169 protein-coding genes, 2 tRNA genes, 1 other RNA gene and 7 pseudogenes (1 of these 179 running past the window's edge) are annotated in these 190,228 nt (G+C 57.3%); 88 read left to right on the forward strand and 91 right to left on the reverse strand.

The window, feature by feature from the left end; translation table 11 throughout:
• The 7 genes from IQ265_RS08335 to IQ265_RS08365 form a co-directional block, all read left to right on the forward strand.
• Positions 1 to 105, forward strand: the 3' end of a protein-coding gene (locus IQ265_RS08335) for a hypothetical protein (RefSeq protein ID WP_194052344.1). Its footprint begins 867 nt before the window's first position; only the last 105 of its 972 coding nucleotides appear in the window; the start codon falls outside the window, past its left edge; the stop codon is at positions 103 to 105.
• A gap of 138 nt (positions 106 to 243) precedes the next feature.
• On the forward strand, positions 244 to 1,023 hold the full coding sequence (locus IQ265_RS08340) for an RDD family protein (RefSeq protein WP_194052345.1): 780 nt from the start codon (positions 244 to 246) through the stop codon (positions 1,021 to 1,023).
• Positions 1,024 to 1,192: 169 nt separating this feature from the next.
• Entirely contained in the window at positions 1,193 to 1,876 is a 684-nt protein-coding gene (locus tag IQ265_RS08345) for a zinc metallopeptidase (RefSeq protein ID WP_194052347.1), read from the forward strand.
• Positions 1,877 to 1,888: 12 nt separating this feature from the next.
• Complete coding sequence (gene psb28, locus IQ265_RS08350; RefSeq protein ID WP_194052349.1) at positions 1,889 to 2,275, forward strand: photosystem II reaction center protein Psb28; 387 nt, start codon at positions 1,889 to 1,891, stop codon at positions 2,273 to 2,275.
• Between the two features lie 68 nt (positions 2,276 to 2,343).
• Positions 2,344 to 3,264, forward strand: a complete 921-nt coding sequence (locus IQ265_RS08355; protein WP_194052352.1) for a TIGR01777 family oxidoreductase — start codon at positions 2,344 to 2,346, stop codon at positions 3,262 to 3,264.
• A gap of 39 nt (positions 3,265 to 3,303) precedes the next feature.
• Positions 3,304 to 3,939, forward strand: coding sequence for a pyridoxamine 5'-phosphate oxidase (pdxH, locus tag IQ265_RS08360; RefSeq protein WP_194052354.1), 636 nt, complete (start codon positions 3,304 to 3,306; stop codon positions 3,937 to 3,939).
• Between the two features lie 281 nt (positions 3,940 to 4,220).
• A complete protein-coding gene (locus tag IQ265_RS08365) occupies positions 4,221 to 4,952 on the forward strand; it encodes a toll/interleukin-1 receptor domain-containing protein (RefSeq protein ID WP_194052356.1) in 732 nt (243 codons plus the stop codon).
• Positions 4,953 to 4,979: 27 nt separating this feature from the next.
• On the opposite strand, the gene IQ265_RS08370 is transcribed toward IQ265_RS08365, so the two are convergent.
• Together IQ265_RS08370 and IQ265_RS08375 are read right to left on the reverse strand one after the other, a co-directional pair.
• Complete coding sequence (locus tag IQ265_RS08370; RefSeq protein ID WP_194052358.1) at positions 4,980 to 5,483, reverse strand: Uma2 family endonuclease; 504 nt, start codon at positions 5,481 to 5,483, stop codon at positions 4,980 to 4,982.
• Complete coding sequence (locus tag IQ265_RS08375; RefSeq protein ID WP_194052360.1) at positions 5,476 to 6,885, reverse strand: TldD/PmbA family protein; 1,410 nt, start codon at positions 6,883 to 6,885, stop codon at positions 5,476 to 5,478. The genes IQ265_RS08370 and IQ265_RS08375 overlap by 8 nt, the downstream gene beginning before the upstream one ends.
• Before the next feature lie 67 nt (positions 6,886 to 6,952).
• On the opposite strand from IQ265_RS08375, the gene IQ265_RS08380 reads away from it, so the two are divergent.
• Positions 6,953 to 7,534 carry a DUF3611 family protein gene (locus IQ265_RS08380; protein ID WP_194052362.1) on the forward strand — a complete coding sequence of 194 codons (582 nt, stop codon included), beginning with the start codon at positions 6,953 to 6,955 and terminating at the stop codon, positions 7,532 to 7,534.
• Here the strand turns inward: IQ265_RS08380 and fabG are convergent.
• From fabG to IQ265_RS08410, 6 genes are all read right to left on the reverse strand, one after another.
• Entirely contained in the window at positions 7,531 to 8,289 is a 759-nt protein-coding gene (fabG, locus tag IQ265_RS08385) for a 3-oxoacyl-[acyl-carrier-protein] reductase (protein WP_194052364.1), read from the reverse strand. The two genes, IQ265_RS08380 and fabG, sit on opposite strands and share 4 nt — an antisense overlap.
• A gap of 131 nt (positions 8,290 to 8,420) precedes the next feature.
• Positions 8,421 to 9,005: a prepilin-type N-terminal cleavage/methylation domain-containing protein gene (locus IQ265_RS08390; protein ID WP_194052366.1), complete on the reverse strand. Its 585-nt coding sequence runs from the start codon at positions 9,003 to 9,005 to the stop codon at positions 8,421 to 8,423.
• Positions 9,006 to 9,064: 59 nt separating this feature from the next.
• A complete protein-coding gene (locus IQ265_RS08395) occupies positions 9,065 to 10,039 on the reverse strand; it encodes a type II secretion system protein (RefSeq protein WP_194052368.1) in 975 nt (324 codons plus the stop codon).
• Positions 10,040 to 10,077: 38 nt separating this feature from the next.
• Positions 10,078 to 10,761 (reverse strand): prepilin-type N-terminal cleavage/methylation domain-containing protein, encoded by a 684-nt coding sequence (locus IQ265_RS08400; RefSeq protein ID WP_194052370.1) that lies wholly within the window; start codon positions 10,759 to 10,761, stop codon positions 10,078 to 10,080.
• A 43-nt stretch (positions 10,762 to 10,804) separates the two neighbouring features.
• Entirely contained in the window at positions 10,805 to 15,766 is a 4,962-nt protein-coding gene (gene hpsA / locus IQ265_RS08405) for a hormogonium polysaccharide biosynthesis protein HpsA (protein ID WP_228037707.1), read from the reverse strand.
• A 473-nt stretch (positions 15,767 to 16,239) separates the two neighbouring features.
• A complete protein-coding gene (locus IQ265_RS08410) occupies positions 16,240 to 16,737 on the reverse strand; it encodes a hypothetical protein (protein ID WP_194052373.1) in 498 nt (165 codons plus the stop codon).
• 278 nt (positions 16,738 to 17,015) lie between these two features.
• On the opposite strand from IQ265_RS08410, the gene ftsH (IQ265_RS08415) reads away from it, so the two are divergent.
• Positions 17,016 to 18,791, forward strand: a complete 1,776-nt coding sequence (gene ftsH, locus IQ265_RS08415; RefSeq protein ID WP_194052374.1) for an ATP-dependent zinc metalloprotease FtsH — start codon at positions 17,016 to 17,018, stop codon at positions 18,789 to 18,791.
• A 63-nt stretch (positions 18,792 to 18,854) separates the two neighbouring features.
• Here ftsH (IQ265_RS08415) and IQ265_RS08420 read toward each other — a convergent pair whose 3' ends face one another.
• The gene (locus IQ265_RS08420) at positions 18,855 to 20,051 is read right to left on the reverse strand and encodes a Coenzyme F420 hydrogenase/dehydrogenase, beta subunit C-terminal domain (RefSeq protein WP_194052375.1); all 1,197 of its coding nucleotides are present in this window, start codon (positions 20,049 to 20,051) and stop codon (positions 18,855 to 18,857) included.
• Positions 20,052 to 20,255: 204 nt separating this feature from the next.
• Here IQ265_RS08420 and IQ265_RS08425 point away from each other — a divergent pair, with 204 nt between their 5' ends.
• On the forward strand, positions 20,256 to 22,400 hold the full coding sequence (locus IQ265_RS08425; protein ID WP_194052646.1) for a WD40 repeat domain-containing serine/threonine-protein kinase: 2,145 nt from the start codon (positions 20,256 to 20,258) through the stop codon (positions 22,398 to 22,400).
• 34 nt (positions 22,401 to 22,434) lie between these two features.
• Here the strand turns inward: IQ265_RS08425 and IQ265_RS08430 are convergent, their stop codons facing one another.
• The 6 genes from IQ265_RS08430 to gvpA all read right to left on the reverse strand — a co-directional run bounded on the left by IQ265_RS08430 (position 22,435) and on the right by gvpA (position 26,745).
• A complete protein-coding gene (locus IQ265_RS08430; protein WP_228037708.1) occupies positions 22,435 to 22,905 on the reverse strand; it encodes a gas vesicle protein K in 471 nt (156 codons plus the stop codon).
• Positions 22,906 to 22,969: 64 nt separating this feature from the next.
• Positions 22,970 to 23,164, reverse strand: a complete 195-nt coding sequence (locus IQ265_RS08435) for a hypothetical protein (RefSeq protein WP_194052376.1) — start codon at positions 23,162 to 23,164, stop codon at positions 22,970 to 22,972.
• Positions 23,165 to 23,258: 94 nt separating this feature from the next.
• A complete protein-coding gene (locus IQ265_RS08440) occupies positions 23,259 to 23,564 on the reverse strand; it encodes a gas vesicle protein (protein WP_194052648.1) in 306 nt (101 codons plus the stop codon).
• A 57-nt stretch (positions 23,565 to 23,621) separates the two neighbouring features.
• Complete coding sequence (gene gvpN, locus IQ265_RS08445; RefSeq protein WP_194052377.1) at positions 23,622 to 25,016, reverse strand: gas vesicle protein GvpN; 1,395 nt, start codon at positions 25,014 to 25,016, stop codon at positions 23,622 to 23,624.
• The gene (locus tag IQ265_RS08450) at positions 25,013 to 26,233 is read right to left on the reverse strand and encodes a hypothetical protein (protein WP_194052378.1); all 1,221 of its coding nucleotides are present in this window, start codon (positions 26,231 to 26,233) and stop codon (positions 25,013 to 25,015) included. Before IQ265_RS08450 ends, gvpN begins: the two co-directional genes overlap by 4 nt.
• 293 nt (positions 26,234 to 26,526) lie before the next feature.
• Complete coding sequence (gvpA, locus tag IQ265_RS08455) at positions 26,527 to 26,745, reverse strand: gas vesicle structural protein GvpA (protein WP_017300094.1); 219 nt, start codon at positions 26,743 to 26,745, stop codon at positions 26,527 to 26,529.
• Positions 26,746 to 27,048: 303 nt separating this feature from the next.
• On the opposite strand from gvpA, the gene IQ265_RS08460 reads away from it, so the two are divergent.
• On the forward strand, positions 27,049 to 27,519 hold the full coding sequence (locus IQ265_RS08460) for a tetratricopeptide repeat protein (protein ID WP_194052380.1): 471 nt from the start codon (positions 27,049 to 27,051) through the stop codon (positions 27,517 to 27,519).
• A gap of 149 nt (positions 27,520 to 27,668) precedes the next feature.
• The gene (locus IQ265_RS08465; RefSeq protein ID WP_194052382.1) at positions 27,669 to 29,018 is read left to right on the forward strand and encodes a glutamine synthetase family protein; all 1,350 of its coding nucleotides are present in this window, start codon (positions 27,669 to 27,671) and stop codon (positions 29,016 to 29,018) included.
• Positions 29,019 to 29,114: 96 nt separating this feature from the next.
• Here the strand turns inward: IQ265_RS08465 and IQ265_RS08470 are convergent, their stop codons facing one another.
• Entirely contained in the window at positions 29,115 to 30,881 is a 1,767-nt protein-coding gene (locus IQ265_RS08470) for an ABC transporter substrate-binding protein (protein ID WP_194052649.1), read from the reverse strand.
• A 279-nt stretch (positions 30,882 to 31,160) separates the two neighbouring features.
• Between IQ265_RS08470 and IQ265_RS08475 the strand changes: the two genes are divergently transcribed.
• Together IQ265_RS08475 and IQ265_RS08480 are read left to right on the forward strand one after the other, a co-directional pair.
• The gene (locus IQ265_RS08475; RefSeq protein WP_194052384.1) at positions 31,161 to 31,895 is read left to right on the forward strand and encodes a GvpL/GvpF family gas vesicle protein; all 735 of its coding nucleotides are present in this window, start codon (positions 31,161 to 31,163) and stop codon (positions 31,893 to 31,895) included.
• 12 nt (positions 31,896 to 31,907) lie between these two features.
• Positions 31,908 to 32,153, forward strand: a complete 246-nt coding sequence (locus tag IQ265_RS08480; protein WP_194052386.1) for a gas vesicle protein GvpG — start codon at positions 31,908 to 31,910, stop codon at positions 32,151 to 32,153.
• Between the two features lie 7 nt (positions 32,154 to 32,160).
• Here the strand turns inward: IQ265_RS08480 and IQ265_RS08485 are convergent.
• A tRNA-Gln gene (locus IQ265_RS08485) sits at positions 32,161 to 32,232 on the reverse strand.
• Between the two features lie 211 nt (positions 32,233 to 32,443).
• Entirely contained in the window at positions 32,444 to 33,685 is a 1,242-nt protein-coding gene (gene argJ, locus IQ265_RS08490; RefSeq protein ID WP_194052388.1) for a bifunctional ornithine acetyltransferase/N-acetylglutamate synthase, read from the reverse strand.
• An 80-nt stretch (positions 33,686 to 33,765) separates the two neighbouring features.
• Between argJ and IQ265_RS08495 the strand changes: the two genes are divergently transcribed.
• Complete coding sequence (locus IQ265_RS08495; protein WP_194052390.1) at positions 33,766 to 34,239, forward strand: GNAT family N-acetyltransferase; 474 nt, start codon at positions 33,766 to 33,768, stop codon at positions 34,237 to 34,239.
• 155 nt (positions 34,240 to 34,394) lie between these two features.
• On the opposite strand, the gene IQ265_RS08500 is transcribed toward IQ265_RS08495, so the two are convergent.
• The 4 genes and pseudogenes from IQ265_RS08500 to minC form a co-directional block, all read right to left on the reverse strand.
• On the reverse strand, positions 34,395 to 34,802 hold the full coding sequence (locus IQ265_RS08500) for a ferredoxin (RefSeq protein WP_194052392.1): 408 nt from the start codon (positions 34,800 to 34,802) through the stop codon (positions 34,395 to 34,397).
• 196 nt (positions 34,803 to 34,998) lie between these two features.
• A pseudogene (gene minE, locus IQ265_RS29875) lies at positions 34,999 to 35,274 on the reverse strand (cell division topological specificity factor MinE); the annotation flags it as partial.
• Positions 35,275 to 35,329: 55 nt separating this feature from the next.
• Positions 35,330 to 36,127, reverse strand: a complete 798-nt coding sequence (gene minD, locus IQ265_RS08510) for a septum site-determining protein MinD (RefSeq protein WP_194052396.1) — start codon at positions 36,125 to 36,127, stop codon at positions 35,330 to 35,332.
• A 208-nt stretch (positions 36,128 to 36,335) separates the two neighbouring features.
• Positions 36,336 to 37,250 carry a septum site-determining protein MinC gene (gene minC / locus IQ265_RS08515; protein ID WP_194052398.1) on the reverse strand — a complete coding sequence of 305 codons (915 nt, stop codon included), beginning with the start codon at positions 37,248 to 37,250 and terminating at the stop codon, positions 36,336 to 36,338.
• A gap of 148 nt (positions 37,251 to 37,398) precedes the next feature.
• Between minC and ssrS the strand changes: the two genes are divergently transcribed.
• The 3 genes from ssrS (at position 37,399) to IQ265_RS08530 (ending at position 40,394) form a co-directional block, all read left to right on the forward strand.
• A non-coding RNA gene (gene ssrS / locus IQ265_RS08520) (6S RNA) lies at positions 37,399 to 37,582 on the forward strand.
• Between the two features lie 173 nt (positions 37,583 to 37,755).
• Positions 37,756 to 39,009: a pitrilysin family protein gene (locus IQ265_RS08525; RefSeq protein WP_194052400.1), complete on the forward strand. Its 1,254-nt coding sequence runs from the start codon at positions 37,756 to 37,758 to the stop codon at positions 39,007 to 39,009.
• A 95-nt stretch (positions 39,010 to 39,104) separates the two neighbouring features.
• On the forward strand, positions 39,105 to 40,394 hold the full coding sequence (locus IQ265_RS08530) for a pitrilysin family protein (protein ID WP_228037709.1): 1,290 nt from the start codon (positions 39,105 to 39,107) through the stop codon (positions 40,392 to 40,394).
• A 159-nt stretch (positions 40,395 to 40,553) separates the two neighbouring features.
• Here IQ265_RS08530 and IQ265_RS08535 read toward each other — a convergent pair whose 3' ends face one another.
• Positions 40,554 to 41,216 carry a hypothetical protein gene (locus IQ265_RS08535; RefSeq protein WP_194052402.1) on the reverse strand — a complete coding sequence of 221 codons (663 nt, stop codon included), beginning with the start codon at positions 41,214 to 41,216 and terminating at the stop codon, positions 40,554 to 40,556.
• A 221-nt stretch (positions 41,217 to 41,437) separates the two neighbouring features.
• Between IQ265_RS08535 and IQ265_RS08540 the strand changes: the two genes are divergently transcribed.
• On the forward strand, positions 41,438 to 42,247 hold the full coding sequence (locus tag IQ265_RS08540; protein ID WP_347404932.1) for a sulfite exporter TauE/SafE family protein: 810 nt from the start codon (positions 41,438 to 41,440) through the stop codon (positions 42,245 to 42,247).
• Positions 42,248 to 42,404: 157 nt separating this feature from the next.
• Complete coding sequence (locus IQ265_RS08545) at positions 42,405 to 43,241, forward strand: metallophosphoesterase (protein WP_194052404.1); 837 nt, start codon at positions 42,405 to 42,407, stop codon at positions 43,239 to 43,241.
• Between the two features lie 93 nt (positions 43,242 to 43,334).
• On the opposite strand, the gene IQ265_RS08550 is transcribed toward IQ265_RS08545, so the two are convergent.
• From IQ265_RS08550 to IQ265_RS08575, 6 genes are all read right to left on the reverse strand, one after another.
• A complete protein-coding gene (locus IQ265_RS08550) occupies positions 43,335 to 44,165 on the reverse strand; it encodes an alpha/beta hydrolase (protein ID WP_194052405.1) in 831 nt (276 codons plus the stop codon).
• Positions 44,166 to 44,256: 91 nt separating this feature from the next.
• The gene (locus IQ265_RS08555; RefSeq protein WP_228037710.1) at positions 44,257 to 45,009 is read right to left on the reverse strand and encodes a lysophospholipid acyltransferase family protein; all 753 of its coding nucleotides are present in this window, start codon (positions 45,007 to 45,009) and stop codon (positions 44,257 to 44,259) included.
• A gap of 143 nt (positions 45,010 to 45,152) precedes the next feature.
• The gene (rlmN, locus tag IQ265_RS08560; protein WP_228037711.1) at positions 45,153 to 46,229 is read right to left on the reverse strand and encodes a 23S rRNA (adenine(2503)-C(2))-methyltransferase RlmN; all 1,077 of its coding nucleotides are present in this window, start codon (positions 46,227 to 46,229) and stop codon (positions 45,153 to 45,155) included.
• A 58-nt stretch (positions 46,230 to 46,287) separates the two neighbouring features.
• Positions 46,288 to 47,151: a stomatin-like protein gene (locus IQ265_RS08565; protein WP_194052407.1), complete on the reverse strand. Its 864-nt coding sequence runs from the start codon at positions 47,149 to 47,151 to the stop codon at positions 46,288 to 46,290.
• 81 nt (positions 47,152 to 47,232) lie between these two features.
• Positions 47,233 to 48,156: a phosphorylase gene (locus tag IQ265_RS08570; RefSeq protein ID WP_194052409.1), complete on the reverse strand. Its 924-nt coding sequence runs from the start codon at positions 48,154 to 48,156 to the stop codon at positions 47,233 to 47,235.
• A gap of 610 nt (positions 48,157 to 48,766) precedes the next feature.
• Entirely contained in the window at positions 48,767 to 49,438 is a 672-nt protein-coding gene (locus IQ265_RS08575) for a glutathione S-transferase (RefSeq protein ID WP_194052412.1), read from the reverse strand.
• Between the two features lie 441 nt (positions 49,439 to 49,879).
• Between IQ265_RS08575 and IQ265_RS08580 the strand changes: the two genes are divergently transcribed.
• Both IQ265_RS08580 and IQ265_RS08585 read left to right on the forward strand, forming a co-directional pair.
• Positions 49,880 to 51,424: a mercuric reductase gene (locus tag IQ265_RS08580; protein ID WP_194052414.1), complete on the forward strand. Its 1,545-nt coding sequence runs from the start codon at positions 49,880 to 49,882 to the stop codon at positions 51,422 to 51,424.
• A gap of 150 nt (positions 51,425 to 51,574) precedes the next feature.
• Complete coding sequence (locus tag IQ265_RS08585) at positions 51,575 to 51,799, forward strand: hypothetical protein (RefSeq protein ID WP_194052416.1); 225 nt, start codon at positions 51,575 to 51,577, stop codon at positions 51,797 to 51,799.
• A gap of 172 nt (positions 51,800 to 51,971) precedes the next feature.
• Here IQ265_RS08585 and IQ265_RS08590 read toward each other — a convergent pair whose 3' ends face one another.
• The 9 genes from IQ265_RS08590 to IQ265_RS08630 all read right to left on the reverse strand — a co-directional run bounded on the left by IQ265_RS08590 (position 51,972) and on the right by IQ265_RS08630 (position 63,419).
• Positions 51,972 to 53,141 (reverse strand): carboxylate-amine ligase, encoded by a 1,170-nt coding sequence (locus IQ265_RS08590; protein WP_194052418.1) that lies wholly within the window; start codon positions 53,139 to 53,141, stop codon positions 51,972 to 51,974.
• A 331-nt stretch (positions 53,142 to 53,472) separates the two neighbouring features.
• A tRNA-Thr gene (locus tag IQ265_RS08595) sits at positions 53,473 to 53,545 on the reverse strand.
• A 60-nt stretch (positions 53,546 to 53,605) separates the two neighbouring features.
• Positions 53,606 to 55,048 carry a cation:proton antiporter gene (locus IQ265_RS08600; protein ID WP_228037713.1) on the reverse strand — a complete coding sequence of 481 codons (1,443 nt, stop codon included), beginning with the start codon at positions 55,046 to 55,048 and terminating at the stop codon, positions 53,606 to 53,608.
• Positions 55,049 to 55,162: 114 nt separating this feature from the next.
• A complete protein-coding gene (locus IQ265_RS08605) occupies positions 55,163 to 55,975 on the reverse strand; it encodes a carbon-nitrogen hydrolase family protein (protein ID WP_194052420.1) in 813 nt (270 codons plus the stop codon).
• Between the two features lie 120 nt (positions 55,976 to 56,095).
• A complete protein-coding gene (locus tag IQ265_RS08610) occupies positions 56,096 to 56,851 on the reverse strand; it encodes a hypothetical protein (protein ID WP_194052422.1) in 756 nt (251 codons plus the stop codon).
• Between the two features lie 218 nt (positions 56,852 to 57,069).
• The gene (locus tag IQ265_RS08615) at positions 57,070 to 58,707 is read right to left on the reverse strand and encodes an acetolactate synthase large subunit (RefSeq protein ID WP_194052424.1); all 1,638 of its coding nucleotides are present in this window, start codon (positions 58,705 to 58,707) and stop codon (positions 57,070 to 57,072) included.
• Positions 58,708 to 58,802: 95 nt separating this feature from the next.
• Entirely contained in the window at positions 58,803 to 60,194 is a 1,392-nt protein-coding gene (locus IQ265_RS08620; protein ID WP_194052426.1) for an NAD-dependent succinate-semialdehyde dehydrogenase, read from the reverse strand.
• 301 nt (positions 60,195 to 60,495) lie between these two features.
• Positions 60,496 to 63,051 (reverse strand): EAL domain-containing protein, encoded by a 2,556-nt coding sequence (locus tag IQ265_RS08625; protein ID WP_194052428.1) that lies wholly within the window; start codon positions 63,049 to 63,051, stop codon positions 60,496 to 60,498.
• A 161-nt stretch (positions 63,052 to 63,212) separates the two neighbouring features.
• Positions 63,213 to 63,419: a hypothetical protein gene (locus IQ265_RS08630; RefSeq protein WP_194052430.1), complete on the reverse strand. Its 207-nt coding sequence runs from the start codon at positions 63,417 to 63,419 to the stop codon at positions 63,213 to 63,215.
• Positions 63,420 to 64,241: 822 nt separating this feature from the next.
• Between IQ265_RS08630 and IQ265_RS08635 the strand changes: the two genes are divergently transcribed.
• Positions 64,242 to 65,285, forward strand: a complete 1,044-nt coding sequence (locus IQ265_RS08635; protein ID WP_194052432.1) for a septal ring lytic transglycosylase RlpA family protein — start codon at positions 64,242 to 64,244, stop codon at positions 65,283 to 65,285.
• Between the two features lie 140 nt (positions 65,286 to 65,425).
• Here the strand turns inward: IQ265_RS08635 and IQ265_RS08640 are convergent, their stop codons facing one another.
• The 6 genes from IQ265_RS08640 to glnT form a co-directional block, all read right to left on the reverse strand.
• Positions 65,426 to 66,478: an aromatic ring-hydroxylating dioxygenase subunit alpha gene (locus IQ265_RS08640; RefSeq protein ID WP_347404933.1), complete on the reverse strand. Its 1,053-nt coding sequence runs from the start codon at positions 66,476 to 66,478 to the stop codon at positions 65,426 to 65,428.
• Positions 66,479 to 66,649: 171 nt separating this feature from the next.
• Complete coding sequence (gene ftsH, locus IQ265_RS08645) at positions 66,650 to 68,518, reverse strand: ATP-dependent zinc metalloprotease FtsH (protein WP_194052434.1); 1,869 nt, start codon at positions 68,516 to 68,518, stop codon at positions 66,650 to 66,652.
• A gap of 283 nt (positions 68,519 to 68,801) precedes the next feature.
• Positions 68,802 to 69,095, reverse strand: a complete 294-nt coding sequence (locus tag IQ265_RS08650; RefSeq protein WP_194052436.1) for a YkvA family protein — start codon at positions 69,093 to 69,095, stop codon at positions 68,802 to 68,804.
• A gap of 203 nt (positions 69,096 to 69,298) precedes the next feature.
• Complete coding sequence (locus tag IQ265_RS08655) at positions 69,299 to 70,699, reverse strand: aldehyde dehydrogenase family protein (protein WP_194052438.1); 1,401 nt, start codon at positions 70,697 to 70,699, stop codon at positions 69,299 to 69,301.
• A gap of 348 nt (positions 70,700 to 71,047) precedes the next feature.
• Positions 71,048 to 72,232, reverse strand: coding sequence for an iron-containing alcohol dehydrogenase (locus IQ265_RS08660; protein ID WP_194052439.1), 1,185 nt, complete (start codon positions 72,230 to 72,232; stop codon positions 71,048 to 71,050).
• A gap of 364 nt (positions 72,233 to 72,596) precedes the next feature.
• Positions 72,597 to 73,922, reverse strand: a complete 1,326-nt coding sequence (glnT, locus tag IQ265_RS08665; RefSeq protein WP_194052441.1) for a type III glutamate--ammonia ligase — start codon at positions 73,920 to 73,922, stop codon at positions 72,597 to 72,599.
• A gap of 350 nt (positions 73,923 to 74,272) precedes the next feature.
• Between glnT and IQ265_RS08670 the strand changes: the two genes are divergently transcribed.
• The 4 genes from IQ265_RS08670 to IQ265_RS08685 all read left to right on the forward strand — a co-directional run bounded on the left by IQ265_RS08670 (position 74,273) and on the right by IQ265_RS08685 (position 80,151).
• The gene (locus tag IQ265_RS08670) at positions 74,273 to 74,848 is read left to right on the forward strand and encodes a hypothetical protein (protein ID WP_194052443.1); all 576 of its coding nucleotides are present in this window, start codon (positions 74,273 to 74,275) and stop codon (positions 74,846 to 74,848) included.
• A gap of 280 nt (positions 74,849 to 75,128) precedes the next feature.
• A complete protein-coding gene (locus IQ265_RS08675; RefSeq protein WP_194052445.1) occupies positions 75,129 to 75,857 on the forward strand; it encodes a gamma-glutamyl-gamma-aminobutyrate hydrolase family protein in 729 nt (242 codons plus the stop codon).
• A 360-nt stretch (positions 75,858 to 76,217) separates the two neighbouring features.
• The gene (locus tag IQ265_RS08680) at positions 76,218 to 77,102 is read left to right on the forward strand and encodes a FecR domain-containing protein (protein WP_194052447.1); all 885 of its coding nucleotides are present in this window, start codon (positions 76,218 to 76,220) and stop codon (positions 77,100 to 77,102) included.
• Positions 77,083 to 80,151, forward strand: coding sequence for an EAL domain-containing protein (locus IQ265_RS08685; protein WP_194052449.1), 3,069 nt, complete (start codon positions 77,083 to 77,085; stop codon positions 80,149 to 80,151). Before IQ265_RS08680 ends, IQ265_RS08685 begins: the two co-directional genes overlap by 20 nt.
• A 1,215-nt stretch (positions 80,152 to 81,366) precedes the next feature.
• Here the strand turns inward: IQ265_RS08685 and IQ265_RS30485 are convergent.
• Entirely contained in the window at positions 81,367 to 82,866 is a 1,500-nt protein-coding gene (locus IQ265_RS30485; protein WP_194052451.1) for a glutamine synthetase family protein, read from the reverse strand.
• A 298-nt stretch (positions 82,867 to 83,164) separates the two neighbouring features.
• Between IQ265_RS30485 and IQ265_RS30490 the strand changes: the two genes are divergently transcribed.
• The 4 genes from IQ265_RS30490 (at position 83,165) to IQ265_RS30505 (ending at position 85,390) form a co-directional block, all read left to right on the forward strand.
• Positions 83,165 to 83,953, forward strand: a complete 789-nt coding sequence (locus IQ265_RS30490) for a TIR domain-containing protein (protein WP_194052453.1) — start codon at positions 83,165 to 83,167, stop codon at positions 83,951 to 83,953.
• Between the two features lie 84 nt (positions 83,954 to 84,037).
• Positions 84,038 to 84,328 (forward strand): nucleotidyltransferase family protein, encoded by a 291-nt coding sequence (locus tag IQ265_RS30495; RefSeq protein ID WP_194052455.1) that lies wholly within the window; start codon positions 84,038 to 84,040, stop codon positions 84,326 to 84,328.
• Positions 84,325 to 84,660: a DUF86 domain-containing protein gene (locus IQ265_RS30500; protein WP_194052457.1), complete on the forward strand. Its 336-nt coding sequence runs from the start codon at positions 84,325 to 84,327 to the stop codon at positions 84,658 to 84,660. Before IQ265_RS30495 ends, IQ265_RS30500 begins: the two co-directional genes overlap by 4 nt.
• Positions 84,661 to 84,730: 70 nt before the next feature.
• Positions 84,731 to 85,390 (forward strand): HAD-IA family hydrolase, encoded by a 660-nt coding sequence (locus tag IQ265_RS30505; RefSeq protein WP_228037714.1) that lies wholly within the window; start codon positions 84,731 to 84,733, stop codon positions 85,388 to 85,390.
• 120 nt (positions 85,391 to 85,510) lie between these two features.
• Here the strand turns inward: IQ265_RS30505 and IQ265_RS30510 are convergent, their stop codons facing one another.
• Together IQ265_RS30510 and IQ265_RS30515 are read right to left on the reverse strand one after the other, a co-directional pair.
• On the reverse strand, positions 85,511 to 86,068 hold the full coding sequence (locus tag IQ265_RS30510) for a DUF2267 domain-containing protein (protein WP_194052459.1): 558 nt from the start codon (positions 86,066 to 86,068) through the stop codon (positions 85,511 to 85,513).
• A 156-nt stretch (positions 86,069 to 86,224) separates the two neighbouring features.
• Positions 86,225 to 86,974, reverse strand: coding sequence for an ABC transporter substrate-binding protein (locus IQ265_RS30515; RefSeq protein WP_194052461.1), 750 nt, complete (start codon positions 86,972 to 86,974; stop codon positions 86,225 to 86,227).
• Between the two features lie 293 nt (positions 86,975 to 87,267).
• Here IQ265_RS30515 and IQ265_RS30520 point away from each other — a divergent pair, with 293 nt between their 5' ends.
• Positions 87,268 to 88,164, forward strand: coding sequence for a phytanoyl-CoA dioxygenase family protein (locus tag IQ265_RS30520; protein ID WP_194052463.1), 897 nt, complete (start codon positions 87,268 to 87,270; stop codon positions 88,162 to 88,164).
• A 169-nt stretch (positions 88,165 to 88,333) separates the two neighbouring features.
• Entirely contained in the window at positions 88,334 to 90,265 is a 1,932-nt protein-coding gene (locus IQ265_RS30525; RefSeq protein WP_194052465.1) for a primary-amine oxidase, read from the forward strand.
• Between the two features lie 467 nt (positions 90,266 to 90,732).
• On the opposite strand, the gene IQ265_RS30530 is transcribed toward IQ265_RS30525, so the two are convergent.
• Complete coding sequence (locus IQ265_RS30530; protein WP_194052467.1) at positions 90,733 to 91,755, reverse strand: alpha/beta hydrolase; 1,023 nt, start codon at positions 91,753 to 91,755, stop codon at positions 90,733 to 90,735.
• A gap of 143 nt (positions 91,756 to 91,898) precedes the next feature.
• Here IQ265_RS30530 and IQ265_RS30535 point away from each other — a divergent pair, with 143 nt between their 5' ends.
• The 6 genes from IQ265_RS30535 (at position 91,899) to IQ265_RS30560 (ending at position 97,719) form a co-directional block, all read left to right on the forward strand.
• Positions 91,899 to 92,045 (forward strand): hypothetical protein, encoded by a 147-nt coding sequence (locus tag IQ265_RS30535; protein ID WP_194052469.1) that lies wholly within the window; start codon positions 91,899 to 91,901, stop codon positions 92,043 to 92,045.
• A 490-nt stretch (positions 92,046 to 92,535) separates the two neighbouring features.
• The gene (locus IQ265_RS30540) at positions 92,536 to 93,936 is read left to right on the forward strand and encodes an ammonium transporter (RefSeq protein WP_194052471.1); all 1,401 of its coding nucleotides are present in this window, start codon (positions 92,536 to 92,538) and stop codon (positions 93,934 to 93,936) included.
• Positions 93,937 to 93,981: 45 nt separating this feature from the next.
• Positions 93,982 to 94,416 (forward strand): hypothetical protein, encoded by a 435-nt coding sequence (locus tag IQ265_RS30545; RefSeq protein ID WP_194052473.1) that lies wholly within the window; start codon positions 93,982 to 93,984, stop codon positions 94,414 to 94,416.
• A 159-nt stretch (positions 94,417 to 94,575) separates the two neighbouring features.
• Positions 94,576 to 96,240: a CapA family protein gene (locus IQ265_RS30550; protein ID WP_228037715.1), complete on the forward strand. Its 1,665-nt coding sequence runs from the start codon at positions 94,576 to 94,578 to the stop codon at positions 96,238 to 96,240.
• Positions 96,241 to 96,486: 246 nt separating this feature from the next.
• Entirely contained in the window at positions 96,487 to 96,777 is a 291-nt protein-coding gene (locus IQ265_RS30555) for a hypothetical protein (protein ID WP_194052477.1), read from the forward strand.
• Between the two features lie 66 nt (positions 96,778 to 96,843).
• Positions 96,844 to 97,719 (forward strand): DUF2267 domain-containing protein, encoded by an 876-nt coding sequence (locus IQ265_RS30560; protein ID WP_194052480.1) that lies wholly within the window; start codon positions 96,844 to 96,846, stop codon positions 97,717 to 97,719.
• 218 nt (positions 97,720 to 97,937) lie between these two features.
• Here the strand turns inward: IQ265_RS30560 and IQ265_RS30565 are convergent, their stop codons facing one another.
• Together IQ265_RS30565 and btpA are read right to left on the reverse strand one after the other, a co-directional pair.
• Positions 97,938 to 98,858 (reverse strand): vitamin K epoxide reductase family protein, encoded by a 921-nt coding sequence (locus IQ265_RS30565; protein ID WP_194052482.1) that lies wholly within the window; start codon positions 98,856 to 98,858, stop codon positions 97,938 to 97,940.
• Between the two features lie 165 nt (positions 98,859 to 99,023).
• On the reverse strand, positions 99,024 to 99,869 hold the full coding sequence (btpA, locus tag IQ265_RS30570) for a photosystem I biogenesis protein BtpA (protein ID WP_194052484.1): 846 nt from the start codon (positions 99,867 to 99,869) through the stop codon (positions 99,024 to 99,026).
• A 365-nt stretch (positions 99,870 to 100,234) separates the two neighbouring features.
• Here btpA and rimO point away from each other — a divergent pair, with 365 nt between their 5' ends.
• The 4 genes from rimO to IQ265_RS30590 all read left to right on the forward strand — a co-directional run bounded on the left by rimO (position 100,235) and on the right by IQ265_RS30590 (position 104,158).
• Positions 100,235 to 101,590, forward strand: coding sequence for a 30S ribosomal protein S12 methylthiotransferase RimO (rimO, locus tag IQ265_RS30575; RefSeq protein ID WP_194052486.1), 1,356 nt, complete (start codon positions 100,235 to 100,237; stop codon positions 101,588 to 101,590).
• 55 nt (positions 101,591 to 101,645) lie between these two features.
• The gene (locus tag IQ265_RS30580) at positions 101,646 to 103,055 is read left to right on the forward strand and encodes a DEAD/DEAH box helicase (RefSeq protein WP_194052488.1); all 1,410 of its coding nucleotides are present in this window, start codon (positions 101,646 to 101,648) and stop codon (positions 103,053 to 103,055) included.
• A 200-nt stretch (positions 103,056 to 103,255) separates the two neighbouring features.
• Positions 103,256 to 103,453 carry a hypothetical protein gene (locus tag IQ265_RS30585; protein WP_194052490.1) on the forward strand — a complete coding sequence of 66 codons (198 nt, stop codon included), beginning with the start codon at positions 103,256 to 103,258 and terminating at the stop codon, positions 103,451 to 103,453.
• A gap of 210 nt (positions 103,454 to 103,663) precedes the next feature.
• Positions 103,664 to 104,158, forward strand: coding sequence for a Tic20 family protein (locus IQ265_RS30590; RefSeq protein WP_194052492.1), 495 nt, complete (start codon positions 103,664 to 103,666; stop codon positions 104,156 to 104,158).
• 126 nt (positions 104,159 to 104,284) lie between these two features.
• Here IQ265_RS30590 and IQ265_RS30595 read toward each other — a convergent pair whose 3' ends face one another.
• Positions 104,285 to 105,061, reverse strand: coding sequence for a fumarylacetoacetate hydrolase family protein (locus IQ265_RS30595; protein WP_194052493.1), 777 nt, complete (start codon positions 105,059 to 105,061; stop codon positions 104,285 to 104,287).
• 160 nt (positions 105,062 to 105,221) lie between these two features.
• Here IQ265_RS30595 and rpsF point away from each other — a divergent pair, with 160 nt between their 5' ends.
• Both rpsF and IQ265_RS30605 read left to right on the forward strand, forming a co-directional pair.
• The gene (rpsF, locus tag IQ265_RS30600; protein WP_194052494.1) at positions 105,222 to 105,584 is read left to right on the forward strand and encodes a 30S ribosomal protein S6; all 363 of its coding nucleotides are present in this window, start codon (positions 105,222 to 105,224) and stop codon (positions 105,582 to 105,584) included.
• 383 nt (positions 105,585 to 105,967) lie between these two features.
• The gene (locus IQ265_RS30605) at positions 105,968 to 106,489 is read left to right on the forward strand and encodes an Npun_F5560 family protein (protein WP_194052660.1); all 522 of its coding nucleotides are present in this window, start codon (positions 105,968 to 105,970) and stop codon (positions 106,487 to 106,489) included.
• 10 nt (positions 106,490 to 106,499) lie between these two features.
• Here IQ265_RS30605 and IQ265_RS30610 read toward each other — a convergent pair whose 3' ends face one another.
• On the reverse strand, positions 106,500 to 107,402 hold the full coding sequence (locus tag IQ265_RS30610) for an S-layer homology domain-containing protein (protein ID WP_194052495.1): 903 nt from the start codon (positions 107,400 to 107,402) through the stop codon (positions 106,500 to 106,502).
• Between the two features lie 317 nt (positions 107,403 to 107,719).
• Between IQ265_RS30610 and IQ265_RS30615 the strand changes: the two genes are divergently transcribed.
• Positions 107,720 to 108,433: a hypothetical protein gene (locus IQ265_RS30615; RefSeq protein ID WP_194052496.1), complete on the forward strand. Its 714-nt coding sequence runs from the start codon at positions 107,720 to 107,722 to the stop codon at positions 108,431 to 108,433.
• A 97-nt stretch (positions 108,434 to 108,530) separates the two neighbouring features.
• Here the strand turns inward: IQ265_RS30615 and IQ265_RS30620 are convergent, their stop codons facing one another.
• From IQ265_RS30620 to IQ265_RS30630, 3 genes are all read right to left on the reverse strand, one after another.
• Positions 108,531 to 110,060 (reverse strand): anthranilate synthase component I family protein, encoded by a 1,530-nt coding sequence (locus IQ265_RS30620; protein WP_194052497.1) that lies wholly within the window; start codon positions 110,058 to 110,060, stop codon positions 108,531 to 108,533.
• A gap of 186 nt (positions 110,061 to 110,246) precedes the next feature.
• On the reverse strand, positions 110,247 to 110,675 hold the full coding sequence (locus tag IQ265_RS30625) for a photosystem I reaction center subunit II PsaD (RefSeq protein WP_194052498.1): 429 nt from the start codon (positions 110,673 to 110,675) through the stop codon (positions 110,247 to 110,249).
• Positions 110,676 to 111,119: 444 nt separating this feature from the next.
• Positions 111,120 to 111,929, reverse strand: coding sequence for a glucose 1-dehydrogenase (locus IQ265_RS30630; protein ID WP_194052499.1), 810 nt, complete (start codon positions 111,927 to 111,929; stop codon positions 111,120 to 111,122).
• A gap of 177 nt (positions 111,930 to 112,106) precedes the next feature.
• Here IQ265_RS30630 and IQ265_RS30635 point away from each other — a divergent pair, with 177 nt between their 5' ends.
• Positions 112,107 to 112,784, forward strand: a complete 678-nt coding sequence (locus tag IQ265_RS30635; protein WP_194052501.1) for a TrkA family potassium uptake protein — start codon at positions 112,107 to 112,109, stop codon at positions 112,782 to 112,784.
• Between the two features lie 232 nt (positions 112,785 to 113,016).
• On the opposite strand, the pseudogene IQ265_RS30640 reads toward IQ265_RS30635, so the two are convergent.
• Positions 113,017 to 114,414: pseudogene (locus IQ265_RS30640) on the reverse strand (sodium:proton antiporter); the annotation flags it as partial.
• 563 nt (positions 114,415 to 114,977) lie between these two features.
• On the opposite strand from IQ265_RS30640, the gene IQ265_RS08855 reads away from it, so the two are divergent.
• Positions 114,978 to 115,586: a CPP1-like family protein gene (locus IQ265_RS08855; protein WP_194052503.1), complete on the forward strand. Its 609-nt coding sequence runs from the start codon at positions 114,978 to 114,980 to the stop codon at positions 115,584 to 115,586.
• 109 nt (positions 115,587 to 115,695) lie between these two features.
• On the opposite strand, the gene IQ265_RS08860 is transcribed toward IQ265_RS08855, so the two are convergent.
• From IQ265_RS08860 to IQ265_RS08870, 3 genes are all read right to left on the reverse strand, one after another.
• Positions 115,696 to 116,805 carry a VOC family protein gene (locus IQ265_RS08860; protein WP_194052505.1) on the reverse strand — a complete coding sequence of 370 codons (1,110 nt, stop codon included), beginning with the start codon at positions 116,803 to 116,805 and terminating at the stop codon, positions 115,696 to 115,698.
• Between the two features lie 209 nt (positions 116,806 to 117,014).
• Positions 117,015 to 117,806: a hypothetical protein gene (locus IQ265_RS08865; protein WP_194052507.1), complete on the reverse strand. Its 792-nt coding sequence runs from the start codon at positions 117,804 to 117,806 to the stop codon at positions 117,015 to 117,017.
• 201 nt (positions 117,807 to 118,007) lie between these two features.
• Positions 118,008 to 119,111, reverse strand: a complete 1,104-nt coding sequence (locus IQ265_RS08870) for a Gfo/Idh/MocA family oxidoreductase (RefSeq protein WP_194052509.1) — start codon at positions 119,109 to 119,111, stop codon at positions 118,008 to 118,010.
• A gap of 194 nt (positions 119,112 to 119,305) precedes the next feature.
• On the opposite strand from IQ265_RS08870, the gene IQ265_RS08875 reads away from it, so the two are divergent.
• The 4 genes from IQ265_RS08875 to IQ265_RS08890 all read left to right on the forward strand — a co-directional run bounded on the left by IQ265_RS08875 (position 119,306) and on the right by IQ265_RS08890 (position 123,193).
• Positions 119,306 to 120,646: an efflux RND transporter periplasmic adaptor subunit gene (locus tag IQ265_RS08875; RefSeq protein ID WP_194052511.1), complete on the forward strand. Its 1,341-nt coding sequence runs from the start codon at positions 119,306 to 119,308 to the stop codon at positions 120,644 to 120,646.
• A gap of 215 nt (positions 120,647 to 120,861) precedes the next feature.
• The gene (locus IQ265_RS08880) at positions 120,862 to 121,479 is read left to right on the forward strand and encodes a Uma2 family endonuclease (RefSeq protein ID WP_194052513.1); all 618 of its coding nucleotides are present in this window, start codon (positions 120,862 to 120,864) and stop codon (positions 121,477 to 121,479) included.
• 13 nt (positions 121,480 to 121,492) lie between these two features.
• Positions 121,493 to 122,716 carry an ABC transporter permease gene (locus IQ265_RS08885; protein WP_194052514.1) on the forward strand — a complete coding sequence of 408 codons (1,224 nt, stop codon included), beginning with the start codon at positions 121,493 to 121,495 and terminating at the stop codon, positions 122,714 to 122,716.
• A gap of 9 nt (positions 122,717 to 122,725) precedes the next feature.
• Positions 122,726 to 123,193, forward strand: coding sequence for a GNAT family N-acetyltransferase (locus IQ265_RS08890; RefSeq protein ID WP_194052516.1), 468 nt, complete (start codon positions 122,726 to 122,728; stop codon positions 123,191 to 123,193).
• Positions 123,194 to 123,219: 26 nt separating this feature from the next.
• Here IQ265_RS08890 and IQ265_RS08895 read toward each other — a convergent pair whose 3' ends face one another.
• A complete protein-coding gene (locus tag IQ265_RS08895) occupies positions 123,220 to 124,611 on the reverse strand; it encodes an NAD-dependent malic enzyme (protein ID WP_194052518.1) in 1,392 nt (463 codons plus the stop codon).
• Positions 124,612 to 124,800: 189 nt separating this feature from the next.
• On the opposite strand from IQ265_RS08895, the gene IQ265_RS08900 reads away from it, so the two are divergent.
• On the forward strand, positions 124,801 to 125,250 hold the full coding sequence (locus IQ265_RS08900; RefSeq protein WP_194052520.1) for an SRPBCC domain-containing protein: 450 nt from the start codon (positions 124,801 to 124,803) through the stop codon (positions 125,248 to 125,250).
• A 107-nt stretch (positions 125,251 to 125,357) separates the two neighbouring features.
• Entirely contained in the window at positions 125,358 to 125,861 is a 504-nt protein-coding gene (locus IQ265_RS08905; RefSeq protein ID WP_194052522.1) for a GNAT family N-acetyltransferase, read from the forward strand.
• A 70-nt stretch (positions 125,862 to 125,931) separates the two neighbouring features.
• On the opposite strand, the gene IQ265_RS08910 is transcribed toward IQ265_RS08905, so the two are convergent.
• Both IQ265_RS08910 and IQ265_RS08915 read right to left on the reverse strand, forming a co-directional pair.
• Complete coding sequence (locus IQ265_RS08910) at positions 125,932 to 126,333, reverse strand: DUF29 domain-containing protein (RefSeq protein WP_228037716.1); 402 nt, start codon at positions 126,331 to 126,333, stop codon at positions 125,932 to 125,934.
• Positions 126,334 to 126,445: 112 nt separating this feature from the next.
• Positions 126,446 to 126,688, reverse strand: a complete 243-nt coding sequence (locus IQ265_RS08915) for a hypothetical protein (RefSeq protein WP_194052524.1) — start codon at positions 126,686 to 126,688, stop codon at positions 126,446 to 126,448.
• Positions 126,689 to 127,396: 708 nt separating this feature from the next.
• Here IQ265_RS08915 and IQ265_RS08920 point away from each other — a divergent pair.
• Positions 127,397 to 128,653 (forward strand): DEAD/DEAH box helicase, encoded by a 1,257-nt coding sequence (locus tag IQ265_RS08920; RefSeq protein ID WP_194052526.1) that lies wholly within the window; start codon positions 127,397 to 127,399, stop codon positions 128,651 to 128,653.
• A 252-nt stretch (positions 128,654 to 128,905) separates the two neighbouring features.
• Here the strand turns inward: IQ265_RS08920 and ppk1 are convergent, their stop codons facing one another.
• A complete protein-coding gene (gene ppk1, locus IQ265_RS08925; RefSeq protein ID WP_194052528.1) occupies positions 128,906 to 131,113 on the reverse strand; it encodes a polyphosphate kinase 1 in 2,208 nt (735 codons plus the stop codon).
• A gap of 250 nt (positions 131,114 to 131,363) precedes the next feature.
• On the opposite strand from ppk1, the gene atpD reads away from it, so the two are divergent.
• Entirely contained in the window at positions 131,364 to 132,818 is a 1,455-nt protein-coding gene (gene atpD, locus IQ265_RS08930) for a F0F1 ATP synthase subunit beta (RefSeq protein ID WP_194052529.1), read from the forward strand.
• Between the two features lie 88 nt (positions 132,819 to 132,906).
• On the forward strand, positions 132,907 to 133,314 hold the full coding sequence (gene atpC, locus IQ265_RS08935) for an ATP synthase F1 subunit epsilon (RefSeq protein ID WP_194052530.1): 408 nt from the start codon (positions 132,907 to 132,909) through the stop codon (positions 133,312 to 133,314).
• Positions 133,315 to 133,468: 154 nt separating this feature from the next.
• Here atpC and IQ265_RS08940 read toward each other — a convergent pair whose 3' ends face one another.
• The gene (locus tag IQ265_RS08940) at positions 133,469 to 133,807 is read right to left on the reverse strand and encodes a 30S ribosomal protein PSRP-3 (protein WP_225887097.1); all 339 of its coding nucleotides are present in this window, start codon (positions 133,805 to 133,807) and stop codon (positions 133,469 to 133,471) included.
• A gap of 47 nt (positions 133,808 to 133,854) precedes the next feature.
• On the opposite strand from IQ265_RS08940, the gene IQ265_RS08945 reads away from it, so the two are divergent.
• Positions 133,855 to 134,670, forward strand: a complete 816-nt coding sequence (locus IQ265_RS08945) for a TIGR01548 family HAD-type hydrolase (protein ID WP_194052531.1) — start codon at positions 133,855 to 133,857, stop codon at positions 134,668 to 134,670.
• A gap of 287 nt (positions 134,671 to 134,957) precedes the next feature.
• Here IQ265_RS08945 and IQ265_RS08950 read toward each other — a convergent pair whose 3' ends face one another.
• Complete coding sequence (locus tag IQ265_RS08950; RefSeq protein WP_194052532.1) at positions 134,958 to 135,701, reverse strand: DUF4114 domain-containing protein; 744 nt, start codon at positions 135,699 to 135,701, stop codon at positions 134,958 to 134,960.
• A 484-nt stretch (positions 135,702 to 136,185) separates the two neighbouring features.
• On the opposite strand from IQ265_RS08950, the gene IQ265_RS08955 reads away from it, so the two are divergent.
• Positions 136,186 to 137,127: a LysR family transcriptional regulator gene (locus IQ265_RS08955; RefSeq protein ID WP_194052533.1), complete on the forward strand. Its 942-nt coding sequence runs from the start codon at positions 136,186 to 136,188 to the stop codon at positions 137,125 to 137,127.
• A gap of 169 nt (positions 137,128 to 137,296) precedes the next feature.
• Here the strand turns inward: IQ265_RS08955 and thrC are convergent, their stop codons facing one another.
• Positions 137,297 to 138,400: a threonine synthase gene (gene thrC / locus IQ265_RS08960; protein WP_194052662.1), complete on the reverse strand. Its 1,104-nt coding sequence runs from the start codon at positions 138,398 to 138,400 to the stop codon at positions 137,297 to 137,299.
• Positions 138,401 to 138,719: 319 nt separating this feature from the next.
• Between thrC and IQ265_RS08965 the strand changes: the two genes are divergently transcribed.
• The 3 genes from IQ265_RS08965 to IQ265_RS08975 all read left to right on the forward strand — a co-directional run bounded on the left by IQ265_RS08965 (position 138,720) and on the right by IQ265_RS08975 (position 140,792).
• Positions 138,720 to 139,019, forward strand: a complete 300-nt coding sequence (locus IQ265_RS08965; protein ID WP_194052669.1) for a hypothetical protein — start codon at positions 138,720 to 138,722, stop codon at positions 139,017 to 139,019.
• A 171-nt stretch (positions 139,020 to 139,190) separates the two neighbouring features.
• Positions 139,191 to 140,069, forward strand: coding sequence for a hypothetical protein (locus tag IQ265_RS08970; RefSeq protein WP_194052534.1), 879 nt, complete (start codon positions 139,191 to 139,193; stop codon positions 140,067 to 140,069).
• A gap of 204 nt (positions 140,070 to 140,273) precedes the next feature.
• Entirely contained in the window at positions 140,274 to 140,792 is a 519-nt protein-coding gene (locus IQ265_RS08975) for a hypothetical protein (RefSeq protein WP_194052536.1), read from the forward strand.
• Positions 140,793 to 140,889: 97 nt separating this feature from the next.
• On the opposite strand, the gene IQ265_RS08980 is transcribed toward IQ265_RS08975, so the two are convergent.
• Together IQ265_RS08980 and IQ265_RS08985 are read right to left on the reverse strand one after the other, a co-directional pair.
• The gene (locus tag IQ265_RS08980; protein ID WP_194052538.1) at positions 140,890 to 141,855 is read right to left on the reverse strand and encodes a hypothetical protein; all 966 of its coding nucleotides are present in this window, start codon (positions 141,853 to 141,855) and stop codon (positions 140,890 to 140,892) included.
• A gap of 284 nt (positions 141,856 to 142,139) precedes the next feature.
• Positions 142,140 to 143,081, reverse strand: coding sequence for an RluA family pseudouridine synthase (locus tag IQ265_RS08985; protein ID WP_228037718.1), 942 nt, complete (start codon positions 143,079 to 143,081; stop codon positions 142,140 to 142,142).
• A gap of 63 nt (positions 143,082 to 143,144) precedes the next feature.
• Between IQ265_RS08985 and IQ265_RS08990 the strand changes: the two genes are divergently transcribed.
• The 3 genes from IQ265_RS08990 to IQ265_RS09000 all read left to right on the forward strand — a co-directional run bounded on the left by IQ265_RS08990 (position 143,145) and on the right by IQ265_RS09000 (position 144,239).
• Positions 143,145 to 143,609: a VOC family protein gene (locus IQ265_RS08990; RefSeq protein WP_194052540.1), complete on the forward strand. Its 465-nt coding sequence runs from the start codon at positions 143,145 to 143,147 to the stop codon at positions 143,607 to 143,609.
• A gap of 89 nt (positions 143,610 to 143,698) precedes the next feature.
• Positions 143,699 to 143,917, forward strand: a complete 219-nt coding sequence (locus tag IQ265_RS08995) for a DUF433 domain-containing protein (protein ID WP_194052542.1) — start codon at positions 143,699 to 143,701, stop codon at positions 143,915 to 143,917.
• Between the two features lies 1 nt (position 143,918).
• Positions 143,919 to 144,239, forward strand: a complete 321-nt coding sequence (locus IQ265_RS09000; protein ID WP_194052543.1) for a DUF5615 family PIN-like protein — start codon at positions 143,919 to 143,921, stop codon at positions 144,237 to 144,239.
• A gap of 225 nt (positions 144,240 to 144,464) precedes the next feature.
• Here IQ265_RS09000 and dxs read toward each other — a convergent pair whose 3' ends face one another.
• Positions 144,465 to 146,372 (reverse strand): 1-deoxy-D-xylulose-5-phosphate synthase, encoded by a 1,908-nt coding sequence (gene dxs, locus IQ265_RS09005; RefSeq protein WP_194052544.1) that lies wholly within the window; start codon positions 146,370 to 146,372, stop codon positions 144,465 to 144,467.
• A gap of 215 nt (positions 146,373 to 146,587) precedes the next feature.
• Here dxs and IQ265_RS09010 point away from each other — a divergent pair, with 215 nt between their 5' ends.
• Positions 146,588 to 147,112, forward strand: a complete 525-nt coding sequence (locus tag IQ265_RS09010; RefSeq protein ID WP_194052545.1) for a hypothetical protein — start codon at positions 146,588 to 146,590, stop codon at positions 147,110 to 147,112.
• On the opposite strand, the gene IQ265_RS09015 is transcribed toward IQ265_RS09010, so the two are convergent.
• A complete protein-coding gene (locus IQ265_RS09015) occupies positions 147,096 to 147,884 on the reverse strand; it encodes a DUF362 domain-containing protein (protein WP_194052546.1) in 789 nt (262 codons plus the stop codon). The two genes, IQ265_RS09010 and IQ265_RS09015, sit on opposite strands and share 17 nt — an antisense overlap.
• 215 nt (positions 147,885 to 148,099) lie before the next feature.
• Complete coding sequence (locus tag IQ265_RS09020; RefSeq protein ID WP_194052547.1) at positions 148,100 to 148,252, reverse strand: hypothetical protein; 153 nt, start codon at positions 148,250 to 148,252, stop codon at positions 148,100 to 148,102.
• Between the two features lie 66 nt (positions 148,253 to 148,318).
• Here IQ265_RS09020 and rpsN point away from each other — a divergent pair, with 66 nt between their 5' ends.
• Positions 148,319 to 148,621 (forward strand): 30S ribosomal protein S14, encoded by a 303-nt coding sequence (rpsN, locus tag IQ265_RS09025; RefSeq protein WP_194052548.1) that lies wholly within the window; start codon positions 148,319 to 148,321, stop codon positions 148,619 to 148,621.
• A gap of 121 nt (positions 148,622 to 148,742) precedes the next feature.
• Here rpsN and IQ265_RS09030 read toward each other — a convergent pair.
• Both IQ265_RS09030 and IQ265_RS09035 read right to left on the reverse strand, forming a co-directional pair.
• Positions 148,743 to 149,274 (reverse strand): annotated as a pseudogene (locus IQ265_RS09030) (Uma2 family endonuclease).
• Between the two features lie 183 nt (positions 149,275 to 149,457).
• A pseudogene (locus IQ265_RS09035) lies at positions 149,458 to 149,784 on the reverse strand (hypothetical protein); the annotation flags it as partial.
• A gap of 171 nt (positions 149,785 to 149,955) precedes the next feature.
• Between IQ265_RS09035 and aat the strand changes: the two are divergent.
• Positions 149,956 to 150,543, forward strand: coding sequence for a leucyl/phenylalanyl-tRNA--protein transferase (gene aat, locus IQ265_RS09040; RefSeq protein ID WP_194052551.1), 588 nt, complete (start codon positions 149,956 to 149,958; stop codon positions 150,541 to 150,543).
• A 37-nt stretch (positions 150,544 to 150,580) separates the two neighbouring features.
• On the opposite strand, the gene IQ265_RS09045 is transcribed toward aat, so the two are convergent.
• The 3 genes from IQ265_RS09045 to IQ265_RS09055 all read right to left on the reverse strand — a co-directional run bounded on the left by IQ265_RS09045 (position 150,581) and on the right by IQ265_RS09055 (position 151,592).
• A complete protein-coding gene (locus IQ265_RS09045) occupies positions 150,581 to 150,871 on the reverse strand; it encodes a hypothetical protein (RefSeq protein WP_194052553.1) in 291 nt (96 codons plus the stop codon).
• A 77-nt stretch (positions 150,872 to 150,948) separates the two neighbouring features.
• Positions 150,949 to 151,353, reverse strand: coding sequence for a hypothetical protein (locus IQ265_RS09050; RefSeq protein WP_194052555.1), 405 nt, complete (start codon positions 151,351 to 151,353; stop codon positions 150,949 to 150,951).
• A 68-nt stretch (positions 151,354 to 151,421) separates the two neighbouring features.
• The gene (locus IQ265_RS09055; RefSeq protein ID WP_194052556.1) at positions 151,422 to 151,592 is read right to left on the reverse strand and encodes a hypothetical protein; all 171 of its coding nucleotides are present in this window, start codon (positions 151,590 to 151,592) and stop codon (positions 151,422 to 151,424) included.
• Positions 151,593 to 151,685: 93 nt separating this feature from the next.
• Between IQ265_RS09055 and IQ265_RS09060 the strand changes: the two genes are divergently transcribed.
• From IQ265_RS09060 to IQ265_RS09090, 7 genes are all read left to right on the forward strand, one after another.
• Positions 151,686 to 151,931, forward strand: coding sequence for a hypothetical protein (locus IQ265_RS09060; RefSeq protein ID WP_194052557.1), 246 nt, complete (start codon positions 151,686 to 151,688; stop codon positions 151,929 to 151,931).
• Between the two features lie 117 nt (positions 151,932 to 152,048).
• Positions 152,049 to 153,239 (forward strand): acyl-CoA dehydrogenase family protein, encoded by a 1,191-nt coding sequence (locus IQ265_RS09065; RefSeq protein ID WP_194052558.1) that lies wholly within the window; start codon positions 152,049 to 152,051, stop codon positions 153,237 to 153,239.
• Between the two features lie 188 nt (positions 153,240 to 153,427).
• Positions 153,428 to 154,417: an AraC family transcriptional regulator gene (locus IQ265_RS09070; RefSeq protein ID WP_194052559.1), complete on the forward strand. Its 990-nt coding sequence runs from the start codon at positions 153,428 to 153,430 to the stop codon at positions 154,415 to 154,417.
• Positions 154,418 to 154,561: 144 nt separating this feature from the next.
• A complete protein-coding gene (locus IQ265_RS09075; protein WP_194052560.1) occupies positions 154,562 to 157,141 on the forward strand; it encodes a TonB-dependent siderophore receptor in 2,580 nt (859 codons plus the stop codon).
• On the forward strand, positions 157,129 to 158,100 hold the full coding sequence (locus IQ265_RS09080) for an iron-siderophore ABC transporter substrate-binding protein (RefSeq protein WP_347404934.1): 972 nt from the start codon (positions 157,129 to 157,131) through the stop codon (positions 158,098 to 158,100). The genes IQ265_RS09075 and IQ265_RS09080 overlap by 13 nt, the downstream gene beginning before the upstream one ends.
• A 4-nt stretch (positions 158,101 to 158,104) precedes the next feature.
• Positions 158,105 to 158,479 (forward strand): DUF1636 domain-containing protein, encoded by a 375-nt coding sequence (locus IQ265_RS09085; RefSeq protein WP_194052561.1) that lies wholly within the window; start codon positions 158,105 to 158,107, stop codon positions 158,477 to 158,479.
• A gap of 400 nt (positions 158,480 to 158,879) precedes the next feature.
• A complete protein-coding gene (locus IQ265_RS09090; RefSeq protein ID WP_194052562.1) occupies positions 158,880 to 160,664 on the forward strand; it encodes an ABC transporter ATP-binding protein in 1,785 nt (594 codons plus the stop codon).
• 219 nt (positions 160,665 to 160,883) lie between these two features.
• Here the strand turns inward: IQ265_RS09090 and IQ265_RS09095 are convergent, their stop codons facing one another.
• Positions 160,884 to 161,867, reverse strand: coding sequence for a homocysteine S-methyltransferase family protein (locus IQ265_RS09095; RefSeq protein WP_194052563.1), 984 nt, complete (start codon positions 161,865 to 161,867; stop codon positions 160,884 to 160,886).
• Positions 161,868 to 162,018: 151 nt separating this feature from the next.
• Positions 162,019 to 162,669, reverse strand: a pseudogene (locus tag IQ265_RS30040) (GNAT family N-acetyltransferase).
• 301 nt (positions 162,670 to 162,970) lie between these two features.
• On the opposite strand from IQ265_RS30040, the gene IQ265_RS09105 reads away from it, so the two are divergent.
• The 3 genes from IQ265_RS09105 to IQ265_RS09115 all read left to right on the forward strand — a co-directional run bounded on the left by IQ265_RS09105 (position 162,971) and on the right by IQ265_RS09115 (position 170,023).
• Positions 162,971 to 165,343 (forward strand): response regulator, encoded by a 2,373-nt coding sequence (locus tag IQ265_RS09105; RefSeq protein ID WP_194052566.1) that lies wholly within the window; start codon positions 162,971 to 162,973, stop codon positions 165,341 to 165,343.
• Positions 165,344 to 165,440: 97 nt separating this feature from the next.
• Positions 165,441 to 169,505, forward strand: coding sequence for a PAS domain S-box protein (locus IQ265_RS09110; protein ID WP_194052568.1), 4,065 nt, complete (start codon positions 165,441 to 165,443; stop codon positions 169,503 to 169,505).
• 146 nt (positions 169,506 to 169,651) lie between these two features.
• Complete coding sequence (locus IQ265_RS09115) at positions 169,652 to 170,023, forward strand: response regulator (RefSeq protein ID WP_194052570.1); 372 nt, start codon at positions 169,652 to 169,654, stop codon at positions 170,021 to 170,023.
• A 318-nt stretch (positions 170,024 to 170,341) separates the two neighbouring features.
• Here IQ265_RS09115 and IQ265_RS09120 read toward each other — a convergent pair.
• Positions 170,342 to 171,211, reverse strand: a pseudogene (locus tag IQ265_RS09120) (ABC transporter ATP-binding protein); the annotation flags it as partial.
• A 74-nt stretch (positions 171,212 to 171,285) separates the two neighbouring features.
• On the opposite strand from IQ265_RS09120, the gene IQ265_RS09125 reads away from it, so the two are divergent.
• Positions 171,286 to 171,669, forward strand: a complete 384-nt coding sequence (locus IQ265_RS09125; protein WP_194052572.1) for a four helix bundle protein — start codon at positions 171,286 to 171,288, stop codon at positions 171,667 to 171,669.
• 188 nt (positions 171,670 to 171,857) lie between these two features.
• A complete protein-coding gene (locus IQ265_RS09130; protein WP_194052574.1) occupies positions 171,858 to 172,460 on the forward strand; it encodes a Uma2 family endonuclease in 603 nt (200 codons plus the stop codon).
• A 193-nt stretch (positions 172,461 to 172,653) separates the two neighbouring features.
• On the opposite strand, the gene IQ265_RS30645 is transcribed toward IQ265_RS09130, so the two are convergent.
• The 3 genes and pseudogenes from IQ265_RS30645 to IQ265_RS09145 all read right to left on the reverse strand — a co-directional run.
• The gene (locus IQ265_RS30645; RefSeq protein ID WP_228037720.1) at positions 172,654 to 172,866 is read right to left on the reverse strand and encodes a hypothetical protein; all 213 of its coding nucleotides are present in this window, start codon (positions 172,864 to 172,866) and stop codon (positions 172,654 to 172,656) included.
• Between the two features lie 343 nt (positions 172,867 to 173,209).
• The gene (locus IQ265_RS09140) at positions 173,210 to 173,380 is read right to left on the reverse strand and encodes a hypothetical protein (protein WP_194052576.1); all 171 of its coding nucleotides are present in this window, start codon (positions 173,378 to 173,380) and stop codon (positions 173,210 to 173,212) included.
• A 454-nt stretch (positions 173,381 to 173,834) separates the two neighbouring features.
• Positions 173,835 to 174,035, reverse strand: a pseudogene (locus IQ265_RS09145) (hypothetical protein); the annotation flags it as partial.
• A 457-nt stretch (positions 174,036 to 174,492) separates the two neighbouring features.
• Between IQ265_RS09145 and IQ265_RS09150 the strand changes: the two are divergent.
• The 5 genes from IQ265_RS09150 (at position 174,493) to IQ265_RS09170 (ending at position 177,050) form a co-directional block, all read left to right on the forward strand.
• Positions 174,493 to 174,708, forward strand: coding sequence for a KTSC domain-containing protein (locus IQ265_RS09150; RefSeq protein WP_194052578.1), 216 nt, complete (start codon positions 174,493 to 174,495; stop codon positions 174,706 to 174,708).
• Positions 174,709 to 174,755: 47 nt separating this feature from the next.
• Positions 174,756 to 175,331, forward strand: a complete 576-nt coding sequence (locus tag IQ265_RS09155) for a restriction endonuclease (protein ID WP_194052579.1) — start codon at positions 174,756 to 174,758, stop codon at positions 175,329 to 175,331.
• Positions 175,332 to 175,618: 287 nt separating this feature from the next.
• Positions 175,619 to 176,269, forward strand: a complete 651-nt coding sequence (locus IQ265_RS09160) for a hypothetical protein (RefSeq protein WP_194052581.1) — start codon at positions 175,619 to 175,621, stop codon at positions 176,267 to 176,269.
• 221 nt (positions 176,270 to 176,490) lie between these two features.
• Positions 176,491 to 176,715: a DUF433 domain-containing protein gene (locus IQ265_RS09165; protein ID WP_194052583.1), complete on the forward strand. Its 225-nt coding sequence runs from the start codon at positions 176,491 to 176,493 to the stop codon at positions 176,713 to 176,715.
• A 2-nt stretch (positions 176,716 to 176,717) separates the two neighbouring features.
• The gene (locus IQ265_RS09170) at positions 176,718 to 177,050 is read left to right on the forward strand and encodes a DUF5615 family PIN-like protein (protein ID WP_194052585.1); all 333 of its coding nucleotides are present in this window, start codon (positions 176,718 to 176,720) and stop codon (positions 177,048 to 177,050) included.
• A 237-nt stretch (positions 177,051 to 177,287) separates the two neighbouring features.
• On the opposite strand, the gene IQ265_RS09175 is transcribed toward IQ265_RS09170, so the two are convergent.
• A complete protein-coding gene (locus IQ265_RS09175; RefSeq protein WP_194052587.1) occupies positions 177,288 to 177,485 on the reverse strand; it encodes a hypothetical protein in 198 nt (65 codons plus the stop codon).
• A gap of 293 nt (positions 177,486 to 177,778) precedes the next feature.
• Here IQ265_RS09175 and IQ265_RS30055 point away from each other — a divergent pair, with 293 nt between their 5' ends.
• The 3 genes from IQ265_RS30055 to IQ265_RS09190 all read left to right on the forward strand — a co-directional run bounded on the left by IQ265_RS30055 (position 177,779) and on the right by IQ265_RS09190 (position 179,403).
• A complete protein-coding gene (locus IQ265_RS30055; protein WP_194052589.1) occupies positions 177,779 to 178,135 on the forward strand; it encodes a DUF2500 domain-containing protein in 357 nt (118 codons plus the stop codon).
• Between the two features lie 232 nt (positions 178,136 to 178,367).
• Positions 178,368 to 178,853 (forward strand): VOC family protein, encoded by a 486-nt coding sequence (locus IQ265_RS09185; RefSeq protein ID WP_194052591.1) that lies wholly within the window; start codon positions 178,368 to 178,370, stop codon positions 178,851 to 178,853.
• Positions 178,854 to 178,944: 91 nt separating this feature from the next.
• Positions 178,945 to 179,403 (forward strand): tryptophan-rich sensory protein, encoded by a 459-nt coding sequence (locus tag IQ265_RS09190; protein WP_194052593.1) that lies wholly within the window; start codon positions 178,945 to 178,947, stop codon positions 179,401 to 179,403.
• Positions 179,404 to 179,530: 127 nt separating this feature from the next.
• Here IQ265_RS09190 and IQ265_RS09195 read toward each other — a convergent pair whose 3' ends face one another.
• The 8 genes from IQ265_RS09195 to IQ265_RS09230 all read right to left on the reverse strand — a co-directional run bounded on the left by IQ265_RS09195 (position 179,531) and on the right by IQ265_RS09230 (position 189,905).
• Complete coding sequence (locus IQ265_RS09195; RefSeq protein ID WP_194052595.1) at positions 179,531 to 179,902, reverse strand: DUF1636 domain-containing protein; 372 nt, start codon at positions 179,900 to 179,902, stop codon at positions 179,531 to 179,533.
• 2 nt (positions 179,903 to 179,904) lie between these two features.
• Complete coding sequence (locus IQ265_RS09200) at positions 179,905 to 180,864, reverse strand: ABC transporter substrate-binding protein (RefSeq protein ID WP_194052597.1); 960 nt, start codon at positions 180,862 to 180,864, stop codon at positions 179,905 to 179,907.
• The gene (locus IQ265_RS09205) at positions 180,854 to 183,187 is read right to left on the reverse strand and encodes a TonB-dependent siderophore receptor (RefSeq protein ID WP_194052599.1); all 2,334 of its coding nucleotides are present in this window, start codon (positions 183,185 to 183,187) and stop codon (positions 180,854 to 180,856) included. Before IQ265_RS09205 ends, IQ265_RS09200 begins: the two co-directional genes overlap by 11 nt.
• A 169-nt stretch (positions 183,188 to 183,356) precedes the next feature.
• Complete coding sequence (locus tag IQ265_RS09210) at positions 183,357 to 184,364, reverse strand: AraC family transcriptional regulator (protein ID WP_194052601.1); 1,008 nt, start codon at positions 184,362 to 184,364, stop codon at positions 183,357 to 183,359.
• Positions 184,365 to 184,536: 172 nt separating this feature from the next.
• Entirely contained in the window at positions 184,537 to 185,364 is an 828-nt protein-coding gene (locus IQ265_RS09215; RefSeq protein WP_347404935.1) for an iron-siderophore ABC transporter substrate-binding protein, read from the reverse strand.
• 275 nt (positions 185,365 to 185,639) lie between these two features.
• Positions 185,640 to 188,132, reverse strand: a complete 2,493-nt coding sequence (locus tag IQ265_RS09220) for a TonB-dependent siderophore receptor (protein WP_194052602.1) — start codon at positions 188,130 to 188,132, stop codon at positions 185,640 to 185,642.
• 164 nt (positions 188,133 to 188,296) lie between these two features.
• A complete protein-coding gene (locus tag IQ265_RS09225; protein WP_194052604.1) occupies positions 188,297 to 188,833 on the reverse strand; it encodes a Uma2 family endonuclease in 537 nt (178 codons plus the stop codon).
• A gap of 139 nt (positions 188,834 to 188,972) precedes the next feature.
• On the reverse strand, positions 188,973 to 189,905 hold the full coding sequence (locus tag IQ265_RS09230) for an AraC family transcriptional regulator (RefSeq protein WP_194052606.1): 933 nt from the start codon (positions 189,903 to 189,905) through the stop codon (positions 188,973 to 188,975).
• Positions 189,906 to 190,228 lie beyond the last annotated feature (323 nt).

Consider the following 190,228-nt stretch of genomic DNA (forward strand, 5'->3'; position numbering starts at 1 on the left):
GTGCTGCCCCTGTGGCAGGCCGTCAAGGGCGTACTCTACTACGACTTGCGCAGCCGCCGCGAGGGCCTCGATTTGGCTTTGCGCCATGGTAACCCTGAGTCGTAGAGGAGTGGGGGATGGGTGGATGAATTCAAAATTGACAATTCAAAATTTTGAATTTTGCACTTTGAATTTTGCACTTYSMRCCYWCCCMYNCCTCACCTCCCTCACCCTCCCCACCGACCTCACCCCTCCCACATCCCAATGCCCCTCTTCAACACCATCACCATCCGTACCCCCGAGAGCGTTGAGCTAGAGTTTGTGCTGGCTGGGGTGGGCAGCCGGGCCGTGGCGCTGACCCTCGACTACCTGTGTTTGGGCGCAGGGCTGGTGGGGCTAACCCTGGTCTACAGCTTTTTGCTGGTGCGACTGCTGGCGGTGGATACGGTGCTGTCGATTCCCAGTGAGACGGTGCAGCTTTGGGTGACGGCGATCGCAGCTGTTCTGGCTTTCTTTCTCTACATTGGCTACTTCGCGCTGTTTGAAACCTGGTGGTACGGCCAAACTCCCGGCAAGCGCTGCGCCAAAATCCGCGTCATTCGCGACGACGGTCAGCCCGAGCGGCTGCCTCAAGCCACGCTGCGATCGCTGCTGCGCCCCATCGACGACATTTTGTTCATTGGTTTTTTCTGCATTCTGCTCAGCAAAACCGAAAAACGGGTGGGCGACTGGCTGGCGGGCACCTTAGTGGTGCAAACCGACCCCGTCACCAACAGCCAAATTCGAGTGCCCGAGCGATCGCAGGCGATCGGCAAAGACCTGCTGGCACTGGTCGAGATCACCCGCCTCTCCCCCGACGACTTTGCCACCGTGCGTGAATTTCTGCAGCGGCGGCAGGCCATGAGCCCCAAGGCCAAAACCCTGGTCAGCGACCAGCTCGCCCGCCGCTTCAGAGGTCAGCTGGGGCTCGAAACCCTGCCCACCGAGATGACCACCGATACCTTTTTAGAAGCAATCTACTTTGCCTATCAGGAAGGCAATTAGGGCGCTAAGGGGTGAGGAGTAGGGGAAGACTTCGGTAGATACCTCCGGCTCCTTCCAAATCACTTCCCGTCAATCATTAGGAACCCGTAAAGCTTAGAGCATCCTTATAGCCAGGCTGCTATCATTCGCAGCATGGTTTTGCTGCTCACCCTACATCCTGTTCCAGGTCATGTTCTTCGACCCTATTTACATCCTGCTGGTTGCTATACCCACGGCCATTCTCACTTTTTGGGCACAGAGTAAGGTCAAAGGCACCTATCGCAAGTACTCGCAGGTGCAGTCCAACATGGGCATGACTGGGGCTCAGGTGGCTCAAACCATTCTGGTCAAGAAGGGCGTGCGCAACATCAAAGTCGAGCCAGTGGCGGGCGAATTGACCGATCATTACGATCCCAGCGCCAAAGCGGTACGCCTCTCCCAGGGAATTTACGGCTCCGGGTCGCTGGCGGCGGCGGCGGTGGCGGCCCACGAGTGCGGTCACGTGCTGCAAGACGTCGAAGGCTACAAGTTTATGAACCTGCGCGCAGCCCTGGTACCGGCGGTAAATTTGGGCTCTAGGCTTGGCCCCATGCTGATTATGGCGGGGCTAATTTTCAACTTTTTGAACCTGGCCTGGCTGGGGGTGATTTTCTTTGCCACAGTGCTGCTGTTTCATGTGGTTACCCTGCCAGTCGAGTTTGATGCCTCACGCCGTGCCCTGCGGCTGGTTGATGAGTTGGGCATTCTTCAGGGCGAAGAGAATAAGGGGGCACGAGCTGTGCTGAGCGCTGCGGCCCTGACCTACGTAGCCACTGCCTTCACGGCGTTTCTCAACCTGTTGTACTACATAATATTGATCAACCGCCGCCGTTAAACCCGCGCTGCTATGACCGCTCCATTGCCGACTGCTCCATCGCCAACGGTTGAGTTTTACGAAGGTATTGCCGAAACCATCGACAACATCAGCCTCAGGCGCGATCGCGCGACGAACAATCGCATTGTGCTGCTGACCTTTAACCAACTGCGGGCGATCGAGCAGTTTCAGAGTTTTCGCAGTCGGTTTGCCAGAGCGCTGAAGCTAGTCGATGAGGAAGGCGCGATCGCCATTGAGCCAGAGGGAATTAAGTTTATTTTTGGCGGTCCCGAAGGCGACGACCTGCAGCGGGTAGAGTGCAAGCTGGTCATCGATCGCGACGATCACTGGGATCGCCTGATGCGTTTTATGCAGCGCTATGCCCAAGCCAACGGTATGGCCTATGGTGAATCGCCCTAGGCAGATGGTTTATCCTAGACCAAGCCCACCGCTATGGCAGGGTCTTGTTTACCCAGAGTCAGGTGCCCATGAAAATTGCAATTACTGGAGCCACAGGTTTCGTCGGTAGTCGCCTGGTAGAACGGCTCCAGGCCGACGGTCACAGCGTTGTGGTGCTCACCCGCAGCGTTGAGCATGGTCGTCACGCGTTTCCCGCCGCCAAGTTTCCCCAGGTCGAGGTGGTGGGCTACAGCCCGCTGGCATCGGGTGGGTGGCAAGATGGCGTGTTCTCAGGCTGCGATGGCGTGGTAAACCTGGCCGGAGCACCGATCTCAGAGCGCTGGAGCGACGAGCACAAGCAGGCCATTATGGATAGCCGCAAGGTGGGCACCGAAAAGCTCGTCGAAGCCCTGGCCAAGGCTGACCCAAAGCCAGCGGTATGGGTCAACGCCTCCGCCATTGGCTACTACGGCACCAGCGAAACCGCCACCTTTGACGAAACCAGCACCCCAATCGACAACGATTTTCTCTCCCAAGTATGTCAGGCCTGGGAGGGGGCGGCTCAATCGGTCAAAAACCACGGTACTCGTCTGGTAATTTTGCGCTTTGGCATTGTGCTGGGCATGGGTGGGGCGGTGGCCAAAATGCTGACCCCCTTTCGCATGTTTGCCGGAGGCCCCATTGGCAGCGGACGTCAGTGGTTCTCCTGGATTCACCGTGACGATGTCGTCAGCCTGATTGTGCAGGCCCTGCAAGATCCTCAGATGGAGGGGGTTTACAACGCTACGGCCCCCAACCCCGTGCGCATGGGCGAGTTTTGCAAAACCCTCGGCAACGTGCTAAATCGCCCCTCCTGGCTGCCGGTTCCCGATTTTGTGCTAGAAGCAATTTTGGGCGACGGTGCCCAGGTGGTCTTGGAGGGCCAACAGGTGCTGCCCAAACGTACCGAGGCCAGCGGGTTCACCTATCACTACAAGCAGGTGAAAGCCGCCCTCGAAGATATCGTTTGAGCTTCAGTTTTTACCCCTAGAGAGTTGCTAAAACACGCCATGGATATTGGTGAGCTGCGTCGCGACTATACCCAGCGGGGCCTCGATGCCACCGACCTCGACCCCGACCCCTTTGCCCAGTTTGAGCTGTGGTTTCAGCAGGCCCGCGAGGCCGACCTGCTGGAGCCCAACGCCCTGGTGCTGTCGACGGTATCGGCTGAGGGAGCGCCCTATCAGCGCACGGTGTTACTCAAATATTTTGACCGCAGTGGTTTTGTGTTCTTCACCAACTACGGCAGCCGCAAGGCCCAGCACATCGCGGCCAACGCTCAGGTGTCGCTGCTGTTTCCCTGGTACCCGCTAGAGCGGCAGCTGGCGATCGCAGGTACCGCCAGCAAAATTTCGGCAGCGGAGTCGCTCCGGTATTTTTCATCGCGCCCTCGCGGTAGTCAGCTGGGGGCCTGGGTATCGCAGCAGAGCAGCGTTATCCCTTCGCGGCAGCTGCTAGAGCTGCAGTTTGACAAGATGAAGGAAAAATTCCTCAACCAAGAAGTACCCCTGCCCGATTTCTGGGGGGGCTACCGGGTCAAGCCCACCAGCTTTGAGTTCTGGCAGGGGCGACCCAGCCGCCTGCACGATCGCTTTTTGTACAGCCTAGACCAGAGTGAGTGGAGAATTTCTCGGCTATCGCCCTGATGTTGAAGCTAACTTAGCGCAGAAGAACTTTACAGGTTTTTCTCTAAAGGAAGGCAAAAATTCGGTGAGCCGACCAGGTTTCCTAACTTGAGTCCAGCTTGGGCACAAGTAAATGTTGCCGTCGCAAAATATCTTGAGAATTGTTAGATATATAACTTACCCTAAGTAACTCAAGATGAGAGCATTACTTGAGGCGGCTCTATTGTCGCTCTCAAAGCCAGCTTTTTGCTGCGAGCAGAAGACTTATCTATTTTACCAATCAATCCTGTATTAACAAGAAGATGAAAAAATACGGAAAGATTTTTATCTCCTACCGACGAACTGATAGCCCTTCCGAGAGTGAGCGTATTTACGAGCGTCTGTCGCAAGAGTTTGGTGAGGATAACGTATACAAAGATGTTTATTCTATTGCCGCTGGGTCAGATTATAGAGAAGACATAAAAAATGCCCTCGAGCAATGCGATGTCTTGATAGTCGTCATCGGCAAAGATTGGCTAACCGTGCTTGAAACAGGCAAGAAAATGCGACGATTAGACAACCCAAAAGATTGGGTTAGGCTTGAGGTAGAAACAGCTTTAGAGCGCAAAATAGTTATCATCCCCGTCCTCGTAGGTGGAGCAGATTTGCCTCAAATTCACGAATTACCAAATAATTTGAAGAAGCTCATTTATTTTAACAGTGCCAAAATCCGTGAATATCAAGACTTCAAACGCGACATGGAAGACTTAATAAAAAGTATCAAGTCTCATTTTTCCAGTAAAGGTCTTACTTTTTCAGACTCTCAAAAGCCCAAAGATAATCAGAACACAGAAGCAGTTCAGGTTGCTTTCCGCCCACCTAAACTTAAAAAGAAAGAAAGTACAACTACAAGTGATAAAGTACTTTGCTTTGTGTTTACTGTTTTAGCTTTTGCCTTCCCAGTAATTGCTTCCAACCTTTTTATGGACATATTCGGATTTCTGTTCTTTATTGTAATCGCAACAATGTGTGTTTACGAAAAAGAAGGACGATGATACGTGGGCAATCGATCGCCTGTCGCCCTAAACCAGCAGGCTAAAATCAACCCGCTCATAAATATCCATCATCGGCAGACGGGCATCGGTAATGGCCAACTCTACCACCGAGTCCAGCCCCGTCTGGGCAGTCATACCCCACAGGTGCTCTTCAGCCCGGTAAAACTGCTCGACTCGAGCCTCGGCCTGGTGCACGAACAGGTAAGCCTGCAGATACGGAATCGTTCGGCATTGGCGAAAAATTTCGCCTCGCTCTGGCAGTGTCGCCGCCTTTGGACTGTAACCAGGGGTTGGATTGGCCAAAATCTCAAACATGACGCAGGGGTTGAGCACGCGATCGCTCTGGCCGTCGTGTAGCAGCGGCTCACCCGCCACCACCAGCAGGTCAGGATACACGCCAAAGCCCTGGTCCGGCAGCCACACTTGCACGCCTCGGGGCAGCACCTCATAGAGGCTGTGGCCACAAGTAACATCCATCAGGCGCATCAGGTTGCGTAAGATGCGGCCCTGGTTAACCGAACCATCACTCATACCAGTCTTCGGCTTCGCCCCCCACAACCACATTGCGAATCCGGAGACTAGGGCCACCGCAGCCTACGGGTAGCCCATTCTGCCCGCCCTTGCCGCAGCCCCCCGACTCATCCCAGTAAAAGTCGTCGCCGATCGCCTCGATATCGGCCAGGGTGCGAAACACATTGCCCGACAGGGTAACATCCCGCACGGGTTCGGCGAGCTGCCCATTGCGAATCATCCAGGCTTCGCCAGCCGTAAAGGTAAACATTTCGCCATTGGTCATACCCTCCAGCCAGTTGCGGGCATAGACCCCTTCTTTAATGTCGGCAAACAGGTCATTGACGGGGGTGGTGCCGCGCTCAATCCAGGTGTTGGTCATGCGCACCAGCGGCGAGTAGTGGTAGTTGAGGCAGCGGGCGTTGCCGGTGGGCTGCTCGCCCAGCTTGCCCGCCGTCTCGCGAGAGTGCAACCGCCCGACCAGCACCCCATCTTGAATCAGCTGGGTGGTGGTAGCAGGGGTGCCTTCGTCGTCGTAAAAATAGCTGCCGCGATGACCCTCGGGGGCTGCCCCGTCGAAAATTTGCAGACCGCTGGGGCCAAACCGGCGTCCCATGCTCATTGATTCCAGCAAGTCGGGATTCTCGTAGGCCATATCAGCTTCCGAAAGGTGGCCAAAGGCTTCGTGGACAAACAGCCCGGTCAGAATTGGGTCAATCACTACATTGTAGGTGCCCCCCCGCACCGAAGGTAGCTCTAGCGCCGCAACAGCCCGCTGGGCTGCCTCCATCACCTGGGTATCCAGATTCTCCAGGTCTTCGTAGGCTTTGCGCGAACCCGTCGTTTCGCGCCCGGTTTGCACGGTGTCGCCATCGCGGGCGGTGGCGGCAAACCGCATTTCCATATCCGACCAGGCCTGATCGATCAGGGTGCCTTCGGAGGTGGCCAACAGCACCCGCTGCGCGACATCGGTGTAGCGAACGGAGGTCGTGGCAATGCGATGGTCTACACTCTGGAGCAGGTCGGCGTAGTGGCTACACAGGGCTTTTTTGCGGGCCAGAGGAATAAAGCGGGGGTCGGTACCCGCCAGGGGTAGGCGACGGGCAACCCGCACCGGGTCGATGGGGGCCAGCAGGGTTTCATCGTGGCCGACCAGACGAGCCGCAGCTACAGCCGCTTCCACACAGGGGGCCAAGCTCTCCAGATCGTTGAAGCTGGCAAAGCCCCAACCGCCCCGATAGCAAGCCCGCACATGCCCCCCGATCGCGATCGCCTCGCTGAGGGTCTCAGCCTTTCCGCCCCGCAAAAAGACATCGGTGCCCTCAGACTGCTCTAGGCGAATCGCCAGGTAGTCTACCTGCACCCCCCAGCGATCGCACAGTTCCTGCATTCGGGTCTTAGCCTGATCAATCGCCTCTGCCATATCCCTACCCTGCCGCTTTTCCCAAATGTATCATTCAGAAGCCCCTGCCCAGGCTAAGATCACAGGTATGACTACAGACTTTGACTACACCCTACCTCCCGCCGTACGGCGCATCTCAGGCTCCTTTCGCCTAGTGGGCTGGATTAGCTTTTGGACTCAGGTTGTGCTGGCCGCGATCTCGAGCCTGGTGCTGATGTTTGCCCTGGTAAACTTGGGGGCGCGATCGGGTCAAAGCAGTAACCCCGGCACTGGTGTAGGCTTACTGTTTGCGGCCCTAGGCCTGGTAGCGGTTTACATGAGCGCCTTTTGGGCCTTTCGCTACACTCGCCTAGGACGGCGGCTGCGCAGTCACGACACCACCAAGCGACCCAGCCCCAAAGACGCTCTCCAGGCCCTACGGCTGGGCACCGTCATCAGCATGGTAGGCATGTTAATTACCCTGTTTGGCAGTCAAGCGCTAATTGGGTCACTGTTGGGTAAAGCCTTGGCCCAGCCCCAGGGAGGTACAGTGTTTGTGCCCGGCAACATTAATCAATACGTCGAGGCTTTCGACATTTTTGTCGTGCAGGCCAACACCAACACTTTGTTGGCCCACTTTGTATCATTGGCCGCAACGCTGTGGCTGCTGCGCATTGTGAACCGCGCCTAAGCCATCACCATGCCACCGTCAACGTTAAAGACCTGGCCAGTAATGTAGGCCGCTGCGGGGTCGGCCGCCAAAAACCTCACCATACCGGCAATATCTGCGGGCTGGCCAAACCGCCCCAGGGGAATAAACTTGAGAATCTCTTCGGTGTTGTTCAAGTCGCCGGTCATGTCGGTCTCAATGAAGCCAGGAGCCACGGCATTGGCCGTTACGCCCCGACTGGCTAGCTCTTTAGCCACAGTTTTAGTAAAACCAATCACCCCAGCCTTAGCGGCGCTGTAGTTCGCCTGCCCAGGGTTACCCATTTGCCCAGCTACAGAGGCAATATTGATGATGCGGCCCGATCGCTGCTTTAGCATGATTTTGGCTACAGCGCGGGTACACAGAAATACCCCGGTCAGATTGAGGTCAATGACCGCCTGCCAGTCTTCGGGCTTCATCCGCAGCAGCAGGGTATCACGGGTGATGCCGGCATTGTTGACTAAAATATCGACCCGACCAAATTTCTCTAAAGTACCGCTGATCAACGCATCGACCTGGTCTGCCTGTGAGACATCGGCTTGAATAGCCACAGCGCTGCCACCATCCGCCAAAATTTCGGCCACCACTTCATCAGCAGCAGCGCTAGAGCGGGCATAGTTTACAACAACCTGAGCCCCGACTGCGGCAAGCGTTATGGCCACAGCTCGACCAATGCCGCGTGAAGCCCCCGTAACCACAGCAACCTGGCCCTCCAGGGATGGGGATGATGCGCTCATGGGGTCACCTCGCTCAGCAAAACGTGCCCATTGTTTTTATCACAAAACGGGGGCCAGGCGAGAGGGGCAGCCGCAGCATAGCCAGCTTTACTGCTCTAGAAGCCGCCTACGTGTCTGAAGCTTACTCCTAGCTAGTTGAGGCCAACCCTGGGGTTGTCACACTCGGTATTGTTGGCAGTTTTGAGACTGCCCAGCAGATTGGCCACAATCACGCACTGTTTAATTGCGCCTGGCCCACCGTTAACAACAATGACAAAGGGTATACTGTTGCGATCGGTCGGTAGTCCCTGATGGTTGAAGGCAATATTGTTAACTGCCGTATCTTTAGAGCCGTCAGGCCTTACCCGATAGGCCTCTAGCCTAATTTGGCCAGAGCGGTTGGCCTCGCCGCCAAGCTCCTGAGGCGTACCTGTAAACACGGGGTTACCGGCAGCGTCAAAGTTTAGAGATCCAATTCTCAGCGTGGGTTTGGAGACGGCAGTAGTCACTACTTCTACTCGGCGGGCCTGGCGCAGTTGAATGGCATCCTGCTGAGCGTTTCTAATGGTTTGAACAACATCGCTGCGTACAGCGATCGCCCGCTGGCGACTGGAAAAGGCAAACCAGCTCGGCGCTGCGATCGCGGCTAGCACAGCAGCAATAACCACCACTACCAGTACCTCAATGAGGGTAAACCCTGCTTTAGACTGTTTAGCCGATGTGCTCAGGCGTTTCATAGCAGGCACCAGAATAAAATAACTCAAATTTGATTAGGCTAAAAAATGTACCCGAGTTACTACAGGCCAGGCTGTTTATCGAGCACTCCCCGAATGAGTACTTCAGACCTCAAGGTGGGCAACCTGCCAGCCTGTGAAAAGGCACCAAGACCAGAATTTTCAGTACTGGCGTTACCCCGCAAAAACACAATTAGCGTTTGGTTGCTGCCGACAGTTAGACTGGGATCGTCGCGGTTAACTTGGGTAGTTCCTTGCCGTACACAAGCGTAGAAGTTATTGGCATTGGCTGGAGTTTGCAGATAGCCCGTTGGGCACAAGCCGGTAGTGGCTGCGTTTGTATCCGTATTATCGACGAAGTCGGTGAGCACTGACAGGTTGCGGGGGGTAGCCCCTGTTCCCTTAGTCCACCTATCAAAGGTATTGGTGCTGCCGGTCGGTTCTGTATAGCCAGGCGTAATATTTAGGGTAGATAACCCAGTTGCCGTGTACTTGGGTAGCTCGTAGCGCACAATTCTAGACTTGCCACCCCAAATGTCGTTCCCAGTATTTTGTTGCTGGGCATAGACCACCAAGGTGTAGTAGCCCTGGCGAAGCTTTAAGGTGTCGCATTCATTCCGTTTGACCCCCGAAAACGTCGTAGAACAAGCGTTGTTGAAAAAGGTTCTAACGTTTGCATTGTTGGGGTCTAGCGGATCTAGCCGCCAAAAAGCCAGCACCGGCACTTCACCCGGGTTAGGAAAGTTATCGAGTTGGCCAGTGACAGCATCAGGGGTTGAGTAAATAAATACAGCCTCCCCCGCATCGCGGGTAATGTAGTCGATCGCGCGACGCATGTCTTGCTGAGTTTGCGTAAGTATCTCTTCACGGCGGTTGATTTTTAGCAGCTCAACTACCAGGTACAGCATGGTGCCAACTATCAGCGACCCCACTACGATCGCTACCAGCAGCTCAATCAGGGTAAAGCCACGCTGCCCAGTTCGTTCAGCCCGTAGTAGCCCAGCAAGCATTAAATTCATAGCGGCTTTTTTAGCCATAGGGTGTCACCCTCAAAAGACAGTTGTAGATCGCACAATTAGTTGCAACCGGTAGGTACCGAAGCTGCTGCATTGAGATGCTGAATGTATTGGCAGAGAGAAGTACCCCCCTCACCTACCGTGACATTTGTATAGAGCGCAACTAGCGGGCGACGGCTCCGCTGCCCTTCGCCACTGACCATGCGTAGAGAAGCAGGATCTTTGGCCAAGCTACCGGTACCATTCAGCACGGCATCGTAGTCGTACACCCGCACGCCCATGCCAAAGGTGACAGGCACATTGCCCACAAACCTGCCCGGCGTGCGGTAAACCTGCACCGCAAACTGGTTGCCATTGAGCGTCGCTGTGCGGGTTTGAAAGGCCGTAGTTGGTGCAGTTACAGGGGCACCGTAGTTTGGGCCTGCCACCTCAGCCACTCTACTATCTGGGTTGGCACCTGTAATGGCAACAGCAGGCGGTAAGTTGCCAATGTTGGCCTCAGACCGTTCGACGAGTAAACGCACCCGATCAATTTCAGACTGAGCCAGCTCTAGGGCCTGCTCGGCCTTCTGGCTTTGCACCCGAGTAGCTACCGAAATAACTAGGGCAGGAGCAATGGCACTGCTAACCAGGCCCACAATAATAATGGCGACTAGACATTCGATTAGGGTCAAGCCCTGCTGCCCTTGGGCCGGGGAGCGCCCCCCAGCCCGGTAAAGATAGCGTTTGAGACGATTTGTCATCACGGTGTGCGGCCTCCTGGTGTCACAGTGCGAGTAGCAGTAGTTAGGTCGTTGGTTTTGTACAGAGATTAGGCATTAGCCTTGTACCAGCGGCATTCCTTGCACAGCGTAGGTTAACGATATAGGGGTCATCGGCAGGCAGCTCGCGGTAGTACTCGCTACGAGGGGTACCGATGTTGACAAAACGACGGGCGGCTGGTGCAGGGGGTAAGTACAACAAGGCCACGTCATAACCCCAACGCCGTAGCGGCGGAACATAATATCCCAATCGTTGGCTGTTGTCTGGAGTAGTGTCAGTACCAAAAGCCTGCCAGATGTCGTGCTCAAAGGGGCCAGTTGCATTGGTTGAGAAATTGAGCTGAATAAACGATCCGGCTATGTGCAGGTTGACTGTATCGTTCCAATCCTCCAAAAAGCGGACGAAATTGTGCAGACCTCCATAGCCCTGCTGAGTTCGCTGGGGCACCAGACCACTAATAAAGGTGGCATTTACGAAGGTCTGGGAGGCTCGCTGTAAGTTGAGACGGCGAGCGTCATCATTGCTACCGAAATGGGTCCACTCATCATTGCCATATACATTGTAGAAAGGCCGAATGGTAGGACTTGTGGTCAGGCCCCGCCGATAGTAGGTACCGTTGCGGTCAATCCACACCGGGGAGGTGGGGGTAGTGCCCTCACGTAGCCAGGCCTCGGGCGGTAAGTCGCCAGCGGGTGTTGCAGGATTACCGCCAACACCAGGAATCGCTGCAAAATTGGGGCGGTTTTGGTTCATGTAGGACGAGTCGGCCACGGCCCGAGCCGTGGGTCGATCGCGCCTAAAGCCGTCTTCGACCGCACCATCGCGGAAGGTACCCGACAAGATGGTAATGGCATCGGCCAAAATCTCGACTGGTCGCCAGTGGTCTCTGGCAATGGTGGCAAAGGTGCCAGTGTTAAGAGTGGTGCGGTTGTCGTAGAAGGCATCACCAAAAACGGTAGCGGCAGCGCCATCATACAAAGTTTGAGTGAACTCTTCGATGATGTTGGCGGTGGTGCCGGTAGTGCTGTGGACGTTGAAGTCACCCTGGATATAAACGCTGTTGTCGGTAACAAAAGTCATACCCACTACACGGGGGCCAGGTGCACCACCGGGGGCTGTCGGGCCGCTAAAATCGGCGGGATTGCCACTGGCGGTGCGTAGTCTAAAGCCGTGTGCTCGACGAGCTGGGTCGGCATAAAAATCGACGGGTTTAAGGCTAACTTTCAAGTCATCAGTCAGCGGTGGGTCGCGTAGGGTACCATTACCCGGTTCGACATACATGCGGCAATCGCCGTTGGTTTCGAGATTAAACCGGACAGGAGCGGTGCCGTTTGTCTGTTGGCAAGATGCGGCGGTAACGCCTGAGATCTTGGGCCGCACGATTTCGTCTTCTCGCACAGCGTCTTCTCTAAAGGCGTAGACTACGCCCTCGGCCTGCCTGTCGCGATCGGCAGACAGCCACCGATCGCCCCCAGGAGCAGGATTTCTAACCAGCGCCTCAATATCAATGTCGAGTACCCGAGTATTGAGCTGCTCACGACCGTTGTAAACGCCTTTGTCGATGAAGGGAACGCGCAGAACAGAGCCAGTAGGCGAGACAACCTTAAACGCCTCGGTTTGATTGTCAATAGTGGCCACTGTAGGTGCGCCAGTTGTGGCCGTGGCAGGCACAGTCCAGGTAGTGGGGTCTACCCCTCTGGGAACAGCCGCAATGCCATCGGCCCAGGTAATACCATTGGTGCCAACAATGCCGTAAGAGGCGCTACCGTTGACGTCAGTTCTGGAGATATAGCGATTGGCCGCAGTTGCAGTATTTTCAGTGAAGTATTCTTCGGTGGTCGTCGGTTGCAAGTTGCCATCCACCGCCGTTCCCTCACGGCCATGGCCAACTAGAGGGAACAGGTAGAACAGAGAGGGATATCTAACCGGCGATTGTTGAACTTCCGAACACACAACGAGAGCCAGGGCCACTCTAAAATCGCCATTACCGTTCGAGGTGCGCTGAAATACGTTGGGGTTACATCCTGTTTTAAGCGGAATAGGCGTGCTAGGGGCGTTGGAAAAGTTGACATTTCCGGTGAGGCCAGTAGTTTGGTTCCAAGGAATGTTTTCGGTATAGCCAGGGATATTTTTGAGAGAAGGCAGTCCTTGGGCAAAGCCAAGTTCGCGATCGCGCAATATAGGAGCCAGGCTAGTGTAGATCGTGGCTGCTTCCCTGAGGTTGTCAATGTTCTGCTGGCTGGGGTTAATCGATTCATAAATCGCCATCATCTCGTCTAAGGAGAAGCTGTTGAGATAGGTGGCTAGATCGCACCTGACAAGATAACCAGGGTTGGCTGCGGTAAAGGCCGCATTGACCGCGCATCCGGGAATAGCCGTAGCTGCTTTCGGATCTTTAGCCGCAGCTAGATAGATCGGCTTAGTGGCAGTTCCACCCCCAACAACCAGGTCTGGGCGCACATACCGTAGTACATCCCTAAAGGCATTACTAAGCTGAGCTGCCTGGCTTTGTAGGTTGACATCCACCAAGGTGATGAATCGGTTGTACTCAGCGAGGTCTTCTTTGACGTTGTAGGCCAAAAGGCTGAGGGTGCAGGCGGCGCTATGAACAGTCGCCTGGTCGGCGGGGCTAAGGGCTCTAAACGCCGTAGCATTATCTAAGCCACCGGCTTCGACGATGCGGCGCAGGGGTGAGAAGTCGCCCCACATCGACAGGTAGGGGTAGGGATGCACAAAGGTATCCTGCACGGGCGGAAAGGAAGGTGCGCCACCACGGGGGTCGCCCGCAAAGTAAGCCAAGTTGCGCAGGGCGCGGCCTAGGGGTGCAGTAGCCACCACCTGCCCCGCAAACGTAGTGGATGTGTTAAAGGTTGCAGGAAACTGAAATTCCCAACCGTTAGTGCCTTTGCCGTTTAAGAAGTCGAACTTAGGGGTGGTGGTACTGGGATAGTACGTGAAAGTGCGGCTATCGAGAATACTCTGACGGGTGCCAGGGTGCGCAGTCATGGCCATACATGCAGCCGGAAACTTGCCGCTCTCATAGCCGTAGTGATAGACGGTCATACCCTGGACAGCGGCCAGGTTGTCGCGCAGCGCTTTGCGCTGAAGATATTCGTGGGGACGACCGTAGCGAGGGTCAACATTGTTGTTGTTGGTGGCTGACTCATCAGGCGTAACCTTGGCCGGGTAAAGTGCATCGCCTTCGGTTTCAGCAGCAATTGACCATACCTGGTCAGCCGCAGTGGTTACATCCCGTTTGATAGGGTTGGCGTTCCAACCGTTGGCATTGCCCAATTCCAGGCGCTCGCCCACGATTAGCCGCAGGCCTGCCCGAATAGCCTGACGCTCCCAGTAGCCATCGAAACCACCTTCTTCTTCGGTGAGCTTGCTCAACCCATTGATGTTGACACCCGTGCTGGCCCCAGCGACGCGCACCATATCTAAGGAGGGGTCTCGGCTGTCGTAGCGAGGTTTTGGCCCCCAGCGGTTGTCGGCCCGGTAAAAGTCATCCACAAAGGGGCGAGCAACTTCATCGTTGATGATGCGGGCTTTACTGCGGAAGTTGTCGGTACCGGTATTCCAAGCGGGGTCGCGCTGCCAAGCAGCGGGGTTGATGTGCTCGGTAACGTCGCGGGTAAAGAGGGCTAGTGGATTGATAGCTATATCTGACGGGCGGATGGGGTCAGAGGATCTGACAGAGTCGGTATCGTTGGTCAGGTTTCGGTTGGTAATAGCTTTTTGGTTGCGGCCATTCCACACGTGAATGGTGGATTGGCCCTCAGCAGTGGTGTTATCGGTGAGCAAGCTACCTCGCACCGCCTGTCCCTGAAATTCCTGTGTATTAATGCCATCAACACTGACAACTTTGCCGGGAGTGGCCGAAGCGTCGCCGTCGAGATCGATCTCAGACAGTGAGATTTCAGAAGCCTCCTGGCTGTAGAGGCAGGAGTTGTGGGAGCTGATCATGTGTAATCTGAGGCCTTTGCCCGTGCCAGCGCCACCGGGGACAATACTGAAGAAGCTGCCATCGGTGTGCATGGCCCCATTCCAGTTAAATTCTGGACCAGGGGTAACCTCAAGGTCATAGCGAAACCAGGCTCCCCACTTGTTAGCTCGAGCGGCGGTGCGAGACTGCTGAAACTCCAGGGTTTCAAAGGTGCGGTTGGCATCGTTGAGGTTGGCTACAAAGGCATTGACCTGAAAGTTCTTTTGCAGGGAAGAGTTGTTGCCCTGCTGCACCACCTGCCAACCTCCCTCGGCTAAGGCACCTACACAGCCAGGGCTGGCTTCGGTAGTGGCCAGGGGACCAGTGCGGGTTATCAAGGCATCGGCCTTGGTTTGATCAACTCGGCTGTCGAGTTGGCGAATATTTGTGCCAGTAATAGCCGTTGGGCTGCTTGGGGAGGCCTGATCGTCTACCAGCACAGAGTAAACGACGATTTCGCCGGTTTCAACGGTGCCGTTGCCGTTGATATCTGTGTTGAAGGACCAGGCATTATCTAGATTATTATCCCCATTAATATCAACCCGTGTTTCGTCGGGGAGGGTGTAGGGGTCGTTGGCACCAGCAATCGGGCCGACGCGGCCAGTATAACCAGCAAAAGCGTTTGTGCCACTCCTGACCAGCATGAGGTCGGCCAGAATATCGCTGGCGGGTACCCCACTGGGAAAGCGGTTATCGGTTTGAAACAGAAACTCAATTTTGGCCTTAGCTCGGTCGATAGCAGGCGTTGCAGCGTTGGAGATGACCTGCTGCTCGCGCTGGGAGATGGCCATATCGCTGCGGGTAAAGGAGCGATAGGTGAGTGCGGTAGCGGTGAGCACCACCATCAGCACCAGTAACACCGTAGTCGGCAATACAAAACCCGACCGGGCTAAGCGGGCCGGTCGGTTGGCTAACAGCACAAGTTGTAGCAGCCCGGTAACCAAACGCTTAACTGCTGCTTGAGGAAGCCGCAAAGCTTGTCGTAGTAGATGACGACTCATGTTTCTAAGACCAACGTGCCAAACAACAAAACCGATAACTCGCGTGGGGTAAGGCCCAGGTGGGAGGCATTAGCCTTACAGCAACAGCAAACTTGTAGACCTAAAACAATTGACCAAGCGCCCAGTGAGGACAGCTATACAGAGAGGAAACGGGTGTGCTCCATTGGCCGGTGTAAAGGCCAGCAAACGTCATGGGCACTTCTACGGAAGCGACAGACGTTTACTTACTAAAATACCCAGCTATTGTAACGGAGCGATCAGAGTTGTAAAGTCGTTTGATTTACCCCTGCGATCGCTGGCTATATTTGTGACCTTACTCCTAAGGGGCTAAAGGAGGAAGGATGGAGCCTGGGGGTGTGCACCTCAGGCTTCTATCTTATTGAGAACTTCATACTCTGTACTGAGTATTTTCTCGATACTTAATCGAACTTGAGTAACTTTTTTATGCTTGCACGCGCTGGATACTGAGATCGCTAGTGATCTATACCGGCAATGTTGGCCAGTGCGTGGGCATAGGCTTCTAGACCCGTTCTAAGTTCACTGAGTTCTTGGCGCAGGGTGGGCTCTAGCTCCCATCCCTTTTCATGGGCAACGGCGCTGACGCCCTGGGGCCTTTGGGCTTCCCACTCCTGCAAAATAGGGTGCCACTTAGACATGAAGGGGCGTAGGCCGTTGTTGAGTACGGCGATCGCAATACCCCCCACCGACTCTTTAGAGGCTCCGACCTTGGGGCCAGCAGTGCGTAAAATCTCGCGGGTAGAGCCAAACAGGCTGTAGAGCGAGTTGAGCGCTTCTCGCACCAAACCGGCATCGGCATCGAGGGGCTGCACGGCAACGCGGGTGACGAGTTCGATGTAAAGCTCCCAAGCGGCGGCGCGCTCGGTAATATCGGGCTTCCATTTGGCCCCGCCAATGCCCCAGGGTAAATTTACGGAGACTTCGGTAAGCTGAACCGCATCAAATTTGGTCATGGGGGCGGGGAGAATGTTTGGCCCTCATTATATAGTGCCGCTCTGAGAACTGAGAATTGCGCAAGCTGTCTGGAGGGATTACGGCAATCTAACTAGAAAGGTCGTAACCACCGTATAGCGAGAGACTAGCTCTTCGGTAACCACGGTTAACTTGGGGCGTTTCCCCCTCTGGGAGGGTGAGGGAGACTGTCGCAGAATCAAGGAAGTGAGTGGTCAGCGAGGAGCTTTCCCTGGCACCTCGCACCTTTGAGTTGACCTTAACCTACAGGACTTGCCCCATGAAAACAGAAACCCCAGTGCAGTCGGCCTACAGCACCTTTGTCGAGCAGGTCAACCAGGCCCAGGTGCAGCGGGTAATGATTGGGCGCGATCGCATTGACTATACCCTTAAGCCCGAGTTTGGCCCCAAAGCTGGCCATCGTCGCTACACAACTCAGCCACTTGGCTCGACCGATGAGATTGTGAATCAGCTCAAGAGCCAGGGAGTGCAGGTGACGATCGCTCCCGAACCGCTGCCTCCCGCAGGCATCGTTGGCTTAATTATCTCCTCAGGAATGCTGGTAGGGGCCTTAGCCCTGGCGGCAAAGTTTAGCCGTGCGGGTGGAGTAGGCACGGCCAGCATGGGTAAAAGCAAGGTTCGTAGCTACGGCAAAAGCAAAACTGGCGTTACCTTTGCCGATGTGGCTGGGATAGACGAGGCTAAGCAGGAGCTGCAGGAGGTGGTCGACTTTTTGGCCAATGGCGACAAGTACCGCCAGCTGGGGGCCAAAATTCCTAAGGGGGTGCTGCTGGTGGGGCCACCGGGAACGGGCAAGACCCTGCTGGCGAAGGCGATCGCTGGAGAGGCCGGGGTGCCCTTTTTGAGTATGGCCGGTTCAGAATTTGTGGAAATGTTTGTGGGCGTTGGGGCCTCGCGGGTGCGCGACCTGTTTAACAAGGCCAAGCGCCAGGCTCCCTGTATTGTATTTATTGATGAGCTAGATGCGGTGGGTAAAACTCGCGGCGGCAACCCCACTGGCGGCAACGACGAGCGCGAGCAAACCCTGAACCAGCTGCTGACCGAAATGGATGGTTTCAGCGGCAATGACGGGGTGATTGTGATTGCAGCCACCAATCGTCCCGAGACGCTAGACCCGGCTCTACGTCGCCCCGGACGCTTCGATCGCCAGGTCTTAGTCGATCGCCCCGACAAGAGCGGCAGACTGGAGATTTTGCAGGTGCACGGTCGCGGCGTGACCCTGGGTGAAGACGTCGACCTAGCGGACATTGCGGCCCAAACCGCTGGTTTTGCTGGAGCCGATCTGGCCAACCTGGTCAACGAGGCAGCGCTGATGGCAGCCCGCAACAATCGTCAGGCAGTGCTGATGACCGACTTTGGCGAAGCCATTGAGCGGGTGATTGCGGGGCTAGAGAAGCGCTCTCGAGTACTCACAGCGACCGAAAGGCAAACCGTGGCCTACCACGAAGTGGGTCATGCCCTGGTGGGTGCGCTGATGCCGGGGGGCAATCGGGTGACCAAAATTTCGATTGTGCCGCGCGGGCTGGGGGCGCTGGGCTACACCCTGCAAATGCCAGAGAATGACCGCTTTTTGATGCTCGAAGACGAGCTGCGGGGCCAGCTGGCTACCCTACTGGGGGGTCGCGCCGCCGAAGAAATTGTCTTTGGCAAGGTTTCGACCGGAGCCAGCGACGACATTCAAAAAGCCACCGATCTGGCCGAAAAGGCAGTGACTGAGTACGGCATGAGTGCCAGTCTGGGGCCAGTGGCCTTTGCCAAAGCTAACGCCCAGTTTTTGGATGGGAGCAGCGATCGCCGCACCACCAGTCCTGAAGTCGCCACTGAGATCGATCGCCAGGTAAAGCTGTTGCTCAGCAACGCCCGCTCCATGGCAATTGAGATTTTGCGGTTGAACCGGGGCCTACTAGAGTCGGCGACCCAGACTCTGTTAGAAACAGAGGTGCTGGATGGAGAACAGCTCAAAGCGATACTGGCCCAGGCCCAGGCTCCTGCTGAGCTACAGACCTGGCTAGCAGGGAACTACAGCGTGGTGTAACTTCCATCCATAAGTTGAATTTGGGGGACGCTGCGATCGCAGCGTCCTTTTTTCTGACCTGAGCTAGTCGGGCAGCTTGTACTGACCGACAATGCGCTTGGCAAACTCCGGCACGTGGGCGGCCAGCTTTTGGGGGTAGTTGCGCTTGACGTAGAGGTAGTTGCGGGTGAAGTGGGAGTCGATGGAAAATCGGGCGTACTCTAGCCCCTTGGGGCCGATGCGCTCGATCACCACACCCATCAGCCTGGCGGCCCACATGGGCAGGGTCACCGCCTTGTCGTAGGCAGGAATGCTCTGCTGCACGGCGGCCTTGCGATCGCCCTCAGATATCACCGGCTGGGTATCGAGCTGATCCATCACGGTATCGAGCATGGTTTGGCCGCGATCGTTGCGCACCACGATCCACTGCCAGCCGAAGGGAGCACCCATATAGCCCACCACCAGGTCAGCCAATCCATTCACATAGTCAAAGCAGCTCATGCAGGAGGGGGCAAAGACATCCTTGAGCTGGTTGGTTTTGAGGCCAAAGAAGGGCACCGTTTCGGTGGAGCCGTCTGAGTGTTTGAAGTGGACACGGAAGTCTTGCATAAACTCGTAATGCACTACCGTATCGGGCGATCGGCTGGTGGTTTCGAGGAATTTTTGCAGGCCCGCCCGGCTGACGTTATCGACGCAGGGCGTACCCAGCACGTAGAGCTGCTCCAGGCCGAGTTGCTTTTCGATCGCCCGCAGCGCCTGAATTTGGCAGCCCACCCCAATCACCAGCAGCCGCTTCATACCCGACTGTTCGACCTGCTCCAGCACCGACAGGTTGGGCGACAGCGTGGGCTTGTTGACCCGCGCCGCCAAAATCTCCTCAGGAGTAGTAGCGAGAATGGGCTGGGGCTGAAAGCGATCGCTTTCGGTATTCTGTACGCACACCACCCCTTCAACTAAGCCCTGGGTCAGCATTTCGATCGCGATCGTGCTGACAATGCCCGTCCACTGCGCCCCCTCAATAGGCTGCTGCTTGCGAGCGGCCATCATGTCCTGGTGAACGCCAAAGTAAACTTCGTCATCAGTCTCCAAATCGCGACTGCGCCCGTGGCTCTGCTGCTCCAGGGTCGGAAACTGCTGGTTTAGAAAGGCACAGGCCTCTTTGACGTAGTGAATATAGTAGGTGTCGCAAAAGCCGCACTCGCTACAGAGTTCTTTGGCAGGGCGAGTGGCTCCTGGGCGCAGGGCTTTGGCTTTGTTGTGGGGAGGCTGGGCCAAGGTCATAGGGGCGGCAGCGAATTGCTCAATAACGACTGTTCTTCACGATACCGCAAGGGTTTAGGCGGATTGGTGCGATCGCCCCAATTGTTACGAAATATAGCGTTGTCAACGAAGCAGCAAAATCCCCCGTCTCCGTCCGATTGCAGGTTAAATGGAAGTAAGCATAAGCAGAAACTATGCCTCTGCGTCCCTGGGTTTGCCGTTGTGATGATCTGCTGTCTCAATCCCCACTGTACCCAGCCCAATCACGCGACCCTGGCTGCGGTTTGTCCTACCTGCGGCACCCCCCTAGAGCATCGGCTGAGGGGCCGCTATCGCCCGCTGAAGCTGATTGGGCGGGGAGGCTTTGGGCGTACTTACTTTGCCCTCGACACCGATCGCCTCAACAGCCGCTGTGTGATCAAGCAGTTTGCGCCCCAAACCCAGGGCACCAAATCCTTTCTTAAGGCTGTGCAGCTGTTTGAGCAGGAGGCCGTGCGGCTCCACGAGCTGGGAGAGCATCCCCAAATTCCTACGCTGCTGGCCTACTTTGAGCAAAACAAGTATCTCTACCTGGTGCAGCAGATGGTGCAGGGCCGCACCCTGCACCAAGAAATTTCGGCCCAGGCCGCCTACAGCGAAAGCAGCCTCCGGCAGCTGCTCGAAGATTTGCTGCCGGTGCTGTACTTTATTCATCAGCACGGCGTTATTCACCGTGACATCACGCCCTCCAACATCATTCGCCGCAAGATTGACCAAAAGCCCGTGTTGATTGACTTCGGCGTGGCTAAGCAGTTTAGCGAAGCCATTCGCTACGAACCAGGCACCCGCATTGGCACCGAGGGCTACGCCCCCATCGAACAGCTGCGTAGCGGTCAAGCTTACCCCTCTAGCGATCTCTATAGCCTCGGGGCCACCTGCCTTCATTTGCTAACTGGGTGCAAGCCCGAAGACCTCTACAGCCCCCAGGAAGGCCGCTGGCTGTGGCAGGAGTATCTGCAAAAACAGGGGCGCACCATTCACCCCGGCCTGGCCGCCGTGCTCAACTGTATGACCAAGGATTTGGTCAGCGAGCGCTACCAAACGGCCCAGGACGTGCTGGATGATCTGCAACGGCTGCCCAAGCTGGAGGGCACCGTACCCGGCTGGGTCTCCAACCAGTCAGGCCAAAGCTTGTTTGCGGGGCTAGATCGCCCGCCCCTGAGCGGGCCAGGTCAAGCTGCCGGACTGGCGATGCCCATTACATCGCTGCCGCCGACTGCGGAGACAGCAGGGCCAACGTCAAAACCGTTCCCGCAACCCACATCAGATTCAGCCTCCAGACCTGTTTCAGGCTCTGCGTCGAGCCCCCCGGCGAGCAGACCGACTTCCAGTTCCTCGGCGAGCAGACCGTCCAGTCCGTCAAGTTCGGCTACGCCCAGCGCTAAACCTAGCAGCGCTAGGTCGTCCAGTTCTGGCGCACCTGGCTCGGGGCCAGCCGCTGGTAACGGTTGGCAGCTGTTGCGCACTCTCGCGGGGCATCAGTCGTGGGTGATGGCTGTCGCCTTTAACCCCCAGCAGCCCGTGTTGGTCAGCGGCAGCCTTGACGACACACTGCGCTTTTGGAATTGGCAGTCAGGAGACTTGCTGCACTCGCTCAAGGGCCATGCCCGAGGGGTCAACGATGTCGCGATCGACAGGCGTGGTCAGGTGCTGGTAAGCTGCGGCGACGATGCCACTATCAAGGTCTGGAACCTGGGCGACGGCACCCTGCGGCATACGCTCAAAGGGCATTTGCGGGATGTCACCGCGATCGCCATCGGCAGCAGCAACCTGCTGGCCAGCGCCAGCGAAGATGGCACCCTCAAACTGTGGAGCCTGAGTCAGGGCACCCTAATCAAAACCCTGCCCGGCTCGGCGGGTATGCTCAAAACCGTAGCCTTGACCGATGCCGACCAGCGCCTGGTCAGCGGCGGACTCGACAACACCGTGCGTCTGTGGAATGCTCAAACGGCACAGGCCCTCAAAGTCTTTACGGGCCACACCAATACCGTCAACCAGGTAGCCGTTAGCCCCGATGGTCGACTAGTTGCCAGCGCCAGCAAAGACCGCACCGTGCGCCTGTGGAACTTAACGACGGGCGATCTGCAACATACGCTTCAGGGACATACTCAGGAGGTCAATACGGTGGCCTTTTTCCCCGACGGTAAGCGGTTAGTCAGCGGCAGCAGCGACGGCACTCTGCGCCTCTGGCATAGCCAAACCGGCGCACCGCAAGAAACCCTGCCCGCCCACACGAACCCGGTGCATCGGGTGGCCGTACAGGGCAGTGGCGGCGTTATCGCCAGCGCCAGTGTCGACAAAACCATCAAGCTGTGGCAGTGGCGGAGTTAGCAGAGTAGCCAGTACAGAGGTGCCTAGATCGCGCTTAGATGGGTTTTGATGTCAGCACCAGCCGCAGCTTGGCGTGAATCAGGTTAAGCTGAGCCATGCCTAGGTCAACGTCGCCCTCGACTACAACACCTGTATCCAGCAGGCGATCGAGCAGCTCTAGAATGGTGGGATTTTGGTTTTTGGCCCCAGGGTAGTAGCTGCCTTCCTTGGGCAGCAGGGTGCCAATTTCCCCCAGGTCGATGTTGAGATCGGCCGGGTCGACATCAAAGATCTCGCACATGTTCACAACCTGCTCTTCTAGCTTGCGCAGGCTGTCAGCCGCTCGCTCAAGGTCATCATCCCCGAGGTCGCCCGATTCCATCCGGCGAATGACCTGGGCTTCCATGAGCTGGCGCACCAGCTCAATCACGGTGAGCAGCAGAGGCGCTAGGCCCGCATCGGTTTTGGCAGGGGGCTGTAGCGCCAGACTGGGCAATAGATCTGGCTCGACATTTTCGGAGGTCATGGCCTCAGTCTAGTGCATCTCAAGGATTGCGATTCTAGGTTCCGAGCCTAGGCCACAACCACAGCTAGGGTCGATTTTGCCACTGCTGCTGCAGCCACTGGCGGCGAGCTTCCTGGGCCTGGGTTCGGCTTTGGTGGTAGCCTATACGGCTCGCATCGGTCAGGCGATCGCCCCCGCTCTGGCTGCGGCTTGGCGCTGAGCGAAAGCTGGGAATTGTGCGGCTACTGGCAATTTGTAGCAGGGTGCGCAGGGTCAGCATGACGGTTTTTACAGCGTGTAGGGTGAGCAGGTAACGCTCCAGGTGCTTGAAAAAGCCGAGGTTTACTCGGCATTGCAGCGACCCGATTGACCGCTCAGATAACGGGTTCGGCAGGTCGCAAAGCCTTTAGCTCGGCTTCTAAGGTCTCTAAGCGGGTTTGAAGCTGTTGATTGGCCTCTAGCAGTTCGTTGGTGCGGCTGCTCAGGTAGGGATCGCTTTCCCACCAGTTGATGCCAATTTCGCGGGCCTTGTCGACCGATGAAATAATCAGGCGAATGCGAATGCTCAGTAGTTCGGTAGACCCGACGGAGACTGAGATATCGCCAGCGATCACAATGCCTTTGTCGAGCACCCGCTCAATGACATCTACCAGGGAAGATCCCTGGGTAGCGGTAGCCATGCTTCGACCGGGTTGGGGGCGGGTCGTGGGGGTGGAGGTGGTCACGGCAGATTACCTTCAGTTAGAACTTAGCTGATAGCCTGTGAGCTGACCTTCGACCTCGTGCTTCTCAATCAGCGCCTGATCGAGCATGGATTTGAGGGCGGTGACAACCTGAAAGCGGGTTAACCCCAGGGCTGCCTCGATGGTAGCGAGAGATGCCGTACCCGTGGCATCGAGATAGTCAAAAATGCGGGTTTCAAAGTCGTCGCCAAGGGACGATTCGACCGACGAACTCTCTGTAGTAACCGCAGGTTCAACTTCGGCAGGCCGCTCAATTGTCGCGACGGTCGGGGTTGCGATCGCAACGTCCGGCTCTGGCTGATTTTGAGTCAGGGTACTCTCACCGGGCTCGGTACTGACCAGGCCGCCTTCAGCAGCGTCTAGGTCTACAGCCTCGTTCTCTACCAAATTTTCTAGAGAGGCTTCTAAAGGGGCCGCTGGAGCCTCATGCTCTTCTTCGCCGTGAAGGCGGGCCGCAGGCTGAGTCTCGGGCTTGAGGGTAAGATCGTTGACCAGTGTGGCCTGGGAGACCACAAAGCGGTTAAACAGGTTCCACAGATGGCGAGTAGCGGCGGGCGCGGGCTCTTTAGATCGGGCCAGCAAGATGTCGCTGCACACATCGCGGAAGTCGGCGTTTTCGGCCAGGGGCAGAATACCGTGGTCGTGGCAGATGGTGGCAATCATCAGGCTGGGGCGCAGGCTAGAGACCATGTCGGGCGCTGCCGACGACTGGAAGGCCTTGACCAACTGCACAATTTGCAGAGCGGCGGAGCTATCAATGCCGACCTTCTGCACCAAAATTTGCTGCTGGGCCAGTTCGTCAGGCTCCGGCATGTTGATGGTAATGAGGCGGTCTTGCAGGGCATCTTGGGTGCCGTGGACGCCGCAGTACTCTTCGGGGTTAGAGGTGAGAATGGCGCGGAAGTGGGGGCTAACGCGAATGTACTCGGCCCGGTTGTTGCTGGGGGGCAGCACCAGCAGTTTCTCTTCGAGGGCCGACAGCAGCACGTTGTTGACCTCGGGGCGCGATCGGTTAAACTCGTCATACACCATGGTGAAGCCCTCGCGGCAGGCCAGGGTGAGGCGCGAGTCAGTCCAGTTCTGGCGCAGCTCGTCCTCCACCTTCATCACGCTGTGAATATAGTTGTCGACCACTTTTTTGCGGGTGTAGCCCGACTGGTTGCCGATCAGGTCTGAGGTTTTAAACTCGTCATCGCCGAACAGCAGCATGATCGGGCGGGCCAGCAGGTCGGCCAGGTGCAGCGCCAGGGTAGTTTTGCCGGTGCCAGCGGGGCCTTTGAGGTGAATAGAGTACCCCGACTGCAGGTACCGCAGGGCTCGGAGGGTGGTGCGCTCTAGGGTGGGGGTAGAGACGAAGTTGCGGGGGCGGGCTTGTAGAACAGTGTTCACAGAACGGCTTCCTCTTGAACGAGATAGGTACGGTCTTGCTTGATGACGAGGTCTTTTTGGATCAGCGATCGCAGCGCATCCACGGCCTGAAACCGATTGATGCCCAGCTCCGTCTCAATTTCGCTGAGGCGAGCACCCTGGGTCAGATGCAGGTAGTTGTACACCACCTCTTCAAGGGAAGGGGTTTCGGGGGCAGGGGCTGAAACTGGAACGACAGCGACCGCCGCTGGTGCAGCGGGAGCAGTGACGGTGGCGACAGGCACAGCGCGCGCAGCCGCATGGGCGGGGACCGGAGTGGATGGGGCCACCGGGGCCGGAGCTGCAACCGGAGCAGTGGCGACGGTCGGGTTTGACACAGCCGGTTTCGCTATGGGCTTGGGCGCAGGCTTGGGCGCTGCGATCGCACGGGTCGGCACCGCAGTCACGGCGGGTCGTGTGACCGCGGGACGGGGAGACGGGGTGGCGACGGGCTGAGCGGTATTTTTTCCACCCCATACCAGGTGGGAGAGCTGCGCCCGCTGGGCCTGCAGCTGATGGCGAAAGTCAGCCAGTTCATCGAACATGGCATCGACAGAATCGGTCAGCGCCTGGCGATCGCTCTGGCGGTGCCCCTGGTTAACCACTGCCGCCTGCTGGCGCACTGCGGTCAACTCTTTTAGCGTGGCCTGCACCTGCACCTGCAGGTCTTCGACGTAGGCCGTCAGCTGGGGTAACAGTTCGGCCCGCACCATCGCCTGCTCCTGGCGGTAGCCCGCTAAATCAACCGCTGTTTTAGCCTGAATTTCGGCCACCTGCTGCTGCACCTGGCGCAGCTCCTGGGCAATCTCTAAGCGCAGATCGCTCACGGTGTTTTGGAGCACCTGGCAATCGTACTCAAGCTTTTGCCGCACTTCGGCAGCGCTCAGCTTGCGATCGGCCTGGTAATTGTCTAGCAGCACCTCTGTATCGGCCTGGAGCTGCTGAATGTAGTCTTGGCGGGCCTGCTGCCGAGGCAAAATCTGGGCCTCGCGGTCTGCGGTAGTTTGGGTTAGCCACAGGGCGGTGTTGGTGCGCAGGTCAGCCATGAGCTGATCGAGGTTTTGGCGCAGCTGCACAGCATGGACCAGCCGCTCGGCCTGCCAGCGCTCCAGGTCGGTAAAAACCTGGTCACGCCGACTAACTACCTCGCTCTGGCGCAGTTGTCGTGCGGCTTGCCACTGGTCATAAAGTGCTGTCACAGGACTGCTCTCCCTTGGGCGAAAATAAAACTTGGTGAATACTTCGGAGAATCTTTTAGGATAGAAAAGAGGGAAATAGCGCCGAGAGAAAGACTTTTACCAAACCCTAAAACTTCAATTATTTTTTAAGTTTCTGGTGTTATTACTGAGCGCCATTCCTCGACTTTCTAACGGAAGCCCGCCATTAACAACTAGCAAAAAATGTTGTTTTATGGAATTTATGGGGCAGATAAACAAGGGTCAAGCCCAGCATTCTACTGCCCCATAGGGTTGCAAAGAGCGGTAGTGCTTTGCTAGGCAGCGGGCACAGCAGCTTGAGCGGTTAGGCCAACGGCCTCGGCGTACTTGAGGTAGGTATCAACAGAAGCAATGACGACGCGAGCTTCGATAGCCAGCAGTTCAATACCAACTAGGGAAACACGAACCCAAGCATCAACAACAATGCCTTTGTCCAGAATGCGGTCAACAACTTCGGCCAAGCTAGAGGAAGAGTTTACTTTTTCAACAGCCATGATTTTGAACCCCTAAACAATTAATGTGTTCAATGAAATTGCAAGCATAGCTTCCTTAAATGCGCCTGATTGCTACTGCAAAGAAGCGGTAGAAACAATCTCGGTGCGTAGGGCTTCTTGTCTTGCACATTTGTAGTCTGCCCATCTGCTTAGAACAGCTCACAACTTTTGAAAAATCAGTTCATTTATTGTTACCTCTAGGGGGTTGAGCTATAGCCAAAACGGGCTTAATGCCCTTGGGCAGCTAATCTCAGCCGAATGCTAGATAATAGAAGCGCAACGCTACAGTCAGGCACAGGCATGATGGACGATTCAACCTTAGAAGTGCTGCTGCAAAGCCTGAAGCAAGCCGATGAGTATCAGCGCGAGCTGGCTACTGCCGCCCTCTGGCAGCGCTGGTTTTACCAAAAGGGAGCGGTGGGCAACCAGCGGCTGCAAGATGCCCAAACCCTGATAGACCAGGGCCAAATTGACGCGGCGGAGGCGTTGCTATCGGCCCTGGTGGCCGAATTGCCTGACTTTGCCGAAGCCTGGAACCGGCGAGCGGTACTCTACTTCATGCAGCATCGCTATCTGGAGGCGAAGGCCGACTGTCAGCAGGTCATTGAGCTAGTGCCATATCACTTCGGGGCCCTCCACGGGCTGGGGTTGTGCCATACCGCCCTGGAGCAGTACGAGGAGGCCATTCAAGCGTTTCGGCGGGCTCTGGTGGTGCAGCCCTACGCGCTCATTAACCAACGGTTGATTTTAGAATGCACGGCTCAGCTGAGCTGAGGGTTAATACCGCTTAGTTTTGGTTTGGACCCAGAAATTGGGCACAAAAAGCGCTAAGGCCACTAGAAACCTTCAACAGCCTTACGCTTGTAGGGGGTTTGAAGGAGCCTGGCCCAGACCCGACCACCCTACTTTGTCTAGAACCTGCTATGCCTCAAAACACCGCTGCAATTCTGGCCCGTTTGAAGGAGAGTAGCACTCGCTTTGTTCGGGTGGTGTGGTGTGACAACGGCAATGTCATTCGCGGCAAGGCCATCCACATAAATGCCCTAGCGCGACAGTTAGAAGGGGGAGAAGCGGTTGCCGTGGGGCTATCGGCGGCGCAGCAGGCGATTCCGGTGGTGGCAGATGCGGTGGCCCCTGGCAGCGGTCTCGGGCCGGTGGGGGAGGTGTGGCTGGTGCCTGACTGGAGAACGATTCAGAGTCTGCCCTATGCCCCTGGGCAGGCGCGGGTGATGGGCAACATGGTCAAGGACGGGCAGCCCTGGCCCTGGTGCTCGCGTCAGTTTCTAAACCGGATGGTCCAGCAGGCTAGCGAGCGGGGGCTGACCATTAAGGCGGCTTTTGAGCCAGAGTTTTATCTACTGCGGCAGGATGGGGAGACGATTTTCCCTGCGGATACTACACCCTTTGCGGCCACGCTGGCGATGGATATACATGGGGAGGTAATTGGGGCGATCGCCGATGCCCTTAGCGCCCAGGGCGTTGCCGTAGAGCAGTACTACCCCGAATCGGGGCCGGGGCAGCAGGAGATTTCGGTACGCTATACCGACGCGTTAGCGGCCGCCGACCAGCACATTGTCTACCGCGAAACCGTCAAGGCCGTGGCCCAGCAGCACGGACTGGTAGCCTCCTTTGTGCCAAAGCTGTTTGAGAACCAGGCGGGCAGCGGTTGTCACCTGCACCTGAGTCTTTGGCGGGGCGATCAGAACCTAATTCCAGATGGTGCGAGCGGGCTTTCAAACACCGCCAAGGCTTTTGCGGCTGGGCTGTTGCACCACCTGCCCGCTCTGATGGCGATTACTGCGCCCAGCCCCAACTCCTACCGTCGCCTGCGCCCCCACTGCTGGAGTGGAGCCTACTGCGCCTGGGGCATGGACAACCGGGAGGCCGCCTTGCGGGTGCCGAGTAATTTTGCCCAGCCCAGCCCAACCCATTTGGAGCTAAAGACCGTGGATGGGGCAGCTAACCCTTATCTAGCCCTGGGGAGCGCGATCGCAGCTGGTTTAGACGGTATGGCTCAAAGCTATACCCTGCCAGAGTCGGTTCAGCAAGACCCAGGGATGCTGTCTGAGGCCGAGCGGCGCGATCGCGGTATTGCCCTACTGCCCCAATCCTTGGCCGCAGCCCTGGCAGCCTTCGAGCAGGACACGGTGCTGCTAGAGGCGCTGGGTAAACCCCTAGCCCAAACGCACCTGGCCGTTCGCCGGGCCGAACTAGCCGCGATGGAAGGCATGACCATAGAGGCAGAGGCAGATCTACTGCGCGATCGCTACTAATGGCATTAATGGCGCTACTGACGATGTCGCGCCTGACTATACCGCTATGTTGAAGGCTGAGTTTTGCTACCCATAAACCTCCAGCCCATCCTTGCCCTACTCGACGGTTAACTCGTGGATATTCCATAGGGCACCACCCAGGGCCGTGTACTTGACCCCATTTACTCGGTTGCGCACAGCGGTGAGCGATAGGTTGTTAATTAAATAGGTAAAGGGCAGGTACTCCTGGGTAAGCTTCTGGGTTTCTTTGTACAGTTCAAAGCGCTCCTCTTCATCAATTACCTGGGCCGCTTGGACGTAGAGCTCGGCGATTCGTCGCTCCCAGTCGGCAGCCTGCCAGCCCTCTAGCGGGTCTTGGCCAGGGCCAGCGTTTTGGTTAAAGGCGTGGAGCGCCCCGTCGAGCAGCCAAACATTGGCACCGCCATTGGGTTCGGTGCCGCCGGTTAGGCCCAGCACTAGGGCTTCCCACTCCAGGCTATCGGTGAGGCGATCGACTAGGGCATTAAACGCAAGGGGCTGAAAATCGACCTGAATGCCTAATTTAGACAAGTCGTTTTTGATCTGGGCTCCAATCGATTCGCGAATTTTGTTGCCAGAGTTGGTAACGAGGGTAAAACGCACCCGGTTGCCTTCCCCATCTAGCAGCTGCCCAGCGCTGTTGTACTGAAAGCCGTTGGCCTGCAGCAGTTCTTTAGCCTTTTCAAGGTCGTAGTCGTAGGTGCGAATACCCATTTCAGGCGGGGCATAGAAGGGGCTGGGCACCGAAATTGGCGATGTCTGGGGCTGGCCGAGACCCTGAAAAATGTTGTTTACCATCGTCTGGCGATCGATGCCGTAGGAGATTGCCTGGCGAAAGGCCACGTTGTTAAACCAGGCCGATCGCACCGGGTTAACCAGAGGTTTGCCGTTGCGGCTGGCCCGGTTGAGGTTGAAGGCGAAGAAATTGGTACCCAGACCAGGGCCACCGTTGTAGATAGTAAAGTCGCCTCGTTCTTCTTCACGCTTTAGCAGCGAGAAAAAGTCGGGCTGTACGCTGTCCATATCCAGCCCGCCGGAGCGAAACTGAAAGAAGGAGGTATCGGTAGAGCCGACAATTTGCCAGACAACCTGTTCAACATAGGGTTGGGGGTTGCCCTGGTCATCCTTCTGCCAGTAGTAGGGGTTGCGCTCAAAAATGACCCGCTCTCCCGGCACATACTGGGCCAGCACGTAGGGGCCATTGCCCACAATTCTACGAGGCGGCGTATCGGTACCCCAGGTTGAGAGAAACAGCGGATTGCCCTGGGCATCGAGGTTTTCGACCGTTGGCCGAAGAATATGGGCCGGAATAATTTCTAGCGACGTGTTGCCCAGCATGGGCGCGAAGGGCTCGGGCAGTGTAAAGCGCACCCGGCGATCGTCAACTTTGCTGACCTCAGGCAGCAGCCCCTGGGTGCCAATGCGAAACCCGTCGCGGCTGTTGGTCAGAATGGCTGGGTTAAACAGGGTGTCGTAGGTAAACACCACATCGTCAGCGGTCAGCGGTTCGCCATCGGACCAGCGCAGCCCCTCGCGCAGGGTAAACTCCAGCAGCTTGCCATCGTCAGAGATCTCCCAGCTTTCGGCCAGGGCGGGCACCGTTTCGCCGCTGATGCCATCGGTGGTGGTCAGGCCCTCAAAAGTAAAGCCAAAGATATTCGGCGACTCTTGACTGAGGGTGGGGTTGAAGGTTTTGGGGTCGCTGAGGGTGCTGAGCACCAGCCGGGGCACATCGGCACTCGCCTGGGCAAACCGGGTAGGGTTGCAGCCAGTGCTCACCAGACCGATCACCAGCGCCAGCACCAGCGCCAAGACTTGCCTACCTCTAGCCCAGGTGCCTGTCATTAGCCAACGGTTGGTTGCCCCAGGTGCAATGGCCACAGTTGCGAGTCTCCTATCTGCCAAGACAATGCCTAAACACTATAGCGATTAACCCATAAAGATTGACATGCCGGGGCTTTGGCGCAGGAACAGTCGTAGGCCAAGTCTCTTTTCAGCGCTGAATCTGTCCCAGCGGAATTGTCTGGAGTTGAACCAGGGGCGATCGCCCCTCTGTCAAAAACACCCAGGCTTTAGGGCACCCTAGAGGCGTTCCCCCATCCGACGCCTCCCAAGAGATAACCTATGGCTGATCGCTACTATCTGTACGGTATTTTTCCGGCCCCTGGCCCCGCTGAGCTACCCCTAGATGGCTTAGATGAGCAAGCAGTGCAGGCTCAGCAGCTGGATAACTTTACCTTTCTTTATTCTCTTGCCTGCCAGAAACGCTATCTGTCGAGCCGCAAGAACCTGCTGGGCCACGAAAAAGTGCTGGAAGCTGCCATGGAGCAGGGCCACCGCACGCTGCTGCCGCTCCAGTTTGGGCTGATTGTCGACAGTTGGGAGCAGGTGCAGAACGATCTGGTCGCCCCCCATGCCGAGGACCTGGCGCAGCTGTTTCAGCGGCTCGATGGCTGCCGCGAGGTGAGCATTAAAGTGCAGTGGGAGCCATCGACAGAACTCGAAATGATGATGGCCGAAGACGGCACCCTGCGTGCCCAGCGCGACCAGTTGGAGGGCACCCAGCTGGGCATGGAGCAGGTGATTTTTATCGGTCAGCAGATTGAAGCGGCGATGGAGGCGCGCAAGCAGGGCATTGTGGAGCAATTTCGCCAGGCTCTGACCCCGCTGGCCAAGGACGTGCTCGAGAACGCACCCCAGACCGATGTGATGATTTACAACGCGGCCTACCTGATTCCATGGGAGAGCGAAACCGAGTTTAGCCAGGCCGTCAATGCCATAGACGCTACCTTTGGCGATCGCCTGCGCATTCGCTACAACAACTTTACCGCCCCCTACAACTTCGCCCAGCTCAACTAGCTGTCACCCCCTATGCTGCTAAAAGTTCTCTTTGCCCCCGTGCTCGGCCCCATTGAGGGGGTGAGCTGGGTGGCCAACAAACTCCTAGACCAGGCCGATGTGGCCACCAACGACCTTGAAAGTCTGAAAAAGCAGCTGCTCGCCCTTCAGCTCGCCTTTGATATGGGAGAGATTGCTGAAACAGACTTTGAAATTCAGGAAGAAGACATTCTCCTCGCCATCCAAGCCATTGAGGATGAAGAAGACGAAGATGAATGACCTAAAACTGGGGTGCTAGGATTCGAACCTAGGAATGCCGGGACCAAAACCCGGTGCCTTACCGCTTGGCGACACCCCATCGTTATCGCTTTGACAATATAGCAGGTCTAGCAGTACTACTGTCAAGGTGTCTGAGAAAACTTAGTGCCAGAACCTGCACTTTGCTACTGCACATGGTCTAAATGCATAGTCGGTGGCTGCGGGGCATAACTATGGAGCTGGCTCGCAACCGCCGTGCTAAACATCGCGCTGTTCCCCCCAAACTCAGTGGTGGCAGCTATACCCATGGCTCAGGTGGTGTATTCGGCGTTGATTTTGACGTAGTCGTAGCTGAGGTCGCAGCCCCAGGCCTGTCCTTTGCCGGGGCCATCACCCATGCTGATGTGGATAGCCACGGTGTCGGTCTTCAGATATTCGCCCTGGGTGGCCGCCGTCAGGTAGGCGCTGGCGGCGGGGCGATCGAAGGCCAGGGGCTGACCGTGCTCCATCAGCAAAAAGTCACCCAGCTGCACCCGCAGGTCGCTCTGGTCGAAGGTGACCCCGGCTCGTCCGGCGGCGGCGGCAATGCGGCCCCAGTTGGGGTCGTGGCCAAAGATGGCCGACTTGACCAGGGACGAGCCGGCGATCGCGCGGGCGACCTGGTTGGCGGCCGCCGTGTTGGCCGCCCCGGTGACGGTGACCTCGATTAGACAGGTGGCCCCTTCGCCGTCGCGGGCGACCGCCTTGGCCAGGTGCTGGCAAACGGCGGTGAGCATGGCCTCGAGTTGGTCGGCCTCGGCCCCTTCGTCGGTGATAGCGGGGGTGCGCGATGCACCATTGGCCAGGGCAATCAGGGTGTCGTTGGTGCTGGTGTCGCCGTCAACGGTGATCTGGTTGAAGCTGCGATCGGCGGCGCGGCGCAGCATGTCTTGCCACAGAGTGGGCGACACGGTGGCGTCGCAGGTAACAAAGGCCAGCATGGTAGCCATATTGGGGTGAATCATGCCAGAGCCCTTGGCAATGCCGCCAATGCGCACGGGGCGATCGTGGATGGTGGTTTCCATCGCGACGGATTTAGGCACCAGGTCGGTGGTAATAATGGCTCTGGCGGCGGCCTCAGAGCCCTCCGACGACAGGCTTTTCACCAGATTAGGAACGCCCGCCTTGAGCTGATCCATCTTGATCCGCTGGCCAATTACCCCGGTGGAGGCAATTAGCACGGCCTCGGGAATCAGGTTGAGGGCAGACCCGACAGCAACAGCGCTCTCGATCGTATCGACCCAGCCCTGGTTGCCGGTGCAGGCGTTGGCCTGACCGGCATTGACCAGAATGGCGCGGGCGCTGGGGCGAGCCTCAAGCCGCTGGCGGCAGTAGTCAACACAGGCGGCACGCACATGGCTGGTAGTGAAAACCCCCGCGGCGATCGCCTCAGCATCTGAGTAAATCAGCGCCAGATCCGGCGCACCGGAGGGTTTAAGCCCTGCTGCAATACCTGCCGCCTGAAATCCTTTGGGGGCCGTAATGCCACCCTCAACTAGCCGCCACTCTGCCATGCTGCTGTCATCCCATAGGTATTGCCGGGGATTATACCAAGCTTCTGTGGGGATGCTGCTGGACGTTCAAACACCAAATTATGCCCGCGATCGCCATCGTCAACTGTACAGAGCTTCAGCGGCAAACCATTGATCATCTGGTTGCAGAGAGCCTGCGGGAGGGCTTTCGGTTTGTGCAGCGGCTGGTTGAGGAGTATGACAGCGGCGTAAACCGCTTTGATCAACCTGGTGAGGCATTGCTCACCGCCATCGTGCAGGGGACGATAGTCGGCGTTGGCGGTCTCAATCGCGACCCCTATTTCAACGACCCTAAGGTGGGCCGATTGCGGCATGTGTACGTTGAAGCTGCCTGGCGCAGGCACGGGGTAGGGCGGGTTTTGGTTACGGCCCTCATAGATGCAGCCCAGCCGCACTACCAGCTTTTAACCCTGCGCACGGATACCCCTGCCGCCGATGAGTTTTATCAAACTTTGGGCTTCAAAACTGAGCCTCACTGGACCCACACTACCCACCATCTACAGCTCGGGAATGTGGGCGATTGCCCTGGGGAATAGCCGTCCCTAGCCCCTTTGGAGCGGCTTCACCAACGACTACGCTCAGGCCCTTCGACTACGCTCAGGGACCGGCTATGGCTATGGCTATTGTCGAGTGCCGCGCTAGCGGCATGGCCGTTGCCCGCCTAGTGCTGTTAGCTAGCGTGATCGGGTCCTCAGGGCTCTACCGTAGAGGCGAGGGAATGCTCCAGAAAGGCAAACTCTTCGACGACCTGGCCGCCAATCAAGTGTTCTTGAATGATGCGCTCAATTACCGCTGGGGTGGCGCTGTGGTACCAGACGCCATCGGGGTAAACCAGCAGAATAGGGCCTTTGTGGCAAACCCGCAGGCAGTTGGCCTTAGTGCGAAAAACAGAGGTGGGGCGATCGGCCGTGGGCTGATCTAATCCCAGCTCCTTGAGGCGGTTCTTGAGATAGTCCCAAGCGACGATGCTCTCGGCTTTGTCGCAGCACTTCGGTTTGGTCTGGTCGGCACAGATCAATACATGGTGCTGAATCGTGTTGAGCGCCAGGGCATCCACACAAGCGGTCAGAGAGTCACAGGCGTCGGGGGTGTTACTCATTGGGGATGACAGCAGGTTTTGTGGGGTCAGTGGACGCCTGTGATTCAGTAGGTGCTGGAGTTTCGGTGGGCACTGCGGATGGTTCGGTTCCTGAAGACGGTGTGTCAGGGGGTTCCGTTTCGGCAGATTCAGCGCTGGTAGCGGGAATCTCAGATACCGAGGCAGTTTCCGGCCCAGGGGAGGAAACCGCTTCGATCGCAGGCAGCTCCGGGCGCACCCGACGAATGGGCAGGTTGGCGATCAGCGCCGTCATGCGCTGGTCGCTTTCCAGGGTAAATTCTAGATGCTCCTGGTCCAGCTCGACGTAGCGAGAGACCACTTCGAGAATTTCCCGACGCATTTTTTCGACCACTTCGGGGGTGAGATCGGCGCGATCGTGGGCCAGCACGAACTGCAGCCGCTGCTTTACCTCAGCCCGGGGGGTAATGGTACGGCTGCGGTTAAACAGCTTATCGAGAAGTTCGCTTAGCATCGGCACTGGCGGCTAGGTAGAAGTAACATCGAACACCGGGATTAGTTGAGAGAACTTAGCCGCGAAAAAAGCGGCGCAGGCGACTAAATAAGTCGTCGTGGGTAGCGTTGAGGTCAATGAGGGGTACCTCTTCGCCCAGCAGGCGGCGGGCCACGTTATTAAAGGCGACCCCGGCCAGGGAGAGCTGTTTGTCGAGCACCAGGGGTTCGCCCCGGTTCGACGACACAATCACCCGCTCGTCGTCGGGCACCACCCCCAGCAGGGGCACAGCGAGAATATCGAGCACATCGCGCACCGACATCATCTGGTCTTCCTGCACCATTTTGGGCTTGATGCGGTTGATCAGCAGCTTGGTGAATTTCACGTCATTGGCTTCGAGTAGGCCAATGACCCGGTCGGCGTCGCGCACGGCAGAAATTTCGGGGGTGGTGACGACGATCGCTTCTTTGGCGGGAGCGATCGCATTTTGAAAGCCCATCTCGATGCCCGCCGGACAGTCGATCAAAATAAAGTCGTTGCTGGGGGCCAGACCCGCCACCAACTCTTTCATTTGGCTGGGGGTAATGGCTTCCTTGTTGCGGTTTTGAGCCGCTGCCAGCAGCCCCAGGGTGGGCTGGCGCTTGTCTTTAACCAGGGCTTTTTCCACTGTGCAGTCGCCCGCCAGTACGTCGAGGGCTGTGTAGACAATGCGATTTTCTAAGCCCAGCAGCAGGTCGAGGTTGCGCAGGCCAAAGTCGGCATCGACGACGGCGACCCGCTGATTGCGCTGGGCCAGGGCCATACCCAGGTTGGCGGTGCAGGTGCTCTTGCCGACGCCCCCTTTGCCCGAGGTCATTACGATAATGCGAGTCATGGACGAACCCAACTTTCCTTAAGGAACCAACTACCCGACTAAAACAACCGTTAATAATACGCTATGGGTGCAAGCTAAGGACTGTGAACTTAGTCGATCGATAAGGTGCAGGGTATAGGCTATGGGGCTCAAGGACTGCCGTGAACCCTATACCCTATACTCTGCACCCCTTTGACCTATCACCTTTAGCTTGGCAGACTCCATAAACCTAAAACCCATCAGTCGGCTGTGCCCCCTGCCCCAGGGTGGCGTCGAAGTTTTGGCGGGCAAAGGCCTGGGCCTGGGCAATGCGAATGCCGTTGTTACCCACGTAGGCCACCTCGGGCAGGTAGTCGGCGCTGGGGCTATCGGGGGCGCGGGCGACCAGGTCGGCCAGGCGCAGCTGGGTAGGCTGCATCTGTAGGGCCATAATGTAGCGATCGCGATCGCCCCCAAACCCCGCATGGGCAATGCCCCGCAGCCGCCCCCAAACGAGAATGTCACCCTCCGCCACCAGCGAGCTGCCGGGGTTGACATCGCCCAGCACAATGATCGTACCGGGATGGCGAATTTCAACCCCCGATCGCACCGTAGTTTGCAGGTATAGGGGTTCGGCCAGGGGCTTGCCCGGAGCTGGGGGCGACTGCACCAGGGTATCTACGGTCTCCAGCTGATCGACCGAGTAGCCAGCGGTGACAGCGGCTATGGCCGTCTGGCGGCGGCTGGTGACTACCCGTTTGAGGGTGAGCTGGGCGGCGGCGAGCACCTCCTCTAGCGCCTGGAGCTGGCGGGCATCGAGCAGGCGATCGCGGGCGGCCAGATGCACGACCGTATTGGGTTGCCAAAAGGGTTCACCAACCTTCAGCCGCTGCTTGAAGTGCTGCAACAGCTCCCCCCAAACCAGGGCACCTCCTTCCGCCTCGCTCTGAGGCCCGTTGGGCATCAGCAGCACCAGATGATCGCCCTCATTGCGCAGCCGCAGCTGGGTACGAGGGTCAATGGGTGGCACTGGCTGGGGTGGCTCGGTAGGGGTTGATGGCTCGGGAGCAGACACCTCCGGCGCGGGGGTAGACGCGTCGATAGGGGTATCGGTACTGGGGTCGATGGCCGAATCGGTTACGGCAGCTGAGTCGTCGGAAGCCATAGGTGCCAGCAGGGGATGAGAAGACCGGGGCAAGCGCGGTGCTGCCATATTAGATCACTGCGGCGGGGATGACAGGTCAAATAACCCATTCAAGAAGGTCGGGTTTCCCCTTGCGGTTTACCCCAGGCTATTGGTTATAGTGAATGAAGTCTCACTACGGCGTTGGTGACTGCCAACAATGTTTGTCGATCTATGTTTGTTCCGAACGGGAGCCAAGTTGCATCGGCGGCAGTAGACCGAGCTTGTACTCGGAAACTTTAAGCCAAATGCCACGGCACCCCCCTGGTTTTCCCAGGTCGGAAACTGAGGCAAGACGGCGCTGCGGTGAGACCCTTCAATATTTTTGCCATTCCCCTGTCCGCCTGGATGGGGGAATTGTTTTAGAAATGTGATTTAGCTTACTTGAGCGCTAGTATTGACACATAGCTAGACCCACAGCTGGATATGGCGATGGTGACCAGCTTGGCTGAGGGATTGCTGAGTATTTTTTGTAGGGCCTGCGCCGTTGAATTCGGTTGATTTTCCCGCCAGTGTAATTCGTTTGGAGAATGGGCTGACCCTGATCCACCAGGAGATTGCGGCCACCCCTGTTGTGGTTGCCGACGTGTGGGTGAGGGCTGGGGCGATCGCCGAACCGGCAGAGTGGGCGGGTATGGCCCACTTTCTAGAGCACATGATTTTTAAGGGCACCGACCAGCTGCCGCCGGGGGTATTCGACTACGCGATCGAGACCCAGGGGGGCATGACCAACGCGGCTACCAGCCACGACTACGCCCATTTTTATATCGCTATCGCGGCCGACATGCTGCCCCAGACGCTGCCCTACCTGGCCGATCTGCTGCTGCACGCCGCTATTCCCGCCGATGAGTTTGGCCGCGAGCGCCAGGTGGTGCTCGAAGAAATTCGCCAGGCGCAGGATGACCCCGACTGGTTAGGCTACCAGGCAATGTCGGAGCTGATTTACCAAGACCACCCCTACGGTCGCCCGGTGCTGGGCACGGCAGAAATTTTGCAGCAGCGATCGCCCGAAGAGATGCGCTGCTTTCACCAGGCCCACTACCAGCCCGACCAAATGACGGTAGTCATTACCGGCGGCATTCCGCTAGAGCCAACGGTGGAGCTGGTCAAACACGCCTTTCGCGGCTTTGCCCCACCGCCCCCCTGCCCCCCGGCGGCGAGTTCGCGGGTGCCCTCGCTGCCCGGCGTGCGGCGCGAGGTGCTCCACCTGCCGCGCCTAGAGCAGTCGCGGCTGACCATGGCCTGGCTGGCCCCCGGCATTGGCCAGCTCGAAACCGCCTACGGGCTGGATTTGCTGGCGGCGATTTTGGCCGAGGGGCGATCGTCGCGGCTGGTGCGCGAGCTGCGAGAAGACCGTCAGCTCGTGCAGGATGTTGGGGCCGGGTTCTCGCTCCAGCGGGAGTGCAGCCTGTTTACCATCCAGGCCTGGCTGGAGGGCGACGATGTTGATCGGGTGGAGGCAATTGTGTGCGATCGCCTCAGCGAACTGGCGGCCAAGCCAATCAGCGAGGCCGAGCTAACCCGAGCCCAACGCCTGCTGTGCAACGACTACGCTTTTTCGACCGAGGCCCCAGGGCAGCTGGCGGGGCTATACGGCTACTACGGCACCATTGCCGCCGCCGATCGCTGTCTTTCCTACGTGCCCATCCTGCAAAGCTATACCGGCGACCGCCTGCGATCGCTGGCTGACCAGTACCTCACACCCCTGCGCTATGTCTCCACCATTCTGCACCCCGCCTAGTTTGCCTGGCGCGATCGCCTGGGCAGACTACAGCCTGGGCGGTCTATAGTTAGACTGGCCTGCCGCTCAATTTTGTTCTCCAAACAGCTTATTTCTTGCCTGTGACAGCCTCCCTTCTCCAAGCGCCTCGCCTGCACCGCACCGTTCTCGCCAATGGCTTAACGGTCCTGGTTTTAGAAAACCCGGTTGCCGACATTGTCTCCGCCCGACTGTTTATTCGAGCCGGCAGCACCTTTGAAGCTCCCCACCAGGCCGGGTTAGTGAGCTTTTTAATGGGGCTACTGACCAAAGGTAGCGATACCCTCTCCTCGATGGCGATCGCCGAAACCGTTGAGTCGGTCGGAGCCAGCCTGGGTACCGATGCCGCCGCCGACTACAGCGTCATCAGCCTCAAAACCGTCTCCGCCGACTTCGCCGAAATTTTTGCCCTGGCCGCCACCGTGCTACGCCAGCCCAGCTTTCCCCCTGACGAAATTGACCTGGAGCGCCGCCTCACCCTGCAGCAAATACGCTCCATGCAGGAGCAGCCCTTCACCGTAGCCTTCAACCAGCTGCGCCGCGATATGTACGGCGAGCACCCCTACGCTCTGCCCGGCATTGGCACCGAGGCCACGGTTTCTGCCATCACCCAGCAGGACCTAGTTGACTTCCACCGCCAGCACATGCGCCCCGACAACGTGGTCGTCACCATTGTGGGCCGCATTGCCCCCGAAGCCGCCCTTGCCCAGGTGGAGAAGACCCTGGGCGACTGGATGGCTCCAGCCACACCCCTCCCGGCCCTCACCCTGCCTCCGGTGACCTCAGCGCCCACCTGCTCGGTAGTCACGCAGGACACCAACCAGGCGATCGTTATGGTCGGCTACCCGGCGGCCTCGGTCAAGCACCCTGCCTACCCCGCCCTCAAGCTGATTAACACTTACCTGGGCAATGGCCTCTCCAGCCGCCTGTTTGTGGAGCTGCGCGAAAAACGCGGCCTAGCCTATGACGTGTCGGCTTTTTACCCCACTCGCCTGGGGCTGTCGCAGTTTGTGGCCTACATTGGCACCGCCCCCGAAAACGCCGCCACTGCCCTAGAGGGCCTGCGGTTCGAGGTCGAGCGCTTGCAAACCACCGTGCTCTCCGACGAAGAGCTACAGTCGGCCAAAAACAAGCTGCTGGGCCAGTACGCCCTGGGCAAACAGACCAACGCCCAGATCGCTCAACTGCTGGGCTGGTACGAGATTTTGGGCCTGGGGGTCGAGTACGACCAGCAGTTTCAGGACATGGTGGCCGCCGTCACAGTACTGGATGCCGAAGCTGTGGCCCAAGAATTTTTCCACACCCCATACATTTCGCTGCTGGGGCCAGAGGCTGCCGTTGCTCCCCTAGCCGCCGCCCAAGCTTAAACTAAATTCTGAGGCGCAACCGAAGGTGTAACGATCGCAATCAGCGGTGACTTACACCTCTGTATCCATACCACTAATTGTCGCTTGTCCGTTGCATAGCTCTTGTTATAAGGCTTTTATTTCTACTCGGCCCCTCTAGCCTCAATGCACTAATGCAACTTAAATTACTTTAGTAAGAATTACTTGTTGCCGTTTAGATGTTTCTGCAAAACAGGTTTTGAAGTCTTGAATAGTTTTACGGCATTCTTCAAGCCAGTAATTCGGGTCATATTCAAGGGAATTAAAGTGGCGAATTAACTCATCTGATTCAACTTGATTTAGCACATTAGCAATCGTGTTAACTTGCTCTGGCAGAAGATAACGCAAGTCTGACGTTAGTTTAATACGCTCACCTCCCCAAATTGCTGTATGAGCAAATTCAGTATCCAACGTTGGAAACTTTATCTTTAGCTCTTCCAACAGAAATGAATAAATTTGCTCATCTGTTCGTCTGTCAAAATAGACCTTTCGCTGCACAAGAAGTGGATCATCTGCTTTTAATTGCTCCAACCGCTGTTCCAAAAGGTTACAGTATGCCTCTAATTCCGCCTCAGACTTAAAGGGGTTGTCCAATATTCCTGCCATTGCTTTGTAATCCTGTCTGAATTCTTCTATTGGGCTTGACAAGCTTCCAAAGCTAGTCGTAGAAGGTCGTGTGAACCAAAAAAACATTCCACCTCCGCAACCCCATAGTTGATCAATCAATATGTGCAGCTTTTCATCAGTGTGAATCTGTTCAAAGAATTCAACAGGTATGGCTTGCTTCTCAACGGAATGTCCCATCCTTATACCTCTTCTAATATTGAGCAATGGTTTCGTTGGGGTTTCGCTATCGCTAACCTAACCTATGGCAGAATCAAGGTTTCGAGAGTTTTGTTAATCAAGCAGGTTCTAAGCACCAATGTTTTGTTGCTCCCAATGGCTAACATCTGCGGCCTCGCCAACGGGTAAGATGAATCGATCGCCTGACTGACAGACGCTGCTAAACCGCTAGAGGGATTGCTGTGGGAAGTGGACTGATTTTAGCGCTGGTGGGGCTGCTGGCCGGGGTGCTGGCGGGGTTTTTGGGCATTGGCGGCGGCACGGTGATGGTGCCTGTGATGGTCGCTTTGGGAATGTCGGGGGTGCAGGCGGTAGGGACGAGCACGCTTGCGATCGCCCTGATCGCCCTGGTGGGCAGCGTGCAAAACTGGCGCATGGGCTTTCTTAAGCTCAACCATGTGGCCATGCTGGGCCTGCCCGCCCTGGTTACCGCCTATCTGGGCAAAGAGCTGGCCACCGCCCTGCCCAACTACGCGCTGTTAGGGATATTTGGCCTGTTTCTGCTGTTCAATATTTATCTGATTGGCATCAAAAAACAGGTGGTGCGCCAGGCCCAGCGCAGCGAATCTGCTGGCCTACCCGTTACAAATTCCACACCACTGCCCGTGTCGCCCACGATCGCTCGGCTGAGCATTGGCGGGCTGGCCGGGTTTCTGGCGGGGCTATTTGGGGTGGGCGGCGGCGTGGTGATGGTGCCATTACAAATTTTGCTGCTGCACGAGCCGATTAAGGTCGCGGTGCAGACCAGCCTGGGGGCGATCGTGATTACCGGGCTGTGGGCTTGTCTGTGGCATGCCCTGGCGGGCAACGTACTGCTGACGACGGGGCTAATCTTGGGGGCAGCGGGGGCGATTGGCGTACAGGTTAGCACCCGCTACCTGCCTCGGCTGCCCGACCAGGCGGTGACCATTATGTTTCGGGCACTGCTGGCACTGCTGGCCGGATACTTCTTCTTCAAAGCCTGGGATAGCTACACGGCCCTGACTGCGTAGGCCTGTTCTAGCCGAATCGATTCGCGCTCAGGGCGTGACCTGAGGTTAATTTTTCATCGTACAGAATTTTTTGATCATCGCGGCTGAAGAATTGCTCCAACCAGTGGCAGCTCAAGGTTAAACGGGCTAGCGTGCGAATGATGCGTTTTCAACCCCTATGCGCCCGCTGTTCACTGGCCCCCTCACCGTTGAAACGGTAACTGTTCCGATTTGTGACCTGCCTGGGCGACTTGAGGGGTGTCGCATTGTGCAGCTGTCTGACTTTCACTTCGATGGCGAACGCCTCTCAGTTGGGCTGTTGCAGCAGGCAATCGATCGCGTCAACGACCTGAAGCCCGACTTGGTTGCCCTTACCGGCGACTACGTCACCCATGACCCGGCCCCTATTTTTACCCTGGTGACCTACCTCAGCCAGCTTAAGAGCCGCTACGGCACCGTGGCCGTGCTGGGCAACCACGACAACCGCACTCTGGGCGGGCGGTACACTATTCTGCGATCGCTCCAGCAGGCCGGTATTTGCACCCTGTGGAACGATATTGCCTACCCCCTGGGCGACGACCTGCCGGTGGTGGGGCTAGCCGATTTTTGGTCGCGCGAGTTTCGTACCGCCCATCGGGTGCTCAAGACCCTGCCTGCGTCTCAGCCCCGCCTCGTGCTCTCCCACAACCCCGACAGCGCCGAGGTTTTAGCCCGCTGGCGGATCGACTTGCAGCTCTCGGGGCACACCCACGGCGGCCAAATTGTGCTGCCCGGCGTTGGGCCAGCCGCAGCTGTCAGTCAGGCGCTGCGGCTGGCGGTGCTGTCAAAGCTACCCTTTGACCGCCCCCACCGCAAGCGCAAACGCTTAAAGATTGTGCACCACTGGGAATGGGTGTCGGGACTGCACAGGGTGGGGGCAAACCATCTGTACATTAATCGGGGGTTGGGCACCTACGCGCCAGGGCGGTTGGGGTGCCCGCCAGAGGTGACGGTGGTGGAGCTGGTAAGCGGGTAGGCGGGTAGGTGGGTGCTTCGGAATAGGTTTCGTTGATGGGGGCGATGCCGACGAAAGCGATCGCGATTTGAAGCTGAAAACTCTCCAGGGGAGTCAGGTGGCAAGGGGAGCGGGTTGATTGCCTGAGGGCAATTTTTCGCTGTCGCGGATTTGGTTGGGCAAAAACCCTACCGCTCCCATAATGGCCCCCAGGTTGACGCCGTCCTCGAGCAAGCTGGCGTGGCCGCTGTGAGGCAGGGGGTAAATGCGGGGGTTGGGCAGCAGCTCGGCCAGGCGCTGGGCTTCTTCTAGGGAGGGCAGCAGGCGATCGCCCAGGGAGGCCACCAGCAGCGTGGGTGCGGTCACCCGCTGCAGCTGCAGTGGCTCTAGGCGAAACTGCGACAGCAGCGCCATCCGCCAGGCGGCACTGCTCTGGGTCACCGCCGTCATAGCTCGCATTAGCGCCTGCCGATTGACCTCGCCAATGCGGCTGAGGTTGGCCAGCACCGGCAGGCTAAACAGGTTAGAACTCTGGTAGAGCGGCGGGGCTACCCAGGGAGTGAGGTTGGCCACCCAGTGCAGCCACGGAAAGCGGTGGAACGACGAGGCCGAGTTAATCAAAATCAGGTGGCTAGCCAGGGCTGGGGCCAGCGCCACAATGCGTAGCGCCAGACAGGCCCCAAACGACTCGCCACAGAGGTAAACCGGAGCCATGCCCGCCTCCTGACGAATTAACTGCACAGCCTGGTGGGCCAAACGCTCCCACGACGACAGGTCATCGCCCGGTATGACCAGGCAGCGAATATCAAAGTGAGATTTGAGACCAGCGCTTTGCAGCGCAAAGAGTTCGCCGCTGCCATCCATACCGGGCAGGTAGACAAACATAGGTCGGTTGGGGTGTTTACCGGTAGGGGCGTAGAGCTTGAGGGGAACAGGTTCAGCCATAGATGATTAATGCAGACGATGGGTTAGCCCTGAGATTAGCAAAGCGGCCTTAGCTCCATGCGGCAGATCCCAAAACGGCGGCCCCAAGCTATCAGTAGCACCCCTGTTTTAACAGCTCCGCAATTTCATTCTCGCAGCACTGGGTCAACTCGGTGGCCATATCATGGGAGCCTTTAGCGCGGTAGCGCGATCGCAGGCGTGCATCGACCCGTACCGGACGCCCAATTAGCAGGTTTACCTCCTGGTAAAACACCGCCGGGTGCCACCCCGGCTGCTGAAACAGTGGCTCAGAGGAGTCAAAGAGACTCAGCCAGCGCAGGGGCACAACCGAGTTGGTGGTTTCTCGGTGGGCCGCGATCGCAACCGGCACAATCGCCAACTCATCGACTCGCGCCCGCAGGGCCAGGTGGGCAAACCCGCGGTGAAAGCTATTCAAATTGTCGGGGGTAGTCTTGTTGACCATGGGGGCCGCCCCCTCTGGAAAGATGCCCACCGCCTCGCCATCGCTCAAGGCATTCATAGCGCGGCGAAAGAAGGCGGTTTGGCCCTTGTCAGGGGCATCGAGGGGTAGGCAGCCCAGCGCGTTGATCAGGTTGCGCAAACCAGGCACCTGGCTCATGTAGTGGTGGCAGGCAAAACGCACCGGGCGACCCACAGCGCTCATCAGCAGCGGCGCATCCATAATGCTGCGGTGGTTGCTAACCACCACCAGGGGCTGATGGGGCGGCAGGCGATCGCGCCCGTGGACCGACATTTTTACCTGTGACAGAGCCAGCAGCCAGTTAGACATGTCCAACGGGTTAGCGCTTAGAGACGTCAGCGGGGGTACAGGAGCTAAGGCCATGCAAACCTACAGAGAAGAAGGACGGCTTAGCCACCCTGAGCGATGGGCAGCAAAACCTTAGTCCTCATAACGTAGCAAAATCTCAGGGCATCAGAAGGCGGCAAACCCACCATTCTCAGCGAGATCTCCCCATCGATAGACCATTAGGGTTGAGAGGCGCGCAGCTGCCCACAGGCCGCATTTTCGTCTAGCCCACGGGAGTAGCGTACCGTCACGGCAATGCGGCGCGACTCTAGCTCGTTCACGAAATTGCGAATACTGGCCTCACTGGGGCGCTGGTAGTCGGCCTCACTGATGGGGTTATAGGGAATCAGGTTGACGTGGCTCTGGAAACCGCGCAGGTGCTGGGCCAGCTCGGCGGCGTTGGCGGGTTGGTCGTTGAGCCCGGCCAGCAAAATATACTCAAAGGTCACCCGCCGCCCGGTGATCTGCACGTACTCGCGGCACTCGTCGAGCAGCACCGCCAGGGGATACGCCCCGGCGCTAGGAATCAGCTGCAGCCGCTGGGGCTGGTTAGAGGCGTGCAGACTGACCGCCAGGGTGACCTGGAGCTGCTCTGCGGCCAGGGCGCGAATGCGTCCCGGCACCCCTACCGTAGACAGGGTCATGGCTCGCTGGCCGATGCCCACGTCGCGGTTGAGGCAGCGAATGGCGGCTACCACGTTAGTCACATTCAGCAGCGGCTCGCCCATGCCCATAAACACAATGTGGCTAACCCGCTGGCCAAAGTCCTCCTGCACCGTCAGCACCTGGTCCACAATTTCGTGGGTGGCCAAGTTGCGCATAAACCCGCCCTTGCCCGTGGCGCAGAAGTCGCAGGCCATGGGACAGCCCACCTGAGACGACACACACACCGTCAGCCGCTTGGCCGAAGGAATGCCAACGGTTTCAATAATTTGGCCATCGGCCAGCTTGAGCAAGTATTTCACCGTGCCGTCGCTGGCCACCACCCGGTGGTGCAGGGCCGATCGGCCCAGGTCAACGGCTTCCATTGCCTGCCGCCAGGCTTTGGGGAAGACGGTAATGTCTTGCAGCGATCGCGCCCCCTGCTGATAGAGCCACTGGTAGAGCTGCTTGCCGCGATAGCCCGGCTGCCCCTGGGCCTGCACCCACTCGGTCAGCTCCTCTAGCGATTTGCCCAGCAGCGGGGGCTCTGACAGCCCTCTCTCCTCAGCAAGGACGGGCGTGGGGAATTGATTGGATTGGGAGATGACAGCCATAACCGCAGTGAATGCACAGTATTCAATGGTAGCGATGATCGAGTGCGATCATCGGGTTCTAATTGCTCTGGCGGCGGCGGCTGGGGAAATCGTCGGAGTCGGCCCTGGGGTTCGGGGTGGTGGTGTCGGTTCCCATCAGCTCAACTAACCCCTCTGTCAGCATCTTAGGATCCATGAAGAGCACTTTAGAGTTTTCGCTTACCCCCAGCTTTTCGTTGGCTTCGACATAGCGCTGGGCCAGCAGATAGTTAAGGATCTCGCTGGTATCGCCGCGATTGGCCAAGGCTCCAGACAGCATTTGAATCGACTGCACCGTGGCCTCGGCCCGTTTGATAGCGGCCTCCTGCTCTCCCTGGGCCTCGAGCACCGTAGCCCGGCTTTTCAGCTCTGCCGCCTGCTGCAGCTGCATCGATCGCCGCACCTCGTCGGGTGGAGTAATCTCTTGCACCTCCACGCGAGTTACCTTCACGCCCCAGGGCTCAGTCGCTTCATCAAGCTGAGATAGCAGCGCCCGGTTGAGCTCATCGCGCGATGAGAAGGTTTTCTCAAACTCCATCTTGCCGATTTCCGATCGCAGGGTGGTAATCACCAATTCTTCAATGCCCTGCTCGACGTTTTCAATCGCGTAATAGGTCAGCTCCAGCTCCAGAATGCGCCAGTACACCACCGCATCGACGTCTAGAAAGACGTTGTCTTTGGTAATTGCCGCCTGCTTATCGACATCGAGAATTTGTTCGCGCACGCTGTCGCGCAGCACGATGTAGTCAAGCACCGGCACAATAAAATTTAGCCCTGGCTTGAGCTTGCGGTGGTACCGCCCCAGCCGCTCAACTAGAGCTTCCGTGCCCTGGTTGATAATGCGTACCGAACCTACGGTGTAACCAATAATGATTAACGCCAAAATTCCAATAATCGACGGCACGGCTAGCCCTCAGGACTAAAAGTTGAGTAAACCTGTTCTACCCCCAAGTGTACCGAGTTCTTCCCCAAATGAGCTAAATCCTCACCCCCCTTTCGCTCGGGCCACATGCTCAAGCACCGTCATTGGCCCCAGGGTTTTCAGTAGCTCCAGCTGCTCCAGATTCTTTACCAGCAGCGACCCGGCAAACCCCAAAGAATTTACCGGAATCGACTGGTAGCGATCCTGCTGGCGAGCCACGGCGACCATCCAGCGGCGGGTGACCAGCAGGTTGTAGGGAAAGGTTTCGGGCGGCTGCTGCCAGTCGCAGCCAAGGTGGGTCAGCAGCGACTGGTAGGCGGCGAGCAGCATTTTGCCGCTGGCACCAGGCTCTGTCAGGGGCAGATCGATTAGGGGCAAAATGGCGTGGTGAAAGGGCAGCATGGGCGATCGCACCGGGCCATCGACATCGGCGATATTGCCCAGGGCCGCAATGACGGTGGCCAAAGGCAGGGGGCTGCGATCGGGGCAGAGCGGCGGCGGCACCAGCTGCAGGTGCTTGTGGCGCTGGCTGGCCCCCGCCAGGCGACCGCCATTGAAAAAGGCAAGCCCATCAATTTCGGCCATACAGATCGCCAGGGCTTCAAAGTCGGCCAGGGTTAGCCAGGTGTCTTGGTCCTCAAAGGCGCGAGTGACAATCAAAATGTGGTGATCAACCACGTTGTACTTATTGAGCAGGCACAGGTGAGTAGCCGACAGGTTGGCCACAAACAAATCGGGGTCGTAGGGCAAAAATGGATTGACAGGCTTACCGGCCTGCTGCTGCTTTTGCTGCACCAGGTCAGCTTTTTCTTTGCGGGTCAGGTTGGCCAAAATTCTGACCAAAAAGTGCATTCCCCCCTGTTCGACAAACTCGTGGCGGGTATCGATGGGCTGCAGCGCACCGCGATCGAGGGCGTGGTGGGTCTGCTGCTGAATTTTGCTCCAGAGGTCACCGGGGGCGAGCCCGGCCTCGGGGGAAAGGGCCATAGAGACACTAGCGGAACATTACCCCACCGACTCTAGCAAACCCCCGACCCCAACAACAGAGGCAAACCGAAAGAGTTGGGCGTACAAAATGGGCTGGTGTCAAGAGACAGGTCAACGCTTAAGCACATTCAAACGCAGTGCTCAGATGCGGTATTTCAGCACAATATTCGGACCCACAGCTAAGCGCAACAGTGCACCCTCTTTAAACGCAGCAGCTTAGCACAACAACACCCAAGTTTTCATTCAAAGAACTTCCTACATCACGTCGAGCCTATACGGAGATCGGGAACTCAATTTACTCTCAAATGAGCCTAAATTGCCAAACCCTAAAACTCCCTTTTGCCTACTTCAGGAAGGATTGAACAGTATCTTGGGTGCTGCTGTTTAAACGAGACAGATGTAAAATTAACAGCGCTTTCACTCCTTTTTGTGTGTGGACAATTGGCTGTTTTATCTGCCAAGGGAGCCTCATCAGCTCCACATTCAATATAACCCTCTCTTCTCAGCGATCCCCATCAGTGAAACGATAGTTAACACTGAATTCAGTACCCTTTCAAAACAGGCACAACCATCAGCAATCGGGCTAGTTATTTGCGTCTATGCTGCTGTTCTAGCGGGCAAACTGGTACGGGCCGCCCCGCTCTAGGGCACGCTTGTAAGCTGGGCGGGCGTGAATGCGATCGCAAAAGTCAAGCAGCTTTGGATAGCTGGCATCTAACCCGCCTCGGGCCACCGCTGCTTCAATAGGAAAGCTCATTTGAATGTCGGCGGCGGTAAAGTTGTCGCCAGCAAACCAGGGGCTTTGGGCCAGCTCTGCCTCCAGATAGCTGAGGTGCTGCGTAATTTGCGGCACAATGAACGACGATTTGGTGCGGCTCGTAATTAAATTGGCAATCGGTTTGACGAAAAACGGCATCGGCTGCTGCTCAATGCGATCGAAGACCAGCTTTAGCAACAGGGGGGGCATGGCAGAGCCCTCGGCATAGTGCAGCCAGTAGGTGTAGCGCAGCCGCTCTGGGGTACCAGCGGGTGGGGCCAGGCGGCCATTGCCATACCGTTCGACCAGGTACTCAACAATGGCTCCCGACTCGGCCAAGGTCAGCCCGCCATCGGTGATAACGGGGGACTTGCCTAGGGGATGAACCTGCCGCAGCGATGCGGGGGCTAGCAGCGTCTGGGGGTCACGCTCGTAGTACTTGATGTCGTACTCCAGGCCCAGTTCTTCTAGTAGCCAGAGAATGCGCTGCGATCGCGAATTGTTCAGGTGATGGACAACAATCATGCGGTGCTCAATCTGTCCTATAGCCGCTACAACCAACCAAACCGTAAATCTTGAGGAACAGGAACTCACCGCTTACCTAACCCATCAACAGTAGACGGTAATTGGCAAATAAGCTTCTACCCAATGCAGGAGAACCCTACTTCAACGCATTCGGCAGCAGGTCAGCGCATTGCTCTACTTATTAGTAACGCGATTTAGTAACGCGCTGGCAGCTAAATTTCAAGCAAGATTTACCCTTCGACTCACTGTTTTTGTTGTCTATAAACACGCAAATCATGCTTAAGAAATATCCTCTATCTCAATTATCAATGTCGGCAGACACAGGCGGCAACGCGGAAAAAAGGTTCTTAGCAACCGCCTCTGGATAGAAGACAGGTGTCTCTGGTTCTGAGAATCTTTAGCTACTTCTCGTCAATTCACTGCGCAGGCTAAAGCATTCGTGTGACCCAGACAGCCCCCAATTCAGTTACCGTTTCCCCCATGGACACCTACAACCAGACGCTGGTGTCCAACCTTCACCCTTCCGATTGGCAAAATCCGGTTGCTACCGAACGCTACAACCTGGTCGTAATTGGGGCTGGTACGGCAGGGCTAGTCACGGCCGCCGGAGCCGCCATGCTGGGGGCCAAAGTCGCTTTAATTGAACAGCATCTGATGGGCGGCGACTGTACCAACGTAGGCTGTGTCCCCTCTAAGGCAATGATTCGCTCGGCGCGGGCCGTGCAGGATGTGCGCCAGGCCCATCGCTTTGGCGTACAGGTTCCCGATGGAGTCAAGGTAGACTTTGCCCAGGTCATGGAGCGGCTGCGGCGAGTGCGGGCAGAAATTAGCCAAAACGACTCGGCTCGTCGTATTCAAGATGAGTATGGTGTCGATATCTTTTTTGGCAAAGCCACATTTTCTGGCGCAGACACGGTAATGGTGGAAGATCAGCCATTGCGCTTTCAGAAAGCGGCGATCGCAACCGGCTCTAGCCCCGTGCAGCTTCCCATTGAGGGGCTAGAAGAGGCAGGCTACCTGACCAACGAAACAGTCTTTGAGTTAACCGAGTGCCCGCCTCGGCTTGCCATCATTGGTGGCGGCTACATCGGCTGCGAACTGGCCCAGACCTTTCAGCGGCTGGGGTCACAGGTGACGCTGCTGCAGCGGGGCGATCGCATCTTACAGAAGTCTGACCCAGATGTCTCAGAGCTGATGCAGCGCCTCTTTAGGGAAGACGGCATTGACCTAAAGCTGCAGGCCCAGATCCAGCGGGTGGAGCGGCGAGGCCATGAAAAAGTTATTCACTACCAGCAGGGAGATACAGCTCACACCGCCGTTGTAGGCGAAATTTTGGTAGGCGTAGGCCGGCAGCCCAACGTCAAGGGCCTGGGTCTGGAGCGGGTTGGGGTCGAGGCAGACCCCAAGCAGGGCATCTGCATCAACGACTACCTGCAAACCACCAACCCCCGCATCTATGCCGTTGGCGACTGCTGCATGAGCTGGAAATTTACCCACGCCGCCGATGCTGCCGCCCGCATTCTGATTCAAAATGCGCTGTTTGCCCCCCTTGGCCTTGGCCGCCGCAAGCTGAGCAGCTTAACGATGCCCTGGTGCACCTACACCGACCCGGAAGTAGCCCACGTGGGCATGTCTGCCAGCGAAGTGGCCGAGCAGCAGGATGTACGCACCTTCACGCTACTTCTGGCGGAGGTCGACCGGGCGGTGACCGATGGGGAAACCGATGGCTTCGCCAAAATTCATCTGGCCGCTAACCGAGACCAAATTTTGGGGGCGACGGTGGTAGCTCGCCACGCGGGGGAGATGATCAGCGAAATTACCCTGGCCATGGAGAAAGGATTGGGACTGGGAGCGATCGCCCAGGTTATTCATCCCTACCCCACCCAAGCAGAAGTCATCCGCAAAACGGCTGATGAGTACAGCCTCAGCAAATTTACGCCTTTAGTCAAAAAATTAGCGGCCACCTGGCTGCGGTGGCGGCGTTAGCAGGAGCCAGGGTTTCTAAAATCTGTAGGGGCCTGCTAAGTTTGTAAGGGCTGACGGTTAGCTGCGCGTTATGAAAGTTGATGTGGTTGGGTATCCTAAACCAACCTTTTGTCAACTACCGAAATGTTTATTCAACGCGAAAGAAACAGCATGTTGTGGAGAGCCACCCTGGCGATCGGGGCAGGCATTCTTTTAGGCGGCAGCGCAGCGCGAGTTGAAGACCAGGCCTGTGCCCAACCGGGAGCAATGCCGAGGTACTGCCTCATGGAAACATCCAGGGCTCGGGTGGCCGATGGTATGGTCGGCGGCGCTTTTGCCAGCGGTAGCGCACTGCTGATGATTGAGCTTTGGGGAAGATTTCGCAAACCCGACTAAGAGTTCATCCAACAACCACGCTTCTCAGGCTTCGGCCCAAGGGCTACCGGGCGTTTTTGAGTGGGCTTTAAGGGCAGCGGGCTGTTGAGAACCTGGGTTACCTTCGGGGCTCACTGTTGTCGGCGATCGCGACCCCAGCGTTTAGCTGCGGGAGAAACTTCGCCGTGCAGCGTCAAACTTCCACAGGTGGAGCCTCGGCATCGACGGCGCGGGTGGGCAACTCAGTCATAGCGGTTTGCTCGATCAGGCGATCCACGACCTGTCGCAAATCCCCTGTTTCTTTCAGCCATTGGCGTTGACGGCTGGCGGCATTTCCAAAGGTCAAAATTCTCTGGACTGCCGAGTAGACAACCTCCCAGTCGTGGTTGGCCTGTAGGGCTGGTTTTAAAGTGTCCAGCATTTGGTTGATGTAGGTGCTGGCGGGGACAGCCGCCGAGGCTTTCACTTCGATCAAATCACCGGTTAGACCATAGCGGGCAGCCGTCCAGTGGGCAGCTTTTAACAGCTCAGATTTGATCGGGGGACAGGGTTCTCCGGCCCGTGCCGCCTCGGTGCTAGTCCGCACAATGCCCCGCACCAGTCCGGCCATCATGATGGCTTCGTCAATGCTTAGACACACATCAGCAATGCGAAACTCTAGCGTCGGAAAGGCCTTTGACAGGCGAATATCCCAGTACAGCTTAGTAATGTCGGGCATAACGCCAGCCCGAATCAGGCCCTCCACAAATGTAGAGTACTCGCTGTGGTTAGCAAAGTAAGGCGGCGGGCCAGCCGTCGGTAAACGAGACCACAGTTCGGTGCGAAAGCTGTCGTAACCGGTGTCGCGGCCTTCCCAAAACGGAGAATTGGCGGTGAGGGCCAGCAGAGGGGCGAGCCACAGCCGACAGCGATTGACAACATCAATAGCCAGGTCGGGCTGGTCTCGAAATTCGCTGCCGTTAAGCCCCACATGAACGTGACAGCCAAAAATAATCAGGTCGCGGCTCGTCTGCTGCAATGTTTCGGCCAGCTGGTGATAGCGCGCCTTGTCGGTTAAAGTTTGGTCTTGCCAGGCCGAAAAGGGATGAGTACCGGCAGCGACAACCGCTACTCGCTGCTCCTGGGCAGCGGTAATGACCGTCTGACGCGATCGCACCAGCTCCTGCCGCAATTCCTCCAGCGAATGACAGACATCGGTGGCAATTTCGATCTGACAACGGTGCAGCTCTGCCTGCACCCGGTCAGGATGCTGCTGAGTATTGGCAGTAGCTAAGACCTTACCAGCCCGACCACACAACTCACGGGTGTCAGGATCGACAAGCTGATACTCTTCCTCAACGCCGAGGGTGTAAACATCAGGCATGGTTTTGCCCTACCTCTAATAGCCCTAGAATGGCACCTTTGAGGGCTACTGCGCGTCTGTCTATAGAACGATAGAGGTGGCTGGGGTGGCCGCTGGAGTGGCTACCCCAGTCACAGCGCGCCCGGATGCCCGAGACTTTGGTCATGCCTACCGCTTAGCCCCAGCGCAATACTATCCAACCAACGTTGGAGCGCTCGTCGGCAACGCCATCAAAAAAAGGGCTCGATCAAACTGCCTGCAGCACCAAGTTGCTACACGAGTTTCACTTTAAGAAAGTAACCGATCAGGCGAGCTCCCCAAAACCGCTTGGTTCCAGGGGGTTTGCAAGAAAAGCTGGTGACAAGACTCGAACTTGCGACCGGCTGATTACAAATCAGCTGCTCTACCAACTGAGCTACACCAGCAAAAGCATACTCAGTATAGCAACCTTAGCAGGCCGCTTCATCATCTGCAGAAACCGATTGCTAAGACCCTACTTCGTCGGCGGTTTCCAATTCGGGGGCGGGTTCAGCCGGAGAAACCTCGCCGTCGTCTTCTTTAAACACAACTCGCAGCAGGGGCGGAGCCAAGAACGTGGTGAAGATTACCATCACAATAATGGCTGCATCCAGCGATTCTGTAAGCACGCCGCTGGCGGCCCCGACACCAGCAAACACCAGGCCCACCTCCCCCCGAGGAATCATGCCAACTCCCACCGCCAGACGGTTGATGCCCGGTTGGCCAAAGATGACAAAGCCTGCGATCACCTTACCGATGATGGCAACAACCACCAGAAATGAGGCAATGATCAACCCGGCCCGATTAGCGGGCTCTAGGGGGTTGAGCACGCTTAAATCGGTGCGCGCCCCCACAGTGATAAAGAAAATCGGCACCAGCATGTCAGCAATGGGGCTGATTTGCTCCTCTAGCTCCTTGTGCTTAGAGGTTTCGGCCAGAATGAGACCAGCTGCAAAGGCACCCAAAATGGCCTCTAGCTGAATGGCGGCGGCAATATAGGCCAGCACAAAGGCAAAAATTAGCGAGCTAATGATGACCTGACCCCGGGTCCGCATCTGGTTGACCACCATGACAAAGTAGGGGCTAAGCAGTCGGCCAATCAAAATCGACCCAACCAAAAATGTGGCCGCTCCAGCAATCAGATAGACCACGTTAAGAATTTCGATTTCGCCGGTTTTAGCCAAACTGGCTACGACGGCCAGCACAATGATGCCGAGCACGTCATCGAGTACGGCGGCCCCAATGATGATTTGTCCTTCTTTGGAGCTGAGCTGCTGCATTTCGGCCAGCACCTTGGCGGTAATACCAATGCTGGTGGCGGTGAGAGCCGCCCCGGCAAATACTGCCGGAATGGTGTCGATGCCAAACAGTGCAATTAGCCCAGCTGTACCGGCAGCGAAGGGGGCAACAACCCCAACGACGGCAACCATGGCGGCCTGAGGGCCAACCCGAATCAGTTCTTTGAGGTCAGACTCTAGACCAATTTCAAAAAGTAGAATGATGACTCCTAGCTCAGCCAGGATAGAAATCACCTCGCTTTCGCCCTGAAATACCCGCAGCAACCCCTCTGGCGATTGGCCAGCGGTCATGCCCACCAGTTTCATGAGCAGCGACGGCACTTCGACGCCGCCCTCGGGAAACACAATCAGGTGCAGAGCCGAGACGCCAACAATGACGCCCCCCACTAGCTCTCCCAAGACCGCAGGCAGGTTGATGCGAGCGCATAGCTCACCGCCAATCTTGGCGGCCAGGTACACCACAATTAAACTCAGCAGCACGCTGGCCAGCACTAGGGGTTCTAGTTCCGCTTCCGATTCGGCTACTTCGGCCAACCAGGGACCAGGGCCAGCCAGGGAAGGGAAAAAGGGGGTGGAAGAACTAATCAGGTCGCTGCCGATGAGGGCACTCATCCAATTCGCCATGCAGACCGCTACAACTCATCCCATACAATGTACATGAGATTTCTCCCTGCAAAGAGTTCGTGGGGATCGTTCTAGCCGTGGTTCTGCCTAAAGAAACTGGCGTTAGGGAAAAACTCGGTGGGCTAAAGACGGCATTTGGCGTCGCACCTGGGAGATGCGATCGGGGTTGATTTCAGCGATCGCAACGCCTGTATCTACCCCAGCATCGGCCATCACTATGCCCCAGGGGTCAATGATCATAGCGTGTCCGTGAGACTGGCGGCGGGCGTTGTGAAAGCCGGTTTGGGCGGGGGCAATTACGTAGCAGGTGTTTTCGATCGCGCGCGCCTTGAGCAGCACCTGCCAGTGGTCTTTGCCGGTGAATTCGGTAAAGGCGGCGGGCACCACCAGCACCTCAGCCCCCTGCTGTGACAGGTGGCGGTACAGCTCCGGAAAGCGCACGTCGTAGCACACCGACAGCCCCAAAATGCCAAAGGGTTTAGAGGGAAACACGTCGGGCAGCAGATGGCCCGAAATCACGGTGTTCGACTCGCGGTAGGTGTTGCCGTCGGGCAGGTTGACGTCGAACAGGTGCACTTTTTCGTAGCGCAGCAGCTCCTGGCCCTCGGGAGAAACCAACAGCGCGGTGTTAAAGACTTTGCCTTCCTTAGCAGGTACCGGGTAGCCACCGCCAATCAGCGTCACCTGGTAGCGCTGGGCCATAGTTTTGAGAAAGGCTTCGCTGGCTCGGCTAATGGCGTCAGCCTCGGCAATCTTGGCGGCTTCATCGCCCAAAAACGAAAAATTTTCGGGTAGGCTGACCAGTTCTGCCCCCTGGCGCGCGGCCAGGTCGATTAGCTCTTCGGCCTGGGCCAAGTTTTTGGCCAAATCTGGCACACTGGTCATCTGTATAGCGGCGGCCCGATACGCTCTCATAAATTACCTGACTGGATGTGGAGGAATCTGGAACAAATCTGTTCCCTACGCATCAATTTTATTCGCTCGGGGGAACGGTTTGCCCAGTTACACCAAAACAGCCTAAAGAATCGCGGCCGCCTAGGGAGCGGTGACCACCGTAATAGAGAGCGTCTCTGGCTCAGCGCTAATGGCAACAGGTGCCCCAGCGGGGATTGGTGGAGACTGATTACGCTGCGCAGCGCGCAGGGCGTCTAGCAGCCAGGGCTGAGCGGCGGCCCCAGGGGCGGCCAGGGCGACAAACTGGTTGGCGTAGACCACTTGGGCCATGGTGAGTGAAGCTCCATCGCTGCGCGGCAGCACTAGGGTGGCCCGATCGCTCGCCAGTTCTACAGTAGCCAGGCCATCAACCGAGCGGCCGAGCGTGCGGTTAGCGGTGCCAGGGGTAAAAGTAAAGGCCAGCTGGGCATTGACCAGGGCTTTTTGCAGATCGCTAGCGGCAGGAGAGTTGGGGGCAGGGCTGGCCTTGGCCTGCCGATCGCGGGCGATCGCCCCATTACCCCGGTACTCCTCGACCTTAGCCTGGGCCTGGGCATAGTTGGCGTCATCGGTGGGCACGCTCTCCAGAGCGGCGATCGCCTGCCCCCACAGGTCGCTCACCCGTTGCCAGTCGGCCTGGGTTTGAGCCGTTTGAGCCGCTACCGCCGCCTGCCAGCCCAGGTCAGTGCCCTGCTGCCAGGGCGACACCGCAAAATTGTTGAGAGTCAGCTCGGGTTCGGAAGGGTTACTCTGTCCATTGCTCTGGCCCAGATACGATAGGCCGATCGCGGCGGCGGCGATCGCTCCCACCCCGCCAATACTCCAGGCTAGGGGTGACTTCGCTAGATGCTGCACCATAAAAACCTCGCACCATCGGTAGACCCTTAGTTTTTCAACGCAGCCAAAGCCACAACCGGGAAGTTTTAGAGCGGGTTTTGCGACCTCAAATTGACCTAGGCATGTCAGCAATTTCGGCTAAAGGTCTGATGCTATCAGCATTGCCGCACCCGGCCCAAAAATAGGTCAAGGGCTGTAGCTCCTGGGTCTTAGACCATCGGTGGCTATTGATGGCAGCTCTAGATTAAGCAGCTTAGATCGCCCGCTTTCTGACTGAATAGGAGATTTTCGCGGTAGTCAACTGGGCAATCAATAACGGCGGGCACGTTGTCTTCGAGTGCTGTTTTTAGAGTAGGAATAAAGTCTTCGGCTGACTCAATTCGGTAGCCCTTCAGGCCCATAGCCTCCGCCAATTTGACAAAGTCAGGGTTGGTAAAGTGAATGTAGGTTGACTCGCCATAGTAGTTCATCTGCTTCCACTCGATCAGCCCATAGCCACCGTCGTTAAAGATAACGGTGACAAAAGGCGTGCCCACCCGCAGAGCGGTTTCGAGTTCCTGGCAGTTCATCATAAAGCCGCCGTCGCCGGTCACCGCCACCACCTTGCGGTTGGGGTGCACCAGCTTGGCCGCCAGCGCCCCCGGCAGCGCAATGCCCATGGCCGCAAAGCCGTTTGAAATCAGGCAGGTGTTGGGGCGCAGGCAGTGGTAGTTGCGGGCCATCCACATTTTGTGGGCACCCACGTCAGAAATTACAATATCTTCGGCGCTGAGCACCTGGCGCAGGTCGTAGATCAGCTTTTGGGGCTTAATCGGGAAGCCGTAGTCGTCGGCGTATTGTTCATAATCGGCGCGAATTTCGTCGCGCACCTTGAGGCTAATGGGGTCAGGGTGGCCCTGGCGCTTCACCCGCTTAAGAATTTCCTCCAGCGAATCAGAAATATCGCCAATTACCTCTACTTTAGGAATGTAGCTGCTGTCGATTTCGGCGTGGGTGAGGTTGATGTGCAAAATCGGCAGGTTGCCCTCGGGATTCCATTTTTTGGGCGAATACTCGATCAGGTCGTAACCCACGGCAATGATCAAATCCGCCTGTTCCATGGCGCAGGTAATGTAGTCGCGCTGCTGCAACCCAATCGACCACAGCGCCAGCGGATGGGTATAGGGAATCACTCCCTTGCCCATGAAAGTGTTGGCCACCGGAATGTTGAGCTGGGTGGCAAACTCAGTCAGGGCTTCACTGGCGCTGGCCCGAATAGCGCCGTTACCCACCAAAATCATCGGGTTGCTGGCCTGGGAAATAGCGACAGCCGCCTGCTGAATGCTCTGAAGTGAAGCGTAGGTCTTTTCCTGGCTGTCTTTGCGCAGGGCGGCCCCGACCACCTCCATCTCGGCAATATTTTCGGGCAGATCGATGTGCACTGCGCCGGGTTTTTCGGCCTGGGCCAGCTTAAAGGCCTTACGCACAATCTCGGGGGTAATGCTGGGCCGCACAATCTGGGCATTCCACTTGGTAACCGGGGCAAACATGGCCACCAAATCGAGGTACTGGTGCGACTCGATGTGCATGCGATCGGTGCCTACCTGTCCGGTGATCGCTACCAGGGGGGCGCGATCTAGCGTCGCATCGGCCACGCCGGTCATCAGGTTAGTCGCCCCCGGCCCCAAAGTAGAAAGGCAAACCCCCGCCTTGCCGGTCAGCCGCCCGTAGACATCGGCCATAAAGGCCGCTCCCTGCTCGTGACGGGTGGTAATGAACTGAATGGACGATCGCTTGAGCGCCTGGAGCAGCTGCAGGTTTTCTTCCCCCGGCAGACCAAAGATGTACTCGACGCCTTCGTTCTCAAGGCACTGGACAAGCAATTCGGCGGTGTTCATAGCGTGTTAAGGAGGGGTAATTGGTCGCGAAAACGGGGGTGAATGGCAACCGATGCAACGGTGCTTAATGCGTTAGAACGTGGGGGATGGAGGGCCTACTTAACCCACACGGTTTTGATGTTGACGAACTCGTGAATACCCTGGCGGCCCAGCTCTCTTCCATATCCTGAGCGCTTAATACCGCCAAAGGGCAGGCGGGGGTCAGACTTTACCAAACCATTAATAAAGACTGCCCCAGCCTCCAGTTCGGCCATCAGGCGCTCTTGCTCAGCGGGGTCTTGGCTCCAGGCGCTGGCTCCCAGCCCAAAGGGAATGTCGTTGGCCCGCGCGATCGCCTCGTCTAAACTGGCAACGCGAAACACCAGCGCCACCGGGCCAAAGAACTCCTCCTGGTCGGCGGGGGTGCCGGGCGGCAGGGCGGCGAGAATGGTGGGCGGAAACCAGTTGCCGTTCTGCAAATCGGCGGGCAGCTTCGCCTTCAGCGCCGCAACATCGCCACCGATGAGGGCGGTGCCCCCCGCGGCCAGGCAGGCGTTGACCTGCTGCTCTAGCTCGGCGGCAATGTCGGGGGTAGACATGGGGCCGACGGTAACCCCGTCATTTAGAGGGTCGCCCACCACCAGGGCGGCAAATTTTTCGGTCAGCCCCTGCTCAAACTGATCAGCGATCGCCTCATGGACAATGAACCGCTTGGCGGCAATACACGACTGACCGTTATTGAGCATGCGGGCGGTGGCGGCGGTGGCGATCGCCGCATCCAAATCGGCACTGGGCATGACAATAAACGGATCGCTGCCGCCCAGCTCCAGCACCGTCTTTTTGATCTGCTGACCGCAGGCGGCGGCCAGGCTGGCCCCGGCAGGTTCGCTACCGGTTAGGGTGGCGGCTTTGATGCGATCGTCGGTGACCAGCTTGGCAATGCGATCGCCCCCAATCAGCAGCGTCTGAAACGCCCCCTCCGGCAGCCCCGCCTTTTGAAAAATTTCCTCGATCGCCAGGGCGCACTGGGGCACGTTGGAGGCGTGCTTGAGCAGACCCACATTGCCCGCCATCAGGGCCGGGGCCGCAAAGCGAAACACCTGCCAAAACGGGAAGTTCCAGGGCATCACCGCCAGCACTGGCCCCATGGGCTGGTAGCGCACAAAACTGCGGCTGGCGTCGGTAGTGGCAGGCTCGTCGGCCAAAAACTCGGCTCCGTGGTCGGCGTAGTAGCGGCAGACCAGGGCGCTTTTTTCGACTTCGGCTACCGCCCCGGCCAGCGGCTTGCCCATCTCCAGGGTCATGATTTTGGCGTAGGCGGCTTTGTTGTCGTCAAGCACCTGGGCCGCCTGACGCAGCCAGGTAGCCCGCTGCTCAAACGATGTCTGACGGTAGGTGGTAAACGCTTTGGCCGCCAGGGCGAGCTTGTGCTCAACGTCGGCGTCGCTCAAAGGTTCAAAGGTCTTGAAAACTGCTCCGGTGGCGGGGTTAATACTACTAATGGGCATGGTTTGACCTCCTGTTGGTCAACTGAGGTCGGCGGCCAGTTCGATCGCGTCTACGGCACAGCTGCCCCTGGAACACGGCCGCTAGGTCGTACCCCCAGGGTCTTAGCTGGGTCTAAATCTCGACAACCCAGCCCGTCGGCTATGAACTGTATTGGCGCTCAGAACGAGGGTAGCTTTGGTCGTCAACCTCTAAACTAAGTCTCTCTTAACTGTGCCCTGAAGCACAAAAAGCTACCCTCCCATCCTATTACTTCTGCACAAAACATAGTGTTATGTAACGTTGACCAAATAGCGCCTGTTTTCAAGGAGTTGAGGCCCCATTGGGGATGCTGGCCTGGGCCCAGGGCCAGGGGTTGGCCAGCAGGGCTGTTGCCCCATCGCGCCCCAGGGGTTGAGAAAACAGATAACCCTGTCCCCGCCGACAGCCCATTGCTCGCAGTCGAGCCAGCTGGGTTTCGGTCTCAATGCCTTCGGCTACCAGGTCCATATTCAGCTTTTGCCCCAGAGTGATTATGGTGTGCACAATTTCGCGATCGTCGTCGCTCTGGTCCATACGGCCCACAAAAGATTGATCAATTTTGAGGGTGTCTGTCGGGAAGCGATGCAGATAGCTCAGCGATGAGTAGCCGGTGCCAAAGTCGTCGATCGCCAGCTTCAACCCCAGCTGCTTAAGCCGGTGCATCAGGTCTACAGCCCCATCGACATCGCGCATAATCATGCTTTCGGTAATCTCAAGCTGCACTCGATTGCCAACCAGCGCCAGCTCTTGCAGAGTATCGCCAAACTGAATGACCAAATCGGCCTGGTGAAACTGTCGCCGCGAAAGGTTAATGCTCATCGTCAGCGGCTGGTCAGGAAACTGCTGCTGCCAGGCCTTGAGCTGGGTACAGGCGGCCCGAAAAATCCACTGACCCAGGTGCACAATCAACCCTGTTTCTTCGGTGACTTGAATAAACTGCCCCGGCGACACAAAGCCCTCCTCGGGCCGATACCACCGCACCAGCGCCTCAAACCCGGCAATGCGGCCGCTCTGAAGACAAACGATGGGCTGGTAGTGCAGCAAAAACTCGTTGTTTTCAAAGGCGCTGAGCAGATGGCTCTCTAGCTCTAGACGACGCACCGCCTCTTCGTGCATGGTGCTGGCAAACACCTCGTGGCGATACTCGTGCAGCGCCTTGGCCCGGTACATGGCGGTATGGGCATCGCGCAACAGGTCTTGGGCTGTGGGCGGGTGGTCGCGGTGGGCCATGGCTACCCCCATGGAGCTAGTCACCGAGAGCCGCCGCCGCGCCACCGAAAAGGGAGCCGACAGCTCGGTTTGCAGGCGGCCGAGCCACTGGTCTACGGTGGTTTGGTCGTGCACCGGCAGCAAAAAGGCAAACTCGTCGCCGCCTACCCTTGCCAGCTGGGCCGAGGTGGGCAGAAACTGCCGCAGCCGCTGGCCAATCGTTTTCAGCACGCGATCGCCCATTAGGTGGCCAAAGGACTGGTTGATCAGCTTAAAGCGATCGATATCTAAAAACACCACCGTGACCGCCGTGCCGGGGTGGTGCTGCAGCGCCCGCTGCACCTGCAGCAGAAACATGTCGCGCCCTGGCAGCATCGTGAGCTGGTCGTAGCTGCTGCGGTACAGCGCCTTTTGGGTAAGCACCAGCCCCAGGGCCAGCAAAAAGGCGGCGATGGGTTCGACGGTGGGTACCCACACCAGCTGGGCCAGGGCCAGACCGCTAAGGCCCCAAATGCCCAAGACAATACTGCCGCTGAGCACCAGCAGGCTCGCCGGACGGCGCACAGCCCACCCAGCCACACCAGCCACCAGGGTCCAGCCCAGCAGCCAGAGGAACTCGCCCCACTGCGGCAAAAATTGGTAGAGGGCGGGTTCGCCCGCGATCGCATCGAGCAGCTGGCTAATGCTCTGGGCGTGCATCTCTACCCCCGCCATCACAAACTGCGACGACTGATCCTGACTAAAGGGAGTAAAAAACTCGTCCTTCAAACTAGAGGCCGTCGAGCCAACCAGCACAATGTTGCCCCGCACCCAGTCGGGGGGCACCGCCCCCGCCAACACCTGGGTAATTGTCAGGCTGGGGGCCGTTTGGTAGGAAGTACGGTACTTCAGCAGCACCTGGTAGCCCCGGTTGTCGACCCTGGCGTAGCCGCCATCACCGGGCATCAAAGCCGGAAATTTGGCATCCCCAATGCGCAACAGGTCGTTTTGCCGATCGACTTGAAACGGCAGATCGCGGTGGTAGGCCAGCACCACCCGCAGCGGAAACGAGAAAAACGGGTCCTCTGCAGCCGATACGTACAGGAGGTTGCGACGCAGTACCCCGTCGGGGTCAATGACCAAATCGTTGAAGCCCAGCTGATCAGCGGGCCAGGTGGGGGGGGCTGGTACCTCAATGCCCTTCCCCTGCTTGCCCACGTTGAAAATGCCAATTACGTTAGAAGCCTCAAAGGCCTGGGCCAAAGCGGCCCGACCGGGCATATCCTGCGGCGTGTTGCGGTACAGGTCTAAGCCCACCACCGTCGGTTCGTGGCGCTGCACCTCTGCAATGATGTCGGCTATTACCTGGTCAGACAGGGGCCAACCGTAGGCTTCGAGATCGGCCTCAGTGACTTCTACCAGCAGCAGGCGGGGGTCTGGCGACTCCTGGATTTGAAGGCGGGTGAGCAGGTCAAAGCTCAACATCTCAAAGGTTTCAAACAGCTGCAGCCGCTTACCCATAGACACCAGCGTCAGCGCCAGCAGACTAGAAACCAGCACGGCTCGACTGCCAAAATTAATCGGTTGTGACAAATAAGCGGCTAGCTGACGAAACTGCTGACCCAAGGGCCAGGTCCGGAAATGCACCATGGATTAGACCGACAACGGTAGGCGTGGACAATGGCAGACATTGACTCAGATTCCTGGATATACAGATATACAGGGCGTTATCGGCGCTATCCGGACATCCTTAGGGTCTAGATTGCGGCTAGCGCCCTCTGGCATCCCTGGACCTGCCAAGGCCACAAACGTTAAGCCATAGTGTCATGGTGTAGAGCATTAACCCAGTGGGTGCCGCCCCCTCGTCGCTGGCCCGGAAACTCATCGCGGGGGCCGTTGGCCTGGCGATCGCACCCCAGGCTGGGCCAGTGCAGCAGTAGCAAAGTTAACACGCTGACTCCTACCAGCATGGCCGTGCCGCTGGGCCAGATGAATACTCGTATAAGGGTTGCCTTCATAGCTGGAACCAACCTTAGAACAGTGACAGAACTCCTCCATTCCCACTGATCCAGGCTCGCCGTTGCGGTCCTGATGCTGCCGGAGGCATAGTGTGATTCTTCACGCTCAAGGTTTTATTCGATACTTGACTACCCAGGCTTTTACGGAAGCTTTATGCTCCTATAAAGGCCTGCAAATGTCCCTTAACCCCAAGGGTGACAGCCGATCGCGTTTGTTCTAACCCTGCCGAGGGCGGAGGCGAGCTGACGTTGAAGCAGACTCAGGCATTAAAAACTTGTTAAGGGAAGGCCCTACCACCCCGTTCCCCAGATATGCTGAACGCAAGATACCTCCTAACTGCGTCTCCAGCCCCGTCTGACCCCTCTGTTGGTGTCATTAAGATGGGGCTGCTACTTTGTACAGTTAGGTTTTAGAGGGTTAGTTATTCAATCAGGTGTAGTGACTGAGGGTGGGTGACCCACTAAGCCTACGGATATTCTAGGCACCTGTACTTGAAAGAATCTCTCAGGGTTTCACTGGCCTTCGACAGCGCTGAACTCCAGACCAGCGGTTCCGTCGCAGCCACTAGGGCAAGCTTGAAGCGAATACCCTAAAGTCTTTGTAAGGAATGTCGTTGCATATACAAATTTTAGATGTTACGCTGAAAAATTATTCGCTTGTTTGCGAATAACCTCGAAAGCTAGCTTTTTTTGCCCTGGTAGCTAAGCAAGTGCTGTTACCGGGGTTGCTGCTTTCTATTGCCCCCAGCTACAGCTTGTCGCTAGGTCTACCGTTGGGTAGAGCTACGGGTGCTGCGGGCGTTGATCTCAGCACACGCATAAATGACGTTATTTGGATTTCTCTGGGCTGCACTTCTACCGCACCATCTCAATCAACCTGTTACGCTGCAAGCCGCTAATCCCTACGCGGCAGCTCATTTGCAGCGCTCATCAGCGGTAGTTCCTAGGGCACAGCCTTACTCACCTCTGCACCTGCAAGCATCGGCTAAGCGGCCCCTGTCGCTGCAGCCTCAGCTCGCCTGGCCACAGACCGCTGCGATCGACTGGCCCCACTGGGTCGCTACTGCAGCGGTGGCCGTAGTGGCCCAGGGCAGCAAAGCCCACATTAGTAGCGGTTTTGCTCAGGTTACGCCAGCCTCTGGTGCCTGCGGCAGCACTTTAGCAGCTGGGGTCGATAGCTCTGCGGCGGGGTTCACCATTCAGGTCAAAGATGTGCCGATTGGTCGAGTGCTCTCTCGCCAAGTGGCAGACCGGATTGCCAACCAAATTCGTCAGGCGGTGCCTGTTTTAGAAACTAAACCAGACCAGCTTACCCCTAGCCTGAGCCAGTACCAGGCGGCGGCTCAGGTAGATGGCAAAACTGTGTTTGTGCTGCCCGACCCGGCCCAAAACATGGCTACCTCTGAGAACGAGCCACCCGCGCTACAGGCCGCTCAGTGGGTCAACAACCTGCGTTTGGCCTTTGGGGCAACTCCCTTAGACCCTAGCCAGGTGCAAATGGTGGCCAAAGGGCTGGGCGAAACCCATCAGACCTTTAGCGGCATCGCCTCCTGGTACGGGCCGTACTTCCACGGCCGACAGACAGCCACGGGCGAAACTTTCAACCAGCACGATCTCACCGCGGCCCACAAAACACTGCCCTTTGGCACTCACCTAAAGGTGCGTAACCAGCTCAACGGTAAGACCGTGGTGGTGCGCATTAACGATCGGGGCCCCTACATTGGGGAGCGATCGCTCGATCTCTCCTACGCCGCCGCCCAATGTCTGGGGAGCGATGCTGTTGGGGTAATTCCTTACCAGGCAACCATTCTAGCCCCTGGATTTCCCGCCGCTTGGCGCGAGGATGTAGTGGCGACGCTGCCTTAGAAATAGCTGTTCCCTTCGACTTCGCTCAGGGAACAGCTATGGCTTTTTTGTTGTTGAGGGTGCTGCGCTAGCGGCATAGACGATGGGTATAAGACCTGATGCTTCGCGCCCTATGCCCTTCTTCCACGATGAATAAACGGCTACGCCCGCCACTTAAGCAGCTGCGTCTTGACGGGGGTAACAAACTCGCGGTCTTCGGTTTGGGCGCGCTGGTACTCTTTTTTGAGCTGGTAGTACCAGCGGGCCAGGGTGTCAGAGTCTTTGATCAGGCGTAGCACGGTCTCGTGTTTAAGTCCTTCCTGCTGCTTGATCACAACATCGCGGTCCTGTCCGAGGAATGAGCGAATCATCAGCGGTAGAATGGGCTTGAGCAAAGCGCCCCAGGGCAGATCCCAGTACAGCTCAAAGGTGACATCGGTTTGGTCGTCGGTGAGCGGCGTAACCGTGGTGAGGTTGACGACGCGGTGTTTGGCGGTGGTGGTCTCTTCGGTACGCACGCCAGGCAGGTAGAAGATGATTTCGTTGTCGGGTACGCCGCCGATTAGCCAGTAGCCGTAGCCCATGTTTTCGCCCATGCGGTGCTTGCGCATGGTAAAGCCGTAGGTGGAAGGGTCAAACCACTTAATTTCGTCGTTGAGGGTGGCCCCGCGCCACCACCAGGAGCGATGCACAAAGGGCGAGTGGGCTGGGTCCATAAGCCCTACTACAGCGTGGTCGATGTAGCAGGGGAAGCGCATGGTGTAAGTGACGTTGGGCCGCACGTCGTCACCAAAACCGGGCACGCGGGGCACGTCAAAGCGGGGGGGCTGGGGGTTGGCGGGGTCGGCCATATAGACCCACAGGTTGCCCTGCACTTCTTTGACCTCGTAGTTCCGCACGTCAAAACGGCTGAGATCCATGCGCTGGTCGGGCATCAGCGAGGGGATTTCGGTGCACTGGCCGTTTTCATTGAAGCGCCAGCCGTGGTAGCAGCACTCGACCTCGGTGCCGTCGAAGCGGCCACAGCTGAGGGGCACCGCCCGGTGAGGGCAAATATCGCGAATGGCAAAGGCTTTGCCTTGCTCGGTTCGACCAAACAAGATCGGCTCGTTGAGCAGGGTTTTGGCCACCATCTTGCCCGCCTTCAGCTCGCGGCTGGGCATGGCGTGGTACCAGATATTGCGCAGCAGGTAGATGTCGTTAACGGCAACCACAGGTTTTCTAAAGAGTTAGGGATTGAGGCGATTAATACTGTAGCAGAGGCTTGGTGGTGGCGAAGGTTTAGCTTGGGCCAGTTCGGAGCATGTCTCGCCGCAGCGCTTCTACAGCAGTTGCCCCAGCCTGTACAAGCCAGGCTGGGGCAACTGTTAACTATGCAATAGCCTTTAACCCACCAGTTGGGGGTCCTGCACCTGCTTGAGCTGTTCGCGCAGGGGCGGGCCTTCGATCACCTCAGCCTCTAGCAGCTGCTGAGCCAGGGTCTCTAGCAGCTCGCGATTCTGCTTGAGAATGTCGAGGGCGCGCTGGTGGCCTTCTTCAACGATGGCTTTCACCTCTTCGTCGATCGCCTTGGCGGTTTCCTCGCTGATGGGGCGGCGAGCGTTGGGCATGCCGCCTTCAAGGAAGGCGTTGCGCTGGGCGCGATCGTAGGCGAGGGGGCCGAGCACCTGACTCATGCCGTAGGTGGTGACCATTTGCTCAGCCAGGTCAGTGGCCCGCTGCAAATCATTTGAGGCACCGGTGGTGATGCTGCCGAAGATAATTTCTTCAGCCGATCGCCCACCCAGCAGGGTAGCAATTTGCCCCTTTAGCTCGGCCTCATCACGCAAAAAGCGGTCTTCGGTGGGCAGTTGCAGGGTGTAGCCGAGGGCGGCCATACCGCGCGGCACGATAGAGATTTTTTCGACCTCATCGGTGCCGGGCATCATTGCGCCCACTAAAGCGTGTCCAACTTCGTGGTAGGCAACAATTTTCTTTTCTTTTTCGTTGAGTACGCGGCTCTTCTTTTCAAGGCCAGCAACCACACGCTCGATCGCCTCGGCAAAGTCTTCCTGCTCGACCACAGCACTGCTGCGACGGGCGGCTAGCAGGGCGGCTTCGTTGACCAGGTTGGCTAGGTCGGCCCCGGCAAAGCCTGGGGTACGAGTGGCGGTGGTCTTGAGATCGACAGTGTCGGCCAGCTTCACATCCTTGGCGTGGATTTTGAGGATGGCTTCGCGGCCCTTGAGGTCGGGGCGATCGACGAGAACCTGGCGATCGAAGCGACCGGGGCGCAGCAGGGCGGGGTCGAGGGTTTCGGGGCGGTTGGTGGCAGCCAGCACAATTACTGTAGTGTCGCCAGCCTCAAAGCCATCCATCTCAGTAAGCAGCTGGTTGAGGGTTTGCTCGCGCTCGTCGTTGCCGCCGTAGAAGCCGCTGCTAGAGCGGGATTTGCCGATCGCATCCAGCTCATCAATGAAGACGATGCAGGGCGACTGTTTTTTGGCCTGCTCGAACAGGTCACGCACGCGCGAGGAGCCCACGCCAACAAACAGCTCGACAAATTCTGAACCCGAAATGCTGAAGAAGGGCACTCCCGCCTCACCAGCAACGGCCTTGGCCATCAGAGTTTTGCCCGTACCAGGAGGGCCAACCAGCAGCACCCCCTTGGGAATTTTGGCTCCCAGGTCGGTAAAGCGCTTGGGGGTTTTGAGGAAGTCAACCACTTCTACCAGTTCGGTTTTAGCCTCTTCAACCCCGGCTACATCATCAAAGGTAATTTTGCCAGCGTCGCCCTCGACATAGACCTTGGCTTTGCTTTTGCCAATGGAGAGCGCTCCCTGGGGGCCACCACCGCCACGAGCTAAAAAGAACCGCCACACGCCAATGAAAATCAGCGGCGGAATCACCCAGCTCAGCAAGCTGCCAAACCACTGACCCTTGGGCGGCGGCACAGCGGCAAACTCAACGCCGTTGTCTTCGAGCCGCTGGGGCAGTTGGAGGTCGAAAATGGGGGTAGTGGTATATACATCGCCCGGTTCACCCGTGGTGGGGTCTTTGACCTGGTAGCGAATTTCGTTTTGGCCCACCGAGGCGCGCACTACCTCCTGCTCGTCGATCCGGTGAATGAACATGCTATAGGGTTCACGGGCGGTTTGGCTGCCAAACACGCTAGAGAACACAATGTTGAGCAGCAGCAGGCCAGTGGCGGCCCAGAGCACGATATTGATAATTTGCCGCGATTGCGGTGGCTGAGGGTCTTTTTTGACGGGCATAGCGATTTTAGATTGGCGATTTTGGATTCTAAATTTTGGATTGGCAATGGCCAACTCCGAAGTCGCAGGGCAGGTGCTGCGAAAAAGCACCTAGGGTGCGCTGTTAGCTGCAAGCAGGTTCGCAATCAACCCTTCCCCTGGCTGCAGCGCACCGTTTCACTCGGGGCTTCACTTCGGGCTCATGATGGGTTGAGCTGCACAACACGCAGGGGGTGTCACAGGAAACGTAACGCACCCAATGCCGATTTGAGGCTACGACACGGACTGGTGCTCGGCCATCGACCTACTGGTCGAAGTTGACATCGACGGTGGTGTTAGCGGCATCGGGAGTATCAGCCCGCAGCCCAGACTGCTTTTTGTTGGTCAACCCAGACAGCACGATCTGCGACATGGCGGCAATAAAAATAGAGGCCACCGCCGCATCATCAATCCAGCCAATGATGGGGATGAAATCGGGAGAAATATCGATGGGGCTAAGCAGGTAAAGCAGTGTGGCACCGGCCAACAGCCAGCGGTATTTGGGGTGTTCGAGGGTGCGCTTATACCAGTCGTAGAAAGCCTGAACAGGAGAGTTCATGGGGGCAAGGTTGAATGCGATGGCTTTATGGTGCCACGGAACCCATGGGTTGCTCTGTGGCGGATAGCCGTCCGCCAGCGGGGCGAGGGCCGAACTTTGGCGATTTTGGATTTTGGATTGGCGATTTTGGATTAAAAATCATACTTAAGGAGGACTAAGTCTTTTGCAAGCGGTCTCGAAAATTCAAAATATAGAATCCAAAATTATCCCGCTCGTAGGTGCCAAGCCCGAGGCTGCAAAAACGTATAGATTCCTGCCAGCGACAGCGTTGCCCCCAAACCGGAGTGGCCGCGACCGCTCCAGGGCAGGCGAGGACTGACGCGATCGCAGCAGTTCCAGTAGGCGCTCCCCGTCTTGAGCTGGCGCAGAATGCCTACAGCCCGCTCCCGCTCCGTTCCATACACCGCCGCCGTCAGCCCGTAGGGCGTATCCTGCATCAGCGCTACGGCTTCCGCATCGCTGGCCACCTGCTGAATGCCAATTACTGGGCCAAAGGTTTCTGCCTGCATCACCGTCATGGTGTGGTTGACCTCGGTGAGCACCGTGGGAGCAAAGTACCAGCCGGGGCGATCGAGGGTTTCGCCGCCGCATTGCAGGGTGGCCCCCTTAGCCAGGGCATCCGTCACCTGCTCTGCCAAAACACTGAGCTGCGGTTTGCGGCTCACCGGGCCAAGGTAGGTAGCCGGATCGGTGGGGTCGCCCAGCTTAAACCCTTGCACCGTTGCCATGAACGCTTCTAGAAACTCGTCATAGACATCGGCGTGCACGTAGATGCGCTCCACCGCGCAGCAGCTTTGACCATTGTTGTAGAACGCGCCATCCGCCAGCCCCGCCGCCGCCACAGACACCTTCGCATCAGCGCACACGTAGGCTGGATCTTTGCCCCCCAGCTCTAGCTGGGTGCGGATCAGCTTGGGTGCGGCGGCGATCGCGATCTTCTGCCCCGTAGCGTAGGAGCCCGTAAAGAACACTCCGTCGATCGGCTGCTCCAATAGCGCCGCCCCGGTTAGCCCCGAGCCAATCACCGGAATGAAAATGTCTTCGGGAATGCCCGACTCGTGCAGGAGAGATGCGATCGCCCCCCCTGTCAACGTGGCAAACTCCGACGGCTTGTACAACACCGCATTGCCCATCAGCAGCGCCGGAATAAACACGTTTCCCCCCACAAAATAGGGATAGTTCCACGCCGAGATGTTAGCGATCACCCCCAGCGGCTCCTGAGCAATCACTTCTTCTAGGGTGCCAGCTCCCAGCGCCGCCTCCGCTGGCTCGGCGTAAACCCGATCGGGAGATAGAACCTGATCGGCATTTTGCACAAAGAAATCGATTCTGCCTGGCAGAGCCAAGATCTCGCTGCGGGCCTGGGTGATGGGCTTGCCAGTTTCCGAGGTTAGCAACGCCGCTAGGGTATCGACTCGCTCAATCAGCAGGTCCCGGAACCGCAGGATGGGCGTGATGCGATCGGCCAAAGGCAGTGCCCCCCACCCCAGCTGTGCCTCCCGCGCTCTGCCATATTTTTCGGCAACGGCGGCTCCGTCATCTACCGGCATGTCTTTAATCAAGGCCTCGGTGGCGGGGTTAATGATCGAGAGTAGGTCAGCCATAGCGCAGGGGATTGAGTAGGTCGTTGATCGACGGTTTTGGTAGGGGGTGGATGGTGGGCAATGCCCACCCTACGGGCAGGTCAATTGCAGAGAAGGACAGGTTGCTTTGCAGAACGGAGGTTTAAACCGATGATCGATAAGTCCTTTCCGTGAGGTCAAGGACGACGGAACGTCCTTGTCGATGGGGGTCTGGGGCCAGCGAAATGGCCCCAGCAGCAGATCTGGCCATTGCCCCAGATTGTGCGCCGCGATCGATTGTGGGCTAAGGCAATGGTGCATTGCTGCGCGTTGGCAAAGCCTCGCCTTAACGTTATGCACCCTACGGTTGAATGGCAAAGGGCATGGCGATTAGAAGGCATCTTGATAGATGGCGTAAAAGTCCTTCTCCGTAACGGGTCTAGGATTCAGCGGATGACAGCCATCCTTGATCGCCACCGCCACCAGGGGCTCGAGACTATCGGAATTTACCCCCAAAGCCCCCAGCGAAGTCGGGATGCCAATCGACTCCGACAGCCCCATAATCCAATCCACAAACTCCTGCCCATCGGTCGCCTCTGGCTTTACCACCCGCGCCATCCGCAAAAATTGCTCGGGGGCGGCGGCTAAATTAAACCGCATCGCCGCCGGCAGCATGATGCCATTCGCCAACCCGTGGTGCGTGTCATACACCGTAGAGAGCGCATGGGCGCAAGAATGGGTAACGCCCAGGCCCTTTTGAAATGCGATCGCCCCCATCATCGACGCATTCAGCATTCCTCCCCTAACCGCCAAGTGCGCCGCCGCTGTTGCCTCATCAAAGGCTTCTCCAGCTTGCGATCGCCGGGCAAAATCCACGCAAGCCTTCAAATTCTGCGCCACCAGATAAATACCCTCCAGCGCAATGCCATCGCACAACGGATTAAATCCCTTGGCCAGGAACGCCTCGATCAGGTGAGTCAGTGCATCCATTCCCGTGGCGGCAGTAATTTTGGCCGGTAGGCCCAGCAGCAGCTCCGGGTCAGCCAGCACCACCTTTGGCAACAGTTGCGGGTCAAACACGATCTTTTTGGCGTGGGTATCGTCGTCTGAAATTACCGCACTGCGGCCCACTTCGCTACCAGTGCCTGCGGTAGTGGGGATAGCGACAATCGGTGGAATCAGCTGATCGATGGGGCGTGTACTGTTGCCGTCCTCGTAGTCGAATAGGTGGCCGGGGTGGTTGGCCATTAGGGCGATCGCCTTCGCCACATCCATCGGCGCACCGCCGCCAACGGCCACAATGCCATCGGCCCCGTGCGTCTTCCATGCCTCCAGTCCTGCCATGACCTGGGAAACCACTGGGTTGCCCCAAACGCCGCTAAAGGTGACGGCATTAAAGGCAGCAAGGGAGGCTTCTAGATCTGGGAACCAGGGAAGTTGAGCGACATCTTTATCGGTGACGATGATGACTCGCTCAATGCCCAGAGTCGTGAGTTCGGCAGTAAGTTCTGCCCGCGCTCTTGGCCCAAAGCGAATGCGGGTGGGGAAGTTGTAGGTGTAAATAGTAGAAGACATAACGAATTTACGCTTTGGAAAGAGGAACTGTAGGGGGCATCCGCGCAGCGATGCACCGTTGTCTTGGGCTAAAGACCCTGCACGTCTACAAAAATCTTGGGTAAAAGCCAAACCTGCTGCTGGGGGCGTTCCGATTGCCCCCAGCCCCCCTCGTCCAGGGCCGTTCCGCCGCCCTGGACCCAACGGAAAGGATCAACCGATCATCGGTTTAAACCTTTGTTCTGCAAAGTAACCTGTCCTTCTCTGCGATTAACTTAAGCAACCGTAGGGCGGGCACTGCCCACCATTCACCTTGTCTACCCATTGATCATCCCGATCACAGATACCTCACCAGGGCGAGCGGTCGTTCGCCCCTGCGGGACTTCTAAATATTCACGTACTGGTTCATTTCCCAGTCGGTAACTTGGGCATTGAAGGCGTCCCATTCCTTCGCCTTCATTTCGAGGAAGGTTTTAGCTCCGAGTTCGCCCATCATGTCCATGAGCAGGGGATCTTGCTTGAGGGCGGCCATCGCTTCGTAGAGATTGTGGGGCAGGGTTTGCAGGTTAGGGAACTCGTCGCCACGGGCAAATAGGTTTTCGTCAATGCGCTGGCCTGGGTCGGCCTGGGTCCTAATGCCGTCGAGACCCGCTGCCAAAATTCCGGCGGTGGCCAGGTAGAGGTTGACGGCCCCATCGATCATGCGGCACTCGAAGCGACCCGTATCGGGAATGCGAACCAGGTGAGAGCGGTTGTTGCCGCCGTAGGAGATGTAGCGGGGGCTCCAGGTGCTACCGGAGGTGGTGGTGCTGGCCCCCAGGCGGCGGTAGGAGTTAACGGTGGGGGCGCAGAGGGCCGTCAGCCCTTTGCCGTGGGCGAGCACACCGCCGAGGAAGTGGTAGCCGATGGACGAAAGCCCGCCCTCGTCGGCCCCTTCGGCAAAGAGGTTGGTATCGCCCTGCCACAGGCTGTTGTGCACATGGCCGCCGTTGCCGGTGATGTGGCTAAAGGGCTTGGGCATAAAGGTGGCGACAAAGCCCCGCTGCTCGGCCAGGGTTTTGACCATGTATTTGAAAAAGACGTGGCGATCGCAGGTTGTTCTCGCATCGCTATAGGTCCAGTTCAGCTCAAACTGACCGTTGGCGTCTTCGTGGTCGCACTGGTACGGCCCCCAGCCCAGGTCTTCCATGTAGGTGACCAGCGTTGAGATCAGGTCAAACTGGCGCATCAGGTTGAGCTGGTCGTAGCAGGGGCGCTCAGCCGTGTCCTTGGGGTCAGCAATTTCGTACCCCTGCTCGGTTTGGCGCAGCAAAAAGAATTCGGCTTCTACCCCAGTTTTGAGGGTGTAGCCCAGCGACGCGGCCTGATCAATCACCCAGTTGAGCATCATCCGGGGCGCAGCGGGGAAGGGTTCTCCTTCGTAGTAAACATCGCTAGCTACCCAGCCCACGGTTGGCTCCCAGGGCAGCTGAATCAACGAGTCGGGGTCGGGCACAACAGCAATCTCTGCCGCCTCTGGCCCCAAACCCAGGTTGGAGGCAAACGAGCAGAAAAACGCGCCGTCTTTCTCTACCCCAGCCATTTGCGAAGCGGGCACCAGCTTGGCCCGCGTGCCCCCCAGCAAATCGGTGTAGGAGACTAAGAAAAACTTGATGCCGAGGGCCTTGGCCCTTTCTGCCAGGTTCTGTACCTGGGTCAACATGCTGACCATAGAACGACTCCGGGAGTTTCAGCTTAGTAAAACAGGCTGACGACGTCGCTTTTGTAGCTGTAGATACGGCCCCTCAATCTGAAATTTCACAGCCGTTTGATCAAAACGACAGCCCCTTCAATCAGCGCTCTATCTGGCCCTGACAGACTCTGACAAACTGAAGCAACAACGCAACGGCCTCTGCCCTGTCGCACTAATCCTGCCGCACTAATTCTGTCCTGGGGCAGAGAAATAACCCAGCCCTCTAGCCGAACAGCCTGAGGCAGAACCTGAATAGCGTGTAAGCGAGGCCACCTGTAGCTGCCAACCCTCAGTTCTAGAAAGCCGCTTTGACGTCAGATACAAATACCATGAACAGCGATAACGACATCAACCGAACCGGGCGAGGCGCGAACCGCAATCTCAACGCTAAGCCTGTGCCGCCAGAGAGGCAGCCGGTTGAGCAGGCTGGCCAGCCTGCAGACACTGGGAACACTGGCATTGGCCCAGCTGGGGCCAGCGTTATGGGTACAGCCATTGGCGGTATTGCCGGTGGGCCGGTGGGGGCTGCTGTCGGGGCCGCTGTGGGCGCTGTCGCAGGCGGACTCGCCAACGAAGGTATGACCACCGGGCATGCCGACCCTATCGCCGAGGAAAAGTACTGGCGCGACAATTATCGGCATCAGCCCTATGCCAGGTCGGGCTACGGTTACGACGACTACAGCCCCGCCTACCGTACCGGCTACGAAGGCTATAGCCGCTACTCTAGCCAGGGCCTCAACTTTGGTCAGGCAGAACCTCACCTGCGCCGAGATTACGATCGCCACAACCGATCAGGCCGACTCGACTGGAACCAGGCTAAACAGGCCATTCACGACGCGTGGTATCGGCTGCAGTCTGCGGTTGCAGACAACGTTGCAGACAACTCTGTGGGACGTCCGCGCTAGGGCGATCGCGGCCCCCAGCTCGCTGCAAAAGTTAATTTGGGGACCACCGATACACCTAACTGCCCCCCAAAGCCTTTTCAAAGCCGCTTTTAGGGTAGGACAAAACCTGAGTAAGATAAAAGCCGTGCCCCAAGCGGATTATTTGCCAATCTCGAAAAATTCTGAGATAACTTGATATAACAAGTTTGATGCAACCCCTTTGGCCCTCCCACCAGGCTTACCGCTGCGGCTAAACGAGCTTGCCCCCAAGCGTATAACTGAAGGCTAGGTCTAATACCCTATGGATATTTTGGTTGTTCAACACGTTGAGGCCGACCCGGTTGGCATTTTGGGCCGGTACCTGGAGGTGAACGGAGCCTGGCTGCACACCTGGCTGGTGCCCCAGCGGTCGACCCCGCCCCAGGGCCACTACGATGGCTTAATAGTGCTGGGCGGCCCCATGAACGCCTGTGAAGACGAGAACTTTCCCCACCTGGCGCGGGTGACAGAGCTCATTCGCGAGTTCCACAGCCAGGGCAAGCCAGTGCTGGGCATTTGCCTGGGGGCGCAGCTCATCGCTCGAGCCTTTGGCGGTCGTGTCTACCAAAACGAGATCCCAGAGTTGGGCTTTACACCGCTGTTTCCTGTGGCGGAGAGCGCAGAACCCTGGATTCAAGACTACCTACCCGGCATGCCGATGATGCAGTGGCACTTCGACACCTTCGATTTGCCCGCCGGGGCCAAGCTGTTGTTGACCAATGAAATCTGCACCAATCAGGCATTTCGCCTGGGTAGCCACACCTATGCCCTACAGTTTCATCCCGAAGTCACGCCTGACATTGTGATGAACTGGATCGCCTTCAAAACTGATTGGATTGAGGCTCATTACCCCCATCTGTTTGAGCAACTGCAGGAGCAGCTGGTGATGCACTGGGTGCAGTCGGCCCAGTTTACCGAAAAGTTGGCCAACGCCTGGTATGCCCAGGTGGTGGCCTCGGCTCAGACGGTATCGCTGCTGCGGCAGAGCTAAGCAATTGGCCCAGCAGAGGGCTAAGGGTTTAATTAAATTTACGTTTTGTAGGTCAAGCATTCTGCCTGACCTTGCATGGCCGAGTTAACTATTTCACACGTATAAACTCTTGAGCCTGCATCTTCTAAGGCTGTGGCGAATAAGTAATTGCCCTAGACGGGGCAGCAATTGTTACACAAATGTTTTATGTAGGGCAAGCGCGCTTGGAACGGGTGACTGATCAGGGATCAAGCTATATCAACCATCGAAGATTTCAATGGGTTAGGTAATCGCGCCCTAGTCGCTGACAGTGCCCCTTCGGGCTCAAAATTTACAGAGTGGGTCAACTTATTTGGATGAGGATCATGGTAAGAAATACACATGATCAACCCCATTCCGCAGCCAGTGGCCCATGCTCCAGAGCCGCATCACCGACAACAGCAACGGCTAGTCTGGTGGGGTGTCAGCATTTTTACGGCCCTGACCGTAGCGTTTGCTGCCCATGCGCTACCCGTGCGGGTCAATCGAGGGCTGTCGGTGCGCCAGCTGCAGGGCGAGGTCACGCTGTTGCGCCCTGGCCGTTCTGCGCCAGCTGCGGTAGGCGATCGCCTCGATGCGGTAGGCGACGGCCTGCGTACGGGTACGCGATCGTCGGTCGTGTTGGAGGTCGATACCGATGTGGGCTTTTTAGATGTTTCTGAGCGTACCGAGCTACGCATTCGCACCCTAGAGATGGCCGCCGACGGTGGGCGCATTACCCACCTCAGCGTGCCCCGAGGGCAGGTGCGCACGCGGCTGCGGCGCTTTACCAACCAGGGCTCGCAGTTTGAAATTGAAACCCCGGCCGGCATCAGCGGCGTGCGCGGCACCGAGTTTGGCGTTAGCGTGCAGGAGAATGGCAAAACCGGCATTGCTATTCTTACCGGAGCCGTAGACACCTCTGCCGTGGGCGAAACCGTGGCGGTGCCGGCGGGGTTTCAAAACCTGATCTGGCCGGGCGAACCGCCCACTCAGCCGGTACCCCTGCGCGATGACCCAGGCCTAACCTATGAGCGGCAGGTCATCTTTGAAAACAGAACCCGCTACGTCAGCATGACGGGTCGGGTTGACCCAGTTAATACCGTGCTTGTGGATGGAGCCCCCCAAGCTGTGGACCGCCAGGGTGAATTTCGCATCACCCGTTTGGCGACGGCCCGGTTGCGAGTCGAGGTTGTAGTAACCACTCCCCTTGGCCGCCAGGAAATTCATGAGATTTACCTTCTCTAGCCGGTTTTGGCGAGGTTTAGAATCGCTGCTAACCGTGAGCTTGGCTGGCCTTGTGGTGTTGAGCGCAAGCGAGCTGGGCCTGCTTTTGCCCCTGGTGCAGGCCGAGTACCAGCTGCGGTTTCGTCTGCGCGGACAGCACCCCTGGAGCGACCACGTTGTGCTGATTGCCATTGATGACCCTAGCCTCGACAGCCTGGGGGCATTTCCCTGGCCGCGACGGCGCTACGCTGAGCTGCTGCAACAGTTGCAGGCTGCGCCGCCCGGAGTAATTGTGTTTGACCTGCTATTTAGCGACAGCAGCTCCGACGATGACCTGTTTGCCGAGGCGATCGCCACTCATCCAGCCGTTGTTTTAGCCTCTGCCTGGAATCGCGACGGGCAACCCCTGGGGCCAACCCCAACCCTGGCGACGGCCGCCCTGGCCAGCGGCCACATTTCGCAGCAGCACCAGGGCGGCTACATTCACAGTGTGGCCCCCCTGGCCGATGGGCAGCCCGCCCTGGCGATCGCCACCGCAGAGGCAATCAGCCTGACCCAGCGGGCAGTGCCGCTGCCGCCGCTCGATCGCCCCCTGTGGGTCAACTGGCCCGGTTCAGCCGCCGCTTTGCCCACCTATTCATTTGTTGACGTGCTGGAAGGGCAGGTACCGCCCCAGGTGTTTGAAGGCAAAGTGGTGCTGATTGGGGCCACTGCCCTGGGCCTCGATGACTGGGTCACTCCCTTTGACGCCGACCCACCCGCCAGCGGCATATATTTGCACGGAGCGCTGCTCGACAATCTGCTGCATCAGCGCTGGCTCAGGCCAGCACCGGGAGGCTGGCTCGCGGCGCTGGGGCTGGGGCTAGGACTAAGGCTGATTTTAAAGGGGGCACTTCAAACCAGCGCCAGGTTGCAGGGCGGTTCCCCACGGCGGTTCGGATCGCTGTGTCGGCAGGGGGCGTTGGTTGGGGGGCTGGTAGTGACCTGGTGGGGGCTAGCCCTGGCGCTATTTAAGGTCAACCTTTGGCTGCCGGTGGTGGGGCCAGCCCTGGTGGTAGGTACGGTGGGAGGCTTGAGCATCGGCCACCAGCTGGTGCGGCAAAACCGCTGGCTTCAGCAGCTCACGGACAGTTTGCAGCGTCGCCACGGGTCAACGCTGGTGCTGCCTGGGGCCGATAGTTCCGTTGCTCTGGCGCGGAGTCAGCCGCTGGCCTCGCCCGGTCTCACCCCCGAAGTAGCTCAACTGGTTGAGCTGACTCAGCAGCTAGGGCGATCGCAGGCGATTCAGGCGGCCGTTGCTCGCAGTTTGCCCCTGGGTTTAGTGGCGGCGGCAGCCGATGGCACTGTGTGGTTTGCTAACCCGCTGGCGGCCGAGTGGTTGGGCGTGGCGGCGGGCGACAACCTCGGCACCAGCCCGCTGGCCAACTGGTTTGACGAGGGTGCCTGGGAAGCGCTGTGGCAGCGGGTAGCCCAGGGGCAACCAGTACCCACCCAGGTGCGGCAGCGGGGCGAGCCACAAGCCACAAGCCGCTGGTACGAGCTGCGCCTAGAGCCGCTAGTCACCGACGCCAACCTGCTGGCCGACTGGCCCCAGGGCGCGATCGTGCTGGTTGAAGATATTACCTACCGCCAGCACATCGAAACCGAGCTGCGGCGGCTCAACGAAAGTCTGGAGGACCAGGTGCAGGTGCGCACCCGGCAGCTAGAGCAGCTCAACCTGTCGCTGCAGGAGCAAATTGCCGAGCGGCAGCAGGCCCAAAGCCAGCTTGCCTACGAGGCTCTGCACGACGCGCTCACGGGGCTGCCCAATCGCCGCCAGTTTCTCAGCCATCTCAGCGCTCAGCTGGCCCAGCCCGAGGGCGATCTGTTCGCGGTGCTGTTCCTAGACTGCGATCGCTTCAAGCTAGTCAACGACTCCTTTGGCCACTGGGTCGGCGACGAGCTACTCAAACGGGTGGCAACCATTGTGCAGGAGTGCGTGCGCCCCACCGATGTCGTGGCCCGTTTTGGCGGCGATGAGTTCACGGTGCTGCTGACCACCCTTGACCAGGTAGAGGATGCGATCGCGGTGGCCCAGCGCATTCGCCAGCGATTTGCCCAGCCGCTGACCATTCAGGAGCACCAGCTCTTTACCAACACCAGCATTGGCATCGTGCTGAGCGGCCCCCAGTACCACCACCCCGACGAGCTGCTGCGCGACGCCGATACGGCCATGTACCAGGCCAAAATCAACGGCCTGGGCCACGCCCTCTTTGAACCCGGTATGCACCTAGACGTACGCCGCTCGCTCCAGATCGAAACCTCCCTGCGGCTGGCCCTAGAGCGGCAAGAATTTCAGCTCCACTACCAGCCCATAGTCAACCTTGCCACCCAGCAGCTAATCGGCTGCGAAGCCCTGCTGCGCTGGCTACACCCCGAGCGAGGGCTGCTGCTGCCCAGCGAGTTTTTGGCCATTGCCGAAAGTTCTGGGCTGCTGCTGCCCATCGGCAGCTGGGCGCTGCAGGAAGCCTGTAGCCAAATGCAGCGCTGGCGACGCCGCAGCCTGATTGCCCCCGACGCGATCATGAGCGTCAATCTGTCAGCCACTCAGTTTTTGCAGCCCGATTTGGTGGCTATTGTTGACAGTATTTTGGCCAACAGCGGGCTGCCCGCCGCCAACCTCAAGCTCGAAATCACCGAAACCGTCGTGATGGAAAACCCTGCCCAGGCGGTGCAGATGATTCAGGCGCTACGCGATCGCGGCATTCGCCTCAGCATCGACGACTTTGGCACCGGCTACTCATCGCTGGGCTACCTGCAACAGCTGCCGGTTGACATTCTCAAAATCGATCGCAGCTTTATTGTCGATATCCACCAAAGCCCTCAGCAGTACGGCATTGTAGACGCCATTATTCGCCTCGCTGCCCACCTCAATATTCAGGTTATTGCCGAAGGCATCGAGCTGCTTCCGCAGCTGCAATCGCTCAATCAGCTGGGGTGCGAGTTTGGCCAAGGGCACCTGTTTGCCCGTCCGCTGAGCGTGAGTCAGTTTAGCCAATACCTGCGGCGAGAGGGGGGAGGGGGAAGGTGAGTGGATGGGGGGAGGGGGAGGTGAGGGGGCGGGTGAGACCCGATTCGAATTCAATGGCCCCGATGGGAAAATAGGCGGCCTCGTAGGGGCAAATGGCGTTTGCCCTGCCCAATCTCGGGCAGCCTCGTAGGCAGTGCCCACCAAGGTTCRRCNSTGMTNNTKCNGTWKATCTNWGSGCTGNTKSTGNCKARRGMAGCGNTCGCNGSCGANCAGNCCMKMKRCYWCSANKKGCWYRRKKMRRKCKGTATCCCAKKCNCGSSWYGARCWSMGGGGGCTGCTCCGCCGCCAGCAGGCGCAGTTCGCCGTCAGCCTCTACAGTGCCCAAAAACTCCACATCGTAGGGCACGTAGGCAGAGGTGGGGCTCAGGCGAATGAGCGATTCTGCCGTCTGTACGTCTCGGCTCACCAGTTGATTATCGACCACTCGTCCTACCGCAAATTCGGGCGGGGTGGTGAAGGTTTCAAAGGGTACGGTTTCGGTTTCCATTTGCCGGTAGCGCACCAGACACACCTGCCCCGCTACTGTCGAAGGAAATACCGTTGTAAAGTCGTAGGGCATCAGGTTCCAGTCGCGCACCCAGGTACCCAAAAAGGGCGCGATCGCAGGATTGACCACCGCCCACTCCTGTCGGTACTGCTCCAGCTCTAGAGAAACAGGCTTGCCCAGGGTGGTAATCTTGCCCAACCCCGCCAGCGCCAGCTCCGAGTCGATCAACTGGCTCAGTTCGGCGTTGCGCTGTTGCGAAGCGGCAGGCGTCAGCGGTGGCAGCAGGGTAGCGGGGTCAACCTCAGCCGCAGGGGCATCAGGGTCGGTGGGAATAGGCGGCTCCTCCACCGGTAGGGTACAGGCAGTAACGCCCCAGATACCCAAAACACTTACCCCAAAGGTCCACAGCTGTTGCTTAACCATCTCCGTCACCCCATCCACGCAGTCCAGCAGTTATGCGTGTGAGTGTAGCAGGGGTGAAGGGGCAAGGGCGCGATCGCCCAGCCAGTCGTCAAGCTGGACAAACCTGTATCACAACAGATGTTTTAGTAGAGTAGCCCAGACAGGAACCGGTTTTTTACAGCTCACCCAGGGCGTTGAACAACCATCTTAAAAGCCCGGTTTTTAATCCGCAGCCTCAAATACCTGGGTTGCCAAACAATGCGTTAGCAGCTTTACGGCGGTTGCCCCTCCCCCAATGCGCGCCTAATCCAGCAACCTCAAAATTTCTAGGGCAAACAATCCATATAATTCTCCACATCCCAGTTGGTGGTGGTGGCCAAAAAGCGAATCCACTCATCCCGCTTGTACTGGTCGTAGAGGCGATACATCTCCCCCGGCAGCGCCGACTGAATCACCTCGTCGGTGGCCAGGGCACCCAGCGCTTCGCCCAGCGACATGGGCAGCTTCTTCACCTTTTTGCCGTTGTCCATCGCCTCGTAGATGTTGCGCTGCTCCGGCGCACCGGGGTCAAGCTGACGGCTGAGGCCATCGTCAAAGGCTTTGAGAATCGCCCCCGCCATCAGGTACGGGTTCACCATTGAGTCGACCGCGCGGTACTCAAAGCGGCCCGGTGCCGACACCCGCAGGCCGCAGGTGCGGTTTTGGTAGCCCCAGTCGGAGTAGACCGGAGCCCAAAAGCCCGCATCCCACAGGCGGCGGTAGGAGTTGACCGTGGAGCAGCCGATCGCTGTCAGCGCGGGCAAATGCTCAATCACCCCACCAATGCAGTGCAGCCCCACCTGCCCCGGAATTCGGCGCGACTTGCCCTCGACCGGCATAAACGTATTCTCACCGCCCTGGTGATAGGTGAAGTTGCCCTCCAGGCCGGGCAAGCTGTCGAAGCCAAACATTTTGATCGCCTCGTCACCGCCCCGCCACAGCGACAGGTTGTGGTGGCAGCCCGAGGCCGATACCCCCATAAACGGCTTCGACATAAAGCAGGCAATCAGGTTGAATTCGCGGGCCACCTGGGCGCAGATTTGGCGGTAAGTAGTGAGGCGATCGCACGTCCGAATCGCATCGTCAAACATAAAGTTCAGCTCTAGCTGCCCCGGCGCATCCTCATGGTCGCCCTGGATCATGTCTAGCCCCATGGCCCGCCCGTACTCGATCACCCGCAAGAATACAGGGCGCAGCTCTTCAAACTGATCGATGTGGTAGCAGTTGGGCTTGGTCACCCCACCGTCGGGCTTGCCGTCGGGGCCTTTTTTGAGCCACATCATCTCGGGTTCGCAGCCGTGGCGCAGCTGCAAACCGTGCTTGGCCTGAAATTCCGCATGGATGCGCTTTAAATTGCCGCGACAGTCACCCGTCAAAAACGCCGCCGCATCAACCTCTTCTTCCCGATTGCGGAAGCAGACGCAGTAGACCCGCGCCACCCGCTTATCCCACGGCAGCTGGCAAAAGGTCTCAGGGTCGGGGATGGCGACTAGTTCAGCCGCCTCAGGCCCGTAGCCCAGGTACTGGCTGTGGCGATCCATCGCCAGGTTGACGGTGGCCCCATAGACCAGCTGAAAGCCGTTGGCAGCGGTAGTCTCCCAATAGTCGGCGGGAATGCCCTTGCCAACAATGCGCCCGGTAACAGAGACAAATTGGTAATAGATGTACTGAATGCCCAGCTCGTCGATTTTGGCTCGCACCTGCTTAACCAACTCGTCGCGCCCCTCGGCAACGACGTAGCGCTCCAGATCGGTCGAGGTATCGACCCGTGTTAGCACTCCAGTCACCGTGAGACCTCCTAGTTTGCACAGCAGAATGGTCTCAGTAAAGCCAACTTGTTATAACAAGTTTGTAGCGATTGATACGTCGACTGGGATACGGAGCATCAGTTCTGGCGTATAGGCTTTGCCGCTTCATATAGCCAAATGTGAGGAAACGTGACAGAGTAAGATAGCATTTGATACTCTTAGTGATGTGCTCTCGCAATATTGGCTTGCGCTTTACTGTGTGCCTTCTGCATAAGTTGAAAAGCCTTCTTTACATAAATCTTGCGTTAGCTATCTTGTAGAAAGTATTTCTTAGCCGTTGTCTTCTCTTTCTCACAGCGATAAGCGAAAGCTGGAAAAGCTTTTCGGCATGGCATCTGGTTATGTTCTGGACTTCAGTAACCGGACATTTTCGGATTTTATGCAAGATGCAGCTGGGGTCGACATCTATGACTCGAAATACGAGTATGCAAGTGGTTCAAAGGCAAATCGTCTCAGAGCCTTTTGGACACAGGAGCCAGACGATCTTGTTTCTAAAGTACTAGAAGATCTCATTGAGTTAGCTGAGGATAACTCATCGTCAGATATGAAGGAGGTTCTTGCTGCTCGTAAGATTGCCCTTAGGCTAAAAGGAGATAAAACTCTAGAGGTGTCAACAGAAGATAGACAGAGCACCGCAGGATCGGCTAGTTCTGATACAGGAACAAGCTTTCTCTACGATGTCTCACTTTCCTTTGCAGGAGAACAGAGAGATTATGTCTCTCGTGTTGCAAATTATCTTAAGGAGGCAGAAATTTCTGTTTTTTATGATGAGTTTGAGGATCTCTGGGGCAAGGATCTTGCTATTGAACTTGAAAAAGTTTATTCCTCTGATTCACAATATATCGTTATTTTTGTCTCTCAAGACTACATCAATAAGTCTTGGACAAATCATGAGCGCCAGAGTGCCTTGGCTGGCAGAATCTCACGCCGAGATGATAGCGTTTTACCAGTTCACTTTGATTCGACTAAACTTCCTGGTCTTCCGTCTACAGTTGCATATCTAAGCATTAGTAATGTTACGCCTGAGGATCTTGCGCTTCGGATTGTCAAGAAATTGCGTAAATAATCATTGCAGTGAAATTTTTCTTGGGCAAAAAGCCTCAAATTTAATTACTCATCATCTAATTTATTGTAATTCGTGGCATCTTCTATGCATCTTGACAGCCAACTTCAAGAGAAGCGTGACAGAATTTTAGCCCTTGCAGAACAGTATGGAGCGTACAACATTCGAGTTTTTGGCTCTGTAGCGCGTAACGAAGCAGATGCCCAAAGTGATATTGATTTCTTGGTCGATATGGAGTCGGGGCGCAGTCTATTCGATTTAGGCGGACTGCTGATGGAGTTGCAAGATCTGTTGGGCTGTCCGGTAGATATCGTGACCGAAAAAGGTTTGCGGGCTAAGATTCGCGATCGCATTCTGAACGAAGCAGTACCGCTATGAGAAGCGATCGCGAGAAATTAGAAGATATTCTGGAAGCCATTGAGCGCATTGAGCGCTATGCCGTTCAGGGTATCCAAGCGTTTGAGCAAAGTGAGCTGATTCAAACCTGGTTTATCCAAAACCTGCAAGTGATTGGTGAAGCATCCCGGAGCTTATCAGCGGCAATCAGAGAACAGCATCCTGAAGTTCCCTGGTCAAAAATCATTGGAATGCGGAATATTTTGGCACACAATTATTTTGAGGTTGATGTCGATATTGTTTGGACTGTTATCGACCAAGAACTACCTGCATTGAAGCAGAACATAACATCAATTTTAAATTCTCTACAGTGATGCCCTGTCTGCTTGCAAGGCCTTAACCTGCGGCCCCTACAATAGCCCATAGCGTTTATGCAGCCCAATCATGGACTTCCTCTGCCAGGCAGTTATCTTTGACGTCGACGGGGTGCTGATCGATTCAGACCCGGTGGCCGAGCGCCACTGGCGGGCCTGGGCCGATCGCCACGGGGTTGACTACGAGGCGATCGCCCGCATTCACCACGGCCGCCTCACGGTCGAAACCATGCGCCAGGTTGCGCCCCATTTAGATGTCGATATCGCCCAGGAAGCTCGCCTGAAAGAAACCGCCGAGGCCGACGACACCGACGGCCTGACCATCTACGCCGGAGTAAAAGAACTGCTGGACCAGCTGCCGCGCGATCGCTGGGGAATCGCCACCAGCGGCACCCGCCGCACGGTTTCTCTGCGCTTTTCTCACCTGGGCTTGCCACAGCCTGCGGTGGTAGTGACCGCCGACGATGTGCAGCGCGGCAAACCAGCCCCCGACCCCTATCTGCTGGCTGCCGAGGGGCTTGGCCTGGCCCCCGCCGMCTGCCTGGTGATTGAAGATGCCCCTGCTGGGGTAGAGGCCGCCAAAGCGGCTGGCGCACGGGTCATTGCGGTGGCGACCACGAACCGAGCCGAAGATTTGACTTTGGCCGATGCGATCGCCCCTGCCCTGGCTGCTATCGCCATCAGCGTTACCCAAAAGGGTTTGGCCGTGCGGGTAGACAGCAAACGGTAAAAAACCGATCGGCGGGTCTGGACATACTTTGGGGAGCCGGTTTGAGGAGAGCGATCGCAAAAAAAGGTGCGCCACTTCTGCGTGGCACACCTCCAGGTTAGGGTTAGGATAAATTTTGGGTTAGGCCTCGTTCCACAGTTCTCGAACGCCGTTCTCGGGTAACCAGGTAGCGATCTCCTGAATGCGTTCTTCGGTCAGCTCCCTTTTGGTAGCTGAGAAAACAGCTTTTACCGCCTGCTTACGCTCGGCATCTTTATTAGTCGGGTCGCGGCGCAGACCACCCTCATTTGCTACTCGGAAAAAGAAGCGATCGGAGTCAATTTTAAAAATGCCCGGCCCCTGCCACGGCGGACGCACCCGGCTCAGAAATCTAACCAGGGGGTTGCTGTCTTTCCACAAGTCGGTCACCTCCATTTGCAGAGCCTTTTCCTTAGTGGGCATGGCTTCTTCGTGAAGTTCGTCGGCAACGCGATCGGCTGATTCGGTGCTCATCAAGTCGCGCATGACTCGAAAAACAACCTCAGTAAAGTCTCTTGCGTCATAGGGTTCAGCAAACCCCCCTTCCACCATGACATATTCCAGAAAGGAGCGATCTTTGTCTGCGATCGCTAGTCTGGCGTCTTCAGTTTCTGTGGGATCAATTTTTGGTAAGTTTTCTTCTACGGCTTTATCTACCATTGTTACTTCCTTTAACGAATTAGCAATGGTTTAAAGACTAAGCAAATTAGGAATGCACAGCTTCGCTCGCCGGTTTGAGTTCTGGCGAGTCAAAAGATAGAGATTTATAGTGCCTTGAAAATTCCTTCCCGCAGCCTTTTTTCTATCCTGAAAAAATTAAAGATCGGTAAAGGGAAACGCCTTCCAGGGAATCCATTCGGCCCAGAGTTTGGCCAGGGTGCCGTCGGTGAAGGTGGCGGCGATCGCTGCATTTAGCGTGGCATTGAGGGTGGGATTGGTTTTGGGAGTGGCGATCGCAAAGGGCACCCGCGTCGGCAGGCTAAAGGCTATCTCCAGGGAGTCGTCCTCTTCGGCGGCGACCACCAGCACTAGCTCATCATCGATCAGCGCGTTGATGTCCCCCGCTCGCAGGGCTGCAAGCATTTCGGGCAGCACCTGGTCGCTGCCGGGGTAGGGCACCGCCGTTGCACCAGGGAAGCCCTCTACCAAAGCAATGTTGGTGCTGTCGGCCAGCCCCCCAACTCGCTTGCTCGCCAGGTCATCCACAGAGGCAATACCGCTGCCCTTCTTCACCAAGACTGCCTCGTCAAACAGGCCGTAGGGCTGAGTAAAATCGACCACCTGCAAGCGTTCTGGGGTAATCGCCTGGTTAAACCACACGGCGTCGTACTGGCCCGTAGCCAGGCAGGTGTAGAACTCAGCCATGGGCAGGTTGTGCCACACCGGCGTCAGCCCGAGGGACTTGCAGATTGTCCGAGCCAGCTCGGGCTCGTAGCCGGTGCGCTGCCCGTCAGGGGTGAGAAAGCTCATGGGGCGGGCGTCGAAGTCGCTGGCGGCAATGTGCAAAACGCCCCGTTCAACGGTGAGGCTAGTCGGAGATTCGGTGGTGGGTAACGGGGGACACATAATCTTTGGAGGGAGAACTTATTATGACAAGTACATAGGGCACCCCCAAATTTGTCAACTAAGAGGTGAATAATTCAGCTCAGTAGGGTCAAATTCAGCTTGGTAGGTGGGTGAAACCCAACGCAGGGTTTAGCTCTGTTGGGTTGCGCTAGCGCTCCACCAAACCTATGTCGCTGTTTGTCGCTTGTTTAGGATCGCCCCCGTAGGGTAGGCACTGCCCACCAAAGATAAATTCCTGTAGACCAGCCTTACCCTGATTCCCGTGTTTCCTGCACCCAGAGACTCTGTCTGCAATGGACTACCAACCCGTTCAGCTCTCCCCCCCCCAAATTCAGCAGTTCCAGAATGACGGCTTCTTGATTCTGGAGAATTTTTTGCCGCTGGACTACGCCCAGCGCCTTGCCAGCAGACTAAACCCCATCTTCCACGGCGAGTTTGAGACCGGCATTTATCCCGACGAGTGGCACTGGCGACCGCGCATGAGCCTGCCCGACATCACCCGCGAAATTTGCAACGGCTGGAAGTGCGATCGCACCATCGCCAGCCTGGTGCTTTCGTCAGAAATTGGTCGCCTCAGCGCCACCTTGGCGGGGTGGGATGGCGCTCGCATTGGCCAAGACAGCCTGTGGATGAAGCCCCCCGGTGCCCAGGCGATCGCCATGCACCAGGATGGCGTTTATATCGACTTTTTAGAACCCGCCGAAATGATCACCTGCTGGATCGCCCTCGATCGCGCCACCGCCGCCGATGGCACCTTGGTCTACGCCAAAGGCTCCCACAGGTGGCCCATTTCGAGCGTAGCGGGCGAGTTCCACGCCCCCACCAAAGACTACCGCTGGGCCATGCTGCAAGCCGCCGAACATGCTGGCGTGCCCGAACCCGAGCTAGTTGTGGTCGATGTGCCCGCCGGGGGCTGCGCCTTCCACCACGGGCGCACCTGGCACGGCCTCGGTCCCACCACCCGCACCGAAGGCATGTTCCGCAGCATTGGCCTGCACACGCTCCCCGCCGCCGCCCGGTTTCATCCCACCAACCCCCAGGGCTACATCTATGGCCGCTACAAACGAGTGGGCGATACCGAAATGGATGAGAGCTTTTTCCCCATTCTCTGGCGCAGCGATGGCTACCGCAGCCCCCACCTGGCGGAGTATTGCGAAGACCCGCTGGGGGTGGCGATAGCGATCGCCTGACGATTTTGAACTGGCGCTTTTAGAGTTTGAATGGTCGGCCCAAGTCTCCTGGCGGTGCGTTGCGGCCCTAGCCAAGGCGACGAGTTTACCTACCGAGCTGCGGCCTAACCCACCCTAACCCGCCTGCCTCTTCCATCCCTTACCCATTTACCTATCAAAGAGCAGATCTATGACCCTTGCCCAAGAACGTCCTACCGCGATCGCCGTGGCCCACCCCCTCGAACCCCTTACCCCCGACGAAATCGCCGCCGCCGTCGCCATTCTGCGCGCCGAAAAATCCTTGGGAGCCAGCATCCGCTTTGCTACCGTCACCCTGAATGAGCCATCGAAAGAGACGGTAATGGGCTTTAAGCCCGGAGATGCGATCGCCCGCGAAGCCTTTGCGATCATTCTCGACAATGCCACCGCCCAGACCTACGAGGCGGTGGTTTCGCTGAGCGAGGGTACTGTGATCTCCTGGCAGCACATCCCTGGTGTGCAGCCGCCGATCATGCTGGATGAATTTATTGAGTGCGAGAATGCGGTCAAGGCCTGCCCAGAGTTTTTGGCGGCGATCGCAAAACGAGGCATTACCGATGCCAGCCTGGTGATGGTTGACCCGTGGTCGGCAGGCAACTACGGCCTAGAGGATGAGGAAGGCGTGCGCCTCTCCCGCGCCCTGTGCTGGGTGCGGGCCAACCCCACCGACAACGGCTACGCCCGCCCCATCGAAGGCGTCATTCCGGTGGTTGACCTCAACAAAATGGAGGTGGTACGGGTCGAAGACCACGGCGTGGTACCCCTGCCACCCCAGTCGGCAAACTACTCCCAGGAATACATCAAGGATTTCCGCACCGACCTCAAGCCGCTCGAAATCATTCAGCCCGAGGGCCCCAGCTTTACTGTCGAGGGTCACGAGATTCGCTGGCAAAAGTGGAAAATGCGCATCGGCTTCACCCCCCGCGAGGGCCTGGTGCTCTACACCGTCAGCTACAACGACGGCGGTGAAGAGCGGCCCATTCTCTACCGCGCCTCCCTGGCGGAGATGACCGTGCCCTACGGCGACCCCCAGCCCCACCACTACCGCAAAAACGCCTTCGACGTGGGCGAGTACGGCGTCGGCACCCTGGCCAACTCCCTCAAGCTGGGCTGCGATTGCCTGGGCGAAATTCACTATTTCGACGCCTTTATGACCAACTCGCGCGGCGAGGTGGCCCAGATCGAGCACGCCGTTTGCCTCCATGAAGAGGACTTTGGCATTCTCTGGAAGCATGTGGACTGGCGCACCGATGAGACTGAAGTGAGGCGATCGCGCCGCCTGGTCGTCTCCTTCATCGCCACCGTGGGCAACTACGAGTACGGCTTTTTCTGGTATTTCTACCAGGATGGCACCATTCAGTACGAGGTCAAACTCACCGGCATGCTCAGCACGGCTGCCTTCCCCCCCGGCGAAGTGCCTAAGTACGGCACCCTGATCGCCCCGCAGCTCTACGCCCCCGCCCACCAGCACATCTTCAACGTGCGCATGGACATGTGCATCGACGGCCTGCAGAACTCGGTTTACGAAGTGGATATTGAACCCGAGGAAGACGGAGCTCTCAACCCCTACGGCAACGCCTTCTACGCCAAGTCGACCCTGCTCGCCACCGAGCTAGAGGCCCAGCGACTGATCGATCCGATCAAGGCCCGCTACTGGAAGATCGTCAACCCCAACGAAACCAACGCCGTGGGCTACCCCACCGCCTACAAGCTGATGCCCGGCGAAAATACGCTGCCCCTGGCGCGTCCCCACGCCAGCGTGATCAAGCGCGCCACCTACATGACCAAGCACCTGTGGGTAACCCCCTACGCCCCCGACGAAAAATTTCCGGCGGGCGACTACCCCAATCAATCGCCTGGGGGTGAGGGGTTGCCCAAGTGGACCGAAGCAAACCGCTCTGTCGCCAACACCGACCTGGTGGTGTGGTACACCTTTGCCCACACCCACGTGCCCCGCGCCGAAGACTGGCCGGTAATGCCCACGGCCTACGTGGGCTTCATGCTCAAGCCGCTGAATTTCTTCGATGAGAATCCGGCCAACGACGTCCCCCCCGCCGCTAGTAAACACAGCTGCTGCAACTAGTTTTTGCCACTGGAAGAGGCCGATGTCCGAAGCGCGATGGCCATCGCTATATCTAAGTCTCAAATAGCAATTCTATGGGATTCGCAAAAATCTCTAGAGCGGGCGTCTCGTCTGCACGGACAAGCTCCTATTCTACTTGTAGAACACTCTAGGTCTGCTTGTGTTATAGCCATCGCCAAAACGGTTAGGACATGACTTGTATCCCCTAAAGCGGTGGCTATACGCCATGGCGCTGTCCCAGTTTTTGCCACTGGAAGAGGCTGATGTCCTAAGCGCGATGGCCATCGCTATAGATGTTTTGAGGCGATCGCAATTAGCAATACTACCTTGTTGTTTCTGTCGCTGTGAGAGTCACCTCCCGGCAATTCGCTAAGACCTATCGTGGACTGTCCTTAGGCTCGGCTGAAAAACGCTTAGCGCTTTAAATCGGCGGCGGCAGACTAACCGGAACTCAGTAACAGCAACTTTTAACTGTCCGCTGCACTTGAGTTGCTATGGGCACTACTGCAACGCACTTTTTCAACAACTTGACGAATTGCGTCGATGACAAATTCTGGCTTATCGAGTTGGATTATGTGTCCACTTTCCTTAGCAACAATGTGAACACCCTGGGGCGACTCATTCGCGAGATCTGCATGTAATGCTTGCAGCTTCTCACGAACCTCCTGGGTTATGTCGAAGTCTAGCTTTCCAGCCGACAAAACAACGAGAGGAATATCAGGAAAAGACTTTGTTTGCCGTTTCTGTTCCATTTGATTCATGCTGACTGATACCGCAGCCGATTCTTGAGCAAAGGTTTTCGCAAACTGAGTTTGAGAATAGAATGCCTTTGCAAGCGATCGCGTTGAAGATGGAAGCTTTTGAAATATACCAGCCGCCATTGGCAAAGAATCAAAATTGACGAGCAAACGGAGCAGGCCAGTACGTCCCATTATTGGCAAAACATAGGGTAATAGTTCTTCAAGTCGTTTGTTTAATTTAACCCATTCGACTGGTGCATCCTCATACATTCGCTCATGAGTCACGTCCACTAAAACCATCCCAGCAACTTCTTCTGGGTGCTCGTAGGCAAACAAGCGAGTGAATAACCCACCTAAAGACATTCCTACTAAGACATAAGGCGGCTCAATTTTAACCGCTTTCAAAAGTTGCCTCAACTCACTAACGGCTTGCTCGGCTGTACGGGGTTCTGAACTTGCCTCACTCCAGCCAAGACCTGCTCTGTCATAGGTCAAGATTCTCGTAAATTTAGCCACTTCAGGCTGCACTAGTTGCCAATCCAGGTGGCTACCTCCGGTTCCACTATCTACGACGACTGTTGGGTAACCCTTACCCATAATTTGATAATGCCAACTTCTATTGTTGATTTCAATTAATTGGCCAGATGGCAGAAACCTCCGGCGATCGCGGCTAGTAGCAAGTGCTTGATAGATGACTCCAAATCCGATTACTACAATCACTACTCCAAGAGACACAGCGAGCCATAGCATTCAGCTGACCCTCAAGTTTCAGTACATCTGCAATTATCCCATATCCGACTTTTTGGCCTTTGGTGGCCCCAGCCGTGGCGATCCGTCATATTACCTGAGTCGATAGCTGAAAGCCGCTCTGGCAGGGAGTTCTAGCAACAGAATTGGGGAGGGAGGCCTGCTCGGTACTGCGATTGTGCGATCGCAACTTTCGCAGCGCCTACCCTGGGCCGTTTGATCAGCGGGTTGCGGCGCTCAACCTCAACCTGCGTAAAGCAGCGGGACTGGTTGGGGGCGATCGCTCTAGTTAGTGAAGAGTTTGCCTGCGATCGCGGCACTGGCTCCAGCCCGAGCACCCCATCGGCTTTCCCCGTTCCCCCTATACTGAGCCGTGCCGATCCAGATAGACAACACTGTAGTGTTGACTTGGCAGCATCCTTTGGGAAAAAGTTCTGCGCTGGAATTGCACCTGGTCCACCGCAAAATTAAGAATTTTTGGGCCACAATTCAAGATTCCAACCACAGTTCAGTATCGCTGACTACAGCTCTTACCTAGTTTGCATTGCACACTCTTGACATAACAAGTTAGCTAGATTTGCTCAGCCAACTTAGTTATCTACTTCTGGCTTAGTTTCAGCTTCAACAAGTCCCCCAAACGAACCGCAGTGCTCTCCCCTAGCACAGCAGATTGACCGCGTCGTCCCGTTTTTCTGACCTATTTAGCCCACTTGTATTTCACAGGTTGGTCGTTCTGTTTTCGTCAGTTTTTTCGTACAACTTAGTTGACAGCTAGGAGTGTCTATGTCTCCTGAATCGCAAGAGTTTTTAGCAACGTTTGTCTCAGAGTCTTACTATTACTGGGCCTCTGTGTTCATGTTATTAATTCACGTGGGCTTTTTAGCGTATGAAGGTGGCGCGGCCCGCTCCAAAAATGTTTTGGCTACCATGGTCAAAAACCTGATGACCCTGTCGCTGGTGGGCCTGACTTTCTTCTTCTTTGGCTGGTGGGTCTACAATGCCTTTCCGCTGTTTCCGCTGCAGGGCGGCATCGTTGGCCCCTGGACTGACCCGGCTGCCGATGGAGTTGTGGGTGACGTTCTAGGGCTGGTTCAGGCTTCTTACCCCTGGTCGCCTGCCCTGGGGCCAAACATTGCCGATAACCTAACTGGCGTGTTCTGGTTTGCCTTTGCACTGTTTGCCATGACCACCGCCTCTATTCTCTCTGGGGCCGTCATCGAGCGCATCAAGATTGGAGCCTACAGCATTTTGGCCATTGTTCTGGGCTCGTTTACGTGGGTGGTAGCCGCCGCCTGGGGCTGGAACCCCTACGGCTGGTTCTTTACCCAGATGGGCTACCACGACTTTGGCTGCTCTGCCGTGCTTCATGCCGTAGCTGGATTCTTCGCGTTGGGGGTAGTGATTAACCTTGGCCCCCGCATCGGTAAGTTCGATGCCCAGGGCAATCCTCGCGCCATTATGCCCCACAATTTGCCCCTCACCATGGTGGGGCTCATGCTGATTTTTGTGGGCTTTTATGCCTTCCTAGCCGCCTGCGTCATCTTTGTGCCTGGCCAAACCGGCGAGATCACCATCTACGGCACACCGATGACTTTGGCCTCCATTGGGGTAAGTACGACCCTGGCCCTGTCGGCGGGTTTTGTAGGGGCCTATATGGGGTCAAAGGCCGATCCTTTCTACACTATTTCTGGGGGTCTAGCCGGGATTATTTCAGTGGGGGCGGGTATGGACCTCTACAGCCCTGCGATCGTCATTTTGCTAGCCTTTATCGGGGCCTACACCATGCCTTTTGTAGGCGGTGCGATCGAAAAAGCCGGTATTGACGATGCCGTTGGCGCGTTTGCGGTACACGGCTACTGCGGTATATTTGGGGCTCTCATGGTGGGCATTGTTGCCGCTGGTTATCCTCAGCCTGAGGGCGTTCCTGCCATTAATTTTGGGGCTCAGCTAATCGGTGCCTTGATCTGTTCTATCCTGCTGGGCTTTATTCCAGGGTATGGCGTTAGCTTTGTGCTCAAAAAACTGGGTATGCTGCGCGTTTCTGAAGCCGAAGAAATTGCTGGTCTAGACCTAGCTGATTTTGGTATCGGCGGCTACCCAGAATACTCCATTTTGCCTGAGCAAAATGGTCATTCGCCGATGGGTCCTATTGTTGTGCCTGAGGCAACGGTTCATAAGGCTTAAACGGGCAGTTTGCCAGGATGCTAAAAACTTTGAGGAGCAAGTGACATGTCAAGTCCGTTTTCTACCTTTGAAGAGTTTGAAGGAGCCATTGATGGCCCGACCGGTGGTGCCATTTATACCTTTGCCAACAGCCCAGCCATCAACACCGTTATTCTGTTAATCTGCGTTGGGTTGTTCATTTGGTTCTTAGTTAGAACTTTCTCAACCCACTACCAGGGTTCTGCGGTCGACAAATCGCTAAATCACCTCAGCGCCTTCATTGTGGCGGGGCTGCTTTCGATCGCGGGGGCAGAGTATCGTCAGTCTACTCAGAATCACCAACCCGCCACCCCCCAACCCCAAGCGATGACGCAGCGGCCTGGGGCTAAATCGGCCCTGGGTCTGCTGGGCCTGGCCGGAGTTGGCCTACCGCTGCGATCGCGAAGCACCAAGGCAACGCGCCGCAAGGGTCTCTACCGCGACATCACGTCGTCTCGATAGGGCAATAGCCCTGCATTTCTAGCGTTGCCTACAGCGTTCCCTCGTAGCGTTCAATAGCGTTCCACATAAACCCACTCTTGCCCTGCTGGTGTTTTGCCAGTGGGGTCTTTTTTGGGCTAAAGAACAGGTGCTATGGGCCAAAAAAGCGGCTCTAGCGGTATGATTTGGCGTAGCGGAGCGCGAGATGCCTTTTTACTGGTGAATACTACCGATTTAACTGAACCAGTCTGGAACCAGGCTGAGGCCGAGCAGCCAGGGGCGATTCCTGGGGCGATCGCGGCGGAAACTGCCCCCCAAGGCCCGTCTTTGCAGACCATCGCCGAGTTGATCACCAGAGCAGTCGATGATGATCAGGTGCGAGTAGAGGTCTCTCGCCGCGATCGCACCCTCTACGTTTTTCTCACCCAGGCCCAGCCGCCGCTGCTGGAAATCTACCTACACCGCATTCACGCGGCCGCAAGCGCGCTGGGTCTAGACACCATTACCCAGCTCAAAGTAGTCGACGGCACCGAAAAGCGCCTGCTCAACCGCTGGCACTACGACTTTGACCTCCAGCCCCAGCCGCAGGCAACCCCGACTCCGCAGGCTGCTCTGCCCGAAGCGACGGTCAGCAATCGGGCTGAATCGTTAACTGTGGAGGCCGCAGCGGTTGTTAAGTTAAGGCCAGCTCAGACCAAGGGGCGATCGCGCCGCTGGCGGTGGATTGTGCTACCAACTGCGATCGTACTGGGGTTTGGGCTAGCGGCCGGGGCTACCCAGTGGCGCTACAACCGACGGGCCGCTGCAGCTTCAGCCCACCTCATTCAACCCCTGGGGCTGGCCGAGCGAACGGCTACCCTCACCGCCCCAGCTCTGAGCACCCCTGTTACCCTCACCATCAAAGCCGTAGGCGACATCATCCCCGGCACCGACTACCAGCGCTACCGACTGCCCGACGAGTGGCAGTACCTGTTTGGCAGCATTCAGTACCATCTGGGCGATGCCGACATTACCTTTGGCAATTTCGAGAGCACCCTAACCGAGGTGCCCCACAGCGCCAAAAATACGGGCCGCGCCAACACCTTTGCCTTTCGCACCCCGCCCTGGTACGCCAGCGTGCTGGGGGCCGCTGGGTTCGACGTACTGAGCGTGGCCAACAACCACTCAATGGATTTTTTTGAGCAGGGCTTTGAAGACACCATTGCCCACATCGAGGCAGCAGGGATGAAAGCTGTAGGCCGCAAAAACGAGGTTGTAGTGGTAGACGCCCAGGGGCAACGGGTGGCCTTTATCGGCTTTAGCAACTACCCAGAACACAACCAGGTGCAAGACTTGGAGAGCGCGATCGCCCTAGTGCAAACCGCCAAGCAGCAGGCCGACATTGTCGTAGTTTCCTTTCATGCGGGCAAGGAAGGCACCGATGCCACCGTCACTCGCGACCAGGACGAACTGTTTTACTCCGAAAATCGCGGTAATGTTGTGCGCTTCTCCCGCACCGTTATCGACCACGGGGCCGACCTGGTGCTGGGCCACGGTCCCCACGTTCCCCGCGCGATCGAGCTTTACAACGGCAAACTGATCGCCTACTCCCTGGGCAACTTTTTGGGCTACCGCAGCCTCTCTACCGCAGGTGCTCTGGGTACGTCGCTCATTTTGCAGACCAACCTCAATGCCCAGGGCGACTTTGTCAGCGGGCGCATTATCCCCGTTGCCCTCGATCGCAACGGTGTGCCCTACCTCGATGACCACTTCGGCGGCGTTGTGCTCGTGCGTCAGTTCACCCAGCGTGACTTTCCCGATACGCCGCTGGCGATCGACGATTTAGGCTACATCTGGCCCCGGTAAGGGGGCAACAAGTGAAACCAGGTTAGACCTGAAAATACAGTTAATTTGGCGATCGCCCGTCGCGCCAAAATCTGGCTAAAGGCGGAAGGCGAATCGGTGCGACCTGCTCCCAACGACAGTGTTGAGCGCTGCGGTGACCGCGTTAGTTTGTGCGAGGAATGTCGTAGTTGCTGAGCGCCAGCGATCGCCCACAGCGGTTGGCAGATCTCAGCAGTGCGATCGCTATTACCCACCGAATTAACTCCTATGACTGACGAAAATAATCGGCCTCAGCACGTTGGTAATCCCCAAGAAGCTGAACCAGGGCGTGGCGCTCCTGGTAACCAGTGGGCCGTACAAACAGCGCAGCCAACCAACGTCAACCCCGACGACGAAAAAATTCCATCTAACGTGGATGTGGACAAAAACCGCCAGCAGATTGAAGCCTACGCGGCCCAAGAAGAAGGTACGCTGCCCACATCCCACGGATTTGTGATCGATGAATCCGGCAGAATTGACAACTTTCCCGTTGAACCCCCCATGTACGTCGAAGAGTAGCTGTGGTGATCGGTCTGTCAGGCCATAACGCTAACCAACCAATTTCTGCACTTGAAAGGAGGCCTTATGCCAATTGCTATTCGCGACGACACAGTATTCATTATTCTCAGAAAGATTGACGAATTTAACCAGAACGGTGGGCAGGGAGACATCAACTTTTCTGCCACCGACTTTACCGGCCTGGGGTTAACCCAGTCTGACCTGCTGGGTCACCTAGACTACCTAAACCAGCGGCAGTACATTGATGCCGAGTTTACCGGCAATGCCTACGGCAATCAGGAAGATGTGCCCAGCCTGGTAGATTCCGACGAGGTCGGCTTCCGGGTTGCCAACACCTTTGGGGCTGAAGATGGCCCCTTACCCCACCTGATTACCTTTAAGCGGGCGACTTTGACCGAGAAAGGGAAAAGCATGCTGCAGGATATGGAGGAAAACCCGCCCAAAGACCTGGACAAGGGGCCGAGGGTACCGTTGATTACCGAGCACACCCCGTTTTTAGAGAAAGTCAAAATCAAAGGTAGCCTGCCCGATATCTACGACGCGCGCGATATCACCGAGACCGTCTTTCGCGTCATGCGCGACGTGATGACCACAGCCGAGGCTGACCGCGTGCAGGCAGAGCTGCACGACGCTGTCCTACCAACCGACGAAAAGGCTCTCCAGATGGAGGTCGCTGATCTTTGGAAAGACCGAAATCCCATCGTGGGACTGCTAAGCCGCATTCGCCCCCCGCTGAAAGGACCAGCCCCTATCGGTATTGACTCCAAGCTGTTTTTGACGCGGGTGGACAACGAAGCCGGAGTACCGAAAACGGTCAACGCAGAAATTGTGGTCGCTGCCGTATTTTCAGCCACTAAAGATGAGCTGTCCCAAGAGCGCATTGAGGCTGTGGCCCAGTGGCTACCGGAAGGCAAAGTGCGCGAAATCTGGCAAGCAGCCTAATGGCTTGTCAAACTTACTCAATTTTGGGATCCACATGGGGTGCATCTCTGAGGTAATCCACCGCACAGGGGCTACGCCAGAGATAGCACAATCCCAAGTTTTAACGTTGACAGACCACTAGCGCGATTAGTTCGTTCAATCAAAGCAGAGAGGGTGCGTCACCAGTAAAGCGGTAACGCATCCTCTCTATGTTTGGATTCAAATTTGAACCCACGTCCCTAGCGCTGAAAGTTGGTCGGGCCGCTGTAGCCCGAAAGCTCGGCCAATCGCGCCAGGCTCTGGGTGCCCGAATAAAACTCACCGTTGATTTCCCAGGTGGGGAAGCCCGTAATCTCGGGCTTAGCGCGGCACAGGTCGGGCTGAGGGTTTTGGCCGTCTTCGGCGCACTCAACGTAGTTAAAGGCCTGGGCAGCTTCGGCCCCAAACAGCTGCTTTTGGTCGTGGCAGTGGGGGCACCACCAGGCACCGTACATCGTCGCGCCAATGTCTTTGAGGTGGTTGGCCAGAGCCACTTCGGCAGGGCCAGAAGCGGTGGTAATCGGTGGCCCGGCCTGACCGGCGACATCGGCGTTGGGGCTGCCTGCCGCGTTGATGGGGGCATAGACAGCAAGGGTGGCAACAATCGTCACGATGCCGACAATTAAGCCGATAAAGGCGATCTGACCCAGGTCATCCCAACGGTTGCCCAGCAAAATAATGACAAACATGGAGAGGGCAAACAGCGCCGAGCCAATGCAGTAGGGACAAACCGCCTGCAGCTCAAAGGCCAGCACCGTCATCAGGTAGCCGCTAAACACAAGCATGGCCGAGGCCAGCATAAACATCAGCGGCCAGGTCCAGGTTTCGAGTTTTTGGCGCAACGCCTTATTTTTGTCGACGTTGACAAACAGAGGAGCCACGGCCATCGCCAGCATGGTGCCGTAGGCCAGGAAGCCAAATAGCGTTAAGGGCTGGCCGAATACGGTGCCCCAGGGGCTAGAGAGCACGCGATCGCACCCCTCGGTAGGGCAAGCCCCACCGCCCGTCAGCTTAGCGATGGTCAGATAGCCTGTACCCAGAGCACCAATCAAGGCGATCCCCGCCACCAACCAGCGCGACCAGCGATGAATCCAACGGCTCTCCTGACGACGACGTCTCATGATGCGCCTCTCTTCCACAACAATTGACCCAAATTCTAAACGTCAAACTAGGGTAGCCAATCGCTTTCAAAACGTGGCCATCTCGTGTCTATCTTAATGCCTAGGCCAGGGGGTGGACAGCGCAGCCCCTCGAGAGCACCAGAACGCTATCGCTAGAACGTTGCCCTAAGACGGCACCATGGTCGGGTAGGGCAGGGTGCCCTCCAGCGCTTGCAGACCTTCCTGCATAGCCTCCACAAACTGCCCCACCCGAATTGGGTCAATGGGCTGGTTAATGTCGCCCTGGCGCTTGAGAGAGCTGGCGACAATCACGCCGTCGGCGGCTTTCATTAGGGTGCCAATATTGTCAACGTCGGCCCCGCTGCCAATAAAAACGGGGCGATCGCCCGCAGCGGCCTTGGCCAACTCCAAATCTTCGAGGCTAGGAGGGCTGCCCGTCGCCCAGCCCGACAAAATAATGCCGTCAGCTAACCCCCGGTGAATGGTTTCCTGCACCGCTGTAGTCAGGTTTGGCGACCCCAGCGGGCGGGCGTGCTTCACCAGCACGTCGGCCAAAATTTTCACCGAGCTGCCCAATTCTTTGCGGTAGCGCAGCAGGTCGTGGGCGCAGCCTTCAATCAAGCCCTGGTCGGTGGCCATCACTCCGGTCAGCACGTTGACGCGAATGAAGGCTGCCCCGGTGCAGGTGGCGATCGCCAGAGCGCTGTGGGCGTCATTGCGCAGTACATTGATGCCCAGCGGTACCGTAATCAGAGTTTGCAGGCGCTGCACCACCAGGCCCATGGCGCTAACCACCGCCGGGTCGACGGGGCCTTTGGTGAAGGGGGCATCAAAGAAATTTTCAATAATGATGCCGTGTACGCCGCCCGAGGCGAGGGCCGTGGCCTCTTGCTCGGCGCGATCGACAACGGCCTGTAGATCTCCCTGCCACCGGGGTGAGGTAGGCAGGGGCAACAGATGTAGAACCCCAATGACTGGGTTATGGGTGTTGAAGACTTCGATTAAGTCCACGTGAATTTTGCCTGGACTCGCAGAACGTTAAAGAACAGTAGGCGATCGTGATTCACCACAGCACTCACCGCGGCAAACGCCAATCTACCCTATCAGCATATCAACCCCTGGGGTCCGATTTAGGACACCCCTTGCTTTTGTGTTGTATTATTTATGAGTGTTAATTTGTATTGCCCCCTGGTGCCGCTGGCCAAAAGATTTGCTGGGCAATTCGTCAACACAGGATTGATGGATGCCTGAGCTGTGGTGTTAGGGATATTGGTGCCGATCGAGCGGTGCCCGATCGCTCTGGTGCGATCGCGCTAACCCTCTCAAGTTTTTGGCAAGATTGGCGTGTTCATATATTAAGAGATACAAGAGACACCATGGGGCTAAAGCCAACGGTTGCATTTAACCACCTGGGCTGCGAAAAGAACCGGGTCGATACCGAGCACATGCTGGGTCTGCTGGTGCAGGCTGGCTACCAGGTCGACGCCAACGAAGAGCTGGCTGACTACGTAGTGGTCAACACCTGTAGCTTTATCGAAGCGGCGCGGGAAGAATCGGTGCGCGCGCTAGTCGAGCTAGCCGCCGCCCAAAAGAAAGTGGTAATTACGGGCTGTTTGGCCCAGCACTTTCAGCACGAACTGCTGGAAGAAATTCCCGAAGCCGTGGCCCTGGTCGGGACGGGCGACTATAACCGCATTGTGGAAGTGATCGAGCGAGCCGAGGCCGGGGAACGAGTGAAGCTGGTTTCGCCAGAACCCACCTACATTGCTGACGAAACGGTACCCCGCTACCGCACTACGGCCTCTAGCGTGGCCTACCTACGGGTGGCCGAAGGCTGCGACTACCGCTGCGCCTTCTGCATTATTCCGCACCTGCGCGGCAACCAGCGATCGCGCACCATTGAGTCAATTGTGGCCGAGGCCCACCAGCTCGCCGCTGAGGGGGTGCAAGAGCTGGTGTTGATCTCCCAAATCACCACCAACTACGGCCTGGATATCTACGGCAAGCCCCGCCTGGCCGAGCTGCTGCGCGCCCTGGGCGAAGTCAACGTGCCCTGGGTACGCATGCACTACGCCTACCCCACCGGCCTCACCCCCGAGGTAATTGCCGCCATTCGCGAAACTCCCAACGTGTTGCCCTACCTCGACCTGCCGCTGCAGCACTCTCACCCCGAAGTGCTGCGGGCCATGAACCGCCCCTGGCAGGGGCAGGTCAACGACGACGTTATTCACCGTATTAAAGAGGCCCTGCCCGAAGCCGTGCTGCGGACTACGTTTATTGTCGGGTTTCCCGGTGAAACCGAGGCCCACTTCGAGCATCTGCTGGCCTTTGTCGAGCGGCATCGGTTTGACCACGTGGGCGTGTTTAGCTTTTCTGCCGAGGAGGGCACCCCCGCCTACGACCTGCCCAACCAGGTGCCGCAGGCCGAGCGCGATCGCCGTCGCGAGATCTTGATGCTCGCCCAGCAGCCAATCGCCTGGGAGCACAACCGGGCTCACATTGGTCGCGTGGTCGATGTGCTGATCGAGCAGGAGAACCCGGCCACAGGCATGACAATTGGGCGATCGGCCCGCTTTGCCCCTGAGGTGGATGGCCTGGTCTACGTGACCGGAGCCGCTCCCCTCAACCAGATCGTGCCCGTTACCATTACCGCCGCCGATACCTACGACCTGTTTGGCGAAGTTGTTCCCATAGCCCCAGCGCCAGAGCCTTCGCTGAGTCTGGTCCACTGAGCTGCGTCCCCCCCGTTTGACCCATACCCTTTGTTCACCGTCCCGAGGAACCACTATGACCTTATCGTTCACTAGCCTGGGGTTATCAGAAGCCCGCGTTAGCCACCTAGAGAGCATGGGCTATGCAGAACCCACGGCCATTCAGGCGGAGGCCATTCCCCATCTGCTCTCGGGGCGCGATCTAATCGGCCAGGCCCAGACCGGCACCGGCAAAACCGCTGCCTTTGCGCTACCGCTCATGGAGCAGGTTGACGCCAGCAACCCAGCCGTGCAGGCGCTGGTGCTCACCCCCACCCGCGAACTGGCTATTCAGGTGTGCCAGGCCATGCGCGGCTTTCGCATCAGCGGTCGCCCCAAGGTACTGGCCCTCTACGGGGGTCAGTCGATCGAGCGACAGCAGGAGCAGCTCAACCGGGGCACTCAGATTGTGGTGGGTACCCCAGGGCGCGTGCTCGACCTGCTCAACCGGGGCAGCCTGTCGCTCAAAAGCCTGGGCTGGCTGGTGCTCGACGAAGCCGACGAAATGCTCAACATGGGCTTTATTCAAGACGTCGAAAAAATTCTCAGCAAGGCCCCAGCCAATCGGCAAACCGCCTTTTTCTCCGCCACTATGGCCCCCGAGATTCGTGAGCTGGCCACCAAGTATCTCCACTCTCCGGTGACGGTGACGGTGCAGTCGCCCAAGGCCTCACCCAAGCAAATTCAGCAGGTGAGCTACATCGTGCCGCGCGGCTGGACCAAGGTGCGCGCCCTCCAGCCCATTCTCGAGCTAGAGGACCCCGAAACCGCCATCATCTTTGTGCGCACTCGCCGCACCGCTGGCGACCTCACCCGCCAGCTTCAGGCGGCGGGCTACAGCGTTGACGAGTACCACGGCGACCTCAGCCAGTCCCAGCGCGAGCGGCTGATGATGCGGTTCCGTCAGCAGCAGGTGAAGCTAGTTGTCGCCACCGATATCGCCGCCCGCGGCCTGCACGTCGATGACCTCACTCACGTGATCAACTTCGATATGCCCGACGCGATGGAAAACTACGTCCACCGCATTGGTCGCACCGGACGGGCGGGTAAACATGGGGTAGCAATTTCTCTGGTAACGCCTTTAGAGAAATACAAGCTGCGGCAAATCGAGCGCCACACCAAGCAGCCCATGACCCTGATGAAAATCCCTACCCGGGCTGAAATCGCCGCCCGCAACCTGGAGCGACTGCGCAGTCAGGTGCGTGAGGCGATTACCAGCGAGCGGCTGGCGTCGTTCTTGCCGATTGTGTCGCAGCTCAGCGAGGAGTACGATCTGCGCACCGTAGCGGCGGCGGCCCTGCAAATGGCCTACGACCAGACCGTGCCCGCCTGGCAGCGGGAGCACCACAGCAGCGACGCAGAGGTGTCTGAGCGGGGTGTGCCGCTGCCTAAAAAGCGCAAGGGGCCGGCGTCTGAGTCGCGAGAAGTTAGCAACGCCAAAGAATAGCGGGCTGCACTGCGATCGCCATCAGGGGTTTGCTCAAAGTGCCCGTGGTTACACCAGATGGACAGGGTCACCTCTACTCAAGTAAAGGTGACCCTGTCCGTTTGCGTTTGATTGCGTATGCCAGCACACAGCAGGTTCTATAGGGCATCCTAAGATTAGGAGAAGATCAGGTTAACCCTGGCCCACGGGAGGTAACCGCAATGTTGGTCATAATGACTGATAGCCAGCTAATTTCACCCCAGACGGTGTGCTGCAACTGCCTGATGGCCGATCGCCACGGTCAGCCCCGCTGGCAGCAGGGGGTACTACGCTGTGGTCATCGCGTAGCGGGTTTAGACCAGACTCAGCCGACCCAGTTCGAGTGTCAAATGGGCTTTCGAGTAGCCGACATTGAATAGAAGGGATAGGACCTAAGGGTTGAAGGACTAAGGTTAGGGGTTTGAGGTGTACCGACTAAGGCCTGCCCGCTAACCTGAAGCATCGAACTCTGCACTCCGCCAACTATCCCCTTTGGCCTGGCGACTACTAGGCTGCTCCGGCAAATCGTAGATTTACGATATGGTAAGGCTATAGCCCGGTAGCCCTTAGAGTTTGTCTGGAGAAAACCCATGACCTGGAGCAGTTCCCCCAACCCCACTATTTTGGATCGCATTTTGGCGGCCCTGCCTTACATTTTGCCGGTTACCGCTGGACTGCCCTACGGCCTTCAGCTGATTAGCCAGTTTCCGGTGTTTGGGTTTTTGCTGCTGCCCCTGGCTCCGCTGATTACGGTCTATGGCACCCTAGAGCGCACGATTCCCTTCTTTGGTCTAATCGTGTTTTTTGCGCTGATTTTGCTGGTGGTGCGCAACGAAAACATTAGCCGGTTCATTCGCTTCAACACGATGCAGGCGATTCTGCTGAGCATTATTTTGGCGGTGTTTAGCCTGATTCTCAGCCTGCTCGACCCGAGCGTGTTTGGAGAACTACTGTTTAACACCCTCTCCAACGTGCTGTTTCTAGGCATGCTGATTTCGGTTGGCTTCTCCCTTGTGCAAACCTTTCGCGGCCTCTACGCCGAAATTCCGACCATTTCCGAAGCGGTACATATGCAGGTGCGCTAGAGCTATCGACAACCAACCATTGATAACTCAAGCACAAGCGTTACGGCCCCTAGCCTATTTTCAGGTCGAGTTTGGCAGCGCTGGTGCTTTGAGGTTTTTGAGCAGGATTAATGACACCCCCTGAGGTTAGGGCCTCAGCGCCACCGTGTTTTCGAGCATGCCAATGCCCTCGATCGCCACTCTGACTTGATCCCCGACCACCAAAGGGCCAACGCCAGCGGGGGTGCCGGTTAAAATCACATCTCCCGGCAGCAGGGTCATAATCTCGCTGATGTAGGCCACTAGGTAATCGGGGCTGAAGGTCATTTCATCGACTGAGGCAGACTGCACAGGCGTTTCCTGTTTGTTGAGAAAGGTCTGGAGCTTGGAGCCTGGGCTGAGCTCGCGCACAATCCACGGTCCTAGGGGACAGAAGGTATCAAAGCCTTTGGCCCGAGTCCACTGGCCATCGCGTTTTTGTAGGTCGCGGGCGGTAATGTCGTTGGCGATGGTGTAGCCCCAAATTTTGGCGCGGGCCTCGTCAGCGGGCACGTGGGCACAGCGATCGCCAATTACCACCGCCAGTTCACCCTCGTAGTCGACCTGAGCAGCCTGGTTGGGGTAGTAGATGGGTGCCCCCGCTGCCGTCACCGCAGTTGAGGGCTTGATAAACAGCAGTGGCTCAGAGGGCATTGGAGTACCCATTTCGGCGGCGTGGTCGGGGTAGTTTTTGCCGACGGCAACCACCTTAGAGGGAGCGCAGGGGGCCAGCAGATCGTAGCTACCGGGCAATAGTTCGACCTCGGTGGGCTGCCCCTGAAGCCACGGCGGCGCGTCGAGCACCTGTACGCTGCGATCGGGGCGCAGTAGCCCATAGTGCAGTTGCCCGGTTTGAGACTGAACCCTAACGTAGCGTTGCGCCATAATTTTCTAACTCTTGGCCTGCTAATTCTTGGTATGATTGTAGATCCTTGTCTTTGCGCCAATACCTAGGCGTGGATAGGAATGCGGTGGCGATCGCCATTGGCGCTTATTTATGCCCATTTTTGGCTGCTAAAGGCCACTATGTCCACAAGGAGTTTTCATGAGAGCTTACGTGTACGAAACCATGTACATTTTGCGGCCCGACCTCAACGACGAGGCCATTGATGCCACCATCGGCAAATACCAGACCATGCTGAAGGACCAGGGCGCTTCTATTTTAGAAACCCAGCATCGGGGCAAGCGCCGCCTTGCCTACGAAATCGATCGCAACCGCGAGGGCATCTACATTCAGATGAACTACACCGGGCCTGGGGCCGCGATCGCCCCCCTAGAGCGAGCCATGCGCCTCAGCGACGAAGTTATTCGATTTTTGACGGTTAAGCAAGAGTCTGACGAGCCGCTGCCCGCCGAAGTCGAAGAACCCGTGGAAGAAGTAGCCGTTTCTGCCAGCGAAGAAGAATAATCGCCCCGTCGATATTCACCTAGCCAATATCCACCGCAGCAGTATTCACACAGTGCCGCTGGTCATTCTGCCCCAAGGGTGAGAACGACCAGCGGCACTGTGTTGTGGCCCAGTAGGGCGTTTTTTAGTTGTCGGCTGCTGGCCTCAGCCGGACCATCGCAACAATTTAATGTGCCAACTTTTCTAACAGGTGCTATAAATTAGCAGCAACTCATCCACCCCGATCAATCTGGGCCTGATCAGGCCGGTTTCGGTAGTTCGCCCAAGCTGTTATTAGGCTTGGTTAGAAGCCGAAGGGTGGTTCAGGCTTTGGGGCATCGAGTAGTAGGTTTAGTTGTAGGTGTGGGAGTAGTAGTCTCGTGGCGCAGTCTTCATATTCAGACATGAATGAACACCAGGCTGAAATTGCCCGGCTAGAGTCGGAGTTGGCTATTCGCGACCAGCTGGTGCAGCAGCTATCACAGGAGCTGTTTCGGTTGGTTAAGGGCAACGCCGGATTTGTGCCCAGCCCCGAAGTGTCTGAGCAGCACCAGGCCGAGATGTCGGCGCTGCGCGACCAGCTGCGCGGCGTTGAAAAGCAAATTGACTTTTACCAGGGGCAGCTCGAAGATCGCGACAGCGAAGTGCTGCAGCTGCGGCAAACGGTGCAGGAACTCACCGATCGCACTCGCATGCTGGAGCAGGTGGTGCAGGAGCTGCCCACGGTTTACCGACAAAAGTTCGCCGATCGCATGGCCGCCGTTAAGCAGCGCGTAGCCGAAATTCAGCGCGAAAATCGCCAGCTCCAGGCCGAACTCCAGAGCGTGAGCTACCGCTTAGCCATGCGAACTCGCCGCAGCCAGCGCCTAGAGCTGCCCACCCTAGAGCAGGATGGGCTAGACGGAATCTCTTTGCCCTCTTTTTAGCTAGACGTTGTCAGTTAGACTCAGGCAGCCCTACCACGTAGGGAAACGGCACATCTTGCAGGGTGCCGGTGTAGACCAGCGCCCGGTGCAGCATAACCGCAACCTCGGCCCGACTGGCGAGCCGGTTGGGGGCAAGCTGATTGCGATCGGGGTAGTTGACCACCAGTCCTGCCTCTGTGGCCGCCACTAGCGGGGCGAGAGCCCAGGGCGGCACCTGGTTTTGATCGCTGTAGGGTTTTAGCGCCGTCGTCGCGCTGCGGCTAGATTTCAGCAGGAGGCCGTTGGCCAGCGCCACAATGACGTGGATGCGGCTGACGGTTTGATCGGGCAAAAAGGTGCCGTCGGGGTAGCCGCTGAGAAACCCCATCTGCACGGCCTGCTGTACGTTGCCGTAGGCCCAGTGGTTGGGGGTCATATCGGTGTAGAAGGTTTCTTCCCCCAGCCGCGATCGCTCCAGGGGAAGGTTAAACAGCTGGGCGAGCTGCGTCGCGAACTCGGCTCGGGTCATGGGATCGGCAGGGCGAAACGTGCCGTCTGGAAAGCCTGCGATCACCTTGCGCTGGTTTAGATCATTCAGAATTGGCCAGGCCCAGTGCCCGCTGTTGAGGTCGCTAAAGCCAGGCTGCCCCTGCACCAGCGGCAGGTCGGGCCAGGCCTGCTGGGGCGGCAGGGGCTGGGGCAGCACCGGCAGGGGCACTGTCAACGGCGGACTTTGTCGGCTGCTGCGGTTAAATAGAGCCCGAAAGCCCCTGGCCTGGCCGGAAAAGGCCACTGGTGCCAGGGTAGATTTTGTTCTGGAGGGATGTTTGACGATCGCCGTAACCAGGGCCAGAGCCGCTGCGATCGCCGCTAGCCCAGCGGGTGCCAACCGCCGCCACCGGGCACTGGGCTTTGCCCCAGACGAGCGCTTCAATCTGGGTAATGGACGAAACAATGAGCGGAATAGCGGCGGCATTGGAGGCAGTTAGGCGGCTACTGCTAAACTAGAGCAGCCGGTCACAATATTGACTGGGCTTGCCCATTATGATAGTTCTTGCCTAAGGTTTAGGCCCTTTTAGTGCTAAATCTGAGGCTAAATTTGGGGTTAGTTCGACCCGGCATGCTGTTTGGCCCCACTCTGGGGGAATAGTGCATCTGTCGGTCGCGCCTTAGCTTGAGTTCGCAGGTTAGATTTACAGGTCGGATTCACACATCGGATTGGGAGTAATGGTCAAAGGCAGACAACAACGCTTGGGAGCGATTACAGCGATCGCCGTAACCGCATCTATTGCTGGTCTAGCGGCGGTTGGCTATGGCCAGCGGCCAGCAGCCCAGGCGACTTACAGCCAGACCACCGCTGCCCCTGCACCCGAGCAACCGTTCTACTACCGTCCCAAGGCTAGTACGCTGCTGAATGGCGTGCTGGTCCCCCTCAACTCTCTACGGGTGATGCAGCGGGCGATCGCCTTGGCCCCCGAGGCCGATGTCGATAGGGCACCCACCCTGGCGCTGCTAGCGGCTCCGCTTAAAACCACTGGTCTTGGCCCCATTCGCATTGGTATGGATTTAGAGGATCTTGAAGCAGCGGGGCTAACCCCAGTGACCATTGCCGAGGCTAGCAATGGCCAGTGCCAGTACTACCGCATCCAAGACTATGGCGAACCGGTCGGGCTGATGGCTATTGACGGGCAAATTCTGCGCATTGATGTGTGGCCGGGCAGTTTGACGACTACTCGCAGCGGCATCAGAATTGGTTCAACCGAGCAAGACCTAGTCCGGGTTTACGGTAAACAGCTGGAGGCGACCGCCAACCCTGCCACCCTTGGCAAAACCGTTATTTTTACCCCTCAAGACCCTGGCGAAGACGTCTACCGCCTAGTCTTTGAAACCGACGACCAGGGCCAGGTGACTCAGTTTCGAGCCGGGCAATTTCCTTCGGTAACCTGGGCTGAGGGCTGTCTGTAGGACACCACACCGAACCCTGGTTGCACACCCTCAATGGGTGGTGGGGCAAACAACCGTTTACCCTACGGTATACCTGGGCTGGATTTAGCGGCGATTGCTAACTCAGGCACCGGATGGCTTCTAGCATGCCCCGCGCCTTATTCAGGGTTTCCTGGTATTCCAGTTCGGGCACCGAGTCGGCAACGAGCCCAGCCCCAGCCTGAACAGCGACACTGTGGCCACCCTCGGGCAGCGCCTGCACCACCATCGTGCGAATGGTAATGGCGGTGTTGAGCTGCCCTTCAAAGTCGTAGTAGCCGTAGACCCCCGAGTAGGGGCCGCGACGGCAGGGCTCTAGGTCGTGAATAATCTGCATGGCGCGAATTTTGGGCGCGCCGCTGACGGTACCCGCCGGAAAACAGGCCTTGAGCAAGTCCCAGGCGGTTTTACTAGGGCTAAGCTGGCCCACCACATTGCTGACGATGTGCATGACGTGGGAATAGCGCTCAATCACCATCAACTCGTCGACCTGCACGGTGCCGCTGAGGCAAACCCGGCCCAGGTCGTTGCGACCCAGGTCAACCAGCATGACGTGCTCAGCTCGTTCTTTAGGATCGGCCAGCAGATCGCGCTCGTAGGCGGTATCTTCGGCGGCGGTTTTGCCTCGGGGACGGGTACCGGCGATGGGGCGCACGGTGGCGACGCGGGGCTGGCTGGGGTCATCGGCCAGGGTGGCCTTGACCATCACCTCAGGACTGGAGCCAATCAGCTGCCAGTCGTAGAAGTTGAAGTAGCACATGTAGGGAGAGGGGTTGATCTGCCGCAGCGATCGGTACAGGTCAAACGGATCCCCGCTGTAGGTGGTGCTCAGCCGCTGGGAGATCACCACCTGAAAGATATCCCCAGCCTGAATGTGGGCCTTGGCCCGTTCGACGCTGGCGCAGAACTCGGTGGGGGTACGGTTGCTGGTATAGGCTACCGGCGGTGTGCTGCTGGAGGGGGGATGCCAGGGCAGCGTAGTCGGGGCTGCCGCCAGGGGTAGCGTGAGCTTGTGGAGGAGTTGCTGAACGCGATCGCAGGCCCCTTCGTAAGCCGTCCGCATATCCAGCCCCGGCTGGCGCAGATCGGCGTAGGCAACTGCCCAAATCTTGCGCTGCACCTGGTCAAAAATCAGCAGGCTGTCCACCTGCATCCACAGCCCGTCGGGCAGATCGCTGTCCTCTAGGGGGTGAATAGGCACCGTTGGCTCGATCCAGCGGATCAGCTCGTAGCCCCAGAAGCCAAACAGGCCGCCAATGCCCGCAGGCAGGGCCGGTAGCTTGACCGGGTGATAGGGAGCCAGACAGGCGGCTAGCGTGTCGAAGGGATTGCCCGCGTGCTCGACTACGCTGCCGTCGCGGTGGGTTTGGGTAGACCGATCGCCCCGGCTTTCTAAAACCCACAGCGGGTCGCAGCCCAAAAAGCTGTAGCGGCCCAGGGTTTCGCCCCCCTCTACCGACTCCAGCAAAAAGCTGTAGGGTTGCCCGGCACACACCTTGTACCAAGCCGATACAGGTGTATCTAAGTCGGCCAGCCACTCCTGGTAGACCGGCACAAAGTTGCCCTGGGTGGCGTAGGCCTGAAACTGCTCAAAGGCGGGAAAAATCATGGCACTTATTCTACCGCCCCAGCGGAGGTACGAAGACATTGCCCGAATCGCAAACGGGCCTGGATAGCAAAAGGGGCCTAGCCTAAGCTACGCCCCTCACAACACAACAGTCACAGTCAGCACTTAGCAGAGTTTCCCTGCAAAGTTGTCTACTGGTTTACAAGGCGAAAACCAGTGGGGAAAAGACTACACTTCGTAGGTAGTTTTGCCGCTAAATTTAATGGTGGCGGGGTCGGGGTTGGCCCCGATGTTGCGGCCAATGCTATTAACTGCCCCACGACCTTCGTTGACCTTCTCAGGGAAGACACCGTCAGCGGGGTGCAGGTACTGGGTTTCGCCAGTGGCGTAGACCCGATAGATCTTGTAGTTTTCGATCCTGGGCTTAAACTTAGTGCGCAGTTGGCGACTCAGGGCCAGGCACTGCTCTTTGCGGGCCAGGTACAGGAGGTTATCCCCTTCGTTCATGAAAGCCGCACCACCGGTAGGCATTTCAAAAACCTGCTTCTTGGGACTGGTCCAGGTAATAGCGTACTTTTCTTCAACCTGGGCTTTGGTGAGGAGACCGCCGGTGTTGCCTCCAAAAATAGGTGTTTGACCTGTCAGCGTTTCAGTCATGAATTCCTATCTCTCAACCACTTAATGGGCGTTTGATGGGCATCGTATCATCGCGAGAGCGGTGGGTAATACCGATTGTTGAGGAAGTGTAACAGTTCTTCAGGTAAGGGATGGCGGGCTGAGGGCTGAGCGGATCCGGGCATGGCGGAGGGTGCGAGGTTTCAGGCCAAATCCTTCCTGATTACCCCCAATTTGGAAAAGCGAATGCGATTCGCCCCTACGGTTTGGCCCTTTCAGAATCGGGGATATGTGATTCGGATTTAACGTTAGTTTCAAGCCGCTGGAACTGCCGTAGCCCCAACGGCTTGAAACCTTACACCCTTGCCCCAGGGCACGTTATCAATTCTCGCCACAACCCTTAGCCCATCAGCGTTACTCAAAGAAACCAGCTAGGGGCTGTAAGCGCTAATTTTTGGGCCGTCACCCGTTGATTGATGGCAGTTCCTAGGCCGACCACGGTGATTGGAAGTCGGCATACAGCGTTAGCCCGCCGTCAATGTACAGGGTTTGCCCGGTGATGTAGGCGGCTTCGTCGGAGGCGAGAAAGGCGACGGCGGCGGCCATTTCCTCGCTGGTGCCAGCTCGACCCATGGGAATGTGGCTTTCAACTTCGGCCTGTTTCTCGGGGTCTTCGGTCCAGGCGTCGTTGATGGGGGTAACGGTAGCCCCAGGGCCAATGCCATTCACCCGAATGCCTTTGGCGGCGTACTCTAGGGCCAGGGTGCGGGTCATGTTGCCCATGCCCCCTTTACTAATGGAATAGCTGAGGTACTGGGGCCGAGGAATGATTTCGTGGACGCTGGAAATGTTGATAATGCTGCCGGGACGGTTTTGAGCCAGCAGGTGCTTTAGAGTTTCGCGGGCGCACAGGTAGGCCCCGCGCAGGTTGACCCCCAGCACTTTGTCAAAGCTGTCACTTGCGATCGCCTCCGATGGGCTTTCGGTTTGCACACCCGCGTTGTTGACTAAGATATCGAGCTGGCCAAAGTGGTCAACCGTTTGCTGCACCAGGGCGATCGCGTCGTCTTCCTTAGACACATCGCCCTTGAGCAGCAGGGCTTTGACGCCGCAGGCTTCTACGTCTCTGCAGGCCTTTTCCATAGCCTGGCGGCGGGTGTCTTCGGCCCCATCGCTGTCGCTGCGATAGTTAATCACCACGTTGCAGCCCTCTTCGGCTAGGCGAATGGCGATCGCCTGGCCAATGCCCGATGAGGCACCGGTAACAAGGGCAGTTTTGCCGGTCAGTCCTTTCATGGGATAGCTCCGTGGGGTGGTGGTTACAGGGAGTAGTGCCGCAGTAGAAAAGCCGATTACGGCCTTGGGATCTCTACTCGGGTGAGCATACTAAAGCCTAAAACTTTGGTATATCCCTCTGGGGGGTTAATTCTCCCTAAAGCAGCTTGACCGTCATTGATTAAGGAGTCTTTAAGCATGTACGTTTTAATTGGCGGTGCTGGCATGCTGGGCCTGGAGCTGGCCAAAACCCTGCTCGATGAAGGGCACACCGTCGCCGTGGTCGACACCGACCCGCTGGCCTGTCAGTATGCTCGTGAAAAAATTGGCGTGATGGCCTTTGAGGGCAGCGCTGTGAACACCACCACGCTGCTGGAGGCGGGCATTCGCAAGGCCGATGCGGTGATTGCGGCCCTACCCGAAGACGCCCTCAACCTGGCGATCGTCACCCTCTCTAAGCACTACGGCGTGCCCCAAACGGTGGTGCGCATGAGCGATCGCGATTTTGCCGAGCCCTACCAGCTGGCCGGGGCCACCCACACCATTAGCACCACCGAACTCACGATCAATCGTATGGTGAGCGCCATTGAATACCCCCAGGTGGAGGCAATGATGCACTTTGAGCAGGGCCAGGTGGAGGTGCTCAAGCTGCCCATTCCGCAGCAGTGCACGATTGTGGGGCGCTCCGTGGCCGAAATTGCCCAGGATGCTCGCTTCCCAGCGGGGACGCTGATCATTGGGTATCAGGCTCATCCCCACGAGGATTTAACCATTCCCAACGGCAGCACCATTCTGGAGAGCGGCTCGACTATTTTGGCCGTGACCAAACCCGGTCTGGTGCGAAAAATGCTCGATTTTATGGGGCTGTGCACCTAAGAATGGTAGCCCTAGCGCCGCCGGGTGAGGCGACGGCCCTCGGCCACAGCTTCATTGCTGCGTTTGACTGCATCTCTGATTGCCTGTAGCCCTCGGGCCAATGCTGCACTCATCCCTAAACCTCCCATCCGTTTTGTCAACGCTTCATTTTGCCAAAGTCATAATGACTACACTGAAGCTAACAAGCGCTAGGCTGTGCCGTCAATTCAGCCAAAGGAGTAGGTTCTGGAGGTCAGTCGTCCTTAAGCGTGAGCAGTTTTTCGTTCAGCGATCGCACGTAGGCCTGGCTAGTCTCCTCCGACAGCAGGCCTTTGCGGAGGGCGTCGTTGACGGCCCCCTTTTCAGCCAGGTATAGGCGGCGACGCAGGCCGTCGAGGTGGCTCTGGTCTTCTAAATGGGCAGCGTCGTTGAGGGTGCGCTGATTGTAAAAGTCGCGTAGGTCGCGATCGGCGGTGGCAATCTGGGCCTGGTAGGCGGCAAACAGCTCTTCATAAAGGTTTTTGGGCAGGCTGCCCGACTGCAGCAGGTTGGCCAACTCCTGCTGGGCAGCCTTGGCGGCAATCAAATTGAGCTGGAGGGTTTCGATACGCTGTTTGGTAACGGAGGGGCTGCTCAGCCGCAGCCGCTTGACCAGAAAGGGCAGGCTCAGCCCCTGACCCACCAGCGACACCAGCACGGTGCTAAAGACCAGGGCCACCACCTGCTGCCGCCCCGGCAGGCTGGGGGGCAGGCTCAGTGCCAGCGCCATCGACAGCGACCCCTTGATGTTGCCCAGAATGAGCACGTGCTGCCAGCGCAGGGGCAGCGGGCGATCGAAAAAGCGCAGCAGGTACAGCAGCGGATAGGTGGTCAGAATGCGGCCAGTCTGGTAGGCCACAACCGCAAACAGGGCCGCCGGAATGGTCTGCAGCAGCACGCTGGGGTCAACCTCAATGCCCACCAGCAAAAAGATGAAGGTATTGACGCCAAAGCCCGCGTATTCCCAAAAGTTGAGCAGCGTTACCTTCGTTGAGGCCGAGGTCTGGCGAAAGCCCAGTTCGCCAATTACCAGCCCGGCAATGACGACGGCGATCGCGCTCGATACCCCCAGCGCCTGGCCAATCTGAAACGTGCCTAACGACACCGCCACCGTCAGCAAAATGTTGCTGAGGGCATCGTCGAGCTGCTGAAACAGGCCCACGCAGAGGTAGCCCAGCCCCAGCCCCAGCGCCCCGCCGCCCACAAAGGCAATCACTAACTGCTGCACCCCAGCCCAGGCCGTAAACGACCCCTGTAGGTAAATGGTGGTGATCATGCCCAACAGCACCAGGGCAATGCCATCGTTAAACAGGCTCTCACCTTCCACAATGGTGGACAGCCGGGGCGGCACCGGCACCGTCCTAAAGGCGGCAATCACCGACACCGTATCGGTAATAGTCAAGATCACCCCGATCGCGGCTGCGGTAATAGTGGCCAGCCCCAGGCCCCACTGCAGCAGGGCGGCGGTAATTATGGCCGCCAGCAGCACCCCCGGCCCTGCGATCAGAGCAATGGGCTTGATGGTGCTGCGCAACCGACTGATGTCGGTGTTAATGGCGGCCTCAAAGATCAAAATGGGCAGAAACAGGTTGAGAATAATCTCTGGGTTGAGGCMYMSCGMYYSCGGMAGCAGKSATYYRSTANRWCGTNAKCNMSCGMMRGCACSAGCSYCACNNNNCMCGTRGGNNGMASCSGCNAGNCNCGCMKRSTRMTCRSCGMKMSCRSMSTGSCMACCAGCAGCAGCACAATCAGAGTGTTGACCAAACTGGTAACGTCATTGCCCACAGCGGGTTGGGTGGGCAGCACATCTACCCCAGGAGGTACCTGGGCCAGCCGCCAAAACAGCATCAAAGTTATCCCCATGGGGCTAGACAACAGCCAAAACGCTAAAACTATTCCCTATCCTAAGGGGGTGAACCTACCCTCGGCGCGATGCAAATAAAATTGCTTATTCTCGCTCTGCTGGTACTCAGGCCGGTGCTCAGGCCGTAAGATGAGCCAAGGGGCAAGCCGTAGCGGTAGGTGTTCCCTATTTACGGGGTGGCTGGTTACACTGAGGTTAAACAAGCAGCAGCTTCAGAAAGCAGGGTCAGGCTACGGGCGACCAGTCGGCCAGATCCATCAGCTGAGGTTAGCAACGTTGTCAAGTCGTCTGGGGGCTGTGGGGTTTTGCAGATGAGCGACCAAAATTCGTACGAACTGTTGGGGCTGACCGAAGCCTCAACCTTTGAAGAAATTCAGGAGGCCCGCGATCGCCTGGTTGATCAGTATGCCGAAGAACCCAAGCAGCAGGCTGCTGTAGAAGCCGCCTACGACGCCATTCTGATGGAGCGGCTGCGGCTGCGCCAGGAGGGCAAGATCAAGGTGCCCGATCGCATTCGCTTTGCCGAAAACGTGCCCGAGCCGCCGCCACCTACCAAGTCTGCCCCCAGCCTGCCTCGCCCCGAGTGGCTCAGCGGCCTGGTCGACACCCCCAGCCGAGACGATATTCTCTGGCCTGCCGTCATCTATGGCGGGCTGGCGCTGCTGGGCTTTGCCGCGCCGTCGCTAGCCCTGGCGGTGGCCATTGGGGCCGCAATTTACTTTCTCAACCGCAAAGAAAACAAATTCTGGCGATCGGTACTGCTCACCATTGGCGGTTTGGCCGCTGGCTTGGCCCTTGGCCTGACCGTCGGCCAGCTGCTGATTCCGCAGGGGGCACAGTTTGCCTGGGCCAGCCCCGATGCCATTGCGGCGGCGGTGACCTGTCTGTCGCTGTGGACCGTAACCAGCTTTCTCCGCTAGCGTCCTGTCGCCCTTGCCAGGCCCAAGGTCTCAGACTCAAGTTGAAGATAGCCTGAGACCTTAGACCGCACGTCCTTGAGCCCCTTGCTGCCGGTCGTATCCTTTGTCCCTAGACCAGGCTGCCGCGCTTCATTTGCTCGCGCTCGATGGCCTCAAACAACGCCTGAAAGTTGCGTTCGCCAAACCCCTGGGCCTGCACGGCCTCCTCCTTGAGCTGCACGACCTGACGCTGAATTAGCTCAAAAAAAATCGTTGGAATGCTCAGCAGCGGCTGGGTGAAGGTTTGCAGCAGGCGCGCCTGCGGCAGATGCGGCTCCCAGTCAACCAAAATTTGCAATCGGGCAATGGCCGCCTCGCGCTGGCGCAGCCACTCCGAAGCGTTGTTGCCCTGGGTTTGGTAGCCGGGGCGCAGCCGTAGGGCCTCGTAGTAGCTCGGCGGCACCGCCAAAAACCCTACCCCCCCCGCTCGCAGCTGCCCCACCGTATGCACAATATCGGCAGTGTGCAGGGCCACGTGCTGAATACCGCCCCCCCGGTTGTAGTCGAGAAACTCCTGCACCTGCGAGTTGTCCGTGGCGGGTTCGTTGATGGGCAGCTGGGCGTTGCCCTGGGGGTGGGCCAGCACCTGACTGCGCAACCCCGAATGAGGCGTATCGATGGAAAACCGCTGCCGGGGCTGAAAGCCAAGCTGGCTGGCATACCAGGCGATCGCCTGGGGCAGCTCTCCCCTGGGCACGTTGACGACGGCGTGATCAATGGCGGTGATCAAGCTGCCTCGAGCGGCGTACCTGCCGCTATCAGGGGCAATGCCAGGCACCCAACTCTCCGGCTGCCATGACTCGATCAGCGTATGGGTGAGCGATCCCCACCCCTGGATTTTTGCCCAGCGGCCTCGGCCCCAGCGATCGCGCTGAATGGGCTGCACCAGAGTGCCCCCAGCCGCCGCAACTTGGTCTAGGGCTGGTTCCAGCGCCCTGACCCGCAGCGCTACATCGCCAATGCCCGGTGGGTGCTGCTGTAGATAAGCGCCCACCACGGCAGCATCGGCCACGATCAGCAGGGGCACCTGGCCCACGTACACTAGCGCCCGCTGCTGAGTTTTTTGCTCAGAGGCAGCCCCAGCCGCTGGGCCAGAGCAAACGCCTCCCCAGGCGTTGACAAACCAGTCGCGCCAGGGGGCTACCGCCTCCACGTAAAAACTCAGATGGTTGAACTCCATAGGGCTAAGGTTTCGTGGTGATCTCGCTGTTATTGGAGCACAAACCTACTCCCCAACGTCCTATCCTTTGAGAAGATTTTCTTTTAGATACTAAAAACTACCGACAATTTTAGACCATGCCGCTAGCTTACTGCGTTAGCCCGGCAGCCGCAGCGCAAGCCAACGGCTCAACCCTGCCGGACTGAGCACTACCCGATGCGCAAGCGGGGTTAATTTCCGGCTACGGCTACCACCTGGTCCTGGTTTTCGGCGGTATAGCTGTTGGGGGGGTAGCGATCGAGGTGGCGAAATAGGGCAATGGGCTTTTGCACCCGGCAGGAATAAAATTCCACAATCACCTCAGCATCTTGACGCAGCACCACCTTGGGCGAAAAATCTTCGGGCATTTTGGTGCGCCACTGCCACGGAATTTGCTGGGGAGGGGCGGCTACAAAGCGGTGGTGAACCCAGCGGGCGTAGCGGCCAAAACGGCCAAACTCTCGCACTTCGCGGGTAAAGATCGAGGCCGTGAGAAACGAGGCCAGCGAGCCGTCGCCTTCAATGCCAGCCATCAGGTTGGGCAGTGCCCCCATGGGCTTAGGCACCTGGTCGGCGGCGGTGACGTTGTTGATGGCGTCCTCTAAGTATTCTGTGGTGCTCAGCAGCCCCGGTAGGGCCACTGTCGTGCCCAGGCCACCGTTGCCATCCTGGCGCAGGTAGGTGACCAGGCGAATACCGGGCCGCATCCACAGCCCTGGTAGCTTGGTGAGCGCATTGGCAGGGTCGAGGGTGCTGACAAACCAGCGCCCCTCGGTGTTGGGAGCAGGCACGTTGTCTTCGGGCAGATCGCCGACCCGAAACAGGTCGCCCAGGGCGTTGAGCGAGTCAGGTATGGGGCCATCGTCGTCGTCTTGGGGGCTGGACTTGCCTGGCTGCTGTTCATGGGCAGGTAGCACCAGCGTTTCACGAATAAACTGGCTCACCTTCTGAACTGTAGCTAGGGGATATCTTTGAAACGCCATGAATCACCGGAGCGGTGGCTAAAGGGTAGGTGGTAAAAACTGGTTTACAGACTACGCCACAGGCATAGTTGCAGCCACCTTCGATCGCGCACTGAGCGATCGCGCACTGATAGTTAAGGATGCCCTTGAGGATACCCTTTAGCCCCAATGCCGGCATGGCTACAGGACAAAATCAGGAACATTTCTATACCTGAGACAGAGCTATCCCTGGGTCAGAGGGTTGGGCACCTCGACCCAGGTGTTTTGGCGTTGAGAGCGGTGGGCTAAATCCATTAGGTGCTGCGATCGCACCCCATCCCAAATTGAGGGAGCCGTTGCCTGCCCCCGGTCAATATCGCTGACCCAGTGGTTGACGACCCGCACAAAGGGGGCAATGCGGCCATCACTGTAGGTGGTAGGGAACTGGAGGCGATCGGGAATGGCGATCTCCGCCAAAGGTGCGCCCCCCTGGCTACCCCATAGCTTAAAGCCGTGGACGTAGTCGCTCAGGTTGTCGCTGCCCAGTATCAGGGTGCCACCGTCGCCATAGACCTCGACCCAGTGGCCCCGCCCTGCATAGGTGACCGAGCTAATCACCACCTGACAGGGAACCCCGTTTTGCAAATCCAGAATGAGACTACAGGTGTCGTCAGCATCGACCGGCTTTAGCTCCCCAGTCGTCGGGTCAGGGCGGTGGGGAATGGCGGTGCTGAGGCGGGCGCACAGCCGCTGAATGGGGCCAAATAGCCAGGTAATGTAGTCGAAGCTGTGGGAGGCAAAGGCCCCTAGGGCCCCGCCCCCCTGATCCTGGCGCGAGTACCAGTTCCAGGCGCGGCTGGGGTCGGCGCGGCCCGGCACTGTCCAGGTGATGTTGACGCAGCGCAGATTGCCGACGTAGCCAGCGGCTAGCCGCTCAGCTAAGTGCTGCCAGGCGGGCACAAACCGAAATTCAAAATCCATAGTGGCAATCAGGCTGCGATCGCGGGCTAGCTTCGCGATGGCCTCCGCCTCGGCCCCTGAGAGCGCCGTGGGCTTCTCCAGCAGCAGGTGCTTCCCCGCTTCGAGCACGGTTTCGGCCTGGGAATGGTGCAAGAAAGGGGGCGTGGCCACGGTGACGGCCTGCACCTCTGGCAGGGCGACGATCGCCTCGACGGTGTCACAGGCATGGGGAATGTGGTGGGCGGCGGCGATCGCCTGGGCCTGGGCCAAATCGCGATGGTAGACCGCGACCACCTCGGTGCGGTGGTGGGCCTGCAATCCCGGAATGTGAACCTTTTGACCAAAGCCGGTGCCTACGACCGCAACTTTGAGGGGAGTTTCTACCATGACGACCTCGTCTATACCTTCCTCTATACCCTGATCAATGCAGGGGGCGACCTGGATAGCCAGTGCCCTACCCCAGAGTAAGGGGCGAGATGCAATCGCTACAATTAAACTGAGTAGTTTAGTTTTAGCCGCGTTTGGTACGTTGCTCTGTGTTTCAGACACCAAACGCCGGACGTTGGATGCAGGATTTAGTTATGCAGGTTCCTCTAATGGGTAAGGTGCGTCGTCCGCTGGTTTGGCTGCTGGCCGGGCTAGCGGCCGCTACGCTGGTGGCCGGGGCCGTGGGGTTTGGCCTCTGGCGCAGCCGTCAAAACGCCTACGACGTGGGAGAGTTTACGACTCAGGCAGCGATCGAGCCGCTGACGGTGCGGGTGTCTGCCAGCGGTACCGTCAGGCCGGTGCAAACCGTTAACCTCAGCCCCGAGAATGCTGGTGTTTTGGAGCAGCTATACGTCGAGCAGGGCGATCGCGTCGAGCCCGGCCAGATTATCGCCCGCATGCGCAGCCGCGACACCGCTGCCCAGGTGCAGCAAAACCAGGCCGCCGTGGCCGAAGCCGAAGCCGCTCTGGCCGAGCTGCGCCGGGGTAACCGATCCGACGAAATTGCCCAGGCCGAAGCCACCGTTGAGGCCAACCGCGCCCAGGTGAGCGACGCCCAGGCGCGGCTCGATCTAGCCACCAGCGAGCTGACTCGCCGTCAGCAGCTGTTTGAGCGCGGGGCGGTAGCGGCTACCGACCTAGATACCGCCAGACGAGAGCAGCGCAGCGCCCAGGCGGCCCTAGAGCAGGCCCAGGCCCGGGTCACCGAGGCACAGCGACGAGTCGATGACCTGCGCAGCGGGCCGCGTCAGGAGGCGATCGCCCAGGCCGAGGCCCGCCTGACCCAGGCCCGCGCCCAGCTCAACGGAGCCCAGATCCGCCAGGACGAAACCCTGATTCGCGCTCCTTTTGGCGGCGTTGTCACCCAAAAATTTGCTACCGAGGGGGCCTTTGTCACCCCCACCACCTCGGCCTCTGACCTGTCGTCGGCCACATCTACGGCCATTGTGGCCTTGGCCGAAGATCTGGAGGTACTGGCCGAAGTGCCCGAGGCCGACATTGCCCTGATTGAGCCGGGCCAAACCGTGGAAGTTGTCGCTGACGCCTTTCCTGAACAAACCTTTGCCGGTCGGGTCAAGCTGGTGGCTCCAGAGGCAATTGAGCGGCAAAATGTCACCCTGTTTCAGGTGCGAATTGAGCTGCTCGACGGCAAAGACATTCTGCGATCAAATATGAATGTCAATGTGGCCTTTGTAGGCGATCAGCTAGCCGATGCCCTGGTGGTGCCCACGGTGGCGGTGGTGACCCAAGCGGGCGAAACAGGCGTGCTGGTGCCCGGTGACAACCGCGAGATTGTGTTTCAGCCGGTTACCTTGGGGCCGCAGGTGGGCGACCAGATTCAGGTGGTCAGCGGCGTAGAGGCGGGCGATCGCGTCTTTGTCGACCTGCCCCCCGGCAAATCGCTCGAAAATATTACCGTGCGTCAAGATCGCTAGAATCGTTGTACCGGCACAGCCTCCCGAACCCACTATGCCCCCTAAAGCCAGTAATTCTAAAATCCAGGTGAACGCACCACCCTTGCATGGCTTAACAGCTAGCGGTACCGCGCCAAATCTCATTCCCGAGGAGCCTTTCTTTGACCTGAAGCAGGCCCTAGAGAACGATTGGCTCTCCCTGGCAAGCGCTTCAGAATCGCAGGGAAGATGATGCGATGCCGACTCAAGTTTCCTTGCCAATCCAGCCCTCCTCTGTAGAGCAAACCCTGACCCTGCCAGGCCGCTATCCATGGAGCCACTTTAAGAGCCTGCAAAGCTGGTCGTCCCAAACCCCTGGCCTCAAAATTACCTACCTGGATGGCGTAATTGAATTGATGACCACCGGCAAATCCCACGAGCGAGTGAAGAAGCTGATCGCCATTTTGATCGAAGCGTACTGTTTTGAGTTAGGCATTCGCTTCTTTCCGTCGGGCAATGCCACCTGCGAAGCAGAAGAGAAAGGCGCATCCTTTGATCCAGATGAATCCTATTGTTTTGAAGCTGACAAAACTTATCCAGAGCTGGCTGTTGAAGTAGTTTTTACGAGTGGCGGGCTAGAAAAGCTGGAGAAATATCGGCGGTTTGATGTGGCGGAAGTTTGGTTTTGGCAAAGCGATCGCCTGGCAATCTATCACCTCACTCCCACTACAGATGGAAACCCTGACTATCAGCTGGCCGATCGTAGCTGCTGGTTACCCGATTTAGATATTGCCCTACTGGAACGCTGCACTCAGCTGGAAGAGGCCGTCGAGGCCCGAACTCAATTTTTGACTGCCCTGCGCTCTAATTCCTAACAAAATATTCTCCATGAATCTGCAAGAAAGCCTGTCAATGGCGACAAAGACCCTGGCCGCCAACCGCCTGCGCAGCACCCTCACCATGCTGGGCATTGTGATCGGCAATGCTTCGGTAATTACGATGGTGGGCCTGGGTGAGGGGGCGCAGCGATTTGTCAACGCCCAGCTCGAAACCCTGGGGCCAAACGTGCTGTTTGTGGTGCCCGGCAGCCGTGAAACGCGGGAGCTAGGATCGCTAGAGGTACCCCGCACGCTGGTGCTGGCCGATGCGGAGGCGATCGCCCAGCAGGTGCCCTCGGTCGCGGCCGTGGCGGCTGAGTCGAGCGGTCGTCAGTTAGTCACCTTTCGCAACCGCAATGCCAATGTCAACGTGGTCGGCGTTAGTCCTGATTTTCTGGTGGTGCGAAGCTTTGAGGTGGCCAGAGGACGGTTTATCAGCGATCTGGATATGACCCGCAGCGCCCAGATCGCCGTAATTGGCGAAACTCTGCGGGAGCGTCTGTTTGACAATCAGCCCGCCCTGGGCAAGCAAATTCGGGTGGGGGGCGTCACCTTCGATGTGGTGGGGGTGCTGGAGAAAAAAGGCTCTAACCTCGGCCTCGACTACGACGATGCGGTAATGGTGCCCTTGACCACAAAGGATAGTCGCCTGGCTGGGGGTGAGCGATCGCCCTACGGCATTGAGGTCTCGTTTATTACAGTGTCAGCCCGCGATCGCGCCAGCATGGCCACCGCCGAGTTTCAGATCACCAACCTGCTGCGCCTGCGCCACAACATTCGTACCGAAGACGACTTTTACATCAGCAGCCAAGACTCGCTGCTCACCATCGCCAATACGATTACCGGGGCGCTCACCTTGATGCTGGCGGCGATCGCCGGGATCTCTCTGTTTGTTGGCGGCATCGGTATTATGAACATCATGCTGGTGTCGGTGCGCGAGCGCACCCAGGAAATCGGTTTGAGAAAAGCGATCGGGGCCTCCCAGAGCGATATTTTGGGCCAGTTTTTGATCGAGGCTATTATTTTATCCATTGCCGGTGGCGTAATTGGCACCGCCCTCGGCGTCAGCGGCATTCTGCTGATTGGGGTGCTGACGCCCTTTGAGGCCGGTCTTTCAGTAGGTGCGATCGCCGTTACGGTGACCATCTCCGGCGGTATTGGCCTTTTCTTTGGGGTTTTCCCCGCCCGCCAGGCCGCCAAGCTCGACCCCATTGTGGCTCTGCGCACCGCCTAGGACAAACCAATGCACCTTCGTACCGCTACAGAATCCGATGTGCCAATTTTGGCGGCGCTGTTTCGAGAAACGGTGCTGGTCAACGCTCCCCAGCATTACACCCCAGCCCAAACCGAGGCTTGGGCTACCGTCGATAGCCTCCGCTTTCGCCAGTTCATTCTGGGGGTAACGACCTATGTGGCCGAGGACGACACCGGCATCCTCGGCTTTGCAGGGGTTGGCGATGACGGCTATGTCGCTTCCGCCTACGTGCGCCACGACTGCCTGCACCGAGGCATTGGCTCCATCCTTATGCAGGCTGTGTTAGCCCACGCTCAAGAAAAACAAATGCATCGCCTCTACTCTGAGGCCAGTGAATTTAGCCTGGGGCTGTTTCAAAAATTTGGCTTCAGCCAGTACGACACCGAAGTGGTCAATCGCAACGGCGTGGAGTTCACCCGCTACCTGGTGGAGCGAGTTTGGGTCGAAACACCGTAGGGGCACAGCGTGCTGCGCCCCTGCGATCATTTTCTGGCTACCCCATCGACCCTGGCAGCGTGTTTGACGGCGGAGGCCACAGCAGCGGCCACCCGCTCATCGAATACCGAGGGAATAATGTGCTCGTGAGTCAATTCTTGGGGGCTAACTAGGGCTGCGATCGCGTAGGCTGCCTCTAAATACATCGACGGCGTAATCTCCTGCGCCCTGCAGTCCAAGGCACCGCGCAGCACCCCCGGAAAAGCCAGCACATTGTTGATCTGGTTAGGGTAGTCGCTGCGGCCCGTGGCCATTACCGCCACCTTCCCCGCCACCAGCTCTGGCTGAATTTCGGGAATGGGGTTGGCCATGGCAAACACAATTGGCTCGGCAGCCATCGAGGCCACCATCTCAACACTTACCACCCCCGGCGCGCTGACCCCTAAAAAGATGTCGGCCCCCACCATCGCGTCGGCCAGAGTGCCCGACGTATCTACAGCGAACTCCAGCTTTTGGGGGTTCAAATCGTCGCGGCTGTGGGAGAGAATGCCCTTCGAGTCGCACAGCACAATGGCGGTAGCCCCAGCCTTTTGCAGCAGCTTGGCGATCGCCACTCCCGCCGCCCCGGCCCCGTTAATTACCACTTTGACCTGGGTGAGCGATTTGTTGACTAGCTTGAGGGCGTTGATCAGCGCCGCCAGGGTGACAATGGCGGTGCCGTGCTGGTCATCGTGAAAGACCGGAATATCGAGTTCTTGGCGCAGCCGTGCCTCAATCTCAAAGCAGCGGGGGGCGCTAATGTCTTCTAAATTGACGCCGCCAAACACCGGGGCCAGCTGCTTAACCGCCGTCACAATGGCGTCGGTATCCTGGGTGTCGAGGCAAATGGGGAAGGCGTCTAGCCCCGCGAACTTCTTAAACAGCAGCGCTTTACCCTCCATCACCGGCAGGGCGGCGGCGGGGCCGAGGTTGCCCAGACCGAGGACAGCGCTGCCGTCGGTGACAATCGCCACGGTGTTGCCCTTAATGGTGAGGTCAAAGACGCGATCGGGGTGCTCGGCAATTTCGACACACACCCGCCCCACGCCGGGGGTGTAGGCCATGGCCAGGTCATCCTGGTTGTGCAGCTCCAGCTTGCTCTCAACGCTGATCTTGCCGCCCTCGTGGATGGCAAAGGTGCGATCGCAAATCTCTAGAATTTCAACCTCTGCAACGGTTTTGACCGCCGCGATGATGTCCTCAACGTGGGCTTCGCTAGAGGCATCGACATGCAGCACTCGCACCATGTCGTAGCGGCTGCGGCTGATCAGCTCAAAATCGCCCAGGTTACCTCCCGCCTCGGCAATGGCCTGGGTAACCCGCGCCAGCATGCCGGTTTTGTTGGGCAGCTTGAGCCGCAGACTGAGACTGTAACTGGGGTTGGGGGTGAGAGTTGCCATGCCAAAACCTTTAGGCGATCGCGCCAGCGAAAAGAAATGCCGTCTTGAGGGAATAGTTAAGACTAGTCACTCAGTTTAAGCGACTGAGTCTCCTAATCAACTGAGCCTCCTCTGTGTCCCCCCAGTGTGTGTGAAGATAGCAGTAGCGTCTGTTACTCATGCACGGTTCCTGGCTACCCCCTCACCGCCATGCCCAGCCTCTACAGCGAAGTCACCATCAACGCTCCCCGCTTTGCCGTTTGGGATGCCCTCGTCCGTAAAGAAGAATGGCACCGCTGGAATACTTTTCTCTACGACTGCGACCCCAACTTGCCGATTCGTCCCGGCGGCGAAATCTTCCTCGCCCTGCGCCGCTTAGAGGGCGAAGACGAAACCGAGTTTCAGCCCCGCGTGCTGGTGGTGCAGCCCAACCACTACCTGCGGTGGGTTTCGATTGGCCCCGGCTTTAAGAGCGAGCACGTCTTTGAACTCGAAGATGTCGGTCCCAACCGCACTAAATACATTCACCAGGAGCGCATTTCGGGCTTCCTCTCCCGCGCGTTTTTGCCCTTCATTCGCCGCGACGAAAAAGAAGGCATTCGCCGAATGGCCCGGCAGATTAAGCGCTACGTTGAGCACCACTACCGGAGGCAGTGGTAAAAGTTGGAGGAGTTGACCGTGTCGATGAACCTGTCCACCTGGTTAGCCTGCTGATATTGGGTATAGCCTGCTGATATTGGGTATAGATAGTGCAGAGCAAGCATCTATTGTTTGAGCCACTTACGGCTGCCCATGCCGAGGAACTTTGGCCAATTCTGGCTACCCCGGCTGTGCTCGCCTGGATTGATCCCCAGGGCAATCTACCGACCCTAGAAGACCTGACGGCACAGTACGCCGCCTGTGCCCATGGCCCAGTCGCATCAACCATGCCTAAAGAAAGATGGTTCAATGTGGCGATCCGGCTGAAAATTTCTCCTTCCCCAGCCATTGGCCGCCTTGAAGCAACTCAATACGATGGCTGGGGTGAAATAGCCTTTTTACTAGGCGAGGCCTGGTGGGGCAAAGGACTGGCCTTTGAGGCCATGCTCTGGTGGCAAGATTACCTCGCTACGGCTGCCCCAAGCACCCAATGGTGGGCCACTGTACACCCTATGAACCAGAGAAGTATTCGTCTTCTTAAGCGGCTTGGGTACAAGCAAGTAGACTCAAGCGATCGCCCAAAACTTCAATCCTACGATCCGGGAGACTGCTGCTTTGTTCAATCTGTTTAGAGAGTTGCAACTAATCAACGCCTATGGCAAAAAGCCTTTTGCCATAATTTGGCTAACCGTGTAAGGACCATTAGCTGGAAATGTAGCCCTGGGCAACGCTGTCTGACTGGCAGCCTGATATGGCGTCTTCGTAGCACTCTGCCAAACATTCGTCTAAGTGAAGCTTCAGACTTGGGGATGCTTGGATTGCTCGGCGAATGCGTCGCCGATGTTCGAAAATGCTGCGCTCCCAACTGCCACTGCGGTAGTCGGGCTGAAACTGCCAATTGAGTAAGTGCAGCAGTAAAACGACCAGGTTGCTCTCTAAGCTTTGCCGTTCCCGTCGCCCCACGTCTTCAATTTTCTTCAACCACTTTTCCCAGTCGATCGCCCCGTGGTCTTGGCGCTTTAGGGCGGCGGCTGTCGCTTCAAGCCAACCGAGGTAGTCGGCTTCGTATAGGGAAAGGGCTGGGGCGGGCCGAGCTGGGGTCATGGGCGATCGCCAGGAAACAGGCTTGAATTGGCAACAGGCTAATATTTACCCCTAGGGTTCTTAGGCTAGAAACCCCAGGGGCAAATAGTGGAGTCGTCAAAGTTTTCTCGGCTTACGAATCGCTAAACACGTAGCGGGTGAGTACCCGCATTGACTCCTGCTGGCGATCGGTGGGAATGGGCTTACTCCACTCAATTGAGTCAGAGAAACCCAGGTGGCTCATTTCCAAAATCACTCGATTCACCGCCGTGGGGCGTCCTATGACGAGAACGCGAACTTTGTCGCGCTCGCCCGCTGTAGAAGGCGTCGCCTCGTCTTCCGACGGAGCGCTGGTGTACAAAAAGGTTTTAGGCATAGGAAATTAAAGGATAGGGGGTTCAACATATAGCTGCGGTGACGACTCAGGCAGTAGTTATGACGTTGAATAACCCGGCGGAGAAACGGCTACAGCCGAACTTCCAGGCATGCAAATACACCTATCCCCAGCGTATTCACAATACCGAAAAGCGGAGGTCTAGCTAGGGGAATTTGCAGAGGCTTTAAAGTTGCCAACAGGCGCTAATTTGTCAGATTTAGGCCCATAGTTCTCTGCAAGGAATAAATTGGCCCCAGTGCAGTCTTTGCCGCCTTTGTTTAGCCTCATCGGAGCTTTGCACAGACAGCAGAAACATAAGCCCAGTGAAAAAGTTTGGTTCACCAAATTTTGGTGCGATCGCCCACTTGTAGCAAATTCAGACTGGCCCAATCGCTGGGGCTATAACTCATCAGGCGGGCATCCTTACCCGTCTGGCGGTTGCGATACCAGCCTAACCCTATCAGTCCCGGCTACTCTGCCACTCCAGTGCAGCTGCGAGTAATGCGACTGTGAGTTACCAGACCCGATTTATTGTCGCCAAACCTAAATGGCAAACTTATCTGCTAGGATGTAGCTTCGCCAGTCATCCGGTCTGAGCTGGCCAACAGAATTTGCTTAGCAGCCATTCTTTTGATTAAATTCTCTGCTCTTATGACTGGGCCCAGGTAGTTGATTTGGGATAGGGGCACCATTCGGAGCAAAAACTAAATGACATTTGAGCAACTCGGTCTTGCGGCCGGTCTACTTCGCGCGGTTGCCGATCAAGGCTATACCGAGCCTACGCCGATTCAGCTAAAGGCGATTCCCGCGATTTTAGACGGACAAGACATCTTAGCCAGCGCCCAAACGGGGACTGGCAAAACAGCAGGCTTTACCCTGCCCATGCTGCAGCGGCTAGCCGAGACCAAAACTACGGGGCGACGCATGCCCCGCGCCCTCATTCTCACCCCCACCCGCGAGCTGGCAGCCCAGGTGGGCGATAGCGTCACCACCTACGGTAAGCACCTGCCCTTTCGGGCGGCGATGATCTACGGTGGCGTCAGCTTCGGCGGCCAAATTCGCCAGCTGCGCCAGGGGGTCGATATCCTGATTGCTACCCCCGGTCGCCTGCTTGACCACGTCAGCCAGGGCACCATCGACCTTAGCGCAGTCGAGATTTTGGTGCTGGATGAGTGCGATCGCATGCTCGACATGGGCTTCATCCACGACATCCGCAAAATCATGGGTCGCCTGCCCGATGAGCGCCAGACCCTGATGTTTTCGGCTACTTTCTCAAAGCCCATTCAGCAGCTGGCCCACACCCTGCTGAAGTCGCCCGTGCAGATTGAGGTTGCCCCCCGCAACACCACCGCCGAACGGGTTGAGCAGGTGGTGCACCCCGTCGATCGCCACCGCAAGCGGGAGCTGCTGTCGCATATTATTGGCTTTCACAACTGGCAGCAGGTGCTGGTGTTTACCCGCACCAAGCACGGAGCCAATCGCCTGGCCGAGCAGCTCGCCAAAGACGGCCTTAAAACCGCCGCCATTCACGGCAACAAGACCCAGGCAGCCCGCGCCCGCGCCCTCAAAGACTTCAAGCAGGGCCGCGTGCGGGTGCTGGTGGCCACCGACGTTGCCTCCCGCGGCATCGACATCGACCAACTGCCCTACGTGGTCAACTTTGAGCTCCCCAATGTGCCCGAAGACTACGTACACCGCATTGGCCGCACCGGACGCGCGGGAAATGAGGGCCGTGCTGTATCGCTGATCAGCGACGATGAGCTACCTCTGCTCATGGGGATTGAGCGCATGCTCAAGCAGTCGATTACCCAGGACATCGTACCCGGCTACGAGCCATCCTTCTCCTCAGATACCACAACGGTGAGGGCGGTTAGCGCTCCCGGCAAGCCTCGGCGGCMGCGGCCTCGGCGGCAGKGCGGCAGCAGCAGTGCCCCCCGCCGGGCTGGGGCTGGGGCCAGGGGTTAGACTCTGGAGTCAAACCTAAGGCTAAGGTCTGCTATGTACAGCGTCGGCCCGGTAGTTGCGGATATAACTGATAGCTGAAAAGCTCATCACTGCGACGCTGCCGGGCGCACTAGCGGTTTAACAAAACCGACGCTCGTATAGCTCCAAAAGCTAAAATGGCCCCTGCTCTGTCAACCAGAGCAGGGGCCATTTTACTGGGTTAAGGCTGGGGATAGTTGAGCTGCCAAGGCGCAGACTAGCCAGGATCAGGCGCTACACCTGATCGCGCTTGAGGGCGTTGGCCATCAGCATTTTGTGGGTGCCGCGCTCCTCCTCTCCCTTTTTGGGGCGACGCTGGGTAAAGGTGCCATCGGCCGCCATTTCCCACGCCTGGCGGTTGTCGGCTAGCAGCACGTCGAGAATGGTCTGTAGCTCCTTAATTAGGCTGGGGGCCTCGATCGGAACTACGGCCTCTACCCGGCGATCGAGGTTGCGCGTCATCCAGTCGGCGCTGCCAATGTAGTACTCGGGCTGACCGCTGTTGTGAAAGCAGAAAATGCGTGAGTGCTCTAGGAACCGACCAATGACGCTAATCACGCGAATATTGTCGCTCACTCCCGGTATTCCGGGGCGCAGGCAGCAGATGCCGCGCACGATCAAATCAATCTCGACACCAGCCTGGGAGGCTTGGTAGAGCAGCCTGATAATGCGGGCATCTACCAGGGAGTTCATCTTGGCGACAATTTTGCCTCGGCCACCCTTTTGGGCGTGATCGATCTCGCGGCGAATCAGATCTTCCATGCGATCGCGCAAAGTCAGCGGTGCCACCAGTAGCTTACGGTAGGCCTTTTGGCGCGAGTAGCCAGTGAGAAAGTTAAATAAATCAGACAGATCAGCGCCCAGTTCCTCCTGGCAGCTAAACAGCCCCAGGTCGGTGTAGAGCTTCGACGTTTTGGGATTGTAGTTACCGGTGCCAATGTGCACGTAGCGGCGAATTTCGCTGCCCTCTTCGCGCACGACCAAAGTAGTTTTGGTGTGGGTCTTCAGTCCTACGATGCCGTACACCACGTGCACCCCGGCATCTTCCAGCTTTTTGGCCCACTCAATGTTGTTGGCTTCGTCAAAACGGGCCTTGAGTTCGACTAGAGCCACCACCTGCTTGCGATTTTCTGCCGCTGCGATCAGCGCCTTCACAATAGGTGAGTCGCCTGACGTACGGTAGAGGGTAATTTTAATAGCCAGCACCTTGGGGTCGTTAGCCGCTTGGGTAATAAACTCCTGCACCGAAGACCCAAACGATTCGTAGGGGTGGTGGACTAAAATATCCCCTTCCCGCAGCGTGGCAAAAATGTTGGGGGGGTGCTCGGAGTAGCTGCGGTTGCCGTCCTCATCGAGTTCCATTACGGGCTTGAGCCGAGGCGGCACCAGCGCTGACCAGGGTTTTGCCTTCAGCTCCGGCAGCGGCAGCGACATAAAAAAGAATAGGTCTCTGAGGTTTAACAGCCCGTCGATGTCGTAGACGCGATCGCTGCTGACCCTCAGCTCGCGCATCAGCCCTTCCTTAAGATCGGCAGGCATAGCGCTCTCTAGCTCAACCCGGCAGACAAAGCCCTCTAGCCGCCGCTTGTTGATCTCCTTCTCGATCGCAAGCAGTAAATCATCAGCCTCGTCCTCTAAAACCGGGAAATCGGCATCGCGAGTAATGCGAAACAGATGGTGCCCCACAATTGTCATGCCCGGAAATAAGTAGCCCAGGTTTTCGGCAATCACCTGCTCCAGCGGCACACCAATCCACAGGCAGGGTTCGCCCTGGTAGGTGCACAGCGGCTCGGGCATACCCACAAAGCGCGGCAGGCTGTTCGGCACCTTAACCCGGGCAAAGCGCTCAACACCCGTGTCTGGGTCAGCCACCCTCACCGCCAGGTTCAAGCTCAGGTTCGACATGCGCGGAAAGGGGTGCGATGGGTCAACGCTGAGGGGCGTCAGCACCGGAAAAATGCGCTTCTCAAAATAGTCTCTGAGGTAGAACGTCTGCTCTTTGCTGAGGTCGCGGTAGTTTTGCAGGTATACCCCATGCTCCCTTAGCGCTGGCAGCAGTTCATGCTTAAAGGTCTGGTGCTGGAGCTGCACTTTCTCGACCAGGTGCGATCGCATCACCTCTAGCTGCTTCACCGGCGTCAGCTTGTCTGGCGTCTCAGGGTGAACCCCAGCCTCCGCCTGATCCATCACTCCAGAAATACGCACCATAAAGAACTCGTCCAAATTGGCGCTGTAGATCGCTAAAAACTGCAGTCGCTCCAGCAGCGGCGTGCGGGGGTCAAGGGCCTCGTGCAGCACCCGCTCATTAAACCCCAGCCAGCTCACCTCGCGGTTGATGTAGTAGCGAGAATCGCTGAGATCAATCTCCTGCTCTGCTTTCTGCGCGGCCCCTTTCTCTGTTTTCTGCTCTGCCCCCTTCTCTAAGCGCTCAGCCTTCGTCATTGCGGTGTCTACGCCCCAAGTCTGTATATGAGGGTATTTTAATGATTTAACCTGATGGTTTGGTTAAGGGCCATCCCGCCAAGCGATCGCTCGGCCTCAGCGGGTCAAAGCACCCAAGGATTAGATAAAGTCAGCGCAATCGTCGTAGGCTGTCGCGCTCTAGTGATACTCTGAATGGTGGCGCTTTAAAACGTAACAGTCACTCAATAAAGCGACCGAAATAGCTGATCATACGAGATAGGCGCAAGGCATGGTCACCACAGCAGAAAAAACAAACGTTGGTTACATCACGCAAGTCATTGGTCCAGTCGTAGACATCAAGTTTCCGGCCGGCGAAATGCCCAAGATCTACAACGCTCTCAAAATTGAGGGCACCAACCCCGCCGGTAATGAAGTTGCCGTTACCTGTGAAGTACAACAGCTTCTAGGCGATTCCCAGGTTCGAGCCGTATCGATGAGCTCGACCGACGGCCTAGTGCGGGGCATGAAAGCCGTAGACTTAGGAGCCCCCATCAGCGTGCCCGTAGGCGCAGCCACCCTGGGTCGCATTTTCAACGTGCTGGGTGAACCCGTTGACGAGAAAGGCCCCGTCAACGTCGAAACGACCTCTCCGATCCACCGATCAGCGCCTAAGTTCACCGACCTAGAAACCCAGCCTTCGGTCTTTGAAACCGGCATTAAAGTGATTGACCTGCTAGCCCCCTACCGTCGCGGCGGTAAAGTTGGCCTCTTTGGCGGTGCAGGCGTAGGCAAAACCGTACTCATTCAAGAACTCATCAACAATATTGCTAAAGCCCACGGCGGCGTGTCGGTGTTTGGCGGTGTAGGCGAACGCACCCGCGAGGGCAACGACCTCTACAACGAATTCATCGAATCTGGCGTTATCAATGCCGACGACCTCAGCCAGTCGAAGGTGGCCCTGGTCTACGGTCAGATGAACGAACCGCCTGGGGCTCGCATGCGGGTGGCCCTCTCGGCACTGACCATGGCCGAGTACTTCCGCGACGTCAACAAGCAGGACGTGCTGCTGTTTATCGACAACATCTTCCGGTTTGTGCAGGCCGGTTCTGAAGTATCGGCGCTGCTCGGCCGCATGCCCTCCGCTGTAGGCTACCAGCCCACCCTGGGTACCGACATGGGCGACCTGCAGGAGCGCATCACCTCCACCCTAGAGGGGTCGATTACCTCTATTCAAGCGGTATACGTGCCTGCGGACGACCTCACCGACCCCGCTCCGGCCACCACGTTTGCCCACCTCGACGCCACTACGGTGCTGTCTCGGGCGCTGGCGTCCAAAGGCATCTACCCCGCTGTGGATCCCTTAGACTCCGCTTCTACCATGCTTCAGCCCAGCGTGGTTGGCGAAGAGCACTACGCAACCGCTCGGGCCGTGCAGTCGACTCTACAGCGCTACAAAGAGCTACAGGACATCATTGCCATTCTCGGTCTTGACGAGCTTTCCGAAGACGATCGCTTAGTGGTAGCCCGCGCCCGTAAAATCGAGCGCTTCCTGTCTCAGCCTTTCTTTGTTGCCGAAGTGTTCACGGGTGCTCCTGGTAAGTACGTCACCCTGGAAGACAGCATTAAAGCCTTCAACCAGATTCTCTCTGGTGAGCTAGACGACATTCCTGAGCAGTGTTTCTACCTCAAGGGCGGCATTGAAGAAGTGCTAGAAGCCAACGCAAAGCTCAAGGCTGAAAAGTAGAACGTGGCTGCTGTCGGGGGCATGTGAGCTACCTGCCCCCAACCCCGTGTGCCCTCATACCCTGTGACATACCTATTTCATCCTTGTTATGGCATTAACCGTTCGTGTAATTGCCCCAGACAAAACCGTTTGGGACTCTGAGGCTGAAGAAGTCATTCTGCCTAGCACTACTGGCCAGTTGGGCATTTTAGCTGGCCACGCCCCACTGCTAACCGCCCTAGATGTCGGGGTAATGCGGGTCAGATCTGACAAAGAGTGGGTGCCCATTGCGTTAATGGGCGGCTTCGCCGAAGTTGACAGCAACGAAGTGATCATTCTGGTCAACGGGGCTGAACGAGGCGATGCGATCGACACAGCCACAGCCCAGGTGGCCTACCAGGAGGCCGAAGCCCGCCTGAATGAGGTCGATCCTGATGACAAGCAGGCCACAATCCAAGCCCGTCAGGGGCTGAAGCGGGCTCGGGCTCGGCTTCAGGCCGCCGGAGGGCTAAAGTAACCCTGCTGGTTTGCCTATCTAAAAAGCCCACTGCCTTAGTCTTAACTAAAGCAGTGGGCTTTTTGTTAGGGTCAATACCTTGGGTAAGGCATGACCACAGGAAGTTAGCCTGGACCGAGAACTGCTGGTAAGAACCCGCACCTCGGTGAAGCCATCACGAGCTACCGGTAAACGTAATCTCGGGAAAGCGATCTTGGGCTTCGGTTAGGGGTTTACCCTTACCTTCTTCCTGCCAATAGTTGATGATCTCGGTGGCCTGGTTGAGAATTTCAACCCGCTCTTCTTCCTCGATCCAGGGCTTTCCCTCTAGCTCGGTTTTCATTTGTTCCCAGGCATCGTTACGGGGCCAGAAGAAATAAGAGGTGAGCGGGCTAGTGCCCTTGCCTACCACCTGATCAACTGCCAGCGCAACGTCATTTTCTAGCCAGAGTACTTTTAGGACAAATCTGGACAAGTAGACCTCCGCCGCAATTCCAAAAATACTACAGTCTATAATTCTATCACTTCGACTCCCTCAACTCTACCCCAAGTGTACATGCCATGACCTCCTCGGCTGCTCCCCTCGCGATCGCGGTGTTTGATATTGACGGCGTACTGCGGGATGTCGGTAATTCTTACCGCCGCGCCCTGGCTGATACCGTGGAGGAATTCACCGGCGGCGGGTACCGGCCCTCTACCGAAGACGTGGACCGCCTCAAGGGGGAAGGAATTTGGAACAACGACTGGGAGGGATCGCAGGAGTTGGTCTACCGCTACTTTGAAGCCCAGGGAAAACCCCGAGAGACCGTTGCCCTCGACTACGACGAAATTGTTGAGTTCTTTCAACGTCGCTACCGGGGGCCGCACCCCACCGACCCCGACCAGTGGACGGGCTACATTACCCAGGAGCCGCTGCTGGTCGAAAAATCGTATTTTGAGCGTTTGACCCGCGATCGCATTGCCTGGGGATTCTTTAGCGGCGCTACCCGAGGCTCAGCTAACTTTGTGCTGCAGCGTCGCCTGGGGCTGAGCACACCAGCGCTGGTGTGCATGGAAGATGCCCCCGGCAAGCCCGATCCCACCGGGCTGATGCAGGTGGTCGACAGGTTAATAGCTCAAAATTCGCTGCCTGAGGGTTTGCCCATCGTCTATGTGGGCGATACCGTTGCCGACATGCAGACCGTTGTGCAGGCCAAAACCGCTTATGCTCAGCAGTGGTGGCTGGGGGTGGGCGTACTGCCACCCCATATCGTCGCCAGCGATGACGCCTACCGCGCTACCTACCACGATGAACTCAAAAGGGCTGGGGCCGATCGGGTGATTAGCCAGGTAACCGAGTTTACCGCTGACTACATTCAGGAGCTGATACAGGCTTGAGGCGTAGCGGTGTGCGTCGCTGAATTGAGGCATAGACTTGGTGGGGCGTAGGCGCAGCCATGCCACAGACTTTGCGGCCGTTCGTCCCTACGGGAGACGTTGCACTGTTGATTCATACCTTGTATCTAACCGCCCCGGTCGTGTGCTGGCTGCGGCGGATGCTGGCAATTGCAACCTGGATCCGGGTGCAAAGAAAACGGGAGGTGAGATAACTCACCTCCCGTCTACCATCAGGGTGCATCACTTTGATAAAGGCGCTCGTAACGCCTTTGGCCAACTCGATTGAGCTACTCTGCGGCCATTTTGCGGCGACGCAGGGTGGTAACTCCACCGATGCCTACGGCTAGTATGCCCAAAATTGCAGAGGGTTCAGGTACGTCTTCGGCAGGCGGTGCCCCATGCTGAATGCCGCGCACCGCAAAGATAACATCGTTGTAGTCGCGATCGCCGCCGCCGACAATATCCTCAAAGCCCAGGATAATCCAGTCTTTGTGCTGAAAGGCCACGACGTGCTGAAGACCACTGGGGTTAGCGGCGGCGTTGGTGCCCAACATAGTGGTGCCGCCGTTCTTGCCGTTCGACTTAATCATAAAGTCGAGCTGAGTAGCACCGACAAACCCGCCCAGGCTGACACCTTGGCCCAGCGCCAGCGGACCATTCTTTTCGCTCAGCTTGCTGTCGGGAGACGAGATATCGTCAAAGATTTTGCCATTGCTGATCAGGCTGCCGGAGCTGTCTTTAGCCGTATAAAAGAGCTGGTTACGGTAGCCTGCGCCCTCGTTGATGAAGTAGACCTCGACGGGGTCAACCCCATTCCAGAACAGCTTGCTGGTATCAAGCTGGTACTGAGACAGAAAGCTTTGGGAGAGGGCATTGGCCTCATTATTGATCAGCTTTTTGAGCTCTTCTAGCGTGGTAGAAGACTCCAGCAGATTGAGCGACTTGAGGTTGTCAAAGCCGAGGCTGGTAGAGAACTGGTTGGGGGTGAGACCGGCGGCGGGCAGTTGGGCTTGAGCGGGGGCAGTAGCCACAACGCTAACAGACACTGCGGCTGCCGCCGCGAGCCCTGCCTCTAAAAGGTGACGATTTAAAAACATCCCTGGTACCTGGTTAGTAATTTAGTGTGGTTACATTGGGCACCCACCGCTAAGGGAGGGTCTGGGGTGAGCAGCCTGGCCCGCAGTTGCGGCCTAGGCTACTCTGGAGCCAGCAAACAGGCTGACACAGCATGGTTCTAATCTACTCGCCCGGTTGCGGCCTAGCCTGGGTAGATGCCACAGTTAATTCATAAAGTTTCCGTGATTTAGCTTCTAGAGAAGTAAAAAGTATTGCCAGAAATACGGATGTCGCCTACGTAGTTGCCTAACCTAACACTCTTCAGCTCGTGCAGCAAACTCGCCGCCCGGCTGGAGAGGTCAATAGGACGACAGAAATTCTTGGGAAAATTTTGTCGACCTGGGCTATTCAGGGGTTAGTGTCTAGGTCTAGCTTATCTGAATCAATTAGGACAGCACAATGGCTAAAGCTGACCCCCAACGACTCAAGCTTTCACAACTGCGGGCGCTAGTGGCCATTGCCGATGCAGGATCCTTCAGCGATGCGGCGCTGCATTTAGAGCTGTCTCAGTCAGCGGTGAGCCACGCCATTGCCACCCTGGAGGAGGAGCTGGGGGTGCTGCTGCTCAATCGGGGTCGCCAGGGGGCCGTGCTGACCCCAGTGGGCGAACAGATTACTGAAGAGGCGCGGCAGGTGCTGCGATCGCTGCACAGTCTTTGCCACAAAGCCGATCTGTCCAAGGGGCTAGAAACTGGCGAAGTTCGGATTGCGGCGTTTCGTAGCGTAGCCACCCACATTTTGCCGGAGGTGATTCGTCAGTTTCGGCAGCAGTTTCCGGGCGTGGCCATTACGATTGACGAAAAATTTCACTACGAAATGGTTGAGAGCGACCTGCGCCAGGGGCGGGCCGACGTGGGGTTTACCTACCTGCCCACCCAAGCCGAATTTGACCAGTGGGAACTCCTGCGCGATCGCTACATTGCGCTGCTACCGCCCGGATCTCCAACGCTGCAGCCGCTCACCTGGGAGGAGCTGGCCACCTACCCGCTGATTTTAACGCCCCCCGACGATGGCGACAGGCAGTACATCGACCGTCTGCTGCACCGTTCGGGGCAGCAAATACAGCCGGCCTATGTTGTGCGCGAAGACTCTACTATTCTCAGCATGGTAGAACGGGGGCTAGGCGCAACCATCATGGCTTCCTTGGCGGCGGAACCGATTCCGGCGGGGCTACGGGTGGTGGAGTTGCCTCAGCCGCTGGAGCGGATTATTGGCATGGTTGTGCTGCGCGAGGCCCTGCTGCCGCCGCCGGTATACGCCTTTTTAGATCGGCTCAAGGCCATTTGGCCCCAGGTGCGATCGGGGCCGGCATCCAATATTTTGACGACCGAGAAAAGGTAGATCCAGGGGTTGCCGCTGAGAGCAGCCGATGAAAAATGCCCCAGCACTGGGCCGGGGCAGAAGGTCGTTGTTGTTCTGGAGGGATGCTGAACGCTGTTCACAGTCTCCAGCGATAGCTACAGGTCGCTCAGGTCAATTTACGGATGAAATGCAAAACTTATACTTATGGTTAGAACCCCATTGCCCTTGCCAGGGTGGCGGCATCGGGGTTGAGTCCACCTTTTACCTGGTTGTTGCTGTGGGCGATCGCGGTGTCGGGGTCTTTTAGCCCGTTGCCAGTGAGCACACAGACAATGTTGGCCCCGGCAGGCACCTGGTCTTTGACTTTTAATAGCCCAGCTACCGAGGCGGCGCTGGCGGGCTCACAAAAGACTCCCTCCAGGGCCAGCAGACGGTAAGCCTCTAAAATTTCGTCGTCGGTAACCGCATTAAACGTTCCCTGGCTGGCGTCGCGTACCGCTTCAGCCTTGGTCCAGCTGGCCGGGTTGCCGATGCGAATGGCGGTAGCCAGCGTTTGCGGGTCGCGCACCACATGACCACTGACGAGAGGAGCGGCCCCAGCGGCTTGAAAACCCATCATGCGGGGCAGGCGGCTGCACTTGCGCTGCTGGTGGTACTCGCAGAACCCCATCCAATAGGCGGTGATATTACCGGCATTGCCCACCGGAATGCACAGCCAGTCGGGGGCATCGCCCAGGGCATCAACCACCTCAAAGGCCCCGGTCTTTTGCCCCTCCAGGCGGTAGGGATTGACCGAGTTAACCAGGGTAATGGGGTAATCTTCCGCCAGCTCACGCACCATGGTCAGGGCATCGTCAAAGTTGCCGTTGATGGCGAGCACTTCGGCCCCATAGAGCAGGGCCTGGGCCAGCTTACCGAGGGCAACGTAGCCGTCGGGAATTAGCACAAAGGCCCGCATACCGCCCCGGCGAGCGTAGGCGGCGGCGGCAGCGGAGGTGTTGCCGGTGCTGGCGCAAATAACCGCTTCGGCTCCGGCCTCCTTGGCTTTAGAAATAGCCATGGTCATGCCCCGGTCTTTGAAGCTGCCGGTGGGATTGAGGCCGTCGTACTTGACCCAAACCTTCACATCCTTGCCAACGTGCTGGGCCAGTACCGGCATCGGAATTAGGGGAGTGTTGCCCTCGCATAGGGTAACCACCGGAGTTTGATCCGTCACAGGCAGGTAGGCTCGGTAGGCCTCAATGAGCCCGGGCCAAGGCTGTAGCCCGGTGGCCTGGGGCCGAGAGACTGGGGTGGCGGTGGCAGGATTTATGCTTAGGGTCACGGTAGGTCGACGGTATTAATAGTTGAGTATAGAGAGCGTTAAAGGCCCAGGGGACTCGGCAGCCCGACCCGAACACCAGCTTTTGTGTTTCCTAGTTTACCGTGAGCCTTGACCTCAACGGATCAACTACCGCAGTTTTGGCAGGCCGAGTAGAAAGCTGACTTGACCAAACCGCTATCCAATTGGCAAACTGCCCAGGTTAAACCAATGACCCAAACGGTTTGGTTTAAGATTGCCCTCTGGACAGTAGGGTTAAAATGCCTTAACTTTCTGACTGAGTACAATTCCCTATTTTACTACTTCTTCCATGAACGCCCCCCTAGACCACGCCAATGTTGAGGCTGCTGCTCTATCTGGCCAGTCAACCCTACAGCCGACGACGGACCTAGCGCCAGCGCCAGCAACCGGGGCCCCCTCGGCGCGGGAGACAGCCCCCGCCCACGACGACAAAATCTGCTGGATTGAGATGCACCAGGTTCCATACCCCCCCAATCAGCAGGTTGAGCTGCTACACCTGCAGGCTGAGGCCGAGGCTCTGCTCCTGCAGCTACAGGCCATGCACCAGCGGCGGCACAGCGCCCGCGCAGGTGCTGCGGAGAACGTTTAGCCGAGCGCCAGGGTTATATTGCCCGAGATTTTTCTGCGATCGCATGCCTATAGCCACAGCCACAGCGCCTAATAGCCATGGGGCTGAAGTGGGCCGTTTAAATGCATTCAAAACGCGCCACTTTCTGAGGAATTCGCTAATGTTAGGGGAAAACTGTGGGGAGATGCTGCGATGACCTACTCTGCCAAGCCCAGGCAAGCTGGGGAAACTAAGCTCAACGGCTTGTCTAAGCGCAAGCTGTACACGGCTATTTCGGGTGGTTTACTGCTGGCGATCGCGGCAGGGGCGGCTCTCAAACTCACGATGGGCGACTCTAGTCCTGAGGTGGCTGGGGTAGACCCAACAAGTTCTGACCTGGTGGCCACCGATGCGGCTCCGACCGATTTCGAGGGAGCGCTGATACCCCAAACCGACGAAGCGGCCACGCCCTTTCAGTCCAAGCCTTTCTTTCAGCCTTCGGCCCCCCTACGTCTGGCCGATCCAAACCTGCTGCGTTCCACCTCCTCCCAGGCTCGGGTCGAAGCCGTTGCGGCAGGTCGTCCTGACCCCTTCGCTTCGGTGGTGCTGCCTGGGCCTAAAGCCTCTCGCCCTACCCCAGCGGCGGCCGCGCTAACGCCGGTTCCGGCTGCGGTCGCGTCTAGGGGGCTGCCGACGGTGCCCGTAGCAGCGACTCAGAGCCTACCGCCCCTGCCCCAGGCCCCTGCCCAGTCGGTGGCGTTGCCCAGTCTGCCTCCTCCTTTTCTGCCGGGTAGCGTGCCCCCCATTCCCACTGATATTGCGGTTGCTCCCACCGGCAGCCCGGTTTTTCAAAACTTGGTTGATCAGGTGGTCGTGAGTGGCGTAGTACAGGTGGGCAGCGGCGTCAGCGTGATTGTGACCGAGCCAGGCAGCACCGTGAGCCGTCGGGTGAGCCAAGGCGATATGCTGGCGGGCGGACGCATTAAAGTCAAGTCGGTCGATATGTCTGGGCAAGAGCCTGTGGTAGTACTGACCTATGACGGCCAAGACTATACCCGCACCGTAGGAGCACCGATGGTCAGCTCCCTATAGCGCCATCCCGCAGCGCCATCCCGCAGATAGATAAACGGGGAGAGCGGTTGCGGCTCGCGCTGAGGCTGGGCTGCATCGATTAAACTTGAGGAGGCTGCAGGTCAGATCGCCTCCTGGACTTAGCTATGCAAGGCTAAGTTTTGTGTTAGCTATTTGGTCAGCACCGTACCCAGAATAGCTAGCAGATTGGGTTGAGGATTGCCGATGGGCAGTAGCAAGATAGCGTCTGGCAAACAAAAACCGCAGCGACTGCTGGGTCTCGATGGAGCCGATACCTACGATTGCCCAGTCTGTCGCCACGGACAGATACAGCCCATGGCCCTCATGGATGCCTATGCCTGTAGCTTTTGCCGTCATATTTTCGATGTCAACCTCGACCAGCAGACGGTGCATGTCGTCGACAGCGTACAGCCCATGGGGTGGCGCTGGCAGGGATGGCGCTGGCAGCCGCTCTACCAAAGCCGCAGTGACATCACCCTCACCCTGTGGTTGGTGGGTCTGGCCCTGGTTATCTTTCCCGCTGGCATTGTAGCGCTGGGGGGATACGTGTTTCCCCCGCTAGAAGAAAGCGCAGGCGTTAACTGGTCTCTGGCCTGGGCGTTTGGTACTCTAGTGGCCCACGGCACCATGGTGGGCTGGCTGGTGGCTGAGCACTACCAGTTTCCGTTTTACGTCATGACCAAAATTCGACTGCAAAGGCTCGTTGATCGGCTGCCAGGTTAGGAGTGTTCTAGCTAAATACTTATCCAGATTCTGACGGCAACAGGCCCAACGGGCCAAGTTTGCACTTCAGGGTGAGTGTTTGTTTAGATGGAATACGCTAAGGGCGGCTGCCAGTCTGGCAATCGGTGACAGCAAACCAGATTAGGGGCACATCGGTCTCGCTGCGCCAGCGAACCCAGCCTTCCTCAGTGCTGGAGCCCGGCAGCGGAGTGCAGCCCTGAGCAGGCTGGGTAACGCGCACCTGCAGCCAGTCGCCATCGAGATCTAGGGGCTGAATAATGCTGTTTGGCCCTACCAGCGCCTGAAGCGGAGCGGTGCCCGTGGGAGCGAGCCGCATCGGCTGTGATAGCCCAGGTCGTCGGAACTGAATGCGAGCCGCGCTTTCCAGGGAGGCCTCCCAGGTTTCTACCGTAAGGGACACGGCACCCAGATCTAGATGGGAAGTATGGGCCCAGGCCGTTCCTGCCGGGGTGTACTGAAAGCGAAACCAGCCGTCGGGCCGAACTTCGAGCACCGGAAAGGTGTAGATCTGCTGATCGGTTTGCACCATGGAGAAGGCGGCGTCGCGACCAATGGCTAGGGGATCGGCATCGTTGGGAACCAGCCAGCCGTTGATTAGCCAGCCCCAGTGCTCGCTTTCAGGGGTGGGATAGATGGGTAAGGCTACCCCGCGCAGCCACTCAGCGCCTAGCTGAGGGGCATTAGGGCCAGCCGAAGAAAGGCTGGTCGGGCGCAGGTGGCCCAGACCAATGTCGTCATTAGGGGCAGGATTTAGACCGACAATGCCAGCTTCGTCTGGGTCAATGGCGTCTGGAACGGAGTCTGGCAGGGGGGGTACGGCCGGGAACGAAGGGGTTTGTTTGGTTCTGAAGGTTAAAACGGGGTGGGCTGCCGTGCCCGGCGCATGGGGGATCAGGCGGGGTGCTGCGGATACTGGCGGAGTAACAGCTGATGACCGGAGTGGTAGAACCAACGCGGCTAACAAGCCGCCTGCGCTGCCGATCGCTGCAGGACGCCAAAAAATTCGATGGAGGGGAGAGTGAAGGGAAGTACGCTTAACCATGGCAACTGCTGGGGGCAACATCAATACTCTTGAGCCGGTACGCTTGCGATCGCGGTTTGGATGTAGTTGGGCCACACGGCTAACCCAACCGGGCCTGACGCCGTGCTTTGGTCAATTCGGCCTCTTAAAGTTGTGCCTGGCGTAGGCTTTGGTTTCCCTGACCCACGCCTAAACCCTATTGTGCCTGATACGACACGATTGGGTGACGACGGGCGACCGCGGCGCAGGCGTGCAGGAGCTGATCGAGTGGCTGCTGGCTGAGCCTTAGTCTCTGCTCACCCACGCTAGACAACTCGGCTTCTCAAAACCGTCAGCAGCTTGAGAAAGTGATCGGGCAGGGGGGCGATCGCCACTACCTGCTCCCCCGTCGCTGGATGGCGCAGCTCCAGTCGCTCGGCGTGGAGGGCCTGCCCCGGCAGATTTACCCCCACATCGCGGCCCGAGCCATAGGTGGGGTCGCCCACGATGGGGTGGCCTATGTGGGTGCTGTGGACGCGGATTTGGTGGGTGCGCCCTGTCTCCAGGCGAAAGCGCAGCAGCGAGAAATTTCCCAGGCGCTCTTCGACCTGCCAGTGGGTGATGGCGGTGCGGCCTTTCTCAAGGGGAACGACGGCATTTTTCTTGCGGTCTGCTGGGTGGCGACCCAGGGGCGCGTCAACGGTGCCCGAGTCGGCTTTGGGCGCACCGTAAACCACGCCCAGGTATTCGCGCCGGGCGGTTTTGGCCTTCATCTGGGCCTGCAGGTCGCTGTGGGCCAGGTCGGTTTTGGCCACCACGATCGACCCGGTGGTGTCTTTGTCGAGCCGGTGCACAATGCCGGGGCGCTGCACCCCGCCAATGCCTAAAAGCTGGTCGCCGCAGTGGGCCAGCACGGCATTCACCAGGGTGCCGCTCATGTTGCCGGGGGCGGGGTGCACCACCAATCCAGCGGGCTTGTTGAGAATGATCAGGTGCTCGTCTTCGTAGAGAATGTCGAGGGGAATATCTTCAGCGGTCAGCTCCAGGGGACGGGGTTCGGGAATGGTCAGGTGAATGCGATCGCCCGCCTGGACGGCTTCCTTTTTATTAGTGCAGAGCTGCCCGTTGAGCTGCACGTATTCCCAGTCGATCAGCTTTTGCACTCGGTTGCGGGAGAGTTCTTTGACGTTGGCGGTGAGCCAGCGATCGAGCCGCTCCGGGTCGGGAATATCAACAGTGAGTTCGAGGGTTTGGTCTGCGATGGTCAAAGGTTGAGCGCGGTAGGATTTCTATAATCAATCATAATTCGCTGCTGTGCTCAGATCTGTCCTATGAACCCTAGCCCCGCAATGGCTCCTGCCCTGGCCCTCGGTCAGCTGCGCCGCATTCACCACCTGGCATTGAATGTAAAAGACATGCAGGCCTCACGCCAGTTTTACGGCGGTCTGCTGGGGCTGCGGGAGCTGACTGGCGACGAGGTCGACGACACCCTCAAGGATCTGGTCGCCACGGGCAAGGTTGCGAACTTTGTGCTGCCCGATGGGCTAATTCTCGACCTGTTTGGTGCCCCCGACCTGGAGCCGCCTGATCCTGACCCCGATAAATCGTTCACCCGCGCCTATCACCTGGCCTTTGACATTGACCCGTCAGAGTTTGATGGCGCTCTGGCGGTGCTGGAAGCGAATGGGGTTGCGATCGCCCACGGCCCCGTTACCCGCCCCACCGGACGCGGCGTGTACTTCTACGACCCCGACGGCTTTATGGTCGAAATCCGCTGCGACCCCGTGGAGGGGTAAATACTGTTTGGCTGTAGCAATAGGGGAGTGAGGAAAGTGCTGACTGGGGTTTGATAGACTAGAGGCGTAAGCATAGGAGACCTGCTCCAATGCTCAGGAATTCGTCGGTTCTCAGCATTTCATCCGAGGTTATGGGCGGTGCGCTGGTGTTTGCCGGTACCCGTGTACCTGTGGAGACGTTCTTTGACTATCTCAAGGCAGGAGAGTCTGTTGACGATTTTTTAGAAGGTTTTCCCTCCGTCAGCAGAGAGCAAGTAGTTGGCTTGCTGGAGGAAATTGGTAGGCAGCTCTTGAATACCGCCGCCTAACATGAGGCTACTTCTAGACGAGTGCATCGATCGCAGACTCGCTAGGGATTTTGCTGGTTACGATATTAAAACGGTGTCCGAAATGGGTTGGGCGGGCACTAAGAATGGCCAACTGCTGGCTCTGGTAGAAGCTTCCTTCGACATTTTCATTACGGTTGATCGGAACCTAGCGTTTCAGCAAAATTTGCCTCAGTTTGATATTGCTGTAATTGTTTTGCAAGCCCACTCTAACCGGCTGGCTGATCTCAAGCCACTAGTCCCGAGAGTTATAGTGGCTTTGCCAATCGCTCAAAAGGGCACAGCCACAACCATTGCTCTATAACCCCAGAGGATGGTCGCTGCTTGCCATTAACCTTAGCAACTGGTAGTCAAAGACCAGCCTTTACGGGACCGTTCCAAAAATGGACGGGGGCGATCGCTCACTCCCCCGCCCACACCTTTGCTTGATGAGAATGAAACCCCAGCCCTGCATTACCAGAGGCAAGCCGCCAAGGGGTTTTGCCCAATAGGTATGCAGTAATCGCTACTTACCAAACAGCAAAGCGTTCTATCGCACAAGGGCAGGCTTCTCAACCTGGTAGGTGGCTAAAATGCGCTCGGCCATCTGAGGCGGAGTCAACCCCAGCGCTGCCTTCGACTGGTCTGGGCTGGCGTGATCGACCAGCACGTCGGGCACGCCGATGCGTAGCACCTGGGCGGGCACCTGGGCATCTAAAATCGATTCGGCTACGGCGGAGCCAAAGCCGCCCATCAAGCAGCCCTCTTCAAAGGTGACGACTTTGCCGATTTCCCGCGCCAGGGGCAAAATCAGCGCCTCGTCGAGGGGCTTGGCGAACCGGGCGTTGACCACGGTGGCCTCAATGCCGTGCTCGCTGAGAATTTCGGCGGTTTGCATGGCGGGGTAGACCATCGAGCCGTAGCCCAGCAGCAGCACGTCGTCGCCCTGGCGCAGCACCTCGGCTTCACCAATGGGCAGAGGCTCCCAGCCCTCTTCCATCAAGGGGGCACCGTAGCCGCTGCCGCGGGGATAGCGCATGGCGATCGCCCCCTTGGTGTAGTCGATTCCGGTCACGATCATCCGCTGCATTTCGGCCTCATCTTTGGGGGCCATCAGCACAATGTTGGGAATGCAGCGCAGGTAGGCGATATCGTAGAGCCCCTGGTGGGTCGGCCCATCGGCCCCCACAATGCCCGCCCGGTCGAGGCAGAAGAACACCGGCAGCTTTTGAATGCAGACATCGTGGACAATCTGGTCGAAGCCGCGCTGCAAGAAGGTGGAGTAAATGGCGGCCACGGGGCGCATGCCCTCACAGGCCATACCCGCCGCCAGCGTCACCGCGTGCTGCTCGGCAATGCCGACATCAATGTACTGCTTGGGCAGGGCCTGCTGGAGCTTGTCTAGCCCGGTGCCCGTGGCCATGGCGGCGGTGATGCCGACGATTTTGGGGTTGTCTTCAGCCAGCTTGATCAGGGTTTCGGCAAAGACCTTGGAGTAGCTGGGGGGCTTAGGCTTGGTGGAAGGAATGCCCTTGCCGGTCGTGAGGTTGAAGGGCGACTGGGCGTGGTAGCCGACCTGGTCTTTTTCGGCGATCGCGTAGCCCTTACCCTTGGTGGTGGCCACATGCACCAGCACCGGCCCGGTGTGCTTGTGGGCCTCTTTGAAGGTGGTGATCAGCTCCTGCAGGTTGTGGCCATCCACCGGCCCCATGTAGGTAAAGCCCAGTTCCTCGAACACGGCCCCCACCTTGGGTACCGCCAGCCGCTTCATACCCTCTTTGACCCGGTCGAGTTCCGGCGACAGCGACTCGCCCACAAAGGGCAGATGCTTAAACTGCTCTTCGAGGTTGTCGGTGAGAAATTGCACCGGGGGGCTGAGGCGCATTTTGTTCAGGTAGCGCGGAATTGCCCCTACGTTGGGCGAAATCGACATTTCGTTGTCGTTGAGCACCACCAGCAGGTTGGTGTTGGGCAGGTGCCCAGCGTGGTTGATGGCCTCTAGGGCCATGCCGCCGGTCAGCGCGCCGTCGCCGATGATGGCCGCCACCTTGTAGTTGTCGCCAGCCATATCGCGGGCCAGGGCCATACCCAGAGCCGCTGAAATACTGGTGGAAGCATGGCCTGCGCCAAAGTGGTCAAACTTGCTCTCGCTGCGCTTCAGGTAGCCCGCCACCCCGTCTTTTTGGCGCAGGGTATGAAAGTCGTGGTAGCGCCCGGTGATCAGCTTGTGGGGGTAGGCCTGGTGGCCCACATCCCAAGTGACTTTGTCGCGATCGAGGTCAAGGGTTTGATACAGAGCTAGAGTCAGCTCCACCACGCCTAGGCCTGGGCCCAGGTGCCCCCCGCTTGCCGCCACAGTCTCCAGGTGCTTTTCGCGAATCTGGCGGGCCACGTCTTCGAGCTGGCGAATGGATAAACCGTGGAGTTGATTGGGGTGAGTTATGTCACTCAGGTGCATACTGCCTTAACCTCTGTGTCACGAAATTGAGTTTTTCCTGCTACTCTTCACTGTAGAAGATTCAACGACCAGAAACATTGAGGAGGGCAGGCATTGATTAAACCAATGCTGCCTAGGCTAATTTGAGAGAGCTATTCCTCTGTAACTATTGATCAACAGACTGTAACCACTGATTACGCCCGTTAACCAACCGATATAACCTTTAACGTTCTGTTATGGTTCATTTTCTAGCTTCTGCTACCCGTCGCCAGTGCTTTGTAATACCGTTTGCCCTAATTGCGGGGCTGGCTACGCCCATGGTGCTGCTCTCGGCTTCCCGAGCGATCGCCAACGACTATGAAGCCTGCGCCAATACTTTGGTCGGGGCTGGTCTAGACGGCTTGGCGGCGGCGGGGGCCTGCGGCAAGGCGCTGAACCCTACCGATCTCTCTAGCTGCACTCTCGATGTCGCTCGCGTTGCCGATATCAACGCCGACCAGGCTCTCCTAGCCTGCCAAAGCGATCGCCGCCCCAGAGAGCTAGCCACCTGCGTGAGCGACATCCACCAGGGTTTAGAGGTCGCCAATTCTACCGCCGTGCTCAACAGCTGCCGTCGCAGCGTGCTGCCCCTGCGCTATTCCGACTGCGTGGTGGGCGTGGCTACCGCCGCCAATCTGGCCGTGGCCGACTCGCTGCAGCAGTGCAGTGCCGCTGGCTATACCCTGACCGATGTGGCACCTACCTTTATTTTTGCCCGCTAGCGCTTTGCTCTAGGGCGGTGATATAGTCAGGAATAGCCTCCTGTCCCACTTGACAGGCAGCTCGATCGACGGCGAGCAGGCTGTCACCATAGATTACCTGGCCAACAGGAACGCTATCGCCGCGATCAGGCTGCCAGTCGCGGCTGACAAACTTTTGGGTGCAGTCAACCACGCCCCCTGCAAAGTACTGGCCCAGGGTGTAGTAGACGTCTTGCAACACCAGCGGTACCGAGGGCCGATGGAGCTGCCCCCGAGAATTGGCGCTGCGGGCTTTATATCTAGCCCGAGGAAACAGGCCGTAGAGATTTTTGAGCGAGGCCGAAATTAGCGGCACACCTTTGAGCTGAGTGCGCTTAAAAGCGCTTACCGACAGGCCACAATCTACCTCCTGCAGCAGCCTAGGTGCCCACATAGTCTTAAACCGCACCGGGTTGGGGGAGCGGTTGGGGTACTCGACTAGCTCTAGCTCATCGGCGTTGAGCAAATGAACGCGATCGCTTAAAAGCTGATGAACGCCCAGCTTGGCCATGATGGTGTCAAAGGCGACTTTAGAGCAAACCCCTTCAACAATAAAAATTTCTGCCCTGGGGCTGTGAGCCTGCAAGCTTCGCAGTACCTCTCCCAGAACCGCCAGGCTGACGGTGGCCGGTGGCCCCACGGGGTAGCCCAAATTGGGCTTGATCAGAATGCGGCGGGCCTGGTGGGCAGCGGCGGGTGGGGTGTACTGAAAGCGATCGCTGGGGGTCGTCACCACCGAAGCTAGAGCGAGCATAGGGCTGCCTCTAAAGAACAGAGCATTAGCTGATAAACTGCATCACAATGATGCCGATGGCCCAAGCAAAGAAAATCCAGGGAATGAGGCTGGTCATAGGGCTATCTCTCAAACAATTCTTCTAATAACAAAAAATCCTCTTGTTCTACTCTAGTCAGGTGGCGAGACCATTCCGAGGGCAGAAAACCGAACAGACAGCGACAGGCTTTTTCGCGCTAGTTTTGGCATTGTTCTTTGCTGCTGGCTTCGACTCCGCTCAGCCAGCGGTGAGGACTGTTCAGCCAGCGGCGAGGACTGTTCAGGCAGCGGTGAGGACTGTTCAGGCAGTGGTGAGGGACAAAAAACTGCCGGGTGGGGTTTACTCTCATGGCTTGTGTCGCGTATAGTAGTAGACTGTGTCTGTGATAAAAAGGTCTTACGGCTAGAGAAACCAAATGGCTAAGAAAAGCATGATTGCGCGGGAGCGCAAGCGGGAAAAACTGGTGGCACAGTACGCTCAAAAGCGTGAGGCGCTGCTTGAGGAATTTAGCAACGCCGCCAACCAGCAAGAAAAGGTGGCAGTTCACCGCAAGATTCAGCAGCTGCCCCGCAACAGCGCGCCGACTCGCCTGCACAATCGCTGCTGGATGACCGGTCGTCCCCGTGGCTACTACCGCGACTTTGGCCTCTGCCGCAACAAGCTGCGCGAGATGGCACACCAGGGTTTGCTGCCTGGGGTTGTCAAGTCGAGCTGGTAATTTAAGCTCTGAGTATACTGGCTGATTTAAGGCTTTAGCCTTCAGCCTTCGGTTCTTATTTCTAAAAAGGCTTGGGCAGCGCTCAAGCCTTTTTCAGTTGGGAACCTGCCCTCATCTATGCTCAAATCGTTGACAGCGTGAGCGCAAAACCTGGCAGTGCCGCTTCACCAAAGAGCTGTTCTGGCTGGCTCAGATACTCAGTAGGTCGTCCCAGGCGGTAGATTTCTACTCGTTTTTCTTGGGGGTCAATTAGCCACCCTAGCCGGACCCCACAATCGCGATACTCGGCCATTTTGTGCTGCAGCGTAGCCAACTTATCCGTCGCCGACCGTAGCTCAATCACAAAATCCGAAGCTAGAGGTAAAAACTTGGCTGGGTCTGGTCTGATAGCTTCAACGCGCGACTTTTTGACCCAGGCCACATCGGGCGAGCGAAAGCTCTCAAGAGCTGGCTTCGCCAACGGCCCCGTTGGGCAGAGAAAACCCAGTGGAAGAGTCAAACACAATACCCGCCTGAGACTGACGATTCCAAATATTCAAGTCGGTGGTCAGGTTTGCATTGTGCTTACCCGATTCCCAACCCGTAGGTGGCATAAGGATCAAATCTCCTGTACTGCTGCGCTCTAGGCGGATGTCGTGGTTAACCTTACACAGCTCCTAGAACTGCTCTCGGGTGAGCCGCACCACCGGGTCGAGGGTCAGGGTTAGAGAAGTCATAGGCTTAGGGTAGTGGCGTATCGTTACAGGTTAGGTGATATCGCCCTGGGTATCGGCGGCACCAAAATCTCCGTCACCATCGGATAGGCTGCCTACGCGGTTGGGTTCGAGGGTGGTAGAGCGCCCGCAGCAGCGATCGATGCCCAAGCTGTCGAACAGCAGATCGCCGACGGCATTGGCGACGGTAAACTCGCCGTAGAAGCTATCCGAAAAGTCAAAGGCCTGTAGCTCAGTTAGAATGGCCATCACCAGCGAGCCAACGTCGTTTTCGCCCTCCATGCGCTGGCGCACAAACACCTGAGAAACCCGGTCGGCGATCGCGCGATTGGCTGGCTCCGGCAAGTATTCTGCATTTAGCCAGGTCAGCAGTGCCGACTTGAGCCATTGCCCCTCCTGTTGAGCATCCTCTGGGGGCGGCAGCATAATTGGGTCGAGGGGGTCAGTCATCGGCGCGGGGGGTGAAGCAACCTGAGAAAACCTTCTGTACACTCAATACTACCGCCTTAAATTCTTGCCTTGGGACGAAGGCGGCGGAGCGTAAAGAATCATCACTCACCTATCTGTACTCACCCGTCTGTCAAGCACCCATCCATTAAAAACCCATCCGTTGAGAATACAGTGACCTTCCTCAAGTACGACCTAGACGCCATCATTCGCGGTTATTCCCAGGGATATTTTTTGATGGCCGATGGTGAGGGCGATGATCTGGGCTGGTATTCGAGCCGTCAGCGCACCTTGATTCCGCTGGACGATCGCTTTCGCTACCCCAAGTCGCTGCGGCGATCGCTCAACCAAAACCGCTTTCGGGTCGCCATTAACCAGGCCTTTGAGGAGGTGGTCAGCGGCTGCGCCGATCGAGATACCACCTGGATCTCAAACGAACTCAGGCAGGTCTATAGCGAACTCTACCGGGCGGGCTGGGCCTACAGTTTTGAAACCTGGCAGGGAGACGAGCTGGCGGGCGGAATTTTAGGCCTGGTGATCGGCGGCGCGTTTATTGGCGAGTCGATGTTTTTTCGCATTTCTGAAGGTTCTAAGGTAGCGATGGTGAAGCTGGTCGAGCACCTGCGCCAGCGCCACTTTGCCCTGTTTGACGCCCAAATGATGAACCCCCACCTGGAGCGGTTTGGGGCCTATGTGACCGGCGATCGCGAGTACAAAAGCCTGCTCAAAGTAGCGCTCAAGCAAAACTGTAGCTTTTTGTGAGGTGCAGGCCAGGTTTTGGCCTGGGGTTTTAAGTGGATTACTGTCGGTAGCGGTTTTCCAGCCATATTCGCACGTCATCTTCTGAGTAGAAGGTAGCTTTTTGGTGGGTCGTGGGGTCGTAGATCTGCCAGGTTTTGTTGCCGCCGCTGACGGTTTCTCGAATTTTGGGCTGGTGCCCCTGGATAAAAAGAGCGGTGAGGGTTAATAGCACAGAGGTGACGATCCGCTGTGGTTGCAACTTGAGGGCCGAATGGTTAGCGGTCAAGTAGGTTTCATTCGAGATGAAGGGGTACATAGTGACTCCTAAAGCGGTCGAAAATAAAGGCATTGTGTTTGCGCTTGAGTTTTAAGGTAGAGAGCAGTCGAGAAGATGCCGAGAAAGAACTGGGGAGAAAGTCGAGAAGTTTAGGGATGGCGGGCGGTAGTTTTTCTGCCTGGAAAATAGAAATGCAGGGTGTGGCTGCGATCGCCCAACCCGATCAGCTCATGCACCTGAAACGGTAACGTCCAGGTCCACTGGCCAGCGGTCAGCACCCGTTCAGAGGCAACGATCAGCTGCCCGCCGGAGGTGCGGTACTTGCGCTCTAAAATGCGGCCCGACTGCACCCGCGTGAGGTTAAACGAGATTTGGTGGCAGTGGGGCTTGGAGGTTTGGCGATCGCCCCAAAAAATTGACAGCACCTCCCAACAGCGGTTGTGCCAGAGGGGTCGATAAACGTAGCCAAGGGGGTGCTCAACTAGGGGCTGGGGTGCCCGCCAGCGGGGTCTAGCAGCAGCACCCAAATGCGGCAAGTCGGGGGAAATAAACATAGTTGGCTTCTGGGGGTTCTAGCGATGTGCATGCTCTGAACCTAGGGAGAAATGGGGAAAAACTGGAATCAAAACTGAGAAATACTCGGGATTTTTGTGAGGTTAAGCGCAGCTTCTCGAATTCTTCTCAAAGTTTTCTCGATTCTCTCTCGGCTTATTCTCGTTTGAGTAATAGGGTTCGATGTGTTGAGCAAAGCTAATTCAATCACTGCGATCGCCAGAGCATTTTCTGGAGCCATATTCCTCTCCAAAAATATTTGCGATCGCGCCGTTGAGAAGCAATAAAGCTAATTCACACACACTTTCTCAAACTCTATAGGGAGCCAAATACTGTGAAGCGTACTGCCCTGTTTGTCCTAACTGCTGCGATCGCGGCTACCACCTTTTCTCCTGCCTCTGCTGGGGCTCGCTCGGCCTATGGGTCGGGCGAAGCAACTACCGACAAAGTAGCTTTCGAAAAGCTACGTCAGGAAAATCTCGACAAAGTAAATTTCGACAAGCTGCGTGAAGCGAATCTTGACAAAGTGAATTTCGACAAGCTGCGTCAGGAAAATCTCAGCAAGGCCAATCAAATTTAGTACCGTAGCCACCCCGTTCCCTTGGTATGTCGATATCGATCGAACGGGAGGTTACCCCTAGCGCTACCCAAAGCTCAGAATTCTCTCCCCTACATTCCCCCTAAGGAGACCGACCCTATGCAAGCAACACGTCCTTCTATTACCTTTACGGACTACCTCAGCGTGGCAACCCAGGTGGCCGAGCAACTGGCCGCCGATGCCGTCAACCAAGACCGTGAAGCGGGTCTGCCCACCGCCGAGGTCGAAGCCCTCAAACAGTCTGGGCTGCTGCTATTATCCATTCCCCGCCAGTATGGTGGGGCGGGGGCGACCTGGCCTCAGGTGTATCAGGCGGTGCAGGCCCTGGCCAATGCCCAGGGCTCGGTGGGGCAGCTCTACGCCAACCACGTCTCACTGGTGGCGGCGGCTGAAGCCATTGGTCGCCCCGGCCAGGCGGAGTACTACTACCGCCTCACCGCCCAGCACAATCTGTTTTGGGCCAACGCCCTCAACGGGCGAGACTCGCGGCTCAAAATAGCCCCGGCCCCCGAGGGCGGCTTTCGAGTCAACGGGGTGAAAAGCTTTGGCACCGGCGTAGCCGCCGCTGACATCAGCCTGATTGGCGCAATGCCCGAAGGCGGCGACCAGCCGCTGGTCTTTGTGCTGCCCAAGGATCGACCCGGCTGGACCTATAACCACGATTGGGACAACATTGGCCAGCGCCGCACCGCCAGCGGTAGCTACCAATTTGACAACGTAGTGGTGAATGATGACGAGCTGATCGGGCCGCCGCCCGTGCCCGAAAGCGCCTTTCCAACGCTGATTTTTTTGGTGGCGCAGATGGGCAAGGTGTTTACCTACCTGGGCGTTGCCGAGGGGGCGCTCAAGGCCGCCCGCAACTACACTGTCAGCGAGAGCCGCCCCTGGATGTTTTCAGGGGTTGAGTCGGCGAGCCAAGATCCGTACATTTTGCAGCAGTACGGCGAAGCGTGGGCCCAGCTACAGGCGGCGATCGCCCTGGCCGACCAGGCCGCCGAGCAAATTCAGATGGGCTGGCAGAAAAAGACCGCCCTCACCTTTGCCGAACGGGGCGAAATCGCTGTCACCGTCGCCGCCGCCAAGGCTGTGGCGATCACCGCCGGGCTGGCCATTACCAACCAAATCTTCGATGGCATGGGGGCACGAGCCACCGCCAGCCGCCACGGCTTTGACCGCTACTGGCGCGACCTGCGCACCTTTACCCTGCACGACCCGGTGGCCTACAAGTTTCGCAATGTGGGCAACTACGTACTGAATGGCGAATACCCCGCACCGAGCCAGTATTCGTAGGCTTCTAGGCTGTGGGGAGCGATCGGGTGGGCCATTTACGGGTGGCTCACCCTTTTTTGGCGCTAAGAATACTCAGCTCCGGTTAGCTGCCTCTGCTGCTTAGGGCGATCGCCATTCAGCAGCTTGACTTCTCACGGACGATTCGAGACTATTAAGATTAATTCGCAACAGCTTCGGCACCTCCATCTATGAGCCTCGTCCTAACCGATCAGGAGGTTTCTGCCCTTTGGGCCGAAGCCGAGCAGCACTGCCTACTGGCAACCTCCATAGATCGTCTAGAGACTATTCACACCTTGCCGTCGTCGTTGGGGTATGGTTACTGCCGCGAAATAGAGCTGTGTGCAGGCTTAGATCTGACGATCTTCAACGAAACCTATTCCACGAATTTCACCTTTCGAGGGGTGGAGAATCGGCACCTGGTGCAGTTTATGGTTCACCTCTCAGGGGTGGTCGATAGCGGCGATTTTCTCTACCAAGATGCGACTCAGAGCTACGTTGGCGGCAGCGGTATTCAGCGGGCGGTCACTAACGTTCACCCAGCCAATCAGCCCGAAGTTGGGGTGAATATTCACCTGCAGCCGTGGCTCTTGAGCCAGCTTTTTGCCGCCCCCACCGGCGAACTGCCTCCCGAACTACAACCCTTGGTCAAAGGCGATGACTGGCAGCAGGTCTTTTCGCCCAGCGTTACCGAGGCGATGCGGGGGGTGGTGCAGCAAATCATCGACTGTCCGTTTTTAGGGGTGACCAAGCGGCTGTATTTACAGGGCAAAGTGTTTGAGCTGATGGCCCTGCAGCTCGACGGCATGGTTGTCCAAAAACCGGTTGAATCTGCCTCCTCGCTGAAGGCTGATACAGTGGCACGGGTTCACTACGCAGCGGAAATTTTGCGATCGCAGCTCGAAACCCCCCCTTCCCTAACCGATCTGGCCCAACAGGTCGGCATCGGCCACTGCACCCTCAACAAAGGGTTTCGCGAAATTTTTGGCATGACCCCGTTTGCTTACCTGACCCGGCAGCGGATGGAGCAGGCGAAACAGCTCCTGCGATCGCCCGGCTGCACGGTGGCTGAAGTGGCAAACCGGGTTGGCTATGCTAACCCAGCCCAGTTTGCCGCCGCCTTCAAGCGCCACTTCGGCATGACGCCGAGGGAATGTATGCGGGGCGTTATCAACCGCTAACAAATTCTTTTTCAAAAACAGAATCTTGGGGTGATGGCGTCGTTTCGGGGTGGATCTCATCCCTGCTGTGTCTCTACACTCAGCCTACGCAAATAAGAATCCTTCGCATTTGAAGGATAACCGTAGGTGTGAGGGCTGAGGATAATGACGAAACTCTGGGTTTTAGGGCAGTTAGCGATCGCGCTGAGCGTGGCAGGCAGTGCGATCGCAACCAGCATTCCGTCTATGACTGCCCAAGCGAGTGAGGGCAATGTAGAGCCTGAGACTAATACAGTGGAAAGGTTAGGGCCTGAAGCAGCTCTCCCCCCATTTTCCCATCTCCCCATTGCCCCACCGCCCGCGACAACCGTCGAGGAGTGGATCGCTCAAATCGACGCGTCGCTTACCCAGATTACGGGGGTGCGCGTTGAGGAAACTGAAGCGGGTTTGCAGCTGGTATTGGAAATCGCTGAGGGCGACCTGCCCACCCCAGCGACGCAGACGGTAGGCAATGCGCTGATTGCTGAAATCCCCAATGCGGTGCTGGCTTTACCCGACGGCAACTCGTTTGAACAGTTTGCGCCAGCCGAGGGCATTGCCCTGGTGAGCGTAACCAATGAGCCAGGGGACTTGGTGCGAGTAGCGATTACCGGAACGGATGCGCCACCGGTGGCTGAAGTTACGGCTACAGGGTTGGCGGTGACGCTGGGGGATACAGTAGTCGGTGCCGAGGATGAGGCCATTCAGGTGCTGGTAACTGGGGAGCAAGATGAGGGATACAACCCTTCGAGCGCGACTACTGCAACCCGGACAGACACTCCATTGCGAGACATTCCACAGTCCATTCAAGTAGTGCCTCAGCAGGTATTACAGGATCAACAGGCTTACCGTCTAGACGAGGCGCTAAGGAATGTCCCTGGCGTAACACGAGCATTTTCAGGTCCTTTTTCCGTTAGTACCTTTACCATCCGTGGCTTTACCGCTAACGAAAATTCTGGCAACAATTTTCTTAGGAATGGGCTGCCCGATCCCACTGCCGGAGGAGTTCTTGAGCTGCCCGGCATTGAGCAAGTTGAGGTGCTCAGAGGCCCAGCATCCGTGTTGTTTGGTTTTGGTAATCCGGGCGGAACTATCAATTTAGTGACGAAGCAGCCCCTAAGCGAGCCTTTCTACGAAGTTGAGGCAACGATTGGAAACTACGATTTTTATCGAGGCGCGATCGATTTATCTGGGCCTCTGAACGATTCTGGAACTGTGCTGTATCGGCTGAATTCCTCCTATAGAAATTCGGGTTATTTCGTTGACTTCTTTGATAGCGAATATTTCGGCATTTCACCTGTTGTAAGCTTCAACCTCAATGAAAGAACTAGCCTAGCTCTAGATGGAGAGTTTGTAGAGGTAAGCTCTGGCAACTATTCAGGCGTTCCTTTGAGCGGCATATTGTTATCAAATCCAAATGGTGAGATACCTCGTAATCGAAACTATGCTGAGCCTTTTAGCGGAAGCAATCAAAAAATTAGTGGAATTGGATACCGACTAGAGCACCAATTTAGCGATACCTGGACATTACGCAATACATTTCGGGCATCATTTCGGCGCTATTATGACAACTATACTATTCCTACTGGCGGACCCATTTTAGACGGTCGTACTCTGAATCGTTTTTACCGAGAGTTTGAGCTTAATCAAGACACCTATGCCCTTACAACTGACTTTGTAGGTAGTTTTTCCACGGGTTCAATTCAACATGAGTTTACTGTTGGATTAGATTTGAATCGATTTACTCAACAAAGCATTGGTAGTAACACTGCGACTCAGATTGATTTGTTTAATCCGGTGTACAATCAGCCGCTTGGACCGCTTGAGCTTATCTTCGAGGATGATGCTCAGAGGAATTCCCTGGGAATTTACATTCAAGATCAGGTGATACTGGCAGAGAATCTAAGGCTATTGCTAGGTCTGCGCTTTGACACCTTTGGACAGGACACTTTAGACCTATTCGCCGATACTGAGATCAATCAGTCTGGTAATGCCTTCAGTCCTCGTGTAGGAATTGTCTATCAGCCCATTCCACCCGTCTCGCTCTATGCGAGCTACTCACGATCGTTTGCGCCACCCTCTGTTGGTACAGATATTAACCGTACCCCTTTTCTACCGGAGCGTGGCACCCAGTATGAATTTGGGGTCAAGACAGATTTAAGTGATAGGCTTTCTGCCACCCTTGCCTTTTACGACCTGACTCGCACCAATGTTCTCACAACCGATTTGATTGATCCACGCTTTTCTGTTCAAACAGGCGAACAGCGCAGTCGCGGCATTGAGTTCACTATTGGAGGTGAAATACTGCCGGGATGGAACATTATTGGGGGCTACGCCTACACTAACGCTGAGGTAACGCAAGACAACACACCCGAACTTATTGGCAATCAGCTCAACAACACACCTAGAAATGCTTTTAACCTGTGGACAACCTACGAAATTCAAGCGGGTGACTTGCAGGGTTTGGGGCTTGGCCTAGGACTATTTTTTGTAGGAGACAGGCAAGGAGACTTGGCTAATACCTTTAAAATTCCCAGTTATCTACGTACGGATGCTGCTATCTTCTACAGCAGAAACAGGTTCCGAGCAGCCATTAATTTCAAGAACTTGTTTGACGTAGATTTTTTTGACTTTGCACTGAACCGAAATCGTCTTTCTTATGGGGAACCCTTTACCGTACAAGGAACAATTTCGTGGGAATTTTAGAAACCAGATTTAGGCGCTTTATCCCTTTTCTACTGCTAGGGATTGTAGGAGTTTTTCTGATTACGGCCTGCAATTCAACACCTAGACAAAATATGCGCTCCACTGTTGAATCACCAGGAGAGGCCTGTCATGTTGTCCAGCACAAAATGGGAGAAACTTGTGTTCCGGCTGAGCCTAAACGTATCGTCACCTTGTCTGCGCCCACCTTAAATAATGCACTTGTTCTCGGCGTCAAGCCCATTGCGAGCACCTATTTTTACCAGGATGAGGTTGTTAGTTCTTTGCAGGGTAAAGGAATAGAGTTTTTAGGGCGTTCTCAGCCAGATTTAGAAAGAATGCTGCTGCTTAAGCCGGATTTGATTCTGGGTTGGGAGGTTACTGGCAGCGAAATCTACTCTCTACTGTCTCAGATTGCTCCTACGGTATTAGGTCGGTGGGAAGGGCCATTATCCTGGCAAGAACACTTTAATTTCGTAGCTGAAGTGTTAGGTAAAACGGAAGCTGCACAAGCAGCTTGGTCCGACTACGAGCAGCGAGTCAAACAGCTAAAGGAGGCCCTAGGCGATCGCTATCAAGATCAAAAAGTCTCCTTTATTCATTTCGGTTCGAGGGGAATCGAAAGTGATGTCAAAAATTCATTTGCAGGCTCAATTCTCAATGAGGTTGGTTTACAGCGCTCAGCCGCACAGGATGTAACTGCTCCATACGGCATCATTAGCATTTCCGAAGAAGAATTACTAGAAAAAGCCGATGGAGACATTTTGTTCATCACCACCTGGACTGGGGATGACCAGCAAGTCCTTAAACGACTTCAGCAAAAACCACTTTGGCAACAGCTTCGAGCTGTTCAGCAAAATCGCCTTTACTTTGTCAGCTTTCCAGCATGGACAGGATCTAGTTTGCTTGCTGCTGCTGCCGTGATTGATGATCTATACAAGTATTTGATCAACACACGTTAAACTCATGCCCAAATACACCTTTTTTGTCTGCGAATCCTGCCAATTCTCAGAAGAAGAACCTGAAGGTAAACTCGCTGATGGCACACGTTTACTTAAACAACTTAATAGGGTAGTGGCTGAACAATCACAGTCTGATAAATCTCAGTTCCGGCCAGTTGTTTGTTTGTGGACATGCGATTGCCCCCGCGCCATCACGTTCCCTGCCCCTATTAAGCCTACCTACCTATTCAACACATTGCCAACGGACGAAACCGCCCCTGCACTCCGTCAGTTTGGCCAACTCTATCTGAATAGCAACACAGGCAGTATCCCCTGGAAGCAGTTGCCTGAAATGTTGCAGTCGGCAAGTATTGCCAAGATTCCAGCAGTAGAGAGGTGAGTGGATGGGTGGATGGGTCGATGAGTAGATGGGTGGATGAGTGGGGATACTAAATCCCTATTAATGATGAGAAAGACTGTGGGCGATCGCCTCTACACAATGCCCAATGGTGCCACTTATACATTCACTAGATGCTTCCGCGACACCATGACCCGCATGGCTGACCGCCCGACCCATAGCCTCAAGATCTTCACCCCTTGGGATGTCGCCCAGCTCATAACAGGTCATATCGGCCTGTGGTTCAGGCTGCTCCGCCAGTCTGCGTCGATTGCGGTAGAGATCTGCACAAAAATAGCCTATCCCCAGCGCTGTAGATGAACCGATTACTAAGGGAAGCAAGGGCATAGCTGGTACCTCAGCAGTTGATAACCCTCATTCTAACTTTTTTGAAAAGGCACCCATGGCCACTCGCACGACTCAGCCCCTTCTGCGTCTACTCCGCTATGGCAAACCCTATCAGCTCTGGGTTTGGGGAGCGATGGCTTGCTCCATTCTCAATACCATCTTCGACCTGGCACCGCCATACCTAATCGGCGTTGCTATCGATGTCGTGGTAAACGAAGAAAACTCGCTGATCGCCCGATTGGGCTTCGCCAGCATCACGGGACAGTTGGCAGTTCTATCTCTGCTCACCCTGCTGCTCTGGAGCCTGGAATCGCTGAGCGAGTATGCCTACAGTCGCCTGTGGCGCAACCTAGCCCAAACCCTTCAGCACGAGCTGCGCGTCGATGCCTACAGCCATCTGCAAGAGCTAGAGCTGAGCTACTTTGAAGATCGCAGCTCTGGCCTGCTGCTATCGGTGCTCAACGACGACATCAACCAGCTAGAGCGGTTTTTGAACTTCGGTGCCCACAACATTCTGCACTTTCTCACCACCGTTCTCTTTGTGGGCGGCACGTTTATTGCTCTGGCTCCGGGGGTGTCGTGGTGGGCGATGGTTCCGATTCCCTTTGTGATTTGGGGAACGGCCGTGTTTCAGGCCAAACTAGAGCCGCGCTATGCCGACGTGCGCGAGAAGAGCGGATTGATTAGCACTCGGCTGGCCAACAACCTGTCTGGCATTGCCACGATTAAGAGCTACACCGCCGAAGCCTACGAGCGCGATCGCGTCGCCACTGACAGCAACGCCTACCGCCAGAGCAATGCCCATGCGATCGCCCTCAGCGCCGCCTTCGTGCCCCTGATTCGCATCGTGATTTTGATCGGGTTTACCGCCACGCTGTTTTTGGGCGGGGTTGCCGTCGCCAACGGCAGCCTATCGGCGGGCACCTACGGCTTTCTGGTGTTCATCATTCAGCGGTTGCTGTGGCCCTTTACCGACCTGAGCGAGCTGATGGATGAGTACCAGCGGGCGATGGCTTCAGTGCGCCGGGTAATGGCCTTGCTCGATACGCCAGTGGCCATTGCTCAGAGCAATCTCCCCCTACCGCTGAGCACCGTGCGCGGCGAAGTGCAGTTTGAAGACATTACCTTTGCCTACATCGGTCGTCAGCCGGTGCTCAAGAATCTTGCTTTGCGGGTTCCGGCGGGGGCAACCATTGGCATTGTCGGTGCCACCGGGTCAGGCAAAAGCACCCTGGTCAAGCTCCTGCTGCGGTTCTACGAGGCGCAAAGCGGGCGCATTCTGATTGACGGCGTTGATATTGGCGATCTCAATTTATTGGACTTACGCCGCTGCATCGGTTGGGTAAGCCAGGACGTGTTTTTGTTCCACGGCACGGTGGCCGAAAATATTTGCTACGGCAGCTTTGACGCCACCCATGAGCAGATCATCCAGGCGGCAAAATTAGCCGAAGCCCATGGGTTTATTGAGCAGCTGCCGCAAGGCTACGACACGATTGTGGGCGAACGGGGACAGAAACTTTCCGGTGGGCAGCGACAGCGGTTGGCGATCGCCCGCGCCATTCTCAAAGACCCGCCGATTCTGATTCTTGACGAAGCCACCTCAGCGGTGGATAACGAAACCGAGGCGGCCATTCAGCGATCGCTGGCGGTAATTACTCAAGGCAGAACGACAATTGCGATCGCCCACCGCCTTTCTACCATTCGTCATGCCGATTGCATTTACGTAATGGACAAGGGGCAAATCGTTGAACAGGGTACTCACGACAAGTTGCTAGCCACAGGTGAAATGTACGCAAATCTCTGGAGTGTACAGTCTGGACTTTCGCCAACGCTACGCTGAGTTAGGGAGGTGTTTGGCAGCAGTCTGACCAAACTAATGGTGACGTTTCACGTAAAGTTTCGCAATTCAACCCAAGTTTTGAAGAGCACCATCGGATCTTTGTTTTAGTGCGCCTTACCTCAATAAAACCGCTGTGTATAAAATTCTGATTCTTTAAAACAAAAACGCCATCAGCTTTCTCCTGATGGCGTTTGGCTAGACTGAGTGATCTCGTCAGAATCAGCCCTGGAGAATTAGGGCGGGCTGGGATAGGTGTGCCCAGGCCAAGGGCAGGCAGGCCTGGCAAATGGCCTCAATGTGGCGCTCGTCAGTGCCGCAGCAGCCTCCCATCACGTTGAGATGGGTCAGTTTGGCCTTGAGGGCGCGGTACTGCTGGCCCAGTTCGGCGGGGTTGCCCGCGTCGAGTTCGGTGGCTTCGTCGAGTTCAGCGTGGCTCTTGGTGGAGGCATTGGCCCTCAGTCCGCGAATGCGCTCTAACCAGGGGGCGCTGGCGGGTAGGGCCTCGGCMNNNTGGGTGGGGTGGGCACAGTTGATCATGTAGTAGGCGGGGGCACGCTCCGTTGCGGCATCCACCTGCTCAATAGCCTCGCCCAGGGGCTGGCCCGTCGGCAGGCAGTCATCGGTTTCTACCGTGAAAGAAATCACTACTGGTATTCCGGCAGCTTGGGCGGCCAGGGCAATACCCTGGGCTTCTTCCGTATAGTTCATGGTCATGGCGGTGACCAGATCGGCCCTGGCCTCACGCAGGCTGTCGATTTGGGGGCGGTGGTAGGCGGCGGCTTCCTTGACGGTCATGGCGGCGGTGGGCACATAGCCGTCGCCCCTTGGCCCCAGACAGCCGCTGACAACGATGGGGGTTTGGGGGGTTGCGTGGGTTTGGCGCAGGTCGTGGAGCAGGGCGATCGCCTGCCGGTTAATCTCCACTAAATCGGCGCTGGAGTAGCCCAGCTTGGCGGCCCAGTCGGGGTTGGCCCGCCAGGTGACGCTCTCTAGCACCAGGCCGACCTGGTAGGTCTGGGCGATCGCAATGTAGCTGCGAAAGTAGCGCTCTAGCGCCTGACGACCCGCCGCATTCGACAGCAGCGTAAAGGCAGCAAAATGGGGCAGGTCAAACCCGTCACGAAATATGAGGGTGGTTTCGATGCCGCCGTCGGCGAGGAAGAGGCGATCGGAGAGCTGGGGGAGGGTGGGGGTGGGTGACATGGGGGAGCCTTTGATGGGTGGATGGGCAACGGTCCCTGAGCGGAGTCGAAGGGGGTGGGCGAGTGGATGGGTGGGCGAGTGGATGGGTGGGCGAGTGGATGGGTGGGCGAGTGGCGAAGCCTGTTTGAAGGAATTAGGGGAGGGGGAGAGGTTATTGGGGGGGACGGAGCATGGGGAACAGGGGCGGGGAGGTACCCGCCTGGATGGTGCCCAGCGGCTCAAAGCCGTGGCGCTGGTAGAAGGGGATGTTGTCGGGCTTGGAGGACTCGACGTAGGCGGGCAGGTGGTCGCGATCGCACCGCGCCAAAATCTCACGCATCAGGGCTGAGCCGTAGCCTTTGCGCTGGTGGGCGGGTTCTACTGCCAGGAGCGAGAGATACTAGTGGGGCTGGTGAATGTGGTAGTGATCCATTTGCTCCAGCACCCCAAACAAGTCGCCCGGCAGAGCGTCAGATACACTGCGCTGAAATAGCTCGATCAGGGCTTGTTCGTCAACTTCTACCCCTGGCGGCAGCCAGAAGGCGGCTCCAGCCTGGCCGCTGGCGGCGTAGGCAGTTTGTTGCTCAAAGGCGCGACCTCCAAAGGCTCTGACGAAAGTAGGAAAGTGGGTGAGGTACTGGTGGGAGTCGGGGTACATCCACCGCATGATGGGGTCGTCAGCAAAGGCCAGTACCAAGGCGGCAGTTAGGTGTTTCTGGTCGGCCTGGGTGGCCAGGCGAATGGCAGTCTGCGTGAGCAGGGGTCGCTGGAGGGCCGAGGGCACCAGCGGCAGATTCGGCACTGTGGTTGTGGATGGTGGCATCAACATAGGTTCCTTAGGACCATAAATAAAGGCGGCCAAGCATCTGGCGTGGTTGCTTAGCCGTGGGGGAATGAATTGAGTAATGGTTCGTGCTAGAGCTGTGGGTCGCTCTTGAGTCTCAAGGTAGGGAGCAGTTGGGAAGATGCCGGGAGGCAACCGGGGAGAAAATCGGGAAGTTTTGGGGAGGGTTGTTTCGCTACGGGGCGACTTGGCAATGCTCAACAATATTTAAGTAACCTCGCCTCAGCCAGCGGACTGCGGTAGCGTGGCAGTAGCCTTTTCTCGATAACAGCAGGCCACGGTGAGAATTCTGCTGGTCGAAGATGACGTGATTTTGGCGGATCGGCTGGTAGACTGCTTGGCCAGCCAGCGGTACGTGGTGGATGCGATCGCCGACGGCCAGACCGCCAGCGATTATGCCCAAGCTACCGCCTACGACCTGATCATTACCGATGTGGGGCTGCCCGGCCTCGACGGCATTGCCCTCTGCGAACGGCTGCGCCACCAGGGCTGCAAAACTCCCATTTTGCTGATGACCGCCAAAGACGCCCCCGCCGAACGGGTGCGCGGGCTCGATGCCGGGGCCGACGACCACCTGATCAAACCTCTGAATCTAGATGAATTTCTTGCCCGCGTGCGCGCCCTGCTGCGCCGGGGCGAAGTTGTCCCCGACACGCTGCTGCTGGTGGGACCACTGCGGCTAGACCCGGCCAGCTGCCAAGTCGCCTACAGCGACACCCCCCTCAGGCTCACCCCCAAGGAATACAGCCTGCTAGAGCTGTTTATGCGTCACCCCGAGCGGGTGTTTAGCCGCGCCCACCTGGTCGAGCACCTGTGGAGCTTCGACGACCCGCCCCTCGAAGACAGCGTCAAAGCTCACATCAAAGGCCTGCGCCGCAAGCTCAAAGACGTTGGTGCCGCCGACTGGATCGAAAACGTCTACGGCATCGGCTACCGCTTCAGCCCCAATACTCTCCCCCAATCCCAAACCCATATCCCTAACCCCCCTCTCCCCACCACCTCATCCTCCCCMYCYTCTCTATTCCCTTCACCCACCCACCCATCTACCCATCCACCCATCCACTCTCCCCCTCCCCCCACCCTAGAACAAACCTTCCAGCAATCCATGCAAAGCCTCTGGTCTAAATACCAGGACGTCATGGCTCAACGGTTAGGCGTTCTCAACCAGGCGGCCACGGCGATTCAGGCCAATTCTCTACCTCCTACCCTCCAGACCGAAGCGGCCCACGCCGCCCACAAACTGGCCGGGGTGCTGGGCATGTTCGATCGCGACGAAGGCACCGTCTTGGCCCGTCGGCTCGAAGCCCTGCTGGAGGGCGACACTTGGGATGAGGTGCCCCCCCTGGTCGTTCAGCTAGCCAGTAGCCTAAATTTGCAACCCCCCACCGACTCCGTAGAACCGTTGGATGCTGACGTGTTGCTGCTGGTATCCAGCGATGTTGCCCTGGGGCAAGAGATGCAGGCGCTTGGTCAGGCGGCCTATCGCTGGGTGCAGGCCCCTGGCCCCGACCAGGCCCAGAGTCAATTGCAGAATCACCACCTGGTGGGGGTTGTGGTTGACATTACGGCGGCCTCTGAGTGGGCCTCTAGTCTGGCGTTTTTGCAACATCTGGCGGCGCAGCCTCGGCCCATACCCTCCCTGGCGCTGATTGCCACCGACAGCCTGATCGATCGGGTGGCCCTGGCCCGCACCGGCCTGCAGCGACTCTTGATTAAACCCGTGACCCCGGCGCAGCTCTGGGAGGCGACCCACCAGGTTGTGCAGCGCCATCGGTCAACCACCGCCCAGGTGCTGGTGGTCGATGACGACCCCCTGGTGACTAAAGCCCTGCGGCCCCTGCTCGAACCCTGGGGCCTGGGGGTCACTGAGCTAAACAATCCTCAGCAGTTCTGGCAGGTGCTGACAGCGACCGCCCCTGACCTGCTGATTTTGGATGTGGCCATGCCCCAGTTCAGCGGCATCGACCTGTGCCAGGCGGTGCGCACCGACCCCCACTGGCAAAATCTGCCGATTCTCTTTCTCACCGCCCACCGCGATGCCGACACCGTGCAGCAGGTGTTTCGAGCCGGGGCCGATGACTATATTTCGAAACCCATTGTGGGGCCAGAATTGTTGACCCGCGTGCTCAACCGGCTGGAGCGGAATCGGTTTTTGCAGGGGCTAGCCCAGCGCGATCGCACCACCGGCCTGCCCAATTACTCCCGGTCACAGCGGCAGCTAGCCCAGCTGATTGAAACCACCCACAGTCACAAAATACCGTTATCACTGGCGCTGATCCACCTCAGCGATCTGCGCCCGGTGACGGTGCAGTACGGCCACGAGGCTGGGGCGCTGCTGCTGCAAGCCTGGGGCCAGTGCTTCCAGGCGCTGCTGCGGGGGAACGAAACCCTGGGCTATTGGGATAACGGCGACTTTGTGATTGGGTTGTCCGAGCTAACGCCCACCGAGGCGCAGGACTACCTGGCCCCCCTGCTGACGGCCCTGCGGCGGCAGATTGTGACCCTGCCTACCGGGGAGCGGCTGCAGCCCGACTTTGAGTTGGCCATTGTCAGCTACCCAGAGAATGGGCTGAGCCTGCAGCGGCTGTATCAGAGTGCCGTCGCACGGATGCAGCGATCGCCGGTATCCCCAATCTGTGAACCTTCTAACTGATGGGGCGGGGGCTTTCGCATCTTCCCGACATCTTCTCGATTGAACCGTAGAGTAACGCTAAGTTGGGCATCGCCCAACGCTAGGGAGGGCAGGGACTATGGGCGTTGACTTGGCAGCACGGGTTGACCAGCTACAGACCACCCTGAGCAAAATGGAGCTGGCCCTAGGGGCGATCGCCGATGCGATCGTGTGGACGGGCTGCGACAACCGGGTGCAGTGGTGCAACGCCGCCTTCGATCGCCTGGTCGATCGCGATCACCTCAGCATTCTTAACCAGCCCTTGCCCCAGGTGCTGCCGCTCCAGGTGCAGGGGCAGCCGCTAACTCGCCGCGACTATCCCTCCTATCAGGTGCTGGCAGGCGACTACCAAATGGCCCAGTACGAGTTTTGCTCAGGCGACCAGACCCGATGCCTGGAGATTTCTGGCAGCCTAATTTACTTTGACGACGACCACTGCTCGGCGGTGATGGTAATTCGCGACATCACCGCCGCCAAGCGCCGGGGCGAGGAGCGCCAGCGCCACCTATTTGCCCTGCAAGAGGCCGAGCACCGCTACCGATCGATGTTTGAGCACGCCCCTCTGGGCATTTACCAAACCCGGCTCGATGGGGTTTGTATCACCGTTAACCCGGCGCTGGCGCGGCTGCTGGGTTACGAGTCGCCCACTCAGTTTTTGGCCGACCCGGTGGGCATGGGGGGCGATCGCTACTGCCACCCCGCCGACTACCAGACCTTTCAGCAAAAGCTTCAGCAGGAGGGAGTGATTTCGGGGTTTGAGGCCGCGCTGTGGCGACAGGATGGTTCGACTATCTGGGTGTCTACCAGTGCCCGCCTGGTGACCGATAGCGCCGGGCAATCGGCTTACTACGAAGCCTTTGTAGAAGATATTGGCGATCGCAAACAGCGCGAAGCAGCCCTGCAATTAATTGCCGAGGGCACCGCTGCCCAGACCGGGAATGCCTTTTTTGAATCCTGCGTCAGCTATATTGCCGACCTGCTGAGCGTGCAGTCGGTGATGATCACTGAGTATGCCAGTGAGGCCCGCGATCGCATTCGCACCCTGGCCCTGTGGCTGGGGGGTCTGCAGCCAAACTTTGAGTTTGACCTGGCGGGCACCCCCTGTGAGCCAGTGCTGCAGGGGCAGGTGGTGTACTACGAAAAAGAGCTGACCACGCTGTTTCCCTGGGACGCGCTGCTGGTGGAGCAGGGGCTAGAGAGCTACCTGGGCATTCCCCTGGTGGGGTCGACGGGGGAGGTGATTGGCCACATCGCCATTCTCGACACCCAGCCGATGGCGGCAAACCCCAACCGGGAGCTGTTTTTACGGATTTTTGCGGCCCGTGCCGGAGCCGAGCTAGAGCGCCACCACGCCGAACTGGCCCTGCGCCAGCGAGAGGAAAAGTACCGGGCCATTTTTGCAAATTCTCAGGTGGGCATTGGCCGCACCCGGCTGTCAGATGGGCTAATTTTAGACGCCAACCAGCGCTTTGCCGACATCATGGGCTACGACTCAACCGCCGAGTTGATCGACCGCGTTTCGACGGCCCAGCTCTATGTGGACCCAGACGATCGCGATCGTGTACTCACCGTGCTCAGCCAGCGGGGCGGAGCCCACCACAACTTTGAACTCCAGCTGCGGCGGCGCGATGGCCGCGAGATCTGGGGGCTGCTGTCGCTGTGGCTCAATGCGGCCGAGGGCTATCTGGAGTTTGTACTGGCCGACCATACCGAGCGTCGCCAGCTAGAAGAAAGCCTGCGCCGCTCAGAGGCTTTTCTCAACATCGTGGTCGAAAACATTCCGATTACGGTGTTTGCCAAAAATATTCAAGACGACTATCGCTACGAGCTGATCAACCCCAACTGCGATCGCATCCTCGGCTTCTCGCACCAGCTGGGCCTGGGCAAAAACGACTACGACCTGCTGCCCGCCCCTCTAGCCGACCACTACCGCCGCCAAGACGAAGAAATCATCGCCCAGGGGCAGACCGTCGAAAATTCTGAAGCCATCACCCAGCCCCACACCGGCGAAACTATTTACATTCGTAGCCTCAAGGTACCCCTGTTTGACGACGACGGGCAGCCTACCTACCTGCTGGGCATTGGCGAAGACATCAGCGAGCGCAAACGTCAGGAGGAGGCCCTGCGGCTGATTGTCGAGGGTACCGCCGCCCAAACTGGCGAAGCCTTCTTTCGCACCTGCGTGCGCTACCTAGTGCAGGTGCTCAACGTGCGCTACGCCTTTGTCTCCGAATTTAACGGCGACGGCACCGCCACCACCCTGGCCTACTGGGAAGACCAGGCGATCGCCGACAACTTCACCTACACCATCCACGGCACCCCCTGTGCCGGGCTAACCCCCAACGGGCTGCTGCGCTACCCCCGCAACGTCAAAGCGCTGTTTCCCCACTCGCCCCGCCTGCAGCAGATGCAGGCCGAGGGCTACTTAGGCGCACCGTTAATGCATTCCAGCGGGCGCATGCTGGGCCACCTGGCCGTGCTCAGCGCCACTCCCCTGACCGAAAACCCAGGCCAGGAGCTAATTTTGAAGATCTTTGCCGCCCGAGCTGGGGCCGAGCTAGAGCGCCTGCAGGCCGAGCTAGACCTGCGCCAGAGCGAAGCCCGCAACCGGGCCATGCTCAGCGCCATTCCCGACCTAATGTCGGTGGTTAGCGCCGATGGCATCTACCTCGACTCGGTGCGCTCGACTGCCGATCGCGACCTGCTGGCCACCGTGCCCAACCCCCACGGCAAACCCCTGGCCGACCTGCTGCCCGCCCCCATTGTTGAGCGGCTGCTGGCCGCCGCCCGAGCCGTGGTGGCCACCGGCAAAATACAGGTTTACGAGCAGCAGGTCACTATTCAAAACAGCGCTCAGTTTGAAGAGGTGCGGGTGGTGCCCTACGGCGAGAACTCAGTGCTCACCCTGGTGCGCGATATTACCGACAACAAACGGCTAGAGGCCGAGCGCAAGCAGGCCGAAGACACCTTTGCCAAAGCCTTTCGCTCTAGCCCCAGTCCGATTTCGATCACCACCCTGGCCGAGGGGCGGTTTGTGGAAGTCAACCCCAGCTACCTGAGCCTTACCGGCTACCGTCGCGACGATTTGATTGGTCAGCGGGTCACCGACCTCAACCTGGTGGCCGACGCCACCCTCTACGATCGCGGCATCGAAGACCTGGTGCGAGCCGGGGTTTTGCACAACCGTGAAGTTGAGCTGCGCATTCGCTCCGGCGAAACCCGCACTATTTTGCTCTCCGTGGAGCTAATTGAACTCCAGGGCCAGCGCTGTGCCCTCAGCATTGCCAACGACATCACCGAGCGTAAACGCCTCGAAAACGAGTTTATCTCCCTGGTCAGCCACGAGCTACGCACGCCTATGACCGCCCTGATTGGTTCCCTAGACCTGGTGGCCGCTGGACAGCTCGGCGACCTCAACCCCAGAGGCAGGCAGATGGTGCAGGTCGCCATCACCAACGCCGAACGGCTGATTCGCCTGGTCAACGACATTCTCGACCTGGAGCGGATGAAATCGGGCCAGCTGACGCTCCACAAAACCCACTGCGACCTGGCCACCCTGCTCGACCAGGCGATCGCTGCTATGCAGGCGATGGCCGACCAGGCCCAGGTCACCCTGGTGGTCGAGGCGCTGCCGCTGAGGGTGTGGGTAGACTGCGATCGCATGCAGCAGCTCCTCACCAACCTGCTCAGCAATGCCGTCAAGTTTTCGCCCCCCGGTGGCACGGTTTGGCTCCGCGCCCAGGTAGAAGAGGTGGGTGAGTGGACGAGTGGGCGCGTAGGCGAGTTCGCCCATTCCATCCACCCATCACCCTCCCTACCCATCTACCCATCCACCCATCCACCCACCTACCCGCCTACCCATCCACCCCCTTCGACTCCGCTCAGGGACCGCCACCCGCCTACCCTCCACCTCTCCATCACCGACCAGGGGCGCGGCATTCCTCCCGACAAGCTCGAGCTAATCTTCGAGCGCTTCCAGCAAGTCGATGCCTCCGACGCCCGCGCCAAGGGCGGCACCGGCCTGGGTCTCGCCATCTGCCGCCAAATCGTCCACCAGCACAGCGGCGACATCTGGGCCGAAAACACCCCCGGCCAGGGCAGTAGCTTTCACGTCCTACTCCCCCTAGCCCCAAATTCTGGTTAATTTAACCCACCGTTGCTAGGGCAAACGCCGTTTGCCCCTACTCCCTTCGACTCCGCTCAGGGACCATTACCCGTCTACCCGCCCCCTTCGACTCCGCTCAGGGACCGCCATCCGCCTACCCGCCCACCCACCTACCCCACTACCCCATGCCCAAATCCATTCTCATCGTTGATGACGAAGCCGACGTGCGCGCCGTTATTCAGCTGGGTTTAGAGATAGCCACCGATTGGCAAATTCTCTGTGCCAGCTCGGGTGCAGAGGCGCTAGTTACCGCCGCCGATCGCTGTCCCGACGCCATTTTGCTCGACCTGATGATGCCCGACATGGATGGTCGTGCCACCCTCCAGCAGCTCAAGGCCAACCCTACGACCAAAGGCATTCCGGTGATTTTGGTAACGGCTAAGGCCCAGGCTTTTCAGCAGATCAACCACTCCCACCTGGCGGTAGCAGCGATACTGGCCAAGCCGTTTCGGCCCCTGAAACTGGCGGCGGAGATCAGCGGAATTTTGGGGTGGTGAGGGGGGTGGATGAGTAGGCGGGGGGCGGTCCCTGAGCGGAGTCGTTCGCACTAGCGTCTCCCGTAGGGAGAAAGGGGGGTGGATGGGTAGATGGGTGGATGGGTAGRYGGAGGATTGAGGCTCGGTTACTTCATGGGTGCTGGTCTCGCCCACGCTCCTACGCTCCCACGCTCCCACCCTCCCACCCTCCCACCCTCCCACCCTCCTACTCGCCCACGCTCCCACCAGCTTCCCCATGCGCTCGAAAGAAACCTCGCTTTGTTTAGTGATGGCGATAAAGCCGCCGAGGAAAGCGAGAAAGTAGGTGACAAAAGATAAGTAATAGACGAACAGGGCAAAGTCGCCTACGGTAAGGTCGCCCTGGGCACCGAGGCTCTGGGCAGCGACCAGCAAAATTAAGCCGGTGCCGATGCTGACGATGTTTTCAAAACCGGAGTTGAGGATGGCGGTGAAGACCTGGTCGCGCACCATCAGGTCGCGGCGGCGATCGCACCGCTCATTTAATTCCTCCAGCATTTGGGCCTCGGCCCCGGCCACCTTCACCGCTTGCACAGCGGTAAACAATTCGCCAATTAGCCCGGTGACCCGCTGGGTGGCCTGGCGGCTGGCGCGGCGGTAGCGCTTCAGGCGGTGCTCGGCCTGGTGGGCCAAAAGGGCGATCGCACACAGCGGCAAAAACACCAGCAGCGTCATCGTCGGGTTGACGCTGATCAACAGCGCCACAGAGCCCACGGCAAACACCCCGGCACCAAAAATCTCGTTGGTGCCCACCACCACATCCTCAATCTGGGCTGCATCGTCGCGAAAGTAGCTGAGAATTTCACCGGGGGAAGCATTTTGGCCGTTGGCCCCGCCTGCCGCCAGTTCGGCCCCAGGGCGCTTGAGCAGCTCATGGAGCAGGTTGTGCCGCACCAGGCCGCTGATCAAAAACCGATGCTGGGTCTTAGTGATGCGCCCCACAAAAATGGCTACCACCCGCGCTGCCCCCACCGCTAGCAGCAGCCCAATCCACACCCAGGGCGATGCATCAAAGCGCGATTCCCCAGTGAGGGTGTCAAAAAATTCGCGAATGATCAGCCCCGGCACCGCGGGCAACCCGAGAATGAACAGCCACAGCAGCGTATCGACCCAGTAGAGCCGCTGGGCGTAGCGGATTAGCTGCCAGAGGAGGTGGGTGATGGGGGGCATGGGGGTGGATGGGTGGGGGGTAGATGGGTGGATGGGAATTATTGGGAGGGAGACGGTAAGAGAAGGGTAGGGGAATGGCTAGGGGATTGGTTAGAAGCTATCGGGATTTGGAGGTTTATCAGGTGGCTTTTGCCACGGCTATGGAGATTTTTGAGGTGTCTAAGCGATTTCCGGTTGAGGAAAGATATTCTTTGACTGACCAAATTCGGCGATCGTCTCGATCGGTGTGTGCCAATTTGGGAGAAGCTTGGCGCAAACGACGATATCAAGCTGCTTTTGTGGCAAAAATCAGTGACTGCCAGGCCGAAGCAACAGAAACCCAAATTTGGTTAGAGTTTGCAGTCAAATGCCAATATTTAGATGCCGAAGTGGGTAGAGACTTCTATCGCAACTATGACCAAGTTCTGGGTCAGCTCGTCAACATAATCAAAAATGCCTCCCACTGGACAATCCAATAACCCTCCCCCTCATCCACCCGCCTACCCATCCACCCATCCACTCTCCCACCCCACCCCTCCCCCCAGGAGCCCCTGCCGGATCTTTTTGGCTGCTCAGCGGAGTTTCTTTAGAGAGCTTTGCCTGGTTGGTAGGATGATTGCAGATTAGCTTACTAACTAAGCTTTGATTGTTGACCTTACTCAGTGCCATGGTTGCCTCGCCGCAGTACCTCACCCCTGAAGATTACCTTCGGCTCGAAGCTGAAAGCCTCACCAAGCATGAGTACTTCGACGGTGAAATTTATGCCAGGGATGGGGCTAGGGATGGGCATGTCACGATCGCGGGCAATCTGGCAGCGCTGCTCCGCAGTCATGTGCGCGGTACGGGTTGCCGGGTCTATATCTCAGATATGAAGGCGCGGATTGAGGCGCGTAACCGTTTTTTTTACCCGGATGTGATGGTGACTTGTGACCTGCGCGATCAGGAGACTGCGGGCTATAAGCGCTTTCCTAAGCTGGTGGTGGAGGTGCTGTCTGAGTCTACGGAAGCGTTTGACCGGGGGGATAAGTTTGCGGACTACCAAACTCTGGAGAGCTTAGAAGAATACGTGTTGATCAACACGCGCCATCAGCGGGTGGAGTGCTTTCGCCGCAATGAGGCGGGGCTGTGGGTATTGCAGTATTATTTGCCCGAAACAGCCGTGCCCGAAACAGCAACGTTTTGCCTGGAGAGCATTGGCTTCACCGATACTATCGCGGCCCTGTACGAAGACGTGACGCTGGAGCCGTCTGAAGAAGTCTCTGAGGCTTGATGCGAGTTGTCTGATCGGCCAGGGGCGATAGGTTATTTAGAATTTGCTTTGGTTAGCCTGGGTGGGTTGGGCAAACGCCGTTTGCCCCTACGGGAGGCATGGCATGGTTGATTTACACCTGTGTTCAAAAACGCTAAAGCCCCCAGGGCGTTTAGAACTCTGGGGGCTTTTTTGCAGTTTTGGTCTGGGTAGTTTAGGCGGCGCGGCGGCGGGGGCGCTTGCGTTCAGACTTTTTCTTGTAGCCGATGGCTTGGGCTTCGTGACTATCGAGGCCAAACAGGCCGCGCACCGATTCTTTCATGGCCATGACGCTGTTGTGAAAGTCCCACTCGGCCTGGCGGGCTTTGTCGGCAGCGGCTTTGGCTAGGGCCGCTAGTTCGGTTTCTTTTTGCTGTTTAGCCTGCATGGTGGCCAGGTNTRKMWKGSASMGCCTCGGGGGTAGCTTCGGGGCGGCGGGCTGTGTAGTCGTTTACGGCATTAAGCCCTTCGTAGGACTCAACATCTTGCAAAATGACGCGGGTTTGGAGACGGCGACTGGTATCGACAATGGGCATGGGTGGCACCCTTAAATAAGGTTAATAGGTTGGCGTTTTTGAACGAGGCAGCAACGGGGCAAGGTTTTCAGGAGTTGAGTGGTGCAGGGTAGGGCGTTTGCCGTTGCACCGGGTAAAGCGTTGTCTCGCACAAGTTCATACTGCCCCTGGGGTTTACACTCGCGCTAGGGCAAGCAGATTTGCGGCAAACATCGGTCAAATGGCTGAGCACGATCGCAGTGCAGAAGGCTGCTTCTTAAGCTGACCCGCCGCAGAGCCGTGCTTCGGGCCTGCAATGCCAAACTGCTGTGCCACATTGGCGATCTGCTGTGCCACATTGGCGATCTGAGGGTGCAGATCGCTAAACTGCTGTGCCAGTTTCGCCAAACTGCTGTGCCGCATTGGCAATCTGAGGGTGCAGATCGCTAAACTATTGTGCCACGTTGATGATCTGCTGTGCCACATTGGCGATCGCAAGGTGCAGTACGCTAAACAGCAATGTCAGTTTGGCGATCGCAGGGCGCAGATTGCAAGTAGGGGCGATAAGGTACCGGGTTCTTTTGCTCGTAGCCTGGTTTGGGCAGCAGCAATAGGAACCCGGTATCTGTACCGAAGAGACTTATTCAATCAACACGGTTTTGGTGAGAATGGCCATCCACATCTCGACTCCGCTCGATGCTGGCATATCGGCTTCGCCCGATGACCGTGGTTCGGCTTCGCTCGATGCTGGCATATCGGCTTCGCTCGATGACTGTGGTTCGGCTCCGGTCGATGGCTGCGGTTCGGCCCCGGTCGCTGAGCGGAGTCGAAGCGACTGGATTGTGTCACCCACCGTAGCACCAGGCGGCGCGGGGATGGGGTCGCTCCAGTCGTTGGGGTCAGCGTAGCCGAGGGCGTGGAGGATTTTGATGGTGCGGTCTATGCCTGCAAGGCTGCCGTAGAGCATGTGGCGCACCCGCTCTGGGCGAGCCTGGGGGTTGCTGCGCGAAGACGGCGGAAGATTAGATGCCCCGCTGGCATCGGGTTCGAGATATTCAAACATGGGTTCTGTCTCCAGTTGTGGTTTAGGAAGACAGAACGCGAAAACCCTAGCCGCCCGCAGTTGAAGTGCAAACTGAGGGGGCTAGGGTACGATGGGCCTAGCCACGCAATCTGCTGTCTAGATTTGCGGGGTTAGCTGTCTGTTGGTGTTACCAGCACCCTCAGGCAGCGCTAAAGTCTTCGAGTTCTGTGTGACCACCGCTCTGCTGAACGGCTTAATGTAAGAGAATAGTGGTACAAAAGCTCCCCGTCAACCGTAAAGTGCAACAAAGGCATGAAGGGAGTTTGAGAAACTTCAGTTGACTCTGGGGGGCAGTTACACTGGATTTTTTCCACCCAGACACGCCATATAGGAGTATTAGGCTGACGTATTTCTACCTAATCCGCTGTTTAGGTAGATTGGGTAGAAGTTCTTCCTCTAATAGCGAGCTAAACAGAAATGTAAAGGAAGAAACGCAATGAATAGAATTTCAGTATCATCATCGAACCTTGCATCAGTTGGATATGATTTAAGTACTCAAGTATTAGAGGTCGAATTTCTTAATGGTAGTATCTATCAATATTTAGGAGTTCCTTCATCAGTTTATGATGGCTTAATGGCAGCTAGCTCACATGGCTCATATCTTGATCAGCACGTTAAGAGAGCTGGATACTCTTACCGCAAGACTGGGTGAGGGCCTTCAATCTTTGGATTGTTGTCTATTCATTTAAGAACTTTGAAATGGACAAGGGAACCGACTACGAACTCAAAGTAATGAAACTTGTAAAACTAAAATTGGAAGAGGATGAATTCGGCATTAATCCAAAACAAGCTAGGGTTTCTCATAAGCCAACCTATTATTCTAGAGATCGGCAGAAAGATATCATTTTTGACGTCTCTATTGAAATATGCCGTAAAGGTGCTGAAACACCTTATTGGATTTGGATTTGGGAATGCAAAAACTATTCACATAAAGTGCCTGTTGATGATGTTGAAGAGTTTCATGCAAAGCTAAATCAAGTCGGTGCTAATCGAACAAAGGGTACAATTATTACACCAATAGGATTTGATGAAGGTGCATGTGAATTTGCACGTTCTAAAGGAATCGGATTATGGCGTTGGATTCCTGATGGAACTCCTATAATTCGTTTAGATGCTGGTTCCGATTCATGGTCGTATGATGCAGTTTGGCATGGTATTACACATGAGATTACCAGTGGTCTCTCAGGCGATGATTTCGTTTTCGCTTTAACAACTAATGGGCAATCAACTACGGTGTTTTCTGAGATGATTGCTCAAGAGTTTCTGGATATGTAGTATAGGTTAAGTACTGTTTGGCAATCTGCTCTAAGCGAAGCCAAGGCATATTAGTGTACTGCCAAAGTCAATTTATAGTTGCTCAAGCGAATCGCTAGCCTTTCTATTAGAACAGATCCTTTAGGGTTATGAGTAATAAAAGATATGATGAAACCAGGCCTAGCATTTCAGCAGAACTTCGGCGTGCTGTAGAAGTTGAATCTGGACATTGCTGCGCAATAAAAGGGTGTGGGGAGCACACTTACCTTGAAGTTCATCATGTTGATGAAGATCGAGAGAATAACACTATGGATAATTTAATTCTTTTGTGTGACAAGCATCACAAAATGGCGCATAGTAGAGTAATAGACCGGAAGGCTTTGCGAGAGTACAAAAAGCTTCTTTCTGTCTCTTATAACACTTTGATAAATGAAAGATTTGATCAATTAGAGAAACTGTTAAGAGAACAAAGTAAGTCTAGGTTAGACCCTGAGTTACCCGAGAAACAGTATATTAGTTTTGACCTAGAAAAAAGGTCACCTAAACGACATGAAATCCTGTACTTTTCACTAGATCACATTGCTATTTGCCACTACGAAAGATTAAGTGGACTGGAATTTGAACATCAAGTCGAATTTTTTCGAGGGGAAGACAAGCTTCTGCTCGATGCTCTAAGACAGAGTGATCAAGAAGAAGATATCATTATTGATGTACATTACTTTAGGACATCGTATATTGATGCACCTGCATATGCTTCATGGCTAGAGAAAAAGATCGAACTATATGAGCTTTTGACGGGTAGGAAAGCCAGAGGTATTCTTCTCATTGTAGTTAGAAAGCCACATATGAAAAGAGAAGGATACTTGTCCCTAACGGAGCAGGGAGTCAAGGCTTGTACTCGCAACATTACGCTGAAAGTTTACTCTTGTGAAGAAGTTGGCTTTCAACCTGATCCTTGAACGATCTTATTCAGAGTCTTGGTCATCGTCTTGACCCATACCTACGCCCTCTTCGTCGCGGCGATCGCCGAGCATCTCAGTGCGATCGCAGATCTCCTGTAGGTTGGGTTGACAAAGGAAACCCAACAATCCTAGAAGGGTTTTACTCCTAACTCACCATGGTATAGGTCAACCCTCTCCTCCGTATCGACGAATAACGGCAATTGATCTAGGGTTAGTTTATGGACTACCGAAACTACATCACCATCGAACCCAACAAGCGCGGCGGCAAGCCTTGCGTACGCGGCCTACGCATCACCGTCTACGAAGTGCTTGAGTACCTAGCTTCCGAAATGACCGAAGCCGAAATTCTTGATGACTTCCCCGACCTGACGCGAGAAGACCTAAAAGCCTGCATCGCCTATGCCGCCGATCGCGAACGTCGGTTCATGGCCGCTCCCCTATAGGCATGAAATTACTTTTTGATGAAAACCTATCGCCCAAACTGCCAAATCGCTTGAGCGATCTTTTCCCAGACTCGCTCCACGTCCGCGATGTAGGCATGAAAGCAACAATCGACCCAATAGTCTGGGATTTTGCGAAAGACAATAATTTCATGATTGTCTCAAAAGACGCAGACATGCACGATCTAAGCTTAGTATTTGGGAATCCACCAAAAGTGATTTGGCTTCGCCTTGGCAACTGCTCAACGCGGCAAGTTGAAGATGTGCTGCGTCGAGATTTTGACTCGATCAAATTATTTTATGAAGATGAGAGCTTGTCACTACTCGCTTTGTCATGATAGGTGCGATCGCAGATCTCTTGTAGGTTGGGTTGACAAAGGAAACCCAGCAAACTCAAAAGGATTTTACTCTCACCCGCTGTGATATTGCAGAGTGCCAGATTAACGCTGGCATTGAGTTACTCTGCGAGAAAGTAAAACCTATGCTAGCTCAGCTCAACCTACTGACTGATGTGCGATCGATCGCCCCAAAGACGGGACAGCAGCCAAACGCGCTAAACGAAATTATCCAGAGTCTTAGTTATCGTCTTGACCCATACCTACGCCCTCCTCATCGCGGCGATCGCCGAGCATTTCAGGGGCAACAGCAGGGTTTGCAAGGATTTCTTTGGGGTCTTTATCGTAACCGCCCTTATTGACCAAGTCACGGGGATCAAAAGTTTCCGTGTCAGTGGATAGGGCGTTGTCGGGATTGTTGGTTTGATTCTCAGTCATAAAACCACCTCTTTTACGTCGGCTCCTAGGAGCACTTATCCATTAGCGTAAGCAGCAACAGCAATCGCTTCATCCCTCATCCGCTATACATTGAGTGCGATCGCGGATCTCCTGTAGGTTGGATTGACGAAGGAAACCCAACAATTTCAGCTATCGTAGGTTGAGTGAAGTGCAAATACAACCTACCCTAAGCGCATAAATTCTTTAACCCCTCCATGCGCGATCGCCGCGCCCAAACCCCAGCAGCCACATACTTTTTCACCGTTGTCACCTGCGATCGACAACTCTTCCCTATGGATGCATTCACAATTGTTCCGATCTTCATTGGTATAGTTGCCGCCATTATGGTCGGCATCACCATATTTACAATAATTAGAGCAATAGTTAAATGGCAACACAATAATACGCAACCCATTTTATCTATTGCATCTCGAGTTGTTACGAAGCGAACACGAGTGAGCGGGCATGCTCCACCCGATCGCGTTAGTCATACATCAACCTATTACTACTGTACCTTTGAGGATGAACGTGGCCAGCGACACGAGTTTCGTATTTCTGGCAAAGAGTACGGTCAGCTTGTTGAGGGAGACTTAGGTACACTGACGTATCAAGGAACTCGATATCGTGGATTTCAGCGGCAAATGAGGTGATTAGTTCGCACTTTTGAAACGAGTAGAGTGGTTTGACAACCTATTGCAGCGCCTAAAATCAAACCCCTGGTGCAAGCTGGTTATCAGCGTATGAATTAAGAATTGAGACTTAGGTTGAAGGTGTTGAGTAACACTGCGTTTCATCTAACCCACGGCTGCTACATCATGAATACAATTTAGCTAGCGAGTCGGGCTGGGATAGCGCCTGACGTTATCTCTTGGGAGCCATGACATGGTGAAGCCAGCAAAGAACACCATCTGCCTTTGGTACAACGGCGACGCCGAAGAAGCGGCGCAGTTTTATGCCAAAACCTTTCCCGATTCATCCGTTGATGCGGTGCACCACGCACCGGGAGACTTTCCCTCCGGCAATCAAGGGGATGTATTAACCGTCGAGTTTACCGTCATGGGCATCCCGTGCCTGGGGCTCAACGGTGGCCCTGCATTTAAACACAGCGAAGCCTTCTCATTTCAAGTCGCAACCGCCGACCAGGCCGAAACCGATCGTTACTGGAACGCGATCGTTGACAATGGCGGCCAAGAGAGCGCCTGCGGCTGGTGCAAAGACAAGTGGGGGCTATCTTGGCAGATTACGCCCATCGTGTTGACAGAGGCGATCGCCAGCCCTGACCCCGCCGTAGCCAAGCGCGCCTTCGAGGCCATGATGCAGATGCAAAAGATTGATGTCGCTGCGATCGAGGCGGCCTGCCGAGGTTGAGGGCGATCGCAGTTTTTTAAGTTGTGTCATGGGTAAGATGTCGCGGTGGCGCTGGTCTGGTTTAGTTTAATCAGGCCCTGTGAGGTGTGTAATGTTTCCAGCCTGGTTGGTAATTGCAGTGGTGGGAGGGGCGATCGCGTCTGCGTCTAGCCTGATCCGTCCTCGCGGTATTAAGTGGTTTAAGCGGCAGCGTCGCCCCGACTGGCTGACGTTTGAGTTTGTCATTCCTTTCGTGTGGATGGTGGTCTTTATCTGCGGCGGCTGGTCGGCCTACATTGTCTGGACCCAAACCCAGAGCTGGTTGTTCATGGCAGGGTACATCTTGCTGGAGCTGCTAATTGTGAGCTACAACCCGGTCATGTGTAACCTGCAGAGTTTGCGAGTGGGGACGGCGATCGGAGGGGCGGGGTTTGTGTTTGGGCTGCTGCTGGCTTTGTTGGTGGCGCGGGTGGATGGCAACGCATTCTTGCTGCTGCTGCCCTACCTGCTGTGGAGCCCGGTGGGTACGCTAATTACTTGGCAAATGTCGCAGCTCAATCCGGGTCAGTGAGCTAGGGGCTGTCATCAATTAGCTGCTAAACGCCCAAAATCAAGGTTTACAGCCCCTAGCCTGTTCTTGGGGTCGGGCGTGGCAAGGCTTAACATGCCAGGCTTTTGGCCACAATTGATGACACGCCCTAGGGCGCAGGCGGAATTCGCGCCGTTCTGTGGGACTGCAGATCTTTGGGCAGCTTGAAGGCGGGCACCATGCCGTCGTCGCTGTCGAGGTAGAGTTCGGCGGCGGTGAGCAGGTCGGCGGCGCAGGTGGCGGGGTCGAGGCCGGTGAAGAGATAGGTGGGTTTGCCGGTGCCCACGTAGGCGATCGCGCAGGGCCGTTCACAAATGCACAGGCAGCCGGTGGTTTCAATGGTCAGCTCAGCCTGGCGGGGCCACTGTTGGTAAAGCTCTTCCAGATGCTTCAGCAGGTGCCCTCCACCCGTCTCCCCGTCACGCTTTTCCTCATCCACCGAAAAGCCGCAGCTTTTGCACACAATCAGCTGGTCGGGCATGGCTAAGAGTTCTCCACAAGATAGGTAAACAGGTCGTCGAGAATGCGGTTGGCCCCCAGGGGGCCTGCCACAATCCAGTTCTCAGGCTCTACGGCATAGATCCGCTCGGTCTGCACCGCCCGGAGCTGCTGCCACAGGGCGCTTTGCTGGTAGCGAATGATTTCTTCTCCCGATTCGTGGACAAGAAACATCGCGTCGCCGTCGTGGGCGGTGAGCTGCTCCAGGCTGAGGTCAATGCGGCCTTTGGGCTGGGTTTGGGCGGCGGGGCGCTGAAGGCCCGCATCCTGCAAGACTTCGCCCAGGGTGCTGAGCAGGCCAAAGGTTTTGATCTCAGGCCCCTGTACGGCGATGACCGACACAGTCAGCGTGTTGAGCCGATCGCCCAGGGCCTGCTGGAGCTGTTGAATGCGCTGCTGGTAGCGATCGAGCACGGTCTGGGCGGCCTCGGGTTGCCCCAGCAGGGTAGACACAGTTTGCAGGTGCCCTTTAAAGCCGCCGTCTTGCCAGTTGACCATGACGGTGGGGGCGATCGCACTCAGCGGCCCATAAAACCCCCGCTGAAACTCGCGCCCCATGATCAAATCGGGCTTGAGATTCAGAATCGCCTCCAGGTTGGGCTGGTCGGGGGTGCCCACCAGGGTCAACTCCTGGGCCACATCAGACGGAATGCCTCGCAGCAGGGGGCTACCGTCGTCATTGGGGTAGGCGGCGACGGCGATGGGCTCTAGCCCCAGCGCCAGCAGGGGGTCGAGCAGGGTGGAGTCGTGCAGCACCACAATCCGCTGGGGCGCAGCGGGAATGCAGGTTTGCCCCAGCAGATGCTCGACGGTGCGGCAGTCGATCGAGGGAGCGGGCGAGGCATTGGGCGAGGCGGTTGGCGAAGAGGGTTGGCAGGCCACCACCAGCCCCCAAACCAGGGCCACCAGCCACAGCCCCCAGCGCCGCCTCGACCTAAAACTCATAGGACACCCCCAGCTCAAAGGTGAACGGGGTGCCGGGGTAGACCGCCCCAAAGGTGCCTTCGTAGTAGCGGGTGTTGAACAGGTTTTTGATATTGAGCTGGGTGCGCAGGCCATTCTCAAACTCGTAGGCGGCAAAGGCGTCGGCGGTCAGGTAGGCGGGCAGCTGGTAGTTGTTGCCGAGGCTATCCCAGCGATCGCCCACGAAAAACAGCCCGCCCCCCAGGCTGAGGCCCGTCAGGTTGCCGTCAAAGGCGTACTTGCTCCACAGGCTAAAGCTGTGGGGGGCCACCGTAGGCAGCCGATTGCCCTCGGGGAAGGTGTTGTCCTGCGTTACCTGGGTATCGGTGTAGGCGTAGGAGCCGTAGATGCCCCAGTTGGGCGTAATCTGCCCCGCCAAAGTCAGCTCAACGCCCTGGCTGCGCTGCTCCCCGGTTTGAATCGAAAAGCCCGGATTGAGCAAATCGGAGGTCAGCACGTTGCTGCGGGTGAGGCGATATAGCGCCAGGGTGGCCGACAGGTTGCCGTCTAAAAAGTCGGCCTTGGCCCCAATTTCGTACTGGGTGCCAAAGGTGGGGTCAAAGGGGTTGCCCGCCACCGTGGAGCCTGAGTTGATCTCGAAGGAGCGGCTGTAGCTGCCATAGAGCGACAGCCAGTCGAGGGGCTGGTAAACCAGGCCGAGCTGGGGGCTAAAGGCATTCACCGTGTCGTCGCGGGTGAGAACGTCGGTAATGCGGTTGCGAAATTGCAGCAGCGCCGTGTCGTAGCGCCCGCCCACCAGCAGAGTGAGGTTATCGGTCAGGTCAACTAAATCTTGCACAAAGAAGCCCAGGCGGCGCTCGGGGTTGTTGAAGGAGCTGGTGACCGTAAAGGCGGTGGAATTGTTGCCGTAGACCGGGTTAAACAGGTCGAGCGTGGGCAGCAGATTGCCGTCGAAGTTAACACTGGGCAGCGCTTGGTAGAGGTAGTCGACGCCAAACCGGAGCTGGTGATCGACTGAGCCGGTGGCAAAGGTTCCCAGCACATCCACTTGCCCAAAGTAAAGGTTGATCGACTGCTCGGTCGCCGATTGAGAGCGCAGTAGCGTCTGCCCGTCAGCCGCTATGCCGTCTACGTTGGTGTATTGCCGAAAAATTCGCTCGCTACTGTTTAGGTTCAGCACGTTGCGAATCCGCCAGCTATCTGAGAACTCATGCTCCAGCGTCGAGGTCAGCGACAGTGATTCCCAGCGAAAATCATCCCCCGGCTCATTCAGCAGCCGGTTGATGGGGATCTGTTGAATAAAGTCGAAATCGACTCCGGGTATGGCCAGGCCCACATCGGAGATGCGGTTGTCTACGGTGTATTCGGCCTCAAAGGTCCAGCGGGTGCGATCGCTAATGTCCCAGGCCAGCACTGGCGACACAAAAAACGTGCGGTAGTTAAAGAAATCGCGAAAGCTGTTGGCATCGTCATAGCTGATGTTGAGCCGATAGCGCAGGCTGGCGTCGTCATTCAGCGGCCCCGAGACATCGGCCCGCGCCCCGTAGCGTCCGTAGCTGCCCACGGTGGCTCCCACCTCGGCAAAGGTAACGGGCAACGGCTGCTTGGTGATCAGGTTGATCACGCCACCGGGGGCAATGTCGCTGAAGAGCACCGAGGCTGGCCCCTTGTACACCTCAATGCGATCGATGTTGGCGTTGATCGGGTCGCTGAGGTGGGGAAACCGCAGCCCATTGCGGCGAAAGTTGCCGAAGTTGCTGGTGCGAAAGCCCCGCAGAATGATGTTGTCGTAGGTGCCAAAGGCGGTGCCGCCCGAGGTCACACCGCTGACGTTGCGCAGCGCCTCGCCCAGGCTATTCACCCCCTGGTCGCGCAGCAGCTCCTGGGGAATCACCTGAATCGAGGCGGGCAGATCTTGCAGCGGCGTGTCGGTGCCCGTTAATGTAGATGCCTCGGGCACCCGGTAGCCCTCCGGCTGAGTCTCCCCCGTCACCTGAATGCGCAGCCCGCCCCCCGCTTCCTGGCTCAGCTGCACGGCGGGCGGGGTATCAGCTTCTGCTACGGCGACAGGTTCTAGGGCTGCCGCCTCAGTGCTGTAGCTGACCAGCGGCTCGGGTGCCCTCTTACCCTCACCTAAGCTGGCGGAAATAGCCCCATCGATCGCGACCGATTCAGGCGCGCCTGTCGAAGCTGCATCGGTAGATCCTACAATTTCAACCGCCGACGGCTGATCCACCGCTGCCTCCGGTATTGGTGACAGCTCCGGTTGTGCCCAGGCCGTTGTTCCCGCTAAAATCCACAGCAGCCCGGTGAACCCAAGTTTCGTTTGCAACAAATTTCCCATCACTCCACACACCTATGCGATCGCCAAGGCTGAGAGGACCGCGCGGCTCTAGCTGTCGCCTTGCGATTAGCCCCCAGCCTTTGGCTAAACAAGAATCTTTCTCAAGAAGATACTGGGTTTTCTGCACCGATAGGCACTCAAAGGAGGGGCAGGCGGAATTGTTTGGGGGCTAGCCGGAATTTTTGGTCAACTGGGCGCTGAACAGCTGCCGCTGCGATCGCAAATACGCTCTCGGATTTAGCCCAAATTTTTTGCGAAAGGCGGTGGCAAAGTAGCTGCGATCGGTGAAGCCCACTGCCCGCGCCACCTCCGACACATTCAGATCGCCCTGGTCTAACAGCTGCCTAGCCTGATCCAGCCGGTACTGGTGCAAAAAGCCAAAAGCCGTGGTGCCAAACACATGGCGAAAGCCCCGCTTGAGGGCGTAGTCGTTTAGCCCCACCCGTCGCGCCAGCTCTAGCAGCGAGGGTGGGTCAGCCGCCTCGGCCATCAGAATGGCGCGGGCTTGATGGATGCGCTGCACATCGTCGGGTTTGAGGATGGGGCCGGGAGGCGGGGGCTGGGCGGTGTGCTCTATCAGCAGGGCAACTAGCTCCAGCGCCTTGCTTTCTAAATAAAGGCGCTGGAGCCCGCCCCCGTGGGGCGACTGCCACAGTTGCCGCAGGGCCTCTGCCATGGCCGTGGTCATCGCCCCACGGTGGATCGCCTGGGGTTGATTCTCATCGCCAATCAGGGCCTTTAGCCACGGGCTCATCTGGCCTTCGCCATCCAGGCCATAGGTTTCTAAAAAGGCAGGCTCCAGGTGAATGGTGACGTTCTTTAAGGTTTGCGGAGCGGGCTGTTGGGCCACCCCGGCCAGCGCTACCCCAGCCCCACATAGCGAAAAATCGCCCGTGCCCCAGCGATCGTCGTTGTAGCCGTACTCGCCCTCCAGGCAAAAGGAAAATTCTAGACCGTGGGGGCGATCGGGCAGGGTAATGGCGATCGCATCCTTCAGCTCGTAGTCAGACAGCTCCAGGGTCAGGCCATCGCGCAGGCTAATTTCTCGCAGCTGCCCCGCCCCAATGGCCTGCGGGAACTCCCAGCGCTGCTCAAAGGCCGCTGAGGGCGGCGTTTGATTGGCTATCTCGCTGGCGAGCAACTCCCAATAGGCCTGCTGTGAAAGGTGAATCGTCATAGGTTACGGGGCAGATATGCTGGGGCTAGAGCAAAGCTTAAATGACAACGCTTCGCATTATTCCCTACAGAATCTACCATTAAATGGTTAACGCCACTGCTTAAACGCGCCCAGGGGTGATGGATGGCTCAGCAGCTCTGACTTCTGACCAAAATCAACTGGTTAGCGCCCCCTACGATGGCTCCACAAGATACTTGAACAGATCGTCAAGGATAGCGTTGGCGGCGATCGGGCCATCCCCAATCCAGTAGGAAGGAACTTCGTAAACCTGCCCATTCTGAACCGCACTTAAGGTAGACCATACCGGATCAGCTACCAACTTCTCTTTCTGACTCTGAGCCTGCTGGGCAACGTCATCTTGAAATCCGTAAGTCCAGAGAAATATGGCGTCACCATCGGCATCGGACATTCTTTCGCGACTGATCGTGTACTGAATTGGATTGTCAAACAAAGTGCTGGCTTCCGCTGCGGTTAAATCTTGGGCCGGGGGGCGAGACAGTCCGGCATCGGCAACCACCGTTCCACAAAATGAGTCTTTAAGGTACAGGTTCACATAACTTGGATATACCCGCACAATTGATACGTCAATTTCAGACGCCCGATTCCCCGTTTGCGTCTTAAACTCCTCTGCCCGAGTCTGGTAATTATTCATTACCTGTTCGGCTGCTGCGGTCTTACCTAGCGCCTCTGCAAAACTCATAAAAAACTCTTTCCACTGCCCGCTGTGCTCGTAGGCAATCAAGACTGTGGGGGCAATTTTAGATAGGGCACCGTAGTTAGCTGAAACATAATCTGCACCAATAATGAAATCTGGGTTGAGGGTCAAGATCTTTTCAATGTTGGGGGCATTGTTACCGCCTACGTCTTCAATGCCATCGAGCATGTCGTTGATGTGAATGTCCTGAGCATTTAACCAGTCGCTACCGATCGGTTTAATGCCTAAGCTCAAAGCGTAATCTAAAGCACCTAAAACAACAACGCGCTGAGGGTTATTAGGCACACAGGTTTCGCCTTTGGCATGGCGAATGACTCGACAGTCAGCGCTGGCAAGCGCACCGTCCCCTTGGGTAGAGTCATGGGGTGTACAAGCACCAGCCATGACGACGACAGTAAGACAGGCTAATAACCCTAAAAGCAGCGATTCGCGGAGCGTTCGGGAACCGACTCGGAACGAGTATTCGCTCCGGAATAGCCACCTGGCTATTTGTGAACCAAAACGGGAGATTCGTCGAATCATTCTGTAGCTATTCATCACATTTGACCTAATGCAAACCGCTAAAATTCAACCGACAGTGAGCCAACAATGCTGAGGGGTTCACCCGGCTCGATCGCCACTCGGCCAAAATTATTGGAGCTGAAATAACGCACGTCAAACAGGTTTTGCACATTGATGGCGGCCCGCCAGTTGTTGCGACGGTAGAATACTGCCGCATCGGTGCGCAGGTAGCTGGGCAAATCGAAGGTGTCTTCAAAATCTCCGGCGCGATCGCCGACGTAAAATATCCCAGCCCCAAAGCCCAGCCCTTGCAGATCGCCGCTCTGAATTTCGTAGGTGCTCCACAGGCTAGCGGTGTGGTTGGGCACGTTTTGTACCCGGCTGCCTGGGGGTAGACCAAAATATTCCGCAGTGTAGGCGGCATCAATATAACCATAGGAGGCGATCACATTCCATCCGGGCAGAATTTCGCCAGCCAGATTCAAATCAATGCCTCGACTGCGCTGCTCAGCAATGGGAATGCTGAAGTCGGGGTTGTCGGGGTCGGTGGTGGCCAGGTTAGTTTTGGTAATGTTGTAGGCCGCCAGCGATGCGGTCAGTCGATCAGTGATGGCTGCTTGAACACCTACCTCATACTGAGTGCCCCGCTCGGGGGGCAGAAAGTTATTGTTAGCGTCGGTACTGGCGTTAGGCTGAAACGATCGCGCGAAGTTAGCGTAGAGCGAAATCGGCTCGACCGGCTGGTAAACCACGCCAACTGTCGGCGTAAATGCCGTCACATCCTGGCCAGAGTTTTCGCCCGTCTGGTTGTTGCGGCTGTTTTGCGAAACCACATCAAACCGTCCCCCAGCAACCACGATTAGGTTGTCCAAGATCTGAACCTGATCCTGTACAAAAAAGCCGAGGGCATTGGTGCGATCGCTGTTGTTGCGCACCTCATTAGTTAGGGCGCTGAGGGCAGGGCGCTCAACAACGTTGTAAACCGGATTAAAAATATCAATACTGGGTGTCAATCCGCCCGGCAGGCGGCGCTGGGTGCCACCGGAGGTCTGCCGCCGCAGATCTAGCCCAATTAGCAGGTTGTGTTCCACCGAGCCGGTAAAAAAGTTGCCCAGCACATCGGTTTGCAGCGAGTAGACCTCAGAGCGATCGTCGTTGGAGCGAAAGTTGCGGGGCAAAATGCCCGTGCCTTCGTCTAGGGCTAAGGGCTCAGCCCGATAGTCAAAGGTGTCGGTCGAAAGCAGCCGAAACTGGTTGCGCACCTGCCAACTGTCACTAAACTCGTGCTCTAGGCGGTATCCGGCTCCGTATTCCTGCACGCGGCTGACATCGTCAGGTTCCCCAAAAATTCGGCTCAGCGGAGTGTCGACAACACCTCGCCCGATGGCAAGCAACCCCCGGTCAAATGGGCGCTCGTCGCTGCGGTAGGTGAAGTCCAGATTTAGAGTGGTCGCATCGCCCAGGCGAAAGGCCAGCGACGGCGCGGCAAAATAACGGGTGATAGTTTGGTCAAAGGCCCGAAAGCCATTGGCGCGTTCATAAGCCCCATTAAAGCGGTAGAGAGTGGTGCGATCAGTATTCAGTGGCCCAGTTAAATCAACCGTGGGGCGAATAAACCCGTAGCTGCCCGCTTGGAACTCTAAGCCATAGAACGGCTCGTCGAGGGGCTGCTTGGTGACCAGGTTAACAATGCCGCCGGGCTCTGTGTTGCCGAACAGAACCGAGGCTGGCCCACGCAGCACCTCAATGCGCTCCACATTGGCGGTTTCGGCAAACCCCGAGCCATTACCCCTAAACCCATCGACAAAAATGCCGTCCGTAAAAAAGCCGCGAATGTTGAGCTGGTCGGTGGTACTGCCAAAGCCGCCATCCTGCACTACGCCACTGACGTTGCGTACAGCATCGGTCACTCGGGTAATGCCCTGATCCTCCAACACTTGTTCGGGAATGATTTGAATGGTGCGTGGGGTATCGCGTAGGGGGGTATCGGTGCGGGTGGCGGTGCTGGAGTTGCGCGGCGCGTAGCCTTCATCCCCCTCGCCTGTTACCCCAATGCGGATGGCCTCATCGCCGCCGGAGGCTAGACCCAATCCAGGTGCAATGCCCAGCACCAGCCCCGCCGTTCTGGAACTCACAGTCACCGCGGGCGGTCCATCGCTGCCGGTAATCGCCACCCGCACCCGGTTGCCGGGTTCATTGGTCACGCTCACCAGGGCAATGCCTTCGGCGGGGCCAAACTGCTCAAAGCTCTCGCCCTCGGGCAGGGTCAGCACCGCATTGGCAATCTCGGCCACCAGCGCGCTGCCGACTACCGAGGTGGTGGGCTCCCCCAGTGCCCCGTTGGCATCTAGCACTAGGCGCAACCCTTCGCCCTCGGGCTCGATCCGCACACCAGTAATCTGCGTTGCCGCCTGGGCCAATTCCAGATCCACTGCCTGGCCACCAGGTTGGGCTATATTCCCTAAAGACAACGCCGTTTCGGCCTGCGCCGCCGTTGGCACCAGCGCCAGCCATCCCGCCAACCACACCAACCGCTGCAATCGAACGCCCATCACACCACCTGTTAAATCGTTGAGAACAATGCCCTAGCTACGAACGGCTTCGAGGCAATCAGGAATACTTCTCAACAAGATACAGGCCAGTGGGAGCTGCTAAAGCGAACGATGATCCCTAGACGGAGTATTTGCGATCAGATCTGGGAGTTTTTGGGCAAGCTCTACTCAAACACAGGCGACCACAGCTCTGCGATCGGCACTTCCCATCCGGGCAGCACATCGGGAACAGTCAAGCGATCGCCATCGCGCAGCACTACAGGGGCCTGGTTGAGACGGTAAACCGTGACAGTGCGATCATCCGGGTTGACCAAAATGCCAACCACAGTGCCCTGAGCCAAAAACTCTTCTATTTTTGCCCGCAACTCCTCCACAGAGTCGGTGGGCGACTTGACTTCTACCATGAGATCCGGCGGGATTGTGGCATAGCCCCGTGGGGCCTGGGGTAGGCGATCAGCTCGCACAAAGGCAACATCGGGAGCGCGAGTATTGGCGAGGTTAAATCCGGCGCTAGAGCCAGTCACCCGTCCCAGATTGCGAGGCTCTACCCAGTTCCATAGCTTGCCACCGACTCGAAAAGCTACCTCATCCGACTCATACCCAGAAGGACTCATAACAATAATCTTTCCATCGACCAGCTCCAGCCGATAGTCGGGGTGCTGTGCCTGCAGGGTCTCTAAGTCTTTGACAGTAAGTGCCATAGTACGGTGCCCTTAGCCCATCCCTTTATAGTGTAAGAGCGTAGACGGTGGACAAGTAGAAACGTTTAAGTATCAGGTATCAGGCTCCCCTTAAAAATCCAATACTCGCCCACCCGCCTACCCATCTACCCATCCACCCCTACGCCCTCCTCCCCCTCACATACACTCCCGGATTCACCCCATACTTGCGGCGAAAGGCGGCGGCGAAGTGACCCCGACTGGCAAACCCCACCGCCTCGGCGGCGGCGGTGACGCTGAGATCGCCCGATTCGAGCAGCTGGCGCGATCGCTCCATGCGGTGCTCGTGCAGGTAGCCAAACACCGTGGTGCCAAACACCTGGCGAAAGCCCACCTTGAGCTTGTGGTCGTTAATGCCCACGGCCCGCGCCAGCTCAATCAGCGAGGGGGGCTGGGTGAGCTGGCGGCACAGCAGCTTGCTGGCGTAGTGGATACGCTCCACATCGTCGGGTTTGAGGGCCGGTGGGCTGACGCTTTCGGGCGTTGTTTTGAGGTCTTCAATTAACAGCGCCATCAGCTCCCAAACTTTGCTTTCCAGGTAAAGCCGCTGGGTCAGCCCCTGAAACGGGCAGCGCAAAATGGCCTGCACCGCCATCTGCATTGCCGCCGTGGGGGTGCCAGAGCGTTCAAAGTAGCGCTGATCGGCAGGGCGCAACAGGTCTGGGAAATCGTCGCAGGTTTCCCCGCTCCACTGCTGGAAGATGTGTGGCTCGATATGGACGTTTATACCCACAAGCCGTCGATTGCCGGGGACCCGCCAGACCTCGGCTGGAGCCAGCCCACTGCCAAAAAAGTCGTAGCGCTGGCTGCGTTTGCCGCCGCTTTGGGCCTGCTCAAAGGTGAACTCTAGGGGATGGACGCGATCGCAGTGCTGAATTTCTAAATCGTCCTTAAGCCAGCAGTCTTCAATACAGAGATCGATCCCTTCGCGGAGGGCTACATGGTGCTGTTGCCTATGCCCCAAGCCGGCAGGATAAGCCATCGCGTCGTCCGCCGTAGCGGTAGTCTCGTCGAGCCAGTTCGCGTAGTCAGCTTGGGAAAGGGTAATGGTCATAGCAGCAGGCCCAACGACAGCACGGAAAAATCAGGTGTTTACCCAAATCCACTGTGCGCAGACCTGGACAAACACCCGATAGCTTCTATCTAGGGGGATAGATGCCTGAGAGGATAAGCCAATCTTACCGCTAGTTGGCACTGATTCTCAATACCTAACACCCGCCACTTTGCCTTTGGCAGCGCACCAAAGTCTCAGAGGACGTTTGAAAAGGGGTAGGAGTGTAGCCAATTAGACCAAGCGCCTAAGCATGATGCGAATCATGGCAATTTGGAGCATGGCCTCAGCGTTTTCAGGCAACTGCTCATAATCCTGAACCAAGC

Source organism: Nodosilinea sp. LEGE 06152 (assembly GCF_015207525.1).
GTDB lineage: Bacteria > Cyanobacteriota > Cyanobacteriia > Phormidesmidales > Phormidesmidaceae > Nodosilinea.

Coding starts and splice junctions, on each gene's coding strand:
- IQ265_RS08340 (WP_194052345.1), top strand. CDS start 244: ATGCCCCTCTTCAACACCATCACCATCCGTACCCCCGAGAGCGTTGAG.
- IQ265_RS08345 (WP_194052347.1), top strand. CDS start 1,193: ATGTTCTTCGACCCTATTTACATCCTGCTGGTTGCTATACCCACGGCC.
- psb28 (WP_194052349.1), top strand. CDS start 1,889: ATGACCGCTCCATTGCCGACTGCTCCATCGCCAACGGTTGAGTTTTAC.
- IQ265_RS08355 (WP_194052352.1), top strand. CDS start 2,344: ATGAAAATTGCAATTACTGGAGCCACAGGTTTCGTCGGTAGTCGCCTG.
- pdxH (WP_194052354.1), top strand. CDS start 3,304: ATGGATATTGGTGAGCTGCGTCGCGACTATACCCAGCGGGGCCTCGAT.
- IQ265_RS08365 (WP_194052356.1), top strand. CDS start 4,221: ATGAAAAAATACGGAAAGATTTTTATCTCCTACCGACGAACTGATAGC.
- IQ265_RS08370 (WP_194052358.1), bottom strand. CDS start 5,483: ATGAGTGATGGTTCGGTTAACCAGGGCCGCATCTTACGCAACCTGATG.
- IQ265_RS08375 (WP_194052360.1), bottom strand. CDS start 6,885: ATGGCAGAGGCGATTGATCAGGCTAAGACCCGAATGCAGGAACTGTGC.
- IQ265_RS08380 (WP_194052362.1), top strand. CDS start 6,953: ATGACTACAGACTTTGACTACACCCTACCTCCCGCCGTACGGCGCATC.
- fabG (WP_194052364.1), bottom strand. CDS start 8,289: ATGAGCGCATCATCCCCATCCCTGGAGGGCCAGGTTGCTGTGGTTACG.
- IQ265_RS08390 (WP_194052366.1), bottom strand. CDS start 9,005: ATGAAACGCCTGAGCACATCGGCTAAACAGTCTAAAGCAGGGTTTACC.
- IQ265_RS08395 (WP_194052368.1), bottom strand. CDS start 10,039: ATGGCTAAAAAAGCCGCTATGAATTTAATGCTTGCTGGGCTACTACGG.
- IQ265_RS08400 (WP_194052370.1), bottom strand. CDS start 10,761: ATGACAAATCGTCTCAAACGCTATCTTTACCGGGCTGGGGGGCGCTCC.
- hpsA (WP_228037707.1), bottom strand. CDS start 15,766: ATGAGTCGTCATCTACTACGACAAGCTTTGCGGCTTCCTCAAGCAGCA.
- IQ265_RS08410 (WP_194052373.1), bottom strand. CDS start 16,737: ATGACCAAATTTGATGCGGTTCAGCTTACCGAAGTCTCCGTAAATTTA.
- ftsH (WP_194052374.1), top strand. CDS start 17,016: ATGAAAACAGAAACCCCAGTGCAGTCGGCCTACAGCACCTTTGTCGAG.
- IQ265_RS08420 (WP_194052375.1), bottom strand. CDS start 20,051: ATGACCTTGGCCCAGCCTCCCCACAACAAAGCCAAAGCCCTGCGCCCA.
- IQ265_RS08425 (WP_194052646.1), top strand. CDS start 20,256: ATGATCTGCTGTCTCAATCCCCACTGTACCCAGCCCAATCACGCGACC.
- IQ265_RS08430 (WP_228037708.1), bottom strand. CDS start 22,905: ATGACCTCCGAAAATGTCGAGCCAGATCTATTGCCCAGTCTGGCGCTA.
- IQ265_RS08435 (WP_194052376.1), bottom strand. CDS start 23,164: ATGCTGACCCTGCGCACCCTGCTACAAATTGCCAGTAGCCGCACAATT.
- IQ265_RS08440 (WP_194052648.1), bottom strand. CDS start 23,564: ATGGCTACCGCTACCCAGGGATCTTCCCTGGTAGATGTCATTGAGCGG.
- gvpA (WP_017300094.1), bottom strand. CDS start 26,745: ATGGCTGTTGAAAAAGTAAACTCTTCCTCTAGCTTGGCCGAAGTTGTT.
- IQ265_RS08460 (WP_194052380.1), top strand. CDS start 27,049: ATGGACGATTCAACCTTAGAAGTGCTGCTGCAAAGCCTGAAGCAAGCC.
- IQ265_RS08465 (WP_194052382.1), top strand. CDS start 27,669: ATGCCTCAAAACACCGCTGCAATTCTGGCCCGTTTGAAGGAGAGTAGC.
- IQ265_RS08470 (WP_194052649.1), bottom strand. CDS start 30,881: ATGACAGGCACCTGGGCTAGAGGTAGGCAAGTCTTGGCGCTGGTGCTG.
- IQ265_RS08475 (WP_194052384.1), top strand. CDS start 31,161: ATGGCTGATCGCTACTATCTGTACGGTATTTTTCCGGCCCCTGGCCCC.
- IQ265_RS08480 (WP_194052386.1), top strand. CDS start 31,908: ATGCTGCTAAAAGTTCTCTTTGCCCCCGTGCTCGGCCCCATTGAGGGG.
- argJ (WP_194052388.1), bottom strand. CDS start 33,685: ATGGCAGAGTGGCGGCTAGTTGAGGGTGGCATTACGGCCCCCAAAGGA.
- IQ265_RS08495 (WP_194052390.1), top strand. CDS start 33,766: ATGCCCGCGATCGCCATCGTCAACTGTACAGAGCTTCAGCGGCAAACC.
- IQ265_RS08500 (WP_194052392.1), bottom strand. CDS start 34,802: ATGAGTAACACCCCCGACGCCTGTGACTCTCTGACCGCTTGTGTGGAT.
- minD (WP_194052396.1), bottom strand. CDS start 36,127: ATGACTCGCATTATCGTAATGACCTCGGGCAAAGGGGGCGTCGGCAAG.
- minC (WP_194052398.1), bottom strand. CDS start 37,250: ATGGCTTCCGACGACTCAGCTGCCGTAACCGATTCGGCCATCGACCCC.
- IQ265_RS08535 (WP_194052402.1), bottom strand. CDS start 41,216: ATGGGACATTCCGTTGAGAAGCAAGCCATACCTGTTGAATTCTTTGAA.
- IQ265_RS08545 (WP_194052404.1), top strand. CDS start 42,405: ATGCGCCCGCTGTTCACTGGCCCCCTCACCGTTGAAACGGTAACTGTT.
- IQ265_RS08550 (WP_194052405.1), bottom strand. CDS start 44,165: ATGGCTGAACCTGTTCCCCTCAAGCTCTACGCCCCTACCGGTAAACAC.
- IQ265_RS08555 (WP_228037710.1), bottom strand. CDS start 45,009: ATGGCCTTAGCTCCTGTACCCCCGCTGACGTCTCTAAGCGCTAACCCG.
- rlmN (WP_228037711.1), bottom strand. CDS start 46,229: ATGGCTGTCATCTCCCAATCCAATCAATTCCCCACGCCCGTCCTTGCT.
- IQ265_RS08570 (WP_194052409.1), bottom strand. CDS start 48,156: ATGGCCCTTTCCCCCGAGGCCGGGCTCGCCCCCGGTGACCTCTGGAGC.
- IQ265_RS08575 (WP_194052412.1), bottom strand. CDS start 49,438: ATGATTGTTGTCCATCACCTGAACAATTCGCGATCGCAGCGCATTCTC.
- IQ265_RS08585 (WP_194052416.1), top strand. CDS start 51,575: ATGTTGTGGAGAGCCACCCTGGCGATCGGGGCAGGCATTCTTTTAGGC.
- IQ265_RS08590 (WP_194052418.1), bottom strand. CDS start 53,141: ATGCCTGATGTTTACACCCTCGGCGTTGAGGAAGAGTATCAGCTTGTC.
- IQ265_RS08600 (WP_228037713.1), bottom strand. CDS start 55,048: ATGAGTGCCCTCATCGGCAGCGACCTGATTAGTTCTTCCACCCCCTTT.
- IQ265_RS08605 (WP_194052420.1), bottom strand. CDS start 55,975: ATGAGAGCGTATCGGGCCGCCGCTATACAGATGACCAGTGTGCCAGAT.
- IQ265_RS08610 (WP_194052422.1), bottom strand. CDS start 56,851: ATGGTGCAGCATCTAGCGAAGTCACCCCTAGCCTGGAGTATTGGCGGG.
- IQ265_RS08615 (WP_194052424.1), bottom strand. CDS start 58,707: ATGAACACCGCCGAATTGCTTGTCCAGTGCCTTGAGAACGAAGGCGTC.
- IQ265_RS08620 (WP_194052426.1), bottom strand. CDS start 60,194: ATGCCCATTAGTAGTATTAACCCCGCCACCGGAGCAGTTTTCAAGACC.
- IQ265_RS08625 (WP_194052428.1), bottom strand. CDS start 63,051: ATGGTGCATTTCCGGACCTGGCCCTTGGGTCAGCAGTTTCGTCAGCTA.
- IQ265_RS08630 (WP_194052430.1), bottom strand. CDS start 63,419: ATGAAGGCAACCCTTATACGAGTATTCATCTGGCCCAGCGGCACGGCC.
- IQ265_RS08635 (WP_194052432.1), top strand. CDS start 64,242: ATGACGTTATTTGGATTTCTCTGGGCTGCACTTCTACCGCACCATCTC.
- ftsH (WP_194052434.1), bottom strand. CDS start 68,518: ATGCCCGTCAAAAAAGACCCTCAGCCACCGCAATCGCGGCAAATTATC.
- IQ265_RS08650 (WP_194052436.1), bottom strand. CDS start 69,095: ATGAACTCTCCTGTTCAGGCTTTCTACGACTGGTATAAGCGCACCCTC.
- IQ265_RS08655 (WP_194052438.1), bottom strand. CDS start 70,699: ATGGCTGACCTACTCTCGATCATTAACCCCGCCACCGAGGCCTTGATT.
- IQ265_RS08660 (WP_194052439.1), bottom strand. CDS start 72,232: ATGTCTTCTACTATTTACACCTACAACTTCCCCACCCGCATTCGCTTT.
- glnT (WP_194052441.1), bottom strand. CDS start 73,922: ATGGTCAGCATGTTGACCCAGGTACAGAACCTGGCAGAAAGGGCCAAG.
- IQ265_RS08670 (WP_194052443.1), top strand. CDS start 74,273: ATGAACAGCGATAACGACATCAACCGAACCGGGCGAGGCGCGAACCGC.
- IQ265_RS08675 (WP_194052445.1), top strand. CDS start 75,129: ATGGATATTTTGGTTGTTCAACACGTTGAGGCCGACCCGGTTGGCATT.
- IQ265_RS08680 (WP_194052447.1), top strand. CDS start 76,218: ATGATCAACCCCATTCCGCAGCCAGTGGCCCATGCTCCAGAGCCGCAT.
- IQ265_RS08685 (WP_194052449.1), top strand. CDS start 77,083: ATGAGATTTACCTTCTCTAGCCGGTTTTGGCGAGGTTTAGAATCGCTG.
- IQ265_RS30495 (WP_194052455.1), top strand. CDS start 84,038: ATGCATCTTGACAGCCAACTTCAAGAGAAGCGTGACAGAATTTTAGCC.
- IQ265_RS30500 (WP_194052457.1), top strand. CDS start 84,325: ATGAGAAGCGATCGCGAGAAATTAGAAGATATTCTGGAAGCCATTGAG.
- IQ265_RS30510 (WP_194052459.1), bottom strand. CDS start 86,068: ATGGTAGATAAAGCCGTAGAAGAAAACTTACCAAAAATTGATCCCACA.
- IQ265_RS30515 (WP_194052461.1), bottom strand. CDS start 86,974: ATGTGTCCCCCGTTACCCACCACCGAATCTCCGACTAGCCTCACCGTT.
- IQ265_RS30520 (WP_194052463.1), top strand. CDS start 87,268: ATGGACTACCAACCCGTTCAGCTCTCCCCCCCCCAAATTCAGCAGTTC.
- IQ265_RS30525 (WP_194052465.1), top strand. CDS start 88,334: ATGACCCTTGCCCAAGAACGTCCTACCGCGATCGCCGTGGCCCACCCC.
- IQ265_RS30530 (WP_194052467.1), bottom strand. CDS start 91,755: ATGCTATGGCTCGCTGTGTCTCTTGGAGTAGTGATTGTAGTAATCGGA.
- IQ265_RS30540 (WP_194052471.1), top strand. CDS start 92,536: ATGTCTCCTGAATCGCAAGAGTTTTTAGCAACGTTTGTCTCAGAGTCT.
- IQ265_RS30545 (WP_194052473.1), top strand. CDS start 93,982: ATGTCAAGTCCGTTTTCTACCTTTGAAGAGTTTGAAGGAGCCATTGAT.
- IQ265_RS30550 (WP_228037715.1), top strand. CDS start 94,576: ATGATTTGGCGTAGCGGAGCGCGAGATGCCTTTTTACTGGTGAATACT.
- IQ265_RS30555 (WP_194052477.1), top strand. CDS start 96,487: ATGACTGACGAAAATAATCGGCCTCAGCACGTTGGTAATCCCCAAGAA.
- IQ265_RS30560 (WP_194052480.1), top strand. CDS start 96,844: ATGCCAATTGCTATTCGCGACGACACAGTATTCATTATTCTCAGAAAG.
- IQ265_RS30565 (WP_194052482.1), bottom strand. CDS start 98,858: ATGAGACGTCGTCGTCAGGAGAGCCGTTGGATTCATCGCTGGTCGCGC.
- rimO (WP_194052486.1), top strand. CDS start 100,235: ATGGGGCTAAAGCCAACGGTTGCATTTAACCACCTGGGCTGCGAAAAG.
- IQ265_RS30580 (WP_194052488.1), top strand. CDS start 101,646: ATGACCTTATCGTTCACTAGCCTGGGGTTATCAGAAGCCCGCGTTAGC.
- IQ265_RS30585 (WP_194052490.1), top strand. CDS start 103,256: ATGTTGGTCATAATGACTGATAGCCAGCTAATTTCACCCCAGACGGTG.
- IQ265_RS30590 (WP_194052492.1), top strand. CDS start 103,664: ATGACCTGGAGCAGTTCCCCCAACCCCACTATTTTGGATCGCATTTTG.
- IQ265_RS30595 (WP_194052493.1), bottom strand. CDS start 105,061: ATGGCGCAACGCTACGTTAGGGTTCAGTCTCAAACCGGGCAACTGCAC.
- rpsF (WP_194052494.1), top strand. CDS start 105,222: ATGAGAGCTTACGTGTACGAAACCATGTACATTTTGCGGCCCGACCTC.
- IQ265_RS30605 (WP_194052660.1), top strand. CDS start 105,968: ATGAATGAACACCAGGCTGAAATTGCCCGGCTAGAGTCGGAGTTGGCT.
- IQ265_RS30620 (WP_194052497.1), bottom strand. CDS start 110,060: ATGATTTTTCCCGCCTTTGAGCAGTTTCAGGCCTACGCCACCCAGGGC.
- IQ265_RS30625 (WP_194052498.1), bottom strand. CDS start 110,675: ATGACTGAAACGCTGACAGGTCAAACACCTATTTTTGGAGGCAACACC.
- IQ265_RS30630 (WP_194052499.1), bottom strand. CDS start 111,929: ATGAAAGGACTGACCGGCAAAACTGCCCTTGTTACCGGTGCCTCATCG.
- IQ265_RS30635 (WP_194052501.1), top strand. CDS start 112,107: ATGTACGTTTTAATTGGCGGTGCTGGCATGCTGGGCCTGGAGCTGGCC.
- IQ265_RS08855 (WP_194052503.1), top strand. CDS start 114,978: ATGAGCGACCAAAATTCGTACGAACTGTTGGGGCTGACCGAAGCCTCA.
- IQ265_RS08860 (WP_194052505.1), bottom strand. CDS start 116,805: ATGGAGTTCAACCATCTGAGTTTTTACGTGGAGGCGGTAGCCCCCTGG.
- IQ265_RS08865 (WP_194052507.1), bottom strand. CDS start 117,806: ATGGCGTTTCAAAGATATCCCCTAGCTACAGTTCAGAAGGTGAGCCAG.
- IQ265_RS08870 (WP_194052509.1), bottom strand. CDS start 119,111: ATGGTAGAAACTCCCCTCAAAGTTGCGGTCGTAGGCACCGGCTTTGGT.
- IQ265_RS08875 (WP_194052511.1), top strand. CDS start 119,306: ATGCAGGTTCCTCTAATGGGTAAGGTGCGTCGTCCGCTGGTTTGGCTG.
- IQ265_RS08880 (WP_194052513.1), top strand. CDS start 120,862: ATGCCGACTCAAGTTTCCTTGCCAATCCAGCCCTCCTCTGTAGAGCAA.
- IQ265_RS08885 (WP_194052514.1), top strand. CDS start 121,493: ATGAATCTGCAAGAAAGCCTGTCAATGGCGACAAAGACCCTGGCCGCC.
- IQ265_RS08890 (WP_194052516.1), top strand. CDS start 122,726: ATGCACCTTCGTACCGCTACAGAATCCGATGTGCCAATTTTGGCGGCG.
- IQ265_RS08895 (WP_194052518.1), bottom strand. CDS start 124,611: ATGGCAACTCTCACCCCCAACCCCAGTTACAGTCTCAGTCTGCGGCTC.
- IQ265_RS08900 (WP_194052520.1), top strand. CDS start 124,801: ATGCCCAGCCTCTACAGCGAAGTCACCATCAACGCTCCCCGCTTTGCC.
- IQ265_RS08910 (WP_228037716.1), bottom strand. CDS start 126,333: ATGACCCCAGCTCGGCCCGCCCCAGCCCTTTCCCTATACGAAGCCGAC.
- IQ265_RS08915 (WP_194052524.1), bottom strand. CDS start 126,688: ATGCCTAAAACCTTTTTGTACACCAGCGCTCCGTCGGAAGACGAGGCG.
- ppk1 (WP_194052528.1), bottom strand. CDS start 131,113: ATGACGAAGGCTGAGCGCTTAGAGAAGGGGGCAGAGCAGAAAACAGAG.
- atpD (WP_194052529.1), top strand. CDS start 131,364: ATGGTCACCACAGCAGAAAAAACAAACGTTGGTTACATCACGCAAGTC.
- atpC (WP_194052530.1), top strand. CDS start 132,907: ATGGCATTAACCGTTCGTGTAATTGCCCCAGACAAAACCGTTTGGGAC.
- IQ265_RS08945 (WP_194052531.1), top strand. CDS start 133,855: ATGACCTCCTCGGCTGCTCCCCTCGCGATCGCGGTGTTTGATATTGAC.
- IQ265_RS08955 (WP_194052533.1), top strand. CDS start 136,186: ATGGCTAAAGCTGACCCCCAACGACTCAAGCTTTCACAACTGCGGGCG.
- IQ265_RS08965 (WP_194052669.1), top strand. CDS start 138,720: ATGAACGCCCCCCTAGACCACGCCAATGTTGAGGCTGCTGCTCTATCT.
- IQ265_RS08970 (WP_194052534.1), top strand. CDS start 139,191: ATGACCTACTCTGCCAAGCCCAGGCAAGCTGGGGAAACTAAGCTCAAC.
- IQ265_RS08975 (WP_194052536.1), top strand. CDS start 140,274: ATGGGCAGTAGCAAGATAGCGTCTGGCAAACAAAAACCGCAGCGACTG.
- IQ265_RS08980 (WP_194052538.1), bottom strand. CDS start 141,855: ATGGTTAAGCGTACTTCCCTTCACTCTCCCCTCCATCGAATTTTTTGG.
- IQ265_RS08990 (WP_194052540.1), top strand. CDS start 143,145: ATGAACCCTAGCCCCGCAATGGCTCCTGCCCTGGCCCTCGGTCAGCTG.
- IQ265_RS08995 (WP_194052542.1), top strand. CDS start 143,699: ATGCTCAGGAATTCGTCGGTTCTCAGCATTTCATCCGAGGTTATGGGC.
- IQ265_RS09000 (WP_194052543.1), top strand. CDS start 143,919: ATGAGGCTACTTCTAGACGAGTGCATCGATCGCAGACTCGCTAGGGAT.
- dxs (WP_194052544.1), bottom strand. CDS start 146,372: ATGCACCTGAGTGACATAACTCACCCCAATCAACTCCACGGTTTATCC.
- IQ265_RS09010 (WP_194052545.1), top strand. CDS start 146,588: ATGGTTCATTTTCTAGCTTCTGCTACCCGTCGCCAGTGCTTTGTAATA.
- IQ265_RS09015 (WP_194052546.1), bottom strand. CDS start 147,884: ATGCTCGCTCTAGCTTCGGTGGTGACGACCCCCAGCGATCGCTTTCAG.
- IQ265_RS09020 (WP_194052547.1), bottom strand. CDS start 148,252: ATGAGAGTAAACCCCACCCGGCAGTTTTTTGTCCCTCACCACTGCCTG.
- rpsN (WP_194052548.1), top strand. CDS start 148,319: ATGGCTAAGAAAAGCATGATTGCGCGGGAGCGCAAGCGGGAAAAACTG.
- IQ265_RS09045 (WP_194052553.1), bottom strand. CDS start 150,871: ATGCCTTTATTTTCGACCGCTTTAGGAGTCACTATGTACCCCTTCATC.
- IQ265_RS09050 (WP_194052555.1), bottom strand. CDS start 151,353: ATGTTTATTTCCCCCGACTTGCCGCATTTGGGTGCTGCTGCTAGACCC.
- IQ265_RS09055 (WP_194052556.1), bottom strand. CDS start 151,592: ATGGCTCCAGAAAATGCTCTGGCGATCGCAGTGATTGAATTAGCTTTG.
- IQ265_RS09065 (WP_194052558.1), top strand. CDS start 152,049: ATGCAAGCAACACGTCCTTCTATTACCTTTACGGACTACCTCAGCGTG.
- IQ265_RS09070 (WP_194052559.1), top strand. CDS start 153,428: ATGAGCCTCGTCCTAACCGATCAGGAGGTTTCTGCCCTTTGGGCCGAA.
- IQ265_RS09075 (WP_194052560.1), top strand. CDS start 154,562: ATGACGAAACTCTGGGTTTTAGGGCAGTTAGCGATCGCGCTGAGCGTG.
- IQ265_RS09085 (WP_194052561.1), top strand. CDS start 158,105: ATGCCCAAATACACCTTTTTTGTCTGCGAATCCTGCCAATTCTCAGAA.
- IQ265_RS09090 (WP_194052562.1), top strand. CDS start 158,880: ATGGCCACTCGCACGACTCAGCCCCTTCTGCGTCTACTCCGCTATGGC.
- IQ265_RS09110 (WP_194052568.1), top strand. CDS start 165,441: ATGGGCGTTGACTTGGCAGCACGGGTTGACCAGCTACAGACCACCCTG.
- IQ265_RS09115 (WP_194052570.1), top strand. CDS start 169,652: ATGCCCAAATCCATTCTCATCGTTGATGACGAAGCCGACGTGCGCGCC.
- IQ265_RS09125 (WP_194052572.1), top strand. CDS start 171,286: ATGGCTAGGGGATTGGTTAGAAGCTATCGGGATTTGGAGGTTTATCAG.
- IQ265_RS09130 (WP_194052574.1), top strand. CDS start 171,858: ATGGTTGCCTCGCCGCAGTACCTCACCCCTGAAGATTACCTTCGGCTC.
- IQ265_RS30645 (WP_228037720.1), bottom strand. CDS start 172,866: ATGCAGGCTAAACAGCAAAAAGAAACCGAACTAGCGGCCCTAGCCAAA.
- IQ265_RS09150 (WP_194052578.1), top strand. CDS start 174,493: ATGAATAGAATTTCAGTATCATCATCGAACCTTGCATCAGTTGGATAT.
- IQ265_RS09155 (WP_194052579.1), top strand. CDS start 174,756: ATGGACAAGGGAACCGACTACGAACTCAAAGTAATGAAACTTGTAAAA.
- IQ265_RS09160 (WP_194052581.1), top strand. CDS start 175,619: ATGGATAATTTAATTCTTTTGTGTGACAAGCATCACAAAATGGCGCAT.
- IQ265_RS09165 (WP_194052583.1), top strand. CDS start 176,491: ATGGACTACCGAAACTACATCACCATCGAACCCAACAAGCGCGGCGGC.
- IQ265_RS09170 (WP_194052585.1), top strand. CDS start 176,718: ATGAAATTACTTTTTGATGAAAACCTATCGCCCAAACTGCCAAATCGC.
- IQ265_RS09175 (WP_194052587.1), bottom strand. CDS start 177,485: ATGACTGAGAATCAAACCAACAATCCCGACAACGCCCTATCCACTGAC.
- IQ265_RS30055 (WP_194052589.1), top strand. CDS start 177,779: ATGGATGCATTCACAATTGTTCCGATCTTCATTGGTATAGTTGCCGCC.
- IQ265_RS09185 (WP_194052591.1), top strand. CDS start 178,368: ATGGTGAAGCCAGCAAAGAACACCATCTGCCTTTGGTACAACGGCGAC.
- IQ265_RS09190 (WP_194052593.1), top strand. CDS start 178,945: ATGTTTCCAGCCTGGTTGGTAATTGCAGTGGTGGGAGGGGCGATCGCG.
- IQ265_RS09195 (WP_194052595.1), bottom strand. CDS start 179,902: ATGCCCGACCAGCTGATTGTGTGCAAAAGCTGCGGCTTTTCGGTGGAT.
- IQ265_RS09200 (WP_194052597.1), bottom strand. CDS start 180,864: ATGAGTTTTAGGTCGAGGCGGCGCTGGGGGCTGTGGCTGGTGGCCCTG.
- IQ265_RS09205 (WP_194052599.1), bottom strand. CDS start 183,187: ATGGGAAATTTGTTGCAAACGAAACTTGGGTTCACCGGGCTGCTGTGG.
- IQ265_RS09210 (WP_194052601.1), bottom strand. CDS start 184,364: ATGACGATTCACCTTTCACAGCAGGCCTATTGGGAGTTGCTCGCCAGC.
- IQ265_RS09220 (WP_194052602.1), bottom strand. CDS start 188,132: ATGGGCGTTCGATTGCAGCGGTTGGTGTGGTTGGCGGGATGGCTGGCG.
- IQ265_RS09225 (WP_194052604.1), bottom strand. CDS start 188,833: ATGGCACTTACTGTCAAAGACTTAGAGACCCTGCAGGCACAGCACCCC.
- IQ265_RS09230 (WP_194052606.1), bottom strand. CDS start 189,905: ATGACCATTACCCTTTCCCAAGCTGACTACGCGAACTGGCTCGACGAG.